Source organism: Vreelandella neptunia (genome assembly GCF_000712975.1).
In the GTDB taxonomy this organism is placed as follows: Bacteria; Pseudomonadota; Gammaproteobacteria; order Pseudomonadales; family Halomonadaceae; genus Vreelandella; species Vreelandella qaidamensis.
Genome location: NZ_JHQL01000004.1, coordinates 173015 through 403700 on the forward strand (window position 1 = coordinate 173015; position 230686 = coordinate 403700).

The following is a 230686-nucleotide window of genomic DNA, read 5'->3' on the forward strand; positions in this document are numbered from 1 at the left end:
CCAACGCAAGGAGCCATAAACATGAATAGCCTCATGGATTTCTCGATTAGCCCAGGCCTGCTCATCAGCCTGATTATCGTCGTTATTGGCGTGCTCATCATCTCGAAAGGATTGGTCATTGTTCGCCAGTCAGAAGTGATGGTGATCGAGCGTCTCGGTTCGTTTCATCGCGTACTTGAAAGCGGCATCAACATTATTATTCCGTTTATTGAGCAGCCGCGTGCGATCACAATGCTGCGCTATCGCAAGATGGGCGAAGACTACACAGCCATTACCAGCGATGAAATCCGTATTGACCGCCGTGAAACGGTCATGGACTTTCCTGGCCAGCCAGTTGTCACCACAGATAACGTCACCGTGAGAATCAATGGTGCGCTCTACTACCAAATTATTGACCCTAAACGTGCCGTCTACGAAGTAGAAAATATGAGTCAAGCCGTCGAGGTGCTGGCAAAAACCACGCTTCGCTCAGTAGTCGGTAAGATGGAGCTAGATAAACTGTTTGAGTCCCGTGCTGAGGTGAACAATGAAATCCAGGCAGCAATGGAGGAGCCCGCGTCCAAATGGGGAGTCAAGATCTCCCGCGTAGAGGTGCAAGATATTGCCATGCCGGACGAGGTAGAAACCGCAATGCGCCTGCAAATGGCTGCCGAACGTAAACGCCGTGCGACGGTAACAGAAGCAGAAGGTGAAAAGTCCGCCGCCATTGCAATGGCGCAAGGGCAGCGTGAGTCGGCCATTCTAAATGCCCAGGGGGACAAAGAGTCAGCAATTCTACGCGCCCAAGGTGAACAGGAATCTATTAAGCTTGTGCTTAGCGCCATCGGCGACAGCGAAGAGAACAAGCGCACCGTAGTGGGCTACCTACTTGGCCAAAGCTATATCAAAGGGCTGCCCAACATGGCGAAAGACGGAGAGCGGGTATTCGTGCCTTACGAGTCCTCTGCTCTACTGGGGTCAATGGGCATGTTCCGTGAAATGGCGGGCTCCCCCGAAGACACTGTCGCTAATCACTTAAAACAGCGCAACAGCAGCGAAAGCGGCTTTCGTAGCGGTATCGTCGGTGGCGCGGCTGGCGGTCATTAATTGTTTAGTGATAAATAATTATTTTGTAGTCATTTAAAAAGTACTATTTCAATAATACCAGGCTAAATGCTATTTCTAGAGGTGTTATACCTAGAGGCAGTGTGAAACACGGTTAGGCTGGTTAAAAAACCCAGCCAACCCTGTTTCATAGTTGACTCTGTTTATTAGTGTTATCACGCATTTTAACGTTAAAGGCACTGTCATCGCCTGATGTTTCTTGCTAGTTAAGCGGGCGGCTGGGGTTAGTGTTTTTATCATCGCGCCTCAACCAACTCATCGGATTATTGGGCTGAGGCACTTTTCAGCACAAGGATTGTAACCAGTAGATTAGGGCGTTCATCATGCTGCCTCATTGGCTTGCCATACGTCACTGCACCCAGCTGCTTCTAATACTGGCTGCTTTTGTGCTCCTGCCTAGTGGCCTTACCGCTGCTGCTCAGCCCCTACCGCTGCAAAATTGGGAATTTCGCTGGGGTGACTCACCACTTGATTCAAATAACCAGCCACAATGGCTACACGGCAATTTTAGTGAATGGCAGTCAATTGACTCTCCGTTTAATCCACCGGGACGCGAAGGGCACGAGCATCTTTGGTTGCGAACGACGCTGCCAGCCGGTGACTGGAACGACCCGGTTCTATTTATCACTAGCATTAATCTTATCGGTCAAGTTTATCTAGGCGACACGCTTATTTATCAATACGGGGAGTTTGACGATCTAGGAAAGGGGGATTTTGCTGGCTGGCCCTGGCATATGATTGACCTTCCCCAAGATGCCGCCGGCCAGCCCCTCACTTTTCGCTTCTATTCGTACTACACCAGTATTGGCTTGTGGGGCCAAATCCAGGTAATGGAGCGTAGTGATGTTCTAAAGCAAGTGATTCACGACTCTACTAAAGATTTAGCCGTCAGTGCGCTGGTATTAGTGTTGGCTATTCTCGCAACCATTTTCACATTAATTGGCCCTGAACGACGCGGTTTTAGTGCCATTGCGCTATTTGCCTACGCTTCGGGGCTGATGTTAATTGCAGAAACTCCAGCGCGCCAACTAATGGCAGATGGAGCGCTAGCCTGGGACATATTGCGTGCTGGAAGTTACTACACCCTGCCAGTGGCATTGGGCTTATTGCTCAGCGACTGGTTGGAGGGCACTGCTAAGCGCTGGATAACCCGGCTGTGGATTATTCACCTAGTATATCTCGTTGCCACTATGGGGCTAGTGCAGCTTGGTGTGATCAGCCTTTCAATCACTTTTCCCATCTTTGACGTAATGCTAGCTATCACACTTCCCATGATGCTGGTACTCGCACTTATGCGCTTTCAACGACTGAAAGTGGAGCAGCGGTTGCTGGTGGTTAGCTTTACGTTTTTTGCACCGTTGTTGTTAGCTGATATGGCCGTTGCTCACGGCTTTGTAACCTGGCGCAACGTACCATTAAGCTATGGCACATTAGCTTTCACTCTCGCCAATGCTGCTATTTTCCTATGGCACTACCGCCATACCCAGCAACAGCTTGCTATCGCGAATGAAACGCTTGAGCAACAGGTAGCGTCTCGGACAGCCGATCTCGACAAGCTGGTTCAGGAACTCGAAGGGCTATCATTTAAAGACCCACTAACAGGGCTGCATAACCGACGCCACTTCGATACTGCGTTTGATCATCACTGTCAGCGAGCGCAACAATACGCCAGCCAACTTTCAGTTTTAATGCTTGATATCGATCATTTCAAACAGATTAACGACGTTTTTGGTCACGATACAGGAGACGCTGTATTGGTAGAGGTCGCACGACTACTACGCCAACATTTACGCGGTCTTGATGTTATCTGTCGTTTCGGTGGCGAAGAGTTTATTGCTCTGCTACCTGCCACGTCCCAAATCGCTGCGGAGTCCAGGGCAAACACGCTACTAGCCTCTATATCTCAAGAGATATTTACTCATGAAGGCACGGCTCTTCGGCAAATAACGCTGTCCTGCGGGATAGCCACCTACCCTGATCACACTCGAGACCCAAAGAAGCTATTACGACTCGCTGACGAAGCCCTTTATCACGCAAAACACAGCGGACGAAACCGCTGTGTTGTTTGGGAAGAATCGCTTGAAGAGCAAAGCTACTTGTTTAGTAAACAACAAACGCTATGAACAAACGCCATCAACATTAATGGCGTAGCCTCTTAGCAAGAATCCGTCGCCAGAAAGTGCTCAACAAATACCTCGTAATCTTGTGATACGCAGTCGGCATAAGCAACCGCAAGGGTAGATACCACCTCAATAAATTGCGCTTCACGTCCTTCCAAGCGCTGACATACCGCGTTGGCAAATGGTGCAGAATGCCCACGGTGAAGAGCCTGGGCACCGCGCAGATGTTCACGTGCGAGAATTTCTCCCCACTGACGCGCTAACTTGCGATAAGACTTGCCCCCTGAAAGTTTGTGGGTAGGCACATCTTTTTTGAATGGAGACCGCTCTCTGACCGAAAACACTTTGCCGTTCATGGTCAGCCAACCCAAGTAGGCGTCCGGGTGTTCAGCAATGGCATGAAAGGCTGCCGCATGGCGAATGCCTTCATTAGGAAATAACTTTCGCCACGCCTGCTGCTGAGCTTTATTCATTAAGCTGTAAGCTTCCGGCGTTACCTGTTCTTTAACATCTAATATAACGTCGTCGTGTTCATGAGCCGCACCACCCTCGATTAATACATAATAGCGCTCGACACCTAGCGAGCCCGTTCCCGCATCTAGGCGGCGCGCGGTATCTTTTACACGAAAGTGTTTTGGGTCACTCTCTTTGATCGGATGCTGTAGCGTCTGTTGGTACTCTTGCTCAATCAAACGACGCAGCTGGCTGGCGACATCTGCAGGTAAGTTCGCTAACTTGCCAGGGCGCTCGGCAAATATGCGCCCTTTCTGCTCATCTAGAGTCGTCCATTTTTCCAGCATACGCGCCCGACTCTGCTTATCGGCAACTTTCCCCATAAACGGCTTGAGTGGCCCTTTGGCGCTATCCAAAGTCACCGCATCAATGGGCAGCTCTTTAGTATGGTCATCTTTTACATGAGCTTCTTTGTAATCCGCTAGCGTATGGATGTACCCCTCTAACAGCTTTTTCAGCGCTTTATCAGACGCTTTAGAACTTAACGCTGCGTTTTCACGGCTATCCAACACTACGCTGATCGCCAGCCGCCATACATCGTATTGATAGTCGCCTATCAACGCATCATCAAAATCATCCATGCCATAGCGCACTTGGTCATCGTGGTGACCATAAGCACCAAAGTTATAAATATGCGCATCGCCTTGAAGCCATGTTTGGGTAGACGGCCATCCGCCAAATAGCGCAAAACGCCAGTCATGCCATACGTCCTGCCAATATAAGTGATTAGTTCCACGAAAGAATCGGTAGGGAGAGGCAGCCATCTTGGCGTACTTTGCTTGGCGGTGTGCCACATTTAGCGGGGCATTCACCTGCTGAATCGCCTCAATCACTTGCTGTGGGCGGTTATGTCCGGTTAGTGCATGGCTCATCGCATTGCCTTTTTCTGTGCGTAAAAAGCATTCTGCTATCAGCGTAGGTGAGAAACGTTAAGAGAATAAGTCATTAGCAAATTTTAACTATAGCCAGTTAGCTAACTCGGGTATCGACGAATTCCCCAACGTTAAGATCTGGCTATTCGTGCTCTTGTAAAAAAGTTAGAAGCGGGCTTTCTGCCAACGAACTACCCCAGCCATCATGGTGCACCAATTCATCTAATGAAAGCCGAGAGCGCCAGCCTTTTGTTTCCAACTCAGGCTGATCTAGAAACTCGCTGACATAGCCCATGCAAAGATAAGCCAACGGATAAACATGTTCAGGCAACTTTAACGCCGTGCTGAGCTGATCTTGGTCGAGAATACTGACCCAACCAACGCCAATGCCTTCTGCCCGCGCCGCCAACCAAAGATTTTGCACCGCTAAACACGTGCTGAAAAGGTCGGTATCCACAATACTATTGCGGCCTAGTACATGGGGGCCTCCCCGACTGCGATCGCAGGTAATACAGAGGTTAAGCGGACTTTCCAAAATGCCTTGAAGCTTCAAGCCTTGGTAACGCTCCTTGCGATCGCCCTCAAACCGCTCCGCGGCTTTGTGGTTTTCTTGCTCAAACATCGCCAATATCGCTGCTCTAACCTCGCGGCTTTCGATCACAATAAAATCCCACGGCTGCATAAAGCCTACCGAAGGTGCGTGATGGGCTGCCTTTAGCAGTCTTGATAACACCTCGGGGGCAATAGGATCAGGTAAGAACTGTGAGCGCACATCGCGCCGTTCATAAATGGCGCGGTACAGCCCGCGCTTCTCGGCATCGGAGAAGTGGTGGTTAGAGATAGTCATTAAGCTGATCTGGCCTTTTGCTGATCGATTTTACAGACATTGAATAGGCAGCTCTCTTCCTTGAAAACGATAGCGGTAGAAGATCGCGAATGATGAGGTGGCTAGCAGCCGCTAAGAATTGTTTAATCAAATCATAGCGCAGACTTGCTTAGCTTTACCGCATAGACTTCCGGCAGGAGTGAGTCCCACACCCTTATTCCGCTATACGGTAATGAACCACCTTAACCAATTACGGGGATCAGCGTTGTATCATTATTCCGTAAGCTCCCATTTAAAGAAGCGGGAGCTTACACCCCTCCCCCAAGCAGCACTAAACAACATAGAAAGCCTGTCGACCACCGCTACCATTATCCCAACTGAAACGGATAGACAGGTCCGATTTTAAGCAGTTGTGTCAGCTCATCCAGCGCGGTGAGCACTTCAGTGGCAAGCTGGGGGTCGGAAAGATCATCTGCCGTAAGGCGGTCACGGTAATGGCGGTTGACCCACGCAGTCAGATCATCGTATAGCGCATCATTCATTAACACGCGGCCGGTCAACGCTGCCTGTTCAGCGTTTGATAAGGCAACGCGTAAACGCAGGCAGGCAGGTCCACCACCATTGCGCATGCTCTGTTTAACATCTTTAACGACCACTTCCGCAATCGGGTTATGGCCCGCCAGAATGAAGTCCTGGATCGTGCGCCAGACGGCTTCACGCTCTTGGCACTCGCTGGGCACGACCAGTGTCATGGTGCCATCCGGGTTGGAAAGTAGCTGGGAGTTAAACAGGTACGACGCTACCGCATCCTCCATACTCACCGCGTCTAACGGCACCCGCACCGGGATCAATGGCGTGGACATTTTGGCGCGCAGCTCATCCAACGTGCGCGCTTCATCCAAAAAGGCCATTTCGTGATAAAGCAACACGGGGCCATTACCCACGGCAATGACATCGTTATGGAAGACACCCGCGTCGATGGCATCTGGATGCTGCTGGGCAAATACCGTTTGCGCATCTGTTAGCCCATGCTGGCGGGCCACCGCCTGGCTGGCTTCCAGGGTTTGACGAGCGGGGAAGCGTTGCGGCTCACGCTCACCGCCAAATGCTTGGCGACCATACACAAATAGGTGAATGCCTGGCTCGCCGTGTTCACCGCATAGCCGGGTGTGATTGGCCGCGCCCTCATCAGAAAAAGCAGGCGTTGCTGGCAGTACAGGGTGATGAGCGAAGTGCTGCTCATCATGGAAAATAGCCTGTAGTACACGGCCAGTGGTTTGCGGCTCTAGGTAGCGATGAAAGCTCGATTGCAGGTTCGCCGGGGTGAAGTGCACCCGACGATCTGGCGCATCAACGCTGGGGGTAACGGTGCCTGCGTTGGCCGTCCACATACTGGAAGCCGAGCAGACGGCGCGCAGTAACTGAGGAGCCTCTTTTGCAGCGCGGGTGAGCACGTCGCTATTGCTACCGCTGAAGCCTAAATCCCGCAGCGCCCCCACATCGGGTCGTTGTTGAGGTGGTAATACACCTTGGGCATAGCCCGCATCCATCAGTGACTTCATTTTCAGAAGCCCCTGCAGTGCGCCCTCTTTGGGGTTGGATACCAATCCACCATGACTCATCGATGCCACGTTGCCGTGTGCCAGCCCAGAGTAGTTGTGGGTAGGCCCTACCAGACCATCAAAATTGACTTCTCTGACGTTGTTATTAACCACGTTGTTATTAATATTCACCACGTCGCTCATAGGTTGACTCCTGGCGGCAGCGTGTCCGGCATTTCCAGGGTGTCGGCTTCCATAGATGCCACTGGGTAAGCGCAGTAGTCCGCCGCGTAGTAAGCGCTGGGCCGGTGGTTGCCGCTGTCACCTACGCCGCCAAAGGGGGCGTCGCCAGAGGCACCTGTGGTTTGGCGGTTCCAGTTCACGATGCCCGCACGAATGCGCAGCAGGAAATCATCCCAGTCAGCTTTATCGCCACCGATGAGTCCTGCAGATAAGCCATAGCGTGTATCATTGGCAAGGGCTAATGCTTCATCCCAATCGCTGTAACGATGGATTTTCAGCAGCGGGCCGAAATGCTCCTCGTCCGGCACGTCCAGCCCCGTCACATCAATCAACGCCGGGCTTAACAGGCTGGTGTTCTCTTTCAGGCGCTGCATCCGGTTAATCACCGTACCGCCCATGGCTTCCAGCTCATCTTGCGCTTTCAGCAGGCCGTCGGCAGCTACCACGCTGACCAAGCCGCCATAAAATGGCGCCACGGGCTCTTCTTCAAATTGCCCAGCCACGTGCAACTTGCTGATCGCATCAGAAAGCGCGTCGATCAGGCGATCGCCAACCTCACCCTGCGGTACCATTAAGCGACGGGCACAGGTGCAGCGCTGGCCACCAGATAAAAACGCCGACTGCAGAATAGTCAGTACAGCTGCACGCTCGTCGTCGACGTCTTTGACCACCAGCGGGTTATTGCCTCCCAGCTCCAAAGCGAGAATTTTATCCAGCTGTCCAGCGAACTGCTGCTGTAGCATGCCACCGACTTTAGCGCTGCCGGTAAACAGTAGGCCGTCGATACCGGGGTGCGCTGCCAAGGCTTGGCCGACAGCAACACCGCCCTGCACTAGATTAATCACCCCAGCAGGCAGCCCCGCTTCCACCCAGCACTGCAAGGTTAAGTCGGCGGTCAGCGGGGTTTGGTCGCTGGGTTTAAACACTACGGTATTGCCTGCGAGCAACGCGGGCACCATATGGCCATTGGGTAGGTGGCCAGGGAAGTTGTAGGGGCCAAACACCACCATGACACCATGAGGGCGGTGGCGCAGTACGGCTTTCGCACTGCCCACGTCTTTTTCTCGCTCGCCTGTACGTTCATGGTAGGCCTTGATAGATAGCGCCACCTTGCCGACCATCGCGCCGGCTTCAGTGCGTGCTTCCCAAAGCGGCTTGCCGGTCTCGGAGGCAATTGCTATTGCTAGGTCTTCACGGCGAGTCGTCAGTACCTCAACAAAACGCTCAACAAGTGCTTGGCGCTGCGCAAACGAAGTGCGCGCCCATTCAGGAAAAGCGGCACGCGCGGCATCGATAGCGGCGCTAACTTGTGCGTTTGAGGCCGAAGCTCCTTGCCAAAGCAGTGTTCCAGAAACAGGATCATGCTTTGTAAAGGTGTCGGCATCGCCCGTTACCCAGGCGCCGTTAATCAGTTGCTGCTGTTGGGCGTGCATCGTTATCTCCTTCCCGTATGCGTGCTGGTGGTGCGAGCTTGTTATGTGTATTTGTTTTGAAAGACTGTTAATAAAGATCAGTGTTTAAATAGCTGTGCTTGAAAAGCTAGGTTTCCAACAAGCGAATGTGGTCACCTGCTGTAACACCCAGGCGGTCGGCTTCTTGCTGGCTAAGCACAATAGTGTTCTCCTGGGTGGGACCGCGTCCTATCCAACTAGCGCTGAAGTTAAGCATCTCAGTAGTGGCTGCCAGCCAGAGGCTCTCGCTTTCGTCAGGCGCGTTTTGAGAAACTTCTACTTGGCAAAGCTGCGAATTACGAATCGCTCGCACGTCGTCAATGTAGGCCTCCACTGTGGGTCCACCATCGAAAATATCGATATAGCCTTCCCAACGCAGACCTTCTTTCTTGAGCATTTCAAGGGCTGGTCGTGTATGGCGGTGCACTTGACCAATGCAGGCACGTGCCTCTTCCGACATAAACGTGGTGTAGATCGGGAACTTCGGCATCAACTCACCGATAAAGCTTTTCTGGCCTAGCCCGGTTAACCGATCGGCCTCATTAAAGTCCATGGGAAAAAAGTGTTTACCCAAGCTTTCCCAAAAGGGGCTGGTGTTATGTTCATCAAACACGCCGCGCATCTCTGCCAGCACTTTTTGCGGGAAACGGTCACGAAACTGAGCAATAAACAGCCAGCGGGCTTTGGAAAGAAGTGCGCCATTACGTAGGTGTTTATTCGCTTCGCCGCGATATTCAGGGCGTAAGAACAGCGAGCACACTTCGGCATCGCCGGTATGATCAGAGCTTAAAAACAGCGTATCGATCGTGCGGTGCAAATCTAACTGCACCGAGGAGTGCGCTAACGTACCCAGCCGGTAGTTGTAAAATGGCACTTCACGACCCACTTGGCCTTCAATGGCGCAGCAGCCTGCCAACTCACCACTCTGCTCATCTTCCAGTACAAAGAAGTAGAGTCGATCGTTAATCGGCGTGCGCTCTTCAAAGGCACGGGCAGCGGCTTCAATTTTTCCAGCCAAAAACTCACGGTTATCCGGCAGTGAGGTAAAACCAACGCCTGCCTGTTGCGCAAGCGCCTGGAGCCCATCTAAATCGTCACGGGCAATGGGTCGAATGCGCATTACATTTCTCCTTCATCAAGCGCATCTACCGCGCTTGGCAGGGTTAATGGCGCGGCCAGCACCGCGCGCCCCTCTTCAACACCTAAGCGTTTAGCGTGCTGTGGTGAAAGCATCAATTGCCCAGTAGGTGAAAGCGCATAACGCGCCACGATACAGCGGAAATCACCTAGCGTTTGATTGGCAATCATCGCGGGTTCTGCATCGGGCAGTGCGTGTTCAGGGCGTACCCTAACCGGATGCCAGGCAGCACGCCGGAAGGTTTCCAAGCGCTCGCGTTCGGCTTTTACAATCGGCCCTGCGTCAAAAATATCGACATGGCGAGAGCGTACAAAGCCTTCTGCCAACATTTCGGCTAGCGCATCTTCATGGGCGGGATGCTCGCGACCAATGGCAGCGCGCGCCTGCGGTGTTAGCAGCGGTAGATAAAGCGGAAATTGCGGCATCACTTCGGCAATAAAGCTTTTCGAGCGGACGCCAGCAATGTGATTCATCTCTTGAAAGCTGCGGGCAAAAAAGTGACGGCCAACGCTTTCCCAAAAAGGCGATTCGTTTTTGCTATCCAAGTAGCCCGGAAACGCTACCGCCAGAATGCGTGAAAAACGCTCGGGATATTGAGCAATGAACATCAGCCGCGCACGGCGTAACAGACTTTCTGCACTGGTGCCTTTATAGCGCGGGTTGAGCGATAACGCGCAGAGCAGCGTGGCGTCAGAGGCTTCGTGAGAAAGTGCTAAGGTTTGCACTTCCCGACGTACGTTCAACTGCTGAGAAGCATGAATCAGCGTTTCCTGACGATAAGTGTAATAGGCTTCTGCTGCACCGGCTTGGGCACGGATGGTCGCCGTGCCTAGCACTTCCTCGCGGTCATCATCCGCCAGCACAAACATATAATGTTCGTTGCCGGGAAACTCAATTTCACTATTAAAAGCTTCCTGGGAGCGCACAATGCGCTCCTCTAGCCGATCACGGTTGGCGGGCAGATTGGTGAGCCGTGGCACTGCGTGCTCTGCCAACTGCTCCAGGGCTGGAAGATCAGCCATTGTTACCGGTCGAATTACCAGCATCCTTAACGCCCCCTCTTGTGTGGCTTCTTGCCTACTCATGCGCTGGCAACTAGCCGCTCAATCGCACGCTCTAGGCGCGCCATGCCCTCAGAAATATCGTCTTCTGGAATAACTAAAGATGGCGCCATGCGTAGCACGTTAGGACCAGCAATCAATGCCATCACGCCCTCTTCGATAGCCAACGGCAGAATGTCTTTAGCACGGCCTTCAAAAGCATCCGACATTTGTGCGCCCATCAGCATCCCCATGCCGCGGATTTCTTTAAACACGCCATGTTTGCGGTTAATAGTTTCTAAATGCTCACGGAACAGGTCGTGACGATGCTTAACGCCGTTAAGTACTTCAGGGGTATCAATGAATTCCACGGCCGCTAGCGCAACCGCCGATGCCAACGCATTGCCCCCATAGGTAGAACCATGGGTACCAATCGCTAAAGATTTCGCAATCGCATCCGTGGTTAAGGTGGCACCAATCGGGAAACCACCACCCAGTGACTTGGCACTGGTGAGAATATCCGGGGTGATACCGAAATTTTTGTAGGCGTAAAGCTCGCCGCTGCGGCCAACGCCGGTTTGTACTTCATCAAAAATTAGCAGCGCGTTGTGCTCATCACACAGATCACGTAGCCCCTGAAGAAACTCTTGGGTCGCGGGAACAATGCCACCTTCGCCCTGCATCGGCTCAACCATAATGGCGCAGGTATCGTCGCCCACTAGCTTGCGTACGCTTTCCAGGTCATTGAAGTTGGCATGCAGAATGCCACCAGGCACTGGGCCAAAGCCTTGAGAGTACTTGGGTTGGCCACCCACACTCACAGTAAAGAAAGTGCGGCCATGGAAAGACTGATAAAACGAGATAATTTTATCTTTATGCTCGCCATGGTGGTCTACCGCCCAACGGCGGGCTAGCTTTAGCGCGGCTTCGTTAGCTTCGCCACCGGAAGAGCATAGGAACACCTTATCGGCGAACGTGCGCTCAGTAAGCGTTTTGGCAAGTGCCAGCGCCGGCTCATTGGTAAATACATTCGACAAATGCCAAAGCTTTTCGCCCTGCTCTTTAAGCGCATTTACCAGCACCGGATGGCAATGGCCTAGTGAGTTGACCGCAATACCACCGGCGAAATCGATGTATTCACGTCCCTGTTGATCCCACAAGCGGCTGCCTTCACCACGTACCGGGATAATTTGCTGTGGTGCGTAGTTAGGCGTCATGTAGTGATCGAAATCCTGACGGCTTGGGGTGTAGTTCATGGGACAATACCTCCGGTGAAATAAAGGATAGAGTTAGTATACGGGGGGCGACAGACGCCGTGCTTTCAGTATTGGGACGGTAAATTATGAAAAGCTGCGCTTATCCAAGCCGCTCTTCACGTGGCGTAATGCCAAAATGATTGCGATAGGCGGTAGAAAAATGCGCGCCAGAGGAGAATCCAGTCATTAACGCGATATCGCCGACCGGCCGGTCGCTCTCTCTTAATTGTTTACGCGCATCCTGGAGGCGCAAATCCAGGTAATAACGGCTGGGCACTGCTTGCAAATACTTCTTAAATAAGCGCTCTAATTGACGCCGAGAGATACCCAAATGCTCGGCCAGCTCTAGCGTAGAAAGCGGCTCTTCAATATTGGCCTCCATCAATGTAACGGCATCTACTAGGCTTTGCGGCGCATGACCAAGGCGATTACGTAGTGGTACATGTTGGCGCTCATCGGCTAAGCGGATGCGATCACAGACGAACTGCTCAGAAACCTGCTCGGCAAGGCGCTGGCCGTGATGCTTGCCAATCAGCGTTAGCATCATATCCATTGCAGCAGTGCCACCGGCACAGGTTATCCGGTCACGGTCAATTTCAAATAGCTGCTGAGAAAGCGTGACCTGGGGGTACGCCTGCGCAAACGCATCGAAACGTTGCCAGGGCAATGTAGCGCGGTAACCTTCCAACAACCCACAGCGGGCAAGCACTTCCGTGCCACCCGCAAGGCCGCCGATAGCAACACCTCTGCCCTGATGGCTGCGCAACCATTCATTTAGCTTGGCAGGCAATGCATAGGGTAGCGGTGTAGGAGCACATACCAACAGCATATCAAGCGGCCCAAGCGGCGCGCCTAAGACATGTTGAGCGAGTAAGGAAAGCTGCGCGCCGCTGCGTACAGGTTCATCGGTTAAGCTTAACGTAACGGTTTGGTAAAGCATCTGCCCGCTTAGCTGATTGGCCATATGCAGCGGTTCGATAGCGCTCGCATGGGCCAGCAGCGAAAAACCAGGCAGCAGCACAAAGGCCACCCGCCTGCGTTCACCAGCGGATGACATCAACGTACTTGAGGACATAACACGTTGCTTTGCTGCATAGAAATCGCCGCCAACTCAGATAAATAGCCAAGAAAAAAGCCATCTTACCCAATTGCGCAAGTGAAGGCAGCGCTATGGCTCTTAAAACAAAAATAGCGGGCATAAATACAAAATTGCCGAGCGTAATGCTCGGCAATAGGGGGATACTACAAAAGGCGATACTATGTCGTCTTCGTTAACCGCCGCTGTTGCCAAGCCCCAGCATGACAATGCCTGCAACGATAATCCCCATCACGATAATAATTAAAGGGAGCATTTTATGCAGTCCGTTAGGAGACTTTTTCGCTTCCGGCTGCCGTTGTGGCTGTGACGTTTCAAAGTCTTCGGGCAGACGTTCGTTCATGACGTGCTCTTTCTCTTCTTCCCGGGTTTTGCTTTCCTTGGTATCCATACAACACCTCTCGCTTTCCGGTTAGATGATCAAAACGCGGCGATTAACCCTCCTCGACACGCTTCGCGCTATAGTGTAACGACATCAAAGTGAACATCAGGGTTCACATCTGCGTCGTAATCTACATCATCACGCTCGAAGCCAAACAGCTTCAAGAATTCATGCTTATAACCAGCATAGTCGGTAATTTCGAACAGGTTCTCTGTAGTGACGGCAGGCCATAGGTCTTGGCAGGCTTTTTGTACATCGTCACGTAGTTCCCAATCATCAAGACGTAGGCGACCTTTATCGTCGGTGGCCATCGCATCACCTTGACCAGTGTAGAGGTAATCACCAAACAAGCGGTTTAGTTGATCAATCGTACCTTCGTGTAGGCCCTGTTCTTTCATGATGCGATAGACCATGGCGATATACAGCGGCATCACAGGAATCGCGGCACTCGCCTGAGTAACCACCGACTTAAGCACGGCGACGTTGGCACCACCACCGGACTCTTTCAGTTTGGCATCAATCGCTGCGGCGGCGCGATCAAGGTCTTCCTTGGCTTTACCCAACGCACCGTGCCAGTAAATCGGCCAGGTGATTTCAGTGCCGATATAGCTAAACGCCACACTACGTGCACCTTTGGCTAGCACACCCGCGTCGTCTAGGGCGCTCATCCACAGCTCCCAGTCTTCGCCGCCCATCACGGTGATGGTGTCGTCGATCTCTTGCTGAGTAGCAGGCTCGACTTCTGCTTCGATGATGGCGTCTTTATTGGTGTCGATCGCGGTTGCGCGATAGGTTTCACCAATTGGCTTCAGGCTCGAGCGCTTCACTTCACCCGTATCTGGCAGCTTACGCACTGGCGAAGCCAGGGAGTACACCACCAGATCAACTTCCCCCATGTCCTGCTTGATCAATTCAATGGCTTTTTCACGTGCTTCGTTAGAAAACGCATCGCCGTTGATTGATTTGCTATACAGACCTTCTTGCTTGGCGAACTTGTCGAACGCGGCGCTGTTGTACCAGCCAGCAGTACCGGTCTTTTTCTCACTGCTAGGCTTTTCAAAGAAGACACCTAGGGTATCAGCGCCATAACCAAAGGCAGCCGTAATACGAGCTGCTAAGCCGTAGCCGCTGGAAGCACCAATCACCAGCACCTTTTTTGGACCTTGGCTTTTATCTAAACCACGCGCGCGGGTCGCTTCAATCTGTTCTAAAACGTTTTGCTCGCAGCCTTTAGGATGAGTGGTGGTGCAGATAAAGCCACGCACTTTTGGTTTAATGATCACGTTGGACCCCTTTATCAGATTGATGTCGCTATCAGCATGGCAATGCCATTACCGTGTGGGGTGTATTCTAGCGGTCTAGACGCGCCCTGTCCGCTCTTGAGCTTCTCCGCCATTCACGGCAGGATAGCGACCTGACCACTCCTTTGCCGACGAGACCCTGATGAACGCACAGCAGCTAGTCGATGAACGCGGCGATTTATGGCTTGCTCTCGCCCCGCTGTGGTTGGACCGCGAGCCGAGCGAGCGTGATTACGCCCATATGATTGAGATGATTGAACAGCATGACATGTCGCTGAAGGAATTAGAGTGGATGTTCCGCTTGGAGCTTGCTCCCGTGATGATGAGACACCAGCTATCAATTGCCAGTGAATGGCGAAAGTTCGATGACTATCAACTGATGAAGCAGCTGGTAAGCCACAACCTGCGCCTAAAAGGCTGGCGGCGCAAAAGCTGGGCGCTTTTTTCAGGATTAACCACAATGATGGTGCGTCATCGCTGGGTAGAATTAATGCAGCGACTGATGGTTACCCGCGGCGAGATATAACAGTGCGCGTCGTTTTTTTACCCGTTACTCTTTATCAAGAGCGGCTTCCAACGCCAGCCGAAGTGATGCCCCATGGTCGTTAGGGGCAAATCTTGCGATCACCCTGCCATCGCGCCCCACCAGAAACTTTGTGAAATTCCACTTGATCGCCTTAGTACCTAATACGCCCGGTGCCTCCTGTTTAAGCACAACAAACAGCGGATGGGCGTTTGGACCGTTCACTGATACTTTTTCCATTAGTGGAAAGCTGACTCCAAACTGTTGCTCGCCAAAAAGACAGAAAGCCTCTGCACTCTCTGGCGACTGCTTACCAAACTGGTTACAGGGGAAGCCAAGCACCGTAAACCCACGATCTCGATAGCGCTGATATAAACCCTCTAGCTCTTTTAGCTGCGGGGTAAAGCCACACTTACTAGCCACATTAACCACCAACAATACTTGCCCGCGCAGCGCCCGCAAGTTGAACGGCTTGCCTTGATGGGTGTAACAATCCTGCTCATAAATCATCGCAAGGCCCCCCTAAATGACTCCACCAGCATAGGCTTTACCATGCCACGGCGATGGCGGTTACACCAGTACGGTTTATCAACTAATCGGGCCTGCAACAACCCGCAGCGCCAGCGCAATAAGCAGCACACCAGTGATTCGATTGATCCAGTGGGCATGACGCTGAAGCCAAGGCAGTACGCGAGAGTGGGAAAGCCCCACCGCCACCAAAACGTACCACCCCCCGTCAATAATAATTGCAGTTGCGACGATGATAGCCTTGGCCAGTAGACTCATGTCAGGCGTTACAAACTGACTTAATAGCGCCACAAAAAAGATGATCAACTTGGGATTACCTAGCGCCACTAGCACTGCTTCTTTAGCCGCTTGGCGTGGTGTCGTCACTGCTGCCTCGGGTGACAGCGCTCCACCTCTGCCTGCCCGTAGTGCCTTTATTCCAAGCCAGGCCAAATAGGCTGCGCCGCACCATGTCACTAGCTGAAATAACGCTGGGTGGCGCACAATAAGTGCACCCAAGCCCCATACGGTGAGCAACGCATAAAACCCGACACCCAGCGCATGAAAAACTGCAGCCGTCATACCGGGCAAGCGGCCCCCGCCTAACGTATGGCGCAACACTAGCGCTAGACTAGGTCCTGGGGACATCGCTCCCATGGCACAAATAGCAGCCAGCGATAGCCAGAGTGACAGCGGCATTTTTCTCTCCTTGAAATCAGCAAGATAGGCTGACTAATTATACGCCAGCTAAGCGGGTTCTAAGCGAATAAATCCGCCTCCTTAAATAACGCTGTTAGCATGGTACGCTGTTGGGTAAAATTTTCCCCTTTTTGAAAACGATGACGCCTGCCCTGCAGGCGGTTCATGGCTAATGAAGGACTTCAATATGGGTAGGGCGTTTCAAAACCGTAAGGAATCCATGGCCAAAACGGCCGCTGCGAAAACCAAGGTTTACAGCAAATACGGGCGTGAAATTTACGTTTGTGCCAAAGCAGGCGGCACAGATCCAAACGGTAACCTTGCGCTGCGCGGTTTAATGGAGCGGGCCAAAAAAGACCAAGTACCTTCTCACGTTATCGATAAAGCCTTAGATAAGGCCAGTGGCGCAGGTGGCGAAGACTTTTCTCCAGCGCGCTATGAAGGCTTTGGGCCAGGCAACGTGATGGTGATTGTCGACTGTTTGACCGACAACCCCAATCGCACCTTTGGTGATGTGCGCGGCTGCTTTACCAAAACCAAAAGCAAAATTGGCACCCCCGGCAGCGTCAGCCACATGTTTGATCACTGCGCAATTTTTTCGTTTGCAGGCAGCGATGAAGAAGCCGTGCTTGAAGCACTCATGGAAGCCGATGTCGACGTTACCGATATCGAGCAGGAAGACGGTCGTATCACGGTGTTTGCGCCGCACACCGATTACGCTAAAGCCAAACAAGCGCTGCTAGATGCTTTTGGTGAGGTTGATTTCGAGGTTGACGAGATCCAGTTCTTACCACAGACCCCAACGCCCATCGAAGGCGATGACGTGGCGATGTTTGAGAAACTGCTGGGTATGCTTGAAGAGCTCGACGATGTGCAAAATGTTTTCCATAGCGCCGAACTACCGGAACAAACTGCTTAAATCATTGCACACTTAAAGAGTCACAAGGGACAAAAATCCATCCTTCGGCCGCTGGCATGTCTGCTGGCGGCCAGGCAACTGTCTCTTTAGCGTGCTCCAAGCTCCAGGCAAGGAGTGCACAGTGCCAAGCATCCTGGATATCCTGCTGCTTTGGCGTTGGCTGGTGCAACATGGAAGCAAACTTAGACGGCATTGTTACCTGATGACGTAGTGCAGCAAATGCCGCTGAGCGCTTGGCGGGCGTTGGGTAGCCTTCTACTACACTTAACGCACCTTCAGCACTTTGCCACTGCCCGCAAGCGGCAATATGCGGCGCAAAGCGCGCCAGCAGATGCATACCTTTAGTGGCCTGGCTGCCAATCATATCTTTGATGGGTGACAGCGGCGTGACACCTCGCTGAAACAGCCAGCGTTCAGTTTCGCGATATAGATACGGATTATCTTGAGAGCGGCCTAGCGCCTTAACAGCGTCACCTTTTGCCAGTGCCAACAGCGCCGTTGGTAGCGCAAGCGGCGTGTCTATTGCCATCACCACTCGTTCATTGCCACTTGCTGCGTATTGACACAGCCCCAATAGGCTATTTATCAAGTCACGGCTAGTTAGCGATTCGTTGAGCGCGGCTCGCAGATTGCCTCTCCACGGTGTCCCCACTAAGCGGAGTGTTTCATCTAACACCACCAACGCATCGCGGCTGGTGGGATTATTATCGCAATTCCAGCCGCCCACATCCCAGCCAATATAAAGCGACTCAGATACACTCATTAGCTGGCGGCACCCCGTGTATCCAAGGCCGCATCAGGCGGCAACAACGCTGGGGTAACGCCCGCCGCGCTTAGCACCTGTTTACCGCGCACGGTTAAATCGGTGATAAACAAAAACTGTTGCCGAGGATCCACCGGGTAGGCACGAATACGGTAATGGGTTCCCCAAGGTTTCTCCTCTGCTACGACAATAATCGGCTTATCAAACTTCAGGTAAGCACTGGTTAACGCGACGTCTCGTAGCGCCTTGCGCACCCAGCCAGCTTCATGCTCCGGATGAAGATAAAAGCTTGCCACGCACTGAAGACTGGTGCCGCCATTGTTGGCGTTATAAATGGCTGAATCCCAAAGTTTAAGATGAGGCACCGCAACCAGATCATCGTCAGGCGTAAGGATTTCTACGGTGCGCATTCCAACATGCTTTACTTCGCCGTAAGTTCCCTCGATATTGACCCAATCCCCAGGCCGATAGGGCAATTCAACGGCAGATACTACTCCTGCAATTAGGCTGCTGACATAGTCTTTCAGGGCAAAGCCAATCGCCAGGCCAATGGCCCCCAGTAGCGTTACCATATTGCGCAAGGAAGGCTCAATGACAATAGGTACAGCAATCGCCAGCGCGGTAATTAAAATCAGTAGGCGGGTTAGTGGCACTAGCGCAAATACTCGGAATCGCAGCTGTCCATGAAGCCGATTAGCCAACCAGTTGAGCCCCCGCTGACTAGCAATGATCAGTATCACTGTGCTGACTAGAATGACGCCTAATGTGATCAACATTTGACTATCAAATTCATTAAACAGTTTGGCGTACTGCTCTTGATCGTCCATGTCAGCTCCTAAAGCGGGTCCACTAGGTAGTTACGCGATTCCAGCAGTTGCCTTACGCTGGCGTAGCTTAAGGGAGCCACTTGCCAACGTCCTTGATGACAACTAAGAATTTCTTGGCGAGCCAGCGCCAATCGAGCGCCCAGCGCTTCATGATGTGAAAATGGCAGAACATGGCCTAACGCCTGATCCTCTAGCCCTCCATGAATTAACAAAGCATGTAGTAACAATGTTGCCACATCTCCTGTATCAGTAGGCAACTCTGCTTCTACTAACGCGTCTAACAACCAAAGCTCTTCTTGAAACTGCTCTTCTTGAGACTGCTCGTCAGAGCGCTCGGTATTGCAGCTTTCAACCGGCTTTCGCAAGCGCTCCCGCCAGTAGTGCCAGGCTATACCCAAATGCCCCCGGCAGTGGGCCGCCAGACGTTGCAACTCTTTATAGGAGCGCTCACGCTCATCGTCATCTTCACTCGTGTTGGCAAGAATAGGCCGCCCCGTACGGGAGCTATATACCGTTGGGAAGACACCACCATCATTCGCCAACTGAGTAAAATAGTGTGCCAGCTGCTCACCTTCTAGCGCCTGCAAGGTAACCACGGGGACGCCCTCCAAACCCACCGCATGCTGCAGGTAAGCATACGTCCAGCTATCACAACCTATTACGCCTTGCCCTAGGCGGCCACTTAAGGCCCGCTCTAACAGTTCGCGCACACCTTGTAAGCCAAGACTATGACGTAAAAAATGCCTCTCTAGGGTAGGAATTGCCCAACGACGCTGATGACCACAACGCTCCACCCACTCAAGACACCCGTCAACAAGCTCTGCAAAGGTTGGCGTGGACAGGCAACTGACATCCTGCTGCTGCGCCCAATGGCTAACGACTGCACCGTGGCCACCATAAGGGGGAGAAATAAACAGTACGACCGGTGCATCAGCATATTCACCCATGGCTTGGCTAAGGGCATTAGCTGCTGGCACCCAATCAATAGCAGGTACCCAATGTGAAAGCGCGACTTCAGGCAACTTACGCAGCTCGCTCTCTTCCTTTGCTTGGCGTTCCGAGGCCTCTTTACCAATTATCCACGTGGTTGCTGCTCGCCAGCTACGCCGCCACTGGCTGGCTTGGGTCTGCTCTGGTGTTTGAAACGACTCAAGTGCCACGACTTGCCATGGCGATAAAGCAGACTTCAATAAGCGCTGCGTCATATGCCGCCTCGAACATAAATAAGTAGATTAAGGTTAGCATGCCTCATAGTGAGGTTGAGGAAATAGTGTGATTGAGGAAATAGTGTCATTGAGGGGCTAGCCGAACTTATCAGCTAATATAAAGTCGTTAGTCAGTAACTACCCCATATGAGAGCAAAGCGCAGGAGGCGATAATGAGCGTAGTTAAAGTCACAATGGCAGAACTGCATGAGAAGCTTTCAAAATGCATTGCGGGCGAACGGGTGCTTATTGACCACGAGGGAAATCGATTTAGCGCCCGTATTCAGCACGTTGGCTTAATGGGACTAAAAGTCATCCCGGAAACCCAGATTAAGAACAGCACAGGCGACCCTGGCGATATCGATGGTGTGACAGTGCCTTACGACGACATTTGGGAACTTGAAGTCAAAGGCGTGGTGTATAGCCGTCAAAACGACGACGTTTGAAAAGTCGTTTTGCTAAATTAACCTGCCAACGCGGAGGCAACACGTTCCAGCACCAGCGTCTCGCGATGAATAGATAATCCCATGCTGGCAGGCTGACGTGCGATAACACTACGGTTGTGTTTGAGCGCTTCTTCCAGCGGTATCCATTTCGCTGACATACCGTTCGCTTATTCGTTATCTCCCAGGCTTGCCTGACCTAACGTGCTATGAATAAGATGGGCGATATGCTGCATGTATGTCACCGGCAAATAAAAGCGGCCATTCTACGTAAATGGCCGCTTTAATTCACTTGCCTAGAAGCAACGTCATGCGCTCTCCCAGTGAGACTAGAAGGTTAGGCAGATTTTGCCGAAGTGTTTGCCTGACTCCTGATGACGAAACGCATCGGCAATCTCATGTAGCGCAAACTCTCGGTCGATAATCGGCTTGAGACCGAGAGTATCAATGGCGCGGGTCATATCAATTTGGTCACGGCGACTACCTACAATCAAGCCTTTCAGCGTGGCCTGCTTAGCCATCAGCTTAATGGTTGGTATATCCCCCTGACGGCCGGTAAGTATGCCAATTAAAGCAATGTGACCGCCAATTTTGACCGCATCAATGGATTGCGGCAACGTGCCGGGGCCGCCGACTTCCACAATATGATCAACCCCTTCGCCAGCGGTCAATTCACTAACGGCTTTACCCCACTCTGGCGTCGTTTTGTAATTAATCACATGATCAGCGCCCAGCGCCTTGAGGCGTTCCAGCTTCTCATCGGAAGATGACGTCGCAATTACCTGAGCGCCCATCATCTTGGCAAACTGCAGCGCAAAAATGGAAACGCCGCCAGTACCCAATACCAGTACGGTATCACCTGCTTTGATGCCACCATCTACCACCAGCGCGCGCCAAGCGGTTAAACCAGCGGTGGTTAGCGTTGCCGCTTCCGCATGGCTGTAGCCTTTCGGCTGATGGGTGAACGAATTAGCAGATGCCACCACCTGCTCGCGGGCATAGCCGTCAATGCCATCCCCTGGGGTGGTACGGAAATCAGCGATTCGCGCAGGCCCTTCGAGCCAACCTGGGAAAAACGTCGATACCACCGCATCACCCACAGCGAACTCGCTAACACCTTCGCCAACCGCTTCAACCACGCCAGCACCATCTGACATGGGAATACGGCCATCCTCAGTAGGAATCATGCCCGCCACCACGGCGTAGTCGTGGAAGTTAAGCGAGCTGGCATGTAGACGTACTTTAATTTCACCGGGGCCTGGCTCGCCCGGCGCCGCTAGGTCAACCACGTCCAGTTTATCTAAACCGCCGGGCTGTTGAAGCTGAATGGCTTGCATCGCTACCTCCTGTTGAAAGTGCTTAGCTAGAATCGCTCAATAAGCGACTGGTCTATTAAGAGCTGGGGGCAGTGTGGTCAGTATCAAGGCCAAGATCAAGGTCGTGACCCAAAAAGCCCCCTGACTGACGCTGCCATAAGCTGGCATAAATGCCGTTATGGGCTAACAGTTCTTGGTGCGTACCACTCTCTACCATGCGCCCTTCATCTACTACAATTAACCGGTCAAGCATCGCAATGGTAGAGAGTCGATGGGCAATGGCAATCACCGTTTTGCCTTCCATCAGCGAATCGAGTTGCTCTTGAATCGCGGCTTCCACTTCGGAATCCAACGCTGAGGTGGCCTCGTCCAACACCAGAATAGGGGCGTTTTTAAGCAGTACGCGGGCAATAGCAATACGCTGGCGCTGACCACCGGATAGTTTCACACCACGCTCGCCGACATGAGCGTCTAAACCGCGCCGCCCTTTAGGGTCGACCAACTCGTTGATAAAGGTATCTGCATGGGCGCGGCACACTGCTTGCCACACATCATCATCGCTGGCATGAGGACTACCGTAGCGAATATTATCTCTCAGCGAACGATGCAGTAGCGAGGTATCCTGGGTCACCATACCAATCTGATGGCGCAATGAGGTTTGGGTAACCTCAGCAATATCCTGCCCATCAATCAAGATACGCCCGCCCTGTAAGTCATAAAAGCGCAGCAACAGGTTTGCCAGCGTCGATTTTCCCGCGCCAGAACGGCCAATCAGGCCAATTTTCTCGCCAGGTTTAATCGTCAGACTCAGCCCGTCAAACACGTTTTTACTTTCACCTTCAGCTTGGGCGTACTGAAAGCGCAGCGCATCAAACACAATTTCGCCCTTGGGCACCGCAAGCGCGATAGCATTTGGTGCATCTTTGATCGTGGGCTCCTGGGCGATGGTATTCATGCCGTCTTGCACGGTACCGATGTTTTCAAACAGCCCGGCCACTTCCCATAAAATCCAATCCGACATAAAGCGGATACGCATTACCAGAGCAATCGCAATGGCTAACACACCCAGGGAAATGGCGTCCAAATACCAGGCGCTGATCGCCATGCCTGCCGTTCCCACCAGCAGCAGCGTGTTGAGCAGCGTTAGGCAAACACTCATGATGGTGACTAGCCGCATTTGCCGATGCACAGTCCCCATGAAACCTTGCATCGCATCCTTGGCGTAGCTCTGCTCACGCTCGGTATCAGCAAACAGCTTAATCGTTTGGATATTGCTGTAACTATCAACCACGCGCCCTGTCATCTGGGCACGGGCATCGGCCTGAGCCATTGAAACGTCGCGCAGGCGCGGCACAAAAAAGCGCATAATGCTTAAATAACCGACCAACCAAAGTCCTAGCGGCAGCAGTAGCCACGGGTCAGCACGGCCTAGTAAAATTGCCGCCCCGGTAAAGTACACGATGGCGTAAACCATTAGATCCATCACTTTGGTGACGGTCTCACGAATGGCCAACGCTGTTTGCATGACTTTTTGCGACACCCGCCCTGCAAACTCATCCTGATAAAACGCTAGGCTTTGGCTAAGCATATGGCGGTGAGAAAGCCAGCGGCCGATCATCGGGTAGTTACCGAAGATACTTTGGTGAGTCACCAGTGACTGCGCCAGCACCAGTAGCGGCAGGCCGATAATTACCAACACGCCCACACCTGCCAGCCAAAGCCCATGATCCGACCAGAAATTCGCGCGTTCTACGTTACCCAGCCAGTCGACCAAGTCGCCCATATAACTAAAAAACACCACTTCCGCCGCAGAGACCAGGGCAGTCGCTAGCGACATCAGTAACAGCCACGGCCAAACGGGGCGCGAAAAATGCCAAATAAACGGCAGCAGACCTTTCGGAGGCGTGGCAACCTCGCCTTCGGGATAGGGGTTCACCCGCGTTTCAAAGTAACGGAATAGCGGCGCTAGTAAACGTGACAACATGGAAGGTCCTTTCGTTACCTTGGTGGACAGACGTAGTTAAGAAGATTGATGACGCAATAGCCAACGAGCCCAAAAAGGGGCCACAATCATCAGTGTGACCATACGCAGTAAGTGGTGAAAGGCTACAAACACTGGGTCGATATTAAGCGCGACAGCAAGAATAGCCATTTCACCGATGCCTCCGGGAGCTAGCGCTAATAGAGCAACGTCACGGCGCACGCCCAGCAGCTGGTGGATCAGTTCAGCAAACAGCGCTAATACCACCAGAGCAAGCAGCGTCGCCACCCCCGACTGCCATAAATAGCGCCCGAGCAAGCGCCGTGTTATGCCCTGAAAACGCGAGCCAATCGCGCTGCCTAGCACCCACAACATGAGGTTCATTCCCCAACTAGGCAACGTAAGGCTTGCAAGCCCAAACCCAGACAACAAGGCCGCCATAATAAGCGGCGCAAGTAGCGCCGCACTTGGAATGCGCAGCCACTGGCCCATGGGTAATAAGAAAGGAATAGTGAGCAGCATCCAACCGTGCTCAAGGGTGGCCTGTGCCGGCCCAATGTCACCTGCACCGCCTTCAAATGCCCAAAACAGAGGAGGAAGAAACAGAATGACGAGGATAATACGAAGCGACTGGGCAATGGCGATACGTTGCGGGTCACCGCCACATTTATCACCGAGCATGATCATTGCCGTCATTGCCCCTGGCGATGAACCAAACCAAGCACTGACCGGGTCGAAGCCACAGCGACGATACCACGCCGCGGCAACAGCGGTAGAGGCCACAACACCTGCCAGCAAGAGTGCCGCAGAGATTGGCCAGTCCAACACACGATGGGCAAGTTGAGGCGTCACCTGGCTGCCCAGCACTAAACCCATGACCGCTAAAAACACATTGCGCAGCGGTTCAGGTACGCTCACGTTGATGCCTTTCGCTGACATCAGCAGGTTGGCAATCAATGGGCCTAACATCCAGGCAAGCGGTAAGCCGGTGAGCTGAAAAATAACGCCACCTACTGCACCTACGGCAAGCGACGTTACCAGCCCCTTTGCACTGTCTGCGCTGACACGGATGCCCTTCACGCTTCCCTCCACCCTAATCTCTAACGTTAAAACGCAATTGTTAACCTGCTAAGCGTAAACGTTAGCTTACCACCATAAAGGGCATTTAGGGCGTTAGTCGCAAGGTGCTGCTAGCCTCAATCTTCGTCTTCATCACCGCGCATTCGCGCCTGTCGATCGGCCTCTTCTTCAATAGCATCGTCAATCACTTCTAATAGCTCATCGACATTGGCAATGTGGCTATCAAGCTCGAAGTGGCCGGTCAGTTTGCTATCGGGGTGCAGCTTGCCTGATTCATATAAAGCCCACATTTCTTTACCATAGTGGGTGGTGAGAAGCTCCGGCGCGAAACGACCAAAGTAGGCGCGCATATTATCAACATCGCGCTCTAACATTGCTTCTGCACTATTATTGCCCGCTGCATCCACTGCCTGGGGCAAGTCGATAATCACTGGCCCTTCAGCATCTACCAACACATTGAATTCTGATAAATCACCATGAATCAGACCTGCACACAGCATCCGCACCACGTCTTGAATCACTTTGGCGTGATAGCGAAGCGCTTGCTCATGAGTGAGGGTCACTTCATCCAGGCGCGGCGCCACGTTCCCCTCGGCATCGCTAATCATTTCCATGAGCAGTACGCCATCAACAAACCCATGTGGCTCAGGCACACGTACATCGGCGGCGGCAAGACGATATAGCGCATCGACTTCCGCATTCAACCACGCCTGCTCCTGCTCTTTTTGGCCGTAGCGGGTCTTTTTGGCCATGGCGCGAGAACGACGACTATTGCGCTCCTTACGCCCTTCTTGATACTGCACGGCCTGTTTAAAGCTACGCTGTTTAGCTTCTTTAAAGACCTTGGCACAACGTACTTCTTCACCGCAGCGCACGACATACACCTGCGCCTCTTTACCACTCATTAACTGCACCAGCACCTCATCGATCATTCCATCATCGACCAGGGGCTGTAATCGCTTAGGGATTTTCATGGTTAGCTGCGTCGGCTCCTCTTTACTATCTGTGCACAATCATTAATCGATCAATAGCGAATACGGCGGACGCGGAATGCGCGCCCTTTAAGTTTGTCACGCTCAAGCTTGGCTTGGGCTTTTTGAACAGCGCCATGCTCCACTGCCACATAGGCACTGCGGGCTAGCACTTTAATTTTGCCTACCTGGTCGCCACGTAAGCCGCCCTCGCTGGTCAGTGCTCCCAAAATATCACCCGGGCGCAGCTTGTCTTTCTTACCGCCCGCCAACTGTAGCGTTGCCATAGGCGGTTCAAATGGCACTGAATTTTGGGGCTTCGGCAAAGGCTCGGTGGTAATCGGTTGTTCTAGCAAGCCTTCCAACCGCTCCAGCCGGTAATGCTCTTTAGGCGTGACCAGCGTACAGGCAATGCCGCTAGCACCTGCGCGCCCGGTTCGCCCTACCCGATGCACGTGAACATCAAGCTCACGGGCAATCTGATAATTAAACACCGCATCTAATTGAGCAATATCTAAACCACGTGCAGCAACATCCGTTGCTACTAGAATAGACGCACTTTGGTTAGCAAACAGAATTAGCCGTCGATCACGATCTTTCTGCTCTAAGTCGCCGTTGAGCGCCACGGCACTAAAGCCAGCATCTACCAGCTGCTCAGCCACCGCCTGAGTTTCGCGCTTAGTGTTGCAGAACACCACGCTGGTCGCTGGCCGATAAACCAGTAGCAGCTGTTGAAGGGCCGCAAAACGCGCCTCTTCATTGGCAACGTCATAGAAGTGTTGATCGATGGTAGTGGCATCATGAACCTCGGCCACTTTGACCATCACTGGCTCACGCATAATGCCGCGGGTCATAGCCGTCAGGCCACCTGACGCCTGGTCATCGGGGAACGTCGCGCTAAACAGCAGCGTTTGGCGGTCAGCTGGGGTCTCATCAATGATCGCATCAATGGTGTCCTGAAAGCCCATATCGAGCATACGATCGGCTTCATCGAGTACCAAGGTGGTAAGCGACCCTAGTGTCAACGAGCCTTTGCGCAAATGCTCGTCGATTCGCCCAGGCGTCCCCACAACAATATGCGCGCCGTGTTCTAAGGAGCCAAGCTGCGGCCCAAACGGCGCACCGCCACATAGAGTGAGCACTTTAACGTTGGGCAACCCACGCGCCAATCGCCGTAACTCTTCGGCTACCTGGTCAGCAAGCTCTCGGGTGGGGCACAGCACAAGGCCCTGAACAGCAAACGCTTCTATGCGCAGTTCTGCCAGCAGTGCCAAACCAAAGGCAGCAGTTTTCCCCGATCCCGTTTTGGCCTGGGCCAACACATCTCGGCCCGCCAACATCGGTGGCAGGCTTTGCGCCTGCACTGGTGTCATGGCGTGATAGCCAAGGGAGTCTAAGTTGGTTAAAAGCGCAGGAGAGAGCGCAAGCGATGCAAAAGAAGTGTCAGACACAAAATTATCCTGAAGGGGCTATATTGCCCAGCAAACCTATAATGTGAAGCACCATACCAGAAAGCGCCAACCCATGCCTTGCTGCAAGGATAGCCAAACGTTAAACCATGGGTGATTGCTAGACTTTTAGTCAACAGGCCAGCGAGTAGGACAGCGTAATTAAGATAGAGTAGTGGAGACACAGCACTTAAGACACAGCACTTAAGACACAGCACTTAAGACACAGCACTTAAGATAGAGCACTTAAGACAACGCAGTTGCTAACGCTGCAAAACGCCCCTGACATAATGTTGCTAAGTCGCTTGGGGAAAGCTCTATCTCCAACCCACGCCGCCCCGCGCTTACATAAAGTGTCGAAAACGCCTGCGCCGAGCTATCAATAAAAGTAGGCAGACGCTTTTTCTGGCCGAGAGGGCTAACACCGCCAAGCACATACCCCGTGGTCCGCTCCACGTCACCTGGCGCTGCCATTGCCGCTTTTTTCGCCCCTGCCGCTTTAGCAATTTGCTTTAACCCCAGTTGGCTGGTGACCGGCACAATACCAACGGCCAACTGCTTACCATCCAAGGTAACTACCAAAGTTTTAAATACTTGCTGAGCGGCAACACCCAGTTTTTCAGCTGCCTCCAGCCCGTAGGACTGCGCAGCAGCATCGTGTTGATACTCATGGAGCTGAAACGCAATGCCTGCGTGTTTTGCACTATTGATCGCCGGTGTCATGAAGTTCTCTTAAGTTAGCATTATCAGCCTGCCTGAAAAGTAGACTTCGCCCTGCTACGCTAAATAGCGTGATTGATTTAAGGATGTCAACTGACAGGAGTCTTGATATGAAAGCAACTTCCAAAGCACAGCAGAAAGCCGCTGGGGCTGCGCTTTCTGCCAAGCGTGGTGAAACACAGCCCAGTGAACTTTATGATTCCTCCAAAGAGATGTATGACTCAATGAGTGAAGAGGAACTCGAAGAAATGGCCAGCACTCAGCGCAAGGGAAAACCGCAAAAGAAAGAAGATGATTGAAAAAGCTGTGTTCCACAACGGCAACAGCAAAGGCAGAAGTGATCGCTGTGCCGTTGTGGGAGAAGTTTATGTGATTAAGTTACTAACGTAATGCTGGTCACAGCACGCAGATTCCGCAACTTGCAATGCTGCTCAACACTTTCAACAATCTCTTCAGCATCATTGATCTGCTGCTTATCTAGCTGAATATCAACCATTAAGAAGCTACCCACTTGAGCTAGACGTACATCGTCATTGGCAATATCAAAATCTGCCACTTCTTGCACCATCTCCTGGCGAACGCTACCTAAAGGCTCGCCAAACATCAATTCGCGCAGCGCGCCACGCACCATACGAATGGGCATCGGCAGGAAGTAGCCCGCGATTATTAGTACCATCACCGGATCGGCAAAGCGCGCAAGGTGAGACCACGGGGTAAGCGTCAACCCCCATGTGAGCGCAAAGCCCAACATAACGGCGGCACTTAACCAAGTATCCATTTGCCACTGACGCAGTTCGGCAGCTAGCAGTGATGAGCGCGCAATTCGAGCATAACGGTTCAACCACCACCACGTAAGTAAACATCCTGCTACGTTTACCACGCCAAACATTAACGCAAGATCCAACGTTACCAGCCGCCCACCTTGCGCAAGGCTCCATACAGCCGAGACCATCGAAAACAGGCACACCAGTGCTATCACTACGCCTTTAAGCAGCACAGCCAACGGCTCTACAGTAAGCCGCCCAAAGGGGTAGTGATCATCTGCCGGTTTGCGCGCCTGCTGCAATGCAAACAAGGACAGCGACGCCAGCACTAAACTTAATAGCGAATAACCACTATCGAATAAAATAGTAATTGAACCGCTAGCAAGCCCGAGAGCAAGGCCAGTAAAGGCAAACAGGCTGGCGGAGACAGCAGAAAATCTGAGCGCTCGGCGCTCGGCGACAAAGGGGGTCACGCGAAATACTCCAGTAAAGTGTCTTAAACCCAACGCATAATAGTGAGTACACTAACGTTTCACCAATCGCTCAGCGCCAACTTTTTTGGCTCTCCATGGAGTAACCTATGCGCGCAGAACAAGTGCAGGCGTTTATTGACGTTACTGAACATGGTTCCTTTGCCGCCGCCGCGCGGCACACCGGAATGAAACGCAGCACCCTAAGCGCCACAGTGAATGCCTTGGAAGACAGTCTTGGAGTCGTGCTGTTCGAGCGTTCAGGCAATAGCCTGCAGCTAACAGCCGTAGGTGAAAGCGTTTTGCCGGACTGCTACCGCCTACTGACCAGTGCCAGCCGAATCAAAAAACACTGCCAACAACACCTGCAGGGGGTCGAAAACCAGCTCTGCATTGCCCGGGATGATGCGCTGCCTGAAGCATTTTGGCGACAAGTCATGCACGACTTAAAACAGCGCTATCCACTTACAGCCATCTCGGTATATTTATTGCCCCCCCAAGAACACCCACAGTTCGTCCTTCGACAAACCGTTGATATAGCTTTTGGGTTGTATACCGCTGAAGGTGCCGACGTAAATGCCAGTAACCTTGCACCGGTCAGCATGTGCTTATTAGCAGCAACATCGCACCCGTTAAGCCGGCTTCCCAGCGTTACTCGCGATGATCTCGCCCAATATACCCAAGTCTGTTTAACCTATGAGCAGGGCGATAAGTTGGTCAGTGAAGCACTTTTTTCGACAAATTACTTGGGCCTGACCATGTTCGAGGTCATCCGCGATGCAGCGATTAATGGCACTGGCTGGGCGTTGCTACCTTACCCACTAGTCAAGGAAGCCATAGAAAGCCATCAGCTTTGCGCTCTTAACCATGACCTTGCCCTGGACAGTCATTACTACCGCTATGTGGAAGGCGAAAGCCTAGGGGTAGTCGCCACCGCGCTGCTAACGAAGGTGTCACGCTTTTTAGGGAACACTCGTTGAGGCCCGCCAAAACGTTGAAATAGAGCATTGGAAAAAATCGCTTGTAGCTTCCAATCTATAAAAAACCATACAAGGAGATCAAAAGGACACGCTAGAGAACCGACACAGGTGAGTGTCATCTAAGCGTAAAGTGCATCTGCCAGTGTCGATGTTGCCGTCAACTAAGGAGTAGTTTCCACGATGGTACGACTCGATAAGAAAGCCACTAGGCTGTATGTCCTGGACACGAATGTCCTGATCCATGACCCCGCCGCGCTTTACCATTTTGATGAGCACGACGTGGTTATTCCCATGACTGTGCTTGAAGAACTAGACAAGCATAAAAACGGCATCAGAGAGATCGCCCGCACCGCGCGGCAGATTAGCCGCACGCTGTCAGACCTTACCAACCAAGTCACCTTTAATGAGATCCAGAAAGGTATTCCTATTCCGCGCATTAGCGGTGAATCGGGCCGCTTACATTTTTTGTGCTACAACGACCTTAAACCCTTCGACTCCCTTGATGACAGCCCCGACAACCGCATTTTGGCGGAAACCTGTCGGTTACGCGATGAGCGCCCGGATGCTTCGGTCATCCTGATCACCAAAGACATTAACCTGAGGGTAAAAGCAGCCGCACTAAAAGTGCCGGTGGAAGACTACCTGAATGATCGCGCCTATTCTGACAGCGATGCAATGATTGAAGGCGCACAGGTATACACCACTGCGGGGCAGGACGGTGCCTCGCTGTGGGAAACGCTCAATGTCGATGTCACCGTCGAGCGTGTCGACCACCATACTTTCTATCAATTAAGTGGCAACATGCCGCGCCATTGGCATGTCGGCATGCTGGTATCCGATAGCGAAAATGGCGCTGAGTTTGAAGCCATTGTCCGTGAGCTATCACCGTCATCTGCCCGACTACAGCTACTTACCAACTACCGTCACCATGCTGGCGTGTGGGGCGTTCATGCCCACGACAGCCGCCAAAACTTCACCCTCAACTTGCTGATGGACCCAGACATTGATCTGGTCACGATTGCTGGTAATGCAGGCACCGGTAAAACGTTTATGACGCTCGCCGCAGCGTTCCAGCAAACACTAGATGCCAAACTATTTGAGCGCATTGTATTTACCCGTGCCCCGATTCCCATGGGCGAAGATATCGGTTTCTTACCGGGCACCGAAGAGGAGAAAATGTCACCGTGGATGGGTGCCTTCCACGACAATATGGATAACCTGTTGCGTAACGAAGAGGGAGAGTCTAGCTGGGATAATGGTGCCACCCGACAGCTTATTGGCTCGCGGGTGCAGATTCGCTCCCCAAGCTTCATGCGTGGGCGTACCTTAAACGATACGTTCTTGATTATTGACGAGGCGCAAAACTTTACCCCCAAACAACTCAAGTCGCTGGTAACCCGAGCGGGCCGAAATACTAAGATTGTCTGTTTAGGTAACGTTGGCCAGATCGATACCCCCTACTTAACCGCCAACACCTGTGGAATGGCTGCTGTTGTCGAACGATTTAGAGATTGGCCCCATGCTGGGCATATCACGCTGAAAAGCGTTGAACGGTCGCGCCTCGCGCTGGCAGCTGAAGAGCTTTTGTAACGCTTGCCGCAAACCACCTTGCCGATTCACCCTTCGACTAAGAGCATCGCCCAGCAAAACTGGGCGATGTGCTCTAATGAATATAGCTAGCAGGGCTATTACTCTACTCCCGTGGTTGGTGCTGCGTGTCAGAATTTTCACTATTCCAAGGGTTTTCAACACCCACTGTATCGGCAGCAAACGCCTCTCGTTCACCTAGGGGGCGAGCCGCTCCAATCGTTGTATCGTTGCAAGTCTGACGCTCCATCTCACAGTTGAGCTCCGCACCAAACAGCACCACAAACGCTGAGAGCCAAAACCATAGCATTAACGCTACAACGGCCCCGAGAGAGCCATACAGCTCACTAAAGGTAGAAAAGTAACGTACGTAAAGCGATAGACCGCCGGAGCCTAGTAGCCACATAGTGGTGGCAAACAGCGTGCCATAGCTTAACCACCGCCACTGGGCAGAACGCCGATAGGGGGCGTAACGATATAGTAAAGCAATAAGTACGCTCATCAGTACCAACAACGCCGGCCAACGCAACCATTTCAAGACACTATCTACCGGTGGTTCAATCATCAGCGTATCAACCACAATCGGCACAATGGCGATAAACCCCAGTGACACTAACGTCATCGTAATTAGCCCGAAGGTTAACGACACCAACACCACACCGCGCAGTAGCAACGGACGCTTTTCATGTTCGCCGTACACCACATTCAAACCGACGACGAGTACAGAAACACTTTTCGACGCAATAAACATGGCAACCAACAGTCCTGCTAGCGCAGTCATTACATTCCCAGACTCCGTACTTTCCACGACCTCTTGGGCCTGCTGATCAATCAGCTTCGCCGCATCCGGCGGCATAAAACGACTAATTTCATAAAGCTGACGACCGGCCTCAACAGGATCAAACAACAGCCCCCAAAGAGAGATAACTGCTGCAATCGTTGGAAATAGCGCCAATAAGGCATAAAAAGCCACGCCCGCCGCAAACATGGTAATACGGTCACGACGAGCAGCACGCACTACCCGCCAAATAATATCGTGCCACCCCTTACGGGGGATATCGTCAGGCGCTGTGGCTTTCCGACCCCGCCAGTGAGACTCTACTCTCCCTTTTTGGCTCATCGCAGCCCCTCCCACATTAGTAAAAGCGCCACTATTACAGCGAACACCATCATCAAACCGCTACCATGATGACGCATCCATGCTTCTGCGAATAAACCTCTGTTCAACTGCCTCATTAACGCTCTTTCACGAGCAAGCGAAAACGCAACACTCGCCATTTTCACCTTTTCACAGGCATGGGCCAAAGCCTCTATAACGCGCAATCCTTTTACAGAAAAGACGCTATACAGCCACCATAAATCGCCTGCGGGTGGCGCTTGAATGACAACGCGGCGCAGTAAGCTAGCGCCAATCACCACCACCATCACAACAATCATGACACCAACAGGGAAAGGCCAACTCAGGCTTAACCATTCGGAGGCTGGTGGTATCTCAACACTACCAGCGGGCAGTGGAAGCCATATTGGCGTTACCAGGGCGGCGACCAATGCAGCCAACCACGCGCCCCACTGGAAGGCATTACTACCCCCTGAGTGCCGTTGCTGCCACTGACGCCACACGCAAACACTGATCAACGCAGAAGTGCCAATGGCCGCCCAGGTAAGCAGCATAATCAGATGTTCGTGATGCATGTCATAAAGCGCACTTTTAACGCCCCACTTACTTAGCATCCCCGCCGCTAGCGCACCCGTTAACGACACGCCAGGCAAGGCGATTAACGCAAACAGCAGCGGTTGCGGCCAGCGAGGCATGTGCTCGCTAATACTAGTACCCAGAAAGAGTGCTCCTTTTGCCAATGCATGATGAGCGGTAAACAACACCACACCAGGTAATAACAGCGGCCACACGTCTGGGGCGGCTAACCCCATTGCCACCATAGCAGTGAGCATTCCCATTTGGCTGATGCTGGAGTACGCCAGAACCGCTTTTGGATGGCGCTGCCACACACCATACAACGCAGCACCAAAGGCGGCTGCCAATCCTGCTATTAGCATGACGTTGCCAAGCTGGAGGAGCGCAGGTGACAATCCGTTAACTCCTAACGGCAATACATTTATCCATGCTAATAGACCAGCTTTAATCATCGCGCCGCTCAGCACCGCGCTAGCAGGAGCAGGCGCTACTGGATGCGCTAACGGCAACCAAACATGAAGGCCAATAACCCCCGCTTTCACCCCAAATCCAAGCCACAACAAAAGCGCCATCGTGGCCCCGTGGTCAGCGACAGCGATTCCCTCACGCACTCCCTTAAGCGTCAGCGTTTCTGAAGTGCCTGCCACCCAAAGAAAACCGCCAAGGATAAGCCCTTCACCAATAACGGCTAAGATTAAGTATGCCCTTGCGCCCAACCGCGCTTCGTCACTACCGCTATGGACTACCAGGGCATATGCGGCAAACGTCATCAATGCAAAGCCCAGATAAAAACTGGCGATATCTTGAGCAATAATCAGCAGCACATTGCCCAACAACGTCAGCGGCCACAGAAGCGCTAACCGCTGACATCGACGCTGTATAACCTGATCGCCTGCCTGTGCTTTTCGTTGCTCTGCTGCAAAGTATCCACGCGCATGAATGGCCGCTAAGCTCCATAGCAAAGCGGTAAAGGCCAGCCACGGACGGCTCAGTGCATTTAACTCCCAATAACCGCCTAACATCCAGGCGCTGATTGACCACTGGACCTCGCCGCTAAAGGCTAGCAGTAACGCCGGCCATGAAGCACTCACCCAGAGCATCGAGAAGTAGTCGCGGCTCGCCGCAGGCGTTCTATACGCCTGCCATATTGTGGTGCCCGCAACGCACAGAGGCCAAAGTAATGCCGCAAGCAAAAGTAGCGTGATCATGGCAGGTACTCCCCTACCGCCACGCGGGTAGCCCAATCCAGCGGGCTAAACGGCAATCCTGCCAATAAACCTGCTCCAATGCTTACCAGTGCAGTAAACACGGCTGGCCATAATAGCCAGCCGTGGGTTTCCAAGCGCCCAAGGCGCTGTTCATTAGGCCACTCACCCTTTCCATGAGCCGGCCCCTCACGAAACCAAAGGCGGTGCAAAATAGGCAAAAAATAAATAGCATTCAAGGTACTACTCGCAACTAAAACCGCCACAACCCAATACATCTGCGCCTGGATAGCCCCCACCCCCAAGTACCACTTAGTGATAAAGCCCGCGATAGGAGGCAGCCCAATCATCCCCAACGCCCCTACGGTGAATGCGAAGCTGGTAAGGGGCATACGCTTGCCAGCACCGTTCATTTCATCAATACGGTGGATACCAAGCTCTTCAGCGTAGTTACCCGCGCAAAAGAACAGCGTGACTTTCATCAAACCTTGATGCAGAAGATGCGCAAGTGCACCAATGGTACCGAAGGGGCCAAACAGGCAAACACCAAGCACAACATAGGAGACCTGGCTGATAGTAGAAAATGCCAACCGAGGCTTTAATTCTTGCTGGGCAATCGCGCGCAGCGAGCCGTAAATAATCGTAATTGAAGCCGCGACCGCCAATACAGTGGTGACACCAAGTTCAACGCTGAGCTCAATACCATAAAGATCATAAATCACCCGAAGGATGCCAAAGGCACCGGCTTTTACAACCGCAACTGCATGTAACAGCGCGCTAACTGGCGCAGGCGCTACCATTGCTCTTGGCAGCCATCCATGCAACGGCACCATGGCAGCTTTAACGGCAAGGCCTCCTACCAGTAATGTAAATATCAGTATCAGCAGACCACGATGATCATTGAGGTATGGCGACAATCCCTGCTCAGAAGCGAACGAATGGTCGCCGGTTAAACTGTAAAGCAGCACCACACCGAGTAGCAGCACCACGCCAGCCGTTAAGGTATAACGCAGATAAACACGCCCCGCTGCTAACGCTTTGGCGGTTCCGTAGTGGACGACCAACGGGTAGGTGGAAAGGGTCAGCATTTCGTAGAAAATCAGGAACGTAAACAGATTCCCGGCTAACGCGATACCCAACGTACTCGCGACACACAGGCTGAAAAAGCCAAAAAAGCGTTTGCGGTTCGCCGCCCCTTCTAAATAGCCGATCGCGTAGATCGTGGTACACAGCCACAGTAGCGAAGAAAGTCCAGCAAACATTACTCCCAACGCATCAGCTCTCAATACAAACTCAACACCGCCCACTATCTGGAAACTAAAGGTGTCTTCAACCCCCTGAGAAACCCGCCCAACCATCAAGGTTACCAGGATGATTTTACTCACAGCGGCAATCAGGTTAATGCTGGTACGCAGCCGCCGCGCGTCTTCAGGCAAAAGAAAAATAACCGCTGCTGCAAAAAGAGACGTTGCTAACGTTGTTAGCGGTAGCCAAGCCGCATTCATGCGCCACCTCCCTGGAGTAGCGCCAGTGGTAGGTGAGCCAATAAGCCTAGGGCAAACGCTGCCACCGCCAAACAAAGCGCAATAAGATCCATGCCAGGCGCTAACGGCTGGTAATGATGGCGAGGCGCAGTTTCATCAAAGCAGTAACGGAAAACACGAAATATATAAGCAGCTGTCAGCAATGTGCCCACCAATAGTGCGGCAACAGCTACCCATTGCTGTGTCATCACCATCGCCTGTAGCAGCAACCACTTTGCGGTAAACCCTGCGCTAGGCGGCAATCCCATCAGCGTAACGGACGCAATGCCGAACACAAGCAGTGACAGCGGTAAACGGCGGCTAGTGCCTGCAAGCCCTTTGATTGAGCTTTCGCCGGTGGCAAGAATCAAATTACCAACGGCCATAAACATAGCCGCTTTTGCTAGCGAGTGGCCCATCAACTGTAGCCAAAACCCTTCCCAGGCCAGTGCCCCTGGCAGCGGAGAAATAGTAGGCCCCAACAGTAAAGGAAAGGCCACCATTAGGTAGCCCAACTGGCCTACCGTAGAAGACGCTACCAAGGTTTTAAGCGATTCAGCACGCCACGCAATTAGCCCACCCCAAACAATCGCTAACATGCCCAACCATGCCACAAAGCGTGGGGCAAACAGCGCTTCGGGAAGTAAAATTCCCCACAGCATGATCAACATAAACAACGAGGCTTTAATCACCAACGCCGCATGCAATGCACTCACCGGCGTCCAAGCATTTTCATGCACAGGCGTTAGCCACCCGTGTAGCGGAAAGAGAGCTGCTTTCAGCGCTAACCCTGCACCCATCAATGCAGCAGCCACCCAGGCCACTGGGCCAGGCTCAACAATGTCAGCCAGAGTTATAAGGTCAAGCTCTCCCCAGTTCCCAAGTAGTAAGGCCACACCAAGTAAATAGGCAAGAGACCCCACCAACGCTAACAGTAAATATCGCATGCCTGCTTTCAGCGCATTAGCCTTACCTGATAGCAGCAACATGCCTACGGCAGCCAGCCCCATAGCCTCTAATGCAGCGTAAAGGGTCAATAAATCTACTGCTAGCCAAATAAGCGATAGCGCACTGATCAGCACACCCATCAGTGCCCACAGCCATCGTGCTTGCTTGCCGGGGCTGGTAAGTTGCAAATGACCCGGTGTGTATAAGGCAGCCGCTACCCCCACCCACTGAGTGATCATTAACATCAAACCGCTCAAGCCATTAAAGCGCAGTGACAGCTCAACGCCCGCAACGTGCCACTGCCAGCGCAGTAAGCCCACTTGTAGGTAATCGACAACCAACAGTGCGCCAGCCAATAAAATTGGCAGGCATGCAAGCATCACGGGAAATAGACGGCGCGGTGTAAAAAGCGCACCTAACAGCCCTGCAAAAATCGGCAACACCAAGATAATCAACAGCGCCCAGTGGCTATACCACAACGGCTCAAACGTACTTTCGTACAAGCCAAAACGCCATATCATTGCGCATGCCTCGCAGCATCACTGTCACTTGCTAGCGCAGACACACCCTCTAACAACACAAGTTGCCGAATAAGCAGCACACCTAACAACGTGCCTAGCCAGGCAATGATTAGTCCCACGCTGATAAGCGCCTGCGCTCCAGGCACCGTGCCCGCCATACCCGCCAGCAGCAAAAACACACCAGACCCGAGAACATTAAAGGCCATTAAACGGCGCAGCATATGTTTATGTAGCGTAAACGCTCCCATAGCTGTCGCCACAATAACCACAGCGGCGATAATTAGCGGATGCTCAGTCAGCGAATACGCCATATCAGGCAATAAAAACCGAATGGCACCCCCTATCATCACACTCCAGGCTAGCGCCAATAGGGCGCGCACCACGCCATGAGACCAACGGTGGCGGGAGCGGTCATGATGCGAACCCTTTTCGATAGTGGCAGGGAATGCGCTCAATGCATAAAAAAAGCTCCCCCCGGTCAGAACAACTCCTAATACAAGCTCTGCCAACGCCAACCAAGGTGCACCAAGCTTCCACCAGGAAAGACTCATTAATAGCGCAAAGAGCAAAAATAGCCCGCTCGCCCGTTTTAAGTGACGATCAAACAGGCAGACTAGCGACGCGGCTACTATGCAGAACGCTATACCGCTTTCTAGATAGTCAATTGACGCTATCATAAGCCTTCGCTAATTCCTTGCATCGGCTGAGGGAACCAATGTACGGCTAAGCCAAACGCTCGCTCAGCCACTTGCCAATATCGTTAACCTGCTGCGGGCATAGTGCATGCGCCATCGGATACTGGCGATAATTAACCGTATAACCCATTTCTTTTAAGCGTTCGACACCATTGCGACCCAGAGTTTCAGGAACGATGGGGTCGAAATTCCCATGGTGTACTTCGATAGGTATATCACGATTGGCTTCAGCTAAATCGATGCTATCGGCTGTCGCAAAATAGGTCGACATAGCTAACAGTCCGCCAAGAGGCTGAGGGAAAGAAAGCGCCGCCTGATAAGCTACTGCGCCGCCTTGGGAAAAACCCGCGACGATAATACGGCGGCTGTCGATCCCTTGATCAATCTGCTCTTCAATCAGTGCCTGAAGTCGTTCAGCAGACGTTCTCAACTGCGCTTCATCCACCCGACGTCCTAAGTCCATGGCAAGAATGTCATACCACGCTGGCATCACCATGCCGCCATTAATAGTGACCGGCAAGCGCGGCGCATGGGGCATAATAAAACGCACATGCGCTGAGTCAGGGAGTGTAAGGGCTGGTACTAGCGGCTCGAAATCGTGCCCATCGGCACCCAACCCGTGAATAATAAACACGCACGCATCGGCGGGTTGACCATTTTGCGGTTCAATAATCAGTTCGCCTGGGGCTGTCATGGGCTCTTTCCTTGCTGACGTTAAAAGCGCCACCCTAGCGTAAAGTGACGCGTTCGGCGAGTCATTTGCCTGCTTAAAGCGGCCAAACCAGTGGAATAAGAGTTAAGGCAATGATTCCCGTCAAAAGGTTCAAGCCACCACCAACACGTAAAAAATCACTGACCCGATAGCCGCCAGGGCCATGCACCATAAGGTTCGTTTGATAACCAATCGGCGTTAAAAAACTAGCCGAAGCAGCAAACATTACCGCCACCACATAGGGCATCGGGTTAACCCCCAGGCTTTCTGCTGCAGCCATAACCACCGGAAAAATAATTACTGCAGCAGCATTATTGGTCACCAATTCGGTCAACATTGCCACGACGCAATACGTGGCAATTAATAGCAACAGAGGGTTACCCGCCACCAACGACAGAACACTGCCTGCCAGGAAGTCCGCCGCGCCGGAGGTTTGCAGCGCAGCCCCTACCCCGAAAGATGCTGCAATAGTTAGCAACACTTGTGTATCCAAACCACGCTTAGCAGCGTCTACAGAACAGCAACCGGTTAACAACGCTAGCGCCGCGCCTAACATAGCCGCATTGAGCATACTTAAGACACCTAGCGCCGCCAGCATTACAGCCCCCAACAAAATCGCCCAGGCCAACGGAGCTTTTTCATGCACGGGCCGCGCAGCGCCGTTTAACTCACTGATTAAGAGAAAGTCTTTCGATTGTCGGTGGCGCTCAATAAACGGTGGACGCGCTTCTAACAACAGCACGTCAGCGGGCTGCAAACGCACTTGCCCTAAGTTTCCAGTCACCCGCTCGCCGCCACGGCAGATCGCCAATACGGCAGCGCCATACAACGTTCTAAAACGCCCGTCACGAATACGCTGTCCAATAAACTGGCACTGGTTCGATACCACTGCTTCAACCAAGCGCCGCTCTTTGAACTCTTTTTCCAAACTCGACGCCGCGTCACGAGAAGGGATCAGGCCACGAATTTGCTGTAGCTCTACAGCGGCGTCCGAGGTGCCCACAAAGACGAGTCGGTCACCTGCCTTTAGCTGCTCGCCTGGCCCCACCACACTCACCACATTACCAGCGCGCTCAATTTCAACTAAAAAAAGCTCTTGAAGATGGCGCAATCCAGCCTCTTCCACCGTACGGTCAACCAGCACCCCTGCGGGATCTACTTCCATTTCGATGGTGAACTCGCGAGGGTTAGCAAATGCTTTTGAGATCCCCTCTCGCGAAGGCAACAAGTGTGGCCCTAGGAAAATAAGATAAGCAAGGCCCACCAGCGCAACAGGAACACCTACCCAGGCCAAGTCAAATAAGCCCATAGCAAGGTTAGGATAGCGCTCCACTAACAAACCATGCACCACTAAGTTAGTACTGGTGCCAAACAGTGTAATGGTACCGCCTAAAATGGAAGCAAAGCTGAGCGGCATTAAGAGCCGTTGAGGAGAAAGCCTCAACCGTCGACTCCAGCTCATCACCGCCGGAATGTAGGTAGCCACTACTGGCGTATTATTGAGAAAACCGCTGAGTGAAGCCACAGGTAACAAAAGCCGAACAAGTGCACCACGCTCACTGTTAGGACGACCCAGTACATAGCGGATAATCAGGTCGATACCACCGGTTTCACGAATACTCGCCACCAATACGTACATGAAAGCTACGGTAAACAAGCCGCTGTTAGAAAAACCGCCCAGCGCCTGCTGCGGGTCAATGACACCCAAGGTCATTAACACCACGACGGCACCAAGCAAAATAATATCTGGCCCCAGTCGAGACAGTGTCATTAGTGGGAAAATAGTAAGCACTACTCCCACGGCTATCCAAGCATCCAGCGACATATCCTGTCTCCCTAACATAAAATCTTGGAAACATTGTGCCGCCTTGACGATATTCTAAAAAGTTATTTTTGGAAACACTTTAATAACAAAAAAGAATATATATGTGAGGTGTGAGGTGTGAGGTGTGAGGTGTGAGGTGTGAGGTGTGAGGTGTGAGGTGTGAGAATGTTGACTAAGCAGAAACGAAAAAACCCCGCTTTCGCGGGGTTTTTAGCATATTAGCGTTATGCGCTAACAGCGAACATCATCGTTTCTAATTAAAGAACTTTGATGTTGGAAGCCTGAAGGCCTTTTTTACCCTGAGTGACGTCGAAGGAAACCTTCTGGCCGTCTTGCAGAGTTTTGAAGCCATCAGCTTGAATTTCAGAGAAATGCGCGAACAGGTCGTCGCCATTGTCGTCAGGAGAAATGAAGCCGAAGCCTTTAGTGTCGTTAAACCACTTAACTGTACCAGTTGCCATGATCGAAATCCTCGATGTAGCTTGATGTAGAGCCGGGTAATACCCGAGTTGCAGTGGGTAGAACAAGAAACTTTCACCAGACTAAACGCTTGGGCGTTTCGATACTGCTGACAACGTTCGACTTGCTAACCAACTGCATCCAGCATGCGCTTAACTTAGCCGCACGTCAATACTATAGTTAAAAAAAATGTCAGGGCGATGACCGATCCGCTGCCATCATCCACCCCGCTGCTTTTTCGGCGATCATCAAGGTAGGAGAGTTGGTATTGCCACTGGTAATAGTCGGCATGATGCTGGCATCTACCACCCGCAAACCAGTCACTCCCCTAACACACAGTTTGGAATCCACCACCGCCATGGGGTCATCTTCGCGGCCCATTTTTGCCGTGCCCACTGGGTGAAAGATGGTGGTACCGATATCCCCCGCCAGCTTGGCCAGATCGTCGTCACTCTGGTATTCAAGCCCCGGCTTGAACTCTTCCGGCTGGTACTTTGCAAAGGCCTGCTGCTCGGCAATGCGCCGGGTGACCCGCAGTGAGTCTGCGGCCACTTTGCGGTCTTCCTCAGTACTCAGGTAATTAGGTTCGATGGCTGGGGCAGCTTGCGGGTCGCGGCTTTTGATCTGCACACGGCCACGGCTGGTGGGGTTGAGATTGCACACACTGGCGGTAATCGCAGGAAACCCATGCAGTGGCTGGCCAAACGCATCCAGGCTTAATGGCTGCACGTGGTATTCGATATTGGCGTGCCGATACTCATCCGAGCTGCGGGTAAAAATGCAAAGCTGTGAAGGTGCCATACTCATCGGGCCTGTACGTTTAAACACGTACTCCAAACCAATCTTGGCTTTACCCAGCAGGGTACCGGCCATGGTATTGAGCGTTTTTGCCCCTTTCACTTTGTAGACAGAGCGAATCTGTAAGTGATCCTGCAGGTTTTCACCCACACCCGGTAGCGCTGACACTACGTCAATACCGTGTTGTTGCAGTAGCTCGGGCGCGCCAATCCCAGAAAGTTGTAGTATCTGCGGCGAGCCAATAGCCCCCGCGCTCAACACGACTTCTTTATTAGCCCCTACACTAAGCGTTTTGCCCTCGCGGAGAAGCTCTGCGCCTACGCAGCGCGGTTGGTCATCTTGCGGCTCAAATAGCAGACGATTGACGTGGGTAGAGTGCCAGATCGTTAGGTTAGTGCGTTGCTTGATCGGTCTCAGAAACGCTTTAGAAGTATTCCAGCGCCAACCATTGCGCTGGTTGACCTCAAAGTAATTGACGCCTTCGTTATCACCGCGGTTGAAATCATCAGTGCGTGGAATACCCGCTTGCACCGCCGCCTCGGCGAAATCGTCCAATACTTGCCAGCTTAAGCGCTGCTTTTCTATCCGCCATTCGCCACCATGACCATGGTAGCGGCGATGATCAGCATCGCCGTCACCGCCCTCGTCCAGCCGGTGGTGATCTTCATGCTGCATGAAATCCGGTAGGCAGTTATCCCAGCGCCAGGCGTTATCTCCAGTCAGCTCAGCCCAGTGGTCGTAATCCCGTGCTTGGCCACGTAGATAGAGCATACCGTTGATACTTGAACAGCCACCTAGAGTCTTGCCGCGTGGGTAGATTAATGACCGACCGTTGAGCCCTTTGTCGGGCTCGGTACGAAACAGCCAGTCCGTGCGGGGGTTGTTGATGCAGTACAGATAGCCCACGGGAATATGAATCCAGTGGTAGTTATCCGGCCCACCCGCTTCAATCAGCAGCACCTTATTATTTGGGTTAGCGCTTAGCCGATTGGCCAGCAGGCACCCAGCGGTGCCTGCGCCAATCACAATGTAGTCGAAATTATTGTTAGCAGTGTGTGGCATAGACGTGCTCCCGTCACCTGGCGGCATTACTTAGCCGTCGGCATCACGAACTCAGCACCCGCGTCGATGGAGTCTGACCAGCGCTGCATGATGGATTTCTGCTTGGTGTAGAAACGTACGCCCTCTTCCCCATAGGCATGCATATCGCCAAACAGGGAGCGCTTCCAGCCGCCAAAACCGTGCCAAGCCATGGGGACCGGAATGGGGACGTTGATGCCAACCATACCTACCTGGATGCGGCGGCCAAATTCACGGGCGACGTTGCCACTTTCGGTAAAGCAGCTGACGCCATTGCCGAACTCGTGGTCGTTGATCAGCTGAATCGCCGTGGCGATATCCGGCACGCGTACGCAGACCAGCACGGGGCCGAAAATTTCTTCCTTATAGATAGTCATCTCGGGGGTGACGTGGTCAAACAGGGTACCGCCCATCCAGAAACCATCGGCACAGCCTTCGCCTGTTTGCGCGACATTAAATTCACGACCATCTACCACCAAGTGTGCGCCTTCTTCTACGCCTTTATTGATGTAACCGGTAATCCGCTCATGCGCCTGACGGGTGACAATCGGGCCCATTTCCGCATCAAGCTGCATGCCGTCCTTCACTTTCAGCGCCTTGGCACGCTCCGCCAGCTGAGCAACGACACCATCGGCTACATCGCCAACCAGCACCGCCACGCTGATGGCCATGCAACGCTCGCCTGCCGAGCCGTAGGCAGCACCAATCAAGGCATCCACGGCTTTATCCAGGTTGGCATCCGGCATCACCACCATATGGTTCTTGGCACCCCCCAACGCCTGGACGCGCTTGCCATGTTTGGCGCCGCGCTCGTAGATCAGGTTGGCAATCGGGGTGGAACCGACAAACGACAGTGCCTTGACGTCCGGATGATCAATCAGCGCTTCAACGCTGTCCTTGTCGCCCTGCACCACGTTGAAAACGCCATCCGGTAGCCCTGCCTGCTTGAGCAGATCAGCAATCATCAACGAGGCACTAGGGTCCAGCGGGCTGGGCTTGAGGATAAAGGTATTACCAGTGGCAATTGCGACCGGGAACATCCACATCGGCACCATGACCGGAAAGTTGAACGGCGTGATACCGGCGACCACACCCAGCGGCTGGCGCATGGTCCAGTTATCAATCCCAGTGCTAACCTGCTCGGTGTAGTCACCTTTCAGCAATTGCGGAATGCCGCAGGCAAACTCAACAATATCAATCCCGCGCGCCACTTCGCCCTGAGCATCGGTAAACACCTTACCGTGCTCCTTGGTGATCGCTTCGGCCAGCTCATCCTTATGGGCGTTCAGCAGCTCCAGAAAACGGAACATCACGCGCGCCCGACGAATGGGTGGGGTATCTGCCCAAGCAGGAAATGCGGCTTGAGCAGCGTTAACGGCACTGTCTACATCCTGGGTGCTGGCCAAAACCACATGACCGCTGACCTCGCCGGTAGCAGGGTTAAAGACCTGTTGAGAAAGGCCTGAGCTACCCTCGTTGATCTGCCCGTTAATAAAATGATTAATAGTGGTTGTTGTCATTTGGTTACCTTTATAAGCAAATTAAAATAACGGTGTAAGTGCGGATAGATTAACCGCCTTGATATGGCAATCAATTGAGTAATTTTTAACCTAGATATAAGATTTACTAATAACACAGCAGTAGCAGGTGGCCGCTTATGCAAGAGAACTCAGCACTACGGGCATTTGTCGCCGTAGCACGTACGGGTAGCGTTTCACGAGCGGCTGACCAGCTATGTATTACTCAGCCCGCAGTAAGCCTAAAGTTGAAGCAGCTTCAGCAGCATTTGGGTCTAACTCTGTTCACCCGTCGCCCACAGGGGTTAACGCTAACCGCCGATGGCTATGCCTTATTGCCCGCCGCAGAAAATGCCCTTGCCAGTGCGCTTGCCTTTGAACAAAGCGCCAGAGCTTTACATAGCACCCTGCGAGGAAAGCTGAAAATCGGCACGATTGTAGACCCTGAATTTATTCGCCTAGGTAAATTTCTCAGCCGCTTAATGGCTCGCGCGCCCCATCTTGAAACCGAGCTGCATCACAGTATGAGCGGTAGCGTGTTAGCAAAGGTGGAGCAGGGTGAATTAGACGTAGGCTTTTATCTCGCCATGCCAGGCGAAGGAACTGACAACTCAGCACTGGCTTGGCGTGAGTTGACTCATTTTCACTATCACATCGTCGCCCCGGCTGGCTGGGAAGCCAAGCTAGCAGACACCCGCTGGGAAGTACTGGCTGCCCTACCTTGGATCGTTACACCAACGGATTCCGTACACCACCGACTACTTAAATACGCGTTAGCAGCAAGTGGAGCCAAGCCCAATCGGGTCGCTCAGGTAGACCAAGAAGTATGTATGCTAGATCTAGTCCGCGCCGGTGTCGGGCTTAGCCTAGCGCGGGATGCGTTGGCAATGACCGAACGACAGGAAAGCGGCTTGACGATAGCGGATAGTATTCGCCTGCCCTGTGCACTCAGCTTGATCTGGCGTAAAGAGCGTGCCACAGAACCCACCGTAAAAGCGGCACTCGACACGTTGGATACGGTTTGGCAAAATCGTTTAAATTAGACAGATTATGTACAATAAAATCTAGCGCGTATAAAAAACTAGGAACCTACGTTAATAAATTGGATCACTATTCAGTCAGCTAATTAGCCATGTTCCTAGAAAGTCCTAACTAGAAAGCCTTAAACTGGAGCGCCCTAAATGTCTCGTCTAATGCCATTTTCCAAACCGTTTCGCCCGCTTTTGCACGTGCCTGCTTTTTGCATGGTGGTAGCGGTAGGTTTAACAAGCACCTCATTACACGCTCAATCCAATGCGTCGGCCACCTTTGCTGGCGGCTGCTTTTGGTGCATGGAACCGCCCTATGATAAGCAGCCAGGCGTCAGCGCCACCATTTCTGGCTATATGGGTGGCGAGCTTGAAAACCCTACGTATGAACAGATTTCTCGCGGTGGAACTGGTCACGTGGAGGTGGTGCAAATTGCCTATGACGATAGCCAAATCAGCTATGAACAGCTGCTGGAGATTTTCTGGCGAAATATCGACCCCTTCGCCGTAGACCGTCAGTTTTGTGACAGCGGCGACCAGTACCGTTCAGCCATTTTTTACCATAATGATGAACAACGAGAGCTAGCAGAAGCCTCTAAAGCTGACATGGAAGCACGCTTTGACCAAACTATCGCGACTGAGATAGCTCCTGCCAGCGAGTTTTGGGAAGCTGAAGAGTATCACCAGGATTATTATGAAAAAAATCCACTACGCTACCGGTTTTATCGCCTGAGCTGTGGTCGTGATGATCGTCTGGAAGAAGTATGGGGTGAAGAAGCAGGCGGCCCAACATTTCAGTAGCACACTATCAGCATGCACATCTAACGGAACGTTTTTTGTCCGAGACTGCCCTATGGTTACGCTTTAGTTAAGTCGCTAACCATTGAATTAGGCAAAGCGTTATTTTTCTACTAAAGTGGAGAGTCAGTATTAATAGACCAGTCGACTAAAGACTGGTTTATGCCTTAACGCCCCGTTGATCAAAAGATAGGAGATCTTATGAGCAACAGCATCACAACCGTCAATCCAACCACCGGCGAAACGCTTGAAACTTATGCGCTGATGGATGCCAGCCAAGCCAAGCAGATTGTCGAGGCAAGCCATGAAGCGTTTCTTGACTGGCGGCTTAAACCTCTTGACCATCGTGCCAAAGTGGTTAAAGCCATTGGCGAGGCGCTTAACGCCCATAAAGATGAGCTTGCCGAGCTAATGGTAAAAGAGATGGGCAAGCTGCCTAGCCAAGCCCGTCAGGAAGTTGACCTTTGCGTGGGCATCTGTGATTACACTGCAGCGCATGGCCCTACTACATTAGCCGACGAAGAGCGCAACCCCAGCAACGGCGAGCGTGGCATTGTTACTTACTCTCCCATGGGTGTTATCTATGGCATACAACCGTGGAACTTCCCCGCTTATCAGGTAGTTCGTTACTCCATCGCCAACATTATGGCGGGTAATAGCGTGTTGCTGAAACATGCTGAAAATGTCACTGGCAGCGGCCTACTGCTCGAAAAAATTTACCGTGAGGCAGGCCTGCCGGAAAATGTTTTCCGCACGATTGTTATTTCTCATGATGTATCTGATGAGGTGATTGCACACAAAGCAGTGCGTGGCGTTACTTTAACGGGTAGTGACGGTGCTGGTCGTAAAGTGGCGGCAAAAGCTGCCGAGCACTTGAAAAAAACGGTATTGGAACTGGGCTCAAACGACGCTTATCTAGTGCTGGATGACGCGGATATGGACGTGGCGATCAAGACTTGCGTTCAAGGACGCGTATACAATGGCGGGCAGACTTGCGTTGCAGCCAAGCGTTTTGTAGTCACAGAAAAGAATTACGAAACATTTAAAGAACGTTACGTCGCACGTATGCAGTCGTTGAAAGCGGGTGACCCCACTAACGAAGATAGCGATCTTGGTCCCATGGCCCGTGTCGATCTGCGCGATACTCTTCATGAGCAAGTGGAAGAGAGTGTTCGCAAAGGTGCAAAAATCCTATGCGGTGGTGAAAAGCTATCCGGCAAAGGAGCATTTTATCCGGTAACCGTGCTGGATAACGTGACACCCGGCCAGCCCGCCTATGATGACGAGCTATTTGGGCCAGTCGCAGCGCTGATTCGCGCTAAAGACGATGAAGACGCCATGCGTATTGCCAACGACAGCCGTTATGGCCTCGGCGGCGGCATCATCTCTAAAGATGTGAAGCGCGCTACCGAGCTTGCCAGCAAGTACTTTGATACCGGCATGGTATTTATCAACGGCTTTGGCGTTGCTACCCCAGAAATGCCGTTTGGCGGCGTCAAAGATTCTGGTTATGGGCGTGAGCATGGTGGTTTCGGCATGCTGGAGTTTGTTAATGTGAAGTCGGTCATTGTCGTTAAAGAGTGATGATCGTAAAAGAGCGATGACCATTAGCGACTAAGCCGATAAACGCTCAAAATCATTAGCCGTAAAAAGAGCGCGCCGCTAGCTTTTCAACAAGCTAGCGGCGCTTTTTTTGTTACTGGTATTTTTACGAGCTTAAGTGTTGTTCAGAGGTTCGGCGCTGCCATAATTTCAGTATTAGTGCCATCACTACCCACGTCACTAATGCGGCAATAACATCGTCTAACACAATGCCAAAGCCACCCTGCACATACTCTGCCAAATGAATTGGTGGCGGCTTCAGCGAATCAAAGAAACGATAAACAACGAATGCCAGCGCCATCACCAACGGATGTCGTGCTGCCTGTAGCCCAATCACTACTAGCGGGAACGCCAAGTACTCATCAGCAACAATGCTGCCATGATCTAGTCCTGCATAGTGCCACGCAGCAACATGGCAAACCGGCACAGCAAGTACCAGCAGAACAGCCATGATAGCGCCCTGCTGCACCAACGGTCGGCTTAACAACCACCATGCTAACGGAATGCCCAGCAGCGAACCAACCGTACCCGGCGCAATCGGCGCTAGCCCCAGCCCAAAGCCGGTGGCTAGCCAAAAATTAATGGTATCCAGCATTAACCTGCCTGCTGCGCCTGGCGTTCAAGCTCGGCGGCCATATCAGGCGAGAGATTTAGCGCACTTGCCAATTGATCCAACCAAGCGCGCTCCATGGGATTTTGCTCATCCGTCACCGCGACGCTAATCAAGTACATCTCGCGGGCAGCTTGAGGGGAGTCAGCTTCCCGGGCAAGTGCCTGGGCATCCAGTGGGGCGTTGAGCTGCTGCTCGACCCAGCGGTGCATCTCCTGATCGGCACCTAACGCGTCGATCTGCTCTGTGATGAGCGCCTGTTCTTGTTCATCAATATGGCCGTCGGCTCTCGCCGCCATAATCATTGCTTGCAACAGTTCGAGACTACGCCGCTCTTGATACTCACCGCTAAGCGCCTCTACTCGCTCACCTTCGGATGCGGCGTTTTGAGCAGCGTTTGACGGATTAGCACCATTTTTTCCTTCCTGGGAGCTTTGCCATGCTTTCCAGGCCAGCATGCCCACCCCAGCAATCGCGCCGTACTTGAGCGCTTTGCCGCCCATGCTACGGCCACGCTTAGAGCCAACGAGCAGCCCCATTGCGCCACCACCTAATAGGCTCTTCATATCAAAACCGCTAGAGCCGCCCCCTTGCCGCGAGCCTTGGTTTGCGCTACTGCTGCCACCGCCTAGCTGGCGCGACAGCCCATCAATAACGCCTTTAACATCGATACCGTTTCCGCTGTTTCCACTACTGTTTCCACTACTGTTTCCACTACTTCTGCTACCGCTGGCCTGCTTCATCAACTGTTGTAAAATCTTGCTTGCGTTCATCCTTGCACTCCTAAGTGGATAGTATCTCTAGGGCTCGCTAGACAATTAACTTCCGTTATAAAACATGCTGTATGAACGCAGCATGAATTAACGCCACCCCAGGCATTTAAAGAAGCGCGCCCTTTACTTCCACCGAGCTGCCAAGTCGGCTGGCACGCACTTCAACACGGACAGACATTTGCTCTTTGAGTTCGCTGACATGCGAGATGATCCCAATCATTCGCCCGCCCATTTGTAACTCACTGAGCATGGCGATCGCTTGGTCTAATGCATCCTGATCCAGGCTGCCAAAGCCTTCATCAATAAATAGCGTATCCAACTGAATACCGCCGGCGTAGGCCTGCACCACATCAGAAAGCCCCAGCGCCAACGCCAACGCCGCCATAAACGACTCGCCGCCGGAAAGCGTCGCTACTGAACGGCTCTTTCCAGTGTAAGTGTCGGCCACGTCTAGCTCCAATCCTGACGCTTTATTGCCCTTAGATGGGTCTTCACGGCGCACCAACTGGTAGCGCCCGCGGCTCATACGCACCAGCCGTTCAGACGCCTGAATCAGTACGTCGTCTAGTAGTACTCCCAGCACAAAACGCTGCAAGCTAATGCGGTTACCGGTGCGCCCGTTAGCCACCTCGCTTAACGTACCCCATACTCGGTATTGGGCTTCAAGCTCGGCCTGGGCCGTGTGGGCAGCAGTGAGTTTTTGGCCAATACCCTGCAAGGTCTTTAACCGCCCATCCAGCGACCGCCATGCCTCTAGCTGAGTATTCTCCTCTGCTTGAGCAGCTTTTGTTTGAGCGGTGAGTGCAGTAATATCCGGCAGCTTTTTTTCAGCCAGCTGGGCGTGGTAATTATGTAGCGCGCCGTCAAGCTCAGCCAAACGGCGCTGATACTCCTCTACTTGGCGAGCCAGATCTTGGCGTTGGTTATCTTCTAGCTGAGCCGCCTGAAAAGCAGCTTCGCTTTCAAATGAACTGGCCTGTAGCGCTATTTGCCACTCAGCCTGGGCCTGTTCAAGCGCTTGCTGGCTCCGCGTTACCTGATAGTTGGCACCGCGCAGCTGCTCTTCTGCCCGAGCTTGCTGGGTTTGGGTCTCTGCAAGCGCTTGCTGTGCGCTTTCCCAGTTTTTTTCAAATTCACTAATCTGGTTGTCCAGCTCAATAAGCGTTTGGCGCATGACTAAGGGGTTACGCACATCTTCTGGCAGTGATTGACGTAACTGATCGCACTGGCTATCTAGCCGTAACGCCTCCTCTTTGGCCTTTTCAACCTGAGGTCGCTGGGCTTTGAGCTGTTTGTCTAACGCGCTCCAATCCCGGCGACGCTCGTCACGAGCAGCGTTTTGCCGGTTAATCTCACCCTGCACATGCCTGTGACGCCCGACCTGGCGGCGTAATTGTTCGCAGGCCTGTTGCAGCTCAACTTGTGGTTGGCTGGCCCAAGCGCCTAGCTGGTGGCTAAGGCGCTGCGTCTGCTCAGCGTTGTAGCTAAGCTGCTGTGCTAACTGGTGTACCTGACGCTCGGCGGTTTGTAATGCGTGGCGGGCCCGTTCCTCAGCTGAGCGCGCTGTTTCCACCTGATCTTGGGTAACAATATCAGCATGTTTAACCGCCGGGGCCGGGTGCTCAAGGCTGCCGCACACCGGGCAAGGTGCCTCCTCTTCAAGAGTGAGCGCTAACAGTGCAGCTTGCCCTTGGTGCCAGCGCATCTCTTGCTCAGTGGTGTGGCGTTTGGCCTGCTCCGCTTCCCTTTGCCGACCTTTAAGCGCCTGTGTTGCCTGCTGTTGTTGAGCGTCGAGTTCACGCCCCTGCCGAATCAGCTCATCCAACTCCTGTCTCTGAGTTAATAAGCTCTCATGGCGACTCAGCTCTACAGGGGCGCTGGCTAACTGCTGAAACTCGTTCTGTAACTCCTCAAGAGCAGCGCCTAGCGCTTCGCCTTGTCGGCGAATACCGTCTAACTGTGCTTCGTCACGCTTTAGTGCCTCATCAGTGTGTTGCCAAGCGACCTGGGCTGTTTTCCAGCGCGCTTCCAGCTCACTCAGTTGTTGGCCTTTGTGGATAAACTCGCCCAACTGACGATGGCGCTCACGCAACGCGGGAAGTTCGGTTTGACGCTGGCGCGCCGTCTCAAATGCATGCTGGGCTTGTTCAGTACTGATACGCTGGGCAGCAAGCGCGGAATCGGCCTGTCGCTGCTGTTCTTGAGTGGCAGTGAATGCCTGCTGCGCTTGGACTAACGCAGTGCTGTAAGGCCTCAGCGCTTGGGCGTGGTCACTTTGGGTCAATCGGCTCTGAAAGGCGGTTATTTGCGCTTGCTGTTCAAGGTGGCGCGCTTTCTCCGCGGCGAGGCTGTCACGGATTTCAAATTGGCGCTGAAGTGCTTGGCCTTCGCCTAGCATCTGTTCAGCGCAGCGGCGCTGCTGCTGAGCGGTTTCAAAACGCTGACGCGCTTGCTCTACTTGCGGGGTTAGCGCCGCTAACTCTTGCGCTAATGCCGCTTCGCTTTCCAGCTCACCACCGGCCAAAATGCCACTGATATGCTGGCGGTGATCATTCACCGCTCGCTCAATTTGATTCGCTTGGGTACGCAGGCGCTCTTCAATACGCTGAAAAATCTGGGTTTGAAACAACTGAGAAAAAATTTTCTCGCGGTCTTTCGATTCTGCTAGCAGTAGTTCACGAAACTTCCCTTGGGGGAGCACCATCACTTGGCGAAATTGATTCGCATCCAGACCTATTAAGGCGTGCAGCTGGCTGTTGGCATCGGTAACCTTACGCGCCACCAAGCACTCATCCTCTTCACCTTCTGGGGTCAGCCGCCACAGCTGGGCTTCAGCACTTTGTGTGGTAGTCCCTTCGCCAGTGGCCTTGGGGCGCTCCTGCTGGGGAACTCGGCGCACCCGGTAAGCACTATCACGCAGGCGAAAATCCAAGCTGACCTCGGTCAACAAAGTATCGGCGGCCTGGTCGCAGCGCATTTGCCCGGCATCGCGGTCATTACCGGTGGTTTGACCGTAAAGCGCAAAACAGATGGCATCTAGTATCGAGCTTTTGCCTGCGCCCGTAGGGCCATTAATCAGAAACAGCGGGCTGTTGCCCAACGCAGTAAAATCGATCGTTTCACTGCCTGCAAAGGGGCCAAACGCCTGCATGGTGAGCGTTAACGGCGTCATGGCTGGCTCTCCTGCTCACGGCTTAGGGTGGTGATGAGTTCACGCATGGCGCTGGCCTGCTCATCACTCATGTTGCCCCCGCTGGTTTGGGTAAAGAAATCGCTAAACATATCCAGCGCGCTAAACTGCAGCCGTTCGCGATCTAACTGCTGACGCCCACGCGCTGCCAACATGCCGGGCTTTTCTAAATGCAGCACGTTGGGGTAGACCTCGCGCAGCTTGCCCATGGGGTCAAGTATCGCGTGGCGGTCGGTCAGCCGCACTAACAAATAATCATCGACGTGGGTATCGGTTTTGCCTTGTGCTAGCAGCTCAGCCAGCTCGCCTTCCAGCACGCGTACCTCTCGGCGCGGGGTCAGCGGGCGGTGTTCGATCTGGCTCACGCCCTCGGAACCAATATCCACCAGCGTGACGCCTTTGCGCTGGTTAGCCTCTGAGAAGCTGTATTTAAGTAGCGAGCCGCTGTAGCGAATATGCTCACCGCCGCGATACTGCGGCCCATGAAGGTGGCCTAAAGCAACATAGTCAAACGACTGCATAGGTTCCCAGGCAACACTTTCCGCGCCTCCCAAGGTTAGCGGGCGCTCTGAATCGCTGGCACTGCCGCCATCCACAAAGCAGTGGCTCATCAGCACCGTAGGTCGACTCGCTTGGCGCTGGGTGTTGATACGCTCGACTAAGTAACGGTGAGCGCTGTCAAAATCACGAACATCCACCGAAAATTGACTGCGCACATACTCTGGATCAGCGTAGGGAATACCGAACACATCCACCTCCGCCCCATTAATCGACAGCGACACAGGGCGGTCGCAGGCGGATAGATCAGACAAAATATGCAACCCTGCTTGGCGCAGGTGGCGCGCGCCGAAGCCAAGGCGCTCAGCACCGTCGTGGTTGCCAGAGATCATAATCACCGGCAAACGGCGCTTTTCACACAACTCGCCAAGCATCTCATCTAATAGCGTGACAGCGGCGGCTGGCGGCACCGAACGGTCATAAATATCACCGGCAATCAGCACCGCGTCCACCGCATCGCGGTCGACAATCTCCAGCAGCTGGTTCAAGACATGGCGCTGGTCTTCCAACAGCGAGAGGTTGTGAAACAGCCGCCCCAGGTGCCAATCGGCGGTATGAAGTAGTCGCATGGCAGGCTCAATGCAAAAAAATATTCCCCATCATAGCAATCTGCATTCCAAACTGCCCGTCACCCAGCACAAAAAGCCCCGCACATGGCGGGGCTGGAGCAGCAGTAGTCGCTGGCAGTTAGTTGCGGAATGCGTCCGGATAGGTGGTTAAATCAATTCCCCACACGAGGGGTAACAAGAAATAAACCGACGCGACGATTAGCAGCAGCGCGAAAATATTTAACCAGAAACCGTTGCGTACCATTTCAATAATTTTGATTTTTCCAGTCGCAAAAATAATCGCGTTGGGGGGCGTGCCCACCGGCAGCATGAAGGCGCAGTTGGCTGCCATTGCCGCCGGCACCATCAGCACGAATGGATGAATATCCAATGCCAGCGCCAGCGACGCTAGCACCGGCAGAATCATCGTGGCCGTTGCTGTATTGGAGGTGATTTCAGTTAAAAACAGCACCATTCCTGCGGCTAACAGAATCACCAGCAAGAAGTTAACGCCTTCCAGCACACTCATTTGACCACCGATCCATGCGGCCAAGCCCGAAGATCCAAAACCAGCAGCAATTGCTAGGCCACCACCAAATAGCAGCAGAATGCCCCAAGGCACATCTTTCGCAATATCCCACCCCAGCAGGCAGCCGCCTTTATTAGGCGAGGGAATTAAGAACAGTGCAATTGCCGCTGCAACGGCAATCATTGTGTCGTTAATGCCGGGAATATTCAGGAGCTGGCCTTGCCATAAAAATGAGCGGGTAATCCAGAAAAACGCCGCTAACAGGAAAACCCCCAACACGGCTTTCTCTTCGAAGGTGATTTTACCCAGCGCTTCCTTTTCTTTGGCAATAAGCGCTTTGCCGCCTGGAAGATTGCTGAACTTAATCGGGTAAATGATGCGTGTCAGCATCAGCCAGCCAATCAACAGCAGTGCTAACACTACGGGGAAAGCAAACATCATCCAGCTAGCAAAGGTAATTTCAAACCCAAACAACTCATTCACAACCGCAGCTAAAATGATATTAGGAGGCGTTCCAATCAGAGTACCCAACCCCCCGATAGTGCCACCATAACCAACACCGAAAATAAGTGCCTTGCTGAATTTATCAATTTCTTCGCTATGATCACCCTCACTTTTGTTTAGCTCTTGGGTCACTTGATACACAATCGCGGTGCCGATGGGCAACATCATCATGACCGAGGCCGTATTGGAAACCCACATCGACAGAAAGCCAGTGGCTGCCATAAAGCCGAACACAATGCTGTTAATACTGGTGCCTAGCAGCGAAATAATCGTGAGTGCAATGCGCTTATGCAGATCCCACTTCTCCATCGCCAAGGCGATCATAAAACCACCAAGGAAAAGGAAAATAATAGGATTACCGTAAGCCGCCGTTACCGCACTACTTTCAAGGGCCCCGGTAATTGGTAGCAGTACAATCGGCAATAGCGACGTTACCGGAATAGGAATAGCTTCAGTAATCCACCAAACCGCCACCCACAAGGTGGTCGCAAGCACCATACGGCCTTCTACGCTTAGGTCTGCCGGGTGGAAAAACAGCAGTACAAACGCAAACAACATTGGCCCCAGCACCAGGCCAACCTTTTGAGGTTTTGTATAAGCAGGTGGCGTTGGCGGCTTATCGCCGGTTCCTTGCTGCTCGCCTGAAGTGTTGGAAGCTGAGCGCCCCGCGCCAGGCGCTGGCAACGCGCACATCAGTAAATTTTTAACTTGTTCATGGGAGTGCCAGAGCATCTCCCAGAGTGTCATCGTGGCAGTTCTGCGCATTCTCTAAGTACCGCTCGCAGTCAGGTGGTCAAAAGGGCTTTTTACACAGTAAAACCCGATGGCGTATTTAAAATAGCCTAGCTGGCTTTTTCGGTGCACTTTATTCACTGCAGCCAAGGATTAGTCCAGTAAATTGGCAAAAAATACAACCAAAGTCTAACCACTTTAGTCGCAATTATTAGCTCATTCTTACATGACATTCCAGCCCCATCACGGTAGGTTTGAGACGCTTTCCAAGGAGGTACTAACGTGCTCGACCGTTTTACTATGCCGCTTACCCATCGACCGCTTGCCACTATGGCTCGGCATCTCAACAACAGGCAGATTACCCCTGACCAAGTTACCTTAACGGCCTTTTTAGTGGGAATGAGCGCGCTACCGCTATTAGCCTTTGAATATTATGTTTTGGCACTGATAGCGATTTTAGTTAACCGCCTAGGTGATGGACTAGATGGCGCACTTGCCCGGCTAAGCGGCCAACAAAGTGATGCGGGCGGGTTTATTGATATCGGGTTAGACTTTGTCTTTTATGCTGCAGTAGTGCTGGGATTCGCGCTGGCTAACCCTGCGCAAAATGCGCTGGCAGCAGCGTTACTGCTATTCGCCTTTATCGGTACAGGAACATCGTTTTTAGCCTTTGCGATTGCGGCGAAAGCACGCAATGTCGAACGGCCAAATTTTCCACAAAAAGCGTTTTACTATTTAGAAGGGTTGACCGAAGGCACAGAAACCGTTGTTGCGTTAGTACTTTTCTGCTTGTTTCCTCAGTATTTTCCATGGCTAGCGGGTCTATTTGCAGCCGCTTGTCTGATCACAACGATTACGCGGCTATGGGGAGGCTATTGGACCTTACGCTAGCACTTAAGATCACCCTATAACGGTTACGCATGCAATGTGCGTTATCGAACCGACAACAGCGAACATTAAGCACATCGTCCTGATAGAAAAGCATTGTTTTATGAGCTGTGCTGTACACATTCATCAGGATGTAACCCGTGACTCTTTTTTTTCAGACGCCCTTATTTCGTCGTGTGCACCAACACAATGCCTCTATGGCATTATGGCGTTCATCCTCGCCAGTACGTGAAGAATTGTTTAGTGCAGAACGGCTCGAACAGCACGCGGGTAGTCTAGCACTGGCGCAAGTCGTGACAGCAAGCCCACCCAAAGTGGCGTCGTTAACGCGCCGCCTAAACGATAATGCCCGCGTATTACTTGCTGCTTACCGCGCTTGCGCTGTCACGCTGGCAGAAGGTCGAGAGGTCGTTCCCGCCGCCGCTTGGTTACTTGATAATTATCATCTCATCGAAGCACAAATTCGTGAAATTCGCGGTGACCTTCCACCGGGTTATTACCGACAGTTACCAAAGCTTGCAGAAGGCCCCTTTGCGGGTTATCCACGCGTATTTGGTATTGCATGGGCTTTTATTGCACATACCGATAGCAATATAGAACTCTCTAACTTACGTGCATTTATTAAATCTTACCAACGCACTCAGCCACTAACGATTGGAGAATTATGGGCAGTTGCGATAACGCTTCGTATTGTATTAGTCGAGAATCTACGCCGTCTTGCCGACCAGATTATTACTGAACAAACGGCGCGCGATGCAGCGGACGCACTAGCGGCTAAGTGGTTTGCTACTGAAAATGACTCACCAATAAGCAACGACTCTTCCAATCGTTATTCACCTTACAGCGAGTCGATTAACAACGAGTCGATTAACAACGAGTCAATTAACAACGAATCAGTTAATAGCGTTTCGACAGATGACTGTTCAACGAGTAATGACTCAGCTAGTTATACATTCTCCTCCTTTACGTCTCAGAAAACACCACTGTCGGCGCCTTTTATAGCTCAATTAGCCAAACGTTTACGCGGTGTTAACCCCCATACCAATGCACTCGCCTGCTGGCTTTTTGAGCAGCTTAATCGCCAGGGCGAATCTATCGATGATGTCGTGCAAAGTACCCAGCAGTGCCAAGGGGCGTCGAACGTTACTGTGCGCAACATCATCACTAGTATGCGTTTTATCTCCAGCACCGATTGGGCTGAGCTTTTCGAAAGTGTCAGCTTGGTAGACGCAAAATTACGCGAACACAGTCGCTTTGCGCAGTACGATTTTTCAACACGCAATCAGTACCGCGTTGCAGTGGAAGAGCTCGCCCGTGGCTCAGCCTATACCGAGTTAGAAATCGTTGAGCATACGCTAACGCTATCAAGAGAAGCACTGCCACTTACCGATGATGTCCACGAGACAGCAAGAGTTGAAGACCCCGGTTATTTTTTGGTGGCGGCAGGTAGGAATAGGTTAGAAAAACGCCTTAACTTTCGCCCACCATTGAAACGGCGATTTCGTCAGCTACTGTTGAAAAATGGCATCAATGGCTACGTCATAATGCTGACAGCGACTACCGTCGCTTTGATGGCCTTAGCCGGGTGGTTGCTGTTATCAATGCATTCAGGCGAGGTGTCGTCACGTTGGTTATTGTTATTGGCAGCCCTGGGCATCCTGCCCACAATTGAGTTCGCTACGTCTATCGTCAATCGTTTCGTTATTTATAATATCGGTGCACAGCCACTGCCTAGCCTAGATCTTTCCAAAGGTGTTCCCCCCTCTCTTCGCACGCTGGTGGCGATGCCAACGCTACTGACCAATGAAGCCGACTTACAAGAGCAACTTGATCGGCTTGAGGTGCATCATCTAAGTAGCGGTGGCGGTGCCATTAGCTATGCACTTTTGACCGATGGCGTTGATGCACAGCAGGCAGAACTAGCCACCGATGAGGCACTGTTGAGCATTTGTGAAAAACGCATTGAGGAATTAAACAAACGCTACTGTGCTTCCAGCCATGAAAAGCGCTTCTTCTTACTACACCGCAACCGCGTCTACAACGCAGGTGAACAATGCTGGATGGGATGGGAGCGCAAACGGGGCAAGCTTCATGAGCTCAATAAACTGTTACGTGGCGCGACGGACACGACCTTCAGAACCCCACCTTCCCTACCAAGAAATGTGCACTATATTCTGACGCTGGACGCCGACACACGCCTGCCAAGAGGAGCCGCGAGCAAGCTGATTGGCAAAATAGCCCACCCGTTAAATCATCCTCGATTTGATACGCAGCAAAGGCGGGTAGTGGAAGGCTATGCAATTTTGCAACCACGCGTCACTCAATCGATGCCTACAGGCGAAAGAGGCTCTACCTATCAACAGCTGTGCTCTTCACCAGGAGGCATTGACCCTTATGCCGCCGCCATTTCCGATCTTTATCAAGACTTAGTGGGTGATGGCTCGTTTGCTGGTAAAGGTATTTACAATATTGATGCCTTTGAAGCTTCACTAGCGGGCCGTATCGCTGAAAACAGCCTGCTGAGCCACGATATGTTTGAGGGCATTTTTGCCCGTGCGGGATTGGCATCAGATATTGAAGTCATAGAAGACTTTCCAGACCGTTATGATGTGGTGGCCAAACGCCAACACCGCTGGGTGCGAGGGGATTGGCAGTTACTCCCTTGGCTACTAACAGCCTCGTTACCGCCTTCAGGGCGCTTGAAAATACTCGGCAATCTACGCCGATCACTGCTCCCCCCCTTACTGTTAGCCTGCTTTGCGGTGAGCTGGCAACTGCCTGTCATGATGGCCGTTGTCAGCAGTTTAATGATTATTATGGTCATTAGCATACCGGTCTTACTGTCGTTAATAACGTCGTTCGCTCCACTGCGCGCAGGCGTCAATCTCCGTTACCACTTCCAACAATGGCGGGACGAACTAACGCTGGGATTGAAGCAAATTTTGCTGCAGCTGATGTTTCTCCCTGACCAAGCATGGCGGATGCTAGATGCCATTGTTAGCACGCTGACACGGGTTTTTATAACTCGCCGTCATTTATTAGAGTGGACATCGTCTGCCCAAACGATGAAATGCCCACACCTGACCGTTTGGGGTTTTTATCGGCACATGGCGCCCGGTACGTTACTTGGCATAGCCGTTGCCTTTAGTGCGTTATGGTTTAACAGTAGTGTTTGGCTAATGGTCTTGCCGATCGCACTACTATGGACAGCAGCGCCTGCGCTAGCGACTTGGCTAAGCAGTACGACTAGTATTGCGTACCAACCTCTTATAGCAGAAGAAACTGCCCGTGAACTTCGGCTAATTGCCCGCAGAACCTGGCGCTACTTTGAAACTTTTGTAACTACATCGACCAATTTGCTGCCGCCGGACAATTTTCAGGAAGTGCCTAAGCCGGTGATCGCCCAGCGAACGTCACCGACCAATATGGGCCTCTACCTGCTGTCGATACTGGCGGCACGTGATTTCGGCTGGATCGGTCATCTCAACGCGCTAAGCCGTATAGAAACGACGCTTGCCGTCATGCATACCCTGCCCCGCTATCGTGGTCACTTCTTTAACTGGTATGCAATCGATGACCTGCGTCCGCTAAACCCTCGCTATGTATCTACTGTCGATAGCGGCAACCTTGCTGGACACCTCATTACCCTCGCCAACGCTTTGGAAACCTGGCAAGACACGACATTTCAACCTGATCCTTGCCAAGCACTAGCCGATACATTAGCGCTGGCATTTGAAGCACTTAAATTTGAAGAACTTAAATTTGAAGAACTTAAGCGCGCTTCTCAATCAATAGAAAAATCCCTGCCCACTAAACCGCTCACTGAACAGCTTGAGAAAGTCGCCACTCTATTAAGCGAAAATAAAACGTCTCCATTAGATTTGGAAGCCCTCACAAAACATACAAAACAAGCACTTAAAATAGCCAGCGACCTGTTTAATGGCCATCACGACCGCAATAGTGAAGATGACAATAAAAATAGGGGTAATAAAGATAGGGGTAATAAAGACAGGGGCAAGGATGATGGCGAAGATGTGGTTTTTTGGGTGACAGCCCTACATAAAACGGCGGCTCAGCATAACGCTGACCACAGAAAAACATCAATTGCCATCAGCGCGCATGGCGAGCGGCTACAGCAACTGGCCAGTAAAGCCCGACGGCTTGCCCTCAGTATGGATTTTGCGTTTCTTCTCAACCCTGAGCGGCAGTTACTGTCGATCGGCTTCTCGCTGGACGACGTTAGCCTGGACACAAGCTGCTATGACCTGCTGGCTTCAGAGGCACGGCTGGCCAGCCTGTTCGCCATTGCCAAAGGCGATGTAGCCACTCGCCACTGGTTCCGACTAGGGCGCGCCGCAACCCCGTTAAAAGAGGGTGCGGCGATGATTTCCTGGTCAGGCTCCATGTTTGAATATCTGATGCCCTCGCTAATAATGCGCGCACCCGCTGGCAGCCTATTGGAGCAAACTAACCGCCTAGTAGTTAAACGCCAGGAAACATACGCCGCACAGTTTTCAGCTCCTTGGGGTATTTCTGAGTCAGGGTATAACGCACGGGACATAGAGCATACTTATCAATATTCCAATTTTGGGGTGCCTGGATTAGGGCTAAAGCGTGGTCTATCGGCCGATTTAGTGGTCGCGCCATACGCAACGGGGTTGGCGGCAATGATCGACCCAGAAGGGGCCTTCAAAAATTATCGCCGCCTTGCAGAAATGGGCGCGCTAGGACGCTATGGCTACTACGAAGCGCTAGACCTGACCCGCTCACGGCTCCCCAAAGACGTTAAGCTGGTAATTGTGCGCAGCTACATGGCACACCACCAAGGCATGACCATCGTTGCCATCGCTAATACGCTTCACCATGGGCAGATGCGACAACGCTTCCACCGCGAACCAATGATTCAGGCGAGCGAGCTATTGCTTCAAGAGCAGATTCCAAGGGATGTGGCTATTGCTTACCCCCGTGCTGAAGAGGTGAAATCAACCGCTAGCCAAACCATCAACGAAGCACAAACCGTGCGCAAACTTTCAACCTGCGCCAACGGACCTCCGGCGACCCACCTGCTCTCAAACGGCAACTACTCTGTCATGTTGACCGCAACAGGTGGCGGCTACAGCCGATGGCACAATCTTGCCATCACTCGCTGGCAACCAGATACCACTCGAGATCACTGGGGAAGCTTTATTTTTCTCCGCGATACGCGACGTCCAAGCGTTTGGAGTGCAACAGGACAATACCTGGAATCACATACCGGCGCTAATGACGACGACAACCACGTGTTGTTTGCTGAAGATTATGCCCGCTATGTGCATCGTCACGAGTCTATTTCAAGCCACTTGGACATCCTGGTGTCTGGGGAAGATAACAGCGAAGTACGCTTGCTAACACTAGCCAACAGTGGACGCCAAACCTGCGATATTGATGTTACAACTTATGCAGAATTAGTACTCACCACGCCGAGTACCGACAACGCTCACCCTAGCTTCGCCAAAATGTTCGTGGTCACTGAATACCTCCCCGCATTTAATGCCCTTGTGGCTACTCGGCGACGGCGGGACCCCAGCGAAGCACAAGTGTGGGTAGCTCAGTTCGCCGTCGTGGAAGGCGATACCGTTGGAGATTTCCAATACGAGACCGACCGCGAGCAATTTATTGGCCGGGGCCACCGTATTTCCGCAGCAACGGCACTTGCTGAAGGCCAACATTTATCAGGTACGGTGGGGAGTGTCATTGACCCCATTTTTGCATCACGCTACTGCCTGAGAATCAAGCCAGGCAAAGCCGCCCATATTGCTTACTGGACGGTCGTTGCCGACTCACGTGAAGCGCTGATGGATTTAATTGACAAACATCATGACGTTAGCGCCTTTGAGCGAGCAAAAATGCTCGCTTGGACTCAGGCACAAGTGCAACTACGTCATTTGGGCACTCAGCCAGAGGAGGCCGCTGACTTTCAGCGGTTAGCTGCCCCACTGCTCTATCCAGACGCACGCTTTAGAGCACCTCAGAAAGCGATTCAAAGCGGCGCAGCTCAACAATCGCTGCTATGGCAACACGGGATCTCCGGCGATTTACCCATCGTATTGCTCCGGATTCAATCCACTGATGACTTGCCACAATTGCATCAATTACTTCGTGCCCATGAGTATTGGCGCATGAAACGTCTCGAAGTCGATGTCGTCATCATCAATGAGCGTGCAACCTCTTACATTCAAGATCTACAGCAAGCCATTGAAGCCACGATTCTCAGCAGTCAGGCAAGACCCCGACTTCACAGTGGCGATGCCCAGGGAACGGTCTATGCCTTAAGAGCCGATCTAGCAAGCGCCCAGTCATGCTCTCAGCTTCAATCGGTTGCTCGCGTGGCGCTGATAGCACACCGAGGATCAATTGCCGATCAGCTGTCTATTATGTTGTCCCGACAGAGCACCGAGAAGCCTCCGCTTGTCATTACTAAACGTGCTCTCCCCAGACAATTGATGGATAAGGCCCACAATCCTCACCAGTTTAAGCGGCCTACACTTGAGCTTTTTAATGGTTGGGGCGGGTTTGCAAAGCAAGGACGAGAGTATGTCATCATTCTAGAAGCGGGCAGCTCGACACCAGCGCCCTGGATTAATGTCATTGCACATCACCAGTTCGGGTTTCAAGTATCAGCAGAGGGCGCTGGCTATCTGTGGGCAGACAGCAGCCGAGAAAACCAACTGACACCATGGAGTAATGACCCCGTTATTGACCCAAACGGTGATGTTATTTATGTCCGGGATGAAGAATCACTGGCGCTTTATACGGCAACGGCAAGCCCGATTCGTGATTCAGGCCGTTACATTGCGCGCCATGGTTATGGCTATAGTCAATTTGAACATCATACTGATGGGCTTAGCTTATCGCTGCTGCACTTCGTGCCGCGAGATGCTCCGTTGCGCATCTCGCGGTTGAGAATAACAAATCATTCAAACAGGACGCGCAAGCTCTCTGTGACTGCTTATGCAGAGTGGGTTTTGGGCACGTCGCGAAGCACATCAGCCCCCTTTCTTATCACATCGCAAGCAACAGAAAGCGGTGCGTTGTTAGTTACCAACCCATGGAATGCCGCCTTCCCAGGCCGGGTGGCTTTCCTCGATATTGGCGAGCAACCTACGCAATGGACAGGCAATCGCAGTGAGTTTATCGGTTACGGCAAACACTTAGCTGAACCGGCTGGGTTACGGTGTAAAACGCCGCTTTCTGGCACGTTAGGCGCCGGGCTAGACCCCTGCGCTGCGCTTCAGCGTCCCGTGACGCTCGTCCCAGGAGAAACCGTCGACATTATCGTACTGCTTGGTCAGGGTGGCTCCAATGACGAAGTTGCCGAGCTGATTGCCCGTTTTCGTGATGCTGACATTGATGCTGAGCTTGCCAACATTCACGACCATTGGAATACCCAGCTCAATGCCATACAGGTCAAAACACCTGATCGGGCAATGGACATCATGTTAAACGGCTGGTTGCTGTATCAGACCATCGCCTGTCGTTTAACAGCTCGCTCAGCGTTTTACCAAGCCAGCGGTGCCTATGGCTTCCGCGATCAGTTGCAAGATTGCATGGCATTGACGTTTAGCAATGCTGCTACAACGCGCCAGCATTTACTGCGGGCGGCTTCACGTCAATTCCCTGAAGGGGATGTACAGCACTGGTGGCTGCCCCATTCCGGACAAGGCGTGCGCACGCGTATCTCTGACGACCGGGTTTGGTTGGCCTACGCCTGCGCGCGTTATCTCGCAACAACCCAGGACATAGCAGTGCTTGACGAGCCGGTGAGCTTTTTAGACGGCGCGCAGTTGTCATCGCATGAGCACGAACACTTTTTCCAGCCAACCACCTCACTGGAAGCCGCCCCACTGTTTGAACACTGCGCACGCGGTCTTGATATTACCCTTTCGCAACTGGGTGAACATGGTTTGCCGCTGATAGGCGGCGGGGATTGGAATGACGGCATGAACCGGGTGGGTGCTGAGGGCAAGGGAGAAAGTGTATGGCTAGGCTGGTTGCTGCTTAAAACACTTCATCACTTTGCGCCAATTGCCGAACAGCGCGAGGCCCAAGCCTGCCACGCGGATGAACCCCAACGCGCCGTTCGTTGGTATGAACATGCTAAGGCGCTACGCATAGCAATTGAAAACAGCGCTTGGGATGGCCAGTGGTATCGTCGAGCGACTTACGACAACGGCATTTGGCTGGGCAGCAAACAAAGCGATGCATGCCAGATTGATTCCATCGCCCAATCATGGGCGGTGCTTTCCGGCGCCAGCGACCCTGAACGGTCGACGCTCGCAATGCACTCGCTGGAGCGCGAACTCATTCTGCATGACCCGCAGTTAGCGCTGCTTTTTTGGCCTCCCTTTGATCACCCTAAGCAGGACCCCGGCTATATAAGCGGCTACCCGCCTGGTATGCGCGAAAATGGTGGGCAGTATAGCCATGCTTCAATGTGGGCAATTTTGGCCTTCACCCAACTGGGTGAAGGTGACAAAGCACATCAGCTATTTACACTGCTTAACCCCATCAACCATGCCACCACCACGGAAACGGCTACCCGCTATCGCGTTGAGCCTTATGTGGTGGCTGCTGATGTGTACTCTGTGGCTCCCCATGTGGGTCGAGGAGGCTGGACATGGTACACCGGCGCCGCCGGTTGGATGTATCAAGCCGGTATGGAGGGTATTTTAGGCATTCGCCGGGAAGCTAGCTGGCTGGTAATTTTTCCATGCCTGCCAGCGAGCTGGCCGCATTTTAGTGCTGACATTACCCTTGACCAATCGCACTATCATATCAAGGTGATCAACGCGCAAGCTTCTCCAGCAATGTTAGGCCAGAATCTATCAAGCCAAACGCTATCAAGTCTGACCCTATCAAGCTCAAGCCAAGCCCTCACTGCAACACTGGATGGCGTTTACTTAGTAGAAACAGGGGTTGGCATGCCTATTAGGGTGCCGCTAGATAATCAGCATCATCAACTAGAGATAGTTATCCGGCGATGCGCCCCTGCATAATGACGATGCGATGACTAATTATTTAATTTCTTGTATAACTTTTATGAATGTATTTCTTTATACGTTAGGGGAGCAATTACTCTACGCGCCCCTAGCAAGCAAGCGGGGTCTTTCGTTCAAATTAATTTTTTGAAATATTTCTAGTTTGCGATTGAATCTCTCGAAACAGTGTATTAGCCTCGTGAGGGTACAAGAGGCGTACAAAAGAGCGTCGAATTTAATACAGCACAGCATTTGTAAACGTTAGCATTTGAAACCGTTAGCATTCACAAGGAGTCGTGGCATGCAACCTAACCAGCTAAGCGATATTTCCCGAAAAGGCCTCCAACTGGCCATTCAAGAGATCAGGGAAGAAATGTTTGATACCCCAGAATGCGATTACACCATCGCCAAACTGCTTAGCCATTGCGGCCAGTTTGAAACAGCTGAACGTCATATCGACGAAATGTTGCTGAAGTGGGGTGCATCACCAGAGGTAACTCGTCTGACCGAGCAGGCCTACACCGATCTAGTGACGTTTAGTGCTGATAATACCGAGTCATTATCTTCTAGCGCGCCAAGCCGTCATTCCTCTGCCGAAGTGACTTCTCAACTACCTGCTATTGCATAACCAATATTGGCGTGTACTAAACAAAACGGCTTGCCCTAATCCCTCAGAATCACCAGTGAGGACGCTGCTAAGGCGGCAAGCCGTTCGATTTTTTTAGTCGAGGTGATCCAACGTCACCACAAGATCCTGGGTTGATACGTCTACATTCCAAAAGGTGTAACTATCCTCATCTTCATCGACTAAACGAATATCGAAGATAGGACTGTTATAACCCGTAATTGTCACCCGTTGTGTGTCACCATCCATCAGAACATCATTGCCGAGTACATCTTCTTCCCAGCTTTTCGAGTCTGCGGGGCTTACGTACATATAGTAAAGGGTATAACCCGTACGATTAGTAATATCTACGTAATAGTCAGCAGCCATGACAAGCGAAGAGCTACACAGCATCAGCAGTGCAGCCAATAACACTTTTATGCGCATCGATATGTTCCTTATTTTTTTTCTTTTGAGAGAAACAGCAGGTCACAACGTCGTCGCTAAGTGCAAAACCTAGCCACCGGCGCAGTATATCGATAAACACTCATTTAAGTGAGCCGCTACTTAACATTTTTTATCACTACAATGGCCGAGTTCTGCGTAACGATGCCTTTCCTGACCAATGGTGGACACACTCTACAATTGACATCCCACTGTTCTTTATATAGAACGTTCTATAAAAGGAACAGTAGGGTAGCAGTATGGACAAGCAATCATTAATCACGCTAGGCAAGCATTTGCAGTCTTTGCGTCAAGCGCAAGGCTGGTCACTCTCCTATTTAGCTAACGCCGCTGGCATTGCCAAATCAAACCTGTGTCGTCTTGAGCAAGGTAATGGTAACCCCACCCTGGACACTCTCTGGCGATTAGCCGTTCAACTTAATGCGCCGTTTGGCACGCTAGTGGCGCCTATTAGCGTTCCCCTTGGCGAAGATGGCGTGCAGGTGCAGCTGATTGATCAGGGCAAAGGTTCACCACAAGTAGATGCTTACTGGATGCGCTGCGCGCCCCATACCCTGCGCCACGCTGAAGCTCACACACTTGGCACCCAAGAAACGCTAACCCTAATTAGTGGCTGGCTGGAAGCAGGTCCAGTGGGAGCCACCACCGTGCTAACGCCCGGAGAGACCAAAACGTTTCCCGCCGACCAGCCGCACTGCTACCGCACCCAAGACCATGAGGCCACCCTGCTACTCACCGTTACTTACGGTGAACAAAGGGACGCACCATGAATCATGCCATCCATTCCCCCTGGCGTAGCGCGCTACAAGGCGTGCGCGAAGCCATCCCGCTGTTGGGCGGCTATATTCCGGTAGCCCTGTCGTTTGGGTTAGTGGCTAGCCAGGCAGGTTTCAGCACCTTGGAAGCCACCGCTATATCCGCCCTGATTTATGCAGGCGCTTCGCAGTTTCTGTTTGTAGGCATGATCGCCACCGGCGCGCCGCTATGGCTGGTAGTGGCGATGACGCTACTAATTAACGTGCGCCATGTGGTGTATGGCCCCAACCTTGCTGAGCTGTTGCCGCGCAGCCGCCACTGGCCATGGCTAATGCATGGCCTCACCGACCAAGTGTTTGCCTTGGCCTTGACCCGGCTTCCACAGCTGCCTGACGTAAAGCGCTTTAGCTGGTTTGTCGGCGCATCACTGCTTGCATGGGGCGCATGGATTGTGGGTACAACGGTGGGGGCCACGGCGGGCGAGGCCTTTACCGTCCGCTGGCCACTACTCGGGGAGATCATGCCTTTCGCACTGCCTGCTCTATTCTTAACCATGGTGGCACCCCGCTTCACCAATAAACGCTGGGCAGCCGCCATGGGGTGCGCCATTCTGGCCGCGCTAGGCTTAACCATCGCGGGGTGGAGCAACGTGGCTATTCCGCTGGCTGCCGCTTGCGGCGCGCTATGCTTCTATACGGTCAAACTCCAAACCCAGAGGCGACCAGTATGAGCTTCGAATTATGGCTAGCCGTGGCAGTTTGCGCTATTGGCACCCTACTGATGCGCGTGGTGCCGTTCTTGTGGATGCAGCGCCGTCTGGGTAGCGATACAGGCATTAACACCATGCCCCAGTGGCTGGGTATTCTTGGGCCATTAATGATTGCCGCCGTGCTGGGAGTTTCCATTGTGCCGGTCAACCCAAATGCCATTTCATGGCTAGCCACCGCCATCGGGCTTTCCGTGACGCTACTGGTATGGTGGCGGCTACGCTCGTTAGGCTGGCCCGTGGCGGCAGGTGTTGCGGTGTTCGGCTTGGTGGAGATCGTTGCGACGCTTTAACGCGTCGCTGATTGCTCCATCAAATACTCCGCGACGGCTTGGTAAGCGGGCAGTGAAGTGGGGTCGTTCGCCGCATTGCCCGCCACGGGATGTGAGGCAAAGCGCACAATGACCATCTCAGCGGTGGGGTCAATGTAAATCGTTTGCCCATGCACGCCTCTCGCAGCAAAGGCACCATGCTCGTTATGCAGCGACCACCACATACCTCGGTAGCTGCCACCCGGCAAATAGCGGTAACCCGCGGCGGCAAATGCCTGTCTGTCCCCCCCTTGACGAATACGCTCAACGGCCGCTGCAGGAAATAGCCGCTCGCCATTCATCACACCTTCATTAAGCACTAACTGTCCTATCCTGGCCATGTCCCTCAGCCCTGCACTTAAGCCGCCACCCGCAAACGGCGTACCGATAGAGTCCACGGTAAAGTAGCCATCCTGTTCAGCCCCCATGCGTTGCCAGATGCGTGATGAAAGCAGCGATGTCACCGACTCTCCCGCGGTACGCGCAATTACCCACCCCAGCGCATCGGTATTGATTGTTTTATAGCCAAATACCTGCCCATGCTCACCTTCCGGCTCTACCGTCGCTAAATATTCGTAATAAGTTCGCGGCCCAGTGTAATCGTCTGGCTTAGGTAGTGGGCTTGCTGCTGCATTGTAAGCCCAGATTTCAGCGTTAGGGTCACTGTAATCTTCGCTGTAAGCAAGGCCCGTGGTCATCTCAAGTAGCTGTTTTACGGTGGCGCTACCAAAAGCACTGTCGGCCAGTTCTGGCAAAATATCGCCTACTAGCGCCTGCTCATCCAGTGCGCCTTCGGCCACTAGAATTTCACCTAGAAGCCCAGTCATGGATTTAGTGACCGACATTGCGCCATGCTTGCCCGCTTCATCCAAACAGCCGGAATAGGTCTCATACACCACCTGCCCCTGATGAAGAATCAGCAGACCATCGGTGTAGTTTTCGTTTAGCGATGCCTGCCATGTCATAGGTTCGCTGCCGTCTATCGGCGTAAAAGTAACATCATTGATTGCATCGTCTAATGCATAGCTAAACGGCACCGGAGCGCCCAAGCCACGACTAACCTGCTTAGTAGGCAATAGCTCGCGGAAGTGACACACCGTCCAGCGCATTTTGGGGAAGCTAAAGTAGTTGGAGTCCGGCTGGCCAATCACCCGCTCTGGGGCGGGCGGAAAGCCCTGCATCCATCCCAAGCGGTTAGGGTCGGAATCTTCAGCACTTAACAACACGGTGCTGGCCTGCTGGGCGCTAACAGAGGCTGCCCCACTAAGGAACACAGCGGAAAGCATAAGCGTGAATACAGAGGTAACGTGGCAGCGTAGAGGTGGCATCACCGACTCCTTGGTTAGCTGTTTAACACCCAATTAAACAGGCGATGCACCCAGTATAGATAGAAACGCCGTTTGCTTAACAGCATGGCGGACATGCGAACACCACAACCCCAGCCGTTAGCTGGGATTGTGGTGCTAGATAAACAATAAATTGGCGCTGCTTTCCTTGCAGCGCGCAGTGCAACGTCCTGTTTAAGCAACTCCTTTGCCCCACTGATACTGATAGTAGGCGTTAAATTAGTCGCCTACTGTGCGTTGGCGAACACTATCGAAGAAATAGTGATAGCTGACTGTATTTATGTCGCACCCATCGGCTTAAACAGCGCTATGTGCGATAGCGTACAGAGATTGCCTCCTGAGCCTCTATACTTGAGAGGCATGTGCCTATCACTAGCCTTACATAACCAACCGTAATCAACACTTGCGTGACAGCTAGGAATAATCGGGGGTATTCAATGCTTGAACCGCATGTTTTTCAGAAAAATGCATTGCTTGGCTTATTACCAGAGGAAGAACTAAGACGCCTAATGCCCCACTTTGAGGAGGTGGCGCTTACCTTGGGGCAGTCACTATGTGAATCAGGACAGCACATGAATCATGTCTACTTTCCGCTGGACTCCATCGTCTCGTTGCTATGCGTAATGGAGAACGGTGCCTCAACGGAAATCGCCGTTGTCGGCTATGAAGGAGTCGTGGGCGTGTCGCTATTTATGGGCGGTGAGACCACGCCCAGCCGAGCGATTGTGCAGAGTGCTGGAAAGGCGTTACGTCTAAAGGGCCAGCTGCTCAAAAACGAGTTCTACCGCGCAGGAACCATGCAGCGACTGCTGTTACGCTATACCCAAGCCCTGCTAACACAAATGGCTCAAACGGCGGTTTGCAATCGCCACCATAATCTTGATCAGCAGCTATGCCGCTGGCTACTACTCAGCCTAGACCGGCTGTGGGGCAATGAACTGATCATGACACAGGAATTAATTGCCAACATGCTGGGCGTTCGTCGTGAGGGGGTTACCGAAGCAGCAGGTAAACTGCAAAGGGCTGGCCTGATCGCTTATCACCGTGGGCATATTAATGTGTTGGATCGGCAAGGCCTTGAAGAGCGTGTATGTGAGTGCTATTCGGTCGTCAAAGACGAGTACGACCGCCTGCTTAACCACCATAACGTTATGTGAACAATTAGGCGCAGCCACTAACGTATTACAAAAAACAGCAGCGCCTTGTGTACGCTAGCGTGCCGACGCTTGATTAACCTAATGGTAATATGTAGGTAGTCCGTTGTTGATAAATGATGGCCTATCTGCAGCCGACATCGAAATGATTACCCCCCTCATTGTGCCGTTTGCCAGGTTTTTCTAATAACCGGAGAGGCACATGACATCTGTTTTTCACGCTACCGATGCCAATCAATTACTAGCTGAGCTACCTACCGCTGAGCGGGATGCGTTGATGGCCATCTGCGACACCGTACAGCTCTCATTTGGAGAAGTGCTGTTCCAGCCCACCGATACCATCACCCATGTCTACTTCCCCATCGATAGCTTCATTTCACAGATTGTTATTCTGACGATGGACAGCCGGCTGGAAGTCTCGATGGCAGGACGTGAGGGCATGCTAGGCATTTCACTGGTGCTCGGTATCGCAGAAACACCGTTGCTCGCATTAATCCAAGGTGAAGGGCTAGCTCTGCGCATTAACGCGGCCAGCTTTCAACAGCTGCTGCTAAACGCACCTGTATTGCACCAGCGGCTAAAACGATACCTCTACGTGGTTATCAGCCAACTGGCTAACTCAGCGGCCTGTATTCATTTTCATCGAATTGAAGAGCGCCTCGCCCGCTGGCTTTTAATGACCCAAGATCGCGCCAAGTCGGATAGCCTGCAGCTGACCCACGAGTTTTTAGCCATGATGCTAGGCGTACGCCGAGCTGGTATTACGCTCGCGGCCATTGCGCTGCAAACACGCGGCCTTATCCGTTATCACCGTGGTGAAATTATCATCATTGATCGCTCAGGCTTAATCAAAGCCGCCTGCAAATGCTATACCGATGACTGCGCACTTTATACTAGGATGTTGATGCGCTAGGGAAACGCTGACCGGTCTACGCCCTGGCCCTGCTAATAAACTAACTCACCTCGTCGCCCTTATTTGAACTGGCGACGCTTTTCACACCCTGGGAGATAAGCGAAAGCACCGCCCTAAGGCGATGCTTCCTCTACTGCAATGTTGCCAAGGTACGGCTACTTAAATTTTACCCAAGTACTGCATCTCATCCAGCATGTGAGTAGGTACATCTTCAATCAGTACCAACGTGATTTCAGAGTCGCCATCGGTAGTGGTAGCTACGCCTTCACCTAGCGATGCATTGAGAGTATCAGGCGTAAGGTTGTACATTGCGCCAGTAAGAGGGTCGACAATTAACCAACCAATTAGACCACCGAAAATTATGTTTCCGCCGATATACCAACCATTGGGGCTGGAGTTAATCATCATTGTGCGGCTTTCATAACCCTCTTTGGCAATCTCAACGGTATATGTTTTACCGCCGAAATAGCTTCCATCTGATTTACGCAACTGCACTGTTGTTGGTGTATTTCCGGAATGCACTTGCATACTGCGCTCATCCGTAATTACCACATTTGCATTGCTCGGACTGCTGTTGATCGTGATGCTTTGCTCCTTTTCGCCTACAATAGTGGCGCACCCTGTCATCAACGATACGGTGGCAATAGCAGCAGTCATCTTAAGCATTTTCATTACAATGATCCCTTTTGATTCATGTTCTTCTTAGCGGCTTCTGCCACTTTTCTATTACGCGGACACCATGGCCGCACATCTGGCGTTATGCCAAATTCTTTATTCTCAATAACGTTCTCAAACCACTTGAGTATTATTCTTGCCCTAGCGGAACCCATCGTGGGTTTATAATAATCTGTAAAGTAAGTGGTTAATGCTTTAGTTATCCAGTGGGAATAAAGTAACTTTTCACTTACTTCTCTCGTCTATGTGTTCCCACACCCGTCCGTAGTATATTGGGCACACAGGCTCTGGCCTCATAGTTACAGTACAAAGCTCATGGCATCTTTTAACACAACCTCATTATTACAATGGTCGATACCGCTCATAATCTTTCTAGAGGTAAAGACTGCCAGTGTCCTTATTTCAACTAAAGGCGGGGCAAAAAGCGTTGTAAGGAGAGCGAACGAAAGCTCCGACATTTCGTGTCTTATTATATCCAACATGCTAAGCATGTGAGCGCTTACTAATAATAGTGAGGATATCATTATACTGGCAGAAGAAAAAGTCTATCTTACCAACACTTAACTAAATCATTAGTATTAGCTTAATCAAGCAAAGCGACAATAAACGTAGGCGAACCGGACTTATTGGGAAAAATACTCTCTCGTGGGCTTTTTAAGCCATTTTTGATGCTAACACCGGCAGCCCATCAAAAATTCGAGTGCGACAGCACAGATGTTCAACCCAATCCATGTAGTGCCACACTATGGCATCGCCGCGCTTATTTAATAGCCGTAGAAACAGTGCCGTGTCCAAGAGAGTCGCTAAGTTTTGTGAGGCACGTTAAACTATATTAACTTTCATCATGACTGCTAGGGTTGGCATCACCGTGTCATATACTTGCGATCAGCTCTTTCGCCATATGACGCTTCTTCAGCTGATTCCACGTAACCCTGGTCGAATGACCACCCTAGTGCTGAAAAAGAGCTCTGCTGATTTGTTGTATATGCCTGGCGCACTGCCCGTTCATAACACGGCTAAGTCACTTTAAGGAGATAGCCATGCTCTGCTTTGCATACGGCTCTAACATGTCTACCAAGCGCTTAGCAGCCCGCATTCCGGCACGCTTTGTGACCACTGCCCTGCTGCCTTCCTATCGCCTTGCTTTTCACCAGCGTGGCGGGGACGGTTCAGGCAAATGTGATATCGTGCCAGCATCAGAGCAATCAGCCGTGTATGGCGTAATTTGGGAAGTAGCTTCTCACCACAAATTGACATTAGACCGCTATGAAGGACTTAACGTTGCCTATGATGAAACCTGGCTAACGGTGACAGACCTCACTGGCGAAGGGCAGTTTGAAGTGCAAGCGTATGTTGGCAAAACGAGCGCTATCGGTATGCGACCTTATAGCTGGTACAAGCATCATGTATTGGCCGGTGCGTGTGAGCATGGCCTGCCAGCAGCTTATATTCGTGCACTTGAGCGCATAGAAGCCCACCAAGACCCCGATAACGAACGCCACGCACTTGAAATGGCCCTACACGAGCTCGATGAGCCGTTAATCAGGGGGCATCATGGATAATGATGCACGCTTACTCGCGTTTTATTATGGGGAGGGTCACGACCATAAAGGGCGCCATCTTGACGATATCTGGGCACTTTCTTCATTCTGGTTAGAACATACCCACGACTATATACAGTGGCTATTTCCAATTCCTGAAGCAGGCCGTTTTAATGGCTTTGCGCCGCTATTAACTCCTAAGATACAAGCAGCGTTTGAGCATGAAGCGCGTTTACGCCAACACCAGCAGCGCTCGCTTGATGTGATGCTAGCCTTCTATGGACTTCAGCGTGACGATAGCGTCATAACCGCTCAGCCCACCTTGTCAATTCAGACGCATAATTGGTTAAAAGCCGGTGGCCACAATCACCTGCGTATCACCCGCATCATTCGGTCGTTAGCGCTATGTCACCAGCCAAATCTTGCAAGCGCATTGCAGCACGCCGTTATCGATAATGGCACTCGTCATGGTGTGGTATCGGAAACGTCAATCCAGTTTTGGCGAAACGCCATTTAAAACAGCTTTCCATCTGTTCCTACTACCAACACTCTATTGAACAAGAAATAATGCAAAAATCGCCTACATAGAAGGCAGTATTGTTCCCCAGCTATTCGCCATTGAAGCCTACAAAATCAGCCATAGAAGCAATCTTCGTGCTAAAGGGCTTGGCCTGGCAACGTTTGGGCTGTTATGAATTGAAGGGGGGAGGTTTCCAAATGAGCATTTTTGAAAAACTGCAATCATCGCTTACTTACTCATCAATATAAAAACATAACCGCCGCAAAAGCTTCCATGTCATGCACCTATTCTGAGCGGACCAAAAGCAATCTCAGGATGTGGGAATCGATCTGCCGTATTCCTTTAAGAGCAACTGGTAACAAAAAAAGCATCGACCAGCAGCACTGCCCCCCGCCTCTCATCATCCAACTCGCAAGAAAAGCTGTCCTGGATCAATGAAGCGACGGCCACTAATAAGGCAAGCTGAAAGCCTGACTTAGGAGAGTTCATCATGTATCGACTCACTCAGACATAACCCACGCAACGCACAGGAGGTCGCTGGCTGACCCTCCTGCTCGCACTGCTGTTGGCGATAGTCACGATGTCGAGTCACGGCGCCATGGAGAACCATCAAGTCGATTGCGGTGCCACTGCCGAGTGGATGTTGGATAATGGCCACTCGGTTGACGGCCGTTCAGGTGACAGCCAAAGCGTAGAGCATGACCATAACGCCTCATCCTGCGTCACCTGCACCACCGCCATGAGCCAGACGCGATTGCTCGTGCTTGGCCCGGAACGCCTAGCTAACTCACCGGCCATGGCGTTATCCCCACAGTTTCCGCTTACCCCCAGACGCCCTCCCAGAACCTGATCGAACGTAGACGATCTGCCATCGGTTCGCGACACACTCTCGCGTCCAACATTACGTTCATCAGGAGTTAAACATGTCTATACGTTTCTCATCGCTCGCAATAGCGCGCCAAGCATCCCTGCCTTCCCCATTTTCGCTCAACGGGAAGCAACGGCTCCTCGGCTGGCTCATGGCCGCTGGACTGGCCCTATCCTCAACCCCGACGCTCGCCAGCGCCCTGCCCGCGGGAGTCGTCGTCACCGCCAACGAGCATGGTGCCTCCCTCACACACCTCAATTTGACGAATGGTGATGCCACTAACCAATCCATCGGCATTGCGCCCCACAATGTCCAGGTCAGCGCTTCCGGCCGTTACCTGATGGCCGTTGGCGAAGCGAAATCCAACGACCATGGCCACGGTGGCGAGCATGCCCACGGTGATGCCACCGGCAGGCTCAAGCTCTACCCAGCCAATGATCCAACCGGCAGCCCCGTGGCCAGTATCGAGGTGGGCAGCCATCCAGCCCATGTGGTCAGCGACTGGGAGGGCCGATTCGCTTACGTCACCAATGCCGGAGGTAACAGCCTCTCAGTCATCGACCTGGAGGCTGGCGCCGTTATCAACCGCCATGACACTGGCCAGGGTCCCAACGGCGTGACCTGGGTTGGCCACTGAGGAGGTATGACCATGATTGCACACTGCACTGCCCTGATAGGCAACCTGCCCTGGCTGGCCTGGATCATGCCCGTTGCCATGCTCAGCTTGCTCGGCCTCGGCATAGCCGCCCTTGCCAAGTACCTCTTCTCTTCCTCTCGCACGTCCCGTAACCATCCGGAGGCCCGCTCATGAACCGTCTTGGCCCTACTCTCCTGCTCTCCGCCACCCTACTGCTGGGCACTGGGCACCGCTCAGGCCGCCTTGCCCGTCGAAGCGACCATGTTTAAGAACCCACAATGTGGCTGCTGTGACGAATACGCTCGACAACTTGAGGATCGCGGGGTAACGGTGAAGATCGTCGACAATATTGAAGTGGGCAAGATCAAACAGAGCATCGGCCTGCCTTATGATCTCGGCTCCTGCCACACCCTCCAAATGGGCGACTACGCCATCGAAGGGCACGTACCCTTCGAAGCAGTGGAGAAGCTCTTTGAGGAACGCCCGGACACCCGTGGCATCGGCCTAGCTGGCATGCCTATCGGCACCCCCGGCATGCCGGGGCCCAAACAGGGTGACTGGGATGTCTATCAGTTCCGCAACGGAGAGGCCGCGCACTTCATGACCCTCTGATCGAAACTAGAACCCCACTAGCAAGAAATGCCGCTTCCAATAGTTGAGAAGCGGCGTTAATCACGTCTATCTAAGCTCCATCAGCTAGTAGGCCTCATGGATAATCCTTATGCCTATACGATCCGTCCGGCTAGCGTTGCTAAATTTCGACAGTCACGGCTAGAACAAGGGCTTTCACCCAATACCGTTAACCACGATATAGCTTATCTTCGCGCTGTTTTTAACGTACTCATACAGCTAGGGGAATGGCATGGTGACAACCCCTTTGCCTCGATCAAAGCCATACGGCTACCAGAACGCGAACTAAGCTACCTTACCCATGAACAGATCAAAGCCCTATTTGAGCAGCTAGAGCAGTCGCGTAACAAGCACGTCACTCTAATAGCTACTTTATGCCTGGCTACTGGAGCCCGATGGAGTGAAGTCCAATTTCTGCGCGCTGAATTGGTTAGGGATGGCCGTGTTACCTATGTCGACACCAAAAATGGCCGAAGTCGTTCGGTGCCTCTCTCTGACGAGCTTTACCAACGTCTCAAATCACACGGGCCGCAGATCGGACGGCTATTCCCACGCGATGCCTACTAAGCGTTTACCAATGCTATTAAGAACGCAGGTATTACCCTGCCTAAAGGACAGCGCACACACGTTTTGCGGCACACATTCAAAAACCACTGCGTAGTAAACGGCGGTAACTTACTAACACTGCAAAAAATAATGGGACACCAAAGCATACAAATGACCATGCGTTATGCACATGTAGCCCCTGACCACCTGACGGAAACCGTCACGTATGGGCCAAAATTTTAGGCTGTAGACAGTTTGTAGACACTGGCAAAAAAGATACAGCGGGGGAAGGCACTTAGGAGGGTAAGTCTTTGATTTAATGGTGGGCCCAGTAGGACTTGAACCTACGACCAAGGGATTATGAGTGCAACCAAACAAACTTTGGGATCGCGCCTGCAATGCGTAAACAAAGTCTTTTCAATGAGTTAGGATTTTCCATGGTTTACATTACTCACATGGTTTTCACCCTGTTAGCAGCCAAATGGCAACCGCATGACAACCAGCTGGCAACCAAATCACTGCCAGCCACGGCAAAATATAGGGTCGATAATTGATAACTCAAAATGTACTATGTACACTAAAATACGCACTGGCTAAAAGAAGTCCCCTAACATGAGTCATGCGATTGAATTTATCGAAACCCCGACGTTCACCCGCCAGATTCAGGTCATTGCCACAGACGACGAATTAAAGGAGCTACAGCGCACTCTGATTGCTCAACCCGACAAAGGTGACCTGATTCAAGGTACGGGAGGTCTGCGCAAAATACGCATGGCGTTGGGCAACCAAGGCAAGAGCGGCGGAGCCAGGGTTATCTACTTTTTGGCAACGGCAGAAAGAATTTATCTAATACTGGCCTACCCAAAGAGCGTCAAAGACAGCTTAACGCCCGCTGAAAAGGCCGCCCTGAAAACACTGACCCACCAATTGAAGGGGGAGATTTCCAAATGAGCATTTTTGACGAGCTGCAATCATCACTGCAGGAAGCCGTTGAGATCAAACAAGGCAAAGCGCAGGCCAGCCGTATCACTCGCCATGAGGTGGCTGATGTGAAAGCTATCCGCGACAAGCTTCATGTATCTCAGGCTGAGTTTGCCAAAGCTATGGGAACCAGTGTAGACACCATCAAAAGCTGGGAAACCAAGCGCCGTAACCCAACGGGGCTAGCCGCTAAGGTACTGGCGACGATTCAGGACAACCCAGCCTTTTTCAACGAGCTTGCTTCGCATTAGCGCTTTTTTTATAAAGCAAATGCAGTGTCAATATCTATTTGATATTCATGAAGAATATTGCTCGATACTCAAGTAGTATTTACCGTAGGCAATTTGCCGATTAAATGGGCCTTTCACTTTGACCACCACCCGCGCCGGAATTTGTGTGCGGCCAGCCTGATAAGCGTGTTCTGCACTGGCTGGCTCCCACTGAACCCCAAGGCGATTCAATGCCTCTTTGGCTGCCTGATCAAAACCACCGGGCGCTGCAATCATTGGCTTGCCCGTAATACGGTTTGGACGCGCTTTAGCGTACAGGCCTTTACCGATACGCACTAACCGTCTTTGCCCTTCTAGTTGCCGAAGCACACGGCCAACTTGGTCATAACCACCCAGTGCAGCGAAATCGTCACGTAGAAAAACCACCCGCCGACTTTTGCGAAGTTTGTCACGAATGCGTGACTCAAGCGTTTGAGTGATCATGTAACACCTCCAATAGCTAGACAACGACGATGGTTACTCTCTACCTCAGACTGAAAAACACAAAACACGATAATTTAAAAAATAAAAATGCCGCAACTGCCACACGAAAAAGCCTCTATTCTGAGCCACCTAAAACCCAGCAGGTGCTGAAAAAAGTCAGCTAAAATCCTCATCGCGTTGGACCACCAAAGCAAGAGCAGAGGCGTTCGGGTTATTTAATTTTTAGCAACGCCAGAAAAATCTACTTGAGCAGCCCCCCCCGAAACAGGGCCTTTTTGATACTATATGCTTCAATATCCATGCTCCGCTTCATAGGTGATGCAATGCCCCAAGCCCCCGAGATCTTCAAACGCAGCCTCGATGACATCAAGATCGATGGATTGCCACAGCGAGATGCCCCGGGCTTCGAGGATGACGTCCTTCAGGCCATCACCCTGCAGTACGCGGCCAAAGGCTATACCGCGGTGATCGTCGTCCAGGACGGTTATGTATTAGGTGTCGCGGTTCCGCAAGAAGGTGTCGAGCCCAAGCAGTACATTTTGGGACTACTAGAGCACGGTTTTCTTGAGGACGCGCTACCAGCTCTCGAAGTCATGGCCGAAATGATCGATGACCCTGAGATTCTCTACAACTACGGCGTCTGCTTATCCGAGATGGGTCGTGTAGAAGAGTCAGTGGCACCGCTTAAAGCCTGTACCGAAGCAGAACCTAACTATGCACACGCCCATGCGGCTTTAGGCTTCTCCTACATTAAGCTCGGTGAGCTTGATAAAGCCGAAACTACTCTGCGTAATGCAGCAGACAAGCTACCTGATGACCTATGGATCAACCGGAATCTTGCAGGCCTTCTGGCCAAGCGTGGCAAACATGAAGACGCTAAGGCCTACTTCGAACGCGCCCTGGCAACTAATCCGAAGGATGCCACCACGCTTTACGGTTTGGCGTTGAACCTTGAAGAGCTAGGCCCGCAGAGCCACGAGCAAGCCATCGGCAACTATCAGCGCATCATCGAGTTAGAGCCAAACTCTCCTATCGCATCCGAGGCCAAAAAAGCGTTAAGCCGTTTGGCTCAGGTAAACATGAAGCGAAAGAACGACGGTGGCCTACGGATGGATGCCGTGATGTATATGACGGGAGCATTTGAAACCTTCGAGAAGATGGACAAACAGCAACTAGCCACCACGGTATTCGAGATTGCCAAACTGGGCGAGAGCGGCCTGTCCATCAACGACCCGGACAAGCGCTACTCTCTTAAGTCGCTCACAGGTGACTTCTCCGGCCTGCAGCTGCTATCGATGATGCATGTCGGCCTGAAGCTGATTGAACCTTCACTGGATTCACAGTCGGGCCTTGATGCTGAGTATGATGCTGCCAAGAAAATGGCTGGCAAATAATTCACTTCCTGGGCCAGGGGTTATCACTCCTGGCCACTTCCCATAATCACGCAATGATGGCGTGAACCTGCCGGCTCACTCCCGCAACAATTACAGCTAGAAGAAAGCTCGTTATTGAGGCCACTATCTCTTACGACAGGCCCTTTCTCACGCTGGACCTCAGCCGCTGCCTCTCGTATTTATCATTCCCGCGAGCAACAGCGACGAATAGCGGCGATAAGATGCGGTCATGACACCGCACCCATTACTCCCCCTCAAACTCCGAGCTGCTAAATTTCAGCACGTTGCAGTTCTCTTTGATCGTCCGCTGCAGCGCTTCATCAAAGCCGTCAGAACTGGTAGCCTCAATCTCCACGGAGATCTTCACCTCTACGCCTGTTCGCAGAGTAAACTGTTCGACAATCTCATCAACGACGGTGGCAAAGTCCATTTTGGCCTTTACGGGATCAAGACTCACCGTACCGTAAAATTGCTTCTTGGCAATGTTAGTAGAAGCAGCCTCTGGCCCAGCCGAACTACCGACGCTTTCTCCAGCGCCCATAGGGTGAGCTATTCCACTGCCTCCTACGTCTGAACCACCACCTCTTACCCCTTCATCGCTTTGGCCAGATGAGTTGTCTGTATTGCGATCAGCAAGCTCTCTGGCTCGCTGGGCAGCATCAGCTGCGAGCTTGTCTCGGTAGGCTTTAGCAGCTTCACGCTCGATAATGAGCGCCTCACCATCTAGCCCACCAATACTCCCTTGCCCAAAGGTAAAGCCAAGATAAGTATCGCCTTCTTTTCCTGAGGCGTAGCCAAAGAAATCCTCCGATGCGACACCTTGGTTCATGGCATTTTTAAATACCTGATCGTTCACCAGGCGAGGTAGGTAAAGGTAGTGGCAGCAGTCTTGCCATACTTTCAGGGCGCTAACCTCAGTAACACCATCCTTGAAGTACCATTGGTTGAGAATATTGCGCAGGAAGATTGGCGACCATTCGTAGATCAGCCACTCTTCTTCACGCAGCTTGTTCTCAATCGTGTCTACTAAGTTCGGCGTCGTGGTCGAGACCTGAACCACTTCCCACTCCAGCGTTGGTTTGCCTTTTACAAACTCCTCTACTGGGGCCATCAGCCACTTATAAGTCTCACGGATTAACTGCGACAGCGATGAATCTGCTGCGTCACGGCTTTGTTTGGCCTGCCGCAAGTGCGTCATATCGTGATTCAACGAACCGTTTTCAATGTCTTCTACAATCGACTTCCATGCCAAATAGGTGCGTCCCTGATCCTTCAAACGACTTACCACATCGAAATCGGCTGCCAGAAAAATCAACCGGTTCTGCTTTTGGCGTGGTTGTTCCCCACGGTTGCGCAAGATGTCCTGCGCCGCCTGAAAGGCCTGGTTGCTCTCTGTGCGGCTATAAGCGAACTCCGTTGGCAACACCACCAAACGTGGCCCAATGCCATATTCGTCCGGCACATCGCCAGATTGAGTAAATACATGGATGCCCGCAAAGTGGTGTTGGCGTCCCATGAGACGCGTCGTGCGGTCTTTGAGCAGCGGAATCAAAGCATCCCGTTCATGGATGTTTTGTTTGCGACTTTCCATCTCCTTTCGGAGGTTGGGCTTCGTATCAAACCAGAAGCGATCCTGTTCAGAATAGAGATAATGAAGACGGTCGCGCAGACGCTTGAGCACGTCTTCAAAAATCCCAATAGACTGACCCGGTTGAACGGCACCCAGCAAGATGCGCTCCTGCTTGATACCTCGAGCCGCCTGGGTGCTGCTGGAAGCAGCACTACCCAAAAAGATGGTACGTGCAGCACGACGGGCTGCATGCACGCCACCAAAGAGGGCTACCTCATTATCAAGCGTTTGAGCAGCCGAGCGAGGCCCATCTATCTCTCGCTCAATCACCGGCTGCCAGCCTCCGGGCAGATAGTGAATGCTCTTATCTCGCACATGACTGTCTTCTAACGGCAGCGACCCCGGCATGATTAAAGCGTCACGATTGCCCGACTCCCACAGTTTGTGGATCACGAACGCCATGTACTGAAGCACCCCACGGGTGCGCTGGAATTTATCCAGCGTCGACCAATCTTCGTAAAGACGGTCGAATACTTCAGGGTGGATCGGATAAGAGCGGCAAAGTCGCTCAAAATACTCATTAGACTGCGTCTCGTTGGGAAACTGCACGGCGTACTGCCGGTAAAAGTCAGAAAACTGGCGGCTAATGCCTTCGATTTCAGCAGGGTCACCGGCATACTCGAACAGGCGGCGGCGAACAATCTCGAATGCCTCTTCGGTAGCCACTGGCTTCCACACTGATTCTACACGACCAAAATACTTCTCAAGGGCCGTCAGCGTTTGCTGGCCCATGGTGCCGCCCACTTCAAGCTCAGACTCCGGCAGCGAAGCAAGTAGGATGGCATTGGGTACCGCCTTCATTGCCTCAGTCAGCGCTTGAATGAAGCTGATATTGCTGTCGTAGGTACCTGCAGAATACGATTTCCCTAGTTCAAACTGACGTATATAAGCTAACAGCTCGTCTACCAGCACCACACAGGGAGCGGCTCGCTGTAGCAAATCGACCAGCACCTGCTTACCCGGCGACGTGCCCTGCTCGTGGGATTCTTTTACCAACGCCAATCCTTCATCACCCAGCAGCTGCCACGCCAACTCACCCCATAGCGTTGTGACTTTTTGCCCTTGCTTCTTAACCGACTGCTGGCTCGGGGCCATGTTGATACCGTCGATAACGGCTACACGAGCGTGGGGCAACTCGTGGATACCTGCTTCATCAAGAATAGGTGAAATGCCCTGCAGCTTGTCGGTAGACGTCTTGCGAGATGCGAGGTGATAGACCGCGAGCATCGTGTGGGTTTTGCCGCCACCGAAAGCAGTCTGCAACTGAATGACTGGGTCGCCACCGTTGCCAGAGAGGCGCTGGGCCACTGAGATCAACAGCAGTCGCATACCCTCGGTAATGTAAGTCCGCGAGAAAAACTTCTCTGCGTCCTGGTACTCTTCGGGTGCCGTACCGGTTGCTACCTGAGTGATATCCGCAGCAAACTCCGCTTGTTTAAACAGGCCTTTTTGAACATCCTTGTGTGGCGTGGCGATATCTCTCCAGGCTTTCAATGACATTACGACGGCTCCACGTCTTCTTCTGCGATGAATTCAAGGTCATCCACTGGTTGGCCAGTGGGTGAATCTATTTGGCGTTGCCGCTGAACACGCACAGTTGAATGGCGCGTTTTCAGGGTCTTCCACTCGATAAATTTTTCCCAGCTGCTAATAAACTGCAACTCAGGCTCTTGCTCTTGAATTGCTACTTCCAAGCCCAGCCGAGTGATGAAATAACGCCCTGTACGATTGCCCTTCATCTGGCCACCCGCCTTCAGGTTAGCGTGCTGTATCGAATCCAGATGATAGACATAGTAAGGCTGATCAGGCTTGCTTGGTTTCCACTGGGTGCCCGTCTGATGAAGTTCATTCCCTAGCAGCACTTCAATACTAACGACATTGGCCCAGCCTATAATTTTGCGCTCCAACTGATCATACAGCGCTACAGCTTTCACCTCATGCAGTGGATAGCGCGATGATTCAGGACACCGGGTATAAAATATCTGTTGTTCAAAATGATACTTAATCCTAGCATCTCGCTGCTTCTGGGGCACCAAGCCGACCATCACCATGTCTCGGTTAGACTGACGGCGCTGCTGATAGGTACGATCATCGTAATGATAGAGCGACTCAGTGATGACCTCGCCCGGCTGCTCAAAAAGGCTATCCAGATACTCCTGAAACAGCCTGTTTTTGCGAGACTTGCCTGGCTGCAGCGGTATCGCGCCAATATTGACCTGCTCGATGCTTTGATAAAAAGGGTGCGCTACAAATTCCTGTTCGTCCTCCGGATAGGGAAACAAGATCACACCACCAATGCTCTTGTTGGCCATTTTGACGGTTTTCTGCTGTTCTTTCTTGTCTTCCCACAAAATGGCGTCACGGTAGCGATGAAGCTGAGCGATGGTATCTAGTGGTGGCCCGTAGGGTGTGCCTTCAGAGCCGGTGGGATACCCCTTCGATCCACGGTCAAAGCGGTACTTGGCATCCATAATCACTTTGAACGACTTTTTATCACGACTGCTGCCGAACCCACTGCGAGAGAATTCGATAAACTGATCCGGCTTCTGGTCGAACGTGTAGGTGTAATCTTTCCTGGGAAACGTGCGGTTAAAATAGATCGCGATGTCATCACCCGTGCCCCGCTGCACGAAATTGACGGCCGATTTCTTGCCCTTCTTGAGGTTCACCTTAAAACGGTGATGTTCCAACTTAACAATATCGTTGCTAGCCAAATCGTACTTGGGGTTTTCCCGCAGCAGCTTCAAGGTCTTCAGGAAGCACCAATACTCATAAATGGTCGCGATGTCCTTGTAGTCCATCTTGAACAGCGGGTGCTCGGCCATGGTCAGGCCCTTACGCAGTAGCAAAAAGCGGTGATAGAACTCCTTGTACCCTGGCGCCATCGTCAGGGTAGTCGAGAAGAACATCTGATGATTAAAGGTACCCACCTCAGCGAGCACTGGGCTTCTGAGGCGCCTCCGCAGGTGGGATTTGCTACGTTCCAGCGCCTCTACCTCTAGCTGAACCCGCTGATTGTCCATTCCGCGGCCTCTACTAAGGTGGCGAACGGCACGCTGAATCTGGCGCAGGATGTCGGTGATCGCCCAGGCAACAAACCGATTTTCCTGGGTGTCGTAGCTAATGCGCTTATGCTGCTCAGTGAGATGCGAAAGCTGCACGCCAGGAGCTACCGGAATGCCACCGCCACGACAATAACGGTCTGGGCGCTGTGTCGCCGCCTTGATCGCTTGAGGTGACGCTCGCTTCACTCGGTGAATAGGCTTCACCCTCGATTCTTTACGCAAATCCGATTTGGGTGAGCGAAGTAGCGTGTCCAAGCTCTGCTCTAAGCTGTGGTAGAGCGCTTTGAACAGATTTAGCCACTCTGAGGTAAGCTGGTGGTAAGTGGAACGTGGACGCGTCGAAGCAAACGTCTTAGTAAACGCATCGAAGGCCAGTGAGTAGAGAATCTCAGTAATCTCATCCAGCATGGCCGGAAAGTCATCTTTGTAGTCCAGCTTCTGGGGAAACACCTCGCTATCTAAGGCGAGCAACACCTTGCTATTTGCATCACGAATCTCAAAGCGCGTCAGACCAACGCTATTTTCCAGATTCGTGGTACCCGTCAAGCGTACCTGACCATGCAACAATCTCGACCTGACCCGTTTCTGGTACACCCCATTCACATAAAGCGCTAACGGAGGTTCGCACCGGCAACTTGGCCCAGGCTCAAACAGCCACTCCAGCTGCTGCCACTCGAAAAACAGTGGCGAACTCAGCGGCTGTTCTAGCTCTGACTCCTCCGTATTGAGTGACAGGCCATGCACTTTGAAACGGGCGCGTGTCTCAATGTGTCGCTGGGCTTCAATTGAACGCGGCAATGTCACCTCGCTCACAGCGAGCTGGCAGATAGTACCGTCAGGGTGGTCAAAACAGAGCACGGTCATATCAAGTTAGAGCCAAAACGACGTGAAGCCATCATCATGGAAGCGCTGTAACATAAACAGCAGCTTCTTGACGCTTCTGGGGTAGCGAGTGTTCTGCGGGTTGACCTCCTTCTCAATAACACTGTACTCGGCGTCTTCCTCGAGCGGCGTGTTGGCCAGTAAGCTTAGTAGACCTATCATTACCTTGAGCACGCTTAGCGAGCTGCCCTGGATACGAGGCAGCACTTTCTGCATCAGCTGGAAATCCATGGCGGCGTCGGTATCAAAGCCTTCCAGGCTTCCTAACGCCTCCTCCTGATGTAGAGTAAGGTAGAAAGCGACCTCGTCACGTACCCGATAGCCAAAATGCAGCCCAGCCGGTTCGAGAATACCGTTGACCTGCATTAGCATCTGCATAGAACTGGCAAGCGCTTTTTTATGGGCATCGCTAAGATCATTCGAATTGAGAAACGGTGCCCTAAGCGCATCAGCATAGATGCCAGAGACCGGCATCACATCACGCTCTGGGTTCACCCACGCCAAATCGATATCATTCATTTCAATGGCGTTGGCGCGGTCCAGCACCTTACGACTAAAGGCATGAGTGGACTCGTCCATATTCACCGTGCCCACCACCATCAGATTCTGCGGCAGATAAACCGGGCGACCGCCATTCACATCGGCACGGCTGATCAGCGGCTCAGTGACGATAACGTCATCACTGTCACGCTCTCGCGTCTCGATAAAGCTCAAGAATTCTGAAAAGTAGTGCTCCACACGTGCTAGGTTCATCTCATCCAGAATCACGAAGTAAAGCTCGTCAGGGTGCTCAATGGCGCGTGCCATGACATCCAGTAGCGGCTTAGTCTCGAACTTGCCCTGGATGTTGGCATAGCCGATGAGATCGGAGCTATCAGCCCAATCTGGGCGCACAGCGATTAGCACGCAGTGGTCAGAGTCACCATAGCCAATGGCTCTAGCAAACTGACGCACCAGCTGTGTTTTACCGGTACCCGAGATACCCGCTAGCATAGCCAACGGCTTAGTGCGCATACAGAGATAGAAATTGGCGACCTCTGCCAACGAATAATGAAAGCCCTGACTGGCCATAAAGGCCTTTACGCGGGGCAGCCACTCGTTGGCCGAAGTTTGGGTGATCGCAACCGGTAGGCGGCGCTCCTCGGCTCCTTTAAGAGAATTGCCTTCATCAGTGGCCTTATCTACTTTCTCGATTAGATCGTCGAGGGCCGGCAGCCAGAGCTGAAGTTCCTCCGGCAACGCGACAGAGTGGCCATCCAGAAGAATCGCTAGCGCCTCCCAGGTGAACTCAAAGAGATACCCCTGATTCCCGGTGCCATCACGATTGTAAGGACCGCGCACATCGGCTAAGGCTCTCTGCAACAGCGCTTGCTTCTGACGGATAACGTCTAAGGTGACCGACTGCTCTAACTGAACGAGAACCTTCAGGTCGACGCGATTCCCATCACCACGCCATTCATTATCGACGCCGTCGGGTTGCGGTGTAACGAAGGGCATTGACTCCGCTCGCGAAATTGCTTGAACCCCACCTGCCGCGTGGTGAACAACAATATCTCCCGGCTTAACGTCACCCACGGCTTTCCAGTGGTTAAACGAGCGGCCGCCCTTTCCTTCGAGCGGCGCCCACAGGTAGGCCAGGCCCTGAGCGGGATTGAAGGTCTTTCCCTGCATCACATACCAGACGCAGGGCTCACGCTGCTGTTCAACCACGTCGTAATCCACCAGGTGGCTGAGCAACGCTTGGTAGGAGGTCTGCAGCTGCAGGACGATCTCCTCATTTTGCGCAAATACCTCGAGCAGCAGATTGACCCGTTCCAAGTTATTCGGCACAGCTTTAGAGTTCACCTCTGGCCCAGAGATGTAGGAGTGCTCACCACTGCCAAAGGTCTTCCACTGCCAGCCCAGCGGCGGGTGCTGCAGTGACCGGACTTCGATGCAGACGAACTCAGGATACTCACCGCTGACCTCAAAGGTCTCACCCTGATGGGTGAAGCGGCTAACATGGCTTTCCTCATCGTATTCGGCACGGATCAGAGTGTCCTGAATAAAGCCAAACAGCACACGGGCATCGCTATTATTGACCACGAATACCGGGGCGCCGCGCTTAAGTTTGGCGAATTTCTCGCGATTCCAATAGAAGCGGTTCTGGTTGGCAGAGAAAAGGCGTTTGAAGTTCTCCTGCACAAGCGGCGGTTTCTTTACCTCGTAGACCATAACCGTTAGGTCGGTATCACCAATCTGGCGCGGGTTACTGACCACCGCAAACTCAAGCCCTTTAAGCGCCTCCACGAAGGGCTCGTAAAGCGCTTGCTCCAACGCCTCCGAATCGACACGGTGCTGTTTGGTGAAGGCAAGCGCCTCCGCCACCAGCTGCTTAGGGTCAAAACGGCGCCCCTTATAAAGGCATGAGAAGCGCTCACCTGGCGGTATTGGCTGAGTGCTTGCATCGATGGTGCGGATCACATCGGTGCGCGTTAGCTGCTGAATAGCCTGCTCAATGCTCATATTGCCCCTTACTGCCACTCCATCTTGTCATCATCATCCTGCCACTCCAGCAACCGATCAGGGCATTAACGAACTGGCTGCGATAGAAGACCCAATCGTCATATCGCGATGCTTCTACGCCCTCAGCGAAAGTAAAAGCGAGTTGCTGCTCGGTGAGCGTAGTCGTCATGCCAACTCCAGATATCGATCCGATTGGGCAAGCTCTTCGTCCAGAAGGACAAGCGTCTGTAGGTCGTCTACTTGGCTGCTTTGTTCCACTTCTACGCCTTCAGGGCCTTTTACCAGTGCAAAGTAGCATTGCTGAGTCGTTGGACTCTTAACAGCACGAGCCAACAACTCCAACTCCTTGAGTAGGAACAGCGAGTGGGTGGCAATCACCACCTGAATGCCCTGCTGGCTGAGCGTTACGGCTGCCAAAGCCACCAATTTGATTAGCTTAGGGTTAAGGTTGGCCTCGGGTTCATCCCAGAACAGGTAGCCCTTATCCAGCAACGAGCCGGTGGTGATCAAACGGGCGAGCATCGCTAGCTTACGCAGCCCTTCTGCCACCAACGGCATTTCCAGGTTGCCTTGCCCAGGAATACGCAGATAGAAGCGTCCGTTCTTGTCCAACACCACTTTGCCGCCCATCGCCTCTTCCAAGGGTGCCACCAGCTCGGCGACCATCTTTTCGCGACTGCCCTTGACAGCAGGGGCACCCAGCAGTTTGCAGAGATCGATATGGTGCTCTTCGATATCCACGTGACGGTTTTCGTAGAGCGGCAATAACCAATGGTATTGGGTTAACAGTTCGCGTGTCGGCATAAAGACCGGCGCCTTCTCCTGCCAGGCGCTGGGTAAGCGGTCGATCTTAACCTCGGTCTGAGAGCGGGTACTGAAGCTGAAAGCGGTATCCAGCACAGCCTGCTCAAAGGCGACGGCTCGCCAGCCGCCCCAATGACTCCGGCCGAAACACCTTGATCAGCTTGTCAGCAATCCCCTTCTGCAGCAGCGTCTTGGTGGGGTCGGCTACGCTCGGCTCGTTAGCCTGCTCGTAGGCGTTAGCGATGACGCTGTAAGCCACCTTAAGCAGGTGCGATTTACCGGTGCCATTTTCACCCACAATAACGTTGAGCCCCGGCGCGAAATCCAGCCGCGCCTTGGGAAAAAGAGTGAAGTTATCCAGTTCTAACCGCTTCAGCATGCTGCCTCCTAGAGATCAAAACCGACCTGCTCACCCGTATGCCCCGTTTCATGGGATGCCGCCACGATGGCATGCCAGGAGCCAATCAGCTCGTTGTAGGCGCGTGCTTCCTCGGCCCATTTTTTGCGCTCACAGAGGGTATAGAGATGGTACGACAGCTGACGGATCACCTCGCCTTTCTCGGGCATCTTGGCCAGCAGCTCACCGGCGGCAGATTCGCCGTGATTTTGCAGGCGGCGGATCATCTGGTGGCAGGCTTCCCACACCGGCGTGCGCTTGTCGGTGGTCGGGTCCCACTCAGACTGATACTCACCCCACTTGAACAGGCGTACCTTACCGCTACCGGATTCGATAACACCGGCTTCCTTCAAGCCAGCCTCACTGGTGCCCTTGGCCCGTGCAAGCGTATCCGCTTCACCGAAAGGCCCAGCGCTCCAGGCGTACTGGTCGAACCAGCTGGCACAGAACTGAGTATCGGCATCGAAGTTGCCAGAATCAGGGCTCAGGAACTCGGTAATGGCGCGATTGATCAGCACCAGGGCATCGTGGACACTCATTTTGGAGCCGTCTTGGTTCAGCACCGCCTCGTACTTAGAGTAGATAGCCATACCAGGCCCAATCGCCGCCTGAGCCAAGTCCACCGGCGCGATAGGCGCCTGGCCGGTTATGCCGCCGATCATGGTTTCCAAAGCTTCAGGCATTTCTTCGCGGAGTTGACGTTGGAAGCCGCGGCGGGAAATGGTTTCAGCGGTAATTAAGCGTTTGCGGCAGACAAGAACGATAGAGGAGGCAAGCGCATTAGTACCCATTCCAATCATTCGATGGGTTTGCTCGCTTCGCATTGGCCAAGTGCCATCAATGGAAAAGCCCGCTTGAATTACTGCTTCAAGAAAGGTCACCCAGCCGGTGCTGGTAGTACTACCTTCCTTAGTTTCTGATTGCTTGAACGCATAGTAGATTGCTACCGGGAAACACGGGTGGGATTGGATAGCCAAGTTATGAATGGCGCGAGTCATGCCATCCATAAAGAAATTTTCAGCTTTTTCTTTGCTACCGTGTCGATAAGGAGTTGCCACCAGCTCTTCAGCTTTAGGTACTGCCATCGTACCAAATAGGGAAGGATAGATGTTACGCAGCGATCGACGCATCCATACATAGAAAAAGTCCGAGAGATCAGCGTAACCAATATTGTCGTAGTATGGCGGATCAGTAGAGATAACCTTAAATTTGCTAATATCTTGGGTAGCAGCATCAAGCTGCAAGGCATTACCTTTTGCAGCTGAAGTACCAAGTTTCAGTAAGCACTTGACTTGGTATTCAAGATTGGTGATGAACCCTCCAACTACATTTTCCATAATATTGGCTTCCCCAAAGTCCCAAGCCATTGGAATAGACTGACGGGCAAACAAATACATTATTTTCTCATTGCCTTGGCGCCATCCGGTCAATGAGTTATTGAAATCTGCGCAACGATCCACACAGAAAGTTAAGTAAACCGACACCGCCTCCCCATAAGCAGTAGAACCAGCCCCCCCTTGAGCTAGGCCTTGGCCGTCATCCGGCAGGCTAACTGCTTTAGCATCGGCAATCGCCTTTTTATGGGCCTCCTGCACTAGATCGGAGAAGGTGGTTAAGGCTACCAATTGGCGAGCAGTGAAGAGGTCACCATAGGTTTTCAGTCCGTACGGAATAGTCCAAAAATTTCTTGGATCATTTGGTAGGCTGGTTTCTGGCTTCCACTCAGGCTGAGCACTCTTTGCGACTGCCTCTGCATCTTGCGTGGGCGATAAATAAACACGCCCGCGCTTGCCTTCAACCACGACGGCCATCAAGCGAGCACCTAAGCGTCCTGCTTCTCCCTCACTTTTGATATGCAGGCCCGATATCGGTGCACCAGTCAACAAACAGGTAAAATTAGCCCCTCTTGCTGCTTTAGTTCCTAGCTTAGCGGCAACCGGAGGCTTTCCTACCTTGATCTCAAAACGATACTCATCGCTCTCAACCACAGGTTCCACATAAGCTTCTTTACCCTTTTTACTAGACAATACAAAACTTGAAGCCAACGGCACATCAACATGGCTAAACGCCGGGTTAGGACTTTTTACCGTTCTAGCCCACAACCATGCAATCACCGTCAGCTCTTCGCCTTCGTACTGCTTGAGATCGGAGCGCTCGGCAACCATCTCTGGTGTGATCTCCACCTTGGGATAGAGGTGGCCAATACGCTTGAATGCCTCCTCACGCATCCAGTGGCCGTAGCGGCGCACATCTTCAGCTAACCCCTTGGCGCCTGACCAGTCCTCATGCATTTTCTGCTGCTTTTCGCCTTCGGGAATCGGCCCCATCGGCGGTTGACCAGCGAACTTGGGCGGAATCTCGATCATCGCCTTGTTGATCATCACCGCTACGGGGTTGAGATCAGAGGCATAGCTTTCCAGCCCCAGTCGTTGGGCTTCCAGCGGGATAGCCCCACCACCGGCAAATGGGTCATGAAAAGCGGGCAGCTTCTCAGGGTTGAATAGCTCAGCTGCCTCAGGATGGTTGCGGTTGAGATGGCAGGTTTCTCGCCAGCTCTCCCAAATCGCTACACGGGCGCGATTCAAAACCTCTTCGTTGTTGGTATTCTCCCACTTCACCAGGTCGCGGATAATATCGAACAGCTGTTCACGCTTACGCTCCGCTTCCTGCTTGTTAACCCCGTAACCTAATTCGCGCTGGTAGCTAGGGTCATTAACCAGCTGCGCAAACAGCACCGCCCGCGCCGCTGCCAATGGTCGCCGCGCCCACCAAAGATGTATGCCCCTAGGGTGTGGCCCAATGCCTGGCATTTTTTCATGTGCACACGCAGCATTGATATCATCCAGCGGCAGTGCCACTTCGATCAGCTTTTTGGGGGATTTAATAGGTGATGTCATAGTAATTCCGGGGCATCCTGTTGCAGCACTTGCTCGGCAATACGACCAAAAAACTGTCTTGTCAGGGTAAAAAATGGATTCAAGCGTTGAGCAGTAGGCAGAAGATCAATGGCAGCCAGACAGTCCACATCCATATCTTTATCCAAGTGCTCATCGAACAGCTGCTCAAGCTCACTCCACCACTTCTGACGCTCAACTTTTAAAAAGCCGCTATCTAAGTTGAGTAGATCTATCGTGTACCTAGCACGCTCCTGATCCCACTCATTGAGGTTCTCTGCTGGCACTATGCGACCATCCGATAAGTAGGCGAAAAAACGAGCACAATCATGCTGATGTGGCGAGATAAATCGCTGCATATCCACTGACTGTTGCTTACCCTGAGCATGGCCGCCAAAGAAGTCTCCAGGCAGATTCTCTTGAACCAGCCGGTCTTTAAAAGCTCTAAGCCGGTCACTGTCGAGTGCGCTGGCAGCCAAGTTGGTGTAATCAAAGGTGCGCTGCGGCGCTTGGCCTTTGTTCTCAATATGCTCGATGTGGTAGCCAAGCTCGTGATGGTCTGAGCGTAGTTCGCTGTAACAACAGAGTTGGTACTGCTCCGCCAGTAAGCTTTCCAACACTTTCTGTTTGTGATTAAAACTTCGCCACCGACTAGTGGCTTCTCGATTAGTTTGAGGCGGTCTTAGATGAGCTTTTTGCAAATGATGACCACCACTCCCCTGCTTGGTGATATGCCTCATCCCTGAAGTGCCTTTTGTCGTTTAATACTGCGTTGCAAGCGCTGCAGTTGAGGGTGTTGTTCACCAAGTGCTGCAGTTAGCCGTTGCGTCAGTTCCGTTGCTTCCGGCTGGTCGTAAAGGCCTTGATCAACCAGTTCGGTCAGACGCTGTAGGTCTTTCCTTTCAGCAACTGGCGGTTGGGGATCCACATCCATCACGCCGTGCATCACATTCCCACTAGGTTCACCATAAGTTCTAGCCAAGGGTTGACTGCTTCCGTTGGCTGAAAGTATGCGAATATTTTCTCGCCGCACTGTACTCAGTACTTGGGGACTATGGGTAGTGACAATGAACTGTACTTCTGGAAATGCCTCATGCAGCTGCTGCAGCACCACCTGTTGCCAACTCGGATGTAGGTGCATGTCCACTTCGTCAATCATTACGATACCAGTGGTTTTTCTGGCTGCGTTCTCACCCCAGTATGGGTTTAAGCGCACACAGCGATAAGCAATGTCAGCCGTCATCGCTATCATGCTCTTTAAGCCATCACTGAGTTGATCAACCTTAAGTGTGCCCAAATCATCATGGTTCATCACCAAGGTTTTCTGGCTCGGGCTGTAGCTCAGGTGTTTCCATCCTAGTGCTCCAAGTACTTGATCTACAGGCCTTCTAATAGCTTGCATCAAGTCTGCATAGACAAACCTATCATCCACCAACCCAGAAAACCCCTGAACCTCCATTTCTTTTGTTTTCTGTTCAAAATCTGAGGCATAAAGATAAAAAAACCAATCTGCGAAGTGCTTGTAATCGGAACCTGAATCTAAGCAGCCAACGTATGCAGAAGTGCGAGAAAAAAAATCACTACTAGATTGATTTTTGAGCGTTAAGTAGCGCTGCTTCCATAAACGCCCTGTGCCGTAATAAGCAACGATAGGCAAAGGTGTCTCTAGTGAACTGTCATGCTCAGTATTATCTGCAGCCAGCATCCTTATTTTTTCTTGTAAACGAGCCCCTAATTCAGCGATAGGTTTAGCATCCTTGACCGTCGTTTTGGCACCTTTGCTTACTTTATCGCGCTGCCTTGCCCAATGAACAGGCTGCCCGTTGATCTTGGCTACTGCTTCGATTCGTGCAGGAAGCTGAGGCTCCATATTTCTATGTTTACCTCTAGCAAGGTGAACATCATCCACATCAATTCCTGAATTTGACATAGTGCCAGTTACAGCATCGAATGAGCTAACAAAGGGCCAAAGGCCAATGCGGATGGCATCCAGCACTGTCGACTTACCCTGACCATTTTCTGCTATGAACACTGTCAGTTTTTCATTGAGGTCAACCTCAACATCTTGAAAACAGCGGAAATTCTTGATGCGTAGTTTTGAGAGTTTCATTCGAGGACACCCACTGGCGCTGCTTTAGAAAGCAGCTCCTCCAGGTCATAGTTGATACTGGCCACGCCAAAGTCAGGTTCACTTGTAAAGGGCTTCTGCACGTAATAAGGCCCTTCTACGCTTTTCCCATCCACGATGACGATAGCCAGCCAGAATTTATCGGCTTGGTTAAGGCCGTAGATGATCTCGTTGCGAGAGACAGTAATGGTGCTCTGCCCTTTTGCACGCCCCTTCACCTCAATATGGCGGTCAGGCAGAATCGAGCCATCCGGGTTGGCTGGCGGGCGAGCCGTTACATCCCAACCACATTTCTGGTCAGAGACGTCAAACACTTGGTGGCCCATGGCGCGCTCGGCGTCCATTACCGCCTGCATAGCAAGCTGTTCGATGCGGGCACGGGCCTGAGCATCGACGCTGAACTGGGTCTCGCCTTGGCGCTCGGCCAGTAGCCCCTGCGGAATCACCAGGGCGCCGCCGATCACCACCGGCGTGCTGGAGACCACCTGCTTCATAGCATCGAGCTCGCTGCGGCGCTGGTTGAGCCGCTCGGTCAGCTCATCCACCCGCCTGCGCGCCATCTCTGGCTGCATGCGCGGCTGCTTTCCGGCCTTCATATCGTCGGTGAGTTTGATATAGCGATCCGACCAATAATTGATCTCTTTAACCAGCCGCTCATTGACGGCATTGAGCACCTTGTCGGCGTGGCGTTCGCGGCGCCCCTTCACCTCGTGGAAGTGCTCAGGCACAAGCGCTTGTACAGCATGGTTGAGCGCTAGGGCCTCTAGGTCGCCAGTGATCCATGGCGCTTTGAGCACATCCTGCACCAGGTTGAGTTCATGATCATCGATGGGCTGCATGTCCAAATGCGGCGCCCAGCCAGCATGAGTTGCCCGGCCCTGCTCGTCGATTTCCACGAACTGTAGGCGGCGTGAAACCACCCTGGGCGAGCCGTTGCCCTGTTTCTCCACCTCACGCACCGAGTGATCGACCATGAACAGCACTTTAGGCTCAGTGCTGTCGTCGTTGGGGTCTACCAGCACGGCGCCCTGCTTTAGCTTGGCCCTGTGGGCCTGCAGCACCAAATCGGTCGTGGCATGCATTAGCGGGTGCATGGGGTGAATCAAGTCCGCCATTGGCTTGCCAGGCAGGCGTACATGCTCTTTCTCAAAGCAGATACGCTCATATTTTCTCAGCACTGGTGTTCTACTTTCTCCAACGATGCGATCCCGCTCACGTATGGCGGCGGGAACGTGGCGTACTTCATAGCGCCCTTGCTCTCTTGGGCGCATTTCGCCTCGCAGCCCTTGAAATGCTTCAGTGAAAAAAGCGCGGATAAAGTAGGGCTGTAGCTTGCGTGCTTCGGCCTTTTCCATCTCCTCCTTCACCGCGTATAGCTCTTCCAGGCCCATATGCTGTTCGACGAGGGCATTCCGGCGAATGATCTCGCGCAAGTGGTCGGTATCCAACGCACCTTCAATCACTTGCTCTAACCGCGACTTCACTTCGTCGGACTCGCCATAGCGAATGGCTTCTACAAGCAAATCCTTCAGAGAGGTATTCTCAAACGCCTCACCAAGAATATCGAAGACCTTGCCACCAAGCGCGCTCTTCTCCACCTCGAGCTTGTCGAAAAGCTTCTGAAATACGGCACCTTCACGCGTCTCATTAGCCACCAGGTTCCATAGGTGGCAGACCTCAGTCTGGCCGATGCGGTGAATTCGCCCGAAGCGCTGTTCCAAGCGATTAGGGTTCCAAGGCAAATCATAATTCGCCATCAAGTTGGCATTCTGTAGGTTAACGCCCTCACCGGCGGCATCGGTGGCCACTAATACCAGCACATCCGGGTCGTTGCGGAACTGCTCTTGGGCTTTACGGCGCTCATCACGGTTAGTGCCGCCATGGATGGTGATCACCGCCTCAGGGCAACCCAACAGGCTGCGGATGCGATCAACCAGATAGTTGAGCGTATCCTTGTGCTCGGTGAAGATGATCAGCTTTCGGCGGCTGCCGCCGGACGTGTACATCTCAGGGCTGTCTTGTAGCAGGTGCGAAAGCTCTTCCCACTTGCGGTCGTTACCAGATGCGACCAGCTGCGAGGCCTGCTCCTCTAAGTCCTGAAGAATCAGTATCTCAGCCTCCAATTCGGGCACAGTCTCCGCGGCGGTGGCCTGATCCACTACCTGTTCGGCGTAGAGCTCGTACTCCTCGGCGCTCAGTTCTTCATCTAGCTCGTCTAAATTATCTGGCAGTTCAATCTGCTTCTGTACCGCATAAGTGCCCAGGGTGGAGGCGACCTTCCCTTCATGAATAGCCTGACCACGAGCCATGAGCTTCATCTCATTAAGGCGGTCTTCCAACTTGCGACGGCGCCGCTTGAGAGACTGGTAAATCGCCTCTGGGCTGGACGCCAACCGCCGCTGCAGCTGAGTTAGCGCGAAACCTACAGTGCCCTTTCGTTTACCAGAGAGCGCATCGGCTCGGTTCATTTCGTTGCGAACGTAGTCGGTCACTTGCTCGTAGAGCGAAGCCTCTGCGTCGGAGAGGTCGTAATTAGCGGTGTAGGCGCGGCGTTCAGGGAAAAGTGGGGTGCCATCGAACTTGAGCAGTTCCTCCTTGACCCTACGCTGCATCATGTCGGAAACATCGACCTTGTGGGCACCTTCGCGGAACTTGCCGTAGAAGCGGTCGCTATCAATCAGCGATAGCCAAATCTGGAAGTCTTCTTCCTTGCCATTATGCGGGGTGGCCGTCATCAACAAAAAGTGGCGGGTAATCGAGCCTAGCAGTTCACCGAGTTGGAAGCGCTTGGTCTTGTTGATCTTATTGCCGAAGTAGTTGGCCGATAGCTTGTGGGCCTCATCGACAATTATCAGATCCCACTCTGTATTGGCGAGCTTCTGTTGATAAAGCTCGTTGCGCGAGAGCTGGTCCAAGCGGCAGATCAGTTGGTTTTGCTCGTCGAAGTAATTTCCAGAGGCGCACTGCTCCTGCTTCTCGCGACTGAATATTTCAAACTGTACGCCAAATTTTTCTAGTAATTCATCTTGCCACTGATCGGAAAGCCCACCTGGAGAGACGATCAGAATACGCTTGGCATCGGCACGCATCAGCAGCTCACGGATTAGCAATCCAGCCATGATCGTCTTACCGGCGCCGGGGTCGTCAGCTAGCACGAAGCGTAGCGGCTGACGAGGTAGCATCGCCTCGTACACTGCGGAGATCTGGTGGGGGAGCGGCTCTACGTTGGAGGTGTGCACCGCCATCATGGGATCAAACAGCGCCGCCTGGCTGATGCGGTAGGCCTCTAGGCCCAGCTTGAAGTCAGCGCCGGGGGCATCAAAGGCCCAAGGGCGCCCGGCCTGGGCCAACGAGAGGTTGGGCTCGTTGTCACGAAACAGCATCTGCTCATGAACCGCGCCCTGGCTATCCTTGAAGTAGATGGTCAGCGCATCGGCGCCCACCGGCACCACGGCTACAACTCGTACCACCTCATCAGGCTTGATGCCGCGAACCTGAGCATCCTGTTTGATCTCTTCCAGCTTCAGCATGCAGCTCCCTCCGCAAGTCGGCTTTTGCCGTTTCTTCATTTATCGTCAATCTGGGCCAGCTGGAGTATTGCCCCTACTGGGCCAATACTAACTGATACGCTGATGTTATTCAGCGCTCCCCGCTCGAAACTCAGCCACTGCTCGCTTGGTCGCCTGCAAAAAATCAAATAAAAAAGAACTGTTACGAACAAGCCGCCAAACATATGAACTGCGCCCCAAAAGTTGGACACTCACCCAACAATTGGAGTGTTTTTCATGGCGAAATATAATGAAGAGCTCAAACTGTTAGTAGTACAAAGCTATACGGAAGGACAACAGGCCAGTATTCCTAACCTTTCAGCCCGCCAGTTTCAGGCTGAAAGACCCAGCCAGAGGTGGGTAACCGATGTCATGGAGTTCAATGTCCGAGGCGAAAAGCTCTACCTGTCTCCTTAGGCCGCTTAGTTTTTCACTGCTAACTGACCAAGTTGATGGGGTCAGTTTAAAGGGGGCAACGCACTCACGTTTTGCGGCACACGTTCAAAAGCCACTGCGTAGTAAACGGCGGTAACTTACTAACACTGCAAAAAATAATGGGACACCAAAGCATACAAATGACCATGCGTTATGCACATGTAGCCCCTGACCACCTGACGGAAGCCGTCACGTACGGGCCAAAATTTTAGACTGTAGACAGTTTGTAGACACTGGCAAAAAAGGTACAGCGGGGGAAGGAACTTAGAAGGGTAAGTCTTTGATTTAATGGTGGGCCCAGTAGGACTTGAACCTACGACCAAGGGATTATGAGTTGGCAACTATAACAATAAGTTACTGACAAATAAAGGGAAGTAGCCGTAATTTAGAAAAAGGTACAGTTCTTTTTAATCAGTAACTTAGCGAAAGTTAAGGATAGCACACGAAGCTGGTGTGTGTACTGCTGGTGTACCTTTTCAGGTCGGCAATAGAGTGGCCGCATGGCCCCCCTTCTGTGCTATCCTGTGGTTACCATGTAACACATGAGGATTGTGTCATGAGCGATGCTACCTTCACCTTTCGGGTCGACGAAAGCCTGAAAGCAGAATTTGCCAGTGCAGCCAAGGCTCACGATCGCACCGGGGCCCAGCTTATACGCGACTTTATGCGCAACTATGTAGCGCAGCAGCAGGAAGCGCAGGATTATAACGCCTGGCTGAATGCCAAGGTAGAGCAATCACGGGCCTCGGCAGAAGCTGGTAATCTGATACCTGCCGCCGATGTGGAAGCTAGGTTTGCTGCCCGCCGTGCGGCTACTCGTGCTCGTCTGGCGAAGTCTAAATGATGGAGTTGGTCTGGACGCCAGAGGCGATGCAGGATCGTGACGACATTTACGAATACATAGAGCCAGAGAATCCGCTGGCAGCCTTGACGTTGGATGAACTGTTTTCAGAGAAGGCGGCACAGCTGGTAGACCACCCTGACAGCGGACGGTCTGGCCGTGCTCCTGGATCCCGAGAGCTGGTTGTTCACCCCAGCTATATGTTGGTCTATGACGTTGTGGGGATGCAGGTGCGGGTACTGAGTGTGGTGCATACGGCTCGCCAGTGGCCGCCTTCTCTTGGATAAAAGCTAACAGAGAACCATGCCGGGCTCGTGGGCCTCACTCCTTATAATAACGAATGGGAACGACAGGGAGCCGTCAATGCATCGCATTAGCTGCATTCATATCGAGAACTTCAGAGCTTGCCGAAATGTCACCTTACCGCTGGACAGCTATACCCCCTTGGTAGGGCAGAACAATGCGGGAAAGTCCACGATACTTGAAGCCATTCGTTGGGTATTAAAGCCAAGCAATCTCAAGGCCTCTGATTTTCATGACGAGGAAGATCCTGTCTCCGTTGCCGCCTGTATTGATGGTATCTATGACGAAGTATTGGATCGGATTCCTCATGCTAGGCATCGTCAGGCGATTGAGCCTTACTGCAGGGATGGAAGGCTCTGGATTCGAGTTACCGCAGCTAACACTAAGTCTAAAAGCCAGGAAGTCTGGAGTGTGGATGAATGCCCTGTAGATGGCGTTCCCGAGCAATGGCAGGCCTACCCTACCGGACTCCCACAAGCCGTCTCCAGCCTATTACCTGAGCCGCTTCATGTGTTGGCCATGCATGATATTGGCGAAGATCTAGGCAAGGCCAAAACAGGAACAACGATTAAAGGGCTGCTGGATGAGATCATGAAGCCTTTGTTGGCGGCCCATGATGAGCTTACTACTGCGCTCGACACCATTCGCAATGTGCTGACCACGGGTGGAGAGCAACGCTCCAGCCATCTACAGCAGTTCGACACCAGTGCCACCGATGCGCTGGAGAATTTCTTCCCTGGCTTGGCGTTAGACCTGGATTTGCAAGTGGTAGACATTAAGGAGTTCTTTAAGGCGGGAGACTTGCACGTCACCGATACGGTCAGCGGTGACCGGCGACGTTTTGATCAGATGGGTACTGGTGCTCAACGCGCTATACAGATGGCACTGATTCGCTATTTAGCGGATGTGCGCCGTACCGAAGATGACCGGCTTTCCCGCCGCCTGTTGCTGATTGATGAGCCAGAACTGTATCTGCATCCTCAAGGTGTACGGCGACTGCGCGAAGCCTTGAAGACGCTTTCAAGTGCAGGTTTTCAGATAGTGTTTTCCACCCACTCTCCGCTTATGTTGAGCCGTGAAAATGCACCCAATACCGTGATTGTTGGCAATACGGTAGATGACGGTGTCACCGCTCGCAAGCCAATGAGTCAAGCTGTCCAGGACGCCCTTGAAGACGCTGAAAGTCAGTCACAAACCCTGTTTGAGCTGGGGAACCTAGTAGACATCTATTTCGCAGATCGGGTGGTTCTCTGCGAAGGGAAAACGGATCGACGGCTATTACCACTCGCATATGAAAAGCTTTACCAACGTTCACCCGACCTAGATCACATTGCGTTTGTTTCCGTTGGTGGTTGCAACAGCTTTGCCAAAGCTTTGTCGGTGCTTAGCGCCATGGATATACGTTCTTGTGCCATAGCTGACCTGGATTTTGCCTATACCAACGCAAGAAAAAGCGGACTATTGGAGCGCGATGGTGCTGATATAGCCGCTGCTAAGGCAGCCTTGAGCCGACTACAAACAGAAAATGGCTTTACTCTGAACGGCGGACTTCCACAGAGATGTAGCCAGTGGAGCGCAGCAGATATCTGGGCCTGCTTTGCATCAGACGAGGAAGGCCAAGTCATTGCCCAAGGCAGCCATGAAGCACTGAAGGCCTCTCGGGTTTGGGCCTGGCCGCAAGGCTGCATCGAGCAGGTAACCGGTGCGGACGATAAAGGCGAAGACGCCATTATGGAACAGGAACAGCAGTTGCGTGCAATGAGCGCCGCAGAAATAGAACAGCAGATGCCCGCTTTCAAAGCGTGCTTCGATTGGATCAGGAGTCTTTAATGCCCACGCTTGAGTTTAAGGGTAAGCAGTTTGTTTATTCCCACCACCATGGAGTTCCATTTCGTGAATTACAGGTGGTGCCGGACAAGTCCCTGTCCAACGAAGGCAAAAAGCCTTCACTGGATGACAATCTGATCATTCATGGTGATAACCTGGAAGCGCTCAAAGCGCTATTACCTACCCATGCAGGCAAAGTAGACTGTATCTTTATCGATCCACCCTACAATACCGGCAACGAAGGCTGGTGCTACAACGACAATGTGCGCTCGCCGCTGATGAAGGAATGGCTAAAGAAGTCAGCTAATCCAGTAGATAAGGAAGATCTTGAGCGGCATGACAAGTGGTTATGCATGATGTGGCCGAGATTATCTTTACTTCATGAGCTTCTCGCCGATACGGGAGTAATATTCGTATCAATAGATGATCATGAGGCTCATCGCCTAGAAATGCTCATGGAGGAAATATTTGGGAAAGAAAATAATCAGGGCCGTATCGTTGCCAGGCTAAATCCAAAGGGCCGCCATCTAGACCGTTTTTTTGCAAAAACCCATGAATACGTTCAGATTTTTTGCAAAAGGCAAGAAAGTGCAACCATCTATGGTATAGATAAAGATGAAAAAATGCTGGCGGAATACAATGAAGAAGATGAGGCGGGAAAGTTCCGTCTTATAGAACTAAGAAATAGAAACTCAGCATTCAACCCTGAAACAAGACCTAATCTATATTACCCGATATACGTCAATCCTGACGATGGGAAAGTTTCCCTTGAGAAAATTGGTCCATTTAGAGAGAAGGCTTTGCCGCTGGACTCTAGCGGGGAAGCTACTTGCTGGACATGGAACCCTAAAAAATTTGAAAAAGACCGCCACCTGCTAATTGGAAGGCCCGCCAGAGATGGCAGCTGGAGGGTATTCAGAAAAGATTATTTACCACCAGAGGCGGATGGCATCGCAAAAACTAAGCCAAAGACAATGTGGATTGATGCAGACCTGAATATGGATGCAAGCAGGAAAGTGGTGAGCGAAATCCTTGGTAAGAATGCTTTCGATTTTCCAAAACCTGTTTCCCTGATCAGTCGAATCCTGGAAATGGCGACAAGCAAAAATTCTATTGTTCTGGATTCTTTTTCAGGTTCAGGAACAACCGCTCACGCTGTCCTTGAAAGAAACAATAAAGATGGCGGCAACCGCCGCTTTATCATGATTGAATGTGAAGAGTACGCCGATACTCTGACCGCTGAGCGTGTTCGTCGAGTAATCAAGGGTTACCCTTACAAGGGCACCTATAGTGAAGAGCTTTATCGTGAAAATATTACATGGAGCACTTTCGAGAACAACAAAAAGCACAAGAAAGTAATGGATCAGGTGAATTCCATCGAAAACCTGAATGGTCACGAGTACGACAAGATCAAAAAACAGATCAAGGATGGCGTGCTCACCGTGACCGGTGAGCGCAAGGTGGAGAAAACCGCACCGGGGCTGGGTGGCAGCTTTACCTACTGCACCCTAGGCGAGCCTATTGATATCGAAAGCCTGCTGACAGGCAAGGATATGCCTGGTTTCGAGGCGCTGGCCCGTTATGTGTTCTACACCGCCACCGGGCAGTCACTGGAGAAAATCGGCAAACCTGCACCCGATGGCTTGATTGGCGAGACCGATCTCTTCCGGATACACCTGTTCTACCAGCCGAACACGGAGTGGCTGCGCTCCAATGAGGCGGCACTGAACGCTGAGCGGGTGGCTGCCATTGAGCAAAGCAACAAGAGCGGCAAACGCGCAATTGTCTTTGCGGTGGCCAAGTTCATGAGCCAGAAGGAGCTGACTGCCCGGCGCATCGAATTCTGCCAGCTGCCCTATGCCGTCCATCGGATTCTGGGAGACTGAGCATGGAGCTTAAGGAATACCAGCAAGGCGTGCTCGGCAAACTGGATCGCTACCTCACGGTGCTGGCTAAGCAGCGCGAAGAGGCGGAAGACTTCGTGGAATTTCAGAAGAGCAAGGGCAAGGCGGCTACCTTGGGTGATTACTGCCGGGATGCTTGGGATCAGCTCAATACCGAGCGGTTGTTGCCCTACCTCTACCAGAATGGCAATCCCGTGGTGGCCCCCTACTTGTCTCGCTATGACGGTCTGGGTGGCTCGATTCCCAATATTTGCCTGAAGGTGCCTACAGGCGGCGGCAAGACACTGCTGGCCACGGCCGCACTTGAACGCGTGCAGACCGATTATTTCAAACGCCAGACCGGACTGGTGCTGTGGGTAGTGCCATCGGAGGCGATTTACCGGCAAACCTGGAAGCAGCTGGCCAACCGGGAACATCCTTACCGACAGATGCTGGAACGCGCTTCTGGCGGGCGGGTGAAGCTACTGGAAAAGAGTGACGCCTTTACCCGCTGGGATGTGGAGGGCCAATTGTGCGTCATGCTGTTGATGCTGCCCTCGGCAGCCCGCAAGTCCAAGGAAACGCTGCGGCTGTTCCGCGACAGCGGCCGCTTCACCTCTTTCTTCCCGCCGGAAGACGCCAATGAAGCTATCGAGGCCCTGCTGCAACAGGTGCCCAACCTGGATCAAAATGACCTGGCTGATCTGGGATACAGCGACGGCATTGTGCCGGGTTCCGTCTCGGTCAAGCAAAGCCTGGGCAATGTCTTGCGGCTGGTGCACCCGGTGGTAGTTATTGACGAAGGTCACAAGGCCTATTCCGATACTGCCCGCGATACCCTGGCGGGCTTTAACCCTCGCTTTATCTTGGAACTCTCCGCAACGCCTAATACTAATGGTAAGCATCAATCCAATGTGCTGGTGAATGTGCCGGGGGCTGACCTCAAAGACGAGGAGATGATCAAACTACCGATCAATGTGATCAATGAGGGCAAGGGCGGCTGGAAGCACACGCTGTCTCTAGCACATGCCAAACAGCAGGAGCTGGAACAGGCAGGGCTGGCGTTTCAGAGCGAATCTGGTCGTTATATTCGCCCCATCGTGCTGGTTCGTGTGGAGCGTACCGGCAAGGAACAGCGTGACGCCGGGTTTGTACACGCAGAGGATGCACGTGAATACCTGCGTGACCAACTCGGAGTGAAGAAGGAGTATATCCGCCTCAAGACCTCCAGTGATGATGAGCTGGCGGATGAAGACCTGCTTTCACCCACCTCACCGGTGCGCTTCATTATCACCAAAGACGCTCTGCGCGAAGGTTGGGACTGCCCCTTTGCCTATGTGTTGGCGGTCTTGTCCCGTACCACTGCCACCACGGCACTGACCCAGATGATCGGGCGCGTATTGCGTCAGCCCCATGCTCGGGCAACTGGCGTAGAAACACTTGATGAGTGTTACGTCTTCACCTTCGATCAGGATGTGACAGAAGCCGTCAATGGTGTGCGCAAGGGGTTGGAAGATGAAGGCATGGCTGACCTGGCCTCCAGCGTCAAAGCCGTTGACCCAAACAGCGGGCAGGCCCGCAATATGCGCAGGGAGATCATCAACCGCAATAGCAAATTTTCCGGGTTGCCTCCGATCTTTTTGCCGCGTGTCCTACATCAGGATAGCGACACCCCAGATGGCTATCGTCCCCTAGATTATGAGCGGGATGTGCTGGGTGCTCTGGACTGGGAAGCCGTGCAATTCCTGACCTCCGATAAGGCTTCTATGAACGATGCCAAGCTGCAGCGTACAGTGGCTCGCATTAGCCTCGACCGGAGAGCAAAAGCAGGCGAACAGACGGTATTTGATCTAGAGCAGGAAGATATCGAAGTAATGCCAGAGGAAGGGCTGGACACACCCTACTTGGTGCGCCAGTTGCTAGACGTGGTGCCTAATCCCTGGCAAGGGATGCGCTTGCTAGAGGAAACCCTGACTGCCTTGCGAGCCAAAGGTGTCACCAATGAACAGATTTATATCAATCGACTGGACTTGGTGCAGACCATGAAGTCGGACTTGCGTGCGCAGGTGAACACCATGGCCGAATCACTGTTCCTCGCTAAACTGGAAAGCGGTGAAATTGCCCTTCGGCTGGTGTCATCAAATGACCCAGCTTTGAACTGGAAAATTGCCGAGACGCTGGAAATCGACGTATCTGATGTTGATCCGTTGCTATACCGCAAGAATGGTGAGCCGCTGGAAAAAAACCTTTTCGAAAAAGTCTATCAGAAAGAGTTTAATGACTTAGAAAAGAAAACGGCTTGGTATCTTGACGAAAGTCAGTGTGTTTACTGGTGGCACCGTATTGCTGTTAACCAGCGCTCCTACGGCTTGCAGGGCTGGCAACGTCACCGTGTCTACCCCGACCTGCTAGCATGTGTGCATGGTACCGAAAATGGAAAATTCCGATTCTCGGTGCTAGAAACCAAGGGCGATCATCTAAAAGGAAATGATGATACAGAGTACAAGCGCAAGCTGTTTGAGCTACTGACCCGATATGCCGATGTAACCGCAGAAGTTGGCCAGCTGGATCTTGAAGAGCAAGGGGACACAGTTAGTTTCCAGATGTTAATGGAAAAGGATTGGAAGCAAACTGTTTCTGAAGCTTTAAAGAAGTCCTAATATTGGGTGGCTAAGATGCTTTTGTTAAGGACCCACAACTTACGCAGAGAGCCTTAGTCACCCGCAACAACTTAGAGCACTGTATAAAGAGGAAGCTATGTATTTAGAAAAGATGACCGACACGGAGCTTCTTAACTTAAGGGATGAAGTAACACAAGAAATGCGTGCCCGGGCACGCTCTAAGCTTGAAGAAACAGCCGAGTATTACATTGGCATATTCGGTTCAGAGCAAGGTATGGAACAACTAGCAGAGTGCCTTTTCCAAGACATCGCTCAAAAAGTCTATCCAGGCAAATGGGCTGGTTTAGTATCCCATATTAATAAAATAAGTGGATGATTTTTAAAAAGCTGGTCTCCAGCAGACAGCAGACCTTTGATCATGTCGATACGAACGACCTCTCTACGCCCCTTCGTATCTACCGATTGCATGAGCAAACCCACAGGCGATAGAGAATCAATTTTGAAGCTGTAACGAGACATCCACATCCTTTCGCTCACCTTAAGTTCCAGCGCTTCTGGCTGCCGGCTACCAGGGCCATCACTTTGTCGTGAAGCTCTCTGACCCGTTTCTGAAGCTCTTCAATGCGAACCTGCTCACGATCCTGATCTTTAATGCGCAATCGATTTATGCCCAGTACACCTCCTCCTGAGCTTTCAATCAGATCAGAAAGTGCAAAAGATGCATTCAGCAAAGCTGAGCGCTCCTCCTCATTCATGACGGGTTCTCGAAGCAACGTTGCTCTTATAAGCGCTGAAGCCCAGCGAGTACGATTTCTGAACCCTTCATAATCTGCTCGCTCTTCGATCATGGTGCGCTCATGCTGTGTAAGCCGAACCGTAAGCTTGCATGACTTGGGCCCCCGGACAATGTCATGCCCTTCTTCGGCAATACTCTCTCCGCAAACGCGCTGAATCATTTCTCTTAGTACGTCTGACTCCGATCGGCCTGATGCTTCACAAAGGCGCTGCCAGGCTTCCTTCTCGGCTGGTGTCAGTCTGGTCTTGACCACTGCTGTTTCTATCATTTCGTCATCCTCTATCACGTGCTGCCCATCGAATCTGGTACCAAATGCCAGCATGTCTGTGGCAACTGCCACCACTTTGCGAATCCTGCCCTAGCTCCCAAAACGCTCATGGGTTTCGTACGCACGAAATTTTGACTCTGGCAGTGCCCTCTCTCGCGCTACGAATAGGGCGGTGGTACCACGTGCTGGCAGTTCGCGAATCCTGCCCTAGCCCTAGCTCTATACCCATTCATTCTTTTCGTACGCACGAAAATGGGTTCAGGGACGCGCTAGGCTACCCCGTTAGTAATACGCACGGACCTGTCTCAAACCTGCTCGTCGCCTGGGGCTGAGCGGGAGGCTTCGCCATTAGTAATAGGGGAGGCACTTGTCTCATCTTCAAGAACCTCTCCCCACTTGCGCCGGCGCTTGGCCATCTCAGCTTTCATCCACTGCCCGGCGGCGCGCATCTCGGCTCGCAGTTGCTCGATCTCCTCGGGTGTCAAATGTCGGTAGCTCATGAGGTCTCCTTCTGAGATGGATCACGCCGGAGCTCGGGATATATCGCTGCTCGCCATTGCCACTGAAGAACGCATACGGCAATACCGACCACACAGACAAACAGGGTACGAGCAGCCTCGCCATCGCCAGCAAGGGCGACGCTAATCAAACCAGGCAGTTCAGGGAGCAATGCCACAGACAACAGGATACCCACCACCAGTAACATGCCCGAGATGGTCAGCCCTACCCCACGCTTTACCCGTGCCCAGCGGACGCGACAGGTATCTAACCACTTGATATTGGTATTCATGACTTAGCCTCCTGTCATCGTGTTGCCAGCACCGAAACGCTTCTGGTAGGCACGATAGGCAGACTTGGCGCCACGGTAAGGAGAGGTTGCTGCACTGCCTACTAAGCGTACATCACGTTGAACGCCGCGATACTGACGGCGGATGGCTGAGGGACGCATCGCGGACATAGCAGAGCCCAGAGCGCCCTGAGTTGCCAATGCCACACCGCCGCCCAATGCAGAAGCAATGGCCGGCACCTGCTTAAGCACGAGGATGCCAAGAGCAAAAAAAGCAATCAGATAGGCACTTGTGGTCATACTGGCCATGCTGCCTGCCGAGGATTCCACGATGTTCATGAACGCTTCGCTGACATCGATGACCATGCGCCCAATGGCGGAACCCAAAACCAGCAGCATGCCGAAATTAATCACCATGCCCAGCCAGCTCTCGAAAAAGCGTTGGGTGCTGTTAAACAGCAGGCCGATGATAAAGAGCGGACCAATCGCCAACAGCACTGTCGTTGCCACCTTGCTGGCCAGCAGGAGAAAAGCCACTACGATGGCAACACCACCACCAAACACCATGATCAGAATTGCCACTAAATACATGCCGAAATCACCACTCATGACTCCCGCTTTATCCCAGGCCTGATCAGCTACGGCGAGAACGCGGGAGAACAGGCTGTCCAAAATGGCCGCGGCACCTCCATTGGACCCCGTGATGACTGCTGCTACCTTTTCCGGGCCGTGAGCCAGCACGTCCACCACGACGCCCATATAGGTACCGATCGTCAGTCCCAGTGTCATGATGAAGCCGATGCGAAGGATGCGAAAAATACCCTCCTGCAAGGGCTCATTGACTTTGCCAAACATCATCAAATAGCCCCAGATGGCAATCCAGACGATCAACATGCTGGTAAACATTGGAGTGATGTAAGCGATGAGGTCAGTAGCCGTGTTGACGATGTACTGGTCCAGTGCCTGATCAACCACGGAGAACATGCCTTCAAACAGGTTCATGAGTCCTCCTCGCTTTTGAGGCTAGACAGATCGAGCTCGAAGGGCTCACCGCTAGACAGTGCCCGCTCCGCTTGGAGTGCATTAATGCAATTCGGCGCCTCCTGGAGTTCGCCAGGGTTGTTCCCACACGTCTCCAGTGTCACCTTGCGCTCGTCGTCATGCGCTTTGTACCAGTCTACGGTCTGCACCGGGCCAGTATCCGGGGTGTCATCAAAGCACCCGGACTGCGCAACGCTGACCAGAACCACAACGGCGATATTTCGTGCGCACGAAATTTTCCTGGTACTCATAAAGCCTCCTTACCAATCAAGCTCGAAAGGTTCTCCTGATGAAGCGACACGCATCTGCTGAACCCGCTGAGCGTGAAGCGCCTGGTTGGCCTCGGCCTGCGAACGGAACATGGACAGTTTGGCCATCTCGTTTTGCAGCATGACTTGTTCGGCGCCGATACGGGCCTGGAGGTCCAGAATGTCTTTCTGGTCCGGGCTGTTGTTGACCTCAGACACCAAGCCCGTCAGCTCGCTGAAACGCTCCTGAGCCTGTTCCAGGGACTTTTGGGACTGGCCAAGCCAGGTCGCCGTGTTCTGGTTGCCGCTGTCGTACAGGTCCGCCACGTCGCCGGTCAGGCCATGTTCGTTCGCACCTCTGATGCCGGCGTCACTTAGCACCTGGTTAGGATCGACATTCACGGCAGTGTCATAGGCCGAGTCGATGACGTTGCCCAGGCCACGAACCCCGCTCATGCTGTCCAGCTCCTTATTGGCTGTTTCGAGCTGGCTTTTTAGTTGCTCGATTTGGGTAAGCATGTGCTGAACCTGCAAAATCTGCTGGGTCAGGCTCGACACGTCGATAACGGGAATCCCGCCTGCCATGGCTGGCTGCGATAGTCCGATGGTGGCCGCGAGGGCGACACCGGCCATTTTTCGTGCGCACGAAATTTTGTTGCTCATGATCAAACCTCCTTTTGACGATCCTGACGGGTCGCCTTGGCCTCCAGACGCCGTTTCGTTCTCTGGAGCGTGAGCGACCGCTTTTCAAAATCCAGACTTTTCAGGTCGATGGACTCCATCACCTCTTTCATCTCCTCGATGCAGGTGAAGAAGTCTTCGGGAAGGGCTTCCAACCCTTCGGTGAGAAAATCGCAGGCGTAACCGGCGATGATCACCAGAGTTTGAATCTCACTCTGGATGGCGTGCTGTTCGACCGCGTGTGATCGGTACAGCCGTGATAGGCCACTGTCGGTGAAGGCGGGTGTGATACCCTGTCTGTTAGCCATGGGTGCCTCCTATGCAGGCAGTCGTGGTTAGGTGCGGTCGGGGCCATCACCCCCGTTCCGCGCCGCTTGAGTTTTATGTGCGGAGGGTTCTGCGCATTTCTTCTACTGCAGGAGCTCCAACCTTGTCGCTGCCGTAATTTCTGGCTATCAGGTCTGCTCTTTGCTGGCCCAATAACTCAGCCATCTCCGCCCGAGTTAATTTTGATTCGGACCCAAGATAACTCTTGACCTTGGCCGCCTCGCTTTTATTTCTTGATGTACTCTGTGTTGTATTCTCTGTAATAGATTTGCCCTTTGGTCGAATCAAGGTTTGACCATCCTGATCACCAGATTGGCCAGAAGGGATAGTAGAATCGACCAAAGGGAAAAACTGGGAATTACAATCACTTCCAGAAGGGTCGTCGTCGAATTGCTCCGCCAGAAGCTCAAGCAAGCGCTCGCAGTTCACCCGATACCACATTTTTGCAGGTACATCTCTCCTTTCCTCTTCCAATACGCCAATTTCCACTAGCGATTTCCTAGCATTAGCCTGCTGCTTTGGAGAAAGCCCAGTTTCTGACTCCCAGCTATCTCTGCCACGCTGATTCTTATAAAACCACCCGCCTCTTTCCTCCGCCTTGGTGTTACGCGTCCAGTAAAATGCTTGGCTGAGAAAAACTGCACCAGGAACTGAAACGCCGGGAAGGAGCGTGAATGCGGCATGATAAGCAACTACCCTACCCAGGATCTTCTGTACTACCGAGGGACTAACACGCGCCATATTCAGAAGGCTCCAAATCCAGAGCGTCTTTGACTTGGAGCGTCCGGAAATAGACACGACGCCCTACCTTCACCATCGTCGGCTTCAGCTTTCGAGAGACCTCAGTATCTGAATAAAGAGAAACTCGCACACCATCGGGCGAACGACCAAGAAGATCCGCCAGGTCTGTTATGCTCATCAGTAGGCCGAACCGATCTACAAGATAGTCTTCGACTTTCATGGCTAGCACTCCATCAATCACATATCGACGTAATCAATGCTAACCAAGCAAAGTAAAAGCTCAAGCGCACGCTTCTTTCACAGCAATTAATGCACTATATATTGATTATCAATGTGTATTATTTTGAAGAAATGACGCGCGCAAAGAGCAAGAAATTTCAGAGACTTAAAGAATTAACAAAATTTAACAAATTCTACAGAAATGCGGCAAAGGCAACCGAAACGGGGCAATAATAATAAGAATAATAATATTGTTATTCTTATTATTATTGGTGGATATCTGCATTAGTAACGGACTGCTCGCTGGTTCCTTAACCACTGGCAACGAAGCACGAGCATCAGCGCAGCCAACTATAATCAAGGAATTTTTCTATTGGCTTTGAATTCGGTCTAGCTTCGAGACAAGATCTTCCGCCCTAAGATGCGTATACCATCTCAACATCTGCATAGACTTATGCCCACTGATCGCCGCGACCTCTTGGTCGGGGGGCCACGCTTACCGTCTCGGCCAAGTTCACCGAAGGGCACCAGGCCGCGGTCGAGTGGACGCACCGGATTGTTCAGCGCCTGTTTGAACACCTCGATGGCGGCTTGGGTCAGAGGCACAGGAGGACTTCGTTGTTCTAAAACTCCTTCCTGGAAAATCTAATATTTAACAATCTTCCTTTAACATAAACTATTGGTCCTCTGAAAGCTCTCTTAAAATCTTTGGTATAACCCTACTAATACGAAGAGACTGGAACCCAGATTCAGCGGCAACCCTCCTTTCCAGCTCGTTATATACTTCTATTACCCATTCCTTTTCGACTTTAAGATCATGCTCTATTCGGCTGTGAGAATACCTGTTCGCAAGCGCTAGAGAGATATATCGCCAATTCTGCTTTGGAGAACTCAACCATACCTCTACAAACTCTTCGGCTTGGATATGATTAAACAATGGTATCATTGCATATTTATTTTCCCCATTACTAGTAGGGGACACCTTCTCCAAAAATTGCTTTGCATCATTCAGCATAAGGATTTTAAGGTCGCCCCATATTTTTGGAATCTGATATTCTAACGCCTTCTCCCGGGCCATTATCAAATGATCCCATACGGCCTTGAAATAATCTGCTGCGGACTCTGAAACCCAATACCCCATTCCATCGTACGAACGATTAAATTCTTCATACCATTGCCAGTCCGTACCTCTGGGAGGAAGATCACCTGATTTTAGCAAATCGTCTATATAGGCCATACAGGATGCTGTTAATTCTTCAAGACTTCCTGACTCTATGCCTTTTTCGACCATCATCATTTTTAGTGAAAAAATGTGGAGCATTTCTCCGGAGTTGGTCACTGATCGCTCTGCAAACTGTCGATTCATCTTTTCTCTTGCCGCTTCAACGGCTGTATCATCAATCTCATCGAAGTTAATTACCACTTTCCATGGAGGAGCTTCTGACGGCTCAATAAAGTAAGAAGAACTATCTAGGCATTCCTGAATTGCTGCCTCTGGATACCGACCTTCAAAAAGCATTGAAAAAATAACATTATCGCTCAACAAAGAGCTCGCCAAGTCGATGGAATTATACCTTTCATCGGCTATCATTAAATTCGGCTTTTCGGGCTTTTCATCCTTACTTAACCCTAATTTTAAGTGATATCCCATGATGACACGCTGTCTATCTCTTAGCGAATCGCGATCGAGACGAGACATACGAGTCTCAATATCTATTGCCGTAAAAAACTTAACCAGTTCGCTCATTGCGCTTGAGTTCGATAAGTGTTTATCCGTCAAACAATGAGACAGGCGACCAACATCCTCAATAACATGACGCAAAACACGGAGCGATTGAACTTCTGACGAACTAAAAGTTTCGAGAATATCTTTTCGATATCTAGAAACAAACTTTTTCGCCCGCCGATCTATATTCTTCTCAAGGAATGAGACAAATGCCTCATCAACAAGGGCTTCAACACGAACCGTTTGTCCGAATACTTTCTCCTTCATGACGAAAAACTCTTTCGCCACTTCTTCATCATGAGCTATTGCTACAACGCGGAATTTATGATGCTCAACATACGAATTAATCACTCCAAGCAGGTCTTTTATCACTAAACCGCTTCGCTCAATATCATCAAATATCAAGGTACGATCAGGCTTTATGTCACGCTTGAATATAGCGTTAAAGACGCTTGGTGTGAGACCGGCTAATGCGAAAAATCCTCCACCTGCTGCCACTTTTTCACTTGCTTGGTTCAGCGACGCGCTCGCTTTCGATAACTTAGGTGAAGCAACAGCCATAACTTCAGCATGTAGCTGTTCGACTGTTTGCACACCAAACAAGCTTACGTAATACCGTTTTTCTTCAGAAATACACTTGAGAACCTGATAGGTTTTTCCGGCGCCCCATTCGCCTGTAACAAGCACAGCATATCCAGGCTCTTCAAGAGACTGATAGAAACTCAGATATTCCTCAAGGTGAGTTGCCATTTTTACTTTCCGCTTCTCGGTTTGGGCAAAATCAACGGCTCTTTTATACAATCCACTCAGCTTTTTCAGCATGCAACAACCTTTGACAACTGAATCGCCCCCCGGTCTTCTAGACACCCGTCAGGCTCTGGGTATAACGCCGTTCGTACTCCATCGCGCAGCTTAAGACGCCTATTCAGCCCTGTCCTTTCCTAAAAGAATCATAGTCAAAACCTTTTTATACGATCTAGCTTATCGACAAGATCTTCCGCCCTCAGATGCGTATACCGCCTCAACATCTGCATGGACTTGTGACCACTGATTGCTGCAACCTCCTGGTCAGAAAGCCCTGCTTCTACTAATCGGCTGACCGCCTCATGTCTTAAGTCGTGGAAGCGGAAGTCATCGAGTCCGGCCTTCTTCTTCGCCTGGTTCCATAGCTTGGTGTAGGCGTAGGGACCGCGCTTTCCGTCCCTACCAGGCTCACCGAAGAACACCAGGTCACAGTCGGGCGGGCGCACCGGGTTGTTCAGCGCCTGCTTGAACACTTCGGTGGCGGCCTGGGTCAGCGGTACCAGGCGGGCTTCGTTGTTCTTGGTGTCGGTAAGGCGCACCACGCGGCGTTTCACGTCGACCTGGGAGCGGGTGAGGGTCAGGATCTCCGACGAGCGCATGCCCGTCTCCAGAGCGATTCTGGCGATCCAGGCCAGCATGGGGTTGCTGTGCTGCCTCAGGACGGCGAACAGGCGTTTTTCCTCATCGGGACTCAGGCGGCGGTCGCGTCCTTCTCCCGGGCTCGGCTTGCGGATGTTCTGGACGGGGTTGTAGGTCAGGCCCAGACCCCATTCCTGGATGGCCACGGTGTAGAGATGGCCGAGCAAGGCGAGCTCCAGGCGCACGGTATTGGCGCTGATAGGCTGGCCACGATGGCCAATGCTGTTCAGGCGGGTGTCACGGAAGTTGGCAATCAGCTCCGGCGTCAGGGCCGCGAGTGAGTACTTGCCCAAGTGCTCGATCAGCGTTCTGGCCTTGTTGCGCTCGCTCGTCTGGGTGCTGGGTTTCTTGGTGGGGGTGACATCGGCCAGGTAGCGCTTGAGGGCGGCTTCGAGCGTCATGCGCTCCGAGGCGCTGCGCTGGATATAGACGCCACGCACCATTTCGTCTTCGGTGCGGCGTGCCCAGTCCTGGGCGTCACGCTTGGTGCGGAAGGTCTTGGCGGTGGTGGGCCAGCCGGTCTTGCGGATGACGGCTTTCCAACTGCCGGCGGGGGTCTTGACGATGGTGGCCATGAAGGTCTCCAGGGGGCTGAAGGATCGGCACTGTACCGAAACTGTACCCTTGGACTATGGGACTCACCACAGAAAATTCTTAAGTAGTTGATCTGAATGGTGGGCCCAGTAGGACTTGAACCTACGACCAAGGGATTATGAGTCCCCTGCTCTAACCAACTGAGCTATAGGCCCGCAAAGCGTGCATATAATAGCGAATGTGTTCGGGCGAGGCTACCCCCTGTAGCGCTATCTTGTGGCAATAGCAGCAATTTTTTAGGGGCACTTATTGAAAAGTATGGGGTCTGGTAGTGAGTTCCTACTGCGGAGACGCGCTGTGAAAGCTTTGATTGCTCTTATCCCGCTATTGTTGGCGGTGCCGGTACATGCGGATTGGCAGCTAGATCCTGGTCAGTCGCGGGTACAAGCGTCTATTACCCAATTAGATGGCGACGCCCCACAAACCCATCACCATCAGGTGAATAATTTGCAGGGCGATATTTCTGCCGATGGCACCCTGCGCCTGCCGTTGCGTTTGAGCCAAACGGATTTGCTGACTCGCTTTGGTGATTTGCCGCCGTGGGTGGGGTTACTGGCCAATACCACGCTGGTCACGCTGGTTGCGCAAATGCCACCCGAGCGGTTGGATGGCTTAGACATTGGTGAATCCATGGTGGAAACGCTTAGCTTTCGGGTGCAAACCGATTTGATCAACCAGGAAGAAGCGGTACCGCTGCGCTTTACCCGTGAAGGGCTGAACGAGGTGCGTGTTACCCATGCTGAACCGATGGCGATGGATGGCCGCGCGCTGATGGCTAACAGCACGGTGCGAACCGTGCTGTCGTTGCTGGGCTATCAGGAGATTGACGAGCATGTACCGGTCACCTTGAATGCGCTGCTGGTGAACCGCTAGTACGCTGTCAATCCCTCTCCTTTCAGTGGCTGAGTGTCTCCACATCTCCTGCCAGGGCAGCGCCGGTTTGTACTCGCCACTGGGCAGCATAGTGGCCATCAGCCGCCAGCAGACTTGCGTGGTTGCCGCGTTCAGCCACTTGGCCTTTCTCAATCACCACGATTTCATCGGCATGCACAATGGTCGAAAGCCGGTGGGCAATCATAATCACCGTGCGGCCATGGGCGATGCGTTTTAGCGAACGCTGAATAGCAGCTTCAGTTTCGTTATCCACCGCGCTAGTGGCTTCATCCAGCACTAGAATCGGCGGATCTTTAAGCAGCGCCCTGGCCAGCGAAAGCCGCTGACGCTGTCCGCCAGAGAGTAATACCCCTCGCTCGCCAACCGGGGTTTCCAACCCTTGGGGCAGCGTTTCAATAAAGCTCCAGGCTTCGGCGGTTTTGGCGGCGTCAATAATCTCGGCCTCCGAGGCATCGGGTTTGCCGTAAGCAATGTTATCGCGAATGCTGCCTTCAAACAGGTATACGTCCTGGCTCACCAACCCTATCGCTTGGCGCAGCGAGTGCATGCTGACCTCCGTGATCGGCTGACCATCGACCAGTACGCGACCGCTGGCAGGGTCGTAAAAGCGCAGCAGCAATTTGATCAGGGTCGATTTGCCGGAACCGGTAGCGCCTACCAACGCTAGGGTGTTGCCTGCGGGCACGTGGAGATCTACGCCACTCACCCCCACCTGGCTCGCGGCATAGTGGAAGCTCACGGCTTCGAAGCGCACTTCGCCTTTCACGGGCGCAGTAAGAGGCGTTGTACTCTCATCTTTCACCGTAATTGGCACTTCCAATAGGTCAAGAATACGCTTGGTGCTGGCCATTGCGCGCTCGAACAGGTCAATCACTTGGGCAAGTCCAGTGAGCGGCCACAGCAAACGCTGGGTAAGGAAAACCAGGACGCCATAAGCACCTACATTCAGGCTGCCGTTCAGCGCCATCATGCCGCCGACGGTAAAGGTGGCGAGAAAGCCCGCCAAAATCGCCATACGGATCACAGGTATAAACGCGGAGCTGACCTTTATCGCCCGGCGGTTGGCTTCTAAATAGGCTTCGCTGGCATCACGGAGGCGCTCGGCTTCCCGTGTTTCACTGGTAAAGCTTTTGATAGTGGCAATGCCGCTTAGATTATTAGAAAGGCGGCTGGCAAGGTCACCAACTTTTTCACGCACATCGCTGTACAGCGGCCCAGCTTTACGTTGGAAGAAGAAGGCACCCCAAATGATCAGTGGGATTGGGGTAAACGCCAATAAAGCGATAAGCGGCGACAGCACAAAGAACACCGCACCCACCGCTACTACGGTCACGCCCACTTGAATCAGCGCATTGGCACCGCCGTCCAGGAAACGCTCCAGCTGGTTCACGTCGTCGTTCATGGTGGCAACGAGCTGACCGGAGCTTTTTGATTCAAAAAATGCCATGTCCAATCGCTGGGCATGCTCGTAGGTGTCCTGGCGCATATCCGCCTGTAGCCGCTGGGCAAGGTTGCGCCAGAGAATTTGGAATAGGTACTCGAACAGCGACTCCCCCGCCCAGATAAAGAACGTCAGCACCGCCAGAATGGTGATTTGTTGATGGGGCGTTTCAAACCCCAGCCGCGCTACAAAGCTGTTTTCCTGATTTACCACCACATCAATCGCCACACCGATCAGAATTTCCGGAGCGATATCAAATAGCTTATTAATAATGGAGCAGGCGGTGGCCGCAGCAATCCGCCGCCGATAACCTCTGGCATAGCGCAGCAGCCGCACGAGCGCTTGAAAGCTTTGGTTTGAAGACGTCGCTTGAGCGTGAGGTGGTGAAGAAGCCACATCGGTTCCTTTTAGAAGTTATTGAGAGAATAGAGAGAGAACGAGAACTATGGGCTGAAGTTACTGAGTGGCACTTATGCCGACTGAGCCACGCGACGCACGTTAGCCAGCAAGGGGCTGCCGGTATCCGGGTCAAGCAGCAGCGTGCAATCTACCTGGTAAAGCTCGCGTACCAACTCAGGCGTCACCACCTCAGCGGGCGCCCCCTGAGCAATAATCTGGCCATCGCGCATGGCAATCAGGTTGTCTGAATAACGGCAGGCACTGGCGAGGTCATGCAATACCATTACGACCGTGCGGCCATGGCAAGCTAAGTGGCGCACTAACTCAAACACTTCAATCTGGTGGCCTAAGTCTAGCGCAGAGGTCGGCTCATCTAATAGCAGTAGCGGCGTTTGCTGGGCAATAGTCATCGCGATCCAGGCGCGCTGGCGTTGCCCTCCGGAAAGCGCTTCTAACGGCCGGTCGGCGAGGTCTTCCAAACCAGCAGCATCGAGCGCGTATTGCACCACGCGCTGGTCTTCCGCCGACCATTGACGCAGCCAGCCTTGGTGGGGCTGGCGGCCAAAGCGAATCAATTCAGTGACGGTTAGCCCTTCTGGAGCCACCGCCTCCTGGGGCAACAGTGCTAACTGGGTGGCTAACTGACGCGCAGGCAGGCGTTGAATATCCTGACTATCCAGCAGTACCGCACCGCTGTCTGGTTTGTGCAAACGAGCAAGGCCAGAAAGTAGCGTTGATTTACCGCAGCCGTTAGGGCCAACAATGGCAGTAACCTGCCCGCTGGGCAGGCTAACGCCCAGGTCTTCAATCACTCGGCGCTGGCCATAGCTCATGCACAGCGCATTGGTGGCAAGCATTGGTGAAACATGCTCTGGTGAAACATGCTCGGGGGAAATAAGTTCTGGTGAAATATGTTCTGCTGAAATAAGTTCTGGCGAAAGAGACGAGTTGTTCATGGGCGGCTCCGTTGTGGGCGCATTAATATCCATAGCAGCCAGGGCCCGCCTACCACCGCCGTGACAATGCCCACGGGAATTTCAATCGGTGCCAAGAGAGTGCGCCCAGCAAGGTCGGCCAGCACCATCACCAGTGCTCCCGCCAGCGTGGCGGCTAGTATGGGCACCTGGCGGGCGCTGGAAAGCGAGCGGGCAATTTCAGGGCCAATCAGCGCGACCATGCCCACCGGCCCCGCTACGGCAACAGCAAAAGCGGTAAGCACGACAGATAGCATCAGGATCTGTAGCCTGCGGGCTTTGACACGAACTCCGAGACCGCTGGCAGTGGCGTCGTTAAAGCGCAGTAGCGTCAGTGAACGCGCCAACGCCAAGGCGGCAATAATCCCCAATGCCAAGCCAATACCCAACAATTGCACAGCACCGCCTGGCCGGGCATTGAGTGATCCTACCGTCCATGGGTAGGCGGCATTGGCGGTGTCAATCGCTACCCGTGCCAGCATTAATTGAGTGACAGCACCAAACATTGCCCCCACGCCAATGCCCGCGACAATAAATCGATACCCCTGCGTGCCACTGCCTGCCGCGAGGCCAAAGGTAAGCACGGCGGCGGTCGTCGCCCCAGCCAAGGCCATCGCTGGCGGTGCAATCGACACGCCCATGCCCACAATAGAAGCCACTGCAAACGCCGTCGCACCATTATCAATTCCGATAATACCGGGCGTGGCTAGGCGATTGCGTGCCAAGGTTTGCAACAAAATGCCTGAAAGTGCGAACGCCGCTCCGGTAAAGCAAGCAGCGATTAAACGAGGCAAACGCAGCTCCTGAACCATAAAGGCCGTCATCATATCGCCCTTACCTAACACGGCAGGAATAACCTCGCTTGGCGCCAGCGGCACGCTACCTAAGCTTAGATAAAGCAAGCACGCTGCCAGCAGCGCAAGCAACAAACCCATATTGACGGATAGCGCGCGCTTTTCGAGCAAAAAACTATAGCCCCAACGGGGCAGCGCGATATGCCAGTAGCCCTCTGGCGCTAGTACGCTATCGGCATGTTCCGCGGCATGGTTTGGAACAGCATGGTTTGTAACAGCATGGCTTCGGCGGGTGGCAACGCCCGTTAAAGACGAATGATTCGCCATTATTTTCATATCAACACATCACCAAAATGACACCACGATGCCTGATCGGCAGGGTGTTAAAAAAAGCGTCATAGCATGGGTAACCGTTTAGCACGCACCACCGCTATCAATACCGGCGCGCCACATAGCGCGGTGAGCACACCCAATGGCAGCTCGGAAGGAGCGACGACAACACGCGAGATAATATCAGCCGTGAGTACAACCAGGGGGCCTATTGGCAGGCAAAACCACAACGTGCGGCGAATATCGGGCCCTGCAAACGCGCGCGCTACAAATGGCACCACCAGCCCTACAAAGGCAATCGGCCCGGCAATGGCAGTCGCTGCGCCCACCAGCAAGGCCACGCAGCCTACGGCTACCCAGCGGATCAGTGTGGGGTGATGCCCCAAGCCACTCGCCGCTCGTTCACCGAGCGCCAGCGCCGCCAGTGGCCGCGCCATAATAACCACCGCGATGGCAGCAACCAGTAAACTCGGCAGCACCGCCACAAGATCATCCAACCGTCTTCCCGCCAGGCTGCCTACCACCCAAAAACGAATCTCATCGGCAGCGCGCTGGTCATACAGCAGCATTAATGAGGTGAGCGAACCTAACAGCCCAGAAAACGCCGCCCCTGCTAGCACCAAGCGCACGGGGTCATTCCCCACACCGCGAAAACGCGCCACGCTGAGAACACAAATACAGCCCACCAACGCCCCTAACTGGGCAACCGAAATACGCAGCGTGGCAGCGCTAGCCCCTAGCACCAGTGCCAGTGCTACCGCAAAGGCTGCCCCGGCGCTTACCCCTAGCAAACCAGGTTCGGCGAGTGGGTTGCGGGAAATGGCTTGTAGCAGCGCACCGGCAACGCCCAACGCAATACCAACAACAATGCCAATCAAGGTGCGCGGAGTGCGCAGCTCCCAAACAATAAACTGCGCTTCGCTGTCGCTTGCGCTAAGCAGCAACCCCAGCACTCGCTGCGGCCCCACCTCACCCGCTCCAATCAGCAAACTAACGACGCTCACCGCCACAAGGGCGGTGAGCAGAATAAGCATCCATGTACGGGGAGCATAGCGCCGACTGGCGCTGCTCACTGCGCTAGGTAGTGATGTCACGGCATCTTTCACGGCAACAATGCGTTCTCAATATCATCCAAAATAGCTTGAGCGGCTAAAGGGCCATTAGCACTGCTCCACAGCTGGCCATTCACCGGTACGACCTGGTCTTGTTTAACTACGTCCAAACGGGTGAAGGCTGCGCTTTGCTTGGCGGCATCTAAGGCCGCTTGGCCATCGGCGTTAAGCGTCGCTAAGAACAGCCAATCGCCGTCCACTTGGGAAAGATTTTCAAGACTGAGTATATCGCTATGGGGGTGCCCTTCATCGACCAGACCGGCATCCTGGACCTCTAACCCCACTTTCGCTAATAGCCCAGTGGCGATCAGCGCTTTGGACATCACCATCGGGCCATTGGGCATCCAGCGCGCCAGCACTGCAGTACCACCTGCGTTAGCATCATCAATCGCGACGGCTAATTCGCTAATACGGTGATCAACGGCTGAAATGGCATCTTCGATTTCCGCTTCACGATTGAGTGCCTGGCCATAAAGCCGCGCTTCCGCTTCCCAACTATCGGGCGCTAACGGCTGGGTGTGCGGCACCACGGTAGGTGCGATGCGAGATAGCAGTTGGTACTGCTCTTCCGGTAGCTGAGCAGCCGCCAGAATTAAATCGGGCTGCTGAGCCAGTACGGCTTCAATATTGATTTCACGTACCACGCCGACAATCTCAGGACGCTCGCCACTGAAGTGAGCTTCCACGTACTCAGCAACATTATCGCCACCGCGGGTGGTGACTGCGCCAACGGGGGTAACGCCTGCCGCCAGGGCGGCATCCAGCGCGCCTTCATATAAAGTAACAACACGCTGTGGTGCATCGCTAACCTCAACGTCTCCGTAAGCAGTATCCAGCGTGCGTGCGTGAGCAACGCTTGCCAATGTTCCACTCACTAACGATCCACCTAACAACAGTCCGCTTACTACAATCCCCATCAATCCCTTGCGTAGTGACGAGTAATCCATAAGTGACGCTCCTGAGAATTTATAGCCATGATAATAACGATTCTCAAAAGCACTTGCATTACTATTCCAACGAATCGCACGTTCCAGATGCTGCAACTCGCGTTGAATTCGTTTTCTAACAACGTCTATCACTATGCTGCTTATGCCCCTAAACGCGTGTTCGATAGTTAGCAACACAGCGTTCGATGAAACAAACTCGCATATGGGAACTTTTCTTTTTAGAATCATCACCTCGCTTGATAACCATTTTCATTAGCAAATAAGTTTCATCTCAGGGGATCACCATGCCACGCTTTACTCGCACCGCCTTAGCCAGCGCCGTCGCTCTTAGCGTCTCCGCCACCGCGGCCTTAGCCCAAGAAGCAGAACAACTGGACAATATTGTTGTTTCTGCCAGCGGTTTTGAGCAGGCACTGGTTGATGCTCCTGCCAGTATTTCCGTTGTTTCTCGTGAGGAACTGGAGCGCAAGCGCATTACCAGCGTGGCTGATGCGTTACGTGATGTAGAAGGTGTTGATGTTGGTGGAGCAGTCGGCAAAACCGGTGGCAGCAATATCAGCATTCGCGGGATGCCTAGCGACTATACGTTGATTCTTATTGACGGCCGTCGGCAGAACGCAGCTGGCAGCGTCACACCTAATGGGTTTGGCGAAACGTCTACCAGCTTCTTCCCACCTGTTTCTAGCATTGAACGTATCGAAGTGATTCGTGGCCCAATGTCGACGCTATATGGCTCTGACGCCATGGGCGGAGTAATCAACATTATTACTCGCCGAGTAGACCGCGAGTGGGTTGGTTCTGTAGGTATTGAAAATACATTTAATGAAGATCGTGATTTCGGTGACCGCCGCGAAATCAATCTTTATACCAGCGGACCGCTTATTCAAGACACGCTTGGCATTCAGGTACGCGGTCGTTTATATGAGCGGGACGCATCAGAACTTACTTACACTGACGGCAACGGCAATCCCATTGAGGTTAGCCAGCGTGGCCCCAGCCCGGTAGAAGGCGATGTCTATAACCTGGGTGGTAAGCTAACTTGGACGCCCAATTCAGACCATGATCTTTGGGTAGATGGCGAAGTTAACCGACAGCGCTATAACAATGACGAATGCCAGCTCGGCACATTGGATGGCCGCTCCCGTAGCTGTGAGCCGGCACCTGGTGTCGCGAATGGCTACGCTGACGAGCTGCGTTTTGAGCGTCAGCAAGTTGCTATTGGCCACACAGGCCGCTTTGCATCAGGTACGCTTGAAACTAGCTTAATGCGCAACCTCACAGAAACCAAAGGCCGCACTATTCCTGGTGAAAATGGCGTTGCCTATGACGGCTTCCCGGGCATCGTGGGCGGCGCGCCTCGCGAACTAGAAACCACCAATACTGTGTTAGACAGCAAGTATGTCATGCCACTAGGCGACCACATGACCACGGTGGGCTTGCAATGGTGGGACGCCGAACTCGACGATGGTTTGGCAAATGAAACCTTTGAGCAAACCACCTGGTCGCTCTTCGCAGAAGATGAGTGGTTGATACGTGACGATTTGGCGCTAACGCTTGGCGGCCGCTACGATCACCACGACGCTTTTGGCAGCCAGTTCAGCCCACGTAGCTATTTGGTGTGGAATACCACTCCAAACTGGACACTAAAAGGTGGCGTCAGCCGAGGTTACAAAACGCCCACGCTGAATGCGTTGCATGCGGGTATTAATGGCGTCACGGGTCAGGGCACCATACTGACGATTGGTAACCCAGACCTAGAGCCAGAAACCAGTACCAGCAGCGAAATTAGTGCTCATTACGACAGCCAGACAGGCTTCACCGCTAGCGCCACACTGTTCTATAACGAGTTTGACGACAAAATAGCCAGCGGCAACGACATTGTTGTTGAGAACGATCCGCTCGTGCCTGACGGTGTTTATAGCCAAGACATCAATATTGATGAGGCCGTCACCCAAGGTGTCGAGCTTGCTACTAGCTATCAGTTCACACCAGATTGGCGTTTATCGGCCAACTACACCTACACCGATAGTGAACAGAAAAGCGGTAACAATCGTGGCGAGCCACTGACCGACACGCCAGAGCATGCATTCAATGCTACGCTGCGCTGGCAAGCCACGCCTCAGCTGGACACGTGGCTTTCCGCTGAGTATCGCAGCGAGCGTTACCGTAACCGTGAAAGCGTTAGGGGAGCGCCCTCGTTCGACGACCTAGGCGACTTCAAAGCCTATTCACTGTTCCACTTAGGCGGCAGCTACGCATTTACCGAACAATTTAACGTCAGTGCCACCATTTATAACGTGTTCGATAAAGATTTTGTTGATTATCGCGCTTACGGTGACGGCACTAGCTTTGGCAATGTGTATGCCAATAGTGAAGAAGGACGTCGATTGTGGCTATCTGCACGCTACGAGTTCTAAACGCTGCTAGCTAGAAGTTTCTGTTTACTGTTTCAATGAAACCTTGCTGCCCTGGCCATGTGCCAGGGCTTTTTTACGCCGTAAAGTTGGGCGGTAGCCAACCTCTATGCTGGCAATTCATTAAGTTAATCTCTCGTAAGCGTAAAGCTTAGGTACTATTAACCAACTTCCACGCCCGCTTAACAGCGAATTCGATGTTTATTAGGAAACTGTCTGTTATGACCGCGTACCCGCTCGTCCGCTATCTCGCCTTGGTGCTACTGTTGCTCGGCGGCCTAATACTCTCTAGCGCTTCCTTCGCGCAATCAGCCCCCAGGGTCGAACTAGCCCCTGTAAACCGCGAGCCAATTTATACCGAAACAAAGCTGGTTGGCACAGTGAACTCCCTGGAAGATGCCCTGCTCTCAGCATCCGTGGCAGGGCTTATTATTCAGGTAGCGGTTAATCCTGGCGACCATGTTGCTAAGGGAGACACGTTAATCGCGTTGGATGACGACTTGGCTCGTTTTGACCTAGCAGCAGCGGTCGCCGCAGAACAGGAGGCCCAGGCCACTCTGGCAGAGGCCGAACGATTACTACAGGAAGCAGAATCGGTGGGTGTGGGGCGCAACATCGCGGCGACTGAAGCTAGCGCTCGGCGCAGCGCCGTTAATGTGGCCCGCGCCGCACGCTCGCGTTTAACAGCAGAACAAGCGCGTTTAAGCGCCCTACTGGCTCGCCATGAAATCAACGCCCCTTTTAATGGTGTCGTCAGCGCTCGCAGCGTTAATCTTGGCGAGTGGGTCACGCCAGGGGATAGCGTTGCGCGCCTCGTTAATCTTGATGAACTGCGCGCTGACTTCCAAGTACCCGAAATCTTTTATGCCGCCCTTCAAGACGAAGCGTTTATCAGCCTGCGCGTGGGTCAACACACCTACGAGAGCACTATCGCCACGATGGTGCCGATCAGTGACACCAGCGCCCGCACGTTCCTATTACGCGCCCATGTGCCTGAAGCAGCTGCACTGTATCCAGGTAATGCAGTGGATGCTGTGCTGCGGGCCTCAACCGGTAGCGATGGGCTGACGGTTCCCCGCGATGCGTTAAGCCGCTACCCAGATGGGCGAGTCACCGTATGGGTCGCCACGCCTAACGAAAACAACACGTATCAGGTTACTGAACAGCGTGTGCAGTTAGGCATTAATTTTGCCGACCGTGTGGAAGTTGTCGAGGGTCTCTCCGGTGATGAGCAGGTCGTCGTTCGTGGCAATGAATCGCTGGTCGAAGGGGTCAGCGTAGAGAATATCGCTGTTGAGAATGACGCGGCGGGGAGCGAGTAATGTTTGCAGCCCTACTGCGCCAGCAAACGCTGGTCACGGTTATCGCGCTGATTTTCCTGCTGCTAGGCATTGCCGCCACGCTGCGCATTCCCGTTCAGATGATTCCCGACATTGAAGCCCGCACCATTACGGTCGAGACGCGCTGGGCGGGAGCGACACCCCAGGATATCGAAAAAGAGATCCTCATTGAGCAAGAGCAGTACTTGCGCAATGTGCCGAACCTTACCCGCATGACGGCCATCGCCGAAAGTGGCAGCGCTGAAATTGAGCTTGAATTCCCGTTTAGCGTGGATATGACTGCCGCACTGATTCAAGTCAATAACGCGCTTAGCCAAGTATCGTCCTATCCCACCAATGTGGACCAGCCACGCATTGTTTCTGCCGCTTTCTCGACAGACGCATTTTTGCGTTTTCATGTGGGTACGCTACCCGGTAACCCTAAGGCGTTAGATATCCAATTGATGAGCGACTTTATCGACGACCGCGTTCGGCCTCGCATGGAAGGCGTCGAAGGCGTGTCGGAAGTCGGCGTAAATGGCGGCGCTCAGCGGCAGCTACAAATTTTGGTCGACCCTGGAGCGCTGGCTCAGCGCGGGGTCTCACTTACCGAATTACGCGATGCCATCACCCAGCGTAACCGGGATATTTCAGGGGGCGAATTAGAAGCCGGTAAACGCCGCTATCTGATACGCACGCTGGGCCGCTTTGATGACGCGGAGGCCTTGGCGCAGTTGGTTGTCTCTCGCCAAGGCGATAGCATCGTGCGGCTTGCCGACGTTGCCGAGGTTCGCCAGGGGCAGTCTCGCTTAAGCCAGCTATCGTTTTATAACGGCCAGCCAGGCATTGGTATGGATCTTCGGCGGGAAAGCGGTGCAAACGTCATCGATATCAAATACGCCATTGAAGAAGAAATAGCGGCCATTAACGACAGCATTCTGCGTCCGGCGGGAATGGAAATGGTGCTGACTGCCGATGACGTGCGCTACGTGGAAGCCTCGGTCAGTAATGTATGGAGCAACCTGCTACTTGGGGCGGCCTTTGCAACGTTGGTGATGTACCTGTTTTTGCGCTCTGCTCGCGCCACCTTTATTGGCGTTATTGGCATCCCCTTTTGCACCATTGCTGCTTTTTTAGGGCTGATGCTAACGGGGCGCACGATCAACGTGATTTCCATGGCAGGCATTGCCTTTGCCATTGGCATGAGCGTCGATAACAGCATTGTGGTGTTGGAAAATATTGAGCGCTACCGCCGTTTAGGGCTCGACCGCATCGAATCGGCGTTACGTGGCGTGCAGGAAGTCTGGCCCGCGACGCTGGCATCGACAGCCACCACCATTTTGGTGTTCCTGCCGATTCTGTTTATCGAAGAAGAAGCTGGGCAACTGTACTCTGATGTGGCCATTGCCGTTTCCGCCGCTATTTTTGCCTCAATGCTGGTGGCAGTTACCCTAGTGCCGTCACTGTGTTCGCGCTTTAATTTTTCGATGCGCAACGAGCATGAGGATAGCTCTGCGGCCTCACGCCCTTCGTGGGCTGGGGAACGGCTTGAGCGAATAATCGCCACCCCTTTTCGCCGCGGAGCGATCCTGGTCATCACGGTAGTAATCAGCGGTTGGACTATCGTTGTCCTCACGCCACCCGCCGAGTACTTGCCCGAAGGCGAGGAACCTAAAACCTTTGCGGTGATGAGTCCCCCGCCTGGCTATAGCCTGCAGGAAATGGCGGGAATCGCTGCGCAAGTAGAGGATTACTTTTTACCCCATGTAGACGCTGACCCAGCGGCTTTTTTAGCGGGCGACACTGAGGTGCCACCGCTGGCTTATATGAATATGCGAGTCGCTCCTACTCGGCTATTTATCGTCGCGGAAGCAGCTGACCCAGGTAACATCGAAGCGTTAATGGACGCACTTACCAACTACTACGAACGCTTTCCAGGAATGCGCGCGTTTGCCTCAAAAGGCTCGATTATTTCAAGTAACGATGGCGGTACGCGGAGTATCAACCTGGATATCGCCGGACCAGATTTGGCGACTGTTTATGAAGCCGCCAATAACCTCTATCGAGAAGCCCGCAATGAGTTTGGCAATCCGCGTATTCAGAGCCAACCCTCATCGCTGTCGCTGGATCAGCCGCTAATACAAATTCGCCCAGATTGGGCGCAGGCGTCAGCGCTTGGCTTAGCGGCAGAAGACGTCGGGTTTTCAGTCGCTGCACTCACCGAAGGTGCCTATGTGGATGATTTCTTTCTCGATGACGAAAAGATCGATATTTATCTTTATGGCCCCCAGCTGTCGCTACCTCTGGACCAACTACCCAACCTTCTGCTTCATACTCCTAGCGGCGCGACGTTGCCGCTCTCTGCCGTCGCCAGCATTGATGAAACCATGGACACCAGCGTTATTCGCCGGGTCGATAGTAGCCGCACGGTGACCCTGAATGTCATCCCACCACCTAGTATTGCCCTAGAAGCAGGGGTTGAGCAGGCCGAGAGAATGCTGGAGCGTTTACGCCGTGAGGGGGAACTACCCTCGGCGGTGGATATTTCGATTTCAGGAGCGAGTGATCAGTTGAATGCCACGCGAGACGCGCTAATGGGCAACTTCTTGATTGCCATTGTGATTGTCTATTTGCTACTGGTAGCGATTTTCTCTCACTGGGGGTACCCGCTGCTGATCCTTACCTCCATTCCTTTGGGCGTGGTGGGTGGCATTATGGGTCTGGCAGCCATGAACGCAGTAGGCAGCCTGCTGCCACTCATTGGCATCGCTCCACTAAGTCAGCCCTTCGATATGATTACTATGCTGGGCTTTTTGATCTTAATGGGAACCGTGGTGAATAACCCTATCCTGGTGGTCGACCAAGCACGCCGACGGCTACACGATAAGCAGCTATCCGTTCAGGAAGCCGTGTCTCAGGCGGTACAAACCCGCTTGCGACCAATTGCGATTACCACGCTGACCACCCTGTGCGGGCTTTCGCCGCTGGTATTTTTACCCGGTGAAGGCACCGAGCTTTACCGTGGCGTGGGGGCGATTGTCTTATTTGGCTTGTTGGGGGCCTCCATCGTGACGGTGACGTTCCTGCCTGCTTTAATGATAAGCGTACTGACGCTTACCCAACGACATACCCAGCCTGGCCGAAGCCAACACCCTTAAATAAACGCTTGGGCCACTTAAACATGCGGCCACCTGATCAGGTGGCCGCAACGTTTAATAAAAAGGCTAAACAAGTACTAAAACGCCACGTTGAGTCCTAACCATACACGGCGGCCATCGTCCACATAGCCGTACTCTTCATAAGTAATACGTTCATCAAACATATTATAAATACCGGCGTTTACCGTGGTGCTATCGTTGAGCTTGTAACCCACTCCTGCATCAACAAAGGTGTAGGAAGGTGCCACCACAGAGCGGCTGGATGGGCCGGTAGTGGGCTGGCTCTCTTCACCACGATAACTGACTTTTGTCCATTGACTGAATCGCGAATTAACCTGCCAATCAAGCGTCGCTGAAACCTGATGACGCGGTAGCTTCGTTAAAGGCTCGCCTGCATATTGACCACTTTTTTGTTCAGAGTCAGTGAAGGTATAGCTGGCCGTTAGCGCTACTGCATCTGTCAGCGGCGCTGCCAGACTGGCTTCTACCCCTTGTGTAATCGCCTCATCCACGTTGACGCGATAAGTAGGGTCGCTGCCAAAATCATTACGGCCATCGGTACAGATATCGATAGGACAAGCAATACGAGTAATTTTATCTTCAAAGTCATTGTGGAACAGCGTCAAACTGCCGTTTAAACCTGCCTCGTTGGCGTAGAGCAACGCAATCTCTTTGTTAAGCGACGTTTCAGGTTTAAGGTCTGGATTACCGTAAATATTACCACCGCGGCTGATCTGCCCCCAATCGGGGGTGATTTCACGCAGGTTTGGCGAACGATAACCGGTTGAAACGCCGCCTTTAAGCGTCCAATCAGGCGTTATATTCCAAACGCTGTAAAGACGCGGACTAACGTGACTGCCATAGTTATCATCGTCATCAACGCGCAAACCGCCAGTCAATGCCCAAGTGTCCGTCAGCATCCATTCATCTTCTACAAACAGCGCCCGCTGGCTACTGTCGATTTCAGTCCGGTCAGATATCTTGTTGGTGGTGGTATCGCTCAGCGACTCCTCTTCGTAGCTCGCTCCAACAGTCACTAAGTGCGTGCCTAGTGGAATCACCGCGCTGGCTTTAGCGGTAGTGTTGGTAATTTCGATATCGCGGGATTTGTTGTCGCTACGCTCACGCTGCACAAAGGTTTCGCTGGTGCCCCAGTCAAAGCGGCCACTGTGGGTAACGGCAACGTGAGTGTTGGTGTATTCGCCGATACTGTCGGTGCAACCACCTTTGCAACCCTCAGCAGCGCCAGAGCGCCCTACCCGTGAGTAGCGATCCTGTTCGGTAATGCCAGCTTCAGCAGTGAAGTCGTGATTATCGTTCGCCGCGAAGTTCAGCCGCGCGGTTAGACTTTGCAGGCTTTTTTCTTCGTAGCCGTTCAAAATATCATCTTCATCCCGCTCAGAGGCACGTCCGAAAAGCTGTAGGCCTAATCGCTCACCCACTAACGGCCCGCTGAGGTAGAAATTTGCTTGGCGGCTGTCTCCAGAAGCGCTGTTTTCTTGAAGCACGGTGTCGAGCTGCACATTGCCGTGCCATTCATCAGCCACCTTGCGGGTGATCACGTTGATTACCCCACCGATAGCATCTGAGCCGTAAAGTGTCGACATTGGCCCACGCACCACTTCAATACGCTCAATCGCTTGTAGCGGCGGAAGCCAGTCTTGTTCAAACCCAGCGCTACCGTTCGGGCGTGATTCCCGAGAATTTTGCGGACGTCCATCCACCAAAATCAAGGTGTACTGGGAGGGCATACCACGAAGTGAAATATCATTGCCACGGTCACCTGCGCCGCCACCGGTAACAACCACACCCGGCACGTCACGCAGAGCGTCGGTGATATTTTGATAGTGGCCACGCTCAAGCTCTTCCCGAGAAATAACGCTGATAGACGCAGGCGCACTGGTAATTTGCTGTTCAAAACCTGAAGCGGTCACCACAACATCATCTAGCCGAGGCGTTTCTTGAGCCCATAGGGCACTACAGGCCAACGAAGAGATGGCGCTGGACAATAACGCGCGACGCAAACGAGTGGACATAATTGGGTTCCTTAATGTGAAAGAGCTCTTGCAGTCAAATGCGAATCGTTAGCATTATTATTTTTGCATAATCTTTGCACAAATAGGTTGCACAGCACGTTCAACCAAGCGGAACACAAATGCCAATTATTTGCATTACCATCGTTAGATGTCACAATAGCGCTTCGATTGTTGCCTAATGGCCCCGACCATGTACGATTTTGATGAACTTGCCGCCTTTGCCGATGTGATGACCACCGGTAGCCTAACGCGCAGCGCACAAAAACTAGGGCTTGCTAAATCGACGCTGAGCCGCCGTATTAGCCAGCTAGAAACACGATTGGGCCAGCCGCTGCTCAGGCGGCAAGCCAATCGGCTGATTCCTACTGAGGCAGGCTTGCTGTTTCATCACTACTGCACAGAACTGCTGGCATTGGCAGCCCACAGTCATGAAGCATTGGCAGAACTGCGCGAGGAAATCAGCGGAAAAGTAACCCTGGAAGTACATGGGGCGTTGGCACGAGGTTGGATGGCAGGCGTTGTGGATGCGTTTTTAACCCGCCACCCTAAAGTAGAATTAACCCTTCATACCCGCGAAACACCCCCAACTAAAATGCACAGTAACAGTGTGCACATATGGCTAGGGGCAGCACATGAATGCGGTCTTAATCAGGAGCGCTTGGGGCACTTGACCCGTGGCCTTTATGCCAACCCCAGCTATCTTGCCAACGCTGGTTACCCTCAGCACCCAAGCGAGCTAGAAGAACACGCGTGGATTGATTTACTCGATAGCGCTTCTAGCGGCCTACTGTTACACCGTACCCATCACGATGACTTTCTCTTTCATGCGCCCCGCTCGCGGCTGCGAGTCGATTTAACGGTGCTTCAAATTGATGCCATTGCTTATGGTCAAGGCATTGGGCTACTGCCCCATTGGATGGTCGAAAAACGCGAGCAGCATCATCCTGGCGATTTAGTCAGTTGTTTACCTGGCTGGGAACCCGCCCCACTACCGATCACCATGTTGTATGCTTACGGTCATCACTCACGGCGGGTTAATGCGCTGCTAACATTTTTACGTGAACAGGTTCCCGCTGCTTGGCAAACCCATCACTCCATAGTTAACGCCAATTAACCAATTCACCTTGCCAGTTAGCGGCCTAATTAACGACAATAAGCCGCTAATAATCGTCAAGGAATGGGAATGCTCGCCGAACTTTTTGCCGTGATGGCGCCAGTACTCGCTGGCGCTGGACTGGGATATTTATGGGTCCGCTTAGGGCATCCCTACCCGGTCGATTTTATTACCCGCTTAGTATTTAACATTGGTACACCTGCGCTTGTGCTTGCCTCACTGTCTGGGGCTACTATCGATGCCAGTAGCTTTGGGCAAATGATGCTTGCAACGGCCCTGGTGATTCTCTCTATGGGCGCGGCGAGTTTTGTGGTGGCCAAACTATTGCGCCGCAGTTGGCGTGTATTACTGGCACCAATGATGTATCCCAACACCGGCAATATGGGGCTACCCGTTGTGCTGTATGCGTTTGGCAGCGCTGGATTTGCCTATGGCATTACGGTGATGGTGACGGTATCGCTGTTTCAGTTTACGTTAGGGGCGGTGCTCAATAGCAACGGAAATCCGATTAAGACGTTGCTTAAAACACCCACGGTGTATGCCATTTTAATTTCGATGGCACTGCTGTTAACCGATACCTCATTGCCTGCTTGGTTAGACAATACAGTAGATCTGATGTCTGGATTTACAGTACCGCTCATGCTCATCACACTGGGTGTTTCACTCGCCAGTATTCAGGTAAAAAGCTTACGCTCGGGCCTTGGATTCAGCCTAGTGCGTATTCCTCTTGCCGCTGCAGCGGCATGGTTGATTGCTGGTTGGATTGGTCTTCCACCGTTGGCCCAAAGCATTTTGGTACTACAAATGTGTATGCCTGTGGCGGTATTTAACTACTTATTTGCCCAGCGTGCTCAGCGCGAACCCGCCTATGTCGCCAGCTTGGTTTTCTGCTCTACGCTGCTTGCCCTGGTATATTTACCAATTTTGCTGGCTTTTTTGATGTAGCGATTTGGCTATAACATTCTGATATGTCAATAAAGGGAGGGAACCCCGTCCAGGTTAAGCAGTCACTGCTAGACTTGAACATGACCATCACCCGCTATCACCGCAGGAGTAACGCTAATGCGCCAACCACAAACACAAGACCGCCAGGCAGCGTTAACGATTCTCTCTTACCGCTGGTGTCTGACCGCTATTAGTGGGCTAGTGCTGACAGGCACGCTTAGTAATGTCCAGGCAGACATGGTGTACGAGGCAATGGAAACCGAACAGGTAACTTTTTCGCTTGAACGCGTGGCAAAGGGGTTGAGCAGCCCTTGGGCAGTCGCTTTTTTGCCTGACGGTCGTTTTTTGGTCAGCGAACGCCGTGGACAGCTTACGCTGGTGGATCAAGACGGAAATCAACAGGCGCTTGACGGATTACCCACGGTCAGCCACCAGGGACAAGGTGGGCTTCTCGATATTACTCTTCACCCGGCTTTTGGGGAGGGAGAACACGACTGGATTTATTTCACCTGGAGCAAACCCGACGTCAATAACAGCCGTTCAGCGCTATCACGGGTGAAGTGGCAGGGTGATTCATTGGGTGAGGTCGAACACCTTTTTGAACAGGACCGCGCCTCTTCCCCCGGACGCCATTACGGCTCTCGTTTGGCATGGCTAGCAGACGGTACGCTATTAATGAGCATTGGCGACCGCGGCGTTACCCCGGCCCGTGCCCAGGCAAGCGATGATCATGCAGGGTCAACACTGCGCTTAACAGATACAGGCGGCGTCCCTGACGATAATCCTTTTGTGGACGATGATAGTACCCAGGATGAGATTTATTCCATGGGCAACCGCAACATTCAAGGCATGACGGTGCTTAGCAATGGTGAGCCCTGGGCGAGCGAACATGGCCCGCGCACAGGTGATGAACTTAATCACATCGAAGCGGGCAGCAATTATGGCTGGCCGGAAGTTAGTTTAGGTAATGATTATCGGACTAATGAGCCGATCGGAGTCGAATCAATGCCTGGCATGGTGGACCCGGTTTACCGCTTTGAGGGTCGCTTTGCACCTTCAGGCCTGACTGAAGTCACCAGCAACACGTTTGGAGACTGGCAGGGGCAGCTATTAGCCGGTGGTTTAGCCAGCGAGACCTTGTTACGCCTGCAACTGGAAAACGGCCGTGTTGTGGATGAAGAGGTCATTCTTGACGGCCAAATTGGCCGCATTCGCGATGTGCGCCAGGGCCCTAACGACGCCATTTATTTGCTAACCGATGGTGATCAGGGCAGCCTTTATCGTTTAAAGGTGGTTAATTAACCCACACTAACGTTATCTGAAGCGCTACTCTTTATACTGCCTACATACACTGTTTATGCTGTTCACTGATGACCGGCTGTTATTCACACGGATGCATAATGCGACTTCGTAATTTAATTATTTTGACGGTCATCGTGCCGCTCTTTGTCGTTTTAGTGGTATTTAGCCTGGTGGCCATCAAGTCGCTGGAAGATAATGTGCGTTCCAAGCTGCAGACTGAAGTTGAAATTATCACACGGGCACTGAGCACATCGCTGAGCTATGCCGTCGCTCGTGATAGCGACACGCCGTTAGAAGAAGCACTGCAATCCGCTTTTTCATTTCATCGTATCTATGGTGCTTATGTGTTCGACACCCAAGGCCGTGAAGTTTATGGGCTGGGCTTGGGCAAAGATCTGTTCACACCGAGTGAAATTCAGCAGGTTATCGAACAAGATGACCTCTACAGCAATTACCGCCAGCAAGAAGGTTGGACGTACTACTCAGCATTGATTCCGCTACGGGCGCAAGACGGCACGGTGCAAGGCGTCCTGCAGGTAAACCGACTTAATACCGGCATTGAAAACTATACGGGCTTTATCAGCATTGTGGCGGTGTTGGTGTTTGTGATCGGAGCGGCCGGTATTGTATTTAGCATTTGGTGGGGCTTTCGGCACTATATTGAGCGGCCACTTAACCGCCTATTGCACGTGATGTTACTAGTAGAAGATGGCGACCGTAGCCAGCGGGCTACGGTCGATGGCCCGACAGAGTATCGCCGCTTAGCATCAGGGTTGAACGGCATGCTGGATGCCATGGCAGATAAAGATCGCGACATAGATGCTCGTCGGCAGCGCGAAATCGAACTTGAAAAGCGCTTGCGCAAATCTAAAAAGCTGGCCGAACTGGGTGTTTTGGCGGCTGGTGTGGCCCATGAGATTGGCGCACCGTTAACCGTCATCAATGGCCAAGCTCAGCGTTTAGCCCGTCGGAATGTTATTGGCGACGACGAACGCGCACGCCTTAGTCGTATTCGTGGCGAAGTCGAACGCATTGTCCAAATTGTCCGCCAGTTAATGGAGCTGGGGCGACAACATAACGTAGAGAAAGGCACGCAAGCCCTCGATCAGCTTATTCTGAGTGCAAGTGAACTCGTGGAAGAGGAGCTGGAGCCACGAAATATCCGTTTAGATATTGACCTTCCTTCCCCTCCCCCCCATTTATTAGTCAATGGTCAGCAAATTGTGCAAGTGCTCACCAATTTATTGCGTAACGCAGCGCAAGCGCCAAACGTAGGCCACGTACGTCTTAGTGCCAAACAATACGGGGAAGAGTTAACGCTGTGGGTAGAAGATGATGGGCCTGGCATTCCAGCATCACAACATCAACAAGTATTTGACCCTTTTTTTACAACTAAACCGGTGGGCCAAGGCAGTGGCTTAGGGCTCTCCATGGTGCATCGCATTATTAACGACCACGGCGGGACGATTGGCGTATTTAATAGCGGCCTTGGCGGCGCTGGATTTGAAATTACGCTCCCCCTTAGTGAAACCGCATCCGCTTGAGGAAAACGTTTGTGACCCATCAGGAACACCTTTTACCTTTATTGGTGGTGGAAGATGACGCCGCTATACGTGAGTTATTGGAAGAAGAACTTAACGACGCGGGCTACGATACGCTAGGCGTGCCCAGCGCAGAAGATGCCTTGGCGCTACTTAGCCATACCCCTGTTGCAATGATGATTACGGATGTTCGTCTTCCTGGAATGACCGGCATTCAGTTACTTCAGCAGCTTCGCCAAAGTGGCAGCGAGCTGGGTATTATTGTCATCACTGCGTTTGGCACCATTGACCAAGCTGTCGAGGCGCTAAAACTGGGCGCCGATGATTTTCTAACCAAACCATTAGATCTAGATGCAATTCGCGAAGCGGTCTTTCGCGTCTTAGAGCGCCAGCGCTTATCGCTTTCCCACGATACTGAATTGAGCCACTTCCACGGCATTGTTGGCAAAAGCCCAAGCATGCAATCCCTGTTTCATGATGCTTCTCGGCTGGCTAAAAGCGATGCGCCTATTTTGATTCTGGGCGAAAGCGGTACCGGTAAAGAGCTATTGGCCCGTGCTATCCATCAAGAGAGCAAACGCCATGATGCACCTTTTGTGCCCGTGAACTGTGCCAGCATTCCTGCTGATCTAATGGAAAGCGAGTTTTTTGGCCATGTAAAAGGAGCGTTCACTGGGGCCAACGAAGCGCGCAGAGGTCTGTTTCATAGTGCCAAGGGCGGCAGCCTTTTCTTGGATGAGATTGGCGAAATGCCCGTTAATCTTCAGGCTAAATTGCTGCGCGCATTACAAGAAAAAACCGTGCGTCCGGTTGGCGGCGAGCGCGAAGAACCGGTTGATGTGCGTATTATTGCAGCGACTCACCGAAATCTTGAAAAAGAGATCGAGCAGGAAAACTTCCGAAGTGACTTGTTCTATCGACTTGAAACATTCTCGCTACGCATTCCTCCGCTGCGCGAACGGGGCACCGATATAGAACATCTCGTTTTTGCATTAATTGACAAACATGCCGAAGCGCAAAATAAACAAATTGAACAAATTGAACCTGAAGCGCTGAACAGCCTGTTGAACTACCCCTATCCTGGTAACGTGCGCGAGTTAGAAAATGCCATTATGCGTTCCGTAACCCTGAGCGAAGAGGGTGTATTGCAGCACAACGATTTGCCAGAACGGCTACGCGAGCAGGCCAGCCAACATAACGGCTCGGAAATAACGCCGACCCTTAGTGGCGAGGTGTTGCCCGGCACCCAGGTGCCAGCGCCTGCACCAGCGCGTTGGCCAAGCTTGGAAGAAGTAGAGAAGCGCTATATTCGCAAAGTGCTAGAAGCTACTGGCGGCAATAAGCGGCGTACTGCTGAAGTGCTGGGTATTGCTCGACGAACGCTCTATCGGCGTTTGGAAGATAACGAAGATTAACGTAATAGGATAAACCGGTCACACACCAAAGTGACCGGTTCAGCTTTCTATAAGACGCCAGATTATTCGGTAACGCCCTCTCCTGGCGTTTCTTCAGGCGTGGTTCCATCATTGGCCATCGGCCCCGTGCCCATCGGCTCTTCTATCTCTTGCTCTGCATCGGCGTTAGGGGGTGAATCATTGCCACAACCGGATAGCACACCAGCAACCAGCAATACACTCAGCAGTAACGCTAATAATCGTACAGTAGGTTTCAGTGACATCATGTCGTTCTCCTTCCTTGATTGGTTAATTGCAAAGGCGCTTTTTACACCCACCGCCTCTTAACCTTAGTGGCTATTTGCTAGGACGCCAAAAAAGCATGGGTGGGAAGACCCGCTCTACAAACTCTGCAAAGCCAGTTGTTGGCGCTGGTATTGTTGCCATAAAAAAACCCCCGCGGGCGCGGGGGAAAAGGATGATAAATCGGGTGGAGCAGCCGCAGGGAACAGACAGCTGGGTCGATTTACCATCGTAGGGAGCGTTAACGATTACTGACCGCTATTCATCTCGTCGTCATTCTCATCCGTGTCATCTTCATCCGTAGTTGGCATTGGTTCAGTACCTTCACCAAAGCCTGGGTTCTCTTCAGGATCTTCTTCTCCAACATTTGCTTCTGTTTCTGGCATCGGTTCTTGTGAAGCCGCTGCATCATCGCTTAATCCAGGGTCTTCATTCATAGCGGAGTCTTCTGCCACGTCAGGATCATCGTTCATCATAGGATCTGAGGTGGTATCCATGGCCGTATTGTCATCACCAGACGACACTTGATCCGTTGAAGAAGTGGCATCCTGCTCCATGGTTTCTGGCTGTTCTGCAGGCGGCATGTCGTCGTCACCATTGCCACAACCGGCGAGCGCAAGCGTGCTTACGGTGGCCGCTAACATGCATAGTGTAAGTACACGTGGGCGTTTAGTAACTTGTTTAGCGTGCTTATCCATACGACTTACCTCCCTTCCAACATAAAAGCTGTCAATCGTAAAAACTGTCAATCATAAAGCTGTCGACCAAAAAAAGGTTCAGTGACAAAGACAGTTTAAAAATAAAATCATTACGTTACTTATAATCTTGCATAACTTATGCCTACACTCAGATAAAAAACAATTATTGTTAAAAATCATAAATTTAAATAAAAAAGAAAACCCTCCAATCATTAACAAGCAGTGAACGGACGTGGGTTCAAACTGGCACATGTGACGACATTGGACGCCTAGCACAGGAGGCGTTGTGACACACCTTGTCTACTTATGTATAATAAATATTAATAAATAACCGAACCCAAACTTAAATTTCAATTATGAACCGTTTTGTGTCGCTGTTTGCAGGGAAAGCCATCTGGTCACTAGGAAGCGAACTGAGCAACGACACAAGGCTGCTCATTCACGCAATAGGCATCGCTGATGGACGAGACACGCCCTGTCAAAATTCAGGTACGCGGCTTAAGCAAGGTATTTGGTAAGCAGCCAAAAAAAGCCCTTGAGCTCCGCGACCAAGGCTTAAAACGCCCTGAAATCCTTGAAAAAACGGGTCAAACGCTAGGCCTTTCCAATATCTCTTTCGATGTCTATGAGGGCGAACTGCTCGTCATCATGGGGCTATCAGGTTCTGGCAAGTCAACGTTGATTCGTTGTTTAAATCGCCTGATTGATACCACCGAAGGCGAGATAGTGATTGATGGTGAAAATATTCCCACGCTGGGCGAAAAGGCGTTACTGGAGTGTCGTCGCCGTCATTTTTCTATGGTGTTTCAAAACTTCGCGCTATTTCCTCACCGCACAGTGCGTCAAAACGCTGAATTCGGACTTGAAATTCGCGGCGTAGATAAAGCGGAACGTAAGCACATTGCCCAAAACGCGCTAACACAAGTAGGGTTAGATGGTTGGGAAGAGGCTTACCCTAACCAGCTTTCTGGTGGTATGCAGCAGCGTGTCGGTCTGGCCCGCGCGCTAGCGAATGACTCCACCGTACTATTGATGGACGAAGCATTTTCAGCGCTTGACCCTCTAATCCGCAAAGATATGCAGCAAGAGCTGCTGCAACTGCAATCTAAAATGCAGAAAACCACCGTCTTCATTACCCACGACTTGGATGAAGCGCTCAATATTGGTGACCGTATCGTACTTCTAAAAGATGGCGAAGTCGTACAAATCGGCACCCCGGAAGAAATATTGACCCAACCAGCCGATGACTATGTACGCCGCTTTATTGAAGGCGTCGATCGTTCGAGGGTACTCACCGCCGAAAGTGCTATGCGCCCAGTGCGCTCTACTGCTCGAGAAAGCGATGGCCCGCGTACGGCTCTACATCGGATGCGCGACCATAGTATTGATTCAATATACGTCACTGACCGTGATCGCCGCCTAATCGGCTTGTTAGAGGCTGAATCGGCAAGCAAAGCGATTGATGCCAAGTCAGAAACGATTACTGATCACCTGACTCAAGACTTCCGCAAAGTCCCTCCCGAGGAACCCCTGCACAATCTGTTCGCTATGTTTAGCGATAAAAGCTTCCCCATCGCCGTTGTTGATGATCAGCAGCGGTTACTTGGCGTTGTTGTGAAGGGTGCGGTACTGGATGAATTAGCACGGGCAGGAGAACAGTAATGGATATTCCAAGCATTCCTCTTGGCGATTGGATTGAGAGCGGCTTAACCTGGTTAACAAGCGAGTACTCGTCTGTAACGCGGGGCATCTCTCGCTTTACCCAAACGGGCATTGATGTATTAAACGACAGCTTGATGTGGCTACCTGAATGGGCGCTACTTGGCTTGATCGCACTACTTTGTTTGAAGTTAGCGGGTGTCCGCTTAGCACTTGGTGCAGTGGCTGGGTTAGCCTTAATTTGGAACCTAGGGCTCTGGAACCCGATGATAGAGACCCTCACGCTGGTGGTCTTCGCCACCCTGGTGGCCGTGGTTATCGCATTGCCAGTAGGCATTGCGGCAGCCCTATCAAATCGGCTTTACCGCCTGATCATGCCCATACTGGATTTCATGCAGACCATGCCTGCATTTGTGTACCTGATACCCGCCATTCCATTTTTCGGTATTGGCTCTGTCTCCGCCATTTTTGCGACCGTAATATTCTCGATGCCGCCAGCTATTCGCTTTACAACTCTTGGCATTCGTCAGGTCCCGGTTGAGCTTATTGAGGCCGCCGATGCCTATGGCGCAACACGCAGTCAAAAATTATTCAAGGTACAACTTCCGCTATCACTACCGACAGTAATGGCAGGGATTAACCAGACTATTATGTTGGCACTTTCGATGGTGGTTATCGCCGCCATGATCGGCGCGGATGGCCTGGGGAGCGAGGTATGGCGTGCAATTCAGCGACTGCGTCCCGGCGATGGTTTCGAAGCTGGAATCGCTGTTGTCATTCTAGCCATGCTACTTGACCGTTTAACGCAATCACTACGGAAAACGCGTCGTTCGCAATAAGCCTAGTTAAGACGGGGCTCGCAGCTATCAAAAATACTGCGTTGACCAGTCTACTTGATTCACTCTGCTGGCATCCGCATGCTAATAGTGTGATCTAAATTTATAATTAAGCAGCGCTTGTTAGCTTGTTTATTACAGTCGTGGCACTTACTCGCTGTCTATTGTGAATTGTCTGTTGTAATAGAGACAACGATAGAGAAGAGATAAAAGCCACTACTTTTACCAAGGAGCACAAGTATGAAAACTCGTACGTTAAATCACCGCATCCGCCTCGCCTCATTAGCCCTAATTGCTGGTACTGGCATGACTGCCGGCAGTTTGGCTTATGCCCAGGATCAGGGCACGATCAACCTTGCCTACGTTGAGTGGTCGTCTGAAGTGGCTTCTACCAATGTCATGGCAGCCGTACTCGAACAAGCAGGGTTTGAGGTTGAGCTAACATCACTTTCGGCCGCCGCCATGTTCCAGGCACTTTCAACAGGGGATGCAGATGCCATTGTTGCCGCTTGGCTGCCGACTACCCACGCTGACTACATGGAGCGTGTAGGAAGTAACGTTGAAGATCTCGGCATGAATCTGGATGGTACCAAGCTAGGTCTAGTTGTGCCGTCTTATACCGACGTTGATTCTATCGCTGACCTAAACGATAACGCCGACAGCTTTAACGGCGAGATCATCGGTATTGACCCCGGTGCAGGCCTAATGGCGCTTACCGAAGAGGTTGTGGATACCTATGATCTCGGACTGCGTCTGCGTAGCGGTAGCGGTGCTACCATGACCGCAGCGCTTTCAAGCGCAATTAACAATGAAGAAGATGTCGTGGTGACTGGCTGGACACCGCACTGGATGTTTGCTCGTTTCGACCTGAAATATCTTGAAGACCCAGAAGAAGTGTATGGCGGTGCCGAGCAGATTCACACCGTGGTACGCCAAGGCTTAAAAGATGACATGCCAGAAGCCTACGCCATTCTTGATGCCTTTGAGTGGACACCCGAACAGATGGGTGAGGTCATGCTGATGAATCAGGAAGATAACAGCGACCCCTACGAGAATGCTAAACAGTGGGTAGAAGATAACCAAGATGTTGTAGAAACGTGGCTCAATTCCTAATAGTACCTAAACTGTACAAGGTATAGTGTCATAAGCCGCTGAACTGAAGAGTTTGAAAACACCGGTTCAGCGGCTACAGCCATTCACTCTATTGATGTGTCCAGTGTCATCAGATGCTCGAAATTCAGTGTAGTAACTACGCCGTATCGAGCACCCAGATAGGCCACTCTAGGAGCTTGCCATGTTTAACAACATTATGGTGCCTGTAGACCTTGCCCACCTAGAAACTCTTGAACCCTCGTTACGCGTTGTTGCTGACCTTGCCAAACAATATGACTCGCATATCACCTATGTCGGCGTCACGGCTAATACGCCAACCAGCATCGCCCGCACACCCCAAGAGTATGAGCAAAAGCTTGAGGCTTTCGCCCAAGAACGGCACAGCGTTCATGGCCAGCCCGTTAGCATCAAGGTGTATAGCTCAACCGACCCCATTGCTAACGTTGATTCGCTGCTGGTGAAAGCAATTGATGAGGTAGGGGCAGATTTAGTCATGATGGCTACGCATTTACCACGTCACCTAGATGCCATTATGCCGTCTCATGGTGGCAAGGTTGCCACGCATACGGGTGCCTCCGTTTTTCTCATTCGGTTGCCGCAATAAAGAACATTGCGTTGTAACGCTTACAATTTCGATAATTAAGGGAGCAGCTTTGTGGATAAAAAACCGCAAAATCTATCACCCGATGAACCAGCCTCAGAGGGTATTCCAGCCCCAGAGGGGCCGGCAAATCTTATCGACACTGATTATGTGATCGGTCAAGACAATATCACCACAAGTACAATGGGAGTTAACCTTGACTTGCATGGCAAGGTTTTCACGATTTCATCGATCGTCATCCTCCTGTTTGTCATTCTAACACTCGCTTTACAGGACACCATTGCTCCCGTTTACGATGCTATTTTTAGCTTCTTGACCGGCAATTTGGCGTGGTTCTTTATTCTTGCTGCCAATATTTTCGTTATCTTGTGCCTTGGGTTAATTATTTCGCCACTGGGTAAAATTCGCATAGGCGGCGCTGATGCTAAACCAGACTTTACCTATGTGGGCTGGTTTTCAATGCTTTTTGCCGCAGGTATGGGCATTGGCCTAATGTTCTTCGGCGTTAATGAGCCGTTGACCCACTTTGGAACGTCTTTTGACGGTGGAAGCTGGGCACCCTTAGCGGGCGCTGAGGGTGATGCAGCCGGTGCCGCGGCGCTAGGTATGGCAGCGACTATCTTTCATTGGGGGCTTCACCCCTGGGCAATTTACGCGGTAGTGGCACTGTCCCTTGCCCTGTTTTCGTTTAATAAAGGCCTTCCCCTCTCTATGCGTTCGGTGTTTTATCCCCTCCTGGGCGAACGCGTGTGGGGATGGCCAGGCCATCTGATCGATATTCTCGCGGTCTTCGCCACGCTGTTTGGTTTGGCTACATCGCTTGGCTTAGGGGCCACCCAGGCAGCCGCAGGGTTGTCCTACCTGTTCGGCGCACCGGAAAGCGATATCACCATGATCCTGCTGATCATCGGTATCACAATTATTGCCATCGGCTCTATTTTAGCGGGTGTGGATAAGGGCGTTCAGCTGCTGTCGAAAATCAATATCGCGATGGCAGCGCTGCTACTCTTCTTCGTGATTGCCGTTGGTCCAACGCTGCTCATAGCCACAGGTTTCTTTGAAAACTTGCTTAACTATGTTGTTCACCTCCCTGCGCTCTCAAATCCATTTGGCCGTGAAGATGCGAACTTTAGTCAAGGTTGGACAGCCTTCTACTGGGCATGGTGGATTTCCTGGTCTCCGTACGTCGGTATGTTTATCGCACGGGTTTCCCGCGGCCGTACCGTACGCGAGTTCTTAATTTCGGTACTGTTGGTGCCATCCATTGTATCGGTACTCTGGATGACCACCTTTGGCGGCACCGCTATTGATCAGTACGTTAGCCAAGGCATTGAGGCCGTGCGTGATGCAGGCGTCGATTTACAGCTGTTTGTGATGCTTGAACAATTGCCGCTGTCACAAATTACCTCGTTTGTGGCAATTCTGCTGGTCATTATTTTCTTTGTGACTTCTTCTGACTCCGGCTCGTTGGTTATTGACTCCATCACCGCAGGCGGCAAAGTAGATGCGCCTAAGCCACAGCGTGTCTTCTGGGCCATTATAGAAGGGGCTATCGCTATTGCGTTGCTATTGGGCGGTGGTTTAACCGCGCTGCAAACCATGGCGGTGTCTACCGGCTTCCCATTTACCATTATTTTGCTGGTGGCATGTTATGCCATTATCAAGGGTCTAATGAGCGAGCCTAAAGCGGTATAGTAAATCGTTAATACTTGTACTAAATCGCAAACGGGCAGCCATTTGGCTGCCCGTTTGCGTTATGCACCGCCCTACTTTTTACGCCCTACTATTTAGGCTCAAACGACACTTACTCAAACCCAAATATCACTCAAGGGTGTTTCTTTCGTGTAGTGATAACTAACTTGAGCTTGTAGTAACTCTGCTGTCGCAAGTGCATCCACCAACGCATGATGACCTTGATAAGCTGGCAAAGAGTAGCGTTCACGGCTGGCATTTAAACGAATCGATACTGGCGGCTGCCCTAACCAACGTCGAAAGCGTGCCCACAGCGTTTGTCTATGCATGCGCGCCTCCAACGACATGGTGTCAATCATCGGGAACAGCAGCCCTTCTCCCCGTCGTGCTTTCACGGCAGCATCAAGAAACGGGCGCTCGATATTGCGAAAATGAACCACCACCACGCGACCAGCTAGCACCGCTAATAAATCATCTAGCACGTCGTCTAGGTCAGGCGCACTGGCAATTTCGGAGTGAGTAATATGATGATAGGCAATAGACGCTTCATCTAACGGCCGTGGCGGCTTCAATACCCAATAACGACGCTGAGCTAGTGGGATGCGGTCCAATGTAAAAGGTACCACCCCTATGCTAACAATCGCATGTCGCCGCTCATCCAGGCCTGTGGTTTCCATATCCAACGCCACCATCGGTACCTGAGAGATAGGGGTATCCGGGCTGGGCAGCGGCGTCGCATAAAATTGCTTTAGCGCACTATTGTTAGATAACTCAGCACGCTCAGCCATATAATCTAACCAGTTAGCTTGAACCACTTTTTGACGAAGTCGGATTCCATGCATATTATCGCCCCTGCCGTTGGGCAGGTAAGGGATAGCGGAATTTCAGGAATTTTTGCGCATTACTGAGTACTTGAAAGGCATCTTTCAGCGTATGGCGCTCGCTATCGTCAACATTCTCCGGCTCGATATTGTTATCGGGCGTGCGGTCTTCTTGGAGATCAATCATTTGGTGGCGAATTCGTGACATGCATAAAAACTCAAACGCGTAGCTGAGCTTGTCACTAACACCGGTTGCCAATAGCTGGGTATTGCTAATATCGTTTAAGCGCTGAAACGAGTTCTGCGCTTTTGAGCCACAGGCCAACGCATGAATTCGAATAAGATCGACCATGGGGGCAGTACCGCGCCGTTTTAAGTTAATGGAGTTGTTATGCTTTCCATCTTTTTCCATCACAAAGGTACGGAAGAACCCTAGCGGCGGCGTTCGATTTAGCGCATTGCGGGCCATGGCTGCCAAAAACAGCGGCGACTGTGGAGCAGTGTGGGCTATCAAGTCTTGCAGCGCTTCGACAAAATGGTCTTCGCCATAAATGCTGTCTAAATCAAAGAAGATCGAACTATGCAGCAGCCTTTCAGGGGTTGGATTGGCCATCCAGTCTTGAAAATAGCGCTTCCAAACATGTAACGGCTGACGCCACTGGCGGTTAGTCGCCATCACATCGCCTTTGCAGTAAGTATATCCACAGGCATCTAAGCCATCGCTTACAAAGGCGGCTAACGCATGAAAGTAGTCGTCATGTTCCTCAGGATTAAAATCATCTGATAAGATCAGCGCGTTATCCTGATCAGTGACGATACTTTGCTCATTGCGCGCCATGGAGCCATTAACCATGAAGCAGTAAGGTACTGGCGGTGGACCCAGCGTTTCTTCAGCAAGCTCTAACAAACGTCGGGTAAAACTACGCCCAATGGTCGATAAGGCACTCCCCACCATTTGTGAATTAGCACCTTCTTGCACCATTCTTACGAAAGCAGCACGTACATCTGGAGCGAGTCTCGCTAACCCCTGGGCGCTGGACTGGTTGAAAATATTACTTACCAGATACAACCCACTTTGCGTTTCGTAGCGAATAATATCAGAAAGGTGAACAACCCCTACCGGTCGCTGGCGATAAAGCACGGGTAAGTGGTGAACATTGTTGCGTAGCATCGTCAGCATGGCCTCATAAACCGATGCATCTGATTGAATGGTGATTAGCCGCTCAGAGATGACGTCGCCAATCGCCGTTTGAGCTGATAAACCTTCTGCCACCACCCGAGTGCGAAAATCGCTATCCGTCAGAATGCCGCACATTTGCCAGGTTTTGCCTTCGCTATCTTGAAAGCTGTAACGAGGATTATTACTGCCCTCATTAATCACCAGCACCGCAGATGCCTGAGCGTCGCTCACCTGTTGAGCCGCTTGCTGGACAGTGATTGTTGACTCAACCATCACGGGATAGCGCGTTACCAATTTGCGTATCCTAGTGACCATCATGTCATTGGACTTTTTTTGCTGCTCTGCAGCGGTTTCTAAGCGAGGGCGTTCAAGTTCAACGAAGTCAGCAAAGTCATCGTCTTCTTCGCAAAGCCGCTGGAAGACGTCATTAGGTATAAAATAAATTAGCGTATCTTCGATCGCCTTCGCGGGTAACCGCACTTTATGGTTTCGCAGCAGGCTAAAATGGCCGAAGATATCCCCTTCTCCCAGACGGTTATAAAGCTCGCCCTGACGGCGGTAGACTTCTACCGCGCCACTGCGGATATAGCATAACTCTGTAAGCGTATCGTCAAACTTTAATATATCGCTCCCCGTTTTGTAGTAGCGTACTTGAACGTGCTCAGCAATGGCGTCTAGCAACGCATCCGATAAACCATCAAACGGGGGATACTGCCCCATATGCTGACGTATTTCTAATAGCTCAACATCCATGCGATCTCCTGCACTTGGCGCGACAGCATTAACAATAGATAAAGTTTGTCTTGGATAGCGTGAACCGTAAACCCTCAGGCCATCAATGGGTGGTAACAAAAGCAAAAAAACCCAGCGCAGAACGCTGGGTTTACATTGGATCAAACACGTTATGTTAGCTAGATTTTTATGTTCAAGGAGGACTCACTATAAAAACCTGATTGCCATAACATTGACTAAACTTATGACTGGTTAGCCATTTCCTGAACACGCTGCATCATTTCAGGGTCTTGCTGAATTGACTGACCAATGGCGTTAAAGGTATCAACATCTAAACCGCTATCTTCAACGACTTCAATCATACGGTCGTTAGCTTCAGCGCGAACTTCCTGTTGAGTGGATTCATCTTCTGCTTCCTGCAGACGCTGTGTGTACTCTTGAGAGATCACGGCGATTTCTTGAGAAGCATCGGCGAACTGCTGTAACTGCTCATCAGAAAAATCCTGGGCTGGTGCTTGCTGGGTAGCCATTGGATCTTGAGCCGGGTCTTGAGTTTGCTGCGCATGCGCGGTACCAGCCAGTAGACCTGTAGCGAGAAGAGCAGCAGAGAACAAAGCAGTCATACGTTGCATAGTAAGAAACCTCATTGATGCGTTATGAATGTGCTTCGTGTGACGCGCTGTTCAGCTACAGGTTCAAATTTTCATGTAAAAGTTAGTAACAAAAAGAACGCAATGTAACAATTAAGCGCACAGAGAGCGCCTATAATGAGGAACTATGTCTAAAAGTATCAATAACTTAGAAAATATCAATATGGCCTCTTTAAGCCTTACAGCCATGCCTGGACTATTTGTTTTACTCTGGAGCACAGGGTTTATTGGCGCAAAATTTGGCCTACCCTACGCAGAACCATTTACCTTTTTGTTTGTTCGATTCGTGCTCACTCTTATGTTGCTGATTCCATTGACGTGGCTAATGCGCATTGCATGGCCGTCATCACCCGTGCTTTGGCTACATATAGGTGTTTCAGGGCTGTTGGTACACGGCACTTATTTAGGTGGGGTGTTTTACGGAATTTATTTAGGTATGCCTGCCGGATTAGCGGCGCTTTTGGTTGGCCTGCAACCATTGCTAACCGCTGCCTTTGCTGGCCCATTATTGGGTGAGCGTTTAACACCCCGCCAATGGTTGGGGCTACTGCTTGGCCTTGTGGGCATCTGTCTTGTGTTAGGCAGCAAGCTAGAGTTCGGCACCTCGCTGTTTTCGGGATTTGGCCTTGGCGCCTTAGTTAGTGTTACCGCTGCCTTGCTAGGCATCTCATTAGGTACGCTTTACCAAAAACGCTACTGTACAACGATGCCACTTCTTTCAGGGGCAGCGATTCAATATATCGCGGCGGGGGTACTGCTGGGGAGTGGGGCACTGCTGTTTGAAACTCGCCAGATTGAATGGAGCCTAACGTTTGTGCTCACACTAGGCTGGCTGGTACTGGTGCTCTCTATTTCCGCCATTCTGCTATTAATGGCGTTAATCAAAAAGGGGGAAGCATCACGAGTGGCCAGCTTATTTTATCTGGTACCACCAGTTACCGCGCTACAGGCGTGGTGGCTGTTTGATGAGCGTTTACCCCTGCTTGGGCTAGTAGGCATGGCTATTGCTATCGCAGGGGTCGTGATGGTGGTACGAAAACCAAAAGAGCGAAAACTAAAAGAGAAAACCTGACGCGTTACAGGCGCTCTAAATAACGGACACCACCTAAATTACGCATCTGCTGTCGAATCCACTGGCTACGGCGCTCGACCTGAGCGTCTGGCCGTGAGGCGCTGCGGGTACGCGGGCTAGGAAGAATAGCCGCTAGTAGGCTTGCTTGCCGTTCGGTCAAAGCACTTCCAGACGCACCAAAATAGTGATCAGCTGCAGCTTCCAATCCAAAAACACCGGTGTCCCACTCCGCAACGTTCAAATACACTTCCAGTATACGTTGCTTGTCCCACAAGACTTCTATCAGCAGCGTAAACCACGCCTCTAGCCCTTTACGCGCCCAGCTTCGACCGCTCCATAAAAACACATTTTTGGCCGTTTGCTGGCTTAACGTACTCGCACCACGTAAACGTGCTCCATCTCGGCTAGCTTCCCAAGCACGACGCATTTCCACTAAATCAAACCCTCTGTGCTCGGGGAAACGCTGGTCTTCAGCCGCAATCACTGCCAGTTTGGCATTGCTGGATAGACTATCCCAGCTTCTCCATTGGCGTTGTATATCGATAGGTTCACTGTTGATCCAGCTTTGTACTTTACGCTCTACCATCACCATTGAGCCGGGGGGTGGCACAAATCGGAACAGCATCACCAGTGCAATAGAGAGGACAATAAAAACTAGCGCGCCACGCCAGATAAGACGCCATATCAAACCAAGAGAACGGCGCAACGCGCGATTGAGCATTTCGATATCCTTAGCGCTTCATGAGGTGGTCTGCATGATAGCGTAAATGTTCCTCGATAAACGAAGCGATAAAGAAGTAGCTATGGTCGTAGCCTGGCTGGCGACGAAGTGTCAGTGGGTGATCATGTTCTTCACACACCGCTTCCAAACGCTCCGGCATCAATTGTTCATCCAAGAACTGGTCGGCCTCGCCCTGGTCGATAAACAGCCGCTGTCGCGAGGCACCATTCGCCACTAGCTCGCAGGCATCATACTGACGCCAACGGGATTGGTCATCGCCTAAATAACTAGTGAACGCTTTTTGTCCCCAGGGGCAGTTCATGGGGTTAACAATCGGCGCAAAGGCAGATACCGAACGGAACCGGCCAGGGTGACGCAACGCCAGGATTAGCGCACCGTGGCCGCCCATGGAGTGACCACTGATCGACTCGCGCCCGTTCACCGGGAAGTGCTGACGTACTACCGAAGGCAACTCTTCTATCACATAGTCGTACATGCGGTAGTTAGACTTCCAAGGAGCTTGCGTGGCATTTACATAAAAGCCTGCACCTGACCCTAGATCATAACTTTCATGTTCACCGGGCAGCTCAGTACCGCGAGGGCTGGTATCGGGGCAAACAATCGCCACTCCTAGCTCAGCAGCGATACGATGCGCGCCAGCTTTCTGCATAAAGTTTTCATCGTTACAGGTTAAACCTGACAACCACCAAAGCAGCGGTACGCGCTCATTCTCTGCCTGAGGTGGCAGGTAAACCGCAAATACCATGTCGCAGTCCAGCGCCCGGGAGTAGTGGCGGTAGCGCTTGTGCCAGCCACCAAAACTACGGTTGGCAGACACTAGTTCTAAAGTTTCGCTCATGCTCATGGGCAAGCTCCTTGAAAAGATGAAAACGCGGCGGGTTTCCCCTACCGCGCTCCTTTACTCTATAACCAATAATACTCAGTAATGCAGTACGGTACGAATGCTCTTCCCTGCATGAAGCAGATCGAAGGCTTCATTAATTTTCTCAAACGGCATGTCGTGAGTAATAAAGTCGTCAATATTCAGCTCGCCATTCATATAGCGCTCGACGTATCCCGGTAACTCACTGCGGCCTTTAACACCGCCAAACGCAGAGCCTTTCCAAACACGCCCGGTGACCAGCTGGAAGGGGCGCGTGGAGATCTCTTCGCCAGCGCCCGCTACTCCAATAATAATCGACTCGCCCCAGCCTTTATGGCAGCACTCAAGGGCCGAGCGCATTACATTAACATTACCGATACACTCGAAAGAGTAATCGACACCGCCATCGGTCATATCGACAATGACTTGCTGAATTGGGTCGCTGTACTCTTTGGGATTGACGAAGTCAGTCGCGCCAAACTGTTTAGCCAATGCAAATTTATCGGGGTTTACATCGATGGCAATAATCTTAGAGGCCTTTGCCATCACCGCCCCCTGGATGACCGCTAAACCAATCGCGCCCAAGCCAAAAACCGCAACCGTCGAACCTGGCTCTACCTTTGCCGTATTCAGTACTGCACCAATACCGGTAGTTACACCGCAACCCAACAGACAAATTTTATCCATGGGTGCTTCTTTGGAGACCACCGCCAGCGACACTTCTGGCAGTACGGTGTACTCACTAAAGGTCGACGTGCCCATATAGTGATGGAGCATTTTGCCCTCTAGTGAAAAGCGCGAGGTACCATCAGGCATCACACCTTTACCTTGAGTAGCGCGCACGCTGCCACACAGATTAGTTTTTCCGGATAGGCAGAATTTACATTTTCCGCACTCTGCAGTGTACAGCGGGATCACATGATCACCCGGCTTAACGCTGGTCACTCCCTCGCCTACTTCTTGTACCACGCCAGCACCTTCGTGTCCCAATACTGCAGGGAAATTACCTTCGGGGTCAGCGCCAGAAAGGGTATAAGCATCGGTGTGGCATACGCTAGTCGCAGCCATCTTAACCAGCACTTCACCCGCTTTAGGGCCTTCCACATCGATCTCAACTAATTCAAGCGGTTTACCCGCTTCGAGTGCTACAGCGGCGCGTGATTTCATAAAAACTCCTAACAATTAACTGAGTGCGCCTTGCAGCAGGCGCCTTCGCTGAGATTTGCGTAGTGCTATTCGTCGGTAGTGACCGGGCCAAACTCAATGGGCACCCAGCGATAGCCATCTTCACCTTTGGCGACATGACCAATACCAGGGAACGGCATATGCGCACCGGCGACCCAGTGCTTATCTTCTGCGGCACTTTCCAGCACTGTTTCACGGGTACGAATAGCTTGTTCAGGATCAGTATCAAACTCAATCGCTACGCTGGGGTCGGCAAACTGAACGCCGTAGCTGTGGACGACGTCGCCCCATACCAGCATGGCGTCATCATCGCTGTTAAGCATAAAACTTGCGTGTCCAGCGGTGTGGCCGTGGGTATCTTGCGCCACGACTCCCATCAATAGTTCATCACCGGGCGTAAAAGGGTTAAAACGATCGGCATCTTGATAAGGGGCAACGGCTTCTTGGGCCATAATAAAAAAGGCACGATCGGCTTCTGGCAACGCTTGGGTACGCTCTTCATCCAGCCAAAAATCCGCATCATCCTGGCTAGCGCGCAGTTCCGCATTGGTATAAATAGCATCGCCGTTATCGTCGACTAACCCACACACGTGATCGGGGTGTAAGTGTGTCATCAGAACGGTATCAACGTCCTCTGGCGTATAACCAGACGCGCGCAAGTTCTGCTCTACTTGGCCTAATGTGGGGCCAAAGCAAGCGGCCGAGCCAGCGTCGACCAGAACCAGATTTTCACCAGTGTGAATTAAAAAAGCATTCACGGCTGTCTGCATACCACTGTCAGCATCAATAAAGAGAGCATCAAGATGGCGAAGAATATCGTCTTGCTCCATGCCTTTTAGCAGCGATGTATCTAGAGTGGTATGACCATCATAAAGTGCTGTGACTTCATATTCGCCTACCATCATCCGGAACCAGCCTGGCGCTTGCTCTAGCTGCTGAGCAGGTAACTCGGCCTGAGCTGCCGCAACCCAGCCTGCACCGATAGCAATAGCCAACCCGCGGCGAGTCCAGCGTGAAGAGTTCATCGACATAAGCAAAGCACTCCGTAAGGCATCAAAGTTGATTGCAGTGTAGGCCAGCTAGGCGAGTGGGATAAAGCGGGATACACTCACAAGATTATTGTCACTGAGCAACAATTAGAGATTAACTAAGGGTAATTCGTGCAACGCTGGGATCGTATCGAGGCATTTGTCGAGGTGGTCAGGCTGGGTACCTTCTCGGCCGCCGCACGCCACTTAAAAGTATCGACATCGCATATCAGTCGCTTAGTGAGCCAACTGGAAAATCAGCTGGGCGTTCAGCTTTTGTATCGCACCACACGGCAAATTCGTTTAACCGATGCTGGGGCAATCTACGTTGAGCATTGTCGTCATCTCTTTGATGGCCTTCGCGATGCCGAGCAAGCTATCAGCGAACTTCAAGCGAATCCGCGTGGGCTGCTGAAGCTGACTTCTGCGACAACGTTCGGCGAGCGCTATATCGCGCCACTCGTTAATGATTTCCAGTGCCTGCACCCACAGCTTGAGGTGCATATGCACTTCACCAATCGCCCTGTAGAGATTATTGAAGAGGGCTACGATATTGCCATTCGCATGGGGGTGCTTAAAGACTCAAGCCTGATTGCGCGAAGGCTATGCGAACGACGTGAGTATGTGGTGGGATCGCGGGCTTACTTTCGCCAAGCCCCTAGACCACACACGTTATCGGAACTTGGCCAGCACCGCTGCTTGATGGGGTCACGCCCCAACTGGTTATTTGAGGTCAATGGGCAGCGCCGCGAAGTTAAACTGGAAGGCTGTTGGAGCGGCAATTCTGGCCCCGCGCTGCTTGATGCCGCGCTGAAAGGGCTAGGGCTGGCCCAGCTGCCGGATTACTACGTCGCCCCCTACCTTGCCAGCGGTGAGCTGGTGTCCGTTTTAGAGCCTTTCCAACACAACGACACCGCAGTATGGGCGGTCTACCCCCGCCACCGGCATCTATCGCCCAAAATCCGCCAGCTCGTTGATTACTTAGTGGCCAATATTAGCGCCACGCTGCCACCCTACCCGCCCGTTTAACACTCAACGGCATTAACAGCCAAGCCGCCCTTTGACGTTTCTTTGTATTTATCTTGCATATCCCGGCCAGTATCACGCATGGTGCGAATCACTTTGTCCAATGATACAAAATGCTCACCATCACCATGCATCGCCATACGTGCAGCATTGATTGCCTTCACCGAGGCAATAGCGTTTCGCTCAATACACGGCACTTGCACCAACCCCGCTACAGGGTCGCAAGTAAGGCCAAGATTATGCTCTAAGCCAATTTCAGCAGCGTTTTCCACCTGCTTAGGCGAGCCACCCAGCACTTCAGCAAGTCCCGCTGCGGCCATAGCGCAAGCTGAGCCGACTTCCCCCTGACAGCCAACCTCAGCACCGGAGATCGACGCGTTCTTTTTACACAAAATACCCATAGCACCCGCCGCCAGCAAAAAAGTTACTACGTCATCGTCACAGGCATTTGGCTCAAATTTTAAATAGTACGCCAATACAGCAGGCACAATACCAGCGGCGCCGTTCGTTGGTGCAGTCACCATGCGTTTACCTGCGGCGTTCTCTTCATTCACTGCCAGCGCAAACAAATTAACCCAATCCATCACCGTAAAGCTCGATACGATTAAGCGTTGGTTCGGCGGAGGTGAAAGCAGCTGTTGGTGAAGCCCATGGGCACGCCGCCGAACGTTCAACCCTCCGGGCAAGTGCCCCGTCGCTTTTAAGCCATTTTCAATACTGGTGCGCATGGCTTCCCAGATCGTCAGTAGCTCTGTGCGAATCACCCCTTCACTGCGCCATGCTTTTTCGTTTTCAAACATTAGCTCACTGATACGCAGCCCATTTGTTTGGCAAAGCGCTAACAGTTCATTTGCCGTTTCAAATGGGTAAGGTAGTGCCGTTTTGTCTTCGTCTAACCCTCCCTGATCGGCACAGGCTTGGTCGACATAAAAGCCACCACCAAGGGAATAATAGGTATTTGTCGCAATAACCTTATCGTGCTGATAGGCCGTTAACATCATGGCATTCGGATGAAAGGGTAAACAATGTTCGTCCCATTCAATATCATGGGCACGATCAAACGTTAGCGCTTGACCATTGGGTAGCGTTAACAGAGCGCCCTCATCCAGTGCGCGCAGTCGCTCGGCAATAGTATCTGGATCAATTGACTCTGGCATTTCTCCCATCAAGCCCATGATGATGGCACCGTCAGTACCATGGCCGATGCCGGTAGAAGCTAATGAGCCGTGGAGCCTAATCACCATACGCGTCAGCGACGGTGAAGTAACCGACTGGCTAAAATCCCGAGCTGCACGCATCGGCCCAACGGTATGAGAGCTTGATGGGCCAATCCCAATTCTAAAGAGATCAAAAACGCTTATCGCCATTGTATTTTCCGCCCCTCAACGGTAGTGGTTGATGTCCTGATCGCTACGTTACTGTGCAGCTTTATCCTCTTGTTAGTCGAGCGGTCGACCTTAAGTTCGACGTGCGAGCATAGAAGGGTGACGATATAATGAATATTCTTCTATACATGCTTTTGAGCATCTCTCTTATAACGTCATTTCTCCGATAAGGATGTTGGTATGCCCTCCACCCCACCGCAGTGGCCCATTAGCTTTGGTTATGCGCTTCTGCGTGCAACGCTTTATGTATTTTTTATCGCTGGCATTGCCCAGGGCGGTTATTTTGAAGCGCTCTATTTACCTGACGTACGCTATACCGAACTAGGCTTTACGGAGTTTGCCCAAACCCTGATATTGGCCAGTTGTTGTGGCTTATTAATTTATGTGCGCCAAGTACTTAAAGTGTGGCCTACTGTCACCCTTTTGCTGCTGGCATTTGTGGCTTCTTCGCTGGTACGCGAACAGGATTACTTTTTAGATTACTACGTTGCGGAACACACCTGGAAAGTACTGGTATCGTTAATTGTGATACCCAGCCTAGTGTGGGTCGTCGTGCAGCGTCGCCGATTTATTGAAGAGTTTTCACATTATAGCAACACGTTTGCGTTTGGGCTTTTTACTGCTGGCGTATTGGTTACCTACATTTTTTCTCGTCTTTATGGTCGCCAAGATTTTTGGCGAGCCGTCATGCAGGACAACTATATCCGCGAATTTAAGGATGTTGCAGAGGAAGCCATCGAGCTTTTGGGCTACAGCTTGATTCTATTTGCCATGATCGAGCTTTTGTTGATTACACGGCGTATTTACAAGGCGCGCCAAAACGCTCGCTAACTCTCCTCTTAACTCTTGCTAGCCACTCTTCGCTATCGCCGCCTTACGCTCTGCGTAGGCGGCATTTCATTTTTTACATCTCGTTATACACAAAGCCATTTGCGACCCTGTTGGCTTCAACGTAGTGTCGTCCGTCAGACTCATGGGCATTTTTGCTGAAAAACAACCTACTGACGACACAAACCTTATGACAAACTCACAAAATCGCGAAGAAAACCTAAAGCGAGGTGCGTTTACTCGCTTTCTTGATAGCGTTGAGTGGCTGGGCAACCTGCTTCCACATCCTGTTACCCTATTCGCTATCTTATGCGTGCTGGTAGTAGTCGCCAGCGGCATCGCCGGTGCGTTAGGGGTATCTGTTGCCGACCCTCGCCCTGCTAACGAGGGTGAATGGATAGCGGTTAATTCACTGCTTAATGCAGAAGGCCTGCGCCGTTTAGTCACAGAGATGGTAACCAACTTCACTAGCTTCGCGCCGCTGGGCACGGTATTGGTGGCCATGCTGGGGGTCGGCGTTGCAGAACACTCCGGCCTGCTTTCTGCCAGCATGCGCGCGCTAGTACTTAACCGCTCGCCGCGCATTGTCACCTATGCCGTAGTGTTTGCTGGCATCATGTCGAACATGGCAGCTGAGCTTGGCTATGTGGTGTTGATTCCTTTAGCGGCCATGATCTTCCACTCATTAGGGCGGCACCCATTAGCGGGCCTTGCTGCTGCGTTCTGCGGCGTTTCTGGAGGCTACAGCGCTAACCTACTGATTGGTACCGTTGACCCATTACTGTCAGGCATTACTCAGGAAGCAGCGCGCCTTCTCGACCCTACTTACATTGTAGGCGCCGAGGCAAACTGGTTCTTTATGTTCGCCAGCACGTTCTTTGTCACGCTTATTGGTGGCTTTGTTACCGAGCGCATTGTAGAACCCAAGCTTGGTAAGTTCGATTCTGCCTACGCTGATAGCGATATTGAAAACCAGCGCATGGAAGGACTATCAACATCAGAAAAGCGCGCCTTAAAAGGGACAGGGCTTGCAACACTAGCGTTAGTCGCTCTAATCGCTGTCATGGTCGTACCTGAAAACGGCATATTGCGTAACCCCGACACAGGGTTGATTAGCGGCTCGCCCTTTTTGCGTGGCATTGTAGTGATTGTCGCGGTGTCGTTCACTGTATTGGGGTTTGTTTATGGCCGCTTGGCAGGCACCATGCAAAACGATCGCGATATTGTCGACGCCATGGCAAAAAGCATGAGCAGTCTTGGCCTGTATATCGTGTTGGTCTTTTTTGCGGCGCAGTTTGTGGCGTTGTTTAACTGGAGCAACTTTGGCACCGTGACGGCCGTTGCTGGCGCTGATCTGCTGCAGTCCCTGGGTCTACGTGGGCCAGGCCTATTCGCGCTGTTTATTATTATGTGTGCGTTCGTCAACCTATCCCTAGGCAGCGCCTCTGCTCAGTGGGCAGTAACGGCTCCTATCTTTGTACCGATGCTAATGCTGATGGGCTATGCCCCTGAAGTGATTCAGGCGGCTTACCGGATCGGCGACTCCGTGACCAACCTGATTACGCCAATGATGAGTTACTTTGGTTTGATTCTGGCGGTAGCAACCCGCTATCGGAAAGATATGGGCATTGGTACGCTGGTAGCACTTATGCTGCCTTACACGCTATTTATGCTGATTGGCTGGAGCCTGCTGTTCTTTATTTGGGTATTCGTTTTTGGCTTGCCTGTTGGTCCGGGGTCAGCCACGCATTACACGCTATAAGCATTTTCATCGTATAACGCAGCATAACGCAAAAAACCCGCCGTTCTATGAACGGCGGGTTTCTTATCAGCAAACCCAAAGGCGGCTAAGCTTGTGCCTCTGGTCTACCTACTCGGGTCTACCTACTCGTCGAGGAACGAGCGCAGCGGTTCAGAACGACTTGGATGACGTAGCTTGCGCAGCGCCTTCGCTTCGATCTGACGAATCCGCTCGCGGGTTACGTCAAACTGCTTACCCACTTCTTCTAACGTGTGGTCGGTATTCATATCAATACCGAAACGCATGCGAAGCACTTTCGCTTCACGAGCGGTTAAGCCACCAAGGACGTTACGCGTCGCTTCGATCAAGCCTTCGCCAGTCGCCATATCAATCGGCAGCAACATCGTGCCGTCTTCGATAAAGTCACCTAGGTGTGAATCATCGTCGTCACCAATCGGCGTCTCCATAGAGATCGGCTCTTTGGCAATTTTCAACACCTTGCGCACTTTGTCTTCCGGCATTTCCAGACGTTCGCCCAACTCTTCCGGCGTTGGCTCGCGGCCCATTTCCTGCAGCATCTGGCGAGAAACGCGATTGAGCTTATTGATCGTCTCAATCATGTGTACCGGAATCCGGATGGTACGCGCCTGGTCAGCGATAGAGCGCGTAATCGCCTGACGAATCCACCACGTGGCATAGGTCGAAAACTTGTAACCACGGCGATATTCGAACTTATCCACCGCTTTCATTAGGCCAATGTTGCCTTCCTGAATCAGATCCAAGAACTGCAGGCCACGGTTGGTATATTTCTTAGCAATCGAAATTACCAAACGCAGGTTAGCCTCAACCATCTCTTTCTTGGCACGACGCGCTTTCGCCTCGCCGATAGAGAGCTTGCGGTTAACTTCTTTGAGGTCGGCCACGGTGAGCTGCACCATGTCCTCTTCAAAGGCAATTTTGCGCTGTGAGCGAGCAATATCGGCGCGCAGTGGCTCAAGGCGGTCAGCATACTTGGGCTGCGCCTCCTGGAAGGTGTCCAACCATTTTGGATTAGACTCGTACCCAGGGAACGACTTAATGAACGTCTTACGTGGTACTTTAGCTTTCTTCACGCACAGCTGCATGACCGCTTTTTCTTGGGCACGCACCTGCTCAACGCTAATACGTACCTGACCGACGAGTCGCTCAAAATGCTTCGGCACCAGCTTAATAGGCGAAAATAGCTCGGCTAAGCGCGCTTGCTCATTTTTAAGCTCAGCACTGCCACGACCGTATTTCGCGAGCGCAGCTTCGACAGCGGCGTTCTGTTCACGGATTTGCTCGAAGCGAGCTTTCGCTTCTTCCGGATCAGGTCCACCTTCGCTGGCAGTGCTGTCCTCGTCCTCGTCGTCACCGTCGCTGTCGAGATCATCATCATCGCTCAGCTCGGTTTCCACTTCGGGCTCAGGCACTTCGGCTTCTGCAACGCCTGGAATTCCTTCGTCCGGGTCGATAAAACCAGAGAACAGGTCAGATAAGCGGCCAGGCGCTTCTTCGTCCTGTGTGGCATCATAAGCATCCAGGATAGAGGCAACCGCGCCAGGCAAATAGGCCAGCGCCGACATCACTTCCCGTGTGCCTTCTTCTATCCGCTTGGCGATTTCGATCTCACCTTCGCGGGTTAGAAGTTCAACCGTGCCCATTTCGCGCATATACATACGCACAGGGTCGGTAGTGCGACCTACGTCGCTTTCCACGGCGGCGAGTGCCGCGACGGCCTCTTCCGCAGCGGACTCGTCCGTGGAGTGATCCGACATCATCAAAGTGTCTTCATCTGGCGCTTCTTCAACGACACTGATACCCATGTCGTTAATCATGCCAATGATGTCTTCCACTTGATCCGGGTCGGCGATATCCTCGGGTAGATGGTCGTTGACCTCGGCATAGGTCAGGTAGCCCTGTTCCTTGCCGCGCGCGATCAACTCCTTCAGACGTGACTGCTGCTGCGCATTTCCAGCCATAGAAACCCTATCTCGACGAAGAAGAATGAAACACCTGGGGCGCTGAATCGATTAAACTCAACAAGCCGAACAGTATAGCGTAAATAGCAGGAATTTTTCCAGCGAAACGTATTTGCGCGGTCATTCAGGTGTGTTAGGTTGTTCGGTTAGGTCAGCGCCTGGCGACTGACCCTTTATGTGGTGCCAACGTTAGGGAAATTCAACCCTAGCGCCTAAAACTCTGATCATTAGCCCTGGTCATTAGCTCTGATCATGCAGAGACAAACGCCTTAGTCCCTGCTTAATGTCGTTTAACAAGTTCCATTACCAAGCTTGCCAAACGTTGCCGCTGCGCTTTATCTAGCTTTTGCCCAGAACGCTCTAAATCCAGCAACGCTTGGTACTCTTCCTGTGGTGAGCGCTTGCGCTGAACTTCCACTAAATGCTCAACCAATCCTGTCAGTTCGGCTTCTCGAGTTCCCTTGGGAATCAGCAGCTCTCGTGACGCCAACTCAGCTAATACCTGCCCTTCATAGCTACCCTGAAAATGTGCCAACACCACCTGCGGGCTGCGATAACGCCCGGCACGTAGCAACTCAATCAAGTCGCGACATAGCGGTGTTTCTTCACTCTCTGGCAACCAGTCCAAGGAATCCGGTAGTGCTGCCACTAAGCTAGGCTCATTCAACAGTAGCTGTACAATCCGTGCCACGGTCGAAAGCACTTGCGGGCGATGCTGCAGTGCCTGCCTTTGTGGTGACTTTTTCTTACTGGAGCCTGAAGGTTTAGGTTTGGCGCTGACCAACGGTCCCTCATGATGCTCAAATGGCATCATGTCAGGCGACTCGACCTGCTCCCAGTACACGGCCTCCTGCGAAGACGCCTTCTGCGCCTCTTTTTGTGCACTGACAGCCGCACGCTTATCAAGCAGGTTTTTTAGCTGCGATTGCGCCAATCCACTGCGCTTAGCTAATGCCTCTAACAGTAACGATTTGAGCATTCCTTCAGGCACTTTGTTCAATGCCTCAAGCACCTGACTTGCAAACCGCTCTCGCCCCTCCACGGTATTCAAGTCACGCCCCTGCGCTGCCTGCTCAAAGAGAAACTCAGACAGCGGCATCGCGCAGGTAACGCGATTTTGGAACGCCTCACTACCTTCACGACGCACCAACGTATCCGGGTCATCACCTTCTGGCAGAAACAGGAAGCGCGCTTCACGACCGTCAATCATCTGCGGCAATGCTGTTTCTAAGGCACGGCTGGCGGCTTGGCGTCCTGCACGGTCGCCGTCAAAGCAAAACACCACACGGCTGACCAAACGAAATAGTCGGCTTAGGTGGTCTTCTGTCGTTGCCGTACCCAGGGTAGCAACTGCGTTATTGATGCCGAACTGCGCTAGCGCGACGACATCCATATAGCCTTCCACAATAACAAGCTGTTCAAGCTTGCTTGAGGCTTGGCGCGCCTCATACAGCCCATATAGCTCACGCCCCTTGTGAAAGACAGGCGTTTCTGGCGAGTTCAGGTATTTGGGCTGGTCATCGCCCATTACCCGACCGCCAAACGCAATGGTTCGCCCCCTTAAGTCCCGAATGGGAAACATCACACGATCACGAAAGCGGTCATACGTCCGCCCTGTGTCTTCACGGTGAATAAGCAAGCCATACTCTACTTGGACAGGCTCACCAATACCCCGTGCGCTCAAGTGCTGTTTTAGGGCCTCCCATCCACCGGGCGCATAACCAATACCATAGGTACTAACGACGTCCTGCGATAACCCACGGCCTTGCAGATAGCGCTGCGCTCCCTGCCCCTCCTGCATTTTTAGCCGTTCTCGGTAAAAACTGGCAGCAAGTTCAAGAAGGTTAACGCCCTCTTTGCGCTTTTTTTCGCGCTGCTGAGCGCGCGGATCATCGGCACCCTCACGAGGAACCTCTAACCCTAAACGGCTAGCCAACTGCCCAACCGCATCGGGAAAGGGTAGTTTGTCGTATTCCATTAGAAAGCGTAGCGCATTACCGTGGGCACCACACCCAAAGCAGTGATAAAACTGTTTATCAGCGCTGACCGTAAATGACGGAGTTTTCTCTTGATGGAAAGGACATAGCCCAGAATAGTTACGCCCGGCCTTTTTAAGCTGCACACGCTCACCAACCACCTCGACCACATCTACACGGCCTAAAAGGTCATCAATGAAACGTTGTGGAATTTGGCCTGCCATGAACTGCGGGCATCCTCGCGCAAAGCGCTAGATCACTTGCCTAAGGTCATCAGGCATGTTGCCAGATCACCATAAACAGCGATGAATCAAAACAAAAACAAACGGCCACCTAGTGGCGGCCGCTTGACATCCCTCTTGAGACGACCAGCTAACTGCTCCGGCCCCCTCGGGTACGGATCAATAGAGCCGTTCGAAACGCTTTTGCTCACGCTGAATCTTCTTGGCGTGGCGTTTTACGGCAGCTGCCGCTTTGCGCTTACGCTCAGCAGTCGGCTTCTCATAGTGCTCGCGGCGGCGTACTTCAGAAAGAACACCGGCTTTTTCGCAAGAACGCTTGAAGCGACGCAGGGCGACGTCAAACGGCTCGTTATCACGTACTTTTACAGAAGGCATTAAGCACTCACCTACCTTAAGGAGTCTTGAGTTCGGATAGTTCGTACACTGATAAAGACACAGTATACGACCCAGTTTTACAGCGCACAGTAGTCTAGTCGTGGTTGATGATCTTTGCAAATGCTTACGCGCTTCAAGCATGAGAATGCTAAACTAGTGTCCTGGTTTCCAGCACTGTTTTTACCTACGATTTTCAACTGACAACGAGTTCTTCAGCTATGCGCGTACTGGGCATTGAAACATCTTGCGATGAAACGGGCGTCGCGATTTATGATACTTCGCACACTGGAGGCAGCGGCCTGCTTGCCGACGCGCTATATAGTCAAATTGCCATGCATGCCGAGTATGGTGGCGTGGTGCCTGAACTTGCCTCTCGCGACCATACGCGCAAGCTGTTACCGCTGATTGAGCAAGTATTGCACGACGCAAAGCTGACGCGTAACGATCTAGACGGCATTGCCTACACCGCAGGCCCGGGGTTAGTGGGCGCACTAATGGTTGGCGCCAGCACAGCGCACGGCATGGCACGCGCCCTGGACATCCCGGTACTTGGCGTACACCACATGGAAGGCCACCTGTTAGCCCCTATGCTGGAAGATGACGCTCCTGACTTCCCCTTTGTCGCCTTGCTTGTCTCTGGCGGGCATACTCAGCTTGTCGAAGTGCAGGCGCTTGGGCACTATCAGCTACTCGGCGAATCGGTTGATGATGCAGCGGGTGAAGCCTTCGACAAAGCAGCCAAAATGCTTGGGCTTGCCTACCCCGGCGGCCCTCACGTGGCTAAACTTGCTGAGCAAGGCGACCCAAAACGTTTCCGCTTTCCACGACCAATGACCGACCGCCCTGGCCTAGACTTCAGTTTTTCCGGCTTAAAAACTCATACGCTGACCGCTATTCGCCAATTGGAAGCAGCTGGAGAACTAGACACCCAAGCCAAAGCCGACGTGGCGAGAGCCTTTGAAGAAGCTGTCGTGGACACCCTGGTTATCAAATGCCGACGCGCATTAGACCAAACCGGTTTAAAGCGCTTGGTGGTCGCAGGTGGCGTCAGTGCTAACCAACGCCTGCGTGAGCGCCTAGCGGTCGAAACAGAGAAACGTAACGCGCGGTCTTATTACCCTCGCGGGCGCTTTTGCACCGACAACGGCGCAATGATCGCTTATGTCGGCGCCCAACGCCTAGCGGCGGGAGAGCATGATGATAACGGCGTTATGAAGGCGACGCCGCGTTGGCCGCTGGACACCTTAAGCCCACCTAACCTCTATAGCGTCCCCTACTAGCCGCGTAAATGCGGCTCTTCTCCTCGACGCAGGCGGCGAATATTCAATCCATGCCGCGCGAGCACCAATAGGCTGAAACCACTCACAACCATAACGTAGTCGGGTGCTAGCCAGACGCAGGCCAGCGGCGCAACAAATGCACTAATAAGCGATGCTGCCGCAGCCATTCGCAGCCGCCAAGCAAGCAGCATCCAGCATATGGCACTAAGCAGCGCCACGCTGGGCACCAAGATCAGTAGCACGCCAAACGCACTGGCAACCGACTTACCACCGCGAAACCTATGCCAAAGGGGATAGCTATGACCCAGGAGAACGGCTAATCCTACTGCCCCCTGTAGCCAAACAGGTAGCCCCAGCCATTTGGCTGTCAGCACTGCAGGCGCCCCTTTTAATGCATCTAGCAATAGCGTGGTGACTGCTAAGCGCGGCCCGTAAAGGCGCAGCACGTTCGAAAACCCAGGGTTACATGAACCTTGATAGCGCGGATCAGGCACGCCTGCCAACCGACATACGCTCAGCGCCGCTAACCAGCTTCCGCTTAAGTAGCCCACCACGATCCATATCATTCCGCTCACCACCTTGGCTCCTACCCAGCGTTAGACCGTACTCAGCTGTCGTTTCGCGCTATCCTCAAGTACAATCGCCCGCTTGTTGACGCTAGGGGAAAACCTGTGGATCGCATTTTGATCGAAGCGCTGGCAGTAGATACCGTCATCGGTGTGTACGACTGGGAGCGCACCATTGTTCAGTCTTTAAGCTTGGACTTATCGCTCGCAACGGACATACGTCCCGCTGCCGCTACAGATGACTTGAGCTTAACGCTTGATTATGCAGCCATTTGCCAGCGAATCCAGCGCTTTGCTGACGAGCACCAATTTGCTCTCGTCGAGACCTTTGCAGAACGCCTGGCTGAGTGCTTACAGCAGGAGTTCTCCATTACCTGGCTGCGCCTTACCGTACGCAAACCAGGGGCAGTTCCACAAGCCGCTAGCGTGGGTCTTGAAATTACCCGTGGCACGCTTCCATGAGCTTGGTTACTCTCAGTTTAGGCAGCAATATCGATCCTGACACTCATATTCGCCTGTGCCTAGACGCGCTTGAAGATACCTTTGGCACCCTGCAAATATCGCGTGTTTTTGAAAGCGAGCCGGTGGGTTTTAATGATAATCGCAACTTTTATAACCTTGTAGTTGCGTTTGATAGCGACTGGACGGTGGGTGAACTTCAGGCGTGGTCTAAACAGCTTGAAATCGCCCATGGTCGTACTCCCGACATGGTTAAGTGCAGCTCACGGGCATTAGATATTGACCTACTTACGGTGGGATATGTGTGCGCCACCATTGACAATGTCACCCTACCCCGAGAAGAGATCACGCACAACGCCTTCGTCCTACAGCCCTTAGCCGAACTGCTACCCAATCAACGTCACCCCCTCTGTGGCCTACCTTACGCTACATTGTGGCAACGCTTCGATATGGGCAGCCAACGCTTATGGGCCATCGATTTTCAATGGCGTGGCCGCTGGGTTTCCCAGGCAGACCCCGCGCCAAAGAAGGCATCTGTTCGCTAACCAGAGTTCACAGTTAACGCTTAGCGCATCTCCAAAATCGCGTTCGCCACTACCTGCTGTCGGCGTGCACGTAGCGCCTGACCTAAGGCTGCTCCGCGATAACCCTCTTGCAATAGTGCTTGTGGGTCTACGCTTTGTGCGGCATGCCACGCTCGGCTCAGCGGTTCAACCGCCTCTTTAGCTAAACGCTTGATGAGCTGTAACTGCGCATTAACCTGCGTGGGCTTACGCCAGCCATCCAAACGCTCTAGCCAATGCAGAACGCGTTCGTCGCTTAATGGCTCGGACAATACATGCATACTAAGCGCTACATGGCGGGCAAGTTGTGTCACCGCATTGGGTAGCCGCAACCTTACCGCCAGCTCATCACGCTGTGAATCACTCAATACCGATACCATCAACGCGTAGCGCCAGTGAGCTAGCGGAAGAGAGCTGTCGATTGCCACTTGCTCGGCTGCATCCAGCGCCATTGCTTCAAGCGCACTTTTCAGTACCACCTCATCCGCCAGCTCTGGCCACCAAGCTACCAGCGCCTCGCAATCGTTCAGAGCAATGAAATAACAATCGGGGGTAGGTTCGCCCAGCGCTTTTTCAGTTTCCACCCACACTCGCTCAGCAGCAAGGTGGATAAGCTCTCCACTACGGCTCACCTCTCGCATTAGCGCTAGGGTTTCAGGCGCAATGGTAAATCCTAAGTGTGCGTAACGGGCAAGAAAGCGTGCCGTGCGCAATACCCGTAAGGGGTCTTCACTAAACGCTGGGGACACGTGGCGCAACAGGCGCTGCTCAATATCCCGCTGACCGTTAAAGGGATCGGTCAACTCGCCATCAAAGCGCTGCGCAATTGCGTTGATGGTTAAATCACGTCTTGAAAGGTCTTCTTCCAGGGTTACATCAGGGCTTGCGTGTACTTCAAAGCCGCCATAACCGTGGCCAGACTTTCTTTCAGTTCGTGCGAGCGCATACTCTTCGGCGGTATCAGGATGCAGAAAGACCGGAAAATCGCGCCCCACTGGTTTAAAACCCCGCTGCTGCATAACGTCTGGCGTGGCACCGACGACGACCCAATCATTATCAACTACCGGCCAGCCTAACAGCGCATCGCGCACTGCCCCGCCAACACGATAAACGTCAAGCCCTTTGGTTTTCGCATCCACCTGAAACACGGCTATCGCCCTTTTTTTCAATGTCTCGTGTTTTAATGTCTCGTATTTTAATGTCTAGGCCGACGGCTAGGTACGCTGATGCGCTCACCCGACTCCAGATTGAGAGCGGTTAACGACCCACCCCACACGCAACCCGTGTCCAGCGCCTCAACATGAATCGCGGCATTCGGGGTACGGCCCTCTAACGCGGCCCAGTGTCCGAACAGCAGCTGTAGCGTATCCGCCCTTGGGTACTGAAACCAGGGAGCAAATCCGTCGGGAGCACTTTCCAAGCCTTCCTTAGCAGCAAAGTCCAGCTTGCCGTCGCTATTGATAAAGCGCATACGGGTAAAAACATTAACGAGACAGCGCATACGATCCATCCCTTCCAGGTCGTCACGGAACTGGTCAGGCTGATTACCAAATAGTTGCGTTAAAAACTCGCCTGGACGCTCACTGAGCAAAGCCGCCTGAACTTCTTGGCTAAACGATATCGCCTGCTCTGCGCGCCACGTGGGCAACACGCCCGCATGGGTCATCAGTGTATTATTTTCATAAATTGCCAATGGTTGGCTTTGCAGCCAGTCCAGCACCTGTTCGCGCTGCGGTGCTGCAAGAATATCGCTGAGGGTGTCGTTTTTTTTCAGTTTTCCGCCACCGCGTGCCACCACCAACAGATGAAAATCGTGATTACCCAGCACGCAGCGGGCAGCACCGTCTAACGCCTGCACTTCCTTCAAACAGGCAAGCGACCCAGGACCGCGATTGACTAAGTCGCCAACCAGCCAGAGTGTGTCGTTTGCAGGATTAAAGCCAAGCTGATCTAGCAAGCTGACAAACTCAGCATGACAGCCGTGCAGATCACCAATGACATAAGTGCTCATGGCTACCCCTTTTAGAGAATGGTCAATGAAGCTGACGCGGCACCGCTAGCCTAAAAGGTGCAATGGGCACATCAAAGGCCCGTTGGGTATAGGTATTGAGCAACGTATAAGCACCTTCCATAACACCTACCGGCGTTTGCAGAATAGCTCGACTGGTGTAGCGAAAACGCTGTCCTGGGCCAATTAACGGTTGCTGGCCCACCACCCCTTTGCCACGTACCTCTTGGCTATCGCCGTTACCTTGGGTAATTTTCCAGTAGCGCGCCATGAGCTGCACGCTATGAGGGCTTTGGTTATGCACCGTTACGGTATAACTAAACACAAAACGCGACTCACTGTCGTTTGACTCTGCCACACGGTACTCAGGCGCAATGCTAACCTCAATGGCTAAAGCACTCACGCGTCGTCACTCCCTTTGTTACTAAGCGCTTCGTCCGCCGCCACTTGATTAGCGATAGTTACATACTCAGCAACCGACAGGGTTTGCGGACGCCGTGCGGGATCAATGCCTAACGCCTCTAATGTTTCTGCGCTCACTCTACCTTTTAAGTTATTACGTAGTGTTTTGCGCCGCTGACCAAACGCTAACTTGACCAGCTCAAACAGCAGCGCTGGGTCATCTGCCGTTTGGGGCAAGCTTTTATGAGGCGTCAGCCTAACAATGGCGGAGTCAACTTTCGGCCTAGGAACGAAGGCTTCTGGTGGCACGATAAACAGCTGGTCAACATGGCAGTAATACTGCGCCATCACTGACAGCCGCCCCCAATCAGTGCTGCCTGGCTCAGCGGCCAAGCGCTCAACGACCTCTTTTTGCAGCATAAAGTGCATATCGGCAATCGCATTACCCATGGTCAATAAATGCACAATAAGCGGTGTCGAGATATTGTAAGGCAGGTTACCGACCACTCGCAGCGCTGGGCCACCCCCTTTTAGCGCAGTGAAATCAAACTTCAGTGCATCACCCTCATGAATCACAAAGTCAGGGTAGTTAAAAAACTGCACCCTCAAACCAGGAATCAAGTCACGGTCTAGCTCAATGACTTCAAGCTTTCCTGTCGCCTCTAACAACGGAGCAGTAAGCGCGCCTTGTCCTGGGCCAATTTCGACGAGTCGGTCGCCTTCGCGAGGTCCAATAGCACGGACAATACGCGAAATGATGCCGAGGTCACGCAGAAAGTTTTGACCAAAGCGTTTACGAGCACGGTGCTGCTGAGGCACTTGAGACATCTAACAGTGTTCCTTGGAGGGTTGATTCATAAAGCAATGGAGGCATTGGCGCGCCGTGCAGCAAGTTGCTTTGCTAGCGCAAGGGCCACACCTAAGCTACTGGGGTCGGCAATTCCGCGACCAGCTAAACTAAGCGCGGTGCCATGGTCAACGGAGGTTCGTACCAACGGTAGGCCAAGCGTAATATTCGCCGCTTGACCAAAGCCTGCGTATTTTAACACCGCTAGCCCTTGGTCATGATACATCGCCAGCACTGCATCAATACCCACCAAATGACGCGGTGTAAAAAGCGTATCGGCCGGAAACGGGCCTTGAACATCTAGGCCTTCAGCACGCAGCGCCTTTAACGCGGGAATAATAACATCGAGCTCTTCGTGCCCTAAATGGCCATCTTCACCCGCATGGGGGTTTAGCCCACACACCGCAATGCGAGGAGTAACAATGCCAAACTGGCGCTTTAGATCAGCCGCGAGCAGACGGCTAATTTGCATGATTTTATCGTAGGTAACCGCGTCTGCCACCTCACGCAGCGGCAGATGCGTAGTCACCAGCGCCACGCGCAGATCACCACTACCCTGCCAGTGGCTGGACTGGGCGTGCAGTGCTTGATCAGTGGCTAACAACATCACGACCTCATCAACCCCACACGCATCGCGCAGCCATTCAGTATGACCAGTGAAGTTGGGGAAGCCACCTTCAATAATCACACCTTTATGAAGCGGCGCAGTAACCATTGCTGCTGCATGGCCCTGTTGGCAGGCGTCTACAGCAATTTGCAACGTTTCTAGCACATAGCCTGCATTGGTAGGATTAAGCACGCCTGGAAGCGCTGGCTCGCGAAGTGCGGCGGGCCATACGACCAACCGCCCGGGTGAAGACACCTCTTCGCTTCCAGGGGCTGCTTCTACCACATCGAGCTGAAGCCCGAGCAGTGCCGCGCGCTGATTTAGCAACTGGATGTCGCCAATCGCTACGGTGTTATTCAATTGGCCATTGGCGGCCAACATCAGCGTAATCTCTGGCCCGATGCCTGCGGGTTCGCCGGTAGTAATTAGCAGCGGTGCAGCACTATTGCTCATTGCGTTGGCTCATGGTGATTGCTCGTTAGAGGCGAATATCAACGAACGCCTGTTCCCGCATTTCACGCTGCCACGTCTGCAGTTCTTCGTTAGCACGACGCTGGAAAATGGCTTGGCGAACCTGTTCACGACGGCTCTCTTCCGTTACGTCTTGACGGCGACGCTCTAGCACTTCAATGACGTGGTAGCCAAACTGGGAACGCACTGGCTCAGACAGCTGATTAGTATTCAATGACCCCATGGCTTCTTCGAAGGCAGGAACGGTTTGGCCGGGGCGTACCCAACCCAGTTCACCGCCATTCATCGCACTGCCGCGGTCGTCACTAAACTCGCGGGCCACGGATGAAAAGCCTGCCCCCTGCTGTAAACGCTGTCGAGCTTGTTCGGCGCGAGCACGGGCTTGGTTTTCATTGCGCGTTGGCGTTAGCTCTACTAAGACGTGGCGGGCACGCGTTTCTTCAATAAACGCCTGTCCTTGCTGAGATGGCTGCTGACTCAAGAAGCGATCAACGTCACGATCAGATACGTTGACACGCTGACTAATTTGGCGCTGCTGCACTTGGCGCATCAGCATTTCTCGGCGGACTTCTTCTCGCACGTCAGCCAGGGTCATGCCGTCCGCTTCTACGGCATCAGCAAATTCGTCAAGCGTCATGCCGTTAGACTCTGCGATGGTACGCAGCTGGCGGTTAAGCTCCGTGTCATCCACGCTAAGATTAGCTTCACGGGCCATCTGAAGCTGAATTTCGTCCATCACCATGCGCTCCAGCACCTGCTGAGCCAGCTGGCTGCGTGGCGGTAAGTTACCGCCCTGGCTTTGCGCCTGCTGCTCTACCTGAGCGATACGGTCATCAAGCTCACTACGCATAATGACGCCATCATTAACGACAGCCACAACACTATCCAGCATTTGCCGCTGGGTCGATTCAAAATTTTGTGCGTAAACCGATAGCGGTACAAGTGCAGCACCTGCTCCAAGGCAGAGCACCATCATGCCGCCAGCAGAGAGCAGCTTTGCCCGCTTTTTTAAGGCACAGGTCAGCAGGGTCTTTCTGGTAGTCATAAAAATTCTCTTTCAGTCAGCCACCATTTAACGACATCGTTACAGGGGCGTAGGGCGGTAGCCAGGAATGGCTTGTTCAAAGTAGCCGTCAGCCTGTTGGCCAACGCCACCAAGGCCACGGAATACAAAACGTACAAATAGCCCGCGGTCGTTAAAGTCATCGCCTATACGGGCGGTGTCGTTATCGTCTACCCATTCACGCCAGACCAGCTGTAAACCATAGCAGCAGTCATTCCACTGCACGCCGGCCAGCTGCTCGAGCGCACGGTCGTTGGTTTGATCGTGCAGGTAGCGACCAATCAAATCAATCCTCGGGCTGGCTTTCCAAGCAAGTGACAGGTCCCACTCTTCTCGACTGTAATCTCTAAAGCCGTCATCGCCTGGCACAACACCTGGATCAAAACCTTCGATCTCCCAACGGTAACCAAGGTTCACTACGTGACCAGCGGGATGACGATAACGGGCATCAACGCTAGAGCGTTCAGTCTGCTCACGCTGGTCGTCGTATAACCACTCATAACCTGCACTCCACCGATCATTAATCTGCCAATCGAGACGAGTTACCACTGGAGAGCGGTCCCGCGTGGCCTGATAACGGCTCAGCGGATTCACGTTTGCACTATCTTCCGGACGAGCAGGTAATGTATCTGGGTCACCGTCGCTATCAATACGACGGTCAGATAGATAAATGCTTTGCCCGACACCAAGGGTTAACCGATCTTGCCCAGAAGCATCTTCAATAAAACGTGACTCTACGCCTAACGACACACGATTCAGGTCACCTAAACGGTCAGCACCTGAAAAACGATGAGGCGACCATAACTGGGCCCATGAGAAGGCTCGTTCACGGCTATCAAAATCAGGTAACTGCGTTTGGTTAGTGCGCGGCACGTAAGCATAGTTCAAACGCGGTTCAAGGGTTTGCCGATAATCACGGCCGCGTAGTTCCAGTTCACGTTCAAACACAAGGCCACTATCGATTGATGTGACCGCCGCACTGCGACTGGGAGACGTACCTCGGTCAGTGACACGATCGCCATAATCTAGCTCATAGGCAGTGTGCCATAGCTCGGTACGCGGCTCGATGTACCCCCAGGGCTGCTCAAAGCGCCAGCCAATTGCTGGCGTAAGATGCAGACGCGTACCAATGGCAGCTTCACGCTCAGGCACGCGACGCTCATCAACATCACGCCAAAAATAAGTCGCGTTAGAACGCCACTGGGTATAAAAGCCACTGCCCAGCTGCCAATCAGAATTGGCTGTCAGGCTTGGCAAACGATAAAAAGGCTTATCGGAGTCACTTAAGGGATCTTCTAAACGCTGGAAGCCTTGAGCGCGTGCATTTAGCTGCCAACGCTCACCGCGATAATCTACCTGTGCCAAACGCTCCATACTTACGCGTTCACTATTGCCAAACTCATCACCAAAATCATCAAAATAGCGCCCGTCGCTTGCGGCACCATAGCGTAATTGATAATTACTGCGCGGGGTCAGGCTACCTGCGTGCTGGGCATCAATATACCAACGGTCATCGCCCTCAAAGCGGTTATCACCGTTGTTACTGCCATCATCGCTACTGATATACCCACCTTCCACCGTTCCTTGGCTCTCTTCAAGCAGGTAGCGGTACTCACCATTGAGCAATAAGCCACGATCCGACATCCAACGCGGCGTAATAGTAGCATCATGATTCGGCGCTATATTCCAATAAAAGGGCTGAGCATAATCAAACCCGTCATTGGAAAAACTGACGGAAGGCGATAGCAGGCCTGTATGGCGGCGGTCGTCAATAGGGAAACGCAGCCAGGGCCAATAAAAAATCGGTACATCTTTTACTTCAAGGCGTGCGTGACGCGCGGTGCCAAAGCCTTCTTCTTGGTTTAATTTTATATCGCTGCTAACGAGCTGCCAGCTATTAGTGTCTGGATCACAGGTCGTGAATGACGCGTTTCGCAGGCGATACTCCCCATCACCGGTTTGCTCTAACTGACTGGCCTGCCCCCTCAAGTGTTGCGCATAAAGCACATAGTGGCTATTGCGCAACGACGCTTGGTCGTTATTGAGCATTAGTGTCGCTTGTTCGCCACGCACCAGTGCCTGGCCATCACGTATGGCCAGATTACCCTCGGCGTCGACTCGCTGACGGTCTGCGGGCAGATACATCTGTGCCGCCTGTAGCTCAGTATTGCCACGGCGCAGCACAACATCACCGCGCAACAACGCCTCACCATCTGCCGCGTAATCAACTTCTTGCGTCTCAACCGACAACGTTTCGGGGTTATCTTCCGCTGGCAAGCGGTAGTCTGGCATCACATAACGCCCTCGACACAGCTGGTACGGTGCTTCGTCTTGACTCCAGGCCTGCCAGTCCAGCGCCTCGGCAGGTAGCGTCTGGCCTTGCGCCACCACTGAAAATGAGGCGCCAGCGAGCAAACTGCCCAACAGCGTGTGCGCAACCGGTACGGTACGCGAGATTCGCTTGCCCATGTTCGTTATCCTTGGCATCCATAATCGGTATTATACAGCCCGCATGATGCCCGACCAGCAAGGAGCTTGCATGTCCTCTTCTCGGATTGACGCCCTCACCCAGTGGGCGGCTGAACAAAATGGCCTAAATAGTGCCGCTATCCGCCTTTCTCCAGCGGGCGGTGACGCAAGTTTCCGGCGATATTTCCGGCTGACACTGCCCAACGGCAGTACTCAAATAGTAATGGACGCCCCCCCTGCCCAAGAAGACTCAACGCCGTTCGTCGCTATCGGAAAACGCTGGTACGCGGCAAAACTGCCCGTGCCGCATATTTACGCCGCCGATCTCGACGCGGGTTTTTTGCTGCTTGATGACCTTGGAGATACGCCGTTACAGACGCTATTCACTGATGAAGCGCGCATTCAAAACAGCCATTTCGATGCGCTGGCTTTGATTGCCAAGTTACAAAACCACGCCAACCCTGCAGTGCTGCCGCCTTATGATGCGACGCTGCTGAATCGAGAGCTCGACCTTTTTCCTGAGTGGTGTTTAAACAATTGGCTGTCGCTACCAACGCCAGACAGCTGGAGTGCGCTGCGTGGACACCTCGTTAAGCAAGCGCTCGATCAACCCGTCGTCAGCGTACATCGCGATTACGATGCGATGAATATCATGGTGCATGACCAGCAGCTTTACATGATTGACTTTCAAGACGCGGTGGCTGGGCCAATCAGTTACGACGTTATTTCCTTACTACGCGGACGCTACTGCCGTTTTTCTCAGGCGCAGTTTATGCAGTTCGTCGACGCTTTTTATCGCCAAGCGCGTCAAGATGGACGTCTCTCTCGCCATGTCAGCAATGATGAATTTCTTACCCAATGCCAAGCGATGGCCGCTCAACGCTCGCTAAAAGTGCTGGGAATTTTTTGCCGCTTAACGCTTCGCGATGCAAAACAAGGCTATTTATCACGTCTGCCGCATTTTTTGGCGCATTTAGAAGATAGCCTAACCGCGCTCCCCCAGCACAGCGAGTTTGCTGAATGGGTAAGCGGCACACTGCGTCCCGCCATTGCCCAACGTTTAGCGGAAAATACGTTATGAAAGCGATGATTTTAGCCGCAGGCCTTGGCAAGCGAATGCGGCCACTTACTGACCACTGCCCAAAACCACTACTACCGGTAGCTGGTAAGCCACTTATTGTGCATCACCTCGAACGGCTAAAGCGTGCTGGTATTGACGAGGTGGTCATCAACGTGAGCTATCGGGCAGAGCAGATCATGGCCGCACTAGGCGATGGAAGCGCCTTTCAGCTACGGATTCACTGGAGCCTTGAAAAGACCCCTCTAGAAACCGGCGGCGGTATTCAAAAAGCGCTGCCCCTGCTGGGCGAAGCCCCGTTTCTACTGGTCAATGGGGATGTCTGGTGCGATTACACGCCACCAGCATCACGACTACAGGGTAACGACTTGGCCCATCTAGTGCTGGTCGATAACCCTTCTCATCACCCTAGTGGTGATTTTGGCCTCATTAATGGTCGCGTTGCGCCAGCAAGCCACACGCGTCTTACCTTCGCGGGTATTAGCCTGCTACATCCAGATCTTTTAGCCGACCAGCCGCCTGGGGAATTTGCCCTGGCACCGCTACTAAAGCATGCGATGACAAGCAACCTGGTTAGCGGCGAGCACTTTTCAGGCCACTGGGTGGACGTAGGCACGCCTGAGCGCCTGAACGACCTTGAGCATTATCTTTTAGCAGCGCAGTAACGCAGACGATGAGCCGTGCGCCTAACGCTAGAAATGTTATGCTGCGCAACTTACCTTTCGTCGCCTAGATGAGGAGAGCAACGTGAAAGCACGGGTAAAATGGACAGACGGCCGCCAATTTGTTGCGGAATCAGGTAGCGGGCACAGTGTCGTGATCGACGGCCCACCTGATCTTGGTGGCCGCAATACCGGTCCCCGCCCAATGGAAATGCTACTGATGGGTATGGGTAGTTGTACTGCCTTTGATGTCTTGAATATTCTTGATAAAGCTCGCGCTGATGTCACCGACTGTGTTGCAGAGCTTAACGCCGAACGTGCTGATGATGTGCCTGCCGTATTTACCAACATCCACGTGCATTTTGTGGTGACTGGCCGTAGCTTAAAAGAGAAGCAAGTACAGCGGGCAGTTGAGCTATCTGCAGAAAAGTACTGCAGCGCGTCCATCATGTTGGTAAAAGGCGGCGTCGAAATAACCCACTCTTTTGAGATTGTCGAAGCTTGAGCGACTCAAAGCGTCATCTTTCTCATGTATCAACGACATATGTATTAAAAAAAATAGCACGGCTGGATGCATACCATGCGCTTGGCGGGCATAATATGCTCGCTTGTTTTTACCCCTACTGCGTAGCAGACGGCCGCTTTGCAAAAAGCGACCCCAGCATCACGGTGACAAGTTTTTATCGGTTCCGGCGCTGGCTCGTCGGGGTGTCTTCATCTGCCATAGGGAGGTTCGGACGTGTCAGATAATCTCCGACTCCACGGGTTTAATAACCTGACTAGCTCGTTGAGCTTTAACATTTACGACATCTGTTATGCCAAGACCGAAGAGCAGCGTGCGGCTTATATCGACTATATCGATGAGCTCTACAACGCCGAACGTTTGACGCAGATTTTAAAAGACGTCACCAATATTATCGGCGCTCATGTGCTTAATATTGCTCGTCAAGATTACGAACCCCACGGGGCCAGTGTCACCATTCTGATTGCTGAACACGAGCTGGATGAAGCAAATCCAGAGCAAACGGAACCAGGCCCAGGCCCACTGCCTGAAACAGTTGTGGCGCATCTTGATAAAAGCCACGTGACAGTACACAGCTATCCTGAGTCGCACCCCGACAATGGCATTAGCACCTTTCGATTGGATATTGACGTATCTACCTGTGGCCATATCAGCCCGTTGAAAGCGCTGAACTACCTAATTCACAGTTTCGACTCTGACATTGTCACCATGGATTATCGAGTTCGCGGCTTTACCCGTGATGTCGATGGTAAAAAGCTGTTTATTGATCACGACATTACCTCGATTCAGGATTACTTGGCAGAAGATACCAAGCACGCCTATCAGATGATCGATGTAAACGTGTATCAAGAAAACATGTTCCACACCAAAATGTTACTGAAAGACTTCGAACTTGATAACTACTTGTTCGGCACATCGCGCCGCGACATTACGTTTGAAGAAGCACGAGATATTGAAAGCAGGCTGCGTAAAGAGATGCTCGAGATTTTCTACTCTCGAAATCTGGACTAGCACCTTTTTTTCAAACTAATGAAAAGCCGTTCTGCGAGTTCGCAGAACGGCTTTTTTTGTTAATCATCCGCCGCTAGTAAACGCTTGGCTCGCCTTCCGGGCGGGTCTTAAAGCGCCGATGCAACCATAAGTACTGCTCAGGATGTTTGCGTATGGCCTGCTCGATAAATTCATTAACCCGCGTGGCATCGGCCACCTCATCCCCACTTGGGAAGTTATCAAGCGCGGGCAAGCAGGTGATGGTATACGTCTGATTATCGGGATTACGGTGAAACATTAGCGGCACCACTGGCGCACCTGTCATGCGAGCGATTTTTGCAGTCAGTTTAATAGTGGCTGCTTGCTGACCAAATAGCGGTGCGAACACGCTAACGTTACGGCCAAAATCTTGGTCCGGGGAGTACCACACAATGTGGCCTGCTTTGATCCTGCGTACAACGCCACGCAAATCATGGCGGTCGATAGCCTGACCAAAAATGCGCGAACGGGCGCGGGTCATGAAGCGCTCGAACAGGGGATTGTTATGGGGTCGATACACCGCATCGGCTGAGAAAAATAGCGAGTGCAGCGCGCCGCCTAAATCCAGCGTTGAGAAATGTATTCCCACCACCAACACACCTTTACCCTGCGCTTTTGCTCGGGCTAAGTGTTCCTGGCCATGATAGGCCACACGATGACGCAATCCCTCCGCATCACGACACCAGCCCGTAGCAGTTTCTACCAGCCCCATCCCATTAGCTATAAACACTTGTTTTACTAAGTGACGCTGCTCATCAGCACTTTTTTCAGGAAAGCAAAGTGCAATATTTGTCTCGGTGATATGCCGCCGACGCTTAATAAAACGCCATGCAAGCAAACCGATTATTTTTCCCACCCACAACTTAAAGCGCCAGGGTAACCAGGCAACGACATGCATCGCGCCTATCGCCAGCCAGGTTGACCAATAGCGCGGGTGTGCAAACGACTGTGGATAAGAGGTTTTAGACATTCTGATAACCGTTTAAGCGAAGGCCCCGTAATAGCGCCGCGGCGCTCTTGGCAGTACGCCTGTTAACAGGGTATAGCTGATGGTATCGCAGTAACGTGCGACTTCATCGATAGGCAATACAGTACCGTTGCTGGCGGCTCCCCACAGCACGACCTCGCTACCAATGTCAGCCCCAGGCACATCGGTAACATCGACGGTTAGCATATCCATTGAGACCTTACCGGCAATTGTACAGCGCTGGCCGTTAACTAACACCGGGGTGCCATCTATGGCGTGACGATCATAGCCATCGCCATAACCAGCGGCCACTACGGCAATTTTAGAACGCCGTGGCGCGCACCAGCGACCTCCGTAGCCAACAGGTTCACCCTCCTCAAGCTCACGAAGTGCAATAATCTCAGAACGTAAACTCATGACTGGACGCAGCTGGCCGGTAAGCTCATTGGCTTCTTCTAGTGGGTCACTGCCATACAACATGACACCGGGACGATTCCAATCACCATGAGCAACAGGCCATGCCAGTGTCGCGGGTGAATTGGCCAAGCATAGAGGCGCATCGAGCGCTTTTGCCAAACTCGTTAAAGCTGCCATTTGCCGATTGAAGTAACTTCCCTCACGGGCATCTGCGGTAGCAAAGTGGCTCATCAAATGTAGCGCTGTCACCTGTGGCGCATTCACTAACCGCCGCCAAACGTTAGGCGCTTCCTCTAGAGAGAACCCTAGACGATGCATACCAGAATCGACTTTCATCCATACGGGAATCGGCTGCTGGGGAGAAAAAGCGAGTAAAGCAGCCACCTGCCACTCACTGTGGACGCTGATCCAGAAACTGTATTGATCAACCAGCTTCAGCTCGTCAGCGGTAAAAATACCTTCAAGCAATACAATGGGTTTTTTAATCCCCCCTTTACGCAGGCTGATCGCTTCTTCTATACACGCGACAGCAAATGCGGGCACATCGGCTTCTAGGGCGCGCGCGCATTCAAGCGCACCATGACCATAAGCATCCGCTTTAATAACGGCTACCGAGCGACTTTGGGGCGCGCAGCGGCACGCTAGCTGATAGTTATGACGCAGTGCGTCTAAATCAATATGGGCCACCAGGGGGCGCATCACGTTTCTCACTTACACAGTCAATAGTTAACAGGTGATCAACCAAAGGGCGTCAAAAATAACGCACCGAGCAATGAACTCGGTGCGTTATAGTCGGTGCGGCGCAATAGCTTACCGCGTTTAGCTCTCGAAAATAGCGTTGAGGGACAGGCCCTGCTTTTCCAAAGAGCGACGCAGCTTCTTTAGCGCCTCTACTTGAATTTGCCGGACGCGCTCGCGTGTTAGACCAATTTCAGCGCCAACTTCCTCTAACGTGGCGGCTTCATGGCCTCGTAATCCAAAGCGGCGAACTACCACTTCGCGCTGCTTCTCACTAAGCTCATCCAGCCAGTGGTCTACGTGCTCGCGTACATCACCATCAACTAGACATGCTTCCGGGCCTAGCACTTCGTCGTCAGTTAAGGTGTCGATTAACGGCTTATCACTTTCCCCCCCCATAGGGTAATCAACTGACGAGACGCGCTCATTGAGCCCGAGCATCTTCTTAACCGTTTCTACTGGCTTGTCGAGATGATCGGCAATCTCTTCTGCCGTTGCTTCATGATCAAGCTTTTGGGTTAGCTCACGCGCTGCACGCAGATAAATATTCAGCTCTTTAACCACGTGTATGGGTAGACGTATGGTACGCGTCTGATTCATCAAAGCGCGCTCTATAGTTTGCCGAATCCACCACGTGGCATAAGTAGAAAAGCGGAACCCCCGTTCAGGATCAAACTTTTCGACGGCTCGAATTAACCCGAGGTTTCCCTCTTCAATCAGATCAAGCAGCGTCAGCCCGCGGTTTAAATAGCGTCTGGCAATTTTCACTACCAAACGCAGGTTAGACTCGATCATCCTTGAGCGGCCAAGTGGATCGCCTTTACGCGCTAAACGGCCATAATAGACTTCTTCTTCCGGCGTTAATAATGGCGAAAAACCAATTTCATTAAGGTAGATTTGTGTCGCATCCAAGCTTTGAGTCGATTGACGCTCATCACGGCCTAACGCTTTTTCAAAAGCATCCTCCTCCGCAGTGACCTCTTCATCGGCACCATCCAGAGCCTCTTCAACAGCGTCCAGGTCAACCTCCTGTAGATCCTTCTCCAGCATACTCATGGTAGTATCCCCCGTTATTTCGCCTAACCGCCATTAAGAAAAGTAAAGGTGGCCGCACTCCCTGTGCGCTTGCACCATTTATTGTTATATGACGCCCTACTCCAGCTAGTCGGGTACTCCAAACAATCCAACCAACAGAATTGCTTAGTAGTGGTTAGCGAGACGGCAGATAGTCCAAGGGGTTTTGAGGCTGCCCATCGCGACGCACCTCAAAGTGTAATTTGACGCTGTCTGCATCACTATCACCCATTGAGGCAATCACTTCTCCCGCTTCAACCACATCGTTTTCTTTAACATTTAGACTATCATTATGCGCATAAGCACTTAAGTACTGATCGTTGTGTTTAAGCAGTATTAAGTTGCCATATCCTCGTACACCACTACCTGCATAGACCACGATGCCTGGACCCGCCGCTTTAACAGGTTGCCCCTTTTGGCCAGCGATATCAATCCCAGCCGTAATGGAGCCACCCTGGCCAAACTCTCCAGTCACTTGACCTGCCGTTGGCCATTGCCAGTTAATATTTTCGACCGGCGTAAACGTACGCGAGGAACGATCAACGCGTGCAGGTTGGCTCGGCTCTGCAGACTCAACAGGCGGCGCTGTTGCTGTGGTCTCTGCCTCAGGTTTTTGCTCAGGCTCTTGGACAGGTTCAGATGTTGGCTCGGTTTCTTTAGTGGGTTCAGGCTGAGCCTCTTCAGATGCTTCACCTGTAGGCGTAGCATCGCGATTGGACGTGCTTGCACTATTAGCGGTGCTTGCGCTGTCAGCCACTTGCTGCGCGGCGGCCACTGATACTTGTTCAGCACGCTCTGCTCGCTCAGCCGTTAACCGTTGGTTCCGCTCAATTGCACTTTCATCAGGCAGCAACCAGTCTAACTGTTGATCGTCACTGGCGACGGAGGTGGTTTGCGGGTTTAGCCCCGTTGCCACAGCACCCGAGACACGACGTTCTGAAGTAGCAGCACCTGCTGACTGATTGCTTGGTGCCTCCACTCCTTCACGTAGCGCGATAGTTTGGCCTGGAAATATCTGATAGGGCGCATCGATATTATTGATTTGCGCTAACTCGCGGTAATCAAGATTGTGCTGCCATGCGATGCCATAGAGGGTATCACCTGCTTTAACGGTATACTGAGGCGAGTCTGCTACCGCGCGGCGCGCTTCACTTAAATCACGCACCTGAGGCGTGTTGTGCTGCTGATTGGCACAACCGCTGACGGCGAGTGCCAAAACTGACATCATGAAGACCTTACGCATGAAAACCCTACTCCTTTTCAACGTCGCGCGCGTTTCCTATTGACCTATGCTCGGCATAGTGAGCTGCGCGACGGTTTAATAACACTACCAATAGTGCGCCAACCATCATCAGTGCCACAACGCCTACCGACTGAGCAGAGCCTCCAGACAGTACCGCATAATCACTAGGTAACAGATAACGATGAGCTAACGGAATCATTTGTCCATCAGGGCCAAGCTGGTAACGCAACAGCTCTTTCCAAGGCCACAATACTGGCAGCGAGCCAATAATAAACCCTAGTAAAAGCTGCATAGTGGCATCATGGTGACGGCGTAATAACCATGATAACAATCGCGAAAATAGCGCGAGGCCAACAATACATCCCATACCGAACAGCATAATAATGCCAATATCAAAACTTCGAATAGCCCCTAAAATAGTGCCATAAAGCCCCATCGTCAGCAGCAGAAAACTACCGGACACTCCCGGAAGCAGCATCGCGCTAATAGCAATCGCACCGGCAACCATAACTACCACCGCTTCATTACCGATAAGTAACACTAACGGCATCATGCCTGGCAGCGATTTAGCCAGTAATAGCCCTACCACCAGCGGTAATAGATACCAAAACTTCCAACGCCCACCTGCCTGGGCAACGACAAACCCTGACGCAGCTACCAAGCCAAAGAAAAACCCTTCAATTAGCAGCGGGTGAGCCTCCATTAGCCAAAGCGCTAAATGCGCAACGCTGAAAAGGCTCACGGCAACGCCCAGCAACAATGGCACGATAAAGGTTATATTCAGGTGCTGAGCTAACGCCAGCCAACCGCCTTGCCGCCAAGCAACAAAAGCGCTGGGGCCAAACTGCTTGATAGTATGAATAAACTCTTCATAAATACCGGTAATAAACGCGATCGTTCCGCCTGAAACACCGGGCACCGCATCGGCCGCCCCCATTCCTGCGCCTTTTAAAAACAGTTCTACAAATCGACGCTTCAATCCACCACTCCTTGCAATAGGGGTACAAAACGCACGGGTTCAAGCCGACGCTTTTCAAAGGCACTGCCAATGCGTTTTATTTGGGTAAGCCATTGACTGCCATCAGGCTCTTCTAGCGGTGCAATCAGCACACCATCATGGCTAAGCTGCTCCAATAGTGCTTCTGGCAGCGTTTGGGCGCAGGCAGTTAACAAAATCACATCAAAGGGCGCAACTTCTGGCCACCCTTCACCACCATCCGCCACTGCCAGCGTTGCTGGCGCATCAAGCCGCCAAAGACGTTCTGCGGCTCGCTGGTGCAAAGCGTGAATGCGTTCAACCGAATAGAGCGTAGGCACTAGCCTGGATAGAATTAGTGTTTGATAACCCGAGCCAGTGCCCACTTCCAGCACACGCCTAGGCCCCGCCCGCACCACAAGCTCTGTCATTCGCGCAACTGTCAGAGGTTGCGATAATGTCTGCCCAAAGCCAATAGGTAACGAGGTGTCTTCATACGCGCGATGGGCCAACGCTTCATCGACGAACAAGTGCCTTGGCTCACCCGCCATAACATTGAGCACTCGCGCATCTTGAATGCCTTGCTGCTCAAGCCGCTTTACCATGCGATTTCGAGTGCGTTGAGAGGTCATCCCTCTACCGCGCAGCTCGCTAGGCGAAAGCTCAGGCAAAAGCATCCAACCAGTCCTGCACGTCACTACGCGCGGGATGGCGCGTTAGATCTGTTTGTAACGGAGTAATCGATATATAACCTGCTTCGATAGCAGAAAAGTCGGTATCCTCGCCATCATCAGCGTTAGCGGCGACCGGAGCTATCCAGAAACGCGTGCGTCCGCGTGGGTCTTTAACAGGCACCGGTTTCTCTGCTGGCCCACGATAGCCTAAGCGAGTCACTTTAACGCCTTTAATCTCTTCCCACGGCACATCCGGCACGTTAACGTTCAGAAGGGTACGAGGTGGCAACGACAGCTGATCGGCAGCTCCGATTAAGCTAGCAGCTACCTTGGCAGCCGTCGCAAAGTAACGATCACCACATAGCGACATTGCTATGGCGGTCATGCCCAAGTTGCGCCCTTCCATAGCAGCGGCTACCGTGCCTGAATAGAGCACATCATCGCCAAGGTTACTACCGTGGTTAATTCCTGAAATCACCAAGTCAGGACGCTCATCCCAGACACCGTTCACGCCCAGATAAACACAGTCTGCTGGCGTACCATCTACGCTATAAAAGCCGTTATCCAGCGCTGTTAAAGAGAGCGGACGGGAAAGCGTCAGCGAGTTACTGGCGCCACTGCGATCTCGATCAGGCGCTACCACGCGTAAATTCGCATGGGCAACAAGCGCATCATGCAGTGCCCGCAACCCTGGCGCGTGGACACCATCGTCATTGGAAAGCAGCAGTCGCCGCATTCGTGTCTCCTTTAAAGATGCCGCATTAAGATAAGTGTATATGGGGCGCGTTAAGCAAAATCCGGATGCGCGATTAACTCACTGACCACGGCGGTCGCAAAGCTCCCTCGTGGCAAGGCAAACGAGAGTAGCACGGCATTGGGCAATGTCTCGATACTAGGCGAAATTAACCTTACTCGTAGCGCTCGATGGGAACGCTTAACGCCACTTTTCACTAACCCCTCGCACAGCATCGGATGGCATGTTAACAGCCGCTTTTCATAGTCTGCCACCTGATATTCAGCAAGTTCCCCTGCGCCCCACAGAGCACCGGTCGGATGGATATCAAGCGCAGCGGCACGTCTTATTAAGTCGTCATCCACGGCATCAACGGTAAAAACACTGTGCGTGCCATCCAGCATGAGCATATCGCCCGCTAGAGGCTGGCACCATGTCCCATCCGCCAGACGGTTGCTTAACAACTCGTTAAACAAGAAACTACGAGCCGTGGAAAGCATCATTCCTTGGCGGTCATCGCGCTTGCGCCAGCCTTTCGCTAAAAGTGCTTCTGCACGCTGTAAATTGCGGCCTTCAGGCCCAAAACGCTGAGGTCCAAAATAGTTAGGCACCCCTTGACGACAAAGCGCCTCCCAGCGGTCAAAAAAATGCTGGCTTTGAAGCGCTTCACCGCTAAGGCGCAACGTGAAGTGATTAGTGCGATGGACACCGCGCTTCAACTTTCGGGGATGTCTTGCCTGGGCCAACACCTTAATCCCCAATGCCGCTAATGAGTCACCCAAGTCGCTAGGTGCCTCGCGCCCTGGAAGATGTACGCTTAACCACTGCCGGGTCACTGCGACTCGGTCCTTCATCCCGGAGTAACCCACATCTCGGGGTGTGACACCACAAAGACGGCTGACGCTTTTCACCACATCTAACGTGGTTTGATGGCGCTTTTCAAGCCGTAACCACAGGTGCTCACCCTGATTTTCAGGCGTAAAATTCAGTTGCTCGTCAACCACAAAATCTTCTGGCTGAGCGCGATAATGGCCCGGTTTAGGAGCACCGAATTCAGCATCTAAGCAGCGCTGCCAAGCGGGTAAATTAACCATTCAGCGCCTCTTGGTGCTCCAGCAACACCACTGCCTCAGCGGCAATACCTTCCCCCCGTCCGGTAAACCCGAGCCGTTCGGTTGTCGTGGCTTTAACATTGACCTGACCAAGGCGAATACCTAAATCTTCAGCAATGACCGCGCGCATCGTATCAATATGCGGCGCCATTTTAGGTGCCTGTGCCATTAACGTGGCATCTAGATTAACCACGCAGAAGCCTTGTGCATGCACCAGCTGAACCACATGGCGAAGTAAATGGCGGCTATCTGCACCAGCCCATGTTGGGTCGGTATCGGGGAAGTGCCGCCCTATATCACCGAGTGCACAGGCACCCAGCAGTGCGTCACTGATAGCATGCAGTAACACATCGCCATCCGAGTGGGCAACAAAACCATGTTCAAAAGGCAGCTTAATGCCACCAATCATCAAATGGTCGCCAACGCCAAATCGGTGCACATCAAATCCGTGGCCAATTCGCATTAACAACTCCTTTTAGATTCAGAAAATTGGGCAGATTCAGAGGATTGAGCAGAATCAGAGGCTTGAGCGACTTGCGACGCCATAATAGCAGCAGCAAGGGCAAGGTCATCAGGATGGGTGACTTTAAGATTATCGCGACGTCCACTAATCAGCCTGGGTGCATGCCCTAGCGCCTCAACAGCGGAGGCTTCATCGGTAACAACACACTGACCAGTGACGGCATGTTCAAGAGCACGACGCAAAAGCGCGTAGCGAAAGCTTTGAGGCGTTAGCGCATGCCATAGCCGCTCACGAGACTCAGTGGCAGCACTTAACTGTTCGGCATTGGCTCGTTTCATGGTATCAGCCACCGGCATCGCCAGAAGTGCGCCACTAGGGTGTTGCTGGGCAGCGTGATACAGCGTCAGCAAATCAGACGATGTCACGCAGGGACGCGCAACATCATGCACCATCACCATATCGTCTTCTTGCGCGTTTATAGCGTGCAGCGCATTTAAGACGCTATCCATCCGCTCAGCACCACCGGTCACTCGCTGCCAATGGGTAAATGGCACCCATTCAGGGTTGAACCAGCGATCATCACTGTCCAGACACAGCACAAGATGCGCAGCGGGAAAAGCACGGTGCAGCCGACTAAGCGTATGCGCCAGGATCGGCTTTTCACCCAGCGGCAGATACTGCTTCGGCTTATCGGCTCCCATTCGCTTGCCTTGCCCGGCGGCGGGTACGATTAACCACAGCGGGTGACTCATTCGTCAGCACCTTCACTGGGCAAACCTGGTTGAGTAACTAGCCCCGCATTAATCCCTACGAGTTCGGCTTCAATCGCCACACCAGGCACCCAAAAAAACTGTTCATCGCTACGCACCATACCCATATCGCTTCGGGCACGCTCTTCAACAGCGTCTAGGCCGGTTTTCAGATCGGTGACTTCAGCTGCTAAACGCGCGTTACGCTCTCGCATGGGCACATTGGCAGCTTCTTGAACGGCAACGCGCTCTTCAACCAGCTGTAAATCTTCCCAGCCACCGTTACCTAACCAGAGCTGGTATTGGAGAAACCCCAATATCGCAAGCAGCGCAACCGTAAGCCATTTATGCATCACCGCCTTCCTTTGTTTAGGCCTAAACGAAGCGCATTATGCCATTAAGGGCTATTTCCAGCGAGTTACGCCTTACCTAACTGATTTTTCACCTAACCGGATTTCATTTAAACGGTAATGCATCGTTCGCGGCCTCACGATAGGCGCTAATATGGGCACCCTCTTCATGGCAGAATTGAGCAACGCCTGCTGCCAAGCCAGGGTGTACAAGGTAGTGCAGCGAACGTACCCGTTGAGGGGCAAAGCCACGCACCAGCTTGTGTTCACCCTGGGTTCCGGGGTCGAATAAAGAGAGCCCGTTTTCCAGACAAAATTCAATTCCTTGGTAATAGCAAGCTTCAAAATGGAGACAGTCAGCAACCACCTCGCTCCCCCAATAGCGGCCGTACAAAGTGTGCTCGCCACGAAAATAGAGTGCGGCGGCAACGGGCTGACCATTTAATAGCGCCTGAACCAACACAAGTGCCTCAGGCATCATATGGCGTAACCGCTCAAAAAAAGCCTCATTCAAGTAAGGCGGGCGGCCCCGCTCGTGATATGTGATCGTGTAGCAGCGAAAGAAGTGCGCCATGGCTTCTTGAGTAATTGCCTTGCCCTCTAAGCGCCGTAACGTAAAGCCTTGCTCGGCAACCAAGCGCCGTTCGCGCTTAATCATTTTGCGGCGTTTCGACGTAAGGCTCGCCAAAAAACCATCGAAATCGCCAAATCCACGATCTCGCCATTGAAACTGAACGCCCTCTCGCGCAATTAACGCTGGAAACTGCCGCTGCCAGGCAGCCACTTCGTCATCCTGCGCAAACAGCAAATGCCAACTCGACAACGCTTGCTCTTCACAATGCGCTTGCCACGTCGCTGCTAATAATCCGCGAACATTTTCGGCATTAACATCATCAGCAATTAAAGTGCGCGTGCCAGGAACCGGGGTAAACGGAATAGCGCTCAGTGCTTTAGGATAATAGTGGCCGCCTGCACGCTCCAGCGCATCGGCCCATCCCCAATCAAACACATACTCACCATAAGAGTGGTGTTTGCGATACATGGGCAACGCCCCCACCAAACGATTATCTTGCCATACGCAAAGGTGGCAAGGCTCCCACCCGGTCGCGCGACAGACAGCACCACTACGCTCTAACGCCTGTAAAAATGCATGACGTAAAAAAGGTTGTTCACCGCTGACCAGCGCATCCCACTGGGCGGCGTCCACAGCGTCGATAGCGGGTAGCATAATGCATGACAGTGAGTGCGAAAGCATGATGCCTCCCAAGGCGTATCGTTAGAAATATTAGTACATGACCTTACCACTAACGAGACGCTCAGTGCGTTTGTTGATGCTGTCATTTCTGTGCGGAGTACGGTATTCAAGTAGTCACGACAACCGTCGATTGTTATTAAGAGTTGACTAAAGGAGCAGCCATGAAACGCGACTTAACGCGCCTGTTGCACGCTCAGCGTCATGCGGCTAACCGCACTTTTGCCACTTTAAGCATGCGTAGAAAGCGTTTAGAACGTCTTGCACAAATGACAAAACATCACCAGCGGGACATCATTCACGCCATTCAAGCTGACTTCGGCAAACGTAGCGAAACGGAAATACGTCTGGCAGAAATTAGTGCAGTGTTACAAGCCATTGGTCATGCACGGCGGCACCTCTGGCACTGGATGCGTCCCTGTGCGGCTACTATGCCGTGGCGCTTGTGGCCTGCCCGTGCACGTATTACACCTCAGCCGCTTGGTGTGGTCGGCATTATGTCGCCTTGGAACTACCCGTGGAGCTTAGCATTGATGCCGGCTATTGATGCTGTCGCAGCAGGCAATAGCGTCATGATCAAGCCCAGCGAGTACGCTCCCAATACCAGCGCTCTTTTGGCAAAGCTGGTACCGCAATATTTTACTGACGAAGAGTTGTGCGTTGTTGAAGGCGGTCCAGACATCGCCAAAGCGTTTAGTGCCCTGCCTTTTGATCATCTAATTTTCACCGGATCAACGGCGGTGGGCCGTCAGGTTGCGCTTGCCGCTGCCGAACAGTTAACCCCGGTAACTCTAGAGCTGGGTGGCAAATCACCTGCTATTGTGGCGAGCGACGCTGATCTAGACCGCGCCGCTGCCTCAATTATTTTTGGCAAGGGAATGAACGCTGGGCAGACCTGCATAGCGCCGGACTATGTATTGGTGGAAAGCCGCCACCTTGAAACACTTATCCAAGCGCTTAGTCGAGCCATCGAGCAGCAGCGCCCAACCGATAAAGAGGCCACAGGGTTCGTCAGCCCTCATCATCAACAGCGTAGCGAACGGCTGATAGCGCAAGCGAGAGATCACGGCTGTCGCATTATTGATAGCGGACCCCATGCTCCCGCGCTGGTCATTGACCCAACACAAAACCTTGAACTGATGCGTGAGGAAATTTTTGGCCGTGCACTACCGCTGATCAGCGTTAAAAGCATCGATGACGCAATTGCCTTTGTGAATGCCCGACCACATCCACTAGCGCTTTATGCTTTTACCAACGATAAATTGCTGCAAACCACATTACGTCTCTCAACCCGCTCTGGCGCGCTGGTATTCAATGAAACGTTGCTTCACCACGCGGTTCCTTCGCTACCTTTTGGTGGCGTTGGAGACAGCGGCATAGGGGCGTATCACGGTCGCCACGGCTTCGAGCGTTTCAGTCATTTAAGAAGCATTTTTTATCAATCAAAACGGGCTTCAAGCTCACTCATAAGGCCACCCTATAAACGTTGGCTATTAAAATTACTGAGGATTAGTTAAAGCTTGTTCAAAAATGACCGATAATTATTAATATTTAATGTTTGATTGTCTCTTGGGCACTCTATTTTTGAACGACTTATCTTCTAGGACACACAATGCAAGCCGCAGACTTTCCTGAGAATGAACACCAGCGTTTAGCGGCATTGCATGCTTTACAGGTGCTTGACACCCCTGCTGACGAAGCGTTTGACCGTATTACCCAGTTTGTCTGTGACTTATTTGATGTACCTATTGCACTAATATCACTCGTTGATACAAAACGCCTATGGTTTAAGTCCCAGCAAGGACTGTCTGCCAGTGAAATGTGCCGAGATATTTCGCTGTGTGCACATGCTATTGCACTTAACGACATGCTCGTTGTTGAAAATACGCTTGATGATCCACGCTTTGCTGACAATCTGCTCGTCACTGGGACGCCACACGTTCGTTTTTATGCTGGCCAGCCGCTGCAACTGGCGGATGGCCTATCAGTAGGCACACTCTGTTTAATCGATCGTCAGCCGCGTTCGTTTAGTCAACACGACCGAGGCATTTTAAAAAGCATCGCGGGACAAGTGGAAGAGCTGCTGCGTCAGCATCAAATACGCAGAGCCTTGGCTCAAACCACGCGCCGTTATGAAGCGCTATTTAACGAAAGTGCCACGGGTATCGTGCGTATCGACCGTTCTGGCCATGTGTTAAGCATTAATCCTTTCGCACTTACGATGCTGGGTTATCAGCAGCACGAAGTGGTTGGTAACAATGTCGCGATGTTTACGCCTGAAACAATCAGCGCACATCACGACAGTTTTCTTGCCAATTTTTTAGCAGGCAGCGAGCCAAAGGTGATTGGTCGAGGCAGAGAAGTGGAAGCACTTCATAAAGACGGCCATTTAATTCCCGTTCATCTTGCTGTCAACGCCATCCATAATGAGCAAGGAAATGTTGCTGAATTCCTGGGCATTTTAACTAATCTAACCGAGGTTTATAATGCCACCCAACAAATCAATAAAGAACAAAGCCTGCTAAAAGTACTTCATCAAGGTATTACAGATTACCAAGCACTCATGTCGGTTGAGCAGCTATGGACATTCTTAATGGAAGCGCTGCGCGACCTTACCGATAGCGATTATGCGCTCATTGGAGAAGTGTTACCTACTGATACGACTAACGCACTTAAGATACACGCCATCACAGATCTTTCATGGAGCGATGATTCCAGGCACCTAATGGAGCGCCTACGTAGCGGTGATATGACGCTCACCAACCCTAACTCACTGTTAGGAAGGGTATTCGCCCACGGCGATGTCATTATGACTGACGACGTTTATCGCCATACGAAGCGCGGTGGTTTCCCACCAGGACACCCACGTTTAGGCAATTATTTGGGCGTACCTATTTTCAGTGGTGATAACCTCATTGGCATGTTTGCCATTGCAAACAGTAAACAGCCCTTAAACCAAGCGCTTTTAGACTGGCTTCAACCGTTTACCGATACATGTGCACTGCTCATTAACCTTTATCGCCAAATGGCCGAGCGCGAACAAGTTACCTGTGATTTGGCAACCGCTAGAGATCAGGCAGAGCAAGCCAATAAGGCAAAAAGTGAATTTCTGTCTTCAATGAGTCACGAATTGCGTACACCGCTTAACGCCATTATCGGCTTTGCTCAGCTGCTCGCAAAAGGTCGCCGTGATCCACTGAGTGAAAAGCAGCAGCGCCAAGTAGGGCAAATCGAGAAGAGTGGACAGCACCTGTTAAGCCTAATTAATGAAGTGCTGGATTTAGCAAAGATCGAAGCGGGTTACATAACTCTTTCGCTAGAACCCATGTTAATTGAAAACGTATTAGACGATGCCTGTACCACGCTAGAGGCGAACATCGATGCAGCAAATATTACGCTAACGCGTCATTCAGTGTCGCCAGCCTGCATGGTGTTAGCAGATTACACACGGGTAAAACAAGTACTGCTCAACCTGCTTTCCAACGCAATTAAATACAACCGAGCAAACGGCACTATTCACGTTAATATCGAGCCGGTTGGGTCCGAACTAAAGGTTAGCGTTATCGACTCAGGGCATGGCATTGCGCCAGAGCGTCAGCATGAGCTTTTTGAACCCTTTAACCGGTTAGATGCCGAGTATGGAGGCATTGAAGGCACTGGCATTGGCTTGGCCATTACGCGCGAACTGGTAGAGCGGATGAAGGGAAGCCTTGGTGTTGATAGCCAGCCGGATAAGGGCTCTACTTTTTGGTTTACGCTGCCCATTGCCGAAGAACAACCTAGCGAACACGAACAGACCTCTCTTTCTAGCGCCATGGACACTGCCAGTAACTCCCAACCTTTCTTCACCCTGCTATATATCGAAGATAATCCCGCCAACCAGCGGCTTATGGAAGATATCATAGACGACTTTCACTCGATAAAACTGCAGGTTGTCGCAAGCGCCGAACTTGGTTTAGATATCATGCGCCACTCACCCCCTAATCTTGTTCTAATGGATATCCACCTACCGGGCATGAATGGGTTTCAAGCATTAGATATTATTCAAAACGATTCGGCGCTAAAACATATAAATGTAATTGCGTTATCTGCCAACGCGATGGAACGTGACTTACAACATGGACTAGCAGCAGGGTTTGCTGACTATCTGACGAAACCTATCGATATTGATAAACTAACGGCCTCACTTAATCGATTCATCACTACTGCACCCCCAAGAGCGCAGCCATGAGCCTGAACCACAAACACATCCTTGTGGTGGATGATAATTCCATTAATGTCAACCTGTTATTAGACCTGTTGGATGAGCATGGTTTTGAAAATGCCCATGGCCTAAACGACCCACGCGAAGTACTAACACATTGCCAGCAAACGTTACCTGACCTGATTCTGCTGGATATACGAATGCCTTACCTGGATGGGTATACGGTTATTAATCAGCTGCAAACAGAGTTTGGGCATAATACCCCGCCAATTATTATTCTCACCGCACAGATTGATGATGAAACCCGACACCGCTCACTCAGCATGGGCGTGCGCGACTTCGTCACAAAACCGTTCCAACATGACGAAGTGCTGCAGCGCATTCGCATTACATTGAACGTTGAACACCGTTATCAGGTTCGCAATCAACAGGCAGACACGCTAGAACGCATGGTGGCAAAGCGCACCAAAGAGCTGAATCGTCAGTCTCGTACCGACCCTATTACCCAATTAGCTAATCGTCGCGCGCTCACCCAAATGCTCCGCGAAGCAGCATTGCGAGGAACGGGAACGGGGCTACTTTTTATTGTCCTGGATCACCTAGACGATGTGATTAAGCTACATGGTTACGGTGTCGCTGATAAATTAATGATGCATATTAGCAGTCAGTTGTCAGCCAAGCTCAGCGAGCAGTGCCAACTAGGCTTATGGGGTGGTAGCGAATTATTAGTGATTACTGATCACGCTGATCTTGAAACATTAAGGCAGTCTGCGGCACAACTATTGAGTTGTTTCGATCAAGATCAGGCACTGGGTGGTCTGCTTCTGCCTTTAAATGCGCGGATTGGTATTAGCTGGGCAGATGCCCATTTTGAAATTGAGCGCCTTGTCCATATGGCTGCCTTAGCGCTACCACAAAGCGGCACGCTACGTATTCAATGTTATAACGAAACCTTAGAAGCCCAACAGCGTCACCGTCTAAACCTTCAGCAAGCGATTCGTGGTGCAACCGAACGTGGTGAGATGTCGCTGGCTTTCCAACCTAAAGTTTCACTGACAACGCAGTGCGTCATTGGAGCCGAAGCCCTGCTGCGCTGGCACCATCCGGAGCTAGGCCATATTTCACCAGCGGACTTTATTCCCCTTGCGGAAGCAAGTGGTGATATCCTTTCTATTGGTGAGTGGGTGCTTGAGAAAGCAATGCAGCATATCGTCGAATGGCGGCTAAAAGGCTTGCTGGATGATCACTTCCATATTGCGGTGAACGTTGCAGCCCGCCAATTGGCGCGAAAAGACTTCGCTCAAACGTTGCTTTCTAAACTGGCAGAGCATGAGATCCCAGCCCCCTTTTTCGCCTTGGAAGTCACAGAATCAGGTTTATTAAGCGATATGCAAAACGCCCGTACGCAGCTGGCTCAGCTTGCTGAGGCAGATATTGCCGTAGCCATTGACGATTTTGGTACTGGGCACTCCTCGCTTGCTTATGTTAAGACATTGCCTTTCTCCACGCTAAAAATAGACCGCGCCTTCGTTATGGACCTAGAAGATGACGCGGTGGATCGTCATTTAGCCTTAACGATTACCCAGCTTGCCCATGCGGTTGGGTGCGATGTGGTAGCAGAAGGCATTGAAACATCTGCCCAGGCGGACTACTTACGTTCTATTGGCTGTGAAGCGGCGCAAGGGTATTACTATGCTCGCCCGCTAACCGCCGACGCTTTTTTTACCTGGTGTACAGAATGGGCACCCAACGCTCAAAAAAATATTGCCATGGAGGCTGTTGATGGCGCATGACCTGCTTGACCGCTTACGCGAACGCTTAGAAGAACTCAATCGCTCTGAACGCAAAGTTGCCAATGTCATCCTGGAGGACCCGGCGGTAGCCACCAGCCTAAGCATCGCAAGCCTTGCCCAAGCGGCCAGCGTCAGTGAGCCCACGGTCAACCGGTTCTGTCGCAATTTCGGTGCCAAGGGCTACCCAGATTTCAAAATTAAACTTGCCCAAAGCTTGGCGGGCGGAACGCCTTATGTCACACGGGCTGTAGAGCCTGGAGATACGGCAACACAGTACACTCACAAGATTTTCGGCGCGACGATTGCCGCCCTAGACGAAGCCCAACGTGAGGTCGACATGGCCGCCGTGGAGCGCATGGTTGACTACCTTACTCAAGCAAAACAGATTCACTTTTTTGGTTTAGGTGCCTCTGGCGCAGTCGCCCAGGATGCCCAGCACAAGTTCTTCCGTTTTAACTTGCCCGTGGTTGCTTATGTGGATGTGCTGATGCAGCGTATGGTGGCCGCTGCCTGTCATACAGGAGATGTGGTAGTGATTATCTCGTACACAGGCCGCACTAAAGAATTGGTCGATATTGCACGCGTTGCTCGTGAAGCTGGCGCCGTCGTGCTGGGGATTACCGCTCCTCATTCTCCTCTATCCTTGGAGTGTACCGCGACGCTCGAAGTCGCCACCCCCGAGGACACCGACCACTATATGCCCATGACCTCGCGGATGATTCAATTAACGCTGATTGATGCCTTAGCTACCGGCGTTACCTTAAGGCGCGGCGAAGATTTTCTGCCACACCTGAAGAAAATCAAAGACAGTCTTCGCGATACCCGCTTTCCAGTGGAAAAGACGGGTAAGTAACCTGTAAACCATCAATCACTAATGCGGGCAACTTAACTGCTAACAGCGGTAGTAACCGTAATTTCCACTTTTAACTCATCGGCAGGTAGCGGCGCGCAGACACAGGTGCGTGCCGGTGCATAACCTTCGGGCACCCAGGCATCCCACACCTCGTTCATTGCGGCAAAATCATTGCCATCTTTAAGGTAGATTGTCGCGCTTAACAGCTGCTCACGGCTAGAACCAATCTCTTTTAGCAGTGCATCTACCCGTGCCAGCATACTTTCTGTTTGCGCTTTAATGCCGTCATGGCGAGCCTCGGGCCCCGCTACCTGACCACACAAATAAGCCACACCTTGATGAATAACAGCACGGCTCATACGAGCTTTTGTATCATGGCGCTGAATTGTCATGGTTCAATCTCCTAGATAAGACAAAAAAAGCAGTGTAAACCGCCGCAGACTAGTTGCCTATGCCTTCTTCATCAAACGCGCTCAGTGGGCACAGGGCGATGCTCGAAGACTCGTCGCAAAACAAAACTCGTATGAGCGCCCGTCACCCCTTCGATACGGTTAATCACATGCAGTAAAAGATGCTGATAGCCATCCATATCACGAACCAGTATCTTGAGCTGAAAATCCGCCGCCTGACCGGTAATAATTAAACACTCAATCACGTTGGGAATTTTACGGATGTGACGCTCGAAGTTATCGAAGCGTTCGGGAGTATGTTGATCCATTGAAATATGCAGCAACACCATCAGTTGATAGCCCAACTGGCGCGCATCAACCTCAGCCCGGTATTGGGTAATTAGCCCGTGCTCCTCTAGCGCACGTACTCGGCGCAAACAGGGCGAAGGAGACAACCCGATGCGCTCGGCTAGCTCCTGATTACTAATCCGCCCTTCCTGCTGTAACACATTTAGAATATGGCGATCAAAACGATCAAGCTCAAGCGGCACAACAGGCATGACAGCATCTCCTACCAATAAAAATCAAATAACCAATATTTACTGCCAATTATTGGCGTAAAAACCATATTTTCGCAATAACCTTTCGCCTTCTATCACGTAGACTGTAATGACTGTCACAAGCAGCCCCTATCAGGTGTCTTACCCGGGCACCGGTTAACGCGGCTTACGCCACAAGCGGCCGCCTAAATAATTCACCGCCTTCAGGAAACTCACCATGTCTGCTTTTGATCATCGCAAATATCGCCCTGCTCCTCGCGTTCCTGCATTCAACCGCCAATGGCCGGACCGTGACCTAACGCAAGCGCCCATTTGGGTAAGTGAAGACCTACGCGATGGCAACCAAGCGCTATTAGAGCCGATGACAGTTGAGCAAAAGCAGCGCTTTTGGCACCAGATTATTAAGGTGGGTATCAAAGAAGTGATGGTAGGCTTCCCATCGGCTAGCCAGCCAGACTACGATTTTGTACGTTGGCTAATTGAAGAAGACCAAATTCCAGACGATGTCACTATTGCAGTACTTGTTCAGTGCCGCGAACATTTAATCGAGAAAACCTTTGCCTCGCTGGTGGGCGTCAAACGCGCCATTATTCACCTTTATAACTCCACCTCCACTATCCAACGCGAGCGTGTATTCGAGATGGATCGCGACGGCATTACCGATATTGCCGTACAGGGCGCTACCTGGGTGAAGACCTATGCTGCCCAATACCCAGGCGTTGACTGGCGCTTCCAGTACTCGCCGGAAAGCTTCTCTAGCACTGAAATTGATTTCTCATTGGCCATTTGCGAGGCGGTGATGGATGTTTGGCAACCAACGCCAGACAACAAATGCATCCTCAACTTGCCCACCACGGTAGAAGTTGCAGGGCCGCATCATCATGCTGACCAGATTGACTACTTTTGCCAGCACATTAGCCGTCGCGACAGCGTAATTATTTCGGTGCATACCCATAACGACCGTGGTGGCGCTGTCGCTTCGGCAGAGCTTGCGTTGCTGGCAGGTGCCGACCGCGTTGAAGGCACCCTACTGGGTAACGGCGAGCGCACCGGCAATATGGATATCGTCACCCTGGCGATGAACCTCTATAGCCAGGGCATTGACCCTGAGTTGGACCTTTCCAACCCAGACGAAATTGTCCAAGTGGTGCATGAGTGTACCGGTATCACCATTCATCCACGCCACCCTTGGGTCGGCGAGATGGTGTATACCGCGTTTTCCGGCAGCCACCAGGATGCTATTCGCAAATCACTCAAGCATCAAAAGCCTGACGAGCCGTGGCAAGTGGCTTATTTACCCATTGATCCGCATGATATTGGGCGTGATTATCAAGCCGTTATCCGTGTGAATAGTCAGTCTGGGAAAGGCGGTATGGCCTTTTTGTTGGAGCGAGACTACGGCATTAATTTACCGCGTTGGATGATGCTGGCACTTGCCCCTTACGTGCAGCAAGAGAGCGAGCGCCGCAACAGCGAGCTTTCCAGCGAGATTATTCGCCAAGTGATGTTCGATAACTTCACTCAGAATGCACCGCTGGCATTAGCCGATTACCGGCTCTCTAAAGGTCAGGACGAAGGTATTGAAATCACCCTGTGGGAAGGCGCTGAAACACTGCGCTTGTCAGGAACGGGCAACGGTGCCATGTCATCGTTCACCGATGCTTGGAAAAAACACTCAGGCAGCAATGTAGCAATTATTGACTACAGTGAGCATTCACTCGGCGGCGACAGCGAAGCCAACGCGATTGCCTTTGTTCAGCTGAATATTGATGGACAACGTCTTTGCGCCGTGGCCGAAGATAGTGACACCGTTAGCGCATCGCTGAAAGCGCTGCTGTCAGGCATTAATATGGTGCAGGCCACCAAACAGCATCAGCAGGAAAACGCCGCCATCGAGGCATAACCGCTTATTCGGCACACTTGATACATTTCAGCACTAACGGGTCCCAGGTGAGGCGTTTGGCACCAATCCATTCGCCACACTCAATGCACTCGCCAAAGTTCTGTTGTTCAATACGCTGCAAGGCGCCGCTAATACGCTTAAGCGATATTTGACGGCGCTGCTCCTCTGCCTTTGCCATGGCTTGACCCTGCAGCGCATCCATACGTGACAACCGCCCTACCGTCGTTTGATCAAGCTCCACCGTCTCTCTTGAAGACGCGCTTTCAATGCTTTCTTCTCGCAAAGAAACCTCTAGGGCCAACAGCTTTTGGCGTATCGCGGCTATGTCTACCTCAGGGTGATTCATCTGCCTCTCCTAATGACTTCAGCGCAGAATCAGCACCGGCAAATGGGCATTGCGCAACATGGCGGTCGTCGTGCTGCCAACCAGCAAATGACGAATACGCGAATGACCATAGGCACCCATGACCAACAAATCGATACCGTGCTCTTGCTTATAAGCGCGCAACGTTTCTTCTATTTCACCAGCGCGAATTACCCCTTCAGCTTGGTGACCAGAAGACTCAAGGACATCAATTGCCCACTCAAGCTGTGACCGGTTTTCTGCAGTCTCAGCGCCCACGATCACGACATGGCAGGCAGCACCTTCAAAAAGCGGGCTTTTGGCTAGCATTTCAACGCCTTTGCGAGCTGTTTTGCTCCCATCAAACGCCATCATCACGTTTTTCGGCTGCGTAAACTGCTTAGGCACCATCAATAGAGGGCGATGCATCTCGCGCACGACACGTTCAAGATTCGAGCCTAGATGGCCACTAGCTTGATGCGCGGTTTCGCCACGCTTGCCTAATACCAATAAACGCATCTCTTTTTCGTTCTCAACCAAAGTCTCTACCAACGTACCGTTGCGCTGGAGGCAGAGTGGATCAGCAATACCGGCTTCCATTGCGCGTGCTTTTGCCGCATCGAGCATATAACGCCCCTGCTCACGGGCAACTTTCGCACGCTGCTCTTCAATATCAGATAGCTTTTCTAGCAAATGCTCTCGGGTCCCTAAGCCTAAATTCCCGGTTAGATCAGGCTCTGTCACCTGAGGGTGGTTATCCAAGGTATGAATAAAGCTTAATGGCGCATCAAGTGCCTTGGCAGCCCAAACAGCATAATCACAGATGCTTTCTGAATACTGAGATCCATCAATAGCGGCAAACACGCGATCAGACATAAAAACGACTCCTTGAGCGGGTGCGTTAAGATTTTTATTATTCTCATTCTTTTTTACACGAAGTTATTGACCAGCGACACCTTAACGCACTCTTTGTGTTCATCCCTATCGTTATAGGGTGAGTGGTACACTTAACGGCCTATTAACGCGGCCAGTTAAAGGAGTCACGATGGAGCATGGTATCGCGAGCATGCTACTGGTAGCCCTAGGCGGCGCGTTGGGCGGCATGAGTCGCTATGCTGTTTCTAGCCTTATGGCCTACCTGCTGGGTAACACCTTTCCTTGGGGCACCTTACTGGTGAATGCCAGCGGTGCGTTTATAGCGGGCGGGCTACTCGGATACTACGGCGTGCCAACCACACAGCCACTGTGGCTATTTGCTATCGCAGGCTTGTTAGGTGGCTACACCACCGTTTCATCATTTAGCTTACAAACTATTGAACTGTGGCAAAGCGGCCAAGCGCTGCGTGCCGCCTTGAATATTGCCGCCACCTTACTGCTCGGCATGGTGATGGTCACGCTAGGCTGGCTACTAGCTAAGGAGCTGCTATGAGTTGGCAAGCCTATTTGGCAGTCGGTATTGGCAGCGGGATTGGCAGTGCACTTCGCTACGGGGTATCTCTCGTGTCTTTGGCAGCGCTTGGCGGCTATTTCCCCTGGGGTACGCTGCTGGTTAACGTACTGGGCTCTGGAGTCATCGGATGGGTTGCCGCTACCGCCTCACGTTTTCCTAAGGGCAAGCTTGCGCACTGGCAGCCGCTGTTAGTCGCCGGTTTTTGTGGCGGCTTTACCACGTTTTCACTCTTTAGCCTGGAAACCTTGCACCTTATTCAGCAAGGACTTTCTGGGCTAGCGCTGCTTTATATACTCATCAGCCTACCGCTTTGGTTACTGGCGGCCTGGCTAGGAGAACGTATAGCGCTTTCTCGTTTATAGCCGTAGGTATTTTATGCGCGAGCAGTTAGAGCGACAGCAGTCTTGGCTTTACCTAGGGTTTATCTGCTTAGGGCTTACGTTGGGTCTGGTAGCTCCCTTACTAGCGTCATCACTTGAACAGCTGTTATGGCCGCTACTCGGTATACTGCTCTACGCCACCTTTACTCAAATACCGCTATTACATATCAAGCAAAGCGTTACTGATAAACGCTTTATGGCAGCACTGCTGATTGGCAACTTTATCATCATCCCTGCGCTACTAGGGGCCTTGGTGCTAAGCCTTTTAGTACTGGGGCTACCGCTTTATCCACCGGTGATGGCGGGTGTTTTGCTAGTGCTGCTGATGCCCTGCACAGACTGGTTTATTACCTTCACGCACTTAGGCAAAGGCGATGCCGCCCGCGCTGTTGCGGCAACGCCAGTACTGCTGATCATGCAAATGGTCGCGTTACCCGCTTATCTATGGCTATTTTTAGGCGGCGAGTGGTTTCAGTTAACGTTGTCTGCCGACCTTTTCAGCGCTTTTACGGGAGTGATCCTGCTGCCCTTAGGCTTGGCATGGCTAACAGAGCTTACCGCCCAGCGCTATCACGCGGTTGAGCGAGCCACCGACCAGCTTGGCTACTTGCCAGTGCCGCTGCTGGCATTGGTCGTATTGGTCATTGCTGCAACACAGGTGAATAGCGTACTAGCGCTTTCTTACGTACTGATGCAAGTAGTGCTTATTTTTGTAGGCTATTTAGTAGTGGCAGCAGTTTTAGGCAAAATGCTGGGCAGGCTATTTAAGCTTCCCGCCACCAGCGCCCGAACACTTGTCTTTAGTTTCGGGACCCGCAATTCGTTTGTCATGCTACCCATCGCACTCACCCTACCCAATGGCTGGCAAGCCGCGGTGGTAGTGATTGTTTTTCAATCGCTAGTAGAGCTATTTGGCATGGTGGCGTTTATACGCTGGGTGCCAAGCAGGCTAATTCCGAGCCGCCTATAAAAAACGCCGGCCCCTTTGCGTGGTGACCGGCGTTAAAGTGTGCGTATTGATTAACGTAATATCAGTACCGGAATTCGGCTGCCACGTAGCATCGCTGTTGTGGTGCTCCCCACCAGCAAGTGACGGATACGCGAATGGCCGTAAGCGCCCATCACTAGCAGGTCAATAGCATGCTCCTTCTCGTACGCTTGCAAAGCGTCGTCTACCTCACCGGAACGGATGGCTCCCTCAGCTTGGTGACCTGCATCGAGCAGCGTGCTCAACGCCCATTCAAGCTCACTGCGATGCTCTGCAGTGTCAGCACCCACAATTAGCACATGACATTCGGTACCCGCGAATAAAGGCGAGCGCGCCAGCATCTCGACCCCTTTACGGGCAGTTTTGCTACCGTCAAACGCAATCATTACCTTTTCCGGCTGCTTAAAGGCTTTAGGCACCATGAGAATTGGGCGGTGCATTTCACGCACCACGCGCTCAAGGTTAGAACCTAGGTGGCCGCAGGCATGGTGAGCCGTTTCGCCACGCTTGCCTACCACCAACAAACGTATGTCTTTTTCTAGCTCTACCAAGGTTTCAACCAGCGTGCCGTTAAGCTGGCGAACAATGGGATCAACGACTCCACCTTCTACTGCTCGTGCCTTGGCAGCTTCCAGCATAAGCTTGCCTTGCTGACGGTTTATCTTAGCGCGCTGCTCATCAAGCTCAGAAAGTTCTTTCATCAAGCGCTCGCGGGCACCAAACCGTAAGTTACCCGACAAATTTTGTTCTTCTGGCACGTCAGAATGATTATCCACCACATGCACAAAACTAAGCGGCGCGTTTAATGCCAAGCTTGCCCAAGCGGCGTAATCGCATACGCTTTCTGCATATTGGGAGCCGTCAATCGCGGCGAGTACGTGTTCAGTCATATCGCTCTCCTTGCGGTAGTTAGTGGCCGCCCATTAGCTTTTCAACAGCTTCAGGGTCGTTGTGTACCGCGTAGCGATCTACCACGGTGGCACTGGCTTCGCTCAAGCCCACCAGCTCTACCTCGGTACCTTCACGGCGGAACTTAATCACCACGCGATCCAGAGCTTGAACAGCGGTAATATCCCAGAAGTGGGCGCGGGAAAGGTTGATGGTGACCTTATCGATGCTCTCTTTAAAATCGAAGGCAGCAATAAAACGCTCAGAAGAGGCAAAGAACACTTGGCCAACCACTTGGTATTCACGCTCTTTACCAGGCTCTACTTCTTTCGAGCCGATATACATGATATTGCCGACTTTGTTAGCAAAGAACATCGCCGCCAGCAACACACCGACAAACACACCAATCGCCAAGTTGTGCGTACCTACTGTGACGGCAACGGTAGCCACCATCACAACGTTGGTGCTCATTGGGTGCTTTTTCAGGTCACGAATCGACTCCCAGCTAAAGGTGCCTATCGATACCATAATCATCACCGCTACCAACGCTGCCATGGGAATCTGCGAGACCCAATCAGCAAGGAAGACCACCATCAACAACAGAACAACACCAGCGATGAGCGTTGAGAGCCGAGTCCTGCCACCGGATTTTATGTTGATGACTGACTGACCAATCATTGCACAGCCTGCCATACCGCCCAGCAAACCCGATCCGATATTAGCGATACCCTGGCCTTTACACTCACGATTTTTATCGCTGGGTGTATCCGTTAAGTCATCAACAATGGTGGCTGTCATCATAGATTCAAGAAGGCCCACCACCGCCAGCATGATGGCGTAGGGAAAGATAATCATCAGTGTTTCTAAATTAAGTGGCACGTCAGGCCATAAAAACATTGGCAGCGTATCGGGCAATTCACCCATATCACCTACCGTGCGTATATCCATGCCACTTACCATATACACCCCGGTAAGCACCACAATGCATACCAGGGGAGAAGGGATCGACTTTCCAATCGCAGGCAAGTACGGGAAGAGATAGATAATACCTAAGCCTGCTACCGTCATGGCATACACATGCCACGTTACATTGGTTAACTCAGGCAGTTGCGCCATGAAGATCAATATCGCTAGGGCATTCACGAATCCAGTGACCACCGAACGGGACACAAAACGCATCAGCTCTGCAAGTTTTAAGTAGCCTGCGATAATCTGTAATACCCCAGTCAATAGCGTGGCCGCCAGTAGGTACTCAAGGCCATGTTCGCGCACTAAAGTAACCATCAGCAGCGCCATGGCGCCGGTAGCTGCTGAAATCATACCTGGACGACCACCGGTAAAGGCAATCACTACTGCGATACAAAATGAGGCGTAAAGTCCTACTTTTGGATCAACACCCGCAATTATCGAAAATGCAATGGCTTCAGGAATCAGCGCAAGCGCCACGACTATTCCCGCAAGGGTGTCGCCCTTGAGGTTAGAGAGCCAAGATTGTTTAAACTTTTCGTACATGCGAAGGGTCCACGGTTATGGGTTTATGACTAGCCAAAAGCAGGCAGACAACGCCGCCAAACATTGGCACGCTGAGGATGTAGCACTTTTTATTGTGAAGATAAGCTGGCGTTTGATACTGAAAAAGTCACGCACTGCATGAAAGGAGCACGGCTAATTTTAAGTACCACAAAGCAATGACAGCGCTATGAATGCGCAGCCATTACCTTAAGAAAGGCAGGAAGCTAGGGCGGAGTCATCAGCCCAGAAAAGATGTGGGTAAATGCGGTCATTAGTAACATTCTGTACGGTTGCAATAAGCAAGGTGCGACAAGGCGCAGCATTCTAACAGCATCATAGCCGCATTGCATCTCACGTTATTCTCAGTAGCCCACGTTCTGACACACGCGGATACGCCGTCACCGCTACTTAGGCAGGGTGACCTATCACCTGATTGTGGCGTACCATTGCGCCACCAGAAACGATGACAATTGCCAACGTTTTGTGTTGAAGCGGCACATATATGCACGTGCCGAATATGCCCGCCAAAGAGGAGAAATAGATGATGAGCCAGTCAATTGCGGTGATTAAAGGCGACGGTATCGGCCCCGAAATTATGGATGCAACCCTGCGCGTGCTTGATGCGCTGGAGTGCGGCCTGAATTATGAGTTTATCGATGCTGGCCTGGCGGCGCTCGAAAAACACGGCACGCTAATTCCTCAGGAATCGCTTGATACCATCGAGAAGTACGGTATTGCCCTGAAAGGCCCGCTGACCACACCCATTGGCAAAGGCTTCTCCTCCATCAACGTGCAGCTGCGTCGTCACTTTGACTTGTACGCCAACGTGCGCCCAGCGATTAGCTTCCCCGGTACGCGTTCGCGTTACAACGATATCGATATGATTACCGTGCGGGAAAACACCGAAGGTGCTTACCTCTCTGATGGCCAAGAGATGATTGACGATGGCAACACCGGCATCTCAGTTATCAAAGTGACTCGCCAGGGTTCCGAACGTATTGTGCGCTATGCGTTTGAACTAGCAAAAAATAACGGTCGTAAGAAAGTCACAGCTGTACATAAAGCTAACATCATTAAAACCAGCTCTGGACTATTTTTGGATGTCGCGCGGGAAGTCGCCAAAGAGTATCCAGAAATCGAATTCCAGGAAATGATTGTGGATAACGCCTGCATGCAGCTGGTGATGAACCCCCACCAGTTTGATGTAGTCGTCACTACCAACTTGTTTGGCGATATTCTTTCCGACCTCTGTGCAGGGCTAGTTGGCGGTTTAGGCTTGGCACCAGGCGCTAACATCGGCGAAAAAGCCGCTATTTTTGAAGCAGTTCACGGCTCGGCACCGGATATTGCCGGACAAAAAATCGCCAACCCTTGCGCCCTACTGCTAGCAGCGGCCCAAATGCTCGACCACTTGGGCATGAACGAAAAAGGCGACGCTATTCGTCACGGAATTCGCGCGGTGCTGGAAACACGCCGCGATATGGTGACACCCGATATGGGCGGTACTGGCACCACCGATACCTTTGCCCAGGCGCTGGTTGAACAAGTAGCTGCCTAATTCCCTCCTGCTCATTTCCTCTCAGTCAACACTATAGAGCCCTATCCATCATCGCAGCATTCGCCGCGGTGATGGATGCTTTAGCCTGCCTCTCTCATCTTTCACCCTAAATAGTTACACAGCCTTCCTTTTTATCGACTCAATTTGCTATACAAAACCATTACAAAAAAGTACCTTTTATTAATCCTTGGTTTATTATTCATTTATTAACAGATGACAATAGACTGGCTTAAGGGACTAATAATGCTCGAATATCTCACTTCTAACGCCTTACGTAGCGCTCTTTCTCACCATACCGCCTGTATCTATTTTTCATCTGAAGGCATTATCCAAGAAGCTAGTGAGCCATTTCTAACCATGATGGGCTACTCTCTATCTGACATTAAAGGTAAACACCATCGTATTTTTTGTTTGCCTGAGGAAACATCTACTCATCAATATATGGCGTTTTGGACATCCTTGGCAGCTGGCGAAAGCCAACAGGGCCGCTTTCGGCGCGTGAACGCACTCGGCGAAGAAGTTTGGCTTGAAGCGACTTATGTACCGATTAAGAACCGTCGCGGTAAGGTTGTAAAGATTTTCAAAGTCGCCAACGACGTTACTCAAAAGCACCAAAACGCCGCCGGTGAACGCTCCATCCTTCAAGCTCTAAATCACTCAATGGCAGTGATTGAGTTCACAACTGACGGCTATATCTTGGATGCCAATACCAATTTTGAACATGCAATGGGATATCCACTGCACACTCTTCGCGGCGAGCATCACCGCATGTTTTGCGATGATAGCTTTTATCGTGAACATCCCGATTTTTGGAAGTGTTTAAGCGAAGGAGAGTACAAACAAGGTAAGTTTTTGCGCCATAACGCGAAGGGCGACATCGTGTGGCTGGAAGCAACTTATAATCCAATCTTTGATGAGGAAGGTAACGTCGTTAAAGTAGTTAAATTCGCCACCGATATTACTCAAGCAATGTTGGCATCTGAGGCGGCTAAAGCCACGGTCAGCAGTGCCCAAACATCCTCTAGCCAAACCGAACGAATTGCTCAAGATGGATTGACGCATTTACAAACCGTGCTTTCCGAATCACAACATGCCGCTCATGCACTTAATGAAGCACAACAGCTTATCAATGCGCTCAATAAACAGGCCGAGCAAATTAATAGCATTACCGCATCCATCGCGAAAATTGCCAGCCAAACAAATTTGCTTTCGTTAAATGCAGCAGTAGAGGCAGCAAGAGCAGGCGAACAAGGGCGAGGATTTGCGGTTGTGGCGAATGAAGTGCGTCAGTTAGCAAAAGGTTCCAGCGAAGCGGTTAGTGAGATCACTCGGATACTTAAAGAGAATAACGCACTGGTAGCTCGCACTACTCAAGCAATGCAGCAAGTCGTCCAGCAAGGCAAAACCAGCCAGACTAGCATTAAAGAAATAGAGTCTATTGTCAGTGAGATCTTGCAAGGCGCAAAAAGCGTTTCACACTCTATCGAGCAACTTGCTTTAGACCCAATGTAAGACAAGCTTGTCCATAAGTTTCCCCGCCAGCGCGGCTAAAAAGCAGCTAGCGGGGAAACACGCGCTAATAAGCTAATATGTTAGCGTAATTTCGTTTTACGCAGGTACGGCAGAACGGCGTCGAATTCACCAAACTTCTGCTTGGCATCTTCATCGGACACGCTTGGCGGAATAATAACGTCTTGACCCACTGTCCAGTCAGCGGGCGTTGCAACGCCATGTTTTGAAGTGGCTTGCAGAGCATCTAGCGCGCGCAGGATTTCTGCGAAATTACGGCCTACCGTCATGGGGTAAGTCATCGATAGCTTCAACTGCTTATCCGGCCCGATAATGAACACCGAGCGAACAGTAGCGCTATCAGCCGGGGTGCGGCCATCTGGCAGATAAGCATCTTCTGGCAGCATATCGAACAGTTTGGAAACCTTTAAGCCTTCATCGGCAATAATGGGGAAGCCAACCGTATTGCCGCAAACTTGCTCGATATCGCTTGCCCAGCGTTTGTGATCTTCAACGCCATCCACAGAGACACCAATGACTTTGGTGCCCCGTTTTTCCCATTCGGGGGCCAGTGTTGCCACTGCACCGAATTCTGTGGTGCAGACCGGCGTGAAATCTTTAGGGTGAGAAAAGAGGATCGCCCAGCTATCGCCGATCCAGTCGTGAAAACGAATCGGGCCTTGGCTAGTTTCTGCTTCGAAATCAGGCACTACCGCATTGATACGTAATGACATCGTTCCTCCTTATTAGGGTCAAGTGACCTTAAATACCTTATATGACTTTCAACACCTTCACTATAGAACGTTTCGCGCTATAGCAATGAAGTATTCGCTGTGGTCAATCAAGCGGTTTGTCGTCTTTCTCTTCCCGCTTAATGCGTTTTACCCAGCGCTGTTTTGCATAATGGCGCAAGTTCGCCACACTATCGGTTTCATCGACTATATCTTGTCCTAATATCGTCTCAATAATGTCTTCCAGTGTAATAAGACCCACAAAAGTGCCGTGTTCATCATAGACCACCCGCATGTGTAAATGGTCCTTCAACATTGATGTAAACACCTGCTCGACATTGTTCGATACGTCGACACTACCAATCGGATGCATCAGCTCGCGCATGGTTTTGGCGTCATCAGCGTGATACATATCGGCCTTATGCACATAACCAAATGCCTGCTCGCCGTTATCCATTACAGGGAAACGGGTGAAGGGCATTTTGCCATACTGCTCGTCAAACTCCTTAACCGTCATGTTAGGCAATACCGTTTCACAGACAGTACGGGGCGTCATCGCTTTATTGACCGCAATTTCATGCAAATTCAGCATGTTAATAATAGTGCGCGACTCGTCCGCATCTAATACTTTCTCTTCCAAACCTACCCGCGCCAGCACTTTAATTTCATCGCGCAAGTCAACATCATGCTCTGACTTTCCTAAACGGCGCGTAATCTGTTCGGACATCCAGATAAACGGCAGCAACCCAATGATCATTGGGTTCAGTAACCGTGGTAACACGGGTGATAAGCCTCGCCAATAGGTAGCACCAATCGTTTTGGGTATGATTTCGGAAAGAATTAAAATCAGCATGGTCATAACGGCAGACACAATGGCAATAGATGCTTCGCCAAACACGACCGCAGCCTGCGCCCCTACTGCCGTTGCACCGACAGTATGCGCAATGGTGTTAAGGGTTAAGATCGCGGCCAACGGCCGATCAATATTGGTTTTTAGCTTCGTCAGCGCCGCATGAAGCTTGGGATTATCTTCTTTTTGCTTGGCAATATAGCTTGGCGTAATAGACAGCAGCGCTGCTTCAAGGATAGAGCACAGAAAGGAGAACGCGATTGAAAGAGTAGCAATCGTGATGAGAAGGAACATGGGAGCTCATAGTGATGGATGATACGTCGTATATAAGGCCATGAATGCTTGGTGTCAATGTGTAAACACATCTTTATTTTCAGACAGCCTGCTAACATCATTTCTCGTGAGCATTTCTCACCACTGCCACTCACTTCTCGCCACCGCATCGTGGGCATGCAAACTTTCTGCGTGAACTACTTTTAGCTGGTACCCGGAAATATCAGCCATCTTTCTAAGTGCGGCATCCAGACGTTTGGCTGCATCTTCACAGAACATCAGATTCTGGCCATTGGCGAGGGCAAATGCCTGCTCATCGATACGTTTAACGGCTGTCTGTAACGCTGTCCCTAGAGCACTCTCAATACGCTCAATAAGTTCGGCAAGCGGTATGCCATCGTTTCCTGCCAGCCGTATGGAACAGTGGGCGACGCTGCGCTGGCTATGCGGCGTCGCGAGAACACCCTCTTCACTTCCCAACCACGCAAGTACGGCCTGTTTGGTTAACGGTATCTCTTCAAAATCTTCCGCAAACGCTTGCTGAATTAGCTGCCGCGCTAATGCAGCGGAACAGGGGCATGTTGAGGAGTAACCAACGGCTACGTCTAACTCTACCTTGAAACCTGATGGTGTGAGCTGGCTGCGCAGTGTAAACGGATAGCCTTTCCAACCTGACAAAGGGCTGATGAGCGCGTCACGTTTAAGTAATACCTCCCCACTGAACGTTAGGTAAGCGTTTTCTGATAATGCTTGGTGACTCTCTAAAAAGGCCGCAAGAACACGATGAAGTAACGTAGGCGTTAGTGGCTGGTGTTCTAATGCATCCAATGCGGTATACAGCCGTGACATGTGGATACCACGAGCACAGGTTTCCTCAAGGCTAACACCAGCTGACACATTGGCGTTCACTTGGCTCCCCGCCAGCTGTACTGGCAACGCAATGCCTTCCATACCAACCCAGGAAAGCGTGCCCGGCAAACGTGAAGGTTGTTGGGCAATATCGGGTAACGTAAAAGCCATCATTGCATTGCCTCGTTAGTTGATGAGTTAAAGGGTGTGAAAAAACGATAAAGCTGCGCCACAGTGGCAGGCGCGACATTTTGAGTAATGAAGACAAACCGAGAAATGCGGTCATTAACACACTGCATCGGCAGAGGCGTCGGCGGGTGGAAAATGTGCTGGACGCCGTGCAGTGCGAGCGGTTCATCGCGATCGGTAAGGTGCACAATCGCTTTAATGCGTAGCATTTTCTCGCCCATCAACGACATCAATAGATTCAGCCAGTTTTCCAAAGCGTCCGGGGTAATTAGCGCCTCCACACAAAAACAAAACGCATTGATATTTTCACCATGGCGAGTCAGCGTTGGCTGGCTAGTGGGCTGTACAAATGCAGCACTATTGTCCCCATGACGACTCCTCTCGTGATTGACATCTTCAGCATGGATAACGCTGTAACGTGCCGACTTAAGCCACTGGTCTACCTGGTATCGTTGAGAATCCCGACGAAAGAGCCCTGCGCCTACCAATAACTTGGGTGAAAGGTTACCGTTCACCACCTGCCACTGCTCTGCTGCCGGGTTAATGGACGCCAGTTGGTTAGCCAGTGGTGTTAGGCGGACTTCGTCGACCAGGTCAGTTTTGGTGATGAGTAATCGGTCTGCTATCGCTATCTGGCGCTGTGACTCACGATGCGCCTGCAACGTTGCCTCACCGTTCGCGGCATCAACACAGCACACCACGCTATCCAACTGAAAACGGTGAGCAAGCCAGTGATCGGTCATTAACAGCTGTAAAATGGGTGCGGGATCGGCAAGTCCTGTGGTTTCAATAACAACACGGGAAGGTGCTGGTTTACCCGCGGCCAACAGCGAATCAATAGCCTGCTGTAGTGTGCGGCTCAAGTCTCCTCTCAATGTGCAGCACAAACAGCCGCTGCTCATCTCCACCACGGCTTGCTCATCGCTTTGCGTAATCAACTGATGATCAAGACCAATATCACCAAACTCATTAATCACGATCAGCGTGTTTTGCATTGACGCTTGGCGTACCCAGCGATTAAGTAATGTTGTCTTACCGCTCCCTAAAAAGCCGGTCAGTACATTAACTGGTGTCAGCATGGAGAATTGCATCACTCCACCCGTGCCTTGCGGAAATGGTGCTCTTTACGCTCTTGGCGCTCCTTCGCTTCAATGCAAAGTTTTGCCGTTGGACGAAAAAGTAGCCGTGGAATACCAATGGGCTCGCCAGTTTCTTCACAGAAGCCGTATTCACCATTTTCGATACGCTGTAAAGCTGCATTAATATTATTGACCAACCGACTTTCGCGATCTGCTTGGCGAAGTGACAACCGTAGCTCCTCCTCAAACGAGGCCTGATCAGCCTCGTCGCTATCTCTCTCATGGGAGGCGATAGCCGTTTTCACCTCTTTTAAATGCGCCTCAAGCTCCGCACGTTCGTTCAAAAGCCGCTGACGGAAAAACGCAAGCTGTACGGCATTCATGTACTCGTCTGCTGATGAGGCCAACAGCAAAGCCTCCTCAGCTTTTTTTGCATCTAGGAATTCAGCGCCATTGTCTGTTCTGGCAGTTATTGACTGAGTGATATCGGGTTGCAATGTATAGCCTCCTATTGATAAAAACGTTATAACATAACAAATAGAGCTCTGCGACCTAACCTTTCTCAATGCTAATGCACTGCCAAACGTAACAGGAGATCTAAATGCCTACCCCAGACTCCCATCAAGCTGCATCTTGGGTGCTACCACAACACGCCGCACTGGATACCGACATCAGCGTACTTCCGCGTATATTTGAAGAACAGATTAACATCGCTATTCTGCACCGCGCTCTGCCCGCCGATGTGGCGCTAAGCGCAAACGCACAGAGCCAGACATCGCGAGACTGGCAGTACGCATGGCTTGGCAGCCCTAAAGATGACTTTAAAAATGACTTGCGCCGAAAGCTCCCAGAGCCGTCAGCGGGTGATGCACTGGTTGATGATATAACCATCATTGCTGAAGCTATCGCATTCCTGTTTGATACCGACACTGTGGGCATTCGTTTACGCTTACTAACGGCGGCGATGTGCCCACGCTTTCACTGCGACAACTTGTCGGTACGCTTAGTAACCACCTATGTTGGCCCAGGCAGTGAATGGTTACCTGAAAGTGCCATTAACCGCGCCGGGCTAGGTGCACCAACATCTGATCGCCCAGAGATTATCAACGACCCAACTGCCATTCAGCGTTTGCAGGCTGGTGACATCGCGTTAATAAAAGGCAGTGGCTGGGTGGGCTGTGAAGAACACGGTTTAGTACACCGCAGCCCCTCTTTGGAGACAGGTCAAAAGCGGCTACTGCTAACCATTGATCCCGCTTAACGCCTTGAACTTGTCACTAATCCGTCATTCCCCCCTGATAAGGTTTAATAAATTAAATCGCTCATGGGAATGGTCATGCATAACAAACTACTGCTTGCAGGTGTCATAAGTCTCTCGATGTTAACAACCACGGCGTTTGCTGAGTCATTAGGCAACCTAGCCTTTTCTGAAACAACGCCCTATTCCTCAGCAATGACCCTAAAAGATGATTTCACCATTGTAGGTGATGACGAATTAATGGCGATGGATGCCATTAATAGCAATGGTTTTGCTAACGCCATTATCGAGATACCAACAGGCACATCTGCCAAATGGGAAGTTAGCAAAGAAGACCCAAACGCGGTTTATTGGGAGTATAAAGACGGCGAGCCGCGCGTCGTGAATTACTTGGGTTACCCCGGAAATTACGGCGCCATTCCTGGTACTGCCCTGCCCAAAGAACTTGGGGGTGATGGTGACCCATTGGATGTCATTGTATTGGGTCAGGCGATACCGCGCGGTGAGATTGTTGATGTACGTGTTATTGGCGTTTTAAAAATGTTAGACGACGGCGAGCAAGACGACAAACTGGTGGCAGTGCTTACCCAGGATTCACCGTTTGCCCATATCGAAAGTATGCAGCAACTCGATAGTGAGTTTCCTGGCGTTAGCCAGATCGTTGATATCTGGTTTGCGAATTACAAAGGCCCTGATGGTGGCATGGAAGGTCTAGGGTTTGAAGACGCCGAATCTGCATTAACCGTACTAGAAGCAGCGGCTGAGAATTTTTCAGCCCCACAATAAACTTATCGAATAAGACCGCCAAAATTTACGTCGTTTAACCGTCACTGCTCTAAACAATAGAGCAGTGACGTTTTCTTATTTATACATTGTGCTCATTAGCGCTGTTACTTGCATTTATCGCGGCCAAAACACCATGACGTTGATACGTTCTTAGCATGCTCTCGAGGGCTGCCTGCAGGTAGTGAGTAGATGCGGGGCCTTTGGAGTCTTTGGTGAGATGGCTCGGTTTGCCATCTTGTAGCAGGCTGATCTCGCCTTTTTCTAGTGCCACTGAGGTGGCTGTTTTCAGTTGTTCAAAAGACACTGGGGTTTCCAGTAACTTGGCCAGAACCATAGCAAGCGGGGAAAGTGCCACCATTTCATGCCAGGGCGAAGTTGCCCAGCCATTACCATGGCGAATGACCCCACTGTGCCACTGCCACTTAACTGTTGCGGGATCAGCTTCTGCCTCTGCATTTACTGTCGCCATTTGGCTAGCCACGTGTGTGCGTATGCGTACGTGACCACGAATCACATAGGTTTCCAGAAACGCTAAAGCGAGCGCTCGGGCATCCTGCCCAGTAGAAAGCTGGCCGCTGGCAATAAGCGCGGCGGTCAGCTGGTCTACGTTAAGGGTAGCAGGGTAGACTTTCGAGAGTGCTTCCATAAATGCATATTCTAGGGCACTGCCCGGTATGACCTCACCGCCCCGCCAATCCGTGTAAGTTTTAGGCTGACGCGTATCACTGGTAATCTGATGATCAAAGAAGACGCCAGCAACGTAGAATTTCTGCAAGCGCTCAGCATCCAGTGCATAGCGAATTTTTGCCTGTTGAGATTTATGCACTAGCAGGGTCTGCCGGAAGGCACGATTACGCACAAAATCAAGGTACTGCTCTAGCTGCTCTTGATGGGTAACTTCTTTACTTAATGGTTCGGCAATAGAGGAGGCATAATTGCTTAGGAACATAGTGTTGGGCTCAGCTTCTGCCAGATACCCCAGTCCATACTCACCTGCCAGCGCCATAAAGTCCTTGAAATACATCGGCTGGTTACAGGGCTCTAGGAACTCGTGGAGCAGGTAGCTGGCTTTACCTTGGCGGATGTGGTCGGCATTTTCATCCAGCACTTTCCGTAAAACGCTATTATCCAGGCTGACCTGCTGAAGAAAATCCACCATGCCCATAGCGTAGGAGAGTTTTTCTTCCGGCGTGACGCGCTCAGCACCCCGCAACAGCATGGCATCACGGATGATCTCCTTGGTTTTCCAACCTGGGTACGTGTTGTAGCTGATATAGGCAATACCGCTTTCGCTCAAGTTTTCAGAGCAAACTCGTAAAATAGCCTGCTGTACTGATGTGGGCACCCAGCTAAACACGCCGTGACAAATAATATAATCATAAGGCTGCTCAGCCTTACCTATCTCTTCAATATTAACGGCTTGTAGACGCACATTGGCTAACCCAATCTCATTTAGCCGCGCTTTGCCATGGTTAATCTGCACGTCGGAAAGGTCGATACCCACCACCTGAGCCTGGGGGTTACGAGCGGCATAAGGGAAAATATTCTCCCCAGCAGAGCAGCCGATTTCTAGCACCCTTGCCGTTGCTGGGTCTGGCGCGTCAAGGCCGAATAGAAAAGCCAGTGCATGAAGATGCTCTGGTGCTGTTTGCGGAAAGGGATGAGATTCGTAGGGTACGCTGTCGTAGCTCTGTTTCAACAGGGAAACGAGGTCTTTTGTCATATTCGTTACCATAGTCGTTACTGTGCGAAAGGCGTACCCTTCTACTGCTTAGCACGCATGGCTCAGAATATACGAACGATGTGATTTGTCGTGCATTTGGTTTACTTATGCCGTTTAAGTACCGTTTATCGATAACGTTGCCGCATCTATCTCCAGACAAAAGCACCCAGGGTTAGTGTTAAGCCCGCAGTGGTAGTGCCGCGCCAATAGCGACAAAAATACCTCCACAGGTGCGGTTGAAACCACGGCCAACACGCTTCAACCAATGACGAATGCGGTTAGCCATATTGGCAAGCAAGCCTTCAACTAAGCATTCAATGATCACAAAGGTGCCTGCCAGTACGAAAAACTGCAGGATCAAGCTACGTTGCGGATCAATAAACTGAGGTAAAAATGCGCTGAAAAACAGCAGCACTTTTGGGTTAGTGATGGATGACAGTGCGCCTTGGCGGTATAGATGCCAGCCACTCTTCCAACTGGCATTCACATCAACTTCCCCACTGATAGGCGGTGAACGCCATACCTGAATACCCAGCCATACAAGGTAGGCTCCGCCGACCCATTTCAGCACGGTTAGCCACACCACAGACGACTTAACCAGCGCCCCAATACCAAACAAACACAGGGCGATGATCAAGATAAATCCTGTAGCGCCCCCGGCGATAGTGAACAGTGTTTTTCGGCTGCCATGCAGCGCCCCGTGGGTAAGCGCCAGCAGGCCGTTCGGCCCTGGTGAAAGCGACAAGCCTATGCAGGCAATGAAATATAGCAACCATGTATCGAATAACATGTTAATGCACCACCCACTGGTAAGTACGCTTGAGCTGCCAGCATGTCACTGCCACTCAGCGTTTTCCACCAGTTAATAGACTAATACTAAAACGCCTCCAAAAAGGAGGCGTTGGACGAACAAGTCGCGCGCTGGCATCTAACGTTTACGCAAATACTTGGTTCCATTCACTGCGCTTAGCCAGCAGGTCTTTAGCAAGCTCTTGGGCACCTTCCAGGCTGTGACTGGCGGCCCAGCCGCACTGCATTTCATTACAGGCGGGTACTTCCGTTGCGGTTAGCACATCATTTAGCGTCTTCTCGATGATACTTAACACATCGTCATAATCATCGTGGTTGATCATTGCGATATAAAAACCGGTTTGGCAGCCCATCGGGCTAATGTCAACCACCTTGTCGGTGTGATTACGCGACATCTCAGCCATCAAGTGCTCTAAGGAGTGCAGTGCCGGCATCTCCATGTGCCCTTTATTAGGCTGGCAAATGCGCAAATCATACTTATGAATGCGGTCGCCATGTTGGCCTTCTTTAATATCAGCCAAACGTACGTAAGGCGCTTTTACCTTGGTATGGTCCAGGTTAAAGCTTTCGACGTTCATTTTCTTTTCGGTCATATTGGCTCCGTCATCTTGGTATATCGCTTGCGTCGTCTAAACAACCGTTAGTGCTTTTTACACCTTAGGAGCGTCAAAGTTCCACGGCTCGTCGGTATAGACACACACGTTTGCATCTTCAATATCGCCCTCAGGGGACTCAACGTGCTTAGCGAAAAAATCTTGAATCTCTTTACGCTGGCAATGGGCCTCAAACTCTTCACGGCTGGCCCAAATTTCGTGAAATACAATTGGATAGCTGGTGCCTTGGGCAAACGGGTTATCAATCTGCCGCGTGACGGTGTAGTGAATACAGGCATCTTCGCGATGGGTGTTAGGTTCCAAAGCTTGCAGTGCCTTAAATACCGCTTCTTCTTTTCCGGCCTTGGGCTTAAAGCTGGCGATACAGTAAATTTTTTCTGACATAGTTATATCCTAAGCGGTTGAGTGGGCATCATTATGCGGCCTGTCGATGCGGGTTCACAACCTAACGACTCATTCGGTCCGCCAGCGCTTCTAAATCAGTTACCGTCATATCCGGTTCACCTCCCCAGGGGTCAAACGGAGCGTCAGAGTGACGGCGCACCCAGGCGCTGCGCAAGCCAGCATGGGTTGCCCCAATGACATCAAACGGGTTGCTGGAAATCAGCCAGGTGTGTTCTGGGCGTGCTTCTAAGCGGGTGCGTAAATAAGCATATACGGCGGGGTCCGGCTTGAAGCGTTTAACATCATCAACACTGACCACGTCATCCATATGGCTTTCCACGCCCGCGCGCGTAAGTAGCTTAGTGACAGCTTCTTGAGTGCCGTTAGAAAACGCCACGCAGCGAATACCCGCATCACGGAGCTGGTCAAGCGCGGGGATCACATCGGGAAATGCAGGCAACTCAGCATAGACGGCCATTAAGTGGTCTTGGTCGTTATCTGATAGGCCCGTTTGCAGCGCGCGGTCGGTGAATACTAATGCCTCCCGCGTGCATTCCGAAAACGGCACATAAGCCCCCATCAACCCATGACGAAAGCTATATTCCAGCTGTTTTTCCCGCCAACGCTTAGCAAACTCTGCTGCTTTGGTGGCATCACTAAGGCGGCGTTCCAACTCTACCGATACCCCTTGGGTATCAATAAGCGTGCCGTATACATCAAAGGCGAGTACTGGTTGCATGACAGCTCCTGGCGTGGTGGATAAGACAATCATTGGCGATAGGTGGTTTTATTTCTCTAGCATAGCTGCCCTCTTAAAAAACAAAAACGCCGCTGCATCGGGCAGCGGCGTTTGGCTAGCAATACGCGTTATTAAATTGTAAAAGCGGCTTCTTGCTGACCGGTTTTAAGATCGCCAGAACGCACCAACTCATCAGTCACGCGATCAATGGCACGCTTGGCACGACCAATCATTTCGTCAACTTCAGAGCGGTTAATAGTCAGCGGTGGCGCAAAGCCCAGAATATCGCCTTGCGGCATGGCACGGGCAATCAGATTCTCTTCCATTGCTGCTGCTGCGACACGCGGGCCAACTTTAAGTGCTGGGTCGAAATGCAGGCGCTGTTTGGCGTCTGGAGAGAACTCTAGCGCGGCCATTAGGCCAACACCGCGTACGTCGCCCAGTAACGGATGACCCTCAAAGGTGGCCTTGAGCTGCTGCTGGAAGTAACCGCCAGTTTCGGCAGAGTTACCTACTAGATTTTCGCGCTCGATAATATCCAGGTTAGCAAGGCCTGCGGCACAGCCCAGTGCGTGACCTGAATAGGTCCAACCATGACCGATGGGACCAAATTCGCCGGTTCCCTGCTCCAGTACCTTCCATACTTTGTCGCCAACAATCACGCCAGAAAGCGGCTGGTAGGCGCTAGTTAGCCCTTTAGCAATGGTGACCAAGTCAGGCTTCATGTTGTAGTGGTGGCTACCAAAGTCTGAACCGGTACGGCCAAAGCCACATACGACTTCGTCAGCGATCAATAGTACATCGTACTTATTCAGTACCGCTTGAATGGCATCCCAATAGCCTTCTGGCGGCGGCACGATACCACCGGTACCCAGTACCGGCTCACCAATAAAGGCCGCCACGGTGTCGGGGCCTTCTTCCAGAATCATCGCTTCCAGCTTATCGGCACAGTAGCCAGAAAATTCACGCTCGGTCATGCCGTGCTGTTCTGCCGCGCGCAGATAGTAATGCGGTGCTTCGGTATGGCGAATGGTGTCAATCGGCAGATCAAAGTGGTCGTGGAACGCTTTCAAACCGGTGAGCGAGCCGGAAGCGATGCCGGAACCGTGATAACCACGCATACGCGAGATCACTTTTTTCTTCTGCGGGCGACCCAGCACGTTGTTGTAGTAGCGCACAATTTTGAGCTGGGTTTCGTTAGCGTCAGACCCTGACATGCCGTAGTAAACCTTAGACATGTTCATACCGGCAATTTTCAGAATGCGCTCAGAAAGCTCAATCTGCGGCTCGTTCGAGTGGCCCACATAAGTATGGTAATAAGAAAGTTCTAGCGCTTGCTTATAGATCGCTTCGGCTACTTCAGTGCGGCCATAGCCGATATTGACGCAGTAAAGACCCGCAAAACCATCGATAAACTCACGACCATCTTTGTCGACGATGTTAATACCCTTGCCGCCGGTAATAACACGGCCTGGTAAATCACCATGGGCGAAGTCGCGAAGGTGGGTTGAGGCGTGAAAAGTGACTTTACGGTCGCGTTCGATCAGATCCTGATGCAAGCTCATAACGTTCTCTCTATACAGTAAACCTCCCCATTGGTTGGAGAGGGTGTTTTATCATTGGTGACTCATAATTTGCGCACCTAGCGAACCTTTCGCCCGGCGGAGCCAGCCTCCCACAAGCGCTATAGCATTACTAAGTTGCGGTTATGGGAGAGCGTTTTAGCGCGCGACGGTTAGCTTCCCGAGACGGAACCTAGCGCCCCTAGGCAGTAATACTTTGTTTCTAAATACTCATCGATACCCGTAGCGCCGCCTTCACGGCCCAGGCCGGACTGCTTCACGCCACCAAAAGGCACTGGTGGTCCAGTCATTTTCACTGAGTTGACGCTGACCATGCCATACTCAAGCGCACGCATTAGCTTCCAAATGCGGCGAATATCGTGGGTGTAGATATAAGCTGCTAAGCCATACTCAGTGTCGTTGGCCATCTCAATGACGTCGTCGTCGCTACTATAAGCGGTAATACCGGCCACAGGTGCAAAGTTTTCTTCACGCCATACTTTCATCTGCGGCGTCACGTTGGTTAACAGCACCGGCATAAAGAAGTTATCACCCGGCGCTTGGCTTTGATCGCCTGCAATCATCGTGGCGCCTTTGGAAATCGCATCATCGACAATCGATGCCGCTTTTTCGACAGCCTGACGGTGGATAAGCGGGCCAAGGTCAACTTCCCCATGCAGGCCGTTACCCACGGTCAGTGCCGCCATGCGCTCAGTAAATTGCTCAACGAATTCATCGTGGATAGATTCGTGTACCAGAATACGGTTGGCTGCCAAGCAATCTTGTCCTGCCGTCTGGAATTTCGCCGAGACTGCGGCATAAGCGGCCTCTTTAGGGTCCATATCAGGCCCCACGATAAACGGCGCGTTGCCACCTAGTTCCAGCGATAGGCGTTTAACCGTGTTTGCGCTCTGTTCGATTAACAATCGGCCAACACGGGTGGAACCAGTGAACGAAAGCGCGCGAATACGCGGCTCGCTGCACAAAATTTTCGAGACCTCGGCAGGATCACCCAACACGACGTTAAAAATACCGTCTGGAATACCTGCCCGCTCGGCAAGCTCCGCCAGCGCCAGCGCTGAAAATGGCGTTTCATTGGCAGGCTTAATGATTACCGGGCAGCCAGCCGCCAATGCCGCTGCGGCCTTGCGGGTAATCATGGCCAGCGGGAAGTTCCACGGCGTAATCATCGCCGCAATACCGACCGGCTCCTTAATGGTGCCAAGTGAGGCGTTGGGGATATGGCTGGGAATGGTTTCGCCGTAGGTGCGTTTCCCTTCTTCAGCGAACCAGCGCACGAAACTGGCACCGTATTCGACTTCACCACGAGCATCCGGCAGCGGCTTACCCTGCTCCAACGTCATGATGGTCGCTAGATCTTCACGGTTCGCTTGAATCAAGTCGTACCATGCCAGCAGCCGCTCGCAGCGTTCGTCAGCACGCAAGGCGCGCCAGTGAACAAAAGCAGATTCGGCCGCATCAACTGCAGCGGTAATTTGTTCGGCTTCCAGCAGCGGAATGTGCCCAATGACTTCGTTCGTCGCGGGGTCGTAGACGGCTTCTTCACGGCCAGCATCGCCATGCGTCCATTTCCCGTCGATGTAGGCGTACTGCCGGAACAGGCGCGGATCTTCCAGGCGTTTAACAAGCGTCGTCGATAGTAGGGTCATGGGCACCTCCCCAGGTTGCAGCCATTTACGGTGAAGCCAAGCATGGCCAGCAAGCCGTTGCGCATAAAACGATAGATCATCAGCTCAGCTGAAAACTGAACTGATTCAGTGTGTGTAGGTTAAGGGAGTTAGCGCACGAAGTGTTTTTGAAAGCGCCGGAGAATTCCGGCACTTTTTTTGTGAAAGTCTATTTTGAAGGGTGTTTTTTCGGGGCGGTCCTTTAAATCACGGCAACGACAAACCACGGCAACGACAAACCATTACAGCGACGTGCTGCAGTCCACGCCGATAGGTTCATGCTTAACTGTTTTCGTAACGATGTAGGTAAAGTAGCGCTCAATACCCGCATCAGATACCAGCCATTTGTCGATTAAGCGCTGATAGCTATCAATGGTGCGGGCTTCAAACTTAACTAAGTAATCGACGCCGCCCCCTACTGCCACACACTCAGTTACTTCTGGCGTCTGCATGACCAAGGCTTCAAAGCGGGAAAAACTTTCAGCGTTGTGCTGTTTGAGTTCAATCTGCACCCAAACAGGGTTGCGCGGCACCAATACCTCGGCATTGATGCGCGCAGTGTAGCCCTCAATCACCCCGGCATTTTCCAGCCGTTTCACCCGCTCCCAGCAGGGGCTAACCGAGAGATTAATCGCTTCGGCGAGCTTCGACTTGGTTATCCGGCCATCCCGCGCAAGAATATCAAGGATCTTTAGGTCATAACGGTCTAGTTTCATCATGCCGGATGTTACGCCTCCAGGCGTTCAACAACATCGGCAATCACCGCTAAGGTGTCCCCCATATTGATTAACGATGGCGCTCGGCGAGCCATTAAAATACCGTCGCGTTCCGCTTTATAAGCCACTGGCGCGGTACCGCTGCGGGTCATGTCGTACACATAGGCAATGGTTTGACCATTTTTCACTTCATCACCCAGCGCCACCAACAGCTCTAACACCCCAGAGTGCTGGCTTTGCACGTAGCAGCTGGCATCCGGCATATCGAGGTACATCTGCCCGCCTGCAGGCATAGTGATGGTGCCTTCCACCAGTCCGTAATGAATTAAAAAGTTGCGTACGCCACGCTCTGCAATCGCAATACTTTGGGGAGTAGACGTGCCGCCGCCGCCAAGTTCGGTAGCCACAAACACTTTGCCCTGACGCTCACAGGCAGTATCGAATAGCTTTTCTGCGTCTAGCTCGAACATCACCATGGCGTAGGGGGCACCGAATGCTTTGGCACCCTCTAGCGCCGCCTGCTGTTGAGCCTTGTCGTCTAACACATGGGAGGCGCCAAACGGCAGAATATCCAGGGTACGCCCGCCAGAGTGCAGATCGAGCACGACATCGCTCATGGGCACCAATACACGGGTAAAATAATCAGCAATTTGCGATGTTACGGTACCGTTAGGATCACCGGGAAAACTACGGTTCAGATTGCCTTTATCCATCGGCGACGTGCGCTTGCCCGCCATAACTGCGGGGGTATTCATACACGGCACAATAATTACTCGGCCACTCACCTCTTCAGCTTTCAACGTGGAAGATAGTTTAAGCAGCGAGGTAATGCCTTCGTATTCATCACCATGATTACCGCCAGTTAGTAGTGCCGTGGGGCCTTCCCCATTTTTCACTACGGTGATAGGAATCATCACCGCGCCCCAGGCAGACTCATCGGTCGAAATCGGCAGTTTTAAAAAGCCGTGTTGAATGCCGTCGGCGTCGAAATCAACGGTGGCAGAAATAGGGCTTGGCCGCAGTTGGTTCGGTTGAAGCGTCATCGTATGTCCCTTGTATTGTATAGACAGCTACTTAACAAACAGCTGGCGCGGAAAATTAGCCAGGGTTTCACAGCCATTTTCAGTAATCAGAATGCTTTCGGTAATTTCTAGCCCCCAATCTTCTACCCAGAGGCCAGGCATGAAGTGAAACGTCATGCCTGGTTGAAGAATAGTGTCGTCTGAAGGACGTAAGCTCATTGTGCGCTCGCCCCAGTCCGGCGGGTATGAAATACCGATAGGATAACCACAGCGTGCGCCACCACGGTCAAAACCGTACTTATCCATCGCCGCGCCCAGCGCCATGGCAATATCCGCCGTACGATTACCCGGCTTAGCCACGGCGAGTCCACTCTCGATGCCTTCCAGCAAAGCAGATTCAGCACGAATGAAGTCTGCCGGGGGCGTACCTAGAAAGACGGTGCGCGACATCGGTGCGTGGTAGCGTTTGAACACACCGGCAATTTCGAAAAACGTGCCTTCGCCTTTGCGAAATGGCGTGTCATCCCAGGTTAAGTGTGGCGCTGCGGCATCTTTTCCAGTGGGCAGCATAGGCACAATGGCAGGATAGTCACCACCAAACACCTTACCGTTCTCGTCAATAAATCCTTCGATGCCGACGCGGTAAATTTCCGAGACCAGCTTACTTTTTGGCAGCCCAGGTTCAATGACTTCCAAAATGCGCGTATGCATGCCTTCAACAATTTTTGCCGCCACGCGCATGTAGGCGATTTCTTGAGGCGACTTAATCGCTCGGCACCAGTTTACGAGAGCGTTAGCATCCATAAAGCGCGCATGGGGAAGCTCACGCAAAAGGCTTTGGTAGGCTTTAGCAGAGAAGTAGTAGTTGTCCATCTCCATGCCCACCACGCCGGTATGCCAGCCACGGTCGGGCATTATCGACTGGGCCAAATATTCCATCGGATGCATGTCTGGATTTTGGACATAGTAGTCTGGATAGTAGGTGATATTGTCAGGGTCTATCCAGCAGGTTCGCAGAGCGCCGTTAGCATCCATACGGCGACCAAACCATACAGGCTCACCTTCAAGCCCCACAAGTACACACTGATGCACATAAAAAGACCAGCCGTCATAGCCGGTTAGCCATGCCATGTTGGAAGGGTCACTGACGATCAATACGTCAATTCCACGGACAGCCATTTCTGCACGCACCTTCCACAAGCGATTAGCATACTCTTTACGCGTGAAAGGCAGGGAAACCTCAGTCATCGGGCAACTCGCCATCAAAGATCACTAAGAACCAGCGCCTTCACTTGTTATAAGTTAGTTACGCTGGGCCACAGGATCGACCTGGCCACCGCCGCAGTAGGCCCGCCAATGTCGTCTTAGGGCGATACTAGCACCGACCCTTGGTTGCCGGTCAAAGCCTTTATGACAAAAATTGTGACGCACCGTGGTAGCGTAACCATAGTTAATCTGCTGTGAGGAGGAAAAATGAAAATAGTTGTACATATCGACGATGCGGCCCAGTGGCAAACCGCCCTTGCTGAGGCCTTGCCACAGGCAACCGTACTTACCAGTGATGCCCCTGAGAATAAGCGTCAAAACGCAGACTATCTCGCGGTTTGGAAAGCACCGGCTCATTTACTTAACGAGCAAATCCAACTAAAAGGCATTATCAACCTGGGTGCCGGTGTCGATTACTTGCTGAAAACCCCAGGTTTACCAAGCGACGTCCCAATCGTGAAACTGCGCGATGCGGGCATGGGCGAGCTTATGGCAGATTACGTGCTATACGGTATACTGCACTTCTACCGTAGTATGGACCGCTACGCTTCCCAACAGCAGCGCGCCAGTTGGCAGCCCCATGCTGTGCCTGAAAAAGCTCAGTGGCCTGTGGGTGTTTTAGGTCTTGGTGCCATTGGCAGTTTTGTGGCGACTTCCCTTTCGCAGGCAGGCTTTCCTGTCGTCGGCTGGAGCCGCTCGCCTAAACAGATTGACGGCGTGCGCTGCTTGCATGGAGAACAAGGGCTCGATGAGCTGCTTCGACAGGTGCAAAGCGTGGTCACTATTTTGCCTGACACCGCTGCTACTAAAGGCATTCTAAACGCTGAACAGCTAGCGAAATTGCCTAAAGGCGCCAGCGTGATTAATCCGGGTCGTGGCAGCTTAATTGATGAGCAGGCGTTACTTGACGCGCTAGGCGATGCCAAGCATCCCGGACACCTGCGCGGTGCATTGCTCGACGTTTTTTGCGAAGAGCCTTTGCCTGCCAATCACCCTCTATGGCAGCACCCCAGTGTTATCATCACGCCTCATATGGCTGCGCCTACACCGCTAAATGACGCCATCGATCAAGTGGTGTCGTATATCAAGGCATTTGAGGCGGGCGAATCGCTGGCAACGGTCAGCCCAGAAGCGGGTTACTGACGCTTAGGCAAGTGCACGCTATACTGCACAGGGAACCAAGCGCTTGCTAAAGGCTCTTAGGAGAACACGTCACAGGGAGGAAGGGCCTTTGCGTCATGTCACACTTGGCAACAGGCAGCGTACGTATGCAAGCGCAATATTAGGCGCCTGCATACTTACCCTGTGCAGCTTAGCGGCAGCAGATACACCTGATGAGCAAGCTCTTCAGACGCCTCACCCTTTTCAGGCTCAATATCGCTTAGAAATACGCGGATGGCCAAGCGCGACGATAACTCACACCTTAAGTAATGAAGGACAGCACTGGCTAAGCAGTATGAATTTTGCGGTCGCCGTTGCCCGTGGTGAAGAGCGCAGCCGCTTTTCAATAGACGATGCCACCACTCATTCGTTGCTTTATAACAGCAGCTATTCACTGCTGGGAGTCGGTGACAGTTACCAACTCAACGAAAGCGATATTAGTTCGCTTGATCGCCAAGCTGCGCTCTTTGATCTTTCCCGACGGGCAGGGCGCCAAGGCTGCACAGAAAGTGCCCCTTGCGATATCGAGTTTGTTGATCACCGTGGGCGTGATGAACACTTTCAGTACTATGTCGATCAGCAAACTGTTAACGGTTCCACTACTATTAGCGTCCCTGCAGGTGAATTCGAAACAACGCGCGTCACGCTGATTGATAAAGAAAAACCAGACCGGCATCTACAAATAAACTTCCACCCAGATTGGCCAGGCCTGATTCTTACGGCAGAATACCAAAAAGAGGGACGCCGACAGACCTCTCTTACCCTCACTCACTTCAACCCTGCTGGGGATAGCGCTCCTTAAATGCTTTCTGGCTTACTGATTGTTTTATTGCCCCTTTTCCTGGGCTACCTAGTACGCGTTCGCTCTCCCCGCTTACTCAGTCTCATCAACCGAGCCGTTAGTGGCTCGGTTTATTTAATCCTACTATTTATGGGGATAAGCCTCGCTGGGCTTGAAAACCTAGGCAGCCAGCTTTCAAGGCTAGGCGGAAACGCGTTGCTACTGTTCAGCATTACTACGCTGTTCAACCTTGGGGCACTCTGGTGGTTATCCCGTCGCGTGGCACTTAAAGCCGGAAGCTCACCTGTCGTGAAAAACGCCCCCACCAGCAAACTCGCCGCTATGCAGGGTTCATTAATGCTGGTGGGCGTGGTGGCAGGGGGCGTGCTGGTTGGGCTACTGCTCGGCCCGATTATCGGTGACGTGCTGTTTACTACCGCCGACTGGTTAGCAGAGTGGGTACTATACGTATTGCTAGTACTGATCGGCTGTCAGCTACGCAATTCCGGCATGCCGCTTAAACAAATTTTACTGAACCGCTTGGGGCTTGCCATCGCGATCACTCTGGCGTTGAGCTCACTGCTGGCGGGCTTACTAGCCGCCCCGCTTCTTTCGCTTAGTTGGAACGAAGGCTTAGCCATGGCATCAGGTTTTGGCTGGTATTCGCTTTCGGCTATTTTGATTGGCGACCAACTTGGCCCATTAATGGGCGGTGTGGCATTTTTCAATGACCTGACCCGCGAACTGTTGGCATTTATCCTGATTCCTCTCGTTATTCATCGCCACACAGCACTGGCCATTGGCTATGGCGGCGCAACCTCTATGGATTTCACCTTACCGGTGATTCAACAGCACGGTGGTGTTGCCTGCGTTCCGATTGCGGTGGTTAGTGGATTTATCCTGTCTTTGCTGTCTCCCCCCCTGATTCTATTTTTTCTTTCGCTTTCAGGTTAGCGATAGCAGGCTTTCATTGGGTAGGATAAACAGCGTTCTCTGTTTAAAACGCTTTTCGTTCACTGCTCAGGATGCCTGCATGCCATGCTAAACGGAATTTGGTTAAGTTTTTTTATTGCTGCGTTTGCGGCGTCTTTGTGGCAGTGGTTAATCGGTGGCGATAGCGAGGTTTTTGCGCGCCTAGTGCAGTCACTGTTCGATATGGCGCGGGTCAGCGTGGATATTATTTTAGTGCTGCTAGGCACGATGACCCTTTGGCTAGGCTTTCTTTCGATTGCTGAAAAAGCGGGCATGATTCGCCTACTAGGCCGCGTACTTGATCCGCTTTTCTCTCGCCTAATGCCAGAAGTGCCCCGCAATCACCCTGCCATGGGGCTAATTAGCATGAACTTTGCAGCTAACATTCTCGGCTTAGATAACGCTGCCACACCGATTGGTATTAAAGCCATGCAATCGCTGCAAAGTCTCAACCCGAGCCGCGATACCGCTAGCAACGCACAAATTCTGTTTTTAGTGCTCAACACGTCATCACTGACGCTGCTACCCGTCACGATCTTCATTTATCGTGCCCAACAAGGCGCGGCTGAACCCACCCTGGTTTTTCTGCCGATTTTGTTGGCCACCAGCGCCTCTAGTTTGGCTGGACTTCTAGCCGTGTCGCTGATGCAGCGCTTAAAACTTTGGCAACCCGTGGTGTTGGCCTATTTAGTTGCTGCGGCCCTGGCGCTAGGGCTATTAATCACCACGTTGGCGGGGATGTCGGCCCAAGCACTGGCGGCAGCTTCAACACTGGTAGGTAACCTGACGCTGTTCTCTATTGTAATGATGTTTTTAGTGGTCGGCGCACTGCGGGGGGTGAGGGTATATGACGCCTTTATCGAAGGCGCAAAAGAAGGCGTAAGCTTTACGGTCACCTTACTGCCGTATCTTATTGCCATGCTGGTGGCGGTTGGCGTACTACGCGCCAGCGGCGTTCTAGATGCAGGGCTAAGTGGCATCCGCTGGTTGGTGGAAGGGGCTGGTTGGGACACTCGTTTTGTGGATGCGCTGCCTACCGCCTTTGTAAAACCCCTTTCTGGTAGCGGCTCGCGGGCCATGATGATCGAAACCATGAACACGTTCGGGGTCGATAGTTTTCCTGGTCTGCTAGCCGCTACTCTGCAAGGCAGCACCGAAACAACCTTTTACGTGTTAGCAGTCTATTTCGGTGCGATTGGCGTCACCCGTATTCGTCATGGGCTTGGCTGCGCGCTGATCGCAGATGCCGCTGGCATTATCACCGCCATTGCTGTCTGCTACTGGTTCTTTGGCTAACGCAGCTTGGTAGCTAATTTACAACACTCGTAACAACAATAGATCAGGTAATTTGCTTCATGCATGCTCAACACGCAGCATTACATAACGAGCTACACGCGAGGCCGCCCCTCTATTTTGAGGGGCCTGCTTGCCTTCATCATTACGCCTTTACGCTTGAAGGCGATAACGTTACTACGTTGCTTAACCGCCTAGCGGAAGTAACAGACATCACGATCACACCCGATCAGGTGCAACAAATAGTCAGTTGCCAGGGCTGCTTAATCAAATGGGAGCGGCACACCGAGTTTTTTACGCTGACCATTAAGCACGATAACAACAGCAACCCTCGCCTATGGCCAACACCACCTACTTTTTTAGCCCGTGTGCTAGCGGAGTTTGCCGAGCAAATCATCAGCGCCAGCGTATTGCGCGTGGAAACTGCCCATCGCTGGGCAGGCAGTGTGGACGCCTATGGGTTAGATCAGCCAGCGGGCTCTCAGGTAGGCGGCGGTGACGCCACGGTGTGGAGCGATTTCAACCTCGATGATCAACAAAGAAACCGTCTACTGCTGGTTAACGATAGTCTGGATAGCTATCGACTAGGCAGAATGGCAAGACGCTTATTTGATATTGAAACCTATCGTATGATGGCGATGCTGGCGCTCCCGGAAGCCAAAGCGCTCAGTCGTGAGTTGCAGCACTACGAAATGGAGCTATCAGCGCTCTCTCATCAGCACGCCGAACAGCACACCTCACCTGCCGAGCCATTGCTCAACGCCCTAACGCTACTCTCAGCGAAACTTGAGCGCTGCGCTGTACAAACACGCCAGCGATTTAGCGCCACCGATGCCTATGCCAACCTTGTGTTGGCACGCATTGATGAACTGCGCGAAGAGCGACTAGGCAATTATCCTCGGCTTGGCACGTTTATTTTGCGCCGTTTTGAGCCGGCGGTGCGTTACTGCGATGCCATGAACCGCCGGGTGGAAACCCTAGCCACTAGTGCCACACGCTTAAACGACTTGTTACGTACCCGCACCCAGGTCGAAATCGAGAGGCAAAACTACAAAATTTTGCAGAGTTTAGATGCCCGCGCTAGCAGCCAACTCAAAATCCAAAAAGCCGTTGAAGGCCTCTCGATCATCGTCATCAGCTACTACATTTTCAGCTTGATGAAATTAGGGCTAGAGAGCTTAAGCGCTCTAGGTGTCGATATCGAACCTAATGTGGCCGCCTCCATCATCGCACCACTGAGCGCACTCATTATAGCTATCCTAATCTGGCGAATTTGGAAGGTGAAAAAGCACTAGCCGAAGATTAATTTTGGCTACCTATACGCCTGATGAGGTGATCGTCAGGCGTGTATTGGTTATCAGCCGCTGCCATCTCGCCAACTATAAACTATGTTATGTCTTAGTGGCCTGGAAGCGTGCCAAAATCGTTTTTGTAAGGAGAGTTGTTTCTGTTTGATCAAGTACTACTACCTTCGCTAACTAAGTATCACAGGGGTACTCAGCAGGCAGCTGTCAGGATGACTAAGCGCCTATTGCTACAAATTATGTTTGACGTTTTCAAGGATGAAAGGTTAAAGAATGGTAAGCGCAAATATTATCTTTATCGTACTAGCTGCCTTTTTTTGGGGTGTTTCTGGAGGAATTGCTGGTGTTCTTTTAGAAGACGGTTGGGATCCTTCCGTTGTATCGTTTTATCGAGGGTTCGTAGGTCTCCTCTTCGCGCTTATCTGGCTACTGTTTCAACAACAGCACAGCGGTCTGAAAAATAGTCAGCTTTGGTTCTGGTCAATCATTGCTGGTCTTGGAGTAGCTGGTAATTTTACGTTCTATTTTATCAGTATTGAGCATGCTAACGTTGCTGTCGCCGCCACCTTGATGTACTGTGCTCCCATCTTCGTTTATCTCATTTCCTTTGCTCTCAAGCTTGAAAAATCGACTGCTGCAAAATGGGTAGCCATCTTTTTAGTGATGCTTGGCGTCGTGCTACTCACTAAGCTATATGAGATTAGTGCGAGCAGCATATCTCTACTTGGTGTGACCATGGGACTACTCGCGGGGCTTTCTTACGCCCTGTTCATTTTTGGCTTTAAATATGCCGCGCCACATGGCAGCCCGCAGGCTATCCTTTCGATTGCCTTTAGCGTACTGGCTATTGCTTTAATTCTACCCGCCGAAACCGACCAAGTTACCAGCGTTTTAGGCTCTCCAGATCTACCACTATTTGTGGCACTAGGTATTCTGGGTGCTGGCCTGTCGTTTCTACTGTATATCAAGGGTATTAAACATACGGCGCCCGCCCTCGCTTCCATGATTGCCATGGTAGAGCCGGTCACAGCAACACTGTTTGGTGTTGCCGTTTTGGGAGAGACTCTTGGTGTGACTCAAATGATCGGTATGGGGTTAATATTAGTGACTGTAACGGCTCTCAGCGTATCCTCTAACCGTCGCTAAGGGGCGTTACACTCGCCTCGTAGTGAGCCGCCAAGTGCCTTGCGCAGTGCAGGGCCGCTCACTCCACGACCTAGCAGTACCGTGAGCTTCGCCATAGCGGCTTCCAGCGTGATGTCACCTCCCGCAATCACACCGGCTTGGTTCAGCGCCGCGCCGGTGGCGTAGGCTCCCTGCACGACTTCTCCTTGGGCACACTGAGTCACGTTGAGCAGTGCGACCCCTCGTTCATTTGCAGCCGTTAACGCCTTTAACAGCTCGCCTTCAAAACTAGGCGGGTTGCCCACGCCGTAGCTATGCAGAATCAAGCCTTTTAGGCGTTCATCGGCCAGCAGCAACTTGGCGCGGCGCAGGGACATACCAGGATGAAGTGGCAAGATGGCTACCGCCTCATCATCCACCTCGATGGGCGTAAAGTTAGGCAGTCCGCTCAGTAGCGCAGAGGGCTGTGGAAATGTCATACCGATGCCAAGCTCGGCAAGCCAGGGGAAATTAGGAGAGTCAAAGGCATCTAAGCCCTGAGTGCGCACCTTGCGCGCACGATTACCGCGCAGGAGTCGGTCGTGAAAAACCAGACTTACTTCACAAGGTGTTGCGGGATGGACCACCAATTGCAGTGCGCTAACGAGATTATTCAGCGCATCGCTACGAAGCTCCCCCAAAGGAATTTGGGCGCCGGTGAAAATCACCGGCTTGTTGAGTGCGCCAAGCATAAACGACAGCGCGGCGGCGCTAAACGCCATAGTATCGGTACCGTGTAGCACCACAAATCCATCGTATGCTTGCCAGTGGCTTTCTAACTGTGCCACTAAACGGTTACAGGCGTCGGGCATTAGCTCGGCGCTATCAATCAGAGGCCGCATTTCTAGCACATCAAACGATGGCAGCCTGTCGGCGTTGCTCAGCGCTAAGTGCGCGGTTAAACGCTCGGCCAGCCCCGCGCAAGGCACATACCCATGTGGTGATGGCTGCATACCAATGGTACCGCCTGTGTAGAGCATGAGTACGCGGGGCATAGTCTCTCCTTATCTAATAGCGTTCGTGCATGCGAGGGCTTACTTAGCGGGCGCGCTTTCCAGACGCTGCTTTAACGCTTCGGCCTCTTCAGGCTCCAGCTCCCAGGCTTTCGGATCTAGCTCAAGGTCTGGGTGTTGATTAGCATCGAAAATCGGCTGTTTGATGCCCTGGCGACGCTGGCTATCGTAATCGTTAAGGATACGTAGGCCGCACTTGAACAACAGAATCAGCGCCACAAGGTTGACCACTGCCAGCAGGCCCATCGTGACATCGGCAAAGCCGAACACAGTGCCAAGATCTGTTGTCGCACCCCAGCACACCAGCAACACAATGGCGATTCGGAAAGCATTAAACAGATTCTGGTTGTCGCGGCTAAAGAAGTTGAGGCTGTTCTCGCCCAGGTAGTAGTTGTACAAAATAGTACTGAACGCAAACAGCAGCAGCGCGAGACTAACAAAGGTGCGACCCCATTCGCCTACATGGTCGGCAAGCGCCGCCTGAGTGAGGGCGATGCCTTCAACACCAGCGCCTGCGGCCGGGTCGTACACACCGCTGAGCAGAATCAAAAACGCCGTGGCCGAGCAGATAATCACGGTATCGATAAACACCGAAAACGCCTGCACAATACCTTGGTTGGCTGGGTGCGGTACGTAGGCTACCGCCGCCACATTGGGCGCACTGCCCAGACCCGCTTCGTTAGAAAACAGGCCTCGCTTTAAGCCCATCATAATGGCCGCACCAATACCGCCACCCACCACCGGCTCAAGGCCAAAAGCACTTTTTACAATTAGCGCAATAACGCTGGGGATTTCACCAATGTTCATGGCAATAACCAGCAGCGCAATGGCGATATAGCTGACCGCCATAAAGGGCACCAAATACTCCGAGATGCGCGCGATACGTTTGATACCACCAAAAATAATCAGCCCTACCAGCATGGCCAGGGCAATACCACTGTAAAGCACCGGCACACCGAAGGCGTCACCAAACGAGGTCGCTACCGCATAGGATTGCAGTGCGGTAAAGGCAAAGCCAAAGGTTAGCAGCAATAGCACCGAGTAAAACGCCGCCAGCCAGCGCCACTGTTTGCCTAACCCTTTAACGATGTAGTACGCCGGGCCACCGCGATACGTGCCATCGCCTTCCGCTTCTTTGTAGGTCTGCGCCAGGGTGCACTCTAAGAAGCTAGTCGCCATCCCCATCAAGCCCACCAGCCA

204 protein-coding genes, 1 tRNA gene and 3 pseudogenes (2 of these 208 cut by a window edge) are annotated in these 230686 nt (G+C 52.1%); 79 read left to right on the forward strand and 129 right to left on the reverse strand.

Features of this window, described 5'->3' with window-relative positions; genetic code table 11:
* From CR46_RS0112905 to CR46_RS0112915, 3 genes and pseudogenes are all read left to right on the forward strand, one after another.
* Positions 1-19 (forward strand): annotated as a pseudogene (locus CR46_RS0112905) (NfeD family protein); it begins 475 nt to the left of the window's first position.
* A gap of 14 nt (positions 20-33) precedes the next feature.
* The gene (locus tag CR46_RS0112910) at positions 34-1086 is read left to right on the forward strand and encodes an SPFH domain-containing protein (RefSeq protein WP_030073544.1); all 1053 of its coding nucleotides are present in this window, start codon (positions 34-36) and stop codon (positions 1084-1086) included.
* A 341-nt stretch (positions 1087-1427) separates the two neighbouring features.
* Positions 1428-3227, forward strand: coding sequence for a GGDEF domain-containing protein (locus CR46_RS0112915; protein ID WP_030073545.1), 1800 nt, complete (start codon positions 1428-1430; stop codon positions 3225-3227).
* A 32-nt stretch (positions 3228-3259) separates the two neighbouring features.
* On the opposite strand, the gene CR46_RS0112920 is transcribed toward CR46_RS0112915, so the two are convergent.
* The 10 genes from CR46_RS0112920 to fabV form a co-directional block, all read right to left on the reverse strand.
* A complete protein-coding gene (locus tag CR46_RS0112920) occupies positions 3260-4609 on the reverse strand; it encodes a DUF2252 domain-containing protein (RefSeq protein ID WP_030073547.1) in 1350 nt (449 codons plus the stop codon).
* Positions 4610-4751: 142 nt separating this feature from the next.
* Entirely contained in the window at positions 4752-5456 is a 705-nt protein-coding gene (bluB, locus tag CR46_RS0112925) for a 5,6-dimethylbenzimidazole synthase (RefSeq protein ID WP_030073549.1), read from the reverse strand.
* 347 nt (positions 5457-5803) lie between these two features.
* On the reverse strand, positions 5804-7180 hold the full coding sequence (astB, locus tag CR46_RS0112930) for an N-succinylarginine dihydrolase (RefSeq protein WP_051690182.1): 1377 nt from the start codon (positions 7178-7180) through the stop codon (positions 5804-5806).
* The gene (gene astD / locus CR46_RS0112935) at positions 7177-8652 is read right to left on the reverse strand and encodes a succinylglutamate-semialdehyde dehydrogenase (protein ID WP_030073554.1); all 1476 of its coding nucleotides are present in this window, start codon (positions 8650-8652) and stop codon (positions 7177-7179) included. Before astD ends, astB begins: the two co-directional genes overlap by 4 nt.
* Positions 8653-8758: 106 nt before the next feature.
* The gene (gene astA / locus CR46_RS0112940; RefSeq protein ID WP_030073556.1) at positions 8759-9790 is read right to left on the reverse strand and encodes an arginine N-succinyltransferase; all 1032 of its coding nucleotides are present in this window, start codon (positions 9788-9790) and stop codon (positions 8759-8761) included.
* Positions 9790-10854 carry an arginine N-succinyltransferase gene (locus tag CR46_RS0112945; protein ID WP_030073558.1) on the reverse strand — a complete coding sequence of 355 codons (1065 nt, stop codon included), beginning with the start codon at positions 10852-10854 and terminating at the stop codon, positions 9790-9792. Before CR46_RS0112945 ends, astA begins: the two co-directional genes overlap by 1 nt.
* Before the next feature lie 35 nt (positions 10855-10889).
* Positions 10890-12104, reverse strand: coding sequence for an aspartate aminotransferase family protein (locus CR46_RS0112950; RefSeq protein WP_030073560.1), 1215 nt, complete (start codon positions 12102-12104; stop codon positions 10890-10892).
* A gap of 100 nt (positions 12105-12204) precedes the next feature.
* Entirely contained in the window at positions 12205-13179 is a 975-nt protein-coding gene (locus tag CR46_RS0112955; RefSeq protein ID WP_030073562.1) for a GlxA family transcriptional regulator, read from the reverse strand.
* Between the two features lie 196 nt (positions 13180-13375).
* Positions 13376-13591 (reverse strand): hypothetical protein, encoded by a 216-nt coding sequence (locus tag CR46_RS0112960; RefSeq protein ID WP_030073564.1) that lies wholly within the window; start codon positions 13589-13591, stop codon positions 13376-13378.
* A 68-nt stretch (positions 13592-13659) separates the two neighbouring features.
* Positions 13660-14865, reverse strand: a complete 1206-nt coding sequence (gene fabV, locus CR46_RS0112965) for an enoyl-ACP reductase FabV (RefSeq protein ID WP_030073566.1) — start codon at positions 14863-14865, stop codon at positions 13660-13662.
* 160 nt (positions 14866-15025) lie between these two features.
* Here fabV and CR46_RS0112975 point away from each other — a divergent pair, with 160 nt between their 5' ends.
* On the forward strand, positions 15026-15409 hold the full coding sequence (locus tag CR46_RS0112975; RefSeq protein ID WP_030073568.1) for a DUF7079 family protein: 384 nt from the start codon (positions 15026-15028) through the stop codon (positions 15407-15409).
* A gap of 24 nt (positions 15410-15433) precedes the next feature.
* Here the strand turns inward: CR46_RS0112975 and CR46_RS0112980 are convergent, their stop codons facing one another.
* Entirely contained in the window at positions 15434-15916 is a 483-nt protein-coding gene (locus tag CR46_RS0112980; RefSeq protein WP_030073569.1) for a glutathione peroxidase, read from the reverse strand.
* Between the two features lie 78 nt (positions 15917-15994).
* Positions 15995-16612: a LysE family translocator gene (locus CR46_RS0112985; protein WP_030073570.1), complete on the reverse strand. Its 618-nt coding sequence runs from the start codon at positions 16610-16612 to the stop codon at positions 15995-15997.
* Positions 16613-16799: 187 nt separating this feature from the next.
* On the opposite strand from CR46_RS0112985, the gene CR46_RS0112990 reads away from it, so the two are divergent.
* Entirely contained in the window at positions 16800-17531 is a 732-nt protein-coding gene (locus CR46_RS0112990) for a YebC/PmpR family DNA-binding transcriptional regulator (RefSeq protein ID WP_030073572.1), read from the forward strand.
* Position 17532: 1 nt separating this feature from the next.
* Here CR46_RS0112990 and CR46_RS0112995 read toward each other — a convergent pair whose 3' ends face one another.
* From CR46_RS0112995 to CR46_RS0113005, 3 genes are read right to left on the reverse strand one after another with little or no spacing between them, the layout of a single operon-like run.
* Positions 17533-18294 (reverse strand): C15 family peptidase, encoded by a 762-nt coding sequence (locus CR46_RS0112995; RefSeq protein ID WP_030073575.1) that lies wholly within the window; start codon positions 18292-18294, stop codon positions 17533-17535.
* On the reverse strand, positions 18294-19121 hold the full coding sequence (locus tag CR46_RS0113000) for a mechanosensitive ion channel family protein (protein WP_030073577.1): 828 nt from the start codon (positions 19119-19121) through the stop codon (positions 18294-18296). The genes CR46_RS0112995 and CR46_RS0113000 overlap by 1 nt, the downstream gene beginning before the upstream one ends.
* Positions 19122-19129: 8 nt before the next feature.
* Complete coding sequence (locus CR46_RS0113005) at positions 19130-20326, reverse strand: hypothetical protein (protein ID WP_030073579.1); 1197 nt, start codon at positions 20324-20326, stop codon at positions 19130-19132.
* Between the two features lie 173 nt (positions 20327-20499).
* Between CR46_RS0113005 and CR46_RS0113010 the strand changes: the two genes are divergently transcribed.
* The gene (locus tag CR46_RS0113010; protein ID WP_030073581.1) at positions 20500-20772 is read left to right on the forward strand and encodes a hypothetical protein; all 273 of its coding nucleotides are present in this window, start codon (positions 20500-20502) and stop codon (positions 20770-20772) included.
* 17 nt (positions 20773-20789) lie between these two features.
* Here the strand turns inward: CR46_RS0113010 and CR46_RS18200 are convergent, their stop codons facing one another.
* From CR46_RS18200 to ybaK, 7 genes are all read right to left on the reverse strand, one after another.
* A complete protein-coding gene (locus CR46_RS18200) occupies positions 20790-20930 on the reverse strand; it encodes a hypothetical protein (RefSeq protein ID WP_198023730.1) in 141 nt (46 codons plus the stop codon).
* A gap of 168 nt (positions 20931-21098) precedes the next feature.
* Positions 21099-22106, reverse strand: a complete 1008-nt coding sequence (locus tag CR46_RS0113020) for a zinc-dependent alcohol dehydrogenase family protein (protein WP_030073583.1) — start codon at positions 22104-22106, stop codon at positions 21099-21101.
* A 55-nt stretch (positions 22107-22161) separates the two neighbouring features.
* Positions 22162-24069 (reverse strand): ABC transporter ATP-binding protein, encoded by a 1908-nt coding sequence (locus tag CR46_RS0113025; protein WP_030073585.1) that lies wholly within the window; start codon positions 24067-24069, stop codon positions 22162-22164.
* A 36-nt stretch (positions 24070-24105) separates the two neighbouring features.
* On the reverse strand, positions 24106-25146 hold the full coding sequence (locus tag CR46_RS0113030) for an AbrB family transcriptional regulator (RefSeq protein WP_030073587.1): 1041 nt from the start codon (positions 25144-25146) through the stop codon (positions 24106-24108).
* A 116-nt stretch (positions 25147-25262) separates the two neighbouring features.
* Positions 25263-26120: a PA4780 family RIO1-like protein kinase gene (locus tag CR46_RS0113035; RefSeq protein WP_030073590.1), complete on the reverse strand. Its 858-nt coding sequence runs from the start codon at positions 26118-26120 to the stop codon at positions 25263-25265.
* A gap of 50 nt (positions 26121-26170) precedes the next feature.
* Positions 26171-27568, reverse strand: a complete 1398-nt coding sequence (gene dbpA / locus CR46_RS0113040; RefSeq protein ID WP_030073593.1) for an ATP-dependent RNA helicase DbpA — start codon at positions 27566-27568, stop codon at positions 26171-26173.
* Positions 27569-27811: 243 nt separating this feature from the next.
* Positions 27812-28288: a Cys-tRNA(Pro) deacylase gene (gene ybaK, locus CR46_RS0113045; RefSeq protein ID WP_030073595.1), complete on the reverse strand. Its 477-nt coding sequence runs from the start codon at positions 28286-28288 to the stop codon at positions 27812-27814.
* A gap of 107 nt (positions 28289-28395) precedes the next feature.
* Between ybaK and CR46_RS0113050 the strand changes: the two genes are divergently transcribed.
* Positions 28396-28584: a DUF3008 family protein gene (locus tag CR46_RS0113050; RefSeq protein WP_030073597.1), complete on the forward strand. Its 189-nt coding sequence runs from the start codon at positions 28396-28398 to the stop codon at positions 28582-28584.
* A 74-nt stretch (positions 28585-28658) separates the two neighbouring features.
* On the opposite strand, the gene CR46_RS0113060 is transcribed toward CR46_RS0113050, so the two are convergent.
* On the reverse strand, positions 28659-29522 hold the full coding sequence (locus tag CR46_RS0113060; RefSeq protein ID WP_030073598.1) for a cation diffusion facilitator family transporter: 864 nt from the start codon (positions 29520-29522) through the stop codon (positions 28659-28661).
* A 107-nt stretch (positions 29523-29629) separates the two neighbouring features.
* On the opposite strand from CR46_RS0113060, the gene CR46_RS0113065 reads away from it, so the two are divergent.
* Together CR46_RS0113065 and CR46_RS0113070 are read left to right on the forward strand one after the other, a co-directional pair.
* Entirely contained in the window at positions 29630-30499 is an 870-nt protein-coding gene (locus tag CR46_RS0113065; RefSeq protein WP_030073600.1) for a LysR family transcriptional regulator, read from the forward strand.
* Positions 30500-30679: 180 nt separating this feature from the next.
* The gene (locus CR46_RS0113070) at positions 30680-32089 is read left to right on the forward strand and encodes a PhoH family protein (RefSeq protein ID WP_030073602.1); all 1410 of its coding nucleotides are present in this window, start codon (positions 30680-30682) and stop codon (positions 32087-32089) included.
* Positions 32090-32192: 103 nt separating this feature from the next.
* Here CR46_RS0113070 and CR46_RS0113075 read toward each other — a convergent pair whose 3' ends face one another.
* From CR46_RS0113075 to CR46_RS0113120, 10 genes are all read right to left on the reverse strand, one after another.
* A complete protein-coding gene (locus tag CR46_RS0113075; protein WP_030073604.1) occupies positions 32193-33206 on the reverse strand; it encodes a YihY/virulence factor BrkB family protein in 1014 nt (337 codons plus the stop codon).
* Positions 33203-34987: a complex I subunit 5 family protein gene (locus tag CR46_RS0113080; RefSeq protein ID WP_030073606.1), complete on the reverse strand. Its 1785-nt coding sequence runs from the start codon at positions 34985-34987 to the stop codon at positions 33203-33205. The genes CR46_RS0113075 and CR46_RS0113080 overlap by 4 nt, the downstream gene beginning before the upstream one ends.
* Positions 34984-36489 carry a complex I subunit 5 family protein gene (locus CR46_RS0113085; protein ID WP_030073608.1) on the reverse strand — a complete coding sequence of 502 codons (1506 nt, stop codon included), beginning with the start codon at positions 36487-36489 and terminating at the stop codon, positions 34984-34986. The genes CR46_RS0113080 and CR46_RS0113085 overlap by 4 nt, the downstream gene beginning before the upstream one ends.
* Complete coding sequence (locus CR46_RS0113090; RefSeq protein ID WP_030073610.1) at positions 36486-37976, reverse strand: complex I subunit 5 family protein; 1491 nt, start codon at positions 37974-37976, stop codon at positions 36486-36488. Before CR46_RS0113090 ends, CR46_RS0113085 begins: the two co-directional genes overlap by 4 nt.
* Entirely contained in the window at positions 37973-38653 is a 681-nt protein-coding gene (locus tag CR46_RS0113095; RefSeq protein WP_030073612.1) for a hydrogenase subunit MbhD domain-containing protein, read from the reverse strand. Before CR46_RS0113095 ends, CR46_RS0113090 begins: the two co-directional genes overlap by 4 nt.
* Positions 38654-38699: 46 nt before the next feature.
* Complete coding sequence (locus CR46_RS0113100; protein WP_030073614.1) at positions 38700-39365, reverse strand: alpha/beta hydrolase; 666 nt, start codon at positions 39363-39365, stop codon at positions 38700-38702.
* Between the two features lie 73 nt (positions 39366-39438).
* Positions 39439-41208 carry an SLC13 family permease gene (locus CR46_RS0113105; protein WP_030073616.1) on the reverse strand — a complete coding sequence of 590 codons (1770 nt, stop codon included), beginning with the start codon at positions 41206-41208 and terminating at the stop codon, positions 39439-39441.
* A 257-nt stretch (positions 41209-41465) separates the two neighbouring features.
* Positions 41466-41669: a cold-shock protein gene (locus CR46_RS0113110; protein ID WP_009101184.1), complete on the reverse strand. Its 204-nt coding sequence runs from the start codon at positions 41667-41669 to the stop codon at positions 41466-41468.
* Positions 41670-41859: 190 nt separating this feature from the next.
* Complete coding sequence (locus tag CR46_RS0113115) at positions 41860-43527, reverse strand: GMC family oxidoreductase (RefSeq protein WP_030073619.1); 1668 nt, start codon at positions 43525-43527, stop codon at positions 41860-41862.
* A gap of 26 nt (positions 43528-43553) precedes the next feature.
* Positions 43554-45065: a CoA-acylating methylmalonate-semialdehyde dehydrogenase gene (locus tag CR46_RS0113120; RefSeq protein ID WP_030073623.1), complete on the reverse strand. Its 1512-nt coding sequence runs from the start codon at positions 45063-45065 to the stop codon at positions 43554-43556.
* A gap of 137 nt (positions 45066-45202) precedes the next feature.
* Here CR46_RS0113120 and CR46_RS0113125 point away from each other — a divergent pair, with 137 nt between their 5' ends.
* The 3 genes from CR46_RS0113125 (at position 45203) to CR46_RS0113135 (ending at position 48472) form a co-directional block, all read left to right on the forward strand.
* Positions 45203-46105 (forward strand): LysR family transcriptional regulator, encoded by a 903-nt coding sequence (locus CR46_RS0113125; RefSeq protein ID WP_030073624.1) that lies wholly within the window; start codon positions 45203-45205, stop codon positions 46103-46105.
* 201 nt (positions 46106-46306) lie between these two features.
* Positions 46307-46891: a peptide-methionine (S)-S-oxide reductase MsrA gene (gene msrA / locus CR46_RS0113130; RefSeq protein ID WP_198023736.1), complete on the forward strand. Its 585-nt coding sequence runs from the start codon at positions 46307-46309 to the stop codon at positions 46889-46891.
* Between the two features lie 198 nt (positions 46892-47089).
* Positions 47090-48472 (forward strand): NAD-dependent succinate-semialdehyde dehydrogenase, encoded by a 1383-nt coding sequence (locus CR46_RS0113135; protein ID WP_030073626.1) that lies wholly within the window; start codon positions 47090-47092, stop codon positions 48470-48472.
* Positions 48473-48596: 124 nt separating this feature from the next.
* Here CR46_RS0113135 and CR46_RS0113140 read toward each other — a convergent pair whose 3' ends face one another.
* From CR46_RS0113140 to CR46_RS0113160, 5 genes are all read right to left on the reverse strand, one after another.
* On the reverse strand, positions 48597-49085 hold the full coding sequence (locus CR46_RS0113140) for a phosphatidylglycerophosphatase A family protein (RefSeq protein ID WP_030073627.1): 489 nt from the start codon (positions 49083-49085) through the stop codon (positions 48597-48599).
* Complete coding sequence (locus CR46_RS0113145; RefSeq protein ID WP_030073628.1) at positions 49085-49873, reverse strand: tellurite resistance TerB family protein; 789 nt, start codon at positions 49871-49873, stop codon at positions 49085-49087. Before CR46_RS0113145 ends, CR46_RS0113140 begins: the two co-directional genes overlap by 1 nt.
* A 106-nt stretch (positions 49874-49979) precedes the next feature.
* Entirely contained in the window at positions 49980-53045 is a 3066-nt protein-coding gene (locus CR46_RS0113150) for an AAA family ATPase (protein WP_030073630.1), read from the reverse strand.
* Positions 53042-54190, reverse strand: coding sequence for an exonuclease SbcCD subunit D (locus CR46_RS0113155; protein ID WP_030073632.1), 1149 nt, complete (start codon positions 54188-54190; stop codon positions 53042-53044). Before CR46_RS0113155 ends, CR46_RS0113150 begins: the two co-directional genes overlap by 4 nt.
* A gap of 118 nt (positions 54191-54308) precedes the next feature.
* A complete protein-coding gene (locus tag CR46_RS0113160) occupies positions 54309-55949 on the reverse strand; it encodes a DASS family sodium-coupled anion symporter (RefSeq protein WP_035536728.1) in 1641 nt (546 codons plus the stop codon).
* Positions 55950-56216: 267 nt separating this feature from the next.
* On the opposite strand from CR46_RS0113160, the gene CR46_RS0113165 reads away from it, so the two are divergent.
* From CR46_RS0113165 to CR46_RS0113175, 3 genes are all read left to right on the forward strand, one after another.
* Positions 56217-56825 (forward strand): CDP-alcohol phosphatidyltransferase family protein, encoded by a 609-nt coding sequence (locus CR46_RS0113165; RefSeq protein WP_030073636.1) that lies wholly within the window; start codon positions 56217-56219, stop codon positions 56823-56825.
* A 137-nt stretch (positions 56826-56962) separates the two neighbouring features.
* Positions 56963-65857, forward strand: coding sequence for a GH36-type glycosyl hydrolase domain-containing protein (locus CR46_RS18330; RefSeq protein WP_030073638.1), 8895 nt, complete (start codon positions 56963-56965; stop codon positions 65855-65857).
* Positions 65858-66140: 283 nt separating this feature from the next.
* The gene (locus tag CR46_RS0113175) at positions 66141-66467 is read left to right on the forward strand and encodes a hypothetical protein (protein WP_030073640.1); all 327 of its coding nucleotides are present in this window, start codon (positions 66141-66143) and stop codon (positions 66465-66467) included.
* Positions 66468-66560: 93 nt separating this feature from the next.
* Here the strand turns inward: CR46_RS0113175 and CR46_RS0113180 are convergent, their stop codons facing one another.
* A complete protein-coding gene (locus tag CR46_RS0113180) occupies positions 66561-66890 on the reverse strand; it encodes a hypothetical protein (RefSeq protein WP_030073642.1) in 330 nt (109 codons plus the stop codon).
* A 257-nt stretch (positions 66891-67147) separates the two neighbouring features.
* Between CR46_RS0113180 and CR46_RS0113185 the strand changes: the two genes are divergently transcribed.
* The 3 genes from CR46_RS0113185 to CR46_RS0113195 are packed head-to-tail and all read left to right on the forward strand — an operon-like array spanning position 67148 to position 68723.
* The gene (locus CR46_RS0113185) at positions 67148-67678 is read left to right on the forward strand and encodes a helix-turn-helix domain-containing protein (protein WP_030073643.1); all 531 of its coding nucleotides are present in this window, start codon (positions 67148-67150) and stop codon (positions 67676-67678) included.
* Positions 67675-68394, forward strand: a complete 720-nt coding sequence (locus CR46_RS0113190; protein WP_030073644.1) for an AzlC family ABC transporter permease — start codon at positions 67675-67677, stop codon at positions 68392-68394. Before CR46_RS0113185 ends, CR46_RS0113190 begins: the two co-directional genes overlap by 4 nt.
* Entirely contained in the window at positions 68391-68723 is a 333-nt protein-coding gene (locus CR46_RS0113195) for an AzlD domain-containing protein (RefSeq protein WP_030073646.1), read from the forward strand. Before CR46_RS0113190 ends, CR46_RS0113195 begins: the two co-directional genes overlap by 4 nt.
* Here the strand turns inward: CR46_RS0113195 and CR46_RS0113200 are convergent.
* Complete coding sequence (locus CR46_RS0113200; protein WP_084180483.1) at positions 68720-70069, reverse strand: serine hydrolase domain-containing protein; 1350 nt, start codon at positions 70067-70069, stop codon at positions 68720-68722. The genes CR46_RS0113195 and CR46_RS0113200 overlap by 4 nt on opposite strands.
* A gap of 455 nt (positions 70070-70524) precedes the next feature.
* Here CR46_RS0113200 and CR46_RS0113205 point away from each other — a divergent pair, with 455 nt between their 5' ends.
* Both CR46_RS0113205 and CR46_RS0113210 read left to right on the forward strand, forming a co-directional pair.
* Positions 70525-71244: a Crp/Fnr family transcriptional regulator gene (locus tag CR46_RS0113205; RefSeq protein WP_030073648.1), complete on the forward strand. Its 720-nt coding sequence runs from the start codon at positions 70525-70527 to the stop codon at positions 71242-71244.
* A 199-nt stretch (positions 71245-71443) separates the two neighbouring features.
* Positions 71444-72154, forward strand: coding sequence for a Crp/Fnr family transcriptional regulator (locus CR46_RS0113210; RefSeq protein ID WP_030073649.1), 711 nt, complete (start codon positions 71444-71446; stop codon positions 72152-72154).
* 159 nt (positions 72155-72313) lie between these two features.
* Here the strand turns inward: CR46_RS0113210 and CR46_RS0113215 are convergent, their stop codons facing one another.
* On the reverse strand, positions 72314-72826 hold the full coding sequence (locus CR46_RS0113215; protein ID WP_030073651.1) for a peptidase associated/transthyretin-like domain-containing protein: 513 nt from the start codon (positions 72824-72826) through the stop codon (positions 72314-72316).
* 1043 nt (positions 72827-73869) lie between these two features.
* Between CR46_RS0113215 and CR46_RS0113225 the strand changes: the two genes are divergently transcribed.
* Positions 73870-74391 carry a gamma-glutamylcyclotransferase family protein gene (locus CR46_RS0113225; RefSeq protein ID WP_035536730.1) on the forward strand — a complete coding sequence of 174 codons (522 nt, stop codon included), beginning with the start codon at positions 73870-73872 and terminating at the stop codon, positions 74389-74391.
* The gene (locus CR46_RS0113230; RefSeq protein ID WP_030073658.1) at positions 74384-74887 is read left to right on the forward strand and encodes an opioid growth factor receptor-related protein; all 504 of its coding nucleotides are present in this window, start codon (positions 74384-74386) and stop codon (positions 74885-74887) included. Before CR46_RS0113225 ends, CR46_RS0113230 begins: the two co-directional genes overlap by 8 nt.
* A 345-nt stretch (positions 74888-75232) precedes the next feature.
* Here CR46_RS0113230 and CR46_RS18335 read toward each other — a convergent pair whose 3' ends face one another.
* The gene (locus tag CR46_RS18335) at positions 75233-75382 is read right to left on the reverse strand and encodes a hypothetical protein (protein ID WP_156963068.1); all 150 of its coding nucleotides are present in this window, start codon (positions 75380-75382) and stop codon (positions 75233-75235) included.
* A gap of 58 nt (positions 75383-75440) precedes the next feature.
* Between CR46_RS18335 and CR46_RS0113240 the strand changes: the two genes are divergently transcribed.
* On the forward strand, positions 75441-75740 hold the full coding sequence (locus CR46_RS0113240) for a hypothetical protein (RefSeq protein WP_264431479.1): 300 nt from the start codon (positions 75441-75443) through the stop codon (positions 75738-75740).
* Between the two features lie 193 nt (positions 75741-75933).
* Here CR46_RS0113240 and CR46_RS0113245 read toward each other — a convergent pair whose 3' ends face one another.
* Both CR46_RS0113245 and CR46_RS0113250 read right to left on the reverse strand, forming a co-directional pair.
* A complete protein-coding gene (locus CR46_RS0113245) occupies positions 75934-76239 on the reverse strand; it encodes a hypothetical protein (protein ID WP_156963069.1) in 306 nt (101 codons plus the stop codon).
* A 69-nt stretch (positions 76240-76308) separates the two neighbouring features.
* Positions 76309-76551 (reverse strand): hypothetical protein, encoded by a 243-nt coding sequence (locus CR46_RS0113250; protein ID WP_030073664.1) that lies wholly within the window; start codon positions 76549-76551, stop codon positions 76309-76311.
* Between the two features lie 105 nt (positions 76552-76656).
* Between CR46_RS0113250 and CR46_RS17810 the strand changes: the two genes are divergently transcribed.
* From CR46_RS17810 to nadS, 4 genes and pseudogenes are all read left to right on the forward strand, one after another.
* On the forward strand, positions 76657-77007 hold the full coding sequence (locus CR46_RS17810) for a DUF411 domain-containing protein (protein ID WP_232222390.1): 351 nt from the start codon (positions 76657-76659) through the stop codon (positions 77005-77007).
* Between the two features lie 75 nt (positions 77008-77082).
* Positions 77083-77814, forward strand: a pseudogene (locus CR46_RS17815) (phage integrase); the annotation flags it as partial.
* Positions 77815-78183: 369 nt separating this feature from the next.
* On the forward strand, positions 78184-78522 hold the full coding sequence (locus CR46_RS0113270) for a type II toxin-antitoxin system RelE/ParE family toxin (RefSeq protein ID WP_030073665.1): 339 nt from the start codon (positions 78184-78186) through the stop codon (positions 78520-78522).
* Positions 78519-78803, forward strand: a complete 285-nt coding sequence (nadS, locus tag CR46_RS0113275) for a NadS family protein (RefSeq protein ID WP_030073667.1) — start codon at positions 78519-78521, stop codon at positions 78801-78803. The genes CR46_RS0113270 and nadS overlap by 4 nt, the downstream gene beginning before the upstream one ends.
* A gap of 45 nt (positions 78804-78848) precedes the next feature.
* Here nadS and CR46_RS0113280 read toward each other — a convergent pair whose 3' ends face one another.
* Positions 78849-79265 carry a DUF6088 family protein gene (locus CR46_RS0113280; RefSeq protein WP_030073669.1) on the reverse strand — a complete coding sequence of 139 codons (417 nt, stop codon included), beginning with the start codon at positions 79263-79265 and terminating at the stop codon, positions 78849-78851.
* A gap of 323 nt (positions 79266-79588) precedes the next feature.
* Here CR46_RS0113280 and CR46_RS0113285 point away from each other — a divergent pair, with 323 nt between their 5' ends.
* Positions 79589-80659 carry a tetratricopeptide repeat protein gene (locus CR46_RS0113285; protein WP_030073671.1) on the forward strand — a complete coding sequence of 357 codons (1071 nt, stop codon included), beginning with the start codon at positions 79589-79591 and terminating at the stop codon, positions 80657-80659.
* Between the two features lie 244 nt (positions 80660-80903).
* Here the strand turns inward: CR46_RS0113285 and CR46_RS0113290 are convergent, their stop codons facing one another.
* From CR46_RS0113290 to CR46_RS0113330, 9 genes are all read right to left on the reverse strand, one after another.
* Positions 80904-83789: an ATP-binding protein gene (locus CR46_RS0113290; RefSeq protein ID WP_030073674.1), complete on the reverse strand. Its 2886-nt coding sequence runs from the start codon at positions 83787-83789 to the stop codon at positions 80904-80906.
* Entirely contained in the window at positions 83789-86152 is a 2364-nt protein-coding gene (locus CR46_RS0113295) for a DUF2357 domain-containing protein (RefSeq protein WP_198023732.1), read from the reverse strand. Before CR46_RS0113295 ends, CR46_RS0113290 begins: the two co-directional genes overlap by 1 nt.
* Before the next feature lie 72 nt (positions 86153-86224).
* Positions 86225-88741 carry an McrB family protein gene (locus CR46_RS17990; protein WP_051690184.1) on the reverse strand — a complete coding sequence of 839 codons (2517 nt, stop codon included), beginning with the start codon at positions 88739-88741 and terminating at the stop codon, positions 86225-86227.
* A gap of 165 nt (positions 88742-88906) precedes the next feature.
* Positions 88907-89641 carry an AAA family ATPase gene (locus CR46_RS17820; RefSeq protein ID WP_198023733.1) on the reverse strand — a complete coding sequence of 245 codons (735 nt, stop codon included), beginning with the start codon at positions 89639-89641 and terminating at the stop codon, positions 88907-88909.
* Between the two features lie 7 nt (positions 89642-89648).
* Positions 89649-89924 (reverse strand): AAA family ATPase, encoded by a 276-nt coding sequence (locus tag CR46_RS18460; protein WP_198023734.1) that lies wholly within the window; start codon positions 89922-89924, stop codon positions 89649-89651.
* Between the two features lie 8 nt (positions 89925-89932).
* Positions 89933-92839 (reverse strand): DUF1156 domain-containing protein, encoded by a 2907-nt coding sequence (locus CR46_RS0113315; protein ID WP_030073686.1) that lies wholly within the window; start codon positions 92837-92839, stop codon positions 89933-89935.
* A complete protein-coding gene (locus tag CR46_RS0113320) occupies positions 92836-93576 on the reverse strand; it encodes a retron system putative HNH endonuclease (RefSeq protein WP_030073687.1) in 741 nt (246 codons plus the stop codon). The genes CR46_RS0113315 and CR46_RS0113320 overlap by 4 nt, the downstream gene beginning before the upstream one ends.
* Entirely contained in the window at positions 93573-94946 is a 1374-nt protein-coding gene (locus CR46_RS0113325) for an AAA family ATPase (RefSeq protein WP_030073688.1), read from the reverse strand. The genes CR46_RS0113320 and CR46_RS0113325 overlap by 4 nt, the downstream gene beginning before the upstream one ends.
* Positions 94943-98494 (reverse strand): helicase-related protein, encoded by a 3552-nt coding sequence (locus CR46_RS0113330; RefSeq protein WP_030073689.1) that lies wholly within the window; start codon positions 98492-98494, stop codon positions 94943-94945. The genes CR46_RS0113325 and CR46_RS0113330 overlap by 4 nt, the downstream gene beginning before the upstream one ends.
* Positions 98495-98749: 255 nt before the next feature.
* Here CR46_RS0113330 and CR46_RS18340 point away from each other — a divergent pair, with 255 nt between their 5' ends.
* The 8 genes from CR46_RS18340 to CR46_RS0113365 all read left to right on the forward strand — a co-directional run bounded on the left by CR46_RS18340 (position 98750) and on the right by CR46_RS0113365 (position 106798).
* Positions 98750-98929, forward strand: a complete 180-nt coding sequence (locus tag CR46_RS18340) for a hypothetical protein (RefSeq protein WP_030073691.1) — start codon at positions 98750-98752, stop codon at positions 98927-98929.
* A 71-nt stretch (positions 98930-99000) separates the two neighbouring features.
* Positions 99001-99159, forward strand: a complete 159-nt coding sequence (locus CR46_RS18220) for a tyrosine-type recombinase/integrase (RefSeq protein ID WP_156963070.1) — start codon at positions 99001-99003, stop codon at positions 99157-99159.
* A 344-nt stretch (positions 99160-99503) separates the two neighbouring features.
* Positions 99504-99791, forward strand: coding sequence for a CopG family ribbon-helix-helix protein (locus CR46_RS0113340; RefSeq protein WP_030073693.1), 288 nt, complete (start codon positions 99504-99506; stop codon positions 99789-99791).
* Complete coding sequence (locus CR46_RS0113345) at positions 99788-100075, forward strand: type II toxin-antitoxin system RelE/ParE family toxin (protein WP_198023735.1); 288 nt, start codon at positions 99788-99790, stop codon at positions 100073-100075. The genes CR46_RS0113340 and CR46_RS0113345 overlap by 4 nt, the downstream gene beginning before the upstream one ends.
* Positions 100076-100151: 76 nt before the next feature.
* Positions 100152-101921, forward strand: a complete 1770-nt coding sequence (locus CR46_RS0113350) for an ATP-dependent nuclease (protein ID WP_030073696.1) — start codon at positions 100152-100154, stop codon at positions 101919-101921.
* On the forward strand, positions 101921-103804 hold the full coding sequence (locus tag CR46_RS0113355) for a site-specific DNA-methyltransferase (protein ID WP_030073698.1): 1884 nt from the start codon (positions 101921-101923) through the stop codon (positions 103802-103804). Before CR46_RS0113350 ends, CR46_RS0113355 begins: the two co-directional genes overlap by 1 nt.
* Positions 103805-103806: 2 nt before the next feature.
* The gene (locus CR46_RS0113360; protein WP_030073700.1) at positions 103807-106461 is read left to right on the forward strand and encodes a DEAD/DEAH box helicase; all 2655 of its coding nucleotides are present in this window, start codon (positions 103807-103809) and stop codon (positions 106459-106461) included.
* A gap of 97 nt (positions 106462-106558) precedes the next feature.
* Positions 106559-106798, forward strand: coding sequence for a hypothetical protein (locus CR46_RS0113365; protein ID WP_030073702.1), 240 nt, complete (start codon positions 106559-106561; stop codon positions 106796-106798).
* Positions 106799-106955: 157 nt separating this feature from the next.
* Here the strand turns inward: CR46_RS0113365 and CR46_RS0113370 are convergent, their stop codons facing one another.
* The 12 genes from CR46_RS0113370 to CR46_RS0113425 all read right to left on the reverse strand — a co-directional run bounded on the left by CR46_RS0113370 (position 106956) and on the right by CR46_RS0113425 (position 115448).
* Positions 106956-107486, reverse strand: coding sequence for a hypothetical protein (locus CR46_RS0113370; RefSeq protein WP_156963071.1), 531 nt, complete (start codon positions 107484-107486; stop codon positions 106956-106958).
* 305 nt (positions 107487-107791) lie between these two features.
* Positions 107792-107986 (reverse strand): hypothetical protein, encoded by a 195-nt coding sequence (locus CR46_RS0113375; RefSeq protein WP_030073706.1) that lies wholly within the window; start codon positions 107984-107986, stop codon positions 107792-107794.
* Positions 107983-108276, reverse strand: a complete 294-nt coding sequence (locus CR46_RS0113380; protein ID WP_030073707.1) for a hypothetical protein — start codon at positions 108274-108276, stop codon at positions 107983-107985. Before CR46_RS0113380 ends, CR46_RS0113375 begins: the two co-directional genes overlap by 4 nt.
* A gap of 3 nt (positions 108277-108279) precedes the next feature.
* The gene (locus CR46_RS0113385) at positions 108280-109275 is read right to left on the reverse strand and encodes a TrbL/VirB6 family protein (protein WP_030073709.1); all 996 of its coding nucleotides are present in this window, start codon (positions 109273-109275) and stop codon (positions 108280-108282) included.
* Positions 109272-109565: an EexN family lipoprotein gene (locus CR46_RS0113390; protein ID WP_051690185.1), complete on the reverse strand. Its 294-nt coding sequence runs from the start codon at positions 109563-109565 to the stop codon at positions 109272-109274. Before CR46_RS0113390 ends, CR46_RS0113385 begins: the two co-directional genes overlap by 4 nt.
* Before the next feature lie 9 nt (positions 109566-109574).
* Entirely contained in the window at positions 109575-110225 is a 651-nt protein-coding gene (locus CR46_RS0113395; protein WP_030073713.1) for a TrbJ/VirB5 family protein, read from the reverse strand.
* 2 nt (positions 110226-110227) lie between these two features.
* The gene (locus CR46_RS0113400) at positions 110228-110551 is read right to left on the reverse strand and encodes a hypothetical protein (RefSeq protein ID WP_027967759.1); all 324 of its coding nucleotides are present in this window, start codon (positions 110549-110551) and stop codon (positions 110228-110230) included.
* A 73-nt stretch (positions 110552-110624) separates the two neighbouring features.
* Positions 110625-111311, reverse strand: coding sequence for a hypothetical protein (locus tag CR46_RS17995; protein WP_030073718.1), 687 nt, complete (start codon positions 111309-111311; stop codon positions 110625-110627).
* Positions 111298-111531 carry a hypothetical protein gene (locus tag CR46_RS0113410; RefSeq protein ID WP_030073720.1) on the reverse strand — a complete coding sequence of 78 codons (234 nt, stop codon included), beginning with the start codon at positions 111529-111531 and terminating at the stop codon, positions 111298-111300. The genes CR46_RS17995 and CR46_RS0113410 overlap by 14 nt, the downstream gene beginning before the upstream one ends.
* Before the next feature lie 675 nt (positions 111532-112206).
* Positions 112207-114078: a P-loop NTPase fold protein gene (locus CR46_RS0113415; protein WP_051690186.1), complete on the reverse strand. Its 1872-nt coding sequence runs from the start codon at positions 114076-114078 to the stop codon at positions 112207-112209.
* A 134-nt stretch (positions 114079-114212) separates the two neighbouring features.
* Positions 114213-115274 carry a tyrosine-type recombinase/integrase gene (locus CR46_RS0113420; protein WP_030073723.1) on the reverse strand — a complete coding sequence of 354 codons (1062 nt, stop codon included), beginning with the start codon at positions 115272-115274 and terminating at the stop codon, positions 114213-114215.
* A 97-nt stretch (positions 115275-115371) separates the two neighbouring features.
* Positions 115372-115448 (reverse strand) — tRNA-Ile (locus tag CR46_RS0113425).
* Between the two features lie 142 nt (positions 115449-115590).
* On the opposite strand from CR46_RS0113425, the gene CR46_RS0113430 reads away from it, so the two are divergent.
* Positions 115591-116166 (forward strand): hypothetical protein, encoded by a 576-nt coding sequence (locus tag CR46_RS0113430; RefSeq protein WP_051690187.1) that lies wholly within the window; start codon positions 115591-115593, stop codon positions 116164-116166.
* A gap of 22 nt (positions 116167-116188) precedes the next feature.
* On the opposite strand, the gene CR46_RS0113435 is transcribed toward CR46_RS0113430, so the two are convergent.
* From CR46_RS0113435 to CR46_RS0113455, 6 genes and pseudogenes are all read right to left on the reverse strand, one after another.
* Entirely contained in the window at positions 116189-118024 is a 1836-nt protein-coding gene (locus tag CR46_RS0113435; protein WP_030073728.1) for an ABC transporter ATP-binding protein, read from the reverse strand.
* Positions 118025-118098: 74 nt separating this feature from the next.
* Entirely contained in the window at positions 118099-118860 is a 762-nt protein-coding gene (locus CR46_RS0113440) for an ABC transporter ATP-binding protein (RefSeq protein ID WP_232222399.1), read from the reverse strand.
* Positions 118832-118927 (reverse strand): annotated as a pseudogene (locus CR46_RS18690) (hypothetical protein); the annotation flags it as partial. The gene CR46_RS0113440 and the pseudogene CR46_RS18690, both read right to left, overlap by 29 nt.
* A gap of 52 nt (positions 118928-118979) precedes the next feature.
* On the reverse strand, positions 118980-120131 hold the full coding sequence (locus CR46_RS0113445) for a FecCD family ABC transporter permease (RefSeq protein ID WP_030073731.1): 1152 nt from the start codon (positions 120129-120131) through the stop codon (positions 118980-118982).
* 59 nt (positions 120132-120190) lie between these two features.
* Complete coding sequence (locus tag CR46_RS0113450) at positions 120191-121159, reverse strand: FecCD family ABC transporter permease (RefSeq protein WP_030073734.1); 969 nt, start codon at positions 121157-121159, stop codon at positions 120191-120193.
* Positions 121160-121227: 68 nt separating this feature from the next.
* Entirely contained in the window at positions 121228-122184 is a 957-nt protein-coding gene (locus CR46_RS0113455) for an ABC transporter substrate-binding protein (protein ID WP_030073736.1), read from the reverse strand.
* Between the two features lie 284 nt (positions 122185-122468).
* Between CR46_RS0113455 and CR46_RS0113460 the strand changes: the two genes are divergently transcribed.
* From CR46_RS0113460 to CR46_RS0113470, 3 genes are all read left to right on the forward strand, one after another.
* Positions 122469-124601, forward strand: a complete 2133-nt coding sequence (locus CR46_RS0113460) for a TonB-dependent receptor domain-containing protein (RefSeq protein WP_030073737.1) — start codon at positions 122469-122471, stop codon at positions 124599-124601.
* A gap of 218 nt (positions 124602-124819) precedes the next feature.
* The gene (locus CR46_RS0113465; protein WP_030073739.1) at positions 124820-125920 is read left to right on the forward strand and encodes an efflux RND transporter periplasmic adaptor subunit; all 1101 of its coding nucleotides are present in this window, start codon (positions 124820-124822) and stop codon (positions 125918-125920) included.
* On the forward strand, positions 125920-129075 hold the full coding sequence (locus tag CR46_RS0113470; protein WP_030073741.1) for an efflux RND transporter permease subunit: 3156 nt from the start codon (positions 125920-125922) through the stop codon (positions 129073-129075). Before CR46_RS0113465 ends, CR46_RS0113470 begins: the two co-directional genes overlap by 1 nt.
* 77 nt (positions 129076-129152) lie before the next feature.
* Here CR46_RS0113470 and CR46_RS0113475 read toward each other — a convergent pair whose 3' ends face one another.
* Positions 129153-131111, reverse strand: a complete 1959-nt coding sequence (locus CR46_RS0113475; protein ID WP_030073747.1) for a ligand-gated channel protein — start codon at positions 131109-131111, stop codon at positions 129153-129155.
* A gap of 190 nt (positions 131112-131301) precedes the next feature.
* On the opposite strand from CR46_RS0113475, the gene CR46_RS0113480 reads away from it, so the two are divergent.
* The 5 genes from CR46_RS0113480 (at position 131302) to CR46_RS0113500 (ending at position 137428) form a co-directional block, all read left to right on the forward strand.
* Positions 131302-132225, forward strand: coding sequence for a LysR family transcriptional regulator (locus tag CR46_RS0113480; RefSeq protein WP_035536736.1), 924 nt, complete (start codon positions 131302-131304; stop codon positions 132223-132225).
* A 69-nt stretch (positions 132226-132294) separates the two neighbouring features.
* Positions 132295-133170 carry an AEC family transporter gene (locus tag CR46_RS0113485; protein ID WP_030073751.1) on the forward strand — a complete coding sequence of 292 codons (876 nt, stop codon included), beginning with the start codon at positions 132295-132297 and terminating at the stop codon, positions 133168-133170.
* 117 nt (positions 133171-133287) lie between these two features.
* Complete coding sequence (locus CR46_RS0113490) at positions 133288-134472, forward strand: PQQ-dependent sugar dehydrogenase (RefSeq protein WP_030073753.1); 1185 nt, start codon at positions 133288-133290, stop codon at positions 134470-134472.
* A gap of 98 nt (positions 134473-134570) precedes the next feature.
* Positions 134571-136016: a sensor histidine kinase gene (locus CR46_RS0113495; RefSeq protein ID WP_030073755.1), complete on the forward strand. Its 1446-nt coding sequence runs from the start codon at positions 134571-134573 to the stop codon at positions 136014-136016.
* Positions 136017-136027: 11 nt separating this feature from the next.
* Positions 136028-137428, forward strand: coding sequence for a sigma-54-dependent transcriptional regulator (locus tag CR46_RS0113500; RefSeq protein WP_030073756.1), 1401 nt, complete (start codon positions 136028-136030; stop codon positions 137426-137428).
* 62 nt (positions 137429-137490) lie between these two features.
* On the opposite strand, the gene CR46_RS17830 is transcribed toward CR46_RS0113500, so the two are convergent.
* Positions 137491-137694: a hypothetical protein gene (locus CR46_RS17830; protein WP_035536739.1), complete on the reverse strand. Its 204-nt coding sequence runs from the start codon at positions 137692-137694 to the stop codon at positions 137491-137493.
* A 264-nt stretch (positions 137695-137958) separates the two neighbouring features.
* Positions 137959-138408 (reverse strand): hypothetical protein, encoded by a 450-nt coding sequence (locus CR46_RS0113510; RefSeq protein ID WP_030073758.1) that lies wholly within the window; start codon positions 138406-138408, stop codon positions 137959-137961.
* Positions 138409-138867: 459 nt separating this feature from the next.
* Between CR46_RS0113510 and CR46_RS0113515 the strand changes: the two genes are divergently transcribed.
* The 5 genes from CR46_RS0113515 (at position 138868) to CR46_RS0113535 (ending at position 144312) form a co-directional block, all read left to right on the forward strand.
* Positions 138868-140070: a quaternary amine ABC transporter ATP-binding protein gene (locus CR46_RS0113515; RefSeq protein WP_030073760.1), complete on the forward strand. Its 1203-nt coding sequence runs from the start codon at positions 138868-138870 to the stop codon at positions 140068-140070.
* Complete coding sequence (locus tag CR46_RS0113520; protein ID WP_030073762.1) at positions 140070-140906, forward strand: ABC transporter permease; 837 nt, start codon at positions 140070-140072, stop codon at positions 140904-140906. Before CR46_RS0113515 ends, CR46_RS0113520 begins: the two co-directional genes overlap by 1 nt.
* A gap of 237 nt (positions 140907-141143) precedes the next feature.
* Positions 141144-142016 (forward strand): glycine betaine ABC transporter substrate-binding protein, encoded by an 873-nt coding sequence (locus tag CR46_RS0113525; protein ID WP_030073763.1) that lies wholly within the window; start codon positions 141144-141146, stop codon positions 142014-142016.
* Positions 142017-142197: 181 nt separating this feature from the next.
* Positions 142198-142620 (forward strand): universal stress protein, encoded by a 423-nt coding sequence (locus CR46_RS0113530; RefSeq protein ID WP_030073764.1) that lies wholly within the window; start codon positions 142198-142200, stop codon positions 142618-142620.
* Positions 142621-142671: 51 nt separating this feature from the next.
* On the forward strand, positions 142672-144312 hold the full coding sequence (locus CR46_RS0113535; RefSeq protein ID WP_030073765.1) for a BCCT family transporter: 1641 nt from the start codon (positions 142672-142674) through the stop codon (positions 144310-144312).
* 113 nt (positions 144313-144425) lie between these two features.
* Here the strand turns inward: CR46_RS0113535 and CR46_RS0113540 are convergent, their stop codons facing one another.
* From CR46_RS0113540 to CR46_RS0113550, 3 genes are all read right to left on the reverse strand, one after another.
* Positions 144426-145151: a 3'-5' exonuclease gene (locus CR46_RS0113540; protein WP_030073767.1), complete on the reverse strand. Its 726-nt coding sequence runs from the start codon at positions 145149-145151 to the stop codon at positions 144426-144428.
* Between the two features lies 1 nt (position 145152).
* Positions 145153-147063 (reverse strand): DUF294 nucleotidyltransferase-like domain-containing protein, encoded by a 1911-nt coding sequence (locus CR46_RS0113545; protein ID WP_030073770.1) that lies wholly within the window; start codon positions 147061-147063, stop codon positions 145153-145155.
* Positions 147064-147284: 221 nt separating this feature from the next.
* The gene (locus tag CR46_RS0113550; protein WP_030073772.1) at positions 147285-147674 is read right to left on the reverse strand and encodes a DUF4168 domain-containing protein; all 390 of its coding nucleotides are present in this window, start codon (positions 147672-147674) and stop codon (positions 147285-147287) included.
* A 145-nt stretch (positions 147675-147819) separates the two neighbouring features.
* Here CR46_RS0113550 and CR46_RS0113555 point away from each other — a divergent pair, with 145 nt between their 5' ends.
* Entirely contained in the window at positions 147820-148764 is a 945-nt protein-coding gene (locus CR46_RS0113555) for a DMT family transporter (RefSeq protein WP_030073774.1), read from the forward strand.
* Between the two features lie 4 nt (positions 148765-148768).
* Here CR46_RS0113555 and mtgA read toward each other — a convergent pair whose 3' ends face one another.
* From mtgA to CR46_RS0113575, 4 genes are all read right to left on the reverse strand, one after another.
* Positions 148769-149485, reverse strand: coding sequence for a monofunctional biosynthetic peptidoglycan transglycosylase (mtgA, locus tag CR46_RS0113560; RefSeq protein ID WP_030073777.1), 717 nt, complete (start codon positions 149483-149485; stop codon positions 148769-148771).
* Positions 149486-149495: 10 nt separating this feature from the next.
* Positions 149496-150350 (reverse strand): S-formylglutathione hydrolase, encoded by an 855-nt coding sequence (gene fghA / locus CR46_RS0113565; protein ID WP_030073778.1) that lies wholly within the window; start codon positions 150348-150350, stop codon positions 149496-149498.
* Between the two features lie 75 nt (positions 150351-150425).
* Entirely contained in the window at positions 150426-151535 is a 1110-nt protein-coding gene (locus CR46_RS0113570; RefSeq protein WP_030073780.1) for an S-(hydroxymethyl)glutathione dehydrogenase/class III alcohol dehydrogenase, read from the reverse strand.
* A gap of 65 nt (positions 151536-151600) precedes the next feature.
* Positions 151601-152584: an MBL fold metallo-hydrolase gene (locus CR46_RS0113575; protein WP_051690188.1), complete on the reverse strand. Its 984-nt coding sequence runs from the start codon at positions 152582-152584 to the stop codon at positions 151601-151603.
* A 129-nt stretch (positions 152585-152713) separates the two neighbouring features.
* On the opposite strand from CR46_RS0113575, the gene CR46_RS0113580 reads away from it, so the two are divergent.
* On the forward strand, positions 152714-153610 hold the full coding sequence (locus tag CR46_RS0113580; protein ID WP_030073783.1) for a LysR family transcriptional regulator: 897 nt from the start codon (positions 152714-152716) through the stop codon (positions 153608-153610).
* Here the strand turns inward: CR46_RS0113580 and CR46_RS0113585 are convergent.
* A complete protein-coding gene (locus CR46_RS0113585) occupies positions 153607-154974 on the reverse strand; it encodes an L-serine ammonia-lyase (protein WP_030073786.1) in 1368 nt (455 codons plus the stop codon). The two genes, CR46_RS0113580 and CR46_RS0113585, sit on opposite strands and share 4 nt — an antisense overlap.
* A 198-nt stretch (positions 154975-155172) precedes the next feature.
* Here CR46_RS0113585 and CR46_RS0113590 point away from each other — a divergent pair, with 198 nt between their 5' ends.
* Together CR46_RS0113590 and CR46_RS0113595 are read left to right on the forward strand one after the other, a co-directional pair.
* On the forward strand, positions 155173-155823 hold the full coding sequence (locus CR46_RS0113590; protein ID WP_030073788.1) for a hypothetical protein: 651 nt from the start codon (positions 155173-155175) through the stop codon (positions 155821-155823).
* A gap of 187 nt (positions 155824-156010) precedes the next feature.
* Complete coding sequence (locus CR46_RS0113595) at positions 156011-157582, forward strand: AbgT family transporter (RefSeq protein WP_030073789.1); 1572 nt, start codon at positions 156011-156013, stop codon at positions 157580-157582.
* 122 nt (positions 157583-157704) lie between these two features.
* Here the strand turns inward: CR46_RS0113595 and rpoD are convergent, their stop codons facing one another.
* The 3 genes from rpoD to rpsU all read right to left on the reverse strand — a co-directional run bounded on the left by rpoD (position 157705) and on the right by rpsU (position 162154).
* A complete protein-coding gene (rpoD, locus tag CR46_RS0113600; RefSeq protein ID WP_030073790.1) occupies positions 157705-159561 on the reverse strand; it encodes an RNA polymerase sigma factor RpoD in 1857 nt (618 codons plus the stop codon).
* Between the two features lie 280 nt (positions 159562-159841).
* Positions 159842-161761, reverse strand: a complete 1920-nt coding sequence (gene dnaG / locus CR46_RS0113605) for a DNA primase (RefSeq protein ID WP_030073791.1) — start codon at positions 161759-161761, stop codon at positions 159842-159844.
* Between the two features lie 177 nt (positions 161762-161938).
* Positions 161939-162154, reverse strand: coding sequence for a 30S ribosomal protein S21 (gene rpsU, locus CR46_RS0113610; protein ID WP_007113641.1), 216 nt, complete (start codon positions 162152-162154; stop codon positions 161939-161941).
* A gap of 218 nt (positions 162155-162372) precedes the next feature.
* Between rpsU and tsaD the strand changes: the two genes are divergently transcribed.
* On the forward strand, positions 162373-163434 hold the full coding sequence (tsaD, locus tag CR46_RS0113615) for a tRNA (adenosine(37)-N6)-threonylcarbamoyltransferase complex transferase subunit TsaD (protein ID WP_030073796.1): 1062 nt from the start codon (positions 162373-162375) through the stop codon (positions 163432-163434).
* On the opposite strand, the gene plsY is transcribed toward tsaD, so the two are convergent.
* Positions 163431-164000: a glycerol-3-phosphate 1-O-acyltransferase PlsY gene (gene plsY / locus CR46_RS0113620; protein ID WP_030073798.1), complete on the reverse strand. Its 570-nt coding sequence runs from the start codon at positions 163998-164000 to the stop codon at positions 163431-163433. The two genes, tsaD and plsY, sit on opposite strands and share 4 nt — an antisense overlap.
* Positions 164001-164105: 105 nt before the next feature.
* Between plsY and folB the strand changes: the two genes are divergently transcribed.
* Both folB and folK read left to right on the forward strand, forming a co-directional pair.
* On the forward strand, positions 164106-164462 hold the full coding sequence (gene folB / locus CR46_RS0113625) for a dihydroneopterin aldolase (RefSeq protein ID WP_030073800.1): 357 nt from the start codon (positions 164106-164108) through the stop codon (positions 164460-164462).
* Entirely contained in the window at positions 164459-165004 is a 546-nt protein-coding gene (folK, locus tag CR46_RS0113630; protein WP_030073805.1) for a 2-amino-4-hydroxy-6-hydroxymethyldihydropteridine diphosphokinase, read from the forward strand. The genes folB and folK overlap by 4 nt, the downstream gene beginning before the upstream one ends.
* A gap of 20 nt (positions 165005-165024) precedes the next feature.
* Here folK and CR46_RS0113635 read toward each other — a convergent pair whose 3' ends face one another.
* From CR46_RS0113635 to CR46_RS0113665, 7 genes are read right to left on the reverse strand one after another with little or no spacing between them, the layout of a single operon-like run.
* Complete coding sequence (locus CR46_RS0113635; RefSeq protein WP_030073807.1) at positions 165025-166170, reverse strand: tRNA nucleotidyltransferase/poly(A) polymerase-related protein; 1146 nt, start codon at positions 166168-166170, stop codon at positions 165025-165027.
* 47 nt (positions 166171-166217) lie between these two features.
* On the reverse strand, positions 166218-167033 hold the full coding sequence (locus CR46_RS0113640) for a symmetrical bis(5'-nucleosyl)-tetraphosphatase (RefSeq protein WP_030073809.1): 816 nt from the start codon (positions 167031-167033) through the stop codon (positions 166218-166220).
* 22 nt (positions 167034-167055) lie between these two features.
* Positions 167056-167433: a Co2+/Mg2+ efflux protein ApaG gene (apaG, locus tag CR46_RS0113645; protein WP_030073811.1), complete on the reverse strand. Its 378-nt coding sequence runs from the start codon at positions 167431-167433 to the stop codon at positions 167056-167058.
* Positions 167430-168260 (reverse strand): 16S rRNA (adenine(1518)-N(6)/adenine(1519)-N(6))-dimethyltransferase RsmA, encoded by an 831-nt coding sequence (gene rsmA, locus CR46_RS0113650; RefSeq protein ID WP_030073813.1) that lies wholly within the window; start codon positions 168258-168260, stop codon positions 167430-167432. Before rsmA ends, apaG begins: the two co-directional genes overlap by 4 nt.
* Before the next feature lie 26 nt (positions 168261-168286).
* The gene (gene pdxA / locus CR46_RS0113655) at positions 168287-169339 is read right to left on the reverse strand and encodes a 4-hydroxythreonine-4-phosphate dehydrogenase PdxA (protein WP_030073814.1); all 1053 of its coding nucleotides are present in this window, start codon (positions 169337-169339) and stop codon (positions 168287-168289) included.
* A 25-nt stretch (positions 169340-169364) separates the two neighbouring features.
* The gene (locus CR46_RS0113660; RefSeq protein WP_030073816.1) at positions 169365-170402 is read right to left on the reverse strand and encodes a peptidylprolyl isomerase; all 1038 of its coding nucleotides are present in this window, start codon (positions 170400-170402) and stop codon (positions 169365-169367) included.
* A 39-nt stretch (positions 170403-170441) separates the two neighbouring features.
* Positions 170442-172889, reverse strand: a complete 2448-nt coding sequence (locus CR46_RS0113665; protein WP_030073818.1) for an LPS-assembly protein LptD — start codon at positions 172887-172889, stop codon at positions 170442-170444.
* 70 nt (positions 172890-172959) lie between these two features.
* On the opposite strand from CR46_RS0113665, the gene CR46_RS0113670 reads away from it, so the two are divergent.
* From CR46_RS0113670 to speD, 4 genes are all read left to right on the forward strand, one after another.
* Positions 172960-173970, forward strand: coding sequence for an aminoglycoside phosphotransferase family protein (locus CR46_RS0113670; protein ID WP_030073820.1), 1011 nt, complete (start codon positions 172960-172962; stop codon positions 173968-173970).
* Entirely contained in the window at positions 173967-174632 is a 666-nt protein-coding gene (murU, locus tag CR46_RS0113675; protein WP_030073823.1) for an N-acetylmuramate alpha-1-phosphate uridylyltransferase MurU, read from the forward strand. The genes CR46_RS0113670 and murU overlap by 4 nt, the downstream gene beginning before the upstream one ends.
* 82 nt (positions 174633-174714) lie before the next feature.
* A complete protein-coding gene (locus CR46_RS0113680) occupies positions 174715-175134 on the forward strand; it encodes an OsmC family protein (RefSeq protein ID WP_030073824.1) in 420 nt (139 codons plus the stop codon).
* Between the two features lie 234 nt (positions 175135-175368).
* Positions 175369-176163 carry an adenosylmethionine decarboxylase gene (gene speD, locus CR46_RS0113685; RefSeq protein WP_030073826.1) on the forward strand — a complete coding sequence of 265 codons (795 nt, stop codon included), beginning with the start codon at positions 175369-175371 and terminating at the stop codon, positions 176161-176163.
* Between the two features lie 73 nt (positions 176164-176236).
* Here the strand turns inward: speD and lpxL are convergent, their stop codons facing one another.
* The 12 genes from lpxL to CR46_RS0113745 all read right to left on the reverse strand — a co-directional run bounded on the left by lpxL (position 176237) and on the right by CR46_RS0113745 (position 186932).
* Entirely contained in the window at positions 176237-177151 is a 915-nt protein-coding gene (gene lpxL, locus CR46_RS0113690) for an LpxL/LpxP family Kdo(2)-lipid IV(A) lauroyl/palmitoleoyl acyltransferase (protein WP_030073828.1), read from the reverse strand.
* A 12-nt stretch (positions 177152-177163) separates the two neighbouring features.
* Positions 177164-178264, reverse strand: a complete 1101-nt coding sequence (gene alr, locus CR46_RS0113695; protein ID WP_030073829.1) for an alanine racemase — start codon at positions 178262-178264, stop codon at positions 177164-177166.
* A 120-nt stretch (positions 178265-178384) separates the two neighbouring features.
* Positions 178385-179359, reverse strand: a complete 975-nt coding sequence (gene rpoS / locus CR46_RS0113700; protein ID WP_030073830.1) for an RNA polymerase sigma factor RpoS — start codon at positions 179357-179359, stop codon at positions 178385-178387.
* Between the two features lie 154 nt (positions 179360-179513).
* Entirely contained in the window at positions 179514-180620 is a 1107-nt protein-coding gene (locus tag CR46_RS0113705; RefSeq protein ID WP_030073832.1) for a peptidoglycan DD-metalloendopeptidase family protein, read from the reverse strand.
* Between the two features lie 7 nt (positions 180621-180627).
* Positions 180628-181599 (reverse strand): DUF368 domain-containing protein, encoded by a 972-nt coding sequence (locus CR46_RS0113710; RefSeq protein ID WP_030073834.1) that lies wholly within the window; start codon positions 181597-181599, stop codon positions 180628-180630.
* Positions 181596-182273: a protein-L-isoaspartate(D-aspartate) O-methyltransferase gene (locus tag CR46_RS0113715; RefSeq protein WP_030073835.1), complete on the reverse strand. Its 678-nt coding sequence runs from the start codon at positions 182271-182273 to the stop codon at positions 181596-181598. The genes CR46_RS0113710 and CR46_RS0113715 overlap by 4 nt, the downstream gene beginning before the upstream one ends.
* Positions 182260-183006, reverse strand: a complete 747-nt coding sequence (surE, locus tag CR46_RS0113720) for a 5'/3'-nucleotidase SurE (RefSeq protein ID WP_030073837.1) — start codon at positions 183004-183006, stop codon at positions 182260-182262. The genes CR46_RS0113715 and surE overlap by 14 nt, the downstream gene beginning before the upstream one ends.
* Positions 183007-183056: 50 nt before the next feature.
* Entirely contained in the window at positions 183057-184097 is a 1041-nt protein-coding gene (gene truD / locus CR46_RS0113725; protein WP_030073839.1) for a tRNA pseudouridine(13) synthase TruD, read from the reverse strand.
* Positions 184090-184578: a 2-C-methyl-D-erythritol 2,4-cyclodiphosphate synthase gene (ispF, locus tag CR46_RS0113730; RefSeq protein WP_030073841.1), complete on the reverse strand. Its 489-nt coding sequence runs from the start codon at positions 184576-184578 to the stop codon at positions 184090-184092. The genes truD and ispF overlap by 8 nt, the downstream gene beginning before the upstream one ends.
* The gene (gene ispD, locus CR46_RS0113735; RefSeq protein WP_030073844.1) at positions 184578-185330 is read right to left on the reverse strand and encodes a 2-C-methyl-D-erythritol 4-phosphate cytidylyltransferase; all 753 of its coding nucleotides are present in this window, start codon (positions 185328-185330) and stop codon (positions 184578-184580) included. Before ispD ends, ispF begins: the two co-directional genes overlap by 1 nt.
* Positions 185327-185680, reverse strand: coding sequence for a cell division protein FtsB (gene ftsB, locus CR46_RS0113740; protein WP_030073845.1), 354 nt, complete (start codon positions 185678-185680; stop codon positions 185327-185329). Before ftsB ends, ispD begins: the two co-directional genes overlap by 4 nt.
* Positions 185681-185783: 103 nt before the next feature.
* Positions 185784-186932: a GNAT family N-acetyltransferase gene (locus tag CR46_RS0113745; protein ID WP_030073847.1), complete on the reverse strand. Its 1149-nt coding sequence runs from the start codon at positions 186930-186932 to the stop codon at positions 185784-185786.
* Between the two features lie 161 nt (positions 186933-187093).
* Between CR46_RS0113745 and CR46_RS0113750 the strand changes: the two genes are divergently transcribed.
* From CR46_RS0113750 to CR46_RS0113765, 4 genes are all read left to right on the forward strand, one after another.
* On the forward strand, positions 187094-188446 hold the full coding sequence (locus tag CR46_RS0113750) for an aldehyde dehydrogenase family protein (RefSeq protein ID WP_030073849.1): 1353 nt from the start codon (positions 187094-187096) through the stop codon (positions 188444-188446).
* A gap of 95 nt (positions 188447-188541) precedes the next feature.
* The gene (locus CR46_RS0113755) at positions 188542-191160 is read left to right on the forward strand and encodes an ATP-binding protein (protein WP_030073852.1); all 2619 of its coding nucleotides are present in this window, start codon (positions 188542-188544) and stop codon (positions 191158-191160) included.
* Positions 191157-192926, forward strand: coding sequence for an EAL domain-containing response regulator (locus CR46_RS0113760; RefSeq protein ID WP_030073854.1), 1770 nt, complete (start codon positions 191157-191159; stop codon positions 192924-192926). Before CR46_RS0113755 ends, CR46_RS0113760 begins: the two co-directional genes overlap by 4 nt.
* The gene (locus CR46_RS0113765) at positions 192916-193779 is read left to right on the forward strand and encodes a MurR/RpiR family transcriptional regulator (RefSeq protein ID WP_030073856.1); all 864 of its coding nucleotides are present in this window, start codon (positions 192916-192918) and stop codon (positions 193777-193779) included. Before CR46_RS0113760 ends, CR46_RS0113765 begins: the two co-directional genes overlap by 11 nt.
* 32 nt (positions 193780-193811) lie before the next feature.
* Here the strand turns inward: CR46_RS0113765 and CR46_RS0113770 are convergent, their stop codons facing one another.
* A complete protein-coding gene (locus CR46_RS0113770) occupies positions 193812-194171 on the reverse strand; it encodes a RidA family protein (RefSeq protein WP_030073858.1) in 360 nt (119 codons plus the stop codon).
* Positions 194172-194242: 71 nt separating this feature from the next.
* The gene (locus CR46_RS0113775; RefSeq protein WP_030073861.1) at positions 194243-194728 is read right to left on the reverse strand and encodes an Lrp/AsnC family transcriptional regulator; all 486 of its coding nucleotides are present in this window, start codon (positions 194726-194728) and stop codon (positions 194243-194245) included.
* Between the two features lie 217 nt (positions 194729-194945).
* Between CR46_RS0113775 and CR46_RS0113780 the strand changes: the two genes are divergently transcribed.
* Positions 194946-196631: a 2-isopropylmalate synthase gene (locus CR46_RS0113780; RefSeq protein ID WP_030073862.1), complete on the forward strand. Its 1686-nt coding sequence runs from the start codon at positions 194946-194948 to the stop codon at positions 196629-196631.
* 4 nt (positions 196632-196635) lie between these two features.
* On the opposite strand, the gene CR46_RS0113785 is transcribed toward CR46_RS0113780, so the two are convergent.
* Both CR46_RS0113785 and CR46_RS0113790 read right to left on the reverse strand, forming a co-directional pair.
* Positions 196636-196977: a TraR/DksA family transcriptional regulator gene (locus tag CR46_RS0113785; RefSeq protein WP_030073863.1), complete on the reverse strand. Its 342-nt coding sequence runs from the start codon at positions 196975-196977 to the stop codon at positions 196636-196638.
* Positions 196978-196995: 18 nt separating this feature from the next.
* Positions 196996-197850 carry a universal stress protein gene (locus CR46_RS0113790; protein WP_030073864.1) on the reverse strand — a complete coding sequence of 285 codons (855 nt, stop codon included), beginning with the start codon at positions 197848-197850 and terminating at the stop codon, positions 196996-196998.
* 169 nt (positions 197851-198019) lie between these two features.
* On the opposite strand from CR46_RS0113790, the gene crcB (CR46_RS0113795) reads away from it, so the two are divergent.
* From crcB (CR46_RS0113795) to CR46_RS0113805, 3 genes are read left to right on the forward strand one after another with little or no spacing between them, the layout of a single operon-like run.
* Positions 198020-198403: a fluoride efflux transporter CrcB gene (gene crcB / locus CR46_RS0113795; RefSeq protein WP_030073870.1), complete on the forward strand. Its 384-nt coding sequence runs from the start codon at positions 198020-198022 to the stop codon at positions 198401-198403.
* A complete protein-coding gene (gene crcB, locus CR46_RS0113800; protein WP_030073872.1) occupies positions 198400-198786 on the forward strand; it encodes a fluoride efflux transporter CrcB in 387 nt (128 codons plus the stop codon). Before crcB (CR46_RS0113795) ends, crcB (CR46_RS0113800) begins: the two co-directional genes overlap by 4 nt.
* Positions 198787-198799: 13 nt before the next feature.
* Positions 198800-199774, forward strand: a complete 975-nt coding sequence (locus CR46_RS0113805) for an arsenic resistance protein (protein ID WP_030073874.1) — start codon at positions 198800-198802, stop codon at positions 199772-199774.
* A 50-nt stretch (positions 199775-199824) separates the two neighbouring features.
* Here the strand turns inward: CR46_RS0113805 and CR46_RS0113810 are convergent, their stop codons facing one another.
* Together CR46_RS0113810 and CR46_RS0113815 are read right to left on the reverse strand one after the other, a co-directional pair.
* A complete protein-coding gene (locus CR46_RS0113810; RefSeq protein WP_030073875.1) occupies positions 199825-200682 on the reverse strand; it encodes a universal stress protein in 858 nt (285 codons plus the stop codon).
* 19 nt (positions 200683-200701) lie between these two features.
* Positions 200702-202192, reverse strand: coding sequence for a SulP family inorganic anion transporter (locus tag CR46_RS0113815; RefSeq protein WP_030073877.1), 1491 nt, complete (start codon positions 202190-202192; stop codon positions 200702-200704).
* 544 nt (positions 202193-202736) lie between these two features.
* Between CR46_RS0113815 and CR46_RS0113820 the strand changes: the two genes are divergently transcribed.
* Entirely contained in the window at positions 202737-203750 is a 1014-nt protein-coding gene (locus tag CR46_RS0113820; RefSeq protein ID WP_030073879.1) for an isocitrate dehydrogenase, read from the forward strand.
* Positions 203751-203993: 243 nt separating this feature from the next.
* Positions 203994-205262, forward strand: a complete 1269-nt coding sequence (locus CR46_RS0113825) for a methyl-accepting chemotaxis protein (protein WP_030073882.1) — start codon at positions 203994-203996, stop codon at positions 205260-205262.
* An 80-nt stretch (positions 205263-205342) separates the two neighbouring features.
* On the opposite strand, the gene CR46_RS0113830 is transcribed toward CR46_RS0113825, so the two are convergent.
* From CR46_RS0113830 to dksA, 5 genes are all read right to left on the reverse strand, one after another.
* A complete protein-coding gene (locus tag CR46_RS0113830) occupies positions 205343-205993 on the reverse strand; it encodes a peroxiredoxin (RefSeq protein WP_030073883.1) in 651 nt (216 codons plus the stop codon).
* A 103-nt stretch (positions 205994-206096) separates the two neighbouring features.
* Positions 206097-207134 (reverse strand): CNNM domain-containing protein, encoded by a 1038-nt coding sequence (locus tag CR46_RS0113835; protein WP_030073885.1) that lies wholly within the window; start codon positions 207132-207134, stop codon positions 206097-206099.
* Between the two features lie 117 nt (positions 207135-207251).
* Positions 207252-208136 carry a GTP cyclohydrolase FolE2 gene (gene folE2, locus CR46_RS0113840; protein WP_030073886.1) on the reverse strand — a complete coding sequence of 295 codons (885 nt, stop codon included), beginning with the start codon at positions 208134-208136 and terminating at the stop codon, positions 207252-207254.
* Positions 208133-209242, reverse strand: a complete 1110-nt coding sequence (locus CR46_RS0113845) for a CobW family GTP-binding protein (RefSeq protein WP_030073888.1) — start codon at positions 209240-209242, stop codon at positions 208133-208135. The genes folE2 and CR46_RS0113845 overlap by 4 nt, the downstream gene beginning before the upstream one ends.
* Entirely contained in the window at positions 209242-209727 is a 486-nt protein-coding gene (dksA, locus tag CR46_RS0113850) for an RNA polymerase-binding protein DksA (RefSeq protein WP_232222391.1), read from the reverse strand. The genes CR46_RS0113845 and dksA overlap by 1 nt, the downstream gene beginning before the upstream one ends.
* A 104-nt stretch (positions 209728-209831) precedes the next feature.
* On the opposite strand from dksA, the gene CR46_RS0113855 reads away from it, so the two are divergent.
* Together CR46_RS0113855 and CR46_RS0113860 are read left to right on the forward strand one after the other, a co-directional pair.
* A complete protein-coding gene (locus CR46_RS0113855) occupies positions 209832-210491 on the forward strand; it encodes a DUF1826 domain-containing protein (protein WP_030073892.1) in 660 nt (219 codons plus the stop codon).
* 75 nt (positions 210492-210566) lie between these two features.
* A complete protein-coding gene (locus CR46_RS0113860) occupies positions 210567-211274 on the forward strand; it encodes an inorganic diphosphatase (protein ID WP_030073894.1) in 708 nt (235 codons plus the stop codon).
* Positions 211275-211353: 79 nt separating this feature from the next.
* Here the strand turns inward: CR46_RS0113860 and CR46_RS0113865 are convergent, their stop codons facing one another.
* From CR46_RS0113865 to doeA, 10 genes are all read right to left on the reverse strand, one after another.
* Positions 211354-212997 (reverse strand): methyltransferase regulatory domain-containing protein, encoded by a 1644-nt coding sequence (locus CR46_RS0113865; protein WP_051690189.1) that lies wholly within the window; start codon positions 212995-212997, stop codon positions 211354-211356.
* A 178-nt stretch (positions 212998-213175) separates the two neighbouring features.
* On the reverse strand, positions 213176-213787 hold the full coding sequence (locus CR46_RS0113870) for a LysE family translocator (RefSeq protein WP_030073898.1): 612 nt from the start codon (positions 213785-213787) through the stop codon (positions 213176-213178).
* 145 nt (positions 213788-213932) lie between these two features.
* On the reverse strand, positions 213933-214400 hold the full coding sequence (locus CR46_RS0113875) for an S-ribosylhomocysteine lyase (RefSeq protein ID WP_030073899.1): 468 nt from the start codon (positions 214398-214400) through the stop codon (positions 213933-213935).
* A gap of 57 nt (positions 214401-214457) precedes the next feature.
* The gene (locus CR46_RS0113880) at positions 214458-214805 is read right to left on the reverse strand and encodes a putative quinol monooxygenase (RefSeq protein WP_030073901.1); all 348 of its coding nucleotides are present in this window, start codon (positions 214803-214805) and stop codon (positions 214458-214460) included.
* A 61-nt stretch (positions 214806-214866) separates the two neighbouring features.
* The gene (locus tag CR46_RS0113885; RefSeq protein WP_030073903.1) at positions 214867-215544 is read right to left on the reverse strand and encodes a haloacid dehalogenase type II; all 678 of its coding nucleotides are present in this window, start codon (positions 215542-215544) and stop codon (positions 214867-214869) included.
* Between the two features lie 131 nt (positions 215545-215675).
* Positions 215676-217109 carry an aspartate aminotransferase family protein gene (locus CR46_RS0113895; protein ID WP_030073905.1) on the reverse strand — a complete coding sequence of 478 codons (1434 nt, stop codon included), beginning with the start codon at positions 217107-217109 and terminating at the stop codon, positions 215676-215678.
* Between the two features lie 170 nt (positions 217110-217279).
* Positions 217280-218776 carry an NAD-dependent succinate-semialdehyde dehydrogenase gene (locus CR46_RS0113900; RefSeq protein WP_030073907.1) on the reverse strand — a complete coding sequence of 499 codons (1497 nt, stop codon included), beginning with the start codon at positions 218774-218776 and terminating at the stop codon, positions 217280-217282.
* A gap of 260 nt (positions 218777-219036) precedes the next feature.
* Entirely contained in the window at positions 219037-219513 is a 477-nt protein-coding gene (locus CR46_RS0113905; RefSeq protein ID WP_030073909.1) for an Lrp/AsnC family transcriptional regulator, read from the reverse strand.
* 8 nt (positions 219514-219521) lie between these two features.
* Entirely contained in the window at positions 219522-220553 is a 1032-nt protein-coding gene (gene doeB, locus CR46_RS0113910) for a N(2)-acetyl-L-2,4-diaminobutanoate deacetylase DoeB (protein ID WP_030073911.1), read from the reverse strand.
* Positions 220554-220580: 27 nt separating this feature from the next.
* On the reverse strand, positions 220581-221780 hold the full coding sequence (gene doeA, locus CR46_RS0113915) for an ectoine hydrolase DoeA (RefSeq protein ID WP_030073913.1): 1200 nt from the start codon (positions 221778-221780) through the stop codon (positions 220581-220583).
* A gap of 225 nt (positions 221781-222005) precedes the next feature.
* On the opposite strand from doeA, the gene CR46_RS0113920 reads away from it, so the two are divergent.
* The 6 genes from CR46_RS0113920 (at position 222006) to CR46_RS0113945 (ending at position 228455) form a co-directional block, all read left to right on the forward strand.
* A complete protein-coding gene (locus CR46_RS0113920) occupies positions 222006-222941 on the forward strand; it encodes a 2-hydroxyacid dehydrogenase (RefSeq protein ID WP_030073915.1) in 936 nt (311 codons plus the stop codon).
* An 88-nt stretch (positions 222942-223029) separates the two neighbouring features.
* Complete coding sequence (locus CR46_RS0113925; protein WP_030073917.1) at positions 223030-223761, forward strand: hypothetical protein; 732 nt, start codon at positions 223030-223032, stop codon at positions 223759-223761.
* Positions 223762-224694 carry a LysO family transporter gene (locus tag CR46_RS0113930; protein WP_030073919.1) on the forward strand — a complete coding sequence of 311 codons (933 nt, stop codon included), beginning with the start codon at positions 223762-223764 and terminating at the stop codon, positions 224692-224694. It begins immediately after the preceding gene.
* An 84-nt stretch (positions 224695-224778) separates the two neighbouring features.
* Positions 224779-226008, forward strand: coding sequence for a nucleoside recognition domain-containing protein (locus CR46_RS0113935; RefSeq protein ID WP_030073921.1), 1230 nt, complete (start codon positions 224779-224781; stop codon positions 226006-226008).
* Positions 226009-226067: 59 nt separating this feature from the next.
* Positions 226068-227300, forward strand: coding sequence for a DUF3422 domain-containing protein (locus CR46_RS0113940; protein ID WP_030073922.1), 1233 nt, complete (start codon positions 226068-226070; stop codon positions 227298-227300).
* Positions 227301-227582: 282 nt separating this feature from the next.
* Complete coding sequence (locus CR46_RS0113945; protein WP_030073923.1) at positions 227583-228455, forward strand: DMT family transporter; 873 nt, start codon at positions 227583-227585, stop codon at positions 228453-228455.
* On the opposite strand, the gene CR46_RS0113950 is transcribed toward CR46_RS0113945, so the two are convergent.
* Together CR46_RS0113950 and CR46_RS0113955 are read right to left on the reverse strand one after the other, a co-directional pair.
* Entirely contained in the window at positions 228452-229468 is a 1017-nt protein-coding gene (locus CR46_RS0113950; protein ID WP_030073924.1) for an asparaginase domain-containing protein, read from the reverse strand. The two genes, CR46_RS0113945 and CR46_RS0113950, sit on opposite strands and share 4 nt — an antisense overlap.
* A gap of 39 nt (positions 229469-229507) precedes the next feature.
* Positions 229508-230686: the 3' portion of an alanine/glycine:cation symporter family protein gene (locus CR46_RS0113955; RefSeq protein ID WP_030073925.1), read on the reverse strand. The gene runs 285 nt beyond the window's last position; 1179 of the gene's 1464 nt are visible here — the last part of the coding sequence; the start codon falls outside the window, past its right edge; the stop codon is at positions 229508-229510.

What these genes read in the sequence shown, in the direction of transcription:
- CR46_RS0112910 (WP_030073544.1), top strand. Translation starts at nt 34, where the DNA reads ATGGATTTCTCGATTAGCCCAGGCCTGCTCATCAGCCTGATTATCGTC.
- CR46_RS0112915 (WP_030073545.1), top strand. Translation starts at nt 1,428, where the DNA reads ATGCTGCCTCATTGGCTTGCCATACGTCACTGCACCCAGCTGCTTCTA.
- CR46_RS0112920 (WP_030073547.1), bottom strand. Translation starts at nt 4,609, where the DNA reads ATGAGCCATGCACTAACCGGACATAACCGCCCACAGCAAGTGATTGAG.
- bluB (WP_030073549.1), bottom strand. Translation starts at nt 5,456, where the DNA reads ATGACTATCTCTAACCACCACTTCTCCGATGCCGAGAAGCGCGGGCTG.
- astB (WP_051690182.1), bottom strand. Translation starts at nt 7,180, where the DNA reads ATGAGCGACGTGGTGAATATTAATAACAACGTGGTTAATAACAACGTC.
- astD (WP_030073554.1), bottom strand. Translation starts at nt 8,652, where the DNA reads ATGCACGCCCAACAGCAGCAACTGATTAACGGCGCCTGGGTAACGGGC.
- astA (WP_030073556.1), bottom strand. Translation starts at nt 9,790, where the DNA reads ATGCGCATTCGACCCATTGCCCGTGACGATTTAGATGGGCTCCAGGCG.
- CR46_RS0112945 (WP_030073558.1), bottom strand. Translation starts at nt 10,854, where the DNA reads ATGCTGGTAATTCGACCGGTAACAATGGCTGATCTTCCAGCCCTGGAG.
- CR46_RS0112950 (WP_030073560.1), bottom strand. Translation starts at nt 12,104, where the DNA reads ATGAACTACACCCCAAGCCGTCAGGATTTCGATCACTACATGACGCCT.
- CR46_RS0112955 (WP_030073562.1), bottom strand. Translation starts at nt 13,179, where the DNA reads ATGTCCTCAAGTACGTTGATGTCATCCGCTGGTGAACGCAGGCGGGTG.
- CR46_RS0112960 (WP_030073564.1), bottom strand. Translation starts at nt 13,591, where the DNA reads ATGGATACCAAGGAAAGCAAAACCCGGGAAGAAGAGAAAGAGCACGTC.
- CR46_RS0112975 (WP_030073568.1), top strand. Translation starts at nt 15,026, where the DNA reads ATGAACGCACAGCAGCTAGTCGATGAACGCGGCGATTTATGGCTTGCT.
- CR46_RS0112980 (WP_030073569.1), bottom strand. Translation starts at nt 15,916, where the DNA reads ATGATTTATGAGCAGGATTGTTACACCCATCAAGGCAAGCCGTTCAAC.
- CR46_RS0112985 (WP_030073570.1), bottom strand. Translation starts at nt 16,612, where the DNA reads ATGCCGCTGTCACTCTGGCTATCGCTGGCTGCTATTTGTGCCATGGGA.
- CR46_RS0112990 (WP_030073572.1), top strand. Translation starts at nt 16,800, where the DNA reads ATGGGTAGGGCGTTTCAAAACCGTAAGGAATCCATGGCCAAAACGGCC.
- CR46_RS0112995 (WP_030073575.1), bottom strand. Translation starts at nt 18,294, where the DNA reads ATGAGTGTATCTGAGTCGCTTTATATTGGCTGGGATGTGGGCGGCTGG.
- CR46_RS0113000 (WP_030073577.1), bottom strand. Translation starts at nt 19,121, where the DNA reads ATGGACGATCAAGAGCAGTACGCCAAACTGTTTAATGAATTTGATAGT.
- CR46_RS0113005 (WP_030073579.1), bottom strand. Translation starts at nt 20,326, where the DNA reads ATGACGCAGCGCTTATTGAAGTCTGCTTTATCGCCATGGCAAGTCGTG.
- CR46_RS0113010 (WP_030073581.1), top strand. Translation starts at nt 20,500, where the DNA reads ATGAGCGTAGTTAAAGTCACAATGGCAGAACTGCATGAGAAGCTTTCA.
- CR46_RS18200 (WP_198023730.1), bottom strand. Translation starts at nt 20,930, where the DNA reads ATGTCAGCGAAATGGATACCGCTGGAAGAAGCGCTCAAACACAACCGT.
- CR46_RS0113020 (WP_030073583.1), bottom strand. Translation starts at nt 22,106, where the DNA reads ATGCAAGCCATTCAGCTTCAACAGCCCGGCGGTTTAGATAAACTGGAC.
- CR46_RS0113025 (WP_030073585.1), bottom strand. Translation starts at nt 24,069, where the DNA reads ATGTTGTCACGTTTACTAGCGCCGCTATTCCGTTACTTTGAAACGCGG.
- CR46_RS0113035 (WP_030073590.1), bottom strand. Translation starts at nt 26,120, where the DNA reads ATGAAAATCCCTAAGCGATTACAGCCCCTGGTCGATGATGGAATGATC.
- ybaK (WP_030073595.1), bottom strand. Translation starts at nt 28,288, where the DNA reads ATGACACCGGCGATCAATAGTGCAAAACACGCAGGCATTGCGTTTCAG.
- CR46_RS0113050 (WP_030073597.1), top strand. Translation starts at nt 28,396, where the DNA reads ATGAAAGCAACTTCCAAAGCACAGCAGAAAGCCGCTGGGGCTGCGCTT.
- CR46_RS0113065 (WP_030073600.1), top strand. Translation starts at nt 29,630, where the DNA reads ATGCGCGCAGAACAAGTGCAGGCGTTTATTGACGTTACTGAACATGGT.
- CR46_RS0113070 (WP_030073602.1), top strand. Translation starts at nt 30,680, where the DNA reads ATGGTACGACTCGATAAGAAAGCCACTAGGCTGTATGTCCTGGACACG.
- CR46_RS0113075 (WP_030073604.1), bottom strand. Translation starts at nt 33,206, where the DNA reads ATGAGCCAAAAAGGGAGAGTAGAGTCTCACTGGCGGGGTCGGAAAGCC.
- CR46_RS0113080 (WP_030073606.1), bottom strand. Translation starts at nt 34,987, where the DNA reads ATGATCACGCTACTTTTGCTTGCGGCATTACTTTGGCCTCTGTGCGTT.
- CR46_RS0113085 (WP_030073608.1), bottom strand. Translation starts at nt 36,489, where the DNA reads ATGAATGCGGCTTGGCTACCGCTAACAACGTTAGCAACGTCTCTTTTT.
- CR46_RS0113090 (WP_030073610.1), bottom strand. Translation starts at nt 37,976, where the DNA reads ATGATATGGCGTTTTGGCTTGTACGAAAGTACGTTTGAGCCGTTGTGG.
- CR46_RS0113095 (WP_030073612.1), bottom strand. Translation starts at nt 38,653, where the DNA reads ATGATAGCGTCAATTGACTATCTAGAAAGCGGTATAGCGTTCTGCATA.
- CR46_RS0113100 (WP_030073614.1), bottom strand. Translation starts at nt 39,365, where the DNA reads ATGACAGCCCCAGGCGAACTGATTATTGAACCGCAAAATGGTCAACCC.
- CR46_RS0113105 (WP_030073616.1), bottom strand. Translation starts at nt 41,208, where the DNA reads ATGTCGCTGGATGCTTGGATAGCCGTGGGAGTAGTGCTTACTATTTTC.
- CR46_RS0113110 (WP_009101184.1), bottom strand. Translation starts at nt 41,669, where the DNA reads ATGGCAACTGGTACAGTTAAGTGGTTTAACGACACTAAAGGCTTCGGC.
- CR46_RS0113115 (WP_030073619.1), bottom strand. Translation starts at nt 43,527, where the DNA reads ATGCCACACACTGCTAACAATAATTTCGACTACATTGTGATTGGCGCA.
- CR46_RS0113120 (WP_030073623.1), bottom strand. Translation starts at nt 45,065, where the DNA reads ATGACAACAACCACTATTAATCATTTTATTAACGGGCAGATCAACGAG.
- CR46_RS0113125 (WP_030073624.1), top strand. Translation starts at nt 45,203, where the DNA reads ATGCAAGAGAACTCAGCACTACGGGCATTTGTCGCCGTAGCACGTACG.
- msrA (WP_198023736.1), top strand. Translation starts at nt 46,307, where the DNA reads ATGGTGGTAGCGGTAGGTTTAACAAGCACCTCATTACACGCTCAATCC.
- CR46_RS0113135 (WP_030073626.1), top strand. Translation starts at nt 47,090, where the DNA reads ATGAGCAACAGCATCACAACCGTCAATCCAACCACCGGCGAAACGCTT.
- CR46_RS0113140 (WP_030073627.1), bottom strand. Translation starts at nt 49,085, where the DNA reads ATGCTGGATACCATTAATTTTTGGCTAGCCACCGGCTTTGGGCTGGGG.
- CR46_RS0113145 (WP_030073628.1), bottom strand. Translation starts at nt 49,873, where the DNA reads ATGAACGCAAGCAAGATTTTACAACAGTTGATGAAGCAGGCCAGCGGT.
- CR46_RS0113150 (WP_030073630.1), bottom strand. Translation starts at nt 53,045, where the DNA reads ATGACGCCGTTAACGCTCACCATGCAGGCGTTTGGCCCCTTTGCAGGC.
- CR46_RS0113155 (WP_030073632.1), bottom strand. Translation starts at nt 54,190, where the DNA reads ATGCGACTACTTCATACCGCCGATTGGCACCTGGGGCGGCTGTTTCAC.
- CR46_RS0113160 (WP_035536728.1), bottom strand. Translation starts at nt 55,949, where the DNA reads ATGACACTCTGGGAGATGCTCTGGCACTCCCATGAACAAGTTAAAAAT.
- CR46_RS0113175 (WP_030073640.1), top strand. Translation starts at nt 66,141, where the DNA reads ATGCAACCTAACCAGCTAAGCGATATTTCCCGAAAAGGCCTCCAACTG.
- CR46_RS0113180 (WP_030073642.1), bottom strand. Translation starts at nt 66,890, where the DNA reads ATGCGCATAAAAGTGTTATTGGCTGCACTGCTGATGCTGTGTAGCTCT.
- CR46_RS0113185 (WP_030073643.1), top strand. Translation starts at nt 67,148, where the DNA reads ATGGACAAGCAATCATTAATCACGCTAGGCAAGCATTTGCAGTCTTTG.
- CR46_RS0113190 (WP_030073644.1), top strand. Translation starts at nt 67,675, where the DNA reads ATGAATCATGCCATCCATTCCCCCTGGCGTAGCGCGCTACAAGGCGTG.
- CR46_RS0113195 (WP_030073646.1), top strand. Translation starts at nt 68,391, where the DNA reads ATGAGCTTCGAATTATGGCTAGCCGTGGCAGTTTGCGCTATTGGCACC.
- CR46_RS0113200 (WP_084180483.1), bottom strand. Translation starts at nt 70,069, where the DNA reads ATGCCACCTCTACGCTGCCACGTTACCTCTGTATTCACGCTTATGCTT.
- CR46_RS0113205 (WP_030073648.1), top strand. Translation starts at nt 70,525, where the DNA reads ATGCTTGAACCGCATGTTTTTCAGAAAAATGCATTGCTTGGCTTATTA.
- CR46_RS0113210 (WP_030073649.1), top strand. Translation starts at nt 71,444, where the DNA reads ATGACATCTGTTTTTCACGCTACCGATGCCAATCAATTACTAGCTGAG.
- CR46_RS0113215 (WP_030073651.1), bottom strand. Translation starts at nt 72,826, where the DNA reads ATGAAAATGCTTAAGATGACTGCTGCTATTGCCACCGTATCGTTGATG.
- CR46_RS0113225 (WP_035536730.1), top strand. Translation starts at nt 73,870, where the DNA reads ATGCTCTGCTTTGCATACGGCTCTAACATGTCTACCAAGCGCTTAGCA.
- CR46_RS0113230 (WP_030073658.1), top strand. Translation starts at nt 74,384, where the DNA reads ATGGATAATGATGCACGCTTACTCGCGTTTTATTATGGGGAGGGTCAC.
- CR46_RS18335 (WP_156963068.1), bottom strand. Translation starts at nt 75,382, where the DNA reads ATGATGAACTCTCCTAAGTCAGGCTTTCAGCTTGCCTTATTAGTGGCC.
- CR46_RS0113245 (WP_156963069.1), bottom strand. Translation starts at nt 76,239, where the DNA reads ATGGCTGCCCACCTCGATACTGGCCACGGGGCTGCCGGTTGGATCATT.
- CR46_RS0113250 (WP_030073664.1), bottom strand. Translation starts at nt 76,551, where the DNA reads ATGGTTACGGGACGTGCGAGAGGAAGAGAAGAGGTACTTGGCAAGGGC.
- CR46_RS17810 (WP_232222390.1), top strand. Translation starts at nt 76,657, where the DNA reads ATGTTTAAGAACCCACAATGTGGCTGCTGTGACGAATACGCTCGACAA.
- CR46_RS0113270 (WP_030073665.1), top strand. Translation starts at nt 78,184, where the DNA reads ATGAGTCATGCGATTGAATTTATCGAAACCCCGACGTTCACCCGCCAG.
- nadS (WP_030073667.1), top strand. Translation starts at nt 78,519, where the DNA reads ATGAGCATTTTTGACGAGCTGCAATCATCACTGCAGGAAGCCGTTGAG.
- CR46_RS0113280 (WP_030073669.1), bottom strand. Translation starts at nt 79,265, where the DNA reads ATGATCACTCAAACGCTTGAGTCACGCATTCGTGACAAACTTCGCAAA.
- CR46_RS0113285 (WP_030073671.1), top strand. Translation starts at nt 79,589, where the DNA reads ATGCCCCAAGCCCCCGAGATCTTCAAACGCAGCCTCGATGACATCAAG.
- CR46_RS0113290 (WP_030073674.1), bottom strand. Translation starts at nt 83,789, where the DNA reads ATGTCATTGAAAGCCTGGAGAGATATCGCCACGCCACACAAGGATGTT.
- CR46_RS17990 (WP_051690184.1), bottom strand. Translation starts at nt 88,741, where the DNA reads ATGAGCATTGAGCAGGCTATTCAGCAGCTAACGCGCACCGATGTGATC.
- CR46_RS18460 (WP_198023734.1), bottom strand. Translation starts at nt 89,924, where the DNA reads ATGCTGAAGCGGTTAGAACTGGATAACTTCACTCTTTTTCCCAAGGCG.
- CR46_RS0113315 (WP_030073686.1), bottom strand. Translation starts at nt 92,839, where the DNA reads ATGACATCACCTATTAAATCCCCCAAAAAGCTGATCGAAGTGGCACTG.
- CR46_RS0113320 (WP_030073687.1), bottom strand. Translation starts at nt 93,576, where the DNA reads ATGAGGCATATCACCAAGCAGGGGAGTGGTGGTCATCATTTGCAAAAA.
- CR46_RS0113325 (WP_030073688.1), bottom strand. Translation starts at nt 94,946, where the DNA reads ATGAAACTCTCAAAACTACGCATCAAGAATTTCCGCTGTTTTCAAGAT.
- CR46_RS0113330 (WP_030073689.1), bottom strand. Translation starts at nt 98,494, where the DNA reads ATGCTGAAGCTGGAAGAGATCAAACAGGATGCTCAGGTTCGCGGCATC.
- CR46_RS18340 (WP_030073691.1), top strand. Translation starts at nt 98,750, where the DNA reads ATGGCGAAATATAATGAAGAGCTCAAACTGTTAGTAGTACAAAGCTAT.
- CR46_RS0113340 (WP_030073693.1), top strand. Translation starts at nt 99,504, where the DNA reads ATGAGCGATGCTACCTTCACCTTTCGGGTCGACGAAAGCCTGAAAGCA.
- CR46_RS0113345 (WP_198023735.1), top strand. Translation starts at nt 99,788, where the DNA reads ATGATGGAGTTGGTCTGGACGCCAGAGGCGATGCAGGATCGTGACGAC.
- CR46_RS0113350 (WP_030073696.1), top strand. Translation starts at nt 100,152, where the DNA reads ATGCATCGCATTAGCTGCATTCATATCGAGAACTTCAGAGCTTGCCGA.
- CR46_RS0113355 (WP_030073698.1), top strand. Translation starts at nt 101,921, where the DNA reads ATGCCCACGCTTGAGTTTAAGGGTAAGCAGTTTGTTTATTCCCACCAC.
- CR46_RS0113360 (WP_030073700.1), top strand. Translation starts at nt 103,807, where the DNA reads ATGGAGCTTAAGGAATACCAGCAAGGCGTGCTCGGCAAACTGGATCGC.
- CR46_RS0113365 (WP_030073702.1), top strand. Translation starts at nt 106,559, where the DNA reads ATGTATTTAGAAAAGATGACCGACACGGAGCTTCTTAACTTAAGGGAT.
- CR46_RS0113370 (WP_156963071.1), bottom strand. Translation starts at nt 107,486, where the DNA reads ATGATAGAAACAGCAGTGGTCAAGACCAGACTGACACCAGCCGAGAAG.
- CR46_RS0113375 (WP_030073706.1), bottom strand. Translation starts at nt 107,986, where the DNA reads ATGAGCTACCGACATTTGACACCCGAGGAGATCGAGCAACTGCGAGCC.
- CR46_RS0113380 (WP_030073707.1), bottom strand. Translation starts at nt 108,276, where the DNA reads ATGAATACCAATATCAAGTGGTTAGATACCTGTCGCGTCCGCTGGGCA.
- CR46_RS0113385 (WP_030073709.1), bottom strand. Translation starts at nt 109,275, where the DNA reads ATGAACCTGTTTGAAGGCATGTTCTCCGTGGTTGATCAGGCACTGGAC.
- CR46_RS0113390 (WP_051690185.1), bottom strand. Translation starts at nt 109,565, where the DNA reads ATGAGTACCAGGAAAATTTCGTGCGCACGAAATATCGCCGTTGTGGTT.
- CR46_RS0113395 (WP_030073713.1), bottom strand. Translation starts at nt 110,225, where the DNA reads ATGAGCAACAAAATTTCGTGCGCACGAAAAATGGCCGGTGTCGCCCTC.
- CR46_RS0113400 (WP_027967759.1), bottom strand. Translation starts at nt 110,551, where the DNA reads ATGGCTAACAGACAGGGTATCACACCCGCCTTCACCGACAGTGGCCTA.
- CR46_RS17995 (WP_030073718.1), bottom strand. Translation starts at nt 111,311, where the DNA reads ATGGCGCGTGTTAGTCCCTCGGTAGTACAGAAGATCCTGGGTAGGGTA.
- CR46_RS0113410 (WP_030073720.1), bottom strand. Translation starts at nt 111,531, where the DNA reads ATGAAAGTCGAAGACTATCTTGTAGATCGGTTCGGCCTACTGATGAGC.
- CR46_RS0113415 (WP_051690186.1), bottom strand. Translation starts at nt 114,078, where the DNA reads ATGCTGAAAAAGCTGAGTGGATTGTATAAAAGAGCCGTTGATTTTGCC.
- CR46_RS0113420 (WP_030073723.1), bottom strand. Translation starts at nt 115,274, where the DNA reads ATGGCCACCATCGTCAAGACCCCCGCCGGCAGTTGGAAAGCCGTCATC.
- CR46_RS0113440 (WP_232222399.1), bottom strand. Translation starts at nt 118,860, where the DNA reads ATGAGCTATGGCCAGCGCCGAGTGATTGAAGACCTGGGCGTTAGCCTG.
- CR46_RS0113445 (WP_030073731.1), bottom strand. Translation starts at nt 120,131, where the DNA reads ATGAAAATAATGGCGAATCATTCGTCTTTAACGGGCGTTGCCACCCGC.
- CR46_RS0113450 (WP_030073734.1), bottom strand. Translation starts at nt 121,159, where the DNA reads ATGCTTATTCTGCTCACCGCCCTTGTGGCGGTGAGCGTCGTTAGTTTG.
- CR46_RS0113455 (WP_030073736.1), bottom strand. Translation starts at nt 122,184, where the DNA reads ATGGATTACTCGTCACTACGCAAGGGATTGATGGGGATTGTAGTAAGC.
- CR46_RS0113460 (WP_030073737.1), top strand. Translation starts at nt 122,469, where the DNA reads ATGCCACGCTTTACTCGCACCGCCTTAGCCAGCGCCGTCGCTCTTAGC.
- CR46_RS0113465 (WP_030073739.1), top strand. Translation starts at nt 124,820, where the DNA reads ATGACCGCGTACCCGCTCGTCCGCTATCTCGCCTTGGTGCTACTGTTG.
- CR46_RS0113470 (WP_030073741.1), top strand. Translation starts at nt 125,920, where the DNA reads ATGTTTGCAGCCCTACTGCGCCAGCAAACGCTGGTCACGGTTATCGCG.
- CR46_RS0113475 (WP_030073747.1), bottom strand. Translation starts at nt 131,111, where the DNA reads ATGTCCACTCGTTTGCGTCGCGCGTTATTGTCCAGCGCCATCTCTTCG.
- CR46_RS0113480 (WP_035536736.1), top strand. Translation starts at nt 131,302, where the DNA reads ATGTACGATTTTGATGAACTTGCCGCCTTTGCCGATGTGATGACCACC.
- CR46_RS0113485 (WP_030073751.1), top strand. Translation starts at nt 132,295, where the DNA reads ATGCTCGCCGAACTTTTTGCCGTGATGGCGCCAGTACTCGCTGGCGCT.
- CR46_RS0113490 (WP_030073753.1), top strand. Translation starts at nt 133,288, where the DNA reads ATGCGCCAACCACAAACACAAGACCGCCAGGCAGCGTTAACGATTCTC.
- CR46_RS0113495 (WP_030073755.1), top strand. Translation starts at nt 134,571, where the DNA reads ATGCGACTTCGTAATTTAATTATTTTGACGGTCATCGTGCCGCTCTTT.
- CR46_RS17830 (WP_035536739.1), bottom strand. Translation starts at nt 137,694, where the DNA reads ATGATGTCACTGAAACCTACTGTACGATTATTAGCGTTACTGCTGAGT.
- CR46_RS0113510 (WP_030073758.1), bottom strand. Translation starts at nt 138,408, where the DNA reads ATGGATAAGCACGCTAAACAAGTTACTAAACGCCCACGTGTACTTACA.
- CR46_RS0113515 (WP_030073760.1), top strand. Translation starts at nt 138,868, where the DNA reads ATGGACGAGACACGCCCTGTCAAAATTCAGGTACGCGGCTTAAGCAAG.
- CR46_RS0113520 (WP_030073762.1), top strand. Translation starts at nt 140,070, where the DNA reads ATGGATATTCCAAGCATTCCTCTTGGCGATTGGATTGAGAGCGGCTTA.
- CR46_RS0113525 (WP_030073763.1), top strand. Translation starts at nt 141,144, where the DNA reads ATGAAAACTCGTACGTTAAATCACCGCATCCGCCTCGCCTCATTAGCC.
- CR46_RS0113530 (WP_030073764.1), top strand. Translation starts at nt 142,198, where the DNA reads ATGTTTAACAACATTATGGTGCCTGTAGACCTTGCCCACCTAGAAACT.
- CR46_RS0113540 (WP_030073767.1), bottom strand. Translation starts at nt 145,151, where the DNA reads ATGCATGGAATCCGACTTCGTCAAAAAGTGGTTCAAGCTAACTGGTTA.
- CR46_RS0113545 (WP_030073770.1), bottom strand. Translation starts at nt 147,063, where the DNA reads ATGGATGTTGAGCTATTAGAAATACGTCAGCATATGGGGCAGTATCCC.
- CR46_RS0113550 (WP_030073772.1), bottom strand. Translation starts at nt 147,674, where the DNA reads ATGCAACGTATGACTGCTTTGTTCTCTGCTGCTCTTCTCGCTACAGGT.
- CR46_RS0113555 (WP_030073774.1), top strand. Translation starts at nt 147,820, where the DNA reads ATGTCTAAAAGTATCAATAACTTAGAAAATATCAATATGGCCTCTTTA.
- mtgA (WP_030073777.1), bottom strand. Translation starts at nt 149,485, where the DNA reads ATGCTCAATCGCGCGTTGCGCCGTTCTCTTGGTTTGATATGGCGTCTT.
- fghA (WP_030073778.1), bottom strand. Translation starts at nt 150,350, where the DNA reads ATGAGCATGAGCGAAACTTTAGAACTAGTGTCTGCCAACCGTAGTTTT.
- CR46_RS0113570 (WP_030073780.1), bottom strand. Translation starts at nt 151,535, where the DNA reads ATGAAATCACGCGCCGCTGTAGCACTCGAAGCGGGTAAACCGCTTGAA.
- CR46_RS0113575 (WP_051690188.1), bottom strand. Translation starts at nt 152,584, where the DNA reads ATGTCGATGAACTCTTCACGCTGGACTCGCCGCGGGTTGGCTATTGCT.
- CR46_RS0113585 (WP_030073786.1), bottom strand. Translation starts at nt 154,974, where the DNA reads ATGGCGATAAGCGTTTTTGATCTCTTTAGAATTGGGATTGGCCCATCA.
- CR46_RS0113590 (WP_030073788.1), top strand. Translation starts at nt 155,173, where the DNA reads ATGCCCTCCACCCCACCGCAGTGGCCCATTAGCTTTGGTTATGCGCTT.
- CR46_RS0113595 (WP_030073789.1), top strand. Translation starts at nt 156,011, where the DNA reads ATGACAAACTCACAAAATCGCGAAGAAAACCTAAAGCGAGGTGCGTTT.
- rpoD (WP_030073790.1), bottom strand. Translation starts at nt 159,561, where the DNA reads ATGGCTGGAAATGCGCAGCAGCAGTCACGTCTGAAGGAGTTGATCGCG.
- dnaG (WP_030073791.1), bottom strand. Translation starts at nt 161,761, where the DNA reads ATGGCAGGCCAAATTCCACAACGTTTCATTGATGACCTTTTAGGCCGT.
- rpsU (WP_007113641.1), bottom strand. Translation starts at nt 162,154, where the DNA reads ATGCCTTCTGTAAAAGTACGTGATAACGAGCCGTTTGACGTCGCCCTG.
- tsaD (WP_030073796.1), top strand. Translation starts at nt 162,373, where the DNA reads ATGCGCGTACTGGGCATTGAAACATCTTGCGATGAAACGGGCGTCGCG.
- plsY (WP_030073798.1), bottom strand. Translation starts at nt 164,000, where the DNA reads ATGATATGGATCGTGGTGGGCTACTTAAGCGGAAGCTGGTTAGCGGCG.
- folK (WP_030073805.1), top strand. Translation starts at nt 164,459, where the DNA reads ATGAGCTTGGTTACTCTCAGTTTAGGCAGCAATATCGATCCTGACACT.
- CR46_RS0113640 (WP_030073809.1), bottom strand. Translation starts at nt 167,033, where the DNA reads ATGAGCACTTATGTCATTGGTGATCTGCACGGCTGTCATGCTGAGTTT.
- rsmA (WP_030073813.1), bottom strand. Translation starts at nt 168,260, where the DNA reads ATGTCTCAAGTGCCTCAGCAGCACCGTGCTCGTAAACGCTTTGGTCAA.
- pdxA (WP_030073814.1), bottom strand. Translation starts at nt 169,339, where the DNA reads ATGAGCAATAGTGCTGCACCGCTGCTAATTACTACCGGCGAACCCGCA.
- CR46_RS0113660 (WP_030073816.1), bottom strand. Translation starts at nt 170,402, where the DNA reads ATGACTACCAGAAAGACCCTGCTGACCTGTGCCTTAAAAAAGCGGGCA.
- CR46_RS0113665 (WP_030073818.1), bottom strand. Translation starts at nt 172,889, where the DNA reads ATGGGCAAGCGAATCTCGCGTACCGTACCGGTTGCGCACACGCTGTTG.
- CR46_RS0113670 (WP_030073820.1), top strand. Translation starts at nt 172,960, where the DNA reads ATGTCCTCTTCTCGGATTGACGCCCTCACCCAGTGGGCGGCTGAACAA.
- murU (WP_030073823.1), top strand. Translation starts at nt 173,967, where the DNA reads ATGAAAGCGATGATTTTAGCCGCAGGCCTTGGCAAGCGAATGCGGCCA.
- lpxL (WP_030073828.1), bottom strand. Translation starts at nt 177,151, where the DNA reads ATGTCTAAAACCTCTTATCCACAGTCGTTTGCACACCCGCGCTATTGG.
- alr (WP_030073829.1), bottom strand. Translation starts at nt 178,264, where the DNA reads ATGCGCCCCCTGGTGGCCCATATTGATTTAGACGCACTGCGTCATAAC.
- rpoS (WP_030073830.1), bottom strand. Translation starts at nt 179,359, where the DNA reads ATGAGTATGCTGGAGAAGGATCTACAGGAGGTTGACCTGGACGCTGTT.
- CR46_RS0113705 (WP_030073832.1), bottom strand. Translation starts at nt 180,620, where the DNA reads ATGCGTAAGGTCTTCATGATGTCAGTTTTGGCACTCGCCGTCAGCGGT.
- CR46_RS0113715 (WP_030073835.1), bottom strand. Translation starts at nt 182,273, where the DNA reads ATGCTTTTGCCTGAGCTTTCGCCTAGCGAGCTGCGCGGTAGAGGGATG.
- surE (WP_030073837.1), bottom strand. Translation starts at nt 183,006, where the DNA reads ATGCGGCGACTGCTGCTTTCCAATGACGATGGTGTCCACGCGCCAGGG.
- truD (WP_030073839.1), bottom strand. Translation starts at nt 184,097, where the DNA reads ATGGTTAATTTACCCGCTTGGCAGCGCTGCTTAGATGCTGAATTCGGT.
- ispF (WP_030073841.1), bottom strand. Translation starts at nt 184,578, where the DNA reads ATGCGAATTGGCCACGGATTTGATGTGCACCGATTTGGCGTTGGCGAC.
- ispD (WP_030073844.1), bottom strand. Translation starts at nt 185,330, where the DNA reads ATGAGTCACCCGCTGTGGTTAATCGTACCCGCCGCCGGGCAAGGCAAG.
- ftsB (WP_030073845.1), bottom strand. Translation starts at nt 185,680, where the DNA reads ATGCATAAATGGCTTACGGTTGCGCTGCTTGCGATATTGGGGTTTCTC.
- CR46_RS0113745 (WP_030073847.1), bottom strand. Translation starts at nt 186,932, where the DNA reads ATGCTTTCGCACTCACTGTCATGCATTATGCTACCCGCTATCGACGCT.
- CR46_RS0113750 (WP_030073849.1), top strand. Translation starts at nt 187,094, where the DNA reads ATGAAACGCGACTTAACGCGCCTGTTGCACGCTCAGCGTCATGCGGCT.
- CR46_RS0113755 (WP_030073852.1), top strand. Translation starts at nt 188,542, where the DNA reads ATGCAAGCCGCAGACTTTCCTGAGAATGAACACCAGCGTTTAGCGGCA.
- CR46_RS0113760 (WP_030073854.1), top strand. Translation starts at nt 191,157, where the DNA reads ATGAGCCTGAACCACAAACACATCCTTGTGGTGGATGATAATTCCATT.
- CR46_RS0113765 (WP_030073856.1), top strand. Translation starts at nt 192,916, where the DNA reads ATGGCGCATGACCTGCTTGACCGCTTACGCGAACGCTTAGAAGAACTC.
- CR46_RS0113770 (WP_030073858.1), bottom strand. Translation starts at nt 194,171, where the DNA reads ATGACAATTCAGCGCCATGATACAAAAGCTCGTATGAGCCGTGCTGTT.
- CR46_RS0113775 (WP_030073861.1), bottom strand. Translation starts at nt 194,728, where the DNA reads ATGCCTGTTGTGCCGCTTGAGCTTGATCGTTTTGATCGCCATATTCTA.
- CR46_RS0113780 (WP_030073862.1), top strand. Translation starts at nt 194,946, where the DNA reads ATGTCTGCTTTTGATCATCGCAAATATCGCCCTGCTCCTCGCGTTCCT.
- CR46_RS0113785 (WP_030073863.1), bottom strand. Translation starts at nt 196,977, where the DNA reads ATGAATCACCCTGAGGTAGACATAGCCGCGATACGCCAAAAGCTGTTG.
- CR46_RS0113790 (WP_030073864.1), bottom strand. Translation starts at nt 197,850, where the DNA reads ATGTCTGATCGCGTGTTTGCCGCTATTGATGGATCTCAGTATTCAGAA.
- crcB (WP_030073870.1), top strand. Translation starts at nt 198,020, where the DNA reads ATGGAGCATGGTATCGCGAGCATGCTACTGGTAGCCCTAGGCGGCGCG.
- crcB (WP_030073872.1), top strand. Translation starts at nt 198,400, where the DNA reads ATGAGTTGGCAAGCCTATTTGGCAGTCGGTATTGGCAGCGGGATTGGC.
- CR46_RS0113805 (WP_030073874.1), top strand. Translation starts at nt 198,800, where the DNA reads ATGCGCGAGCAGTTAGAGCGACAGCAGTCTTGGCTTTACCTAGGGTTT.
- CR46_RS0113810 (WP_030073875.1), bottom strand. Translation starts at nt 200,682, where the DNA reads ATGACTGAACACGTACTCGCCGCGATTGACGGCTCCCAATATGCAGAA.
- CR46_RS0113815 (WP_030073877.1), bottom strand. Translation starts at nt 202,192, where the DNA reads ATGTACGAAAAGTTTAAACAATCTTGGCTCTCTAACCTCAAGGGCGAC.
- CR46_RS0113820 (WP_030073879.1), top strand. Translation starts at nt 202,737, where the DNA reads ATGAGCCAGTCAATTGCGGTGATTAAAGGCGACGGTATCGGCCCCGAA.
- CR46_RS0113825 (WP_030073882.1), top strand. Translation starts at nt 203,994, where the DNA reads ATGCTCGAATATCTCACTTCTAACGCCTTACGTAGCGCTCTTTCTCAC.
- CR46_RS0113830 (WP_030073883.1), bottom strand. Translation starts at nt 205,993, where the DNA reads ATGTCATTACGTATCAATGCGGTAGTGCCTGATTTCGAAGCAGAAACT.
- CR46_RS0113835 (WP_030073885.1), bottom strand. Translation starts at nt 207,134, where the DNA reads ATGTTCCTTCTCATCACGATTGCTACTCTTTCAATCGCGTTCTCCTTT.
- folE2 (WP_030073886.1), bottom strand. Translation starts at nt 208,136, where the DNA reads ATGATGGCTTTTACGTTACCCGATATTGCCCAACAACCTTCACGTTTG.
- CR46_RS0113845 (WP_030073888.1), bottom strand. Translation starts at nt 209,242, where the DNA reads ATGCAATTCTCCATGCTGACACCAGTTAATGTACTGACCGGCTTTTTA.
- CR46_RS0113855 (WP_030073892.1), top strand. Translation starts at nt 209,832, where the DNA reads ATGCCTACCCCAGACTCCCATCAAGCTGCATCTTGGGTGCTACCACAA.
- CR46_RS0113860 (WP_030073894.1), top strand. Translation starts at nt 210,567, where the DNA reads ATGCATAACAAACTACTGCTTGCAGGTGTCATAAGTCTCTCGATGTTA.
- CR46_RS0113865 (WP_051690189.1), bottom strand. Translation starts at nt 212,997, where the DNA reads ATGACAAAAGACCTCGTTTCCCTGTTGAAACAGAGCTACGACAGCGTA.
- CR46_RS0113870 (WP_030073898.1), bottom strand. Translation starts at nt 213,787, where the DNA reads ATGTTATTCGATACATGGTTGCTATATTTCATTGCCTGCATAGGCTTG.
- CR46_RS0113875 (WP_030073899.1), bottom strand. Translation starts at nt 214,400, where the DNA reads ATGACCGAAAAGAAAATGAACGTCGAAAGCTTTAACCTGGACCATACC.
- CR46_RS0113880 (WP_030073901.1), bottom strand. Translation starts at nt 214,805, where the DNA reads ATGTCAGAAAAAATTTACTGTATCGCCAGCTTTAAGCCCAAGGCCGGA.
- CR46_RS0113885 (WP_030073903.1), bottom strand. Translation starts at nt 215,544, where the DNA reads ATGCAACCAGTACTCGCCTTTGATGTATACGGCACGCTTATTGATACC.
- CR46_RS0113895 (WP_030073905.1), bottom strand. Translation starts at nt 217,109, where the DNA reads ATGAGCTTGCATCAGGATCTGATCGAACGCGACCGTAAAGTCACTTTT.
- CR46_RS0113900 (WP_030073907.1), bottom strand. Translation starts at nt 218,776, where the DNA reads ATGACCCTACTATCGACGACGCTTGTTAAACGCCTGGAAGATCCGCGC.
- CR46_RS0113905 (WP_030073909.1), bottom strand. Translation starts at nt 219,513, where the DNA reads ATGATGAAACTAGACCGTTATGACCTAAAGATCCTTGATATTCTTGCG.
- doeB (WP_030073911.1), bottom strand. Translation starts at nt 220,553, where the DNA reads ATGACGCTTCAACCGAACCAACTGCGGCCAAGCCCTATTTCTGCCACC.
- doeA (WP_030073913.1), bottom strand. Translation starts at nt 221,780, where the DNA reads ATGACTGAGGTTTCCCTGCCTTTCACGCGTAAAGAGTATGCTAATCGC.
- CR46_RS0113920 (WP_030073915.1), top strand. Translation starts at nt 222,006, where the DNA reads ATGAAAATAGTTGTACATATCGACGATGCGGCCCAGTGGCAAACCGCC.
- CR46_RS0113930 (WP_030073919.1), top strand. Translation starts at nt 223,762, where the DNA reads ATGCTTTCTGGCTTACTGATTGTTTTATTGCCCCTTTTCCTGGGCTAC.
- CR46_RS0113935 (WP_030073921.1), top strand. Translation starts at nt 224,779, where the DNA reads ATGCTAAACGGAATTTGGTTAAGTTTTTTTATTGCTGCGTTTGCGGCG.
- CR46_RS0113940 (WP_030073922.1), top strand. Translation starts at nt 226,068, where the DNA reads ATGCATGCTCAACACGCAGCATTACATAACGAGCTACACGCGAGGCCG.
- CR46_RS0113945 (WP_030073923.1), top strand. Translation starts at nt 227,583, where the DNA reads ATGGTAAGCGCAAATATTATCTTTATCGTACTAGCTGCCTTTTTTTGG.
- CR46_RS0113950 (WP_030073924.1), bottom strand. Translation starts at nt 229,468, where the DNA reads ATGCCCCGCGTACTCATGCTCTACACAGGCGGTACCATTGGTATGCAG.